The sequence below is a fragment of the Acidiferrimicrobium sp. IK genome (genome assembly GCF_025499425.1).
In the GTDB taxonomy this organism is placed as follows: Bacteria; Actinomycetota; Acidimicrobiia; order Acidimicrobiales; family Palsa-688; genus Acidiferrimicrobium.
Genome location: NZ_JAIMCB010000007.1, coordinates 56222 through 264387 on the forward strand (window position 1 = coordinate 56222; position 208166 = coordinate 264387).

At 72.0% G+C, this 208166-nt stretch carries 198 protein-coding genes, 1 tRNA gene and 2 pseudogenes (1 of these 201 cut by a window edge); 117 read left to right on the forward strand and 84 right to left on the reverse strand.

What is annotated here, in order from left to right; genetic code table 11:
* From nirB to K6U06_RS12915, 5 genes are all read left to right on the forward strand, one after another.
* Positions 1-1362, forward strand: partial view of a nitrite reductase large subunit NirB gene (nirB, locus tag K6U06_RS12895; RefSeq protein ID WP_262322349.1) — the 3' portion only. Its footprint begins 1290 nt before the window's first position; 1362 of the gene's 2652 nt are visible here — the last part of the coding sequence; its start codon lies beyond the left edge, outside the window; the stop codon is at positions 1360-1362.
* Positions 1359-3869 (forward strand): nitrite reductase small subunit NirD, encoded by a 2511-nt coding sequence (gene nirD / locus K6U06_RS12900; protein WP_262322350.1) that lies wholly within the window; start codon positions 1359-1361, stop codon positions 3867-3869. Before nirB ends, nirD begins: the two co-directional genes overlap by 4 nt.
* A gap of 35 nt (positions 3870-3904) precedes the next feature.
* Entirely contained in the window at positions 3905-5485 is a 1581-nt protein-coding gene (locus tag K6U06_RS12905; protein ID WP_262322351.1) for an NCS1 family nucleobase:cation symporter-1, read from the forward strand.
* Positions 5486-5595: 110 nt separating this feature from the next.
* On the forward strand, positions 5596-7815 hold the full coding sequence (locus tag K6U06_RS12910; RefSeq protein ID WP_262322352.1) for an NADP-dependent isocitrate dehydrogenase: 2220 nt from the start codon (positions 5596-5598) through the stop codon (positions 7813-7815).
* 214 nt (positions 7816-8029) lie between these two features.
* A complete protein-coding gene (locus tag K6U06_RS12915; protein ID WP_262322353.1) occupies positions 8030-9409 on the forward strand; it encodes a PhoH family protein in 1380 nt (459 codons plus the stop codon).
* 10 nt (positions 9410-9419) lie between these two features.
* Here K6U06_RS12915 and K6U06_RS12920 read toward each other — a convergent pair whose 3' ends face one another.
* From K6U06_RS12920 to K6U06_RS12935, 4 genes are all read right to left on the reverse strand, one after another.
* Positions 9420-10829: an aminotransferase class V-fold PLP-dependent enzyme gene (locus K6U06_RS12920; protein ID WP_262322354.1), complete on the reverse strand. Its 1410-nt coding sequence runs from the start codon at positions 10827-10829 to the stop codon at positions 9420-9422.
* Between the two features lie 21 nt (positions 10830-10850).
* Positions 10851-12059 carry an NAD(P)/FAD-dependent oxidoreductase gene (locus K6U06_RS12925; RefSeq protein WP_262322355.1) on the reverse strand — a complete coding sequence of 403 codons (1209 nt, stop codon included), beginning with the start codon at positions 12057-12059 and terminating at the stop codon, positions 10851-10853.
* Between the two features lie 137 nt (positions 12060-12196).
* Positions 12197-12466, reverse strand: coding sequence for a metal-sensitive transcriptional regulator (locus tag K6U06_RS12930; protein ID WP_262322356.1), 270 nt, complete (start codon positions 12464-12466; stop codon positions 12197-12199).
* Between the two features lie 41 nt (positions 12467-12507).
* Complete coding sequence (locus tag K6U06_RS12935; RefSeq protein WP_262322357.1) at positions 12508-13518, reverse strand: YeiH family protein; 1011 nt, start codon at positions 13516-13518, stop codon at positions 12508-12510.
* Positions 13519-13676: 158 nt separating this feature from the next.
* On the opposite strand from K6U06_RS12935, the gene K6U06_RS12940 reads away from it, so the two are divergent.
* Positions 13677-14618 carry a LysR family transcriptional regulator gene (locus K6U06_RS12940; protein ID WP_262322358.1) on the forward strand — a complete coding sequence of 314 codons (942 nt, stop codon included), beginning with the start codon at positions 13677-13679 and terminating at the stop codon, positions 14616-14618.
* A gap of 12 nt (positions 14619-14630) precedes the next feature.
* Here the strand turns inward: K6U06_RS12940 and K6U06_RS12945 are convergent, their stop codons facing one another.
* Entirely contained in the window at positions 14631-17093 is a 2463-nt protein-coding gene (locus K6U06_RS12945; RefSeq protein ID WP_262322359.1) for a hypothetical protein, read from the reverse strand.
* A 101-nt stretch (positions 17094-17194) separates the two neighbouring features.
* Between K6U06_RS12945 and K6U06_RS12950 the strand changes: the two genes are divergently transcribed.
* Genes K6U06_RS12950 through K6U06_RS12965 form a run of 4 tightly spaced genes read left to right on the forward strand, consistent with a single transcriptional unit; the run spans position 17195 to position 24115 of the window.
* Positions 17195-19600: a protein kinase domain-containing protein gene (locus K6U06_RS12950; RefSeq protein ID WP_262322360.1), complete on the forward strand. Its 2406-nt coding sequence runs from the start codon at positions 17195-17197 to the stop codon at positions 19598-19600.
* Entirely contained in the window at positions 19597-20592 is a 996-nt protein-coding gene (locus K6U06_RS12955; protein WP_262322361.1) for an AAA family ATPase, read from the forward strand. Before K6U06_RS12950 ends, K6U06_RS12955 begins: the two co-directional genes overlap by 4 nt.
* Positions 20592-21779 (forward strand): DUF58 domain-containing protein, encoded by a 1188-nt coding sequence (locus K6U06_RS12960; protein ID WP_262322362.1) that lies wholly within the window; start codon positions 20592-20594, stop codon positions 21777-21779. The genes K6U06_RS12955 and K6U06_RS12960 overlap by 1 nt, the downstream gene beginning before the upstream one ends.
* Positions 21776-24115 carry a DUF3488 domain-containing protein gene (locus K6U06_RS12965; RefSeq protein WP_262322363.1) on the forward strand — a complete coding sequence of 780 codons (2340 nt, stop codon included), beginning with the start codon at positions 21776-21778 and terminating at the stop codon, positions 24113-24115. The genes K6U06_RS12960 and K6U06_RS12965 overlap by 4 nt, the downstream gene beginning before the upstream one ends.
* Here K6U06_RS12965 and K6U06_RS12970 read toward each other — a convergent pair.
* Both K6U06_RS12970 and K6U06_RS12975 read right to left on the reverse strand, forming a co-directional pair.
* Positions 24040-24825 carry a trans-aconitate 2-methyltransferase gene (locus K6U06_RS12970; protein WP_262322364.1) on the reverse strand — a complete coding sequence of 262 codons (786 nt, stop codon included), beginning with the start codon at positions 24823-24825 and terminating at the stop codon, positions 24040-24042. The genes K6U06_RS12965 and K6U06_RS12970 overlap by 76 nt on opposite strands.
* Positions 24826-24837: 12 nt before the next feature.
* A complete protein-coding gene (locus K6U06_RS12975; RefSeq protein ID WP_262322365.1) occupies positions 24838-25740 on the reverse strand; it encodes an SDR family oxidoreductase in 903 nt (300 codons plus the stop codon).
* A gap of 206 nt (positions 25741-25946) precedes the next feature.
* Between K6U06_RS12975 and K6U06_RS12980 the strand changes: the two genes are divergently transcribed.
* Positions 25947-29420 carry a bifunctional proline dehydrogenase/L-glutamate gamma-semialdehyde dehydrogenase gene (locus tag K6U06_RS12980; RefSeq protein WP_262322366.1) on the forward strand — a complete coding sequence of 1158 codons (3474 nt, stop codon included), beginning with the start codon at positions 25947-25949 and terminating at the stop codon, positions 29418-29420.
* A gap of 292 nt (positions 29421-29712) precedes the next feature.
* Here K6U06_RS12980 and K6U06_RS12985 read toward each other — a convergent pair whose 3' ends face one another.
* The 6 genes from K6U06_RS12985 to K6U06_RS13010 form a co-directional block, all read right to left on the reverse strand.
* Positions 29713-32604, reverse strand: coding sequence for a bifunctional YncE family protein/alkaline phosphatase family protein (locus tag K6U06_RS12985; protein ID WP_262322367.1), 2892 nt, complete (start codon positions 32602-32604; stop codon positions 29713-29715).
* Positions 32605-32717: 113 nt separating this feature from the next.
* The gene (locus tag K6U06_RS12990; protein WP_262322368.1) at positions 32718-33176 is read right to left on the reverse strand and encodes a hypothetical protein; all 459 of its coding nucleotides are present in this window, start codon (positions 33174-33176) and stop codon (positions 32718-32720) included.
* Positions 33176-34069, reverse strand: a complete 894-nt coding sequence (locus tag K6U06_RS12995; protein WP_262322369.1) for an ABC transporter permease — start codon at positions 34067-34069, stop codon at positions 33176-33178. The genes K6U06_RS12990 and K6U06_RS12995 overlap by 1 nt, the downstream gene beginning before the upstream one ends.
* Positions 34066-35088, reverse strand: a complete 1023-nt coding sequence (locus K6U06_RS13000) for an ABC transporter ATP-binding protein (RefSeq protein ID WP_262322370.1) — start codon at positions 35086-35088, stop codon at positions 34066-34068. The genes K6U06_RS12995 and K6U06_RS13000 overlap by 4 nt, the downstream gene beginning before the upstream one ends.
* Positions 35089-35172: 84 nt before the next feature.
* Positions 35173-35580 carry a nitroreductase family deazaflavin-dependent oxidoreductase gene (locus K6U06_RS13005; RefSeq protein WP_410051044.1) on the reverse strand — a complete coding sequence of 136 codons (408 nt, stop codon included), beginning with the start codon at positions 35578-35580 and terminating at the stop codon, positions 35173-35175.
* Between the two features lies 1 nt (position 35581).
* The gene (locus K6U06_RS13010) at positions 35582-36310 is read right to left on the reverse strand and encodes a GNAT family N-acetyltransferase (protein ID WP_410051045.1); all 729 of its coding nucleotides are present in this window, start codon (positions 36308-36310) and stop codon (positions 35582-35584) included.
* 72 nt (positions 36311-36382) lie between these two features.
* Between K6U06_RS13010 and K6U06_RS13015 the strand changes: the two genes are divergently transcribed.
* From K6U06_RS13015 to K6U06_RS13025, 3 genes are all read left to right on the forward strand, one after another.
* On the forward strand, positions 36383-37888 hold the full coding sequence (locus K6U06_RS13015) for a class I adenylate-forming enzyme family protein (protein WP_410051041.1): 1506 nt from the start codon (positions 36383-36385) through the stop codon (positions 37886-37888).
* 106 nt (positions 37889-37994) lie between these two features.
* On the forward strand, positions 37995-39368 hold the full coding sequence (locus K6U06_RS13020) for a FadR/GntR family transcriptional regulator (RefSeq protein ID WP_262322373.1): 1374 nt from the start codon (positions 37995-37997) through the stop codon (positions 39366-39368).
* Between the two features lie 44 nt (positions 39369-39412).
* Positions 39413-40306, forward strand: a complete 894-nt coding sequence (locus tag K6U06_RS13025; protein WP_262322374.1) for an SDR family oxidoreductase — start codon at positions 39413-39415, stop codon at positions 40304-40306.
* 26 nt (positions 40307-40332) lie between these two features.
* Here K6U06_RS13025 and K6U06_RS13030 read toward each other — a convergent pair whose 3' ends face one another.
* The 4 genes from K6U06_RS13030 to K6U06_RS13045 form a co-directional block, all read right to left on the reverse strand.
* A complete protein-coding gene (locus K6U06_RS13030) occupies positions 40333-41700 on the reverse strand; it encodes a PH domain-containing protein (RefSeq protein WP_262322375.1) in 1368 nt (455 codons plus the stop codon).
* Positions 41697-42182, reverse strand: coding sequence for a PH domain-containing protein (locus K6U06_RS13035; RefSeq protein ID WP_262322376.1), 486 nt, complete (start codon positions 42180-42182; stop codon positions 41697-41699). Before K6U06_RS13035 ends, K6U06_RS13030 begins: the two co-directional genes overlap by 4 nt.
* A gap of 66 nt (positions 42183-42248) precedes the next feature.
* Positions 42249-43424, reverse strand: a complete 1176-nt coding sequence (locus tag K6U06_RS13040; RefSeq protein ID WP_262322377.1) for an acyl-CoA dehydrogenase family protein — start codon at positions 43422-43424, stop codon at positions 42249-42251.
* Positions 43424-44224: an SDR family NAD(P)-dependent oxidoreductase gene (locus tag K6U06_RS13045; protein ID WP_262322378.1), complete on the reverse strand. Its 801-nt coding sequence runs from the start codon at positions 44222-44224 to the stop codon at positions 43424-43426. The genes K6U06_RS13040 and K6U06_RS13045 overlap by 1 nt, the downstream gene beginning before the upstream one ends.
* 112 nt (positions 44225-44336) lie before the next feature.
* On the opposite strand from K6U06_RS13045, the gene K6U06_RS13050 reads away from it, so the two are divergent.
* A complete protein-coding gene (locus K6U06_RS13050) occupies positions 44337-44726 on the forward strand; it encodes a nuclear transport factor 2 family protein (RefSeq protein WP_262322379.1) in 390 nt (129 codons plus the stop codon).
* Positions 44727-44746: 20 nt separating this feature from the next.
* Here K6U06_RS13050 and K6U06_RS13055 read toward each other — a convergent pair whose 3' ends face one another.
* Complete coding sequence (locus K6U06_RS13055; RefSeq protein WP_262322380.1) at positions 44747-45490, reverse strand: FadR/GntR family transcriptional regulator; 744 nt, start codon at positions 45488-45490, stop codon at positions 44747-44749.
* Between the two features lie 121 nt (positions 45491-45611).
* On the opposite strand from K6U06_RS13055, the gene K6U06_RS13060 reads away from it, so the two are divergent.
* Positions 45612-47129 (forward strand): DNA-3-methyladenine glycosylase 2 family protein, encoded by a 1518-nt coding sequence (locus K6U06_RS13060; RefSeq protein ID WP_262322381.1) that lies wholly within the window; start codon positions 45612-45614, stop codon positions 47127-47129.
* Positions 47130-47162: 33 nt separating this feature from the next.
* Positions 47163-47675: a methylated-DNA--[protein]-cysteine S-methyltransferase gene (locus K6U06_RS13065; protein WP_262322382.1), complete on the forward strand. Its 513-nt coding sequence runs from the start codon at positions 47163-47165 to the stop codon at positions 47673-47675.
* 216 nt (positions 47676-47891) lie between these two features.
* Here the strand turns inward: K6U06_RS13065 and K6U06_RS13070 are convergent, their stop codons facing one another.
* From K6U06_RS13070 to K6U06_RS13090, 5 genes are all read right to left on the reverse strand, one after another.
* On the reverse strand, positions 47892-48890 hold the full coding sequence (locus K6U06_RS13070) for a PaaI family thioesterase (RefSeq protein WP_262322383.1): 999 nt from the start codon (positions 48888-48890) through the stop codon (positions 47892-47894).
* Positions 48891-49027: 137 nt separating this feature from the next.
* A complete protein-coding gene (gene pyk / locus K6U06_RS13075) occupies positions 49028-50461 on the reverse strand; it encodes a pyruvate kinase (RefSeq protein WP_262322384.1) in 1434 nt (477 codons plus the stop codon).
* A gap of 104 nt (positions 50462-50565) precedes the next feature.
* The gene (locus K6U06_RS13080; RefSeq protein WP_262322385.1) at positions 50566-51222 is read right to left on the reverse strand and encodes a low molecular weight phosphatase family protein; all 657 of its coding nucleotides are present in this window, start codon (positions 51220-51222) and stop codon (positions 50566-50568) included.
* Positions 51132-52598 carry an amidohydrolase family protein gene (locus K6U06_RS13085; RefSeq protein ID WP_262322386.1) on the reverse strand — a complete coding sequence of 489 codons (1467 nt, stop codon included), beginning with the start codon at positions 52596-52598 and terminating at the stop codon, positions 51132-51134. The genes K6U06_RS13080 and K6U06_RS13085 overlap by 91 nt, the downstream gene beginning before the upstream one ends.
* A complete protein-coding gene (locus tag K6U06_RS13090; RefSeq protein WP_262322387.1) occupies positions 52595-53923 on the reverse strand; it encodes a CoA transferase in 1329 nt (442 codons plus the stop codon). Before K6U06_RS13090 ends, K6U06_RS13085 begins: the two co-directional genes overlap by 4 nt.
* Before the next feature lie 27 nt (positions 53924-53950).
* On the opposite strand from K6U06_RS13090, the gene K6U06_RS13095 reads away from it, so the two are divergent.
* The gene (locus tag K6U06_RS13095) at positions 53951-55015 is read left to right on the forward strand and encodes an enoyl-CoA hydratase/isomerase family protein (protein ID WP_262322388.1); all 1065 of its coding nucleotides are present in this window, start codon (positions 53951-53953) and stop codon (positions 55013-55015) included.
* Between the two features lie 208 nt (positions 55016-55223).
* Positions 55224-56849, forward strand: a complete 1626-nt coding sequence (locus K6U06_RS13100) for a trypsin-like peptidase domain-containing protein (RefSeq protein WP_262322389.1) — start codon at positions 55224-55226, stop codon at positions 56847-56849.
* Here K6U06_RS13100 and K6U06_RS13105 read toward each other — a convergent pair.
* The 3 genes and pseudogenes from K6U06_RS13105 to trhA form a co-directional block, all read right to left on the reverse strand.
* Positions 56821-57438 (reverse strand): poly-gamma-glutamate hydrolase family protein, encoded by a 618-nt coding sequence (locus K6U06_RS13105; RefSeq protein WP_262322390.1) that lies wholly within the window; start codon positions 57436-57438, stop codon positions 56821-56823. The two genes, K6U06_RS13100 and K6U06_RS13105, sit on opposite strands and share 29 nt — an antisense overlap.
* Positions 57439-57464: 26 nt before the next feature.
* Entirely contained in the window at positions 57465-57596 is a 132-nt protein-coding gene (locus K6U06_RS13110) for a hypothetical protein (protein ID WP_262322391.1), read from the reverse strand.
* A gap of 38 nt (positions 57597-57634) precedes the next feature.
* Positions 57635-58225 (reverse strand): annotated as a pseudogene (gene trhA, locus K6U06_RS24710) (PAQR family membrane homeostasis protein TrhA); the annotation flags it as partial.
* A 176-nt stretch (positions 58226-58401) separates the two neighbouring features.
* Here trhA and K6U06_RS13115 point away from each other — a divergent pair.
* Entirely contained in the window at positions 58402-60084 is a 1683-nt protein-coding gene (locus tag K6U06_RS13115; RefSeq protein ID WP_262322392.1) for an N-acyl-D-amino-acid deacylase family protein, read from the forward strand.
* Here the strand turns inward: K6U06_RS13115 and def are convergent.
* Positions 60059-60598 carry a peptide deformylase gene (def, locus tag K6U06_RS13120; protein ID WP_262322393.1) on the reverse strand — a complete coding sequence of 180 codons (540 nt, stop codon included), beginning with the start codon at positions 60596-60598 and terminating at the stop codon, positions 60059-60061. The two genes, K6U06_RS13115 and def, sit on opposite strands and share 26 nt — an antisense overlap.
* A gap of 72 nt (positions 60599-60670) precedes the next feature.
* Here def and K6U06_RS13125 point away from each other — a divergent pair, with 72 nt between their 5' ends.
* Positions 60671-61195 carry an aminoacyl-tRNA deacylase gene (locus tag K6U06_RS13125; RefSeq protein WP_262322394.1) on the forward strand — a complete coding sequence of 175 codons (525 nt, stop codon included), beginning with the start codon at positions 60671-60673 and terminating at the stop codon, positions 61193-61195.
* A 31-nt stretch (positions 61196-61226) separates the two neighbouring features.
* Here the strand turns inward: K6U06_RS13125 and K6U06_RS13130 are convergent, their stop codons facing one another.
* Together K6U06_RS13130 and K6U06_RS13135 are read right to left on the reverse strand one after the other, a co-directional pair.
* Positions 61227-61973, reverse strand: coding sequence for an ABC transporter permease (locus K6U06_RS13130; RefSeq protein WP_262322395.1), 747 nt, complete (start codon positions 61971-61973; stop codon positions 61227-61229).
* A complete protein-coding gene (locus K6U06_RS13135; protein ID WP_262322396.1) occupies positions 61970-62938 on the reverse strand; it encodes an ABC transporter ATP-binding protein in 969 nt (322 codons plus the stop codon). Before K6U06_RS13135 ends, K6U06_RS13130 begins: the two co-directional genes overlap by 4 nt.
* Positions 62939-63116: 178 nt before the next feature.
* On the opposite strand from K6U06_RS13135, the gene K6U06_RS13140 reads away from it, so the two are divergent.
* From K6U06_RS13140 to K6U06_RS13155, 4 genes are all read left to right on the forward strand, one after another.
* The gene (locus tag K6U06_RS13140; RefSeq protein ID WP_262322397.1) at positions 63117-63668 is read left to right on the forward strand and encodes a DoxX family protein; all 552 of its coding nucleotides are present in this window, start codon (positions 63117-63119) and stop codon (positions 63666-63668) included.
* Between the two features lie 66 nt (positions 63669-63734).
* Positions 63735-64685, forward strand: a complete 951-nt coding sequence (locus K6U06_RS13145) for a PIG-L family deacetylase (RefSeq protein ID WP_262322398.1) — start codon at positions 63735-63737, stop codon at positions 64683-64685.
* 123 nt (positions 64686-64808) lie between these two features.
* Positions 64809-66398 (forward strand): LysM peptidoglycan-binding domain-containing protein, encoded by a 1590-nt coding sequence (locus K6U06_RS13150; RefSeq protein WP_262322399.1) that lies wholly within the window; start codon positions 64809-64811, stop codon positions 66396-66398.
* 51 nt (positions 66399-66449) lie between these two features.
* A complete protein-coding gene (locus tag K6U06_RS13155) occupies positions 66450-67475 on the forward strand; it encodes an adenylate/guanylate cyclase domain-containing protein (RefSeq protein ID WP_262322400.1) in 1026 nt (341 codons plus the stop codon).
* On the opposite strand, the gene zwf (K6U06_RS13160) is transcribed toward K6U06_RS13155, so the two are convergent.
* On the reverse strand, positions 67472-68881 hold the full coding sequence (gene zwf / locus K6U06_RS13160) for a glucose-6-phosphate dehydrogenase (protein ID WP_262322401.1): 1410 nt from the start codon (positions 68879-68881) through the stop codon (positions 67472-67474). The genes K6U06_RS13155 and zwf (K6U06_RS13160) overlap by 4 nt on opposite strands.
* A gap of 97 nt (positions 68882-68978) precedes the next feature.
* On the reverse strand, positions 68979-69476 hold the full coding sequence (locus K6U06_RS13165; RefSeq protein WP_410051046.1) for a VOC family protein: 498 nt from the start codon (positions 69474-69476) through the stop codon (positions 68979-68981).
* Positions 69477-69662: 186 nt separating this feature from the next.
* Here K6U06_RS13165 and K6U06_RS13170 point away from each other — a divergent pair, with 186 nt between their 5' ends.
* Both K6U06_RS13170 and K6U06_RS13175 read left to right on the forward strand, forming a co-directional pair.
* Positions 69663-70115, forward strand: coding sequence for a MarR family winged helix-turn-helix transcriptional regulator (locus K6U06_RS13170; protein ID WP_262322403.1), 453 nt, complete (start codon positions 69663-69665; stop codon positions 70113-70115).
* A gap of 53 nt (positions 70116-70168) precedes the next feature.
* Positions 70169-70984, forward strand: a complete 816-nt coding sequence (locus K6U06_RS13175; RefSeq protein ID WP_262322404.1) for a VC0807 family protein — start codon at positions 70169-70171, stop codon at positions 70982-70984.
* A gap of 51 nt (positions 70985-71035) precedes the next feature.
* Here the strand turns inward: K6U06_RS13175 and K6U06_RS13180 are convergent, their stop codons facing one another.
* From K6U06_RS13180 to K6U06_RS13200, 5 genes are all read right to left on the reverse strand, one after another.
* On the reverse strand, positions 71036-72265 hold the full coding sequence (locus K6U06_RS13180) for a serine hydrolase domain-containing protein (RefSeq protein WP_262322405.1): 1230 nt from the start codon (positions 72263-72265) through the stop codon (positions 71036-71038).
* Positions 72266-72339: 74 nt separating this feature from the next.
* Positions 72340-72891: a YdcF family protein gene (locus tag K6U06_RS13185; protein ID WP_262322406.1), complete on the reverse strand. Its 552-nt coding sequence runs from the start codon at positions 72889-72891 to the stop codon at positions 72340-72342.
* A 71-nt stretch (positions 72892-72962) separates the two neighbouring features.
* Positions 72963-74618, reverse strand: coding sequence for an AMP-binding protein (locus tag K6U06_RS13190; RefSeq protein ID WP_262322407.1), 1656 nt, complete (start codon positions 74616-74618; stop codon positions 72963-72965).
* Positions 74619-74728: 110 nt separating this feature from the next.
* Positions 74729-76648, reverse strand: coding sequence for a PQQ-like beta-propeller repeat protein (locus K6U06_RS13195; protein WP_262322408.1), 1920 nt, complete (start codon positions 76646-76648; stop codon positions 74729-74731).
* A gap of 58 nt (positions 76649-76706) precedes the next feature.
* Positions 76707-78311 (reverse strand): hypothetical protein, encoded by a 1605-nt coding sequence (locus K6U06_RS13200; RefSeq protein ID WP_262322409.1) that lies wholly within the window; start codon positions 78309-78311, stop codon positions 76707-76709.
* Between the two features lie 238 nt (positions 78312-78549).
* Between K6U06_RS13200 and K6U06_RS13205 the strand changes: the two genes are divergently transcribed.
* From K6U06_RS13205 to K6U06_RS13230, 6 genes are all read left to right on the forward strand, one after another.
* The gene (locus tag K6U06_RS13205) at positions 78550-79797 is read left to right on the forward strand and encodes a phosphodiester glycosidase family protein (protein ID WP_262322410.1); all 1248 of its coding nucleotides are present in this window, start codon (positions 78550-78552) and stop codon (positions 79795-79797) included.
* An 80-nt stretch (positions 79798-79877) separates the two neighbouring features.
* Positions 79878-81527: a long-chain fatty acid--CoA ligase gene (locus tag K6U06_RS13210; RefSeq protein ID WP_262322411.1), complete on the forward strand. Its 1650-nt coding sequence runs from the start codon at positions 79878-79880 to the stop codon at positions 81525-81527.
* Between the two features lie 12 nt (positions 81528-81539).
* Positions 81540-82280 (forward strand): SOS response-associated peptidase, encoded by a 741-nt coding sequence (locus K6U06_RS13215; protein ID WP_262322412.1) that lies wholly within the window; start codon positions 81540-81542, stop codon positions 82278-82280.
* Between the two features lie 35 nt (positions 82281-82315).
* On the forward strand, positions 82316-82738 hold the full coding sequence (locus K6U06_RS13220) for a phage holin family protein (protein WP_262322413.1): 423 nt from the start codon (positions 82316-82318) through the stop codon (positions 82736-82738).
* Positions 82702-83031, forward strand: coding sequence for a DUF3618 domain-containing protein (locus tag K6U06_RS13225; RefSeq protein WP_262322414.1), 330 nt, complete (start codon positions 82702-82704; stop codon positions 83029-83031). The genes K6U06_RS13220 and K6U06_RS13225 overlap by 37 nt, the downstream gene beginning before the upstream one ends.
* Positions 83028-83297 carry a DUF4235 domain-containing protein gene (locus tag K6U06_RS13230; RefSeq protein ID WP_262322415.1) on the forward strand — a complete coding sequence of 90 codons (270 nt, stop codon included), beginning with the start codon at positions 83028-83030 and terminating at the stop codon, positions 83295-83297. The genes K6U06_RS13225 and K6U06_RS13230 overlap by 4 nt, the downstream gene beginning before the upstream one ends.
* Before the next feature lie 58 nt (positions 83298-83355).
* Here K6U06_RS13230 and K6U06_RS13235 read toward each other — a convergent pair whose 3' ends face one another.
* A complete protein-coding gene (locus tag K6U06_RS13235; protein WP_262322416.1) occupies positions 83356-84105 on the reverse strand; it encodes a maleylpyruvate isomerase family mycothiol-dependent enzyme in 750 nt (249 codons plus the stop codon).
* Between the two features lie 102 nt (positions 84106-84207).
* On the opposite strand from K6U06_RS13235, the gene K6U06_RS13240 reads away from it, so the two are divergent.
* Positions 84208-85098: an oxaloacetate decarboxylase gene (locus K6U06_RS13240; RefSeq protein ID WP_262322417.1), complete on the forward strand. Its 891-nt coding sequence runs from the start codon at positions 84208-84210 to the stop codon at positions 85096-85098.
* A 20-nt stretch (positions 85099-85118) separates the two neighbouring features.
* On the opposite strand, the gene dxs is transcribed toward K6U06_RS13240, so the two are convergent.
* Positions 85119-87047 (reverse strand): 1-deoxy-D-xylulose-5-phosphate synthase, encoded by a 1929-nt coding sequence (gene dxs, locus K6U06_RS13245; protein WP_262322418.1) that lies wholly within the window; start codon positions 87045-87047, stop codon positions 85119-85121.
* 80 nt (positions 87048-87127) lie between these two features.
* On the opposite strand from dxs, the gene K6U06_RS13250 reads away from it, so the two are divergent.
* The 4 genes from K6U06_RS13250 (at position 87128) to K6U06_RS13265 (ending at position 89852) form a co-directional block, all read left to right on the forward strand.
* A complete protein-coding gene (locus K6U06_RS13250; protein WP_262322419.1) occupies positions 87128-87445 on the forward strand; it encodes a lycopene cyclase domain-containing protein in 318 nt (105 codons plus the stop codon).
* Positions 87445-87762, forward strand: coding sequence for a lycopene cyclase domain-containing protein (locus K6U06_RS13255; RefSeq protein WP_262322420.1), 318 nt, complete (start codon positions 87445-87447; stop codon positions 87760-87762). The genes K6U06_RS13250 and K6U06_RS13255 overlap by 1 nt, the downstream gene beginning before the upstream one ends.
* Positions 87759-88259, forward strand: a complete 501-nt coding sequence (locus tag K6U06_RS13260) for a sterol desaturase family protein (RefSeq protein ID WP_262322421.1) — start codon at positions 87759-87761, stop codon at positions 88257-88259. Before K6U06_RS13255 ends, K6U06_RS13260 begins: the two co-directional genes overlap by 4 nt.
* A 75-nt stretch (positions 88260-88334) precedes the next feature.
* Positions 88335-89852: a protease pro-enzyme activation domain-containing protein gene (locus K6U06_RS13265; RefSeq protein WP_262322422.1), complete on the forward strand. Its 1518-nt coding sequence runs from the start codon at positions 88335-88337 to the stop codon at positions 89850-89852.
* Positions 89853-89889: 37 nt separating this feature from the next.
* Here the strand turns inward: K6U06_RS13265 and K6U06_RS13270 are convergent, their stop codons facing one another.
* Both K6U06_RS13270 and K6U06_RS13275 read right to left on the reverse strand, forming a co-directional pair.
* On the reverse strand, positions 89890-90438 hold the full coding sequence (locus tag K6U06_RS13270; RefSeq protein WP_262322423.1) for a PaaI family thioesterase: 549 nt from the start codon (positions 90436-90438) through the stop codon (positions 89890-89892).
* Positions 90435-91901, reverse strand: a complete 1467-nt coding sequence (locus K6U06_RS13275) for an MFS transporter (protein WP_262322424.1) — start codon at positions 91899-91901, stop codon at positions 90435-90437. The genes K6U06_RS13270 and K6U06_RS13275 overlap by 4 nt, the downstream gene beginning before the upstream one ends.
* Before the next feature lie 130 nt (positions 91902-92031).
* Between K6U06_RS13275 and K6U06_RS13280 the strand changes: the two genes are divergently transcribed.
* On the forward strand, positions 92032-92475 hold the full coding sequence (locus K6U06_RS13280) for a winged helix-turn-helix transcriptional regulator (protein WP_262322425.1): 444 nt from the start codon (positions 92032-92034) through the stop codon (positions 92473-92475).
* A gap of 349 nt (positions 92476-92824) precedes the next feature.
* Here K6U06_RS13280 and K6U06_RS13285 read toward each other — a convergent pair whose 3' ends face one another.
* Genes K6U06_RS13285 through K6U06_RS13300 form a run of 4 tightly spaced genes read right to left on the reverse strand, consistent with a single transcriptional unit; the run spans position 92825 to position 97092 of the window.
* Positions 92825-93685: a phytoene/squalene synthase family protein gene (locus K6U06_RS13285; protein ID WP_262322426.1), complete on the reverse strand. Its 861-nt coding sequence runs from the start codon at positions 93683-93685 to the stop codon at positions 92825-92827.
* 13 nt (positions 93686-93698) lie between these two features.
* Positions 93699-95210 carry a phytoene desaturase family protein gene (locus tag K6U06_RS13290; protein WP_262322427.1) on the reverse strand — a complete coding sequence of 504 codons (1512 nt, stop codon included), beginning with the start codon at positions 95208-95210 and terminating at the stop codon, positions 93699-93701.
* Positions 95210-96286, reverse strand: a complete 1077-nt coding sequence (locus tag K6U06_RS13295; RefSeq protein ID WP_262322428.1) for a polyprenyl synthetase family protein — start codon at positions 96284-96286, stop codon at positions 95210-95212. Before K6U06_RS13295 ends, K6U06_RS13290 begins: the two co-directional genes overlap by 1 nt.
* Before the next feature lie 59 nt (positions 96287-96345).
* Positions 96346-97092: a phosphatase PAP2 family protein gene (locus tag K6U06_RS13300; protein WP_262322429.1), complete on the reverse strand. Its 747-nt coding sequence runs from the start codon at positions 97090-97092 to the stop codon at positions 96346-96348.
* Positions 97093-97287: 195 nt separating this feature from the next.
* Between K6U06_RS13300 and K6U06_RS13305 the strand changes: the two genes are divergently transcribed.
* The gene (locus tag K6U06_RS13305) at positions 97288-98124 is read left to right on the forward strand and encodes a L,D-transpeptidase (RefSeq protein ID WP_262322430.1); all 837 of its coding nucleotides are present in this window, start codon (positions 97288-97290) and stop codon (positions 98122-98124) included.
* A 36-nt stretch (positions 98125-98160) separates the two neighbouring features.
* On the opposite strand, the gene K6U06_RS13310 is transcribed toward K6U06_RS13305, so the two are convergent.
* Positions 98161-98538, reverse strand: coding sequence for a thioesterase family protein (locus K6U06_RS13310; RefSeq protein WP_262322431.1), 378 nt, complete (start codon positions 98536-98538; stop codon positions 98161-98163).
* Between the two features lie 37 nt (positions 98539-98575).
* On the opposite strand from K6U06_RS13310, the gene K6U06_RS13315 reads away from it, so the two are divergent.
* From K6U06_RS13315 to K6U06_RS13340, 6 genes are all read left to right on the forward strand, one after another.
* Positions 98576-100003 carry a TldD/PmbA family protein gene (locus tag K6U06_RS13315; RefSeq protein WP_262322432.1) on the forward strand — a complete coding sequence of 476 codons (1428 nt, stop codon included), beginning with the start codon at positions 98576-98578 and terminating at the stop codon, positions 100001-100003.
* Positions 100000-101349, forward strand: a complete 1350-nt coding sequence (locus K6U06_RS13320) for a TldD/PmbA family protein (RefSeq protein ID WP_262322433.1) — start codon at positions 100000-100002, stop codon at positions 101347-101349. The genes K6U06_RS13315 and K6U06_RS13320 overlap by 4 nt, the downstream gene beginning before the upstream one ends.
* A gap of 6 nt (positions 101350-101355) precedes the next feature.
* Positions 101356-101838: an NUDIX hydrolase gene (locus tag K6U06_RS13325; RefSeq protein WP_262322434.1), complete on the forward strand. Its 483-nt coding sequence runs from the start codon at positions 101356-101358 to the stop codon at positions 101836-101838.
* A gap of 88 nt (positions 101839-101926) precedes the next feature.
* Positions 101927-103045: an NDMA-dependent alcohol dehydrogenase gene (locus K6U06_RS13330; protein ID WP_262322435.1), complete on the forward strand. Its 1119-nt coding sequence runs from the start codon at positions 101927-101929 to the stop codon at positions 103043-103045.
* 23 nt (positions 103046-103068) lie between these two features.
* Positions 103069-104199, forward strand: coding sequence for an AAA family ATPase (locus tag K6U06_RS13335; protein WP_262322436.1), 1131 nt, complete (start codon positions 103069-103071; stop codon positions 104197-104199).
* The gene (locus K6U06_RS13340; RefSeq protein ID WP_262322437.1) at positions 104196-105134 is read left to right on the forward strand and encodes a vWA domain-containing protein; all 939 of its coding nucleotides are present in this window, start codon (positions 104196-104198) and stop codon (positions 105132-105134) included. The genes K6U06_RS13335 and K6U06_RS13340 overlap by 4 nt, the downstream gene beginning before the upstream one ends.
* A 51-nt stretch (positions 105135-105185) precedes the next feature.
* On the opposite strand, the gene K6U06_RS13345 is transcribed toward K6U06_RS13340, so the two are convergent.
* The 3 genes from K6U06_RS13345 to K6U06_RS13355 are packed head-to-tail and all read right to left on the reverse strand — an operon-like array spanning position 105186 to position 107429.
* Positions 105186-106196 carry a sucrase ferredoxin gene (locus tag K6U06_RS13345; protein WP_262322438.1) on the reverse strand — a complete coding sequence of 337 codons (1011 nt, stop codon included), beginning with the start codon at positions 106194-106196 and terminating at the stop codon, positions 105186-105188.
* Positions 106193-106999 carry an S-methyl-5'-thioadenosine phosphorylase gene (locus tag K6U06_RS13350; RefSeq protein WP_262322439.1) on the reverse strand — a complete coding sequence of 269 codons (807 nt, stop codon included), beginning with the start codon at positions 106997-106999 and terminating at the stop codon, positions 106193-106195. Before K6U06_RS13350 ends, K6U06_RS13345 begins: the two co-directional genes overlap by 4 nt.
* A 34-nt stretch (positions 107000-107033) precedes the next feature.
* The gene (locus K6U06_RS13355; protein WP_262322440.1) at positions 107034-107429 is read right to left on the reverse strand and encodes an FmdB family zinc ribbon protein; all 396 of its coding nucleotides are present in this window, start codon (positions 107427-107429) and stop codon (positions 107034-107036) included.
* Between the two features lie 94 nt (positions 107430-107523).
* Here K6U06_RS13355 and galU point away from each other — a divergent pair, with 94 nt between their 5' ends.
* The 7 genes from galU (at position 107524) to K6U06_RS13390 (ending at position 113010) form a co-directional block, all read left to right on the forward strand.
* Positions 107524-108399 carry a UTP--glucose-1-phosphate uridylyltransferase GalU gene (galU, locus tag K6U06_RS13360; protein WP_262322441.1) on the forward strand — a complete coding sequence of 292 codons (876 nt, stop codon included), beginning with the start codon at positions 107524-107526 and terminating at the stop codon, positions 108397-108399.
* Entirely contained in the window at positions 108396-109616 is a 1221-nt protein-coding gene (glp, locus tag K6U06_RS13365) for a gephyrin-like molybdotransferase Glp (protein WP_262322442.1), read from the forward strand. The genes galU and glp overlap by 4 nt, the downstream gene beginning before the upstream one ends.
* Positions 109617-109664: 48 nt before the next feature.
* Positions 109665-110648: a GTP 3',8-cyclase MoaA gene (moaA, locus tag K6U06_RS13370; RefSeq protein WP_262322443.1), complete on the forward strand. Its 984-nt coding sequence runs from the start codon at positions 109665-109667 to the stop codon at positions 110646-110648.
* Positions 110649-110694: 46 nt separating this feature from the next.
* Complete coding sequence (moaC, locus tag K6U06_RS13375) at positions 110695-111279, forward strand: cyclic pyranopterin monophosphate synthase MoaC (protein WP_262322444.1); 585 nt, start codon at positions 110695-110697, stop codon at positions 111277-111279.
* Positions 111280-111473: 194 nt separating this feature from the next.
* Entirely contained in the window at positions 111474-112169 is a 696-nt protein-coding gene (locus K6U06_RS13380) for a hypothetical protein (protein WP_262322445.1), read from the forward strand.
* A gap of 24 nt (positions 112170-112193) precedes the next feature.
* Positions 112194-112898, forward strand: coding sequence for a hypothetical protein (locus K6U06_RS13385; protein WP_262322446.1), 705 nt, complete (start codon positions 112194-112196; stop codon positions 112896-112898).
* Between the two features lie 39 nt (positions 112899-112937).
* A tRNA-Ala gene (locus K6U06_RS13390) sits at positions 112938-113010 on the forward strand.
* Between the two features lie 37 nt (positions 113011-113047).
* On the opposite strand, the pseudogene K6U06_RS24715 reads toward K6U06_RS13390, so the two are convergent.
* Positions 113048-113641: pseudogene (locus tag K6U06_RS24715) on the reverse strand (tyrosine-type recombinase/integrase); the annotation flags it as partial.
* On the opposite strand from K6U06_RS24715, the gene K6U06_RS13395 reads away from it, so the two are divergent.
* Both K6U06_RS13395 and K6U06_RS13400 read left to right on the forward strand, forming a co-directional pair.
* Positions 113586-113786, forward strand: a complete 201-nt coding sequence (locus K6U06_RS13395) for a hypothetical protein (RefSeq protein WP_262322447.1) — start codon at positions 113586-113588, stop codon at positions 113784-113786. The pseudogene K6U06_RS24715 and the gene K6U06_RS13395 overlap by 56 nt on opposite strands.
* Positions 113787-113982: 196 nt before the next feature.
* Complete coding sequence (locus tag K6U06_RS13400) at positions 113983-116166, forward strand: recombinase family protein (RefSeq protein ID WP_262322448.1); 2184 nt, start codon at positions 113983-113985, stop codon at positions 116164-116166.
* A gap of 7 nt (positions 116167-116173) precedes the next feature.
* Here the strand turns inward: K6U06_RS13400 and K6U06_RS13405 are convergent, their stop codons facing one another.
* Positions 116174-116905 (reverse strand): DDE-type integrase/transposase/recombinase, encoded by a 732-nt coding sequence (locus tag K6U06_RS13405; protein WP_262322449.1) that lies wholly within the window; start codon positions 116903-116905, stop codon positions 116174-116176.
* An 876-nt stretch (positions 116906-117781) separates the two neighbouring features.
* On the opposite strand from K6U06_RS13405, the gene K6U06_RS13410 reads away from it, so the two are divergent.
* The 5 genes from K6U06_RS13410 to K6U06_RS13430 all read left to right on the forward strand — a co-directional run bounded on the left by K6U06_RS13410 (position 117782) and on the right by K6U06_RS13430 (position 123168).
* On the forward strand, positions 117782-118963 hold the full coding sequence (locus tag K6U06_RS13410) for an ABC transporter ATP-binding protein (protein ID WP_262322450.1): 1182 nt from the start codon (positions 117782-117784) through the stop codon (positions 118961-118963).
* Positions 118964-119287: 324 nt separating this feature from the next.
* Positions 119288-120523: an extracellular solute-binding protein gene (locus K6U06_RS13415; protein ID WP_262322451.1), complete on the forward strand. Its 1236-nt coding sequence runs from the start codon at positions 119288-119290 to the stop codon at positions 120521-120523.
* Positions 120513-121562, forward strand: a complete 1050-nt coding sequence (locus tag K6U06_RS13420; RefSeq protein ID WP_262322452.1) for a carbohydrate ABC transporter permease — start codon at positions 120513-120515, stop codon at positions 121560-121562. Before K6U06_RS13415 ends, K6U06_RS13420 begins: the two co-directional genes overlap by 11 nt.
* Positions 121559-122398, forward strand: a complete 840-nt coding sequence (gene ugpE / locus K6U06_RS13425) for a sn-glycerol-3-phosphate ABC transporter permease UgpE (protein ID WP_262322453.1) — start codon at positions 121559-121561, stop codon at positions 122396-122398. Before K6U06_RS13420 ends, ugpE begins: the two co-directional genes overlap by 4 nt.
* A gap of 2 nt (positions 122399-122400) precedes the next feature.
* Positions 122401-123168 (forward strand): glycerophosphodiester phosphodiesterase, encoded by a 768-nt coding sequence (locus K6U06_RS13430; RefSeq protein ID WP_262322454.1) that lies wholly within the window; start codon positions 122401-122403, stop codon positions 123166-123168.
* Positions 123169-123271: 103 nt separating this feature from the next.
* Here K6U06_RS13430 and K6U06_RS13435 read toward each other — a convergent pair whose 3' ends face one another.
* Positions 123272-124144: an oxygenase MpaB family protein gene (locus K6U06_RS13435; protein ID WP_262322455.1), complete on the reverse strand. Its 873-nt coding sequence runs from the start codon at positions 124142-124144 to the stop codon at positions 123272-123274.
* 229 nt (positions 124145-124373) lie between these two features.
* Between K6U06_RS13435 and K6U06_RS13440 the strand changes: the two genes are divergently transcribed.
* Both K6U06_RS13440 and K6U06_RS13445 read left to right on the forward strand, forming a co-directional pair.
* Positions 124374-124730, forward strand: coding sequence for a YciI family protein (locus K6U06_RS13440; protein ID WP_262322456.1), 357 nt, complete (start codon positions 124374-124376; stop codon positions 124728-124730).
* Positions 124727-125899 (forward strand): RNA polymerase sigma factor, encoded by a 1173-nt coding sequence (locus K6U06_RS13445; RefSeq protein ID WP_410051047.1) that lies wholly within the window; start codon positions 124727-124729, stop codon positions 125897-125899. The genes K6U06_RS13440 and K6U06_RS13445 overlap by 4 nt, the downstream gene beginning before the upstream one ends.
* Positions 125900-125942: 43 nt before the next feature.
* On the opposite strand, the gene K6U06_RS13450 is transcribed toward K6U06_RS13445, so the two are convergent.
* On the reverse strand, positions 125943-126971 hold the full coding sequence (locus tag K6U06_RS13450) for a DMT family transporter (protein ID WP_316044719.1): 1029 nt from the start codon (positions 126969-126971) through the stop codon (positions 125943-125945).
* 30 nt (positions 126972-127001) lie between these two features.
* On the opposite strand from K6U06_RS13450, the gene K6U06_RS13455 reads away from it, so the two are divergent.
* The 11 genes from K6U06_RS13455 (at position 127002) to K6U06_RS13505 (ending at position 137511) form a co-directional block, all read left to right on the forward strand.
* Positions 127002-127931: a LysR family transcriptional regulator gene (locus tag K6U06_RS13455; protein ID WP_262322458.1), complete on the forward strand. Its 930-nt coding sequence runs from the start codon at positions 127002-127004 to the stop codon at positions 127929-127931.
* Between the two features lie 186 nt (positions 127932-128117).
* Complete coding sequence (locus K6U06_RS13460; protein ID WP_262322459.1) at positions 128118-129176, forward strand: ABC transporter substrate-binding protein; 1059 nt, start codon at positions 128118-128120, stop codon at positions 129174-129176.
* Positions 129163-130026: an ABC transporter permease gene (locus K6U06_RS13465; RefSeq protein WP_262322460.1), complete on the forward strand. Its 864-nt coding sequence runs from the start codon at positions 129163-129165 to the stop codon at positions 130024-130026. Before K6U06_RS13460 ends, K6U06_RS13465 begins: the two co-directional genes overlap by 14 nt.
* Positions 130023-130853, forward strand: coding sequence for an ABC transporter permease (locus K6U06_RS13470; protein WP_262322461.1), 831 nt, complete (start codon positions 130023-130025; stop codon positions 130851-130853). The genes K6U06_RS13465 and K6U06_RS13470 overlap by 4 nt, the downstream gene beginning before the upstream one ends.
* Positions 130846-131637, forward strand: a complete 792-nt coding sequence (locus K6U06_RS13475) for an ABC transporter ATP-binding protein (RefSeq protein ID WP_262322462.1) — start codon at positions 130846-130848, stop codon at positions 131635-131637. Before K6U06_RS13470 ends, K6U06_RS13475 begins: the two co-directional genes overlap by 8 nt.
* On the forward strand, positions 131634-133235 hold the full coding sequence (locus K6U06_RS13480; protein WP_262322463.1) for a thiamine pyrophosphate-dependent enzyme: 1602 nt from the start codon (positions 131634-131636) through the stop codon (positions 133233-133235). Before K6U06_RS13475 ends, K6U06_RS13480 begins: the two co-directional genes overlap by 4 nt.
* A 36-nt stretch (positions 133236-133271) precedes the next feature.
* Positions 133272-134144: a fumarylacetoacetate hydrolase family protein gene (locus K6U06_RS13485; protein ID WP_262322464.1), complete on the forward strand. Its 873-nt coding sequence runs from the start codon at positions 133272-133274 to the stop codon at positions 134142-134144.
* 40 nt (positions 134145-134184) lie between these two features.
* Positions 134185-135003, forward strand: a complete 819-nt coding sequence (locus K6U06_RS13490; protein WP_262322465.1) for an SDR family NAD(P)-dependent oxidoreductase — start codon at positions 134185-134187, stop codon at positions 135001-135003.
* Between the two features lie 44 nt (positions 135004-135047).
* Positions 135048-135854: an IclR family transcriptional regulator gene (locus tag K6U06_RS13495; RefSeq protein WP_262322466.1), complete on the forward strand. Its 807-nt coding sequence runs from the start codon at positions 135048-135050 to the stop codon at positions 135852-135854.
* Between the two features lie 23 nt (positions 135855-135877).
* Positions 135878-136675 carry an SDR family NAD(P)-dependent oxidoreductase gene (locus K6U06_RS13500; RefSeq protein ID WP_262322467.1) on the forward strand — a complete coding sequence of 266 codons (798 nt, stop codon included), beginning with the start codon at positions 135878-135880 and terminating at the stop codon, positions 136673-136675.
* Positions 136672-137511 (forward strand): fumarylacetoacetate hydrolase family protein, encoded by an 840-nt coding sequence (locus K6U06_RS13505; RefSeq protein ID WP_262322468.1) that lies wholly within the window; start codon positions 136672-136674, stop codon positions 137509-137511. The genes K6U06_RS13500 and K6U06_RS13505 overlap by 4 nt, the downstream gene beginning before the upstream one ends.
* A 25-nt stretch (positions 137512-137536) precedes the next feature.
* On the opposite strand, the gene K6U06_RS13510 is transcribed toward K6U06_RS13505, so the two are convergent.
* Positions 137537-138148, reverse strand: coding sequence for a carboxymuconolactone decarboxylase family protein (locus tag K6U06_RS13510; RefSeq protein ID WP_262322469.1), 612 nt, complete (start codon positions 138146-138148; stop codon positions 137537-137539).
* A gap of 49 nt (positions 138149-138197) precedes the next feature.
* On the opposite strand from K6U06_RS13510, the gene yaaA reads away from it, so the two are divergent.
* The 6 genes from yaaA (at position 138198) to K6U06_RS13540 (ending at position 142192) form a co-directional block, all read left to right on the forward strand.
* Positions 138198-138929, forward strand: coding sequence for a peroxide stress protein YaaA (yaaA, locus tag K6U06_RS13515; protein ID WP_262322470.1), 732 nt, complete (start codon positions 138198-138200; stop codon positions 138927-138929).
* Between the two features lie 41 nt (positions 138930-138970).
* Positions 138971-139162 carry a hypothetical protein gene (locus K6U06_RS13520; protein ID WP_262322471.1) on the forward strand — a complete coding sequence of 64 codons (192 nt, stop codon included), beginning with the start codon at positions 138971-138973 and terminating at the stop codon, positions 139160-139162.
* On the forward strand, positions 139140-139883 hold the full coding sequence (locus K6U06_RS13525; RefSeq protein ID WP_262322546.1) for an LLM class flavin-dependent oxidoreductase: 744 nt from the start codon (positions 139140-139142) through the stop codon (positions 139881-139883). The genes K6U06_RS13520 and K6U06_RS13525 overlap by 23 nt, the downstream gene beginning before the upstream one ends.
* Before the next feature lie 134 nt (positions 139884-140017).
* A complete protein-coding gene (locus tag K6U06_RS13530) occupies positions 140018-140974 on the forward strand; it encodes an acyl-CoA desaturase (RefSeq protein WP_262322472.1) in 957 nt (318 codons plus the stop codon).
* Between the two features lie 266 nt (positions 140975-141240).
* The gene (locus K6U06_RS13535) at positions 141241-141963 is read left to right on the forward strand and encodes an ANTAR domain-containing protein (RefSeq protein WP_262322473.1); all 723 of its coding nucleotides are present in this window, start codon (positions 141241-141243) and stop codon (positions 141961-141963) included.
* Positions 141950-142192: a hypothetical protein gene (locus K6U06_RS13540; protein WP_262322474.1), complete on the forward strand. Its 243-nt coding sequence runs from the start codon at positions 141950-141952 to the stop codon at positions 142190-142192. Before K6U06_RS13535 ends, K6U06_RS13540 begins: the two co-directional genes overlap by 14 nt.
* Positions 142193-142195: 3 nt before the next feature.
* Here K6U06_RS13540 and K6U06_RS13545 read toward each other — a convergent pair whose 3' ends face one another.
* A complete protein-coding gene (locus tag K6U06_RS13545; RefSeq protein ID WP_262322475.1) occupies positions 142196-142447 on the reverse strand; it encodes a hypothetical protein in 252 nt (83 codons plus the stop codon).
* A gap of 258 nt (positions 142448-142705) precedes the next feature.
* On the opposite strand from K6U06_RS13545, the gene K6U06_RS13550 reads away from it, so the two are divergent.
* Together K6U06_RS13550 and K6U06_RS13555 are read left to right on the forward strand one after the other, a co-directional pair.
* Positions 142706-144799 carry an acyltransferase family protein gene (locus K6U06_RS13550; protein WP_262322476.1) on the forward strand — a complete coding sequence of 698 codons (2094 nt, stop codon included), beginning with the start codon at positions 142706-142708 and terminating at the stop codon, positions 144797-144799.
* 69 nt (positions 144800-144868) lie between these two features.
* Positions 144869-145648 carry an HAD-IIA family hydrolase gene (locus K6U06_RS13555; RefSeq protein WP_410051048.1) on the forward strand — a complete coding sequence of 260 codons (780 nt, stop codon included), beginning with the start codon at positions 144869-144871 and terminating at the stop codon, positions 145646-145648.
* Here the strand turns inward: K6U06_RS13555 and K6U06_RS13560 are convergent.
* Genes K6U06_RS13560 through hppD form a run of 4 tightly spaced genes read right to left on the reverse strand, consistent with a single transcriptional unit; the run spans position 145564 to position 149759 of the window.
* Positions 145564-146475 (reverse strand): hypothetical protein, encoded by a 912-nt coding sequence (locus K6U06_RS13560; RefSeq protein WP_262322478.1) that lies wholly within the window; start codon positions 146473-146475, stop codon positions 145564-145566. The two genes, K6U06_RS13555 and K6U06_RS13560, sit on opposite strands and share 85 nt — an antisense overlap.
* Before the next feature lie 13 nt (positions 146476-146488).
* On the reverse strand, positions 146489-147628 hold the full coding sequence (locus tag K6U06_RS13565; RefSeq protein WP_262322479.1) for a homogentisate 1,2-dioxygenase: 1140 nt from the start codon (positions 147626-147628) through the stop codon (positions 146489-146491).
* Entirely contained in the window at positions 147607-148590 is a 984-nt protein-coding gene (locus K6U06_RS13570) for a fumarylacetoacetate hydrolase family protein (RefSeq protein WP_262322480.1), read from the reverse strand. Before K6U06_RS13570 ends, K6U06_RS13565 begins: the two co-directional genes overlap by 22 nt.
* Before the next feature lie 47 nt (positions 148591-148637).
* Positions 148638-149759, reverse strand: coding sequence for a 4-hydroxyphenylpyruvate dioxygenase (gene hppD, locus K6U06_RS13575; RefSeq protein WP_262322481.1), 1122 nt, complete (start codon positions 149757-149759; stop codon positions 148638-148640).
* A 91-nt stretch (positions 149760-149850) separates the two neighbouring features.
* Between hppD and K6U06_RS13580 the strand changes: the two genes are divergently transcribed.
* From K6U06_RS13580 to zwf (K6U06_RS13605), 6 genes are all read left to right on the forward strand, one after another.
* On the forward strand, positions 149851-150324 hold the full coding sequence (locus K6U06_RS13580) for an Lrp/AsnC family transcriptional regulator (RefSeq protein WP_262322482.1): 474 nt from the start codon (positions 149851-149853) through the stop codon (positions 150322-150324).
* A gap of 9 nt (positions 150325-150333) precedes the next feature.
* Positions 150334-150786: a nitroreductase family deazaflavin-dependent oxidoreductase gene (locus K6U06_RS13585; RefSeq protein ID WP_262322483.1), complete on the forward strand. Its 453-nt coding sequence runs from the start codon at positions 150334-150336 to the stop codon at positions 150784-150786.
* 9 nt (positions 150787-150795) lie between these two features.
* Complete coding sequence (locus K6U06_RS13590; RefSeq protein ID WP_262322484.1) at positions 150796-150942, forward strand: hypothetical protein; 147 nt, start codon at positions 150796-150798, stop codon at positions 150940-150942.
* Positions 150939-151592, forward strand: a complete 654-nt coding sequence (locus tag K6U06_RS13595; protein ID WP_262322485.1) for an HAD family hydrolase — start codon at positions 150939-150941, stop codon at positions 151590-151592. The genes K6U06_RS13590 and K6U06_RS13595 overlap by 4 nt, the downstream gene beginning before the upstream one ends.
* Positions 151593-151725: 133 nt before the next feature.
* On the forward strand, positions 151726-152304 hold the full coding sequence (locus K6U06_RS13600) for a TMEM165/GDT1 family protein (protein ID WP_262322486.1): 579 nt from the start codon (positions 151726-151728) through the stop codon (positions 152302-152304).
* 60 nt (positions 152305-152364) lie between these two features.
* A complete protein-coding gene (zwf, locus tag K6U06_RS13605) occupies positions 152365-153870 on the forward strand; it encodes a glucose-6-phosphate dehydrogenase (RefSeq protein ID WP_262322487.1) in 1506 nt (501 codons plus the stop codon).
* A gap of 67 nt (positions 153871-153937) precedes the next feature.
* Here zwf (K6U06_RS13605) and K6U06_RS13610 read toward each other — a convergent pair whose 3' ends face one another.
* The 6 genes from K6U06_RS13610 to K6U06_RS13635 form a co-directional block, all read right to left on the reverse strand.
* Entirely contained in the window at positions 153938-154291 is a 354-nt protein-coding gene (locus K6U06_RS13610; RefSeq protein WP_262322488.1) for a hypothetical protein, read from the reverse strand.
* Positions 154292-154384: 93 nt separating this feature from the next.
* Positions 154385-155062: a sigma-70 family RNA polymerase sigma factor gene (locus tag K6U06_RS13615; RefSeq protein ID WP_262322489.1), complete on the reverse strand. Its 678-nt coding sequence runs from the start codon at positions 155060-155062 to the stop codon at positions 154385-154387.
* 238 nt (positions 155063-155300) lie between these two features.
* Entirely contained in the window at positions 155301-156434 is a 1134-nt protein-coding gene (locus tag K6U06_RS13620; RefSeq protein ID WP_262322490.1) for a glycosyltransferase family 4 protein, read from the reverse strand.
* A 114-nt stretch (positions 156435-156548) separates the two neighbouring features.
* Positions 156549-157160, reverse strand: a complete 612-nt coding sequence (locus K6U06_RS13625) for a DsbA family protein (RefSeq protein ID WP_262322491.1) — start codon at positions 157158-157160, stop codon at positions 156549-156551.
* A gap of 42 nt (positions 157161-157202) precedes the next feature.
* Positions 157203-158603, reverse strand: coding sequence for an MFS transporter (locus K6U06_RS13630; protein ID WP_262322492.1), 1401 nt, complete (start codon positions 158601-158603; stop codon positions 157203-157205).
* 55 nt (positions 158604-158658) lie between these two features.
* Positions 158659-158871 carry a hypothetical protein gene (locus K6U06_RS13635; RefSeq protein ID WP_262322493.1) on the reverse strand — a complete coding sequence of 71 codons (213 nt, stop codon included), beginning with the start codon at positions 158869-158871 and terminating at the stop codon, positions 158659-158661.
* Positions 158872-158973: 102 nt separating this feature from the next.
* On the opposite strand from K6U06_RS13635, the gene K6U06_RS13640 reads away from it, so the two are divergent.
* The 4 genes from K6U06_RS13640 to K6U06_RS13655 all read left to right on the forward strand — a co-directional run bounded on the left by K6U06_RS13640 (position 158974) and on the right by K6U06_RS13655 (position 165367).
* On the forward strand, positions 158974-160407 hold the full coding sequence (locus tag K6U06_RS13640) for a WYL domain-containing protein (RefSeq protein WP_262322494.1): 1434 nt from the start codon (positions 158974-158976) through the stop codon (positions 160405-160407).
* A 183-nt stretch (positions 160408-160590) separates the two neighbouring features.
* Positions 160591-161076 (forward strand): hypothetical protein, encoded by a 486-nt coding sequence (locus K6U06_RS13645; RefSeq protein ID WP_262322495.1) that lies wholly within the window; start codon positions 160591-160593, stop codon positions 161074-161076.
* Positions 161073-161774, forward strand: coding sequence for a hypothetical protein (locus tag K6U06_RS13650; protein WP_262322496.1), 702 nt, complete (start codon positions 161073-161075; stop codon positions 161772-161774). The genes K6U06_RS13645 and K6U06_RS13650 overlap by 4 nt, the downstream gene beginning before the upstream one ends.
* A gap of 65 nt (positions 161775-161839) precedes the next feature.
* Positions 161840-165367, forward strand: a complete 3528-nt coding sequence (locus K6U06_RS13655) for an NAD-glutamate dehydrogenase (protein ID WP_262322497.1) — start codon at positions 161840-161842, stop codon at positions 165365-165367.
* Positions 165368-165492: 125 nt separating this feature from the next.
* Here the strand turns inward: K6U06_RS13655 and K6U06_RS13660 are convergent, their stop codons facing one another.
* Complete coding sequence (locus tag K6U06_RS13660; protein WP_262322498.1) at positions 165493-166485, reverse strand: MurR/RpiR family transcriptional regulator; 993 nt, start codon at positions 166483-166485, stop codon at positions 165493-165495.
* Between the two features lie 107 nt (positions 166486-166592).
* On the opposite strand from K6U06_RS13660, the gene K6U06_RS13665 reads away from it, so the two are divergent.
* Positions 166593-167258, forward strand: a complete 666-nt coding sequence (locus tag K6U06_RS13665) for an O-methyltransferase (protein ID WP_262322499.1) — start codon at positions 166593-166595, stop codon at positions 167256-167258.
* Positions 167259-167295: 37 nt separating this feature from the next.
* Positions 167296-167754, forward strand: coding sequence for a ribose-5-phosphate isomerase (locus K6U06_RS13670; RefSeq protein ID WP_262322500.1), 459 nt, complete (start codon positions 167296-167298; stop codon positions 167752-167754).
* A 10-nt stretch (positions 167755-167764) separates the two neighbouring features.
* On the opposite strand, the gene murA is transcribed toward K6U06_RS13670, so the two are convergent.
* Positions 167765-169063: a UDP-N-acetylglucosamine 1-carboxyvinyltransferase gene (murA, locus tag K6U06_RS13675; RefSeq protein ID WP_262322501.1), complete on the reverse strand. Its 1299-nt coding sequence runs from the start codon at positions 169061-169063 to the stop codon at positions 167765-167767.
* Positions 169064-169148: 85 nt separating this feature from the next.
* On the opposite strand from murA, the gene K6U06_RS13680 reads away from it, so the two are divergent.
* Positions 169149-169301 carry a hypothetical protein gene (locus tag K6U06_RS13680; protein WP_262322502.1) on the forward strand — a complete coding sequence of 51 codons (153 nt, stop codon included), beginning with the start codon at positions 169149-169151 and terminating at the stop codon, positions 169299-169301.
* 11 nt (positions 169302-169312) lie between these two features.
* A complete protein-coding gene (gene menC / locus K6U06_RS13685; protein WP_410051049.1) occupies positions 169313-170440 on the forward strand; it encodes an o-succinylbenzoate synthase in 1128 nt (375 codons plus the stop codon).
* On the opposite strand, the gene K6U06_RS13690 is transcribed toward menC, so the two are convergent.
* Positions 170373-171386 carry a hypothetical protein gene (locus tag K6U06_RS13690; RefSeq protein ID WP_262322504.1) on the reverse strand — a complete coding sequence of 338 codons (1014 nt, stop codon included), beginning with the start codon at positions 171384-171386 and terminating at the stop codon, positions 170373-170375. The genes menC and K6U06_RS13690 overlap by 68 nt on opposite strands.
* 102 nt (positions 171387-171488) lie before the next feature.
* Positions 171489-172703 (reverse strand): DEAD/DEAH box helicase, encoded by a 1215-nt coding sequence (locus K6U06_RS13695; RefSeq protein ID WP_262322505.1) that lies wholly within the window; start codon positions 172701-172703, stop codon positions 171489-171491.
* Positions 172704-172957: 254 nt separating this feature from the next.
* Here K6U06_RS13695 and xseA point away from each other — a divergent pair, with 254 nt between their 5' ends.
* From xseA to K6U06_RS13710, 3 genes are all read left to right on the forward strand, one after another.
* On the forward strand, positions 172958-174217 hold the full coding sequence (gene xseA / locus K6U06_RS13700; RefSeq protein ID WP_262322506.1) for an exodeoxyribonuclease VII large subunit: 1260 nt from the start codon (positions 172958-172960) through the stop codon (positions 174215-174217).
* 94 nt (positions 174218-174311) lie between these two features.
* Positions 174312-174566 carry an exodeoxyribonuclease VII small subunit gene (gene xseB, locus K6U06_RS13705; protein WP_262322507.1) on the forward strand — a complete coding sequence of 85 codons (255 nt, stop codon included), beginning with the start codon at positions 174312-174314 and terminating at the stop codon, positions 174564-174566.
* A 29-nt stretch (positions 174567-174595) separates the two neighbouring features.
* Positions 174596-175003 carry a rhodanese-like domain-containing protein gene (locus K6U06_RS13710; RefSeq protein WP_410051050.1) on the forward strand — a complete coding sequence of 136 codons (408 nt, stop codon included), beginning with the start codon at positions 174596-174598 and terminating at the stop codon, positions 175001-175003.
* An 88-nt stretch (positions 175004-175091) separates the two neighbouring features.
* Here the strand turns inward: K6U06_RS13710 and K6U06_RS13715 are convergent, their stop codons facing one another.
* Positions 175092-176354 carry a metallophosphoesterase family protein gene (locus K6U06_RS13715; protein ID WP_262322509.1) on the reverse strand — a complete coding sequence of 421 codons (1263 nt, stop codon included), beginning with the start codon at positions 176352-176354 and terminating at the stop codon, positions 175092-175094.
* Between the two features lie 63 nt (positions 176355-176417).
* Positions 176418-178973 (reverse strand): M1 family metallopeptidase, encoded by a 2556-nt coding sequence (locus K6U06_RS13720; RefSeq protein ID WP_262322510.1) that lies wholly within the window; start codon positions 178971-178973, stop codon positions 176418-176420.
* Between the two features lie 109 nt (positions 178974-179082).
* On the opposite strand from K6U06_RS13720, the gene K6U06_RS13725 reads away from it, so the two are divergent.
* Complete coding sequence (locus tag K6U06_RS13725) at positions 179083-180069, forward strand: adenosine kinase (RefSeq protein WP_262322511.1); 987 nt, start codon at positions 179083-179085, stop codon at positions 180067-180069.
* A gap of 18 nt (positions 180070-180087) precedes the next feature.
* On the opposite strand, the gene K6U06_RS13730 is transcribed toward K6U06_RS13725, so the two are convergent.
* A complete protein-coding gene (locus K6U06_RS13730; protein WP_262322512.1) occupies positions 180088-180876 on the reverse strand; it encodes an enoyl-CoA hydratase in 789 nt (262 codons plus the stop codon).
* A 23-nt stretch (positions 180877-180899) separates the two neighbouring features.
* Here K6U06_RS13730 and K6U06_RS13735 point away from each other — a divergent pair, with 23 nt between their 5' ends.
* From K6U06_RS13735 to rsmI, 3 genes are all read left to right on the forward strand, one after another.
* Complete coding sequence (locus tag K6U06_RS13735; RefSeq protein WP_262322513.1) at positions 180900-181730, forward strand: fumarylacetoacetate hydrolase family protein; 831 nt, start codon at positions 180900-180902, stop codon at positions 181728-181730.
* Between the two features lie 289 nt (positions 181731-182019).
* Complete coding sequence (locus K6U06_RS13740) at positions 182020-182424, forward strand: hypothetical protein (RefSeq protein WP_262322514.1); 405 nt, start codon at positions 182020-182022, stop codon at positions 182422-182424.
* Entirely contained in the window at positions 182421-183314 is an 894-nt protein-coding gene (gene rsmI / locus K6U06_RS13745; RefSeq protein ID WP_262322515.1) for a 16S rRNA (cytidine(1402)-2'-O)-methyltransferase, read from the forward strand. Before K6U06_RS13740 ends, rsmI begins: the two co-directional genes overlap by 4 nt.
* Positions 183315-183342: 28 nt before the next feature.
* On the opposite strand, the gene K6U06_RS13750 is transcribed toward rsmI, so the two are convergent.
* Positions 183343-185631: a SpoIIE family protein phosphatase gene (locus K6U06_RS13750; protein ID WP_262322516.1), complete on the reverse strand. Its 2289-nt coding sequence runs from the start codon at positions 185629-185631 to the stop codon at positions 183343-183345.
* The gene (locus K6U06_RS13755) at positions 185628-185951 is read right to left on the reverse strand and encodes an STAS domain-containing protein (protein WP_262322517.1); all 324 of its coding nucleotides are present in this window, start codon (positions 185949-185951) and stop codon (positions 185628-185630) included. The genes K6U06_RS13750 and K6U06_RS13755 overlap by 4 nt, the downstream gene beginning before the upstream one ends.
* A 117-nt stretch (positions 185952-186068) precedes the next feature.
* Between K6U06_RS13755 and K6U06_RS13760 the strand changes: the two genes are divergently transcribed.
* From K6U06_RS13760 to K6U06_RS13780, 5 genes are all read left to right on the forward strand, one after another.
* A complete protein-coding gene (locus K6U06_RS13760; RefSeq protein ID WP_262322518.1) occupies positions 186069-186524 on the forward strand; it encodes an ATP-binding protein in 456 nt (151 codons plus the stop codon).
* Between the two features lie 87 nt (positions 186525-186611).
* A complete protein-coding gene (metG, locus tag K6U06_RS13765; RefSeq protein ID WP_262322519.1) occupies positions 186612-188117 on the forward strand; it encodes a methionine--tRNA ligase in 1506 nt (501 codons plus the stop codon).
* Positions 188118-188125: 8 nt separating this feature from the next.
* Positions 188126-188890 (forward strand): TatD family hydrolase, encoded by a 765-nt coding sequence (locus tag K6U06_RS13770; RefSeq protein ID WP_262322520.1) that lies wholly within the window; start codon positions 188126-188128, stop codon positions 188888-188890.
* Between the two features lie 30 nt (positions 188891-188920).
* Positions 188921-189901, forward strand: coding sequence for a 16S rRNA (adenine(1518)-N(6)/adenine(1519)-N(6))-dimethyltransferase RsmA (gene rsmA / locus K6U06_RS13775; protein WP_262322521.1), 981 nt, complete (start codon positions 188921-188923; stop codon positions 189899-189901).
* Positions 189902-189906: 5 nt separating this feature from the next.
* Positions 189907-190617, forward strand: a complete 711-nt coding sequence (locus tag K6U06_RS13780) for a 4-(cytidine 5'-diphospho)-2-C-methyl-D-erythritol kinase (protein ID WP_262322547.1) — start codon at positions 189907-189909, stop codon at positions 190615-190617.
* A 386-nt stretch (positions 190618-191003) separates the two neighbouring features.
* Here K6U06_RS13780 and K6U06_RS13785 read toward each other — a convergent pair whose 3' ends face one another.
* Together K6U06_RS13785 and K6U06_RS13790 are read right to left on the reverse strand one after the other, a co-directional pair.
* Entirely contained in the window at positions 191004-191102 is a 99-nt protein-coding gene (locus tag K6U06_RS13785; protein ID WP_262322522.1) for a 30S ribosomal protein bS22, read from the reverse strand.
* A gap of 63 nt (positions 191103-191165) precedes the next feature.
* A complete protein-coding gene (locus tag K6U06_RS13790) occupies positions 191166-192335 on the reverse strand; it encodes a Coenzyme F420 hydrogenase/dehydrogenase, beta subunit C-terminal domain (protein ID WP_262322523.1) in 1170 nt (389 codons plus the stop codon).
* Positions 192336-192520: 185 nt separating this feature from the next.
* Here K6U06_RS13790 and K6U06_RS13795 point away from each other — a divergent pair, with 185 nt between their 5' ends.
* From K6U06_RS13795 to K6U06_RS13805, 3 genes are all read left to right on the forward strand, one after another.
* Positions 192521-192811, forward strand: a complete 291-nt coding sequence (locus tag K6U06_RS13795) for a transposase (RefSeq protein WP_262321331.1) — start codon at positions 192521-192523, stop codon at positions 192809-192811.
* Positions 192808-193692 carry an IS3 family transposase gene (locus tag K6U06_RS13800; protein ID WP_262322524.1) on the forward strand — a complete coding sequence of 295 codons (885 nt, stop codon included), beginning with the start codon at positions 192808-192810 and terminating at the stop codon, positions 193690-193692. The genes K6U06_RS13795 and K6U06_RS13800 overlap by 4 nt, the downstream gene beginning before the upstream one ends.
* Before the next feature lie 61 nt (positions 193693-193753).
* Positions 193754-194992, forward strand: a complete 1239-nt coding sequence (locus K6U06_RS13805; protein ID WP_262322525.1) for an MFS transporter — start codon at positions 193754-193756, stop codon at positions 194990-194992.
* 23 nt (positions 194993-195015) lie between these two features.
* Here the strand turns inward: K6U06_RS13805 and K6U06_RS13810 are convergent, their stop codons facing one another.
* From K6U06_RS13810 to K6U06_RS13825, 4 genes are all read right to left on the reverse strand, one after another.
* Positions 195016-195453: a hypothetical protein gene (locus K6U06_RS13810; protein WP_262322526.1), complete on the reverse strand. Its 438-nt coding sequence runs from the start codon at positions 195451-195453 to the stop codon at positions 195016-195018.
* Positions 195450-196313 carry a mechanosensitive ion channel family protein gene (locus K6U06_RS13815; protein WP_262322527.1) on the reverse strand — a complete coding sequence of 288 codons (864 nt, stop codon included), beginning with the start codon at positions 196311-196313 and terminating at the stop codon, positions 195450-195452. Before K6U06_RS13815 ends, K6U06_RS13810 begins: the two co-directional genes overlap by 4 nt.
* A 116-nt stretch (positions 196314-196429) precedes the next feature.
* Positions 196430-197050, reverse strand: coding sequence for a hypothetical protein (locus K6U06_RS13820; RefSeq protein ID WP_262322528.1), 621 nt, complete (start codon positions 197048-197050; stop codon positions 196430-196432).
* A 12-nt stretch (positions 197051-197062) separates the two neighbouring features.
* Complete coding sequence (locus K6U06_RS13825; protein WP_262322529.1) at positions 197063-197644, reverse strand: MarR family winged helix-turn-helix transcriptional regulator; 582 nt, start codon at positions 197642-197644, stop codon at positions 197063-197065.
* A 78-nt stretch (positions 197645-197722) separates the two neighbouring features.
* Here K6U06_RS13825 and K6U06_RS13830 point away from each other — a divergent pair, with 78 nt between their 5' ends.
* Entirely contained in the window at positions 197723-198277 is a 555-nt protein-coding gene (locus K6U06_RS13830) for a YceI family protein (protein WP_262322530.1), read from the forward strand.
* 104 nt (positions 198278-198381) lie between these two features.
* Here the strand turns inward: K6U06_RS13830 and K6U06_RS13835 are convergent, their stop codons facing one another.
* Complete coding sequence (locus K6U06_RS13835; RefSeq protein ID WP_262322531.1) at positions 198382-199239, reverse strand: phytanoyl-CoA dioxygenase family protein; 858 nt, start codon at positions 199237-199239, stop codon at positions 198382-198384.
* Between the two features lie 112 nt (positions 199240-199351).
* On the opposite strand from K6U06_RS13835, the gene K6U06_RS13840 reads away from it, so the two are divergent.
* The 3 genes from K6U06_RS13840 to K6U06_RS13850 all read left to right on the forward strand — a co-directional run bounded on the left by K6U06_RS13840 (position 199352) and on the right by K6U06_RS13850 (position 202493).
* Positions 199352-200296, forward strand: coding sequence for a LysR substrate-binding domain-containing protein (locus K6U06_RS13840; protein ID WP_262322532.1), 945 nt, complete (start codon positions 199352-199354; stop codon positions 200294-200296).
* A 38-nt stretch (positions 200297-200334) separates the two neighbouring features.
* Positions 200335-201309 carry a phosphotriesterase gene (locus tag K6U06_RS13845; RefSeq protein ID WP_262322533.1) on the forward strand — a complete coding sequence of 325 codons (975 nt, stop codon included), beginning with the start codon at positions 200335-200337 and terminating at the stop codon, positions 201307-201309.
* 62 nt (positions 201310-201371) lie between these two features.
* Positions 201372-202493, forward strand: a complete 1122-nt coding sequence (locus tag K6U06_RS13850) for a S1C family serine protease (RefSeq protein ID WP_262322534.1) — start codon at positions 201372-201374, stop codon at positions 202491-202493.
* Here the strand turns inward: K6U06_RS13850 and K6U06_RS13855 are convergent.
* The 4 genes from K6U06_RS13855 to K6U06_RS13870 are packed head-to-tail and all read right to left on the reverse strand — an operon-like array spanning position 202490 to position 205605.
* Entirely contained in the window at positions 202490-203260 is a 771-nt protein-coding gene (locus tag K6U06_RS13855) for a glycosyltransferase (RefSeq protein WP_262322535.1), read from the reverse strand. The genes K6U06_RS13850 and K6U06_RS13855 overlap by 4 nt on opposite strands.
* Positions 203257-203841, reverse strand: a complete 585-nt coding sequence (locus K6U06_RS13860; RefSeq protein WP_262322536.1) for a class I SAM-dependent DNA methyltransferase — start codon at positions 203839-203841, stop codon at positions 203257-203259. The genes K6U06_RS13855 and K6U06_RS13860 overlap by 4 nt, the downstream gene beginning before the upstream one ends.
* The gene (locus K6U06_RS13865; protein ID WP_262322537.1) at positions 203834-204619 is read right to left on the reverse strand and encodes a PIG-L deacetylase family protein; all 786 of its coding nucleotides are present in this window, start codon (positions 204617-204619) and stop codon (positions 203834-203836) included. Before K6U06_RS13865 ends, K6U06_RS13860 begins: the two co-directional genes overlap by 8 nt.
* Positions 204616-205605 carry an acyl-CoA dehydrogenase family protein gene (locus tag K6U06_RS13870; protein WP_262322538.1) on the reverse strand — a complete coding sequence of 330 codons (990 nt, stop codon included), beginning with the start codon at positions 205603-205605 and terminating at the stop codon, positions 204616-204618. The genes K6U06_RS13865 and K6U06_RS13870 overlap by 4 nt, the downstream gene beginning before the upstream one ends.
* 84 nt (positions 205606-205689) lie before the next feature.
* Here K6U06_RS13870 and K6U06_RS13875 point away from each other — a divergent pair, with 84 nt between their 5' ends.
* From K6U06_RS13875 to K6U06_RS13885, 3 genes are all read left to right on the forward strand, one after another.
* Positions 205690-206991, forward strand: a complete 1302-nt coding sequence (locus K6U06_RS13875) for a hypothetical protein (RefSeq protein ID WP_262322539.1) — start codon at positions 205690-205692, stop codon at positions 206989-206991.
* A 141-nt stretch (positions 206992-207132) separates the two neighbouring features.
* Positions 207133-207702 (forward strand): type 1 glutamine amidotransferase domain-containing protein, encoded by a 570-nt coding sequence (locus K6U06_RS13880; RefSeq protein WP_262322540.1) that lies wholly within the window; start codon positions 207133-207135, stop codon positions 207700-207702.
* Positions 207703-207760: 58 nt separating this feature from the next.
* A complete protein-coding gene (locus K6U06_RS13885; RefSeq protein ID WP_262322541.1) occupies positions 207761-208000 on the forward strand; it encodes a hypothetical protein in 240 nt (79 codons plus the stop codon).
* The last annotated feature ends 166 nt before the right edge of the window (positions 208001-208166 follow it).

Consider the following 208166-nt stretch of genomic DNA (forward strand, 5'->3'; position numbering starts at 1 on the left):
GCCGCGCTCAAAGACACCGCCACCATCTGCTCGTGCGAGAACGTGGCCAAAGGCGCCATCCGGGCGGCCGCCGCCGAGTCGATCGCCGAGCGGGGCAGTGCCGACGTGGCCGGGATCAAAAAGGCGACCGGCGCCGGTACCGGCTGCGGGGGCTGCGCACCGCAGCTGAGCGAGCTGGTCCGCTTGGCGCTCAACGACAACGGCATCGAGATGACCCGCTCGCTTTGCGAGCACTTCGCCTACTCCCGCCAAGACATCGTCGACCTGGTCCGGGTCGGGGGCATCCGCTCGTTCTCCGAGCTGCTCTCCAAGCACGGCACCGGAGCCGGGTGCGAGATCTGCAAGCCGACGGTGGCGTCGATCCTGGCGTCGTTGCAGGGCGCCTACATCCTCGACGGCGAGCTCGGCGCGCTGCAAGACAGCAACGACCATTTCCTCGCCAACCTCCAAAAAGACGGCACCTACTCGGTGGTGCCACGGGTCCCCGGAGGGGAGATCACCCCCGACAAGCTGATCGTCCTCGGCCAGGTGGCGCAGGAGTTCGGTCTCTACGTGAAGCTCACCGGCGGCCAACGCGTCGATCTCCTCGGCGCCCGCATCGACCAGCTGCCAGACATCTGGGCGCGGCTGGTCGACGCCGGCTTCGAGTCCGGTCACGCCTACGGCAAGGCGGTCCGCACCGTGAAGTCCTGCGTCGGCACGTCGTGGTGCCGCTACGGGGTCGGTGATTCGACTCGGCTGGCCGTCGACCTCGAGCTGCGGTACCGGGGTCTGCGCAGCCCGCACAAGATCAAGATGGCGGTGTCGGGCTGCGCGCGCGAGTGCGCCGAAGCCCAGAGCAAAGACGTGGGTGTCATCGCCACCGAGCGAGGGTGGAACCTCTACGTCTGCGGCAACGGCGGCACCCGCCCCCGCCACGCCGACCTACTGGCCGAGGACCTCGACACCGAGACCCTGGTGCGCACCATCGACCGCTTCGTGATGTTCTACGTGCGCAGCGCCGACCGCCTGCAGCGCACCGCCTCCTGGCTCGACGCCATGGACGGCGGCATCGACCACCTGCGGCGGGTCGTGGTCGACGACGCCCTCGGCCTCGGCGCCGAGCTGGAAGCGGACATGGCCCGCCACGTGGCGGGCTACCGCGACGAGTGGGCCGAGACCCTCGCCGACCCGTCCCGGCTGCGCAAGTTCCGGACCTTCGTCAACACCGACCGGCCCGACCCGAACATCGTGATGGTCTCCGAGCGCGGCCAGCCCCGCCCGGCGCAGCCACGGGAGAAGGCCCCGCACCGTGAGCCGGCCCAGCACCGGGAGCCGACCGAGCGCTGGCAGAAGGTCGAGTTGGCGGGGAGCCGGCGGTGACCACCCGGCGGTGGGTCCGGGTCTGCTCGACCCGGGAGCTGCAACCCGGCCGCGGGGTCGCCGCCCTGGTCGACGGGCAGCAGGTGGCCCTGTTCCTCCTGCCCGGACCGGGAGGCACCGACGCCTCCCGGCTGCGGGCGATCGACAACCACGACCCGGTGTCGGGCGCCAACGTGCTGGCCCGCGGCCTGATCGGCTCCGCCGGCGACGTCACCTACGTGGCATCCCCGATGCACAAGCAGCGCTTCGACCTGGCCAGCGGCCGCTGCCTCGACGGGGACCACCCCCCGGTGCGGGTCTGGCCGGTGCGGGTGTGGGGCTCGACGGTGGAGGTCCTCGCGGTCAGCGGCGACGACCGCGGCGATCACCGCCCGGCGCCCACCCCGACGCACTGCCCGTTCTGCGCCCTCCAGTGCGGCATGCGGCTCCAGAAGGCCCCGGCCGGGGGCGACGGGCCCGTCGAGGTGCTCGCCGACACCACCTTCCCGGTCAACCAGGGCCGGATGTGCGTGAAAGGGTGGTCGGCGGCGGGGATGCTGGCCCACCCCGAGCGGCTGCGGGCTCCTCTCGTGCGCGACGCTCACGGCCGCTTGCAGGAGGCCTCCTGGGACGACGCGCTCGACCTCGTCGCCCGCCGGCTGCGCGCCGCGGCGGAGACCCACGGACCCGACGCCGTCGGCGTGTTCGGGTCCGGGGCGCTGACCAACGAGAAGGCCTACCTGCTCGGCAAGTTCGCCCGCGTCGCGCTCGGCACGGCCAGCATCGACTACAACGGCCGCTACTGCATGTCGTCGGCGGCGGCCGGCCAAAACCGCGCCTTCGGGGTCGACCGCGGGCTTCCGTTCCCGCTCTCGGACATCGCCGGCACCTCGACCCTGGTGCTTTGGGGGGCCAACCCGGCCGACACCATGCCGCCGCTGATGCAGTACGTAGAGGCGATGCAGGCCGCGGGCGGGACGCTCATCGTCGTGGACCCCCGCCGCAGCGCGACCGCCGCGGTCGCGGACCTCCACCTCCAGCCGGTGCCCGGCACCGACCTGGCGCTCGCCGTCGGGATGCTCGAATGCGCCCGCCGTCTAGGCGTGGTGGACCACGCCTACGTCGAGGCCCGGACCGCGGGCTGGAACGACGTGGAGGCCACCCTCGGCGAGTGGACGCCGGAGCGGGTCGAGGAGACCACCGGGGTAGCGCCCGGCGATCTCCGGCGCGTCGTCGCAGCCCTGGCCGCTCCCACCGCCATGATCCTCACCGGTCGCGGCCCCGAGCAGCAGGCCAAGGGCACCGACACCGTCACCGCCTTGATCAACCTGATGCTGGCGATGGGCAAGGTGGGACGGCCCAACAGCGGGTACGGATGCCTGACCGGGCAGGGCAACGGCCAAGGCGGCCGGGAGCACGGCCAGAAAGCCGATCAGCTGCCCGGGTACCGGTCGATCTCCGACGACGCCGACCGGGCTGCGGTCGCCGCGGTGTGGGGCGTCGAACCGTCGTCGCTGCCCGGCCCCGGCCGCAGCGCGGTCGAGATGCTGGAGTCCATCGGCCAGCCCGGCGGGGTCCGGGCGCTGCTAGTGGCCGGGTCCAACGTCGCGGTCGCGTCGCCCGACGCCCGCCGCCTCGGGGCCAACCTCGCCGACCTGGACCTCCTGGTGGTCCTCGACTCGTTCCTCGACCAGACCGCGGCGAGCGCCGACGTCGTGCTCCCCGTCACCCAGTGGGCCGAGGAGGACGGCACCATGACCAACCTGGAAGGCCGGGTGCTGCGCCGCCGGGCCGCCAGCGACCCTCCCGCCGGGGTCCGCAACGACATCGACGTCCTCTGCGCCCTCGCCGCCCGCCTCGGCCATCCCGAGCGCTTCGCGTTCGCGTCGGCCGAGGAGGTGTTCGACGAGCTGAGAGCGGCTACTCGCGGCGCCCGGGCCGACTACTCGGGGATCACCTACGCCCGCCTGGACGCCGAGGCGGGCATCCACTGGCCCTGCCCCGACGGTGACCACCCCGGCCAGCCCCGGCTGTTCGCTTCCGGTTTCGCCCATCCAGACGGCCGGGCCCGGCTCCTCCCGGTCGTGTACCGGCGCAGCGCCGAGCCGCCCGACGACGACTTCCCCGTGTACTTCACGACCGGACGGTACCGGGAGCACTACAACAGCGGCGCCCAGACCCGGCGCCTGCCCCGGCTGGCGGCGAGCCGCCCGGAGCCCCGGCTGCAGCTCCACCCGGCGCTGGCCGAGCGCTGCGGCGTCGCCGACGGCGACCTGGCCGAGGTCCGCAGCCGCCGGGCTGCGGTCCGCTTCGCCGTCCAGGTGACCCCCGACATCCGCCCCGACACGGTCTTCGCGCCGTTCCACTGGGGCGGGGAGCAGGCCGCCAACGCCCTGACCGTCGCTGCCCTCGACCCGGTCAGCCGGATGCCCGAGTTCAAGGTTTGCGCGGTGCGCGTCGCGCCGGTCCCCCCAGCGGCGACCGGCGCCGGCCAGACGGCGCCAGACGGCGGGGGGCGGATCTTGTAACCGTGGCGAAACGGCTGCGGGGACTACCTTCGACGATGATCCATCAGCGAGGGGAGGTCGTGATGGCGGTCATCACCCGACGGGCCGGCGAGGTCGTCCACGAGGACGGCCGCCACGAGCTGGAGGACCCGGCGGTCCTCGAGGCCAGCCCCCTGTTCAACGCCGACCTGGCTCCGATCCCCGTGACCCAGCGACGCTGGGGGACCTACAACTACATGGCCCTGTGGGTGGGGATCTCCCACTGCGTGCCGACCTGGCTGCTGGCGTCGGGGCTGGTCGCGTTGGGGATGAGCGCCTGGCAGGCGCTGATCACCATCGGCCTCGGCAACCTGATCGTGCTGGTCCCGATCCTCCTCAACAGCCACGCCGGCACCAAGTACGGCATCCCGTTCCCGGTGTTCGCCCGGGCGCCTTTCGGCACCACCGGCGCCAACCTGGCTGCGCTGCTGCGGGCCCTGGTCGCGTGCGGGTGGTTCGGGATCCAGACCTGGATCGGCGGCCAGGCCATCTTCGTGCTCGTCGGGTCGCTGGCCGGCGGCGGGTGGAGCGACGCGGCCAAGCTCGGCAGCTACCAGTGGACGATGTGGCTGTCGTTCGCCATCTTCTGGGCGATCGAGATGGTCGTGATCTTGCGGGGTATCGACACGCTGCGCCGGTTCGAGAGCTGGGCGGCGCCGTTCGTGCTGGTGATGGCCCTCGCGCTGCTGGTGTGGCTGTGGGTGAAGGCCGGCGGCGCCGGGCCGATCCTGTCGCAGCCGAGCAAGCTCGGGTGGGGTCACCGCTTCTGGCCGGTGTTCTTCCCGTCGCTCATGGGCATGATCGCGTTCTGGGCGACGCTGTCGCTCAACATCCCCGACTTCTCGCGCTTCGGGCGGGGTCAGCGCCAGCAGATCGTCGGTCAGGCGGCCGGCCTGCCCACCACCATGACGTTGTTCTCGTTGATCGCGGTGCTGGCCACCTCGGCGTCGGTCGTCGTGTACGGCAAAGCGATCTGGGACCCGGTGCAGCTCACCGGCCATTTCTCCAACCCCGCCGTGGTCCTCGTCGCTCTCTTCAGCCTGGCGGTGGCCACCATCGCCACCAACGTGGCGGCCAACGTGGTCAGCCCGTCCTACGACTTCTGCAACCTGCTGCCGAAGTGGATGACCTTCCGTCGCGGTGCGGTGGTCACCGGGGTCATCGGGATCCTCATCCAGCCGTGGCGGCTGGTCACCGACCCCAGCTTGTACATCTACACCTGGCTGGATTTCTACGGCGGGATGCTCGGCGCCATCGCCGGTGTGCTCGTCGCTGACTACTGGCTGTACCGGCGGACCAGGCTCGACCTGGCCGGGCTGTACCGGCCCGACGGCCCCTACGCCTACCGGCGGGGCTGGAACTGGCGGGCGCTGACCGCGGCGGTCGTCGGCATGGTCCTGGCGGTGGGCGGAGCGTGGTCGGCGCCGGGGGCCGGCCCCTTCCCCCACGGCGGGCTGATCCCCTTCCTCCAGCCGCTGTACAACTACAGCTGGATCGTCGGGTTCGGCGTCGGCTTGGTGCTGCACGCAGGGCTGAGCGCGCTGTTCCCTCACCGCGAGCGGCTCGGGCCGCCGGCCGAGGTGATCGCCTTGCCGTGAACCCGCCACGACCACCACCACCACCGCAAGCTACCGGCGAGTAGTTCCGGGACCTTAGCCAGGGGAAGTACCGTGAGGCGGAACGCTCGTCGACGAAGAGTGGAGTGGTTATGGACGACTCGAGCATCATCTACACGCACACCGACGAGGCTCCGGCCCTGGCGACCTACTCGTTGCTTCCTATCGTGCGGGCTTACGCCGCCACCGCAGGAGTGACCGTCGAGACCCGCGACATCTCGCTCGCCGGGCGGATCCTGGCGTCCTTCGCCGACCGGCTCGCACCCGATCAGCGCGTCGACGACGCCCTGGCCGAGCTGGGCCAGCTGGTGGAGCGCCCGGAAGCCAACATCATCAAGCTGCCCAACATCTCGGCGTCCATCCCGCAGCTGAAGGCCGCGATCGCAGAGCTCCAAGGGCAGGGTTTCGCGGTCCCGGACTTCCCGGAGGCGCCGGCCACCGACGAAGAGCGCGACTCGCGCCAGCGCTACGCCAAGGTGCTGGGCAGCGCGGTCAACCCGGTGCTGCGCCAGGGCAACTCGGACCGGCGGGCGCCGGCGTCGGTCAAGCAGTACGCCCGCAACCACCCCCACCACATGGGGGCGTGGTCACCTGACTCGAAGACCAACGTCGCGCACATGCACGCCGACGACTTCCACGCCACCGAGCAGTCCGCGGTCATCGCCGAGCCCGGGTCGCTGCGCATCGAGCTGGCCACCGCGGACGGCGACACGGTCGTCCTTCGAGAGTCGGTCCCGGTCCTCGCCGGTGAGGTCGTCGACAGCGCGGTGATGCGCGTCGCGGCGCTCGAGGAGTTCTTCGCCGAGCAGCGGGCCCGGGCCAAGGCCGAAGGGGTGCTGTTCTCGGTCCACCTCAAAGCCACGATGATGAAGATCTCCGACCCGGTCATCTTCGGTCACGCGGTGCGGGCGTTCTTCCCCGACACCTTCGCTCGCTACGGCGACGCGCTGGCCGCGGCCGGGCTCAACCCCAACGACGGGCTCGGCGCCTTGTACAAGGGCCTCGAGTCGCTGCCCGACGGCGCAGAGATCAAAGCCGCGTTCGACGCCGAGCTGGCCGACGGACCCCGCCTGGCCATGGTCGACTCCGATCGCGGCATCACCAACCTGCACGTACCGAGCGACGTGATCGTCGACGCGTCGATGCCGGCGATGATCCGCAACTCCGGCCACATGTGGGGTCCCGACGGGGAGGAGGCCGACACCCTGGCGGTGATCCCCGACGGCGACTACGCCGGCGTCTACCAGGTGGTGATCGACGACTGCCGGGCCCACGGCGCCTACGACCCCGCCACCATGGGGTCGGTCTCCAACGTCGGTCTGATGGCCCAGGCCGCCGAGGAGTACGGCAGCCACGACAAGACCTTCGAGGTCCCCGCCGCCGGCACCGTGCGGGTGGTGGACACCTCCGGCGCGGTGGTCCTCGAGGAGTCCGTCGAGGCTGGCGACATCTTCCGCATGTGCCAGACCAAGGACATCCCGATCCGCGATTGGGTCAAGCTGGCCGTCAACCGGGCCCGAGCCACCGGCGATCCGGCGGTGTTCTGGCTCGACGAGGCACGCCCCCACGACGCCAGGCTGATCGAGAAGATCAACGCCTACCTGCCCGAGCACGACACCGACGGGCTCCAGATCGAGATCATGACCCCCGAGGCCGCCACCGCCTTCTCCTTGGAGCGCATCCGCCGCGGGGAGAACACCATCTCGGTCACCGGCAACGTGTTGCGGGACTACCTCACCGATCTGTTCCCGATCATGGAACTCGGTACCAGTGCCAAGATGCTCTCGATCGTTCCGCTCATCGCCGGCGGCGGCCTGTTCGAGACCGGAGCCGGCGGGTCGGCCCCCAAGCACGTGCAGCAGCTGATCAAGCAGAACTATCTGCGCTGGGACAGCCTCGGCGAGTTCCTCGCCCTCGCGGTGAGCTTCGAGTATCTCGCGCAGCGCACCGGTAACAAGCGGGCGCAGATCCTCGCTGACACCCTCGACCGGGCCACGGCGACGTTCCTCAACGAGAACCGGTCACCGAGCCGCAAGGTCGGCGGCATCGACAACCGCGGCAGCCACTTCTACCTGGCGTTGTACTGGGCCGAGGAGCTGGCCCGCCAGACCGAGGACGCCCCGCTGGCCGCCTCCTTCAGCCAGCTGGCCCGCTCCCTCGCCGAGAACGAGACCGCGATCACCGACCAGCTGCTCGCGGTGCAGGGCGCCCCGGCGGACATCGGCGGCTACTACCACCCGGACCAGGCGAAGACCGAGGCGGTCATGCGCCCCTCTGAGATCTTCAACAAGGCCATCGCCACCCTCGGCTGACCCCAGGGAGTCCGCCTTTCGGGTTCAGCGGCCCATCCACCGCCCGGGCCCGGTCGGCTCCTACGCTCAGGGCGTTGTCGGCGTCCCCTCAACACCCCGAGCGACAGGGCGGCACTCGAGCGCTCGGCGACAGGCACGTCCCCGCGTCTTTCAGTCCATCTCCCGGCCGCCTCGGTCGGGAGATGGTGGCGCGCCCGCGAACAAGGAGTGACCCATGACCCTCGTCACCACCGACCAGCACGACCCCCGGACCGGCGCACCATCTGAGGCGACCACCCGGGAGGTGAGGGTCCTCGACACCTCCGCGCTGATCGCCGAGCCCGACGTCCTGTTCGCGTTCCCCGGCTGCGACGTGGTTATCCCCCTGACCGTCGTCGAGGAGCTCGACGGCTTGAAGACCCGCCGCGACGACAACGTCGGGGCCATGGCCCGCCGGGTGCTACGCAAGCTGGAGCAGGTCCGCGACGGCGGACCGCTCCACGAGCCCATCGCCCTCCGCCACGGCGGGACGCTGCGCGTCGAGCTCAACCACGCCCGCTTCGACAAGCTCCTCGAGTCCGGCCTCGACTCGTCCAAGCCGGACAACCGGATCCTGGCCTCCGCCCTCGGTCAGGCCGACCGGGCGAAGACCACCGTCGTGAGCGCCGACACCGCGATGCGGGTCAAGGCGTCGGCGTTGGGCCTGGAGGCCGTCGAGCACGCCGCGGCCCGCCAGCTCGACGACTCGGAGGTCGGCTGGCGGCGGGTGCCGGTGGACCGGGCCCTCATCGACCAGCTGTACCTCGACCGGGTCATCCCCGACGAGGGCATCCTCGACGCGGCGGTGACCGACCAGGAGGTCAACCAGGGGCTGCTGCTAAGCGCCGGCATGCAGTCCGCGCTCGGTCGGCGCTGCGAGGGCGGGCTGCTGCTGCTGCGCAAGGACCAGTCCGCCTGGGGGCTGCTGCCGAAAAACGCCGAGCAGCGCTTCGCTCTCGACTTGCTCATGGACCCCGAGGTCGGGGTGGTCGCCCTCGACGGGCCGTCGGGCTGCGGCAAGACGATCCTGGCCGTGGCCGCCGGGCTCGAGCAGGCCGTCGAGCCCGGCGACCAGCAGCACTACAGCCGGGTGAGCGTCTACCGGCCGACCATCACCGTCGGCCGCCAAGACGTCGGGTTCCTTCCCGGGACCCTCGACGAGAAGCTGGCGCCGTGGATGGAGCCGATCATGGACGCCCTCGCCGCGCTCTCTGAGCGCAAGTCGAAAGGGGCGGCCAAGCAGATGGTCGAGCAGCTGCGCGGCACCGGGCAGCTGACCTTCGAGTCGATCGGCTACCTGCGGGGCCGGTCGATCGGCGGGACCTACATGATCGTGGACGAGGCCCAAAACCTGGAGCCGGCCACCCTCAAAGCGATGCTGACCCGGGTCGCTGAGGGGACCAAGATCGTCTTCACCGGCGACACTTCCCAGATCGACAACGCGTTCACCTCGGCCGACTCCAACGCGTTGACCGTCTTGCTCCAGGCGTTCCACGGCCAAGCCTGCTTCGGTCACGTCCGCCTGACCTCCTGCGTCCGCTCCGAGATCTCCGAGCTGGCCACCCGGCTGCTTTGATCCCAGGCCGTCAGCCGGTGACGCACACCGAGCCGGCGCCGTCGGTCCCGCCCCGTCCCGGCTCCTCGCCCGCCGGGCGGAAGTCGCCGGTGCGGGGGTCTTGGACGTAGTCGACGGGGGCCGGGGCGCCGCCTGCGATGGCGGCCACCGCGGCGAGCAGCCGGTCGATGTCGGCGGGGGAGGTGTTGATCCCCGCGCTGGCCCGTACCGCGCCCGGGATCGCCCGGCGGTCGCCGGCGAGCACCGCGTCGCGGTAGCGGCTGATCTCGTCGGGGCTCAACCCGAGGAGGCGCATCAGATACGGGTGGGCACAAAAGCAGCCGTGGCGGACCGCGATGGCGTGCTCCGCGCTGAGGCGGGCCGCGACCAGCGCGTGGGGCAACCCGTCGACGGTGAACGCGGCGAGCGGCAGGGTCGGGGTGGCCGGACCGGGGCCGAGCAGGCGCACCCCGGGTATGCCCCGCAGGCCGTCGCGCATCTGGCGGGCCAGGTCGGCGTCGTGAGCCCGGATCCGGTCCCAGCCCAGACCGGTCAACTGGTCGATGGCCGCGTGCAGGGCCACCGCGCCGATCACGTTGGGGCTGCCCGCCTCCTCCCGCTCCGGTGGCGCGGTCCACGCCACTTCGTCCAGGTCCACCAAGTCGACCGCGCCCCCGCCGGCGAGGAACGGGTCCCCGTCCTCGAACGCGCCCCGGGGGCCGATCAAGATCCCCGCGCCGAACGGCGCGTACATCTTGTGGCCGCTCCACGCCACGAAGTCCGCGCCCGGCGGCAGCGGCCCGTGGGCCGCCATCTGGGCCCCGTCGACGAAGACCTTCACGCCTCGATCGTGCGCGGCGTCGATCACCGCGTCGAGCGGGGGGGACCATCCGGTGACGTTCGACGCCGCGGTGATGGCTAGCAGCGCCGGGCGGGGCCCGTCGTCGAGGACCCGGGTGACGTCCTCGACGCTGAAGGTCCCGTCTTCTGCCGCCTCGACGTAGCGGCGCCGGCACAGCCGGGCCCACGGCAGGAGGTTGGCGTGGTGCTCGGCGACGGTGGTCACCACGGTGTCGGCGGGGTCCAGCCGCAGCCGGTAGGCCAGGTGGTTGACCGCCTCGGTGGTGTTGCGCAGGATGATCGCCACGTCGTCGCGATCGTCGCCCCTCCCGGCGAAGGCCATGGCCGCGGCGCGGGCGTCCTCGTAGGCCTGGGTGGCCAGCTGGGACTTGAAGCCGGCGCCGCGGTGCACCGACGAATACCACGGGACGAACTCCGCGACCCTCGACGCCACAGCCGGGAGGGCGCCGGTCGACGCCGCCGCGTCGAGGTTGGTGTAGCGCCGCTCGATCCCGTCGACGCAAGGGACGGCGAGGTCGTCGCCTACGAGCTGGGCCAGCCCGGCGGCGTGGGGGTCTGCGGTCAGCGGGGCGGAGGTCACGAGCCAGTCTGCCGTAATCGCTCAGGGAAGGTTCACGTAGCCGTTGCGGGCCTTCCAGAGGAAGTACTTCTCGAAGGCCAGCTTCATCAGGTGGGCCTGGGGGCCGGGGATCAACACGCCGTGCTTGCGCGGCGGGAGCATCTTGTCGGCCAGGATGATCACCCCGTTGTTGCCGGCGTCCATCACGCACACCGCCTGCATGTCGGCGAAGTCCTTGTGCTGGCCGGGGGCCTCACCGCGGATCTGGGCCGCGATGTTCCTGGCCGCGACGTGCGCCATGGCCTCGGTCGGGAAGCCGGTCTTCGGGATGCCGACCGGGTTGGCGGTCTGCCACGGCACGGTGACCGCGGCGGCGATGCCCACCGCGTAGACGTTGTCGTAGGCCTCGGTCTGGTAGGTGTCGCGGACGCGGACGTAGCCCTTCTCGTCGGCGATCTCGGGGGCCCGTCGGACGACGTCTTGGCCGAGGAACGGCGGGATCATCATGGCGTAGGAAAACTCGTGCTTGGTGCCGTCCGCGAGCACCAAGCGACCCTCGTCGACGTGGTCGACCGCGGTGTCGACGACCGCGGTGATGTGCTCCTTTTTGAGGAACATGCCGAGGAGGCCCTCGCCGTGGGGGAGGCCGCCGATGCCCAAGTGGCCGAGCTCGGGTTCGGGCGAGACGTAGGTGAGCGTCACCCGCTTCTTCAGACCGGCCTTGCGGAGCTGGTGGGAGACGTTGAAGAGGTATTCGTAGGCGGCACCGAAGCAGGAGGCGCCCTGAGTCGCCCCCACGATCACGTCGCCGGGGTCCTTCAAGAACCGCTTCCACCCCTCGCCGGCGTGGATGGCGTCCTCGAGGGAGGTGATGGTGTAGGCGTTGCCGTCGGGGCCGAGCCCGGGGACGACGTCGAAGTTGTTGCGGTAACCCGTCGCGATGACCAGGTAGTCGTAGGTGTAGCGACCGGCGGTGGTCTCGACGGCTTGGGCGGCGAGGTCGAGGCGGGTGGCCTCGGCGTGCACGAAGTTGATGCCGTGGGCGTCGAAGGTCGGCTCGAGGGGGAAGGTCACGTCGTCGGGGGACCGCTTGCCGAAGGGCAACCAGATGAGCGACGGGTTGAACACGAACCGGTCCGACGCGGACACGACGGTGACATCGACGTCGCCGTGCAGCTCATGGTTGACGGCCAGGGCGGCGGTGAGTCCACCGAAGTTGCCGCCTAGGACCAGGACCTTCTTGCTCGGCATAGCGCCACCTCCCTCGTGGGCCGCCAGCGTGGCCGGCGGCTGCTCATGCTCCGAGGATCCGGCTGCGGGCCCCCCGCCCGTTAGGGCCGAAGGTCCTTTTCGAACCTCCGGACGGCATACCCGTGCGGGTATGGCGGTCAGGCCAGGTTCATGAACATCTTCTCGACGACCGGGAGGGGATAGCCGTCGGCCGCGGCCTCCTCCGGGTTGGAGATGCAGTAGGTCAGGCCGGCGGCCACCAGCTTGAAGCCGGCCCGGTCGACCGCCTTGGACACCGCGGTCATCTGGGTGACGACGTCGCTGCACTCCCGGCCCTCGGCGAGCATGCGCTCGATGCCCTGCACCTGGCCGGCGATGCGCCGGAGGCGCTTGCGGACGTCGTCTACTACGTCTTCGGGGAGTTCCATACCCCCGAGGGTAGGGGATCGCAGTGGATCGCCGGGCCCGGTCACAGCTGCCCGCTGGCCAGCTGTAGGGCCAGGCTGGTCACGCCGACGGTGAACCAGAGGACCGCGCCGAGGATCATCGGCCTGGCCCCCGCGGCGCGGATGGCCCGCGGCCGGGTCGACAGCCCGATGGCCGCCAGCGCTGCGGTGATCATCCAGGTGGCCAGGTCGCCCAGCCCCCGGTGGGAGGAGGCTGGCACCGCCCCGGCGCTGTTCAGGGTCACCGCGGCGACGAACCCGAGGATGAAAAGCGGGAACACCCGCCGCAGGCTTCGCCCCGCCCTGGCCGGGCGGGGGCCCGGCTCCGACCGGGCCGCGCCGGCCGGGCGGCGGTGACGCCACGCGGCCAACCCCAGGCAGATGGGGATGATGGCCAGGGTGCGGGTCAGCTTGACCACCACGCCGTAGGACAGGGCTCCGTGCCCGTAGACGGTCGTGGCGGCGACCACCGACGACATGTCGTTGACCGCGGTGCCGGCCCACAACCCGAACGCGTGCTGGGACAGCCCGAGCGCGTGGCCGAGCGAGGGGTAGGCCAGCACCGCCACGACGTTGAACGTGAAGATCGTCGCGATGGCGTAGCTGACGTCGGCTTCCTCGGCGTCGATCACCGAGTCGGCCGCGGCGATCGCCGACGCCCCGCAGATCGCCGTCCCGACGCCGATGAGCAGGTTGAGATCCCCGCGCAGCCGCAGCAGCCGTCCGGCCACCGCCGCCGCGGCCAGGGCCAGCACCAGGGTCCCGGCCAGCACGGGAAGCGAGCTGCGCCCGCTGCGCAGCACCTCCCGGGCCGACAGGTTGAGGCCGAGGATCACGATGGACCCTTGGAGGACCCGCTTGCTGGTGAAGCCCAGCCCCGGTCCCAGCGGACCCGGCAGCGGCCGCCAGGCAGCTATGGCGATCCCGGCGACTATGGCGATCAGGGGGGCGCCCAGCGCCGGGACGAAGCCTCCCAGGAAGGTGGCGACCGCCGCGACGGCCGCCGCGAGGCCGGCGCCGGGCAGTAGCCGCACCGCCTGGCTTCCGACGGGGGACCGGCGTCGCGGGCTCGGCGTGCCGGGCTGCGCTCGGTGTTGAGATACCGGTTGCGGGATGGGCATCACCGTCACTTTGGTGCCGATCGGGCTTCGCGCCTACCGGCATATCCCCTCGACGGTCATAAGCTTCGCTTATGCCTCTGGCGGAGCCGATCCCCGACCTGGCCGCACTGGACCTTCTCGTCACGGTGGGCGAGCTCGGGTCGATCAACGCCGCCGCCGAGGCCCACGGCATCACCCAGCCTGCCGCCAGCATGCGCCTGCGCGCCCTCGAGCGGGCTCTGGGCCTGCAGTTGCTCGAACGGGCCAGGACCGGATCCCGCCTGACCCCCGCCGGTCAGGCCGCGGTGGAGTGGGCCGCGGTGATCCTCGACGGGATGCGGGCCCTGCAGGCCGGCACCGCGGCCCTACGCCGAGACGCCCGCTCCCATCTCCGGCTCGGTGCCAGCCTGACGGTGGCGGAGTACCTGGTGCCGGGCTGGCTGCGCCAGCTGCGAAGCGCGCTGCCGGAGGTCGGGGTGTCGCTGGAGATGGGCAACTCTTCCCATGTCATCGATCTGGTGTCTGGCGGTGACATCGAGCTGGGGTTCATCGAGGGTCCGGCCGTTCCCCGCCGGCTGCGTTCGTGCGATCTCGGGTCCGACGCCTTGGTGGTGGTCGTCGGCGCCGGGCACCCGTGGGCCCGCCGCCGCCGGCCGCTCGGCGCGGCGGAACTGGCTGCCACGCCGCTGGTGCTGCGCGAGCAGGGCTCGGGCACCCGCGACATCCTCGCCGCGGAGCTGGCCGCCCACGGCCTCGAGGTCACCGCCCTCATGGAGCTGGCCAGCACGACGGCCATCAAAGGAGCGACGGTGGCCGGCGCCGCGCCGGCGGTGCTGTCCGCGCTGGCCGTCGAGGCCGAGGTCCGCTCCGGGGAGCTGGTCGTCGTGCCCTGCCCGGAGCTGCGCTTCGAGCGGACCATCCGGGCGGTGTGGGCCGGGGGCCGTCGACCGGGCCCGGCGGCCGCCCGGCTGCTGGACATCGCCGAAAGCGCCGCTTGGCCGCGGGCCGATAGGGGACCGTCGGCCGGCCCTTAGGGGCTCGGGCCGCTACGGATGCTGGGGTTGGTACCACACCGGGTTGGGGGTGTTGCTGTTGGGGGTGTTCGGCGTCCAGACGTAGTCGGCGGGCACCGACGGGTCGTTCAGGTAGTTGGCGTACACCGGGACGGTGCCGGCTACCTGGGAGGGGAACACGCACGCCATCGCCCCCTTGGCCGTCCAACCCTTGGCGGCGAAGCCGCGTCTGGTCGTGAAGTAGAAGTGGTCCCGGTTGCCCGAGTTCGTTCCGGTCGCCAGGTACTCGAACTCGTAGAGGGGCACGGTCCCCGCCTTCGGGCAGGCCCCGCCCTGCAGCTGGTAGGCGTCGGCCCCGGCGCCGGTCGGGTGGGTCCACTCGCTGCTGAGACCCGACGGCCACGACGACGCGTCGAAGGTCAAGAAGAACACGTTGGTGCCGATGTGGTTCTGCTCGTAGAGCGGCGCCGCGCACACCGGGTCGTAGTCGAGGGTCAGCGCGCTGCCGGGCGGCACGGTGGTGCCGGCCGCCGGCGACTGCTGGTACACGTCGGGGCAGTTCACCGCCGCGGTGGGGGTGGGGGCGACCACCGCGTTGACCGTGAGGCCGGTCGCCGCGCAGTTCTGGTAGGGGGCGCCGACACAGTCGGGTACCACCACCGGCGCCGGCGGCGGGGTCGGCGTGTAGTAGTGGGCGACGATCGGCGTGCCGGGGGCGACCAGGGTCCCGGGGCTGTCGGGGGTCACCTTGGTCACCACGTCGGGCTGGGTTCCCGCCGGCGCCGCCCCGTCGGAGGTCGAGGTGCACACGAACCCGTAGTCGGTGTTGGCGGCCGCGCAGTAGGCGCTCGGGCTGGCGCCGGCAGGGATCGCCGGGACCGCCACCTCGTCGACCGAGAGGGTGATCTTGGTGCCAGGCGGGACCTTGCCGCCCGGGGTGGCGGTGACGACGTCGTCGGCCTGGCCCGAGGGTGCCGCGGTGGCTACCAGCTGCTCGCTGCAGGCCAGCCTGTCCGCCTGCAGCTCCGCGCACGCGGCCTGCTCTTTCTGGCCGACCAGGTCGGTCGGCACCGTGACCTCCGCCGGCCCGGGGGGCTGGGTCGTGGTCGTCGTGGGCCTCGTGGTGGTGGTGGTCGGCGCGACGGTCGTGGCCGCCGGGACGACCGGCGGAGCAACGATCGGGGCGGTCGGCGCCGGCCCGGCAGGAGGCGCCTGCGGGGCGGGGACGGCGAGCGCGCTGGTCGCGGCGGGGAGTGATCCGGGCTGCGAGCCGATCACCGGCTGCGGGCTGACCGGCGGCTGCGGGGAGGCGGTCGGTTGCGGGGCGGGGATCGGGGCCTTGGAGGCCGGCTTGGCGTTGGGATCGGTGACCCCGTCGCCGGTGCTCTTGTCGATGGTCCTCACGCTGCCGTCGGCGCCGACCAGCTTGCCGTCCCTCGACGTGGGATTGTCGATCCAGACCGCGCCGTCTTTGACCACCACCTCGATCGAAGACGACCCGGGGGCGCCGGCGGGGACGTCGATGGCCGGCTCGGGCGTGCGCGACGCCGAGTCGAACACCAGCACCTGGCCTCGGGTGTCGTCGGGCACGTACACCCGCCCGGCGTTTATGACCGGCGGCCCGAACCCGTCGCCGGCGGGCAGCTGCGCGGACTGCACCCCGCCGTCGGGCAGGTTGACCTCGACTAGGGCGTCGCCTTGCACCAGCCACACCGGCCCCGCCGGTTGGCTGGACGCCAGCTCCAGCGGGCTGGCGGCCGGCCCGGGCAACCGCACCGGCACCGGCTTCGGCCCGGCCAGGTTGTAGAGGACCCCGGCGGTCGGGTCTACCGCGACGGGGCTGGAGCCGACGACCGACATGTCGACGGGCTCGGGGTGGGCGGTGACCTGGACCGTGTGGACCGAGGAACCCGCGACGGTGGTGACCTCGCCGTTGGTGGCGCCGATGTAGGCGGTGCCGTCACCGGCGATGGCCTGGCTGGCCACCGGCGCCGGGAGGGTGACGGGCCGTCCTGGAGCCAGGCTCTGGGGGTCTACCGGCGTCAGCGTCCGGTGCTTGCCGTCGACGACGAAGACGTGCGCGCCGCGGGCCAGCACCGCGGTGCCTTCGGGCCCCGGCTCCGGAGTCATGGTGCTCATGTCGATCCGGTACACCTTCCCGGTCCGCGGATCGTCGGTGTAGAGCTGCCCGTCGGGGGTCTGCACGACCTGGAGCGGGTCGGTGGCCCTAGCCGCGACCGACGTCGGCGACGCGCTGGCGACCGCCTCGTAGCGAGCCGACGGGCCGTTGATCTCCGCGACGGTGACACCCTTGCGCAACCAGGCGCTGCTGTCGTTGGAGAGCAGCCTGGTCGAGGTGTAGCCGGTGGCGAACGTCACCGCCAAAACCGCGGCCACCACCACGCCGGCCAGCCCGACCCGGCCGTAGCCGCGGGTGGAGAGCCGAGCGGTGACAGGCACGCGGCGGGGTTGGCCGTCGGGGGAGATCCCAGCCATGGGGCAAAGGGTACGCGCTGGAACCGGAACGTGCCTGTAAGCCTCGCTTCGGACGTTTCCGGTACCACTACCATGCGCGGCGTGCATGGCGGCGCTCGCTGATGGAGGCGGACCCCGGGAGATGGGGGGACGCCGAGGAGGTCGACCTGGGCGCGGTCCTCCGCGACGCCGGGATGACCACCGGGCGGGTCGCGGGGAGGGGTCCTCGGGGGGTCACCGTCCGGGCCCGGCGGGTCGACGGCGTGGAAGTGGCGGTGAAGATCGGCCGGCCGATACCAGCCGAACGGGCCCGGCGTCGCTACATCGACGACTTGGCGCTGCTGCGGCGTCTGGTTCCCGGTGCGCACGTCAACCCGATCCTGGGCGGGGGCGTGGGACCCGGCGGGCATCCGTGGCAGGCCACCCGATGGGCCGCCGGCGGGTCGCTGGCCGAGCAGGTGGGGCGCGGTGCGCTGCCCGCCCGAGACGTAGCGTCGGCGCTTCTCGGGGCGGCCAGGGCGCTGTCCGACCTGCACGCTCAGGGCGTCTTGCACGCCAACCTGCGCCCAGGGAACCTGCTGCGAAGCGAGCAGGGAGTGATCGTCGAGGGCATGGCCGTGGCCGGACTTCAGGGCATCGACGCCCGGCCCGGAGAGGTGGAGAAAGGGGCCGGCGACCGCGAAGCGGCCCTCGCCCACCTCCCGCCGGAAGTGCTCGAGGGGCGCCCGTGGTCGGCGGCGGGGGATATCTGGGCGCTCGGCTCGTGCCTGCACACCCTGCTCGCCGGCCGCGCCCCGTGGGCCCGAGAGGCCGGCGAGGGGCGCGAGGCGCTGTTGCTGGCGATGGCCACCGGACGGTCGCCGGGGGCGGTGCCCGCCGGTGCGCCGAGGTGGCTGAGCGCGCTGATCGAGGAGTGCCTGGCGGCCGAGGAGACCGCCCGCCCTTCAGCCGACGCCGCGGTCCGCGTCGCGGAGGCCGAGGCCGAGGACGGCAGGGACCGCGTCGCGCCGGCCCCCGACGCCGCGCCGGGCCGGCCGATCGGCAGCAGCTACCTGCTGGTCGAGCCGGTGGGATCGGGCGGCGGAGGCACGGTGTGGCGAGGCCGGCGGCGGGCCGACGCCACCCCGGTGGCGGTGAAGGTGCTGCGCGCCGAGCTGGCCGAGGACCCCGTCGCGGTCACCCGCTTCCTTCGGGAGCGCACCGCGCTGGTCGGGGTGGAGCACCAAAACGTGGTCCCGGTAATCGACCTGGTGGCGGAGGGGACGACGCTGGCCATCGTCATGGAGATGGTCGAAGGCGAGGACGTCCGCCGCTTGCTGCGCCGCGCCGGTCCCCCTGACCCGCAGGCCGGCTGCCGGCTGCTGGCCGAGGTCGCGACCGGGCTGGCCGCGGTCCACGCGGCCGGGATCGTGCATCGCGACCTCAAGCCCGAGAACGTGCTCATCGACCGCAGCGGCCCGTCCCCCCGGGCCCGCGTCACCGACTTCGGGATCGCCCGCGCCGCTGCCGGGCCGACGATCACCCGGACCGACCAGCTCATCGGCACCGCCGAATACCTGGCCCCCGAGCTGGTCGCCGGGCAGCCGGTCACCAGCGCGTCTGACATCTACGGGCTCGGGGTGATGGCCTACGAGGTCCTGTCGGGACGCCGACCGTTCGCCGCCGAGCACCCCGCCGCGCTCCTCCGGGCCCACCTGGAGGAGGACCCGCCGCCGCTGGAAGGCCTGCCGCGGGGTCTGTGGGAGCTGCTTCAGGCGGCGATGAGCAAGGACCCCGCGGCCCGGCCGACGGCCGCGGACCTCGCCGCCGACTTCGCCGGGTGGGCGCCCCGCTTGGCGGGGGTGGCCAGCCCGTCGCCGGCGGTCCCGGCCGCCCAGCCTCCCGGAGCTGACCCGGGGCCGACGTCGACGCCCGCCGGGCGCTTGAGCGCGCCGCGTCCGTCGGCGCCGTCGGCCGCCCCGGCCGGGTCCGCCGAAGCGCTCGGGTCGTCGTCTCCCCTCGGGTCCGCGGCGCCGGTCCCCTCTGCGGCGGTGCCCTCCGCGGCGGTCCCCGCGGCGCCCACCGCGGAGTGGTCGTCGTGGCGGCGGGTCGAACCCGACGAGCCCGGCGACCCCGAGACGCCGCCGCCTCGCCGGCGCTCCACGCGGGCTTTGCTCGCCGTGGCCGCGGCCGTCGCCGCGGTGGTCGGTGGCGGGTCTGGGTTGTGGGTGGCGCTCCACCGCTCTACGCCGCCGCCTCCCACCGTCCTCGCCGCGGACGTCACCGCCTCGGTGGTGAGTACCGCCGCCGGCACGGTCACCGTCACTTGGCACGACGTGTCCTCCCGGCCTGGGTTCGCCGGCGACTACCTGCTGTTGCAGGACGGGACCGCGTCCCCGGCTCAGCCGCCGCCGAGCGCGACCAGTTACACGATCACCGGTGTGGCCGCCGGCAACCACTGCTTCAGGATGGCGGCGACGTTCCAGCGGACCCTGCCAGCCGGCCTTCCCCGACCCGGCCCGAGCAAGGAATGCGTGACCGTCCGATGAGCAGCCAATCCCCGCCCGACAACGGGCCCGCCCCCATCTCCGACTCCCATGCTGCTTGGTTCGCCGAACGGCATCAGGCGCTGTTGACCAACCTGGAACGGGCCATCAAGGGCAAGAACGAGGTCCTGCGCCTGGCGTTGTGCTGCCTGTTCGCCGAGGGCCACCTGCTGATCGAGGACGTGCCCGGGGTCGGCAAGACCTCCATCGCCAAGGCCGTAGCCGCGTCGATCGACTCGAGCTGGCGGCGCATCCAGTTCACCCCCGACCTGCTGCCCTCCGACATCACCGGCGTGTCCATATGGGACCAGCACAACGAGCGTTTCGAGTTCCACAAGGGCCCGGTGTTCGCCAACCTGGTGCTCGGCGACGAGATCAACCGGGCGTCACCGAAGACCCAGTCCGCGCTGCTCGAGGTCATGGAGGAACGCCAGGTCACCGTCGACGCGGTCAGCTACCCGGTGCCCCAGCCGTTCCTCGTGCTGGCCACCCAGAACCCCATCGACCTCGACGGCACCTACCGGCTGCCGGAGGCCCAGCTCGACCGGTTCCTCATGCGCATCAGCGTCGGGTACCCAGACGCCGAGTCCGAAGCGGCCATCCTCGACCAGCGGGCGGTCGGCGGCCGGGCGCCGGCCCTGGCGCCGGTCCTCGACGCAGCCCAGGTGATGGGCATGATCCGCATCGTGGCCAGGGTCCACGTGGACCCCGAAGTGTCCCGCTACGTGGTCGCGCTGGCCCGCGCCACCCGGGCCGTGCCCGAGGTCCGCCTCGGGCTCAGCCCCCGTGGCGCCCTGGCCGTGCTGCGAGCGGCCCAGTCCCGGGCGGTGGCCGATGGCCGCACCTACGTCGTACCCCAGGACGTGAAGGCGGTCACCCACGCGGTCGCCGGCCACCGGCTGGTCCTCACCCCCGAGGCCGAGGTCCAGGGCCGGCGGGTCGACGACCTGCTCGACGGTGTGCTGGCCTCCGTCTCGGTGCCTGCGCCGGCCTGATGGTTGCTGCGCCCGCCCCGGCGGCCGGCCGCCGGCTCGGCCGCCTGCCGCTGACCGCCGCCGGGTGGGCGGTGCTCGGCGGCGGCGTCGCCTGCTACCTAGTCGCGGTGGTCTCCGGTTTCACCCAGCTCGCAGTGGTGGCGGCGGGGTGCCTGGTGGCCCTCGTCGCGGCCGGGGGGTTCGTGTCGTGGAGACCGAACGTGGCGCTGCGGCGCACCTTCCAGCCGTCCGCGGTCACCGTCGGGCAGCCCGCGGTCGCTCTCCTGTCGGTCGCCAACCGCTCCCGCTGGCCGTCGCCGGCCATCACCGTCGTCGACCGCCTGGCCCGGGCCGACATGCGCCTGGCGGTGCACTCGGTCGCCGCCGGGGCCACCGCCTTGGTCCGCTACCAGCTGCCGACCGACCGGCGGGCCCGCCTCGTCCTCGGCCCGCTGCGGGTGGTGCGCAGCGACCCCCTGGGGCTGCTCCGGGCCCGCCAGGACCACGGCGGCCACGACCTGCTCTGGGTCCGGCCCCGCACGTGGCCGCTCTCGCCTCTTCCGGCCAGCGTGGTCGTCGACCTCGAAGGGCCGGTCTCGCAGACCGCCCCGACCGGGTCGGTGACGTTCGCGTCGCTGCGGGAGTACGTGCCCGGCGACGATCGGCGCCTGATCCACTGGAGGTCCTCGGCGCGCCTGGGCACCCTGGTCGTTCGTCACCACGTCGACACCAACGAGCCCCGAGCCACGGTGGTGCTCGACAACCGGAGCGGTCGCTGGACCGATGACACCTTCGAGGCCGGCGTGGAGGTCGCCGCGTCGGTCGCGCACGCGTTGACCGGCAACGGGCACCGGGTGGAGCTGCGCACCGTCCGGGAAGAGCCGGGGTGGGCGCTGCGGGTAGGGGCGACGACGGTCGCCGACCGCCTGGCGGCCGTCGAGCCCGTCGCCGCGGAGGACGTCTCGGCGCTGCTCGAAGCGGTCGGGGCGGGGGCTGACGGCGGCGCGTTGGTGGTGGTCACCGGCCGGGCGGAGCCCAGGGTCGACGCCCGGTTGGCCGCCGAGCAGCACCGGTATTCGCCGGTGGTGATCTGCCGGGTCGATCCGGGCGCCCAGGCCGCGTGGCGGCAGCGCTCAGGGGTCCTCGTAGTCCACGGCCCGGACGCGTCCGCGCTGGCCGACGCGTGGAACCGGATGGCTCACCGATGACCCCCCGCGGCGGTCCCCAACAGGTCCTCGACGTCGTCGCGGCCGGTGCCGTCGTGGCGGTGGTGATCCCCTCGCTGCGCCCGCTGTTCGCCGGGGCCGGCACCTGGTGGTTGCTCGTCGCCGTGGCCGTCCCGGTCCTCGTGGCCTGCGTGTCAGTGCTCGCGGCGCCCCGGACCGCTCCGTCGCCGCCGGCCGCGGGGCGCCGCGCCGGCCGGTTGGGCGCAGCGTCGGGCCCCTGGTCGCGGCTGCTCGTCGACGGGACGGCTCTGTCCGTGGCGCTCGTCGCCGTACCGGCCGACGCCGAGGGCCGCTCCGCTCTCGGCGGCCTGCGGGCCGGAGCCGCCCACCTGCTCACCTCGGCACTGCCCCTTCCCGCCGGCGGTCCCGAGCTCGGGGTGGTGATGGTCGCCGCGGCGGTGGCGGCCGGCGTCGCCGCCGAGGCGGCTGTGCGGACCCGCTCGGCGCTGGCGCCGGTCGCCGCGCCGGTCGTCCTTTACGGCGCCGCGTTGGCGGTCGGTGCAGGAGGCCTGCCCGCCCCCACCTGGGACGCCGCCGCGCTGTTGGCGGCCGCCGCGGTGACGGTCGTGGTCCGCCGGCTGGCGCCGCTGGAGCGACCCGCCGGCGGGCCCAGCTCCGGGCCGCGCGTCGCCGGCGGCGCCCCCGCGAGGAGAGTCCCGTGGGCGCAGGTCGGAGCCGGCGCGGCCACCGCAGCGGCGGTCGGCGTGCTGGCGCTTCCCCTCGGGGGGCGCCTGCCGGGCGCCGAGTCCTCGCAGCGCTACGACCTGCGGGCTGCGCTGCGCCCCGCGGGGGCCACGCCCCCCGGCGTCAACCCGCTGGTCAGCTACGCCGCGGTCTACGACGGGCCGGTGCAGCCGGAGCTGTCGGTGCGGACCTCGGGTGCCGACCCCACCAGCGTCTACTGGCGCCTCGACGTGCTGGACCACTACACCGGCACCGGGTGGGTCTCCACCGCGACCCTGCTGCGGGGAGGAACGACCCTCCCTCCGGGACCCCGGCTGCAGGTGCCGACCACCACGGTCGTCGCCGACGTCCACCTAGACGGTCCGGCCACCTACCTGCCGGCCCCCGACCGGCCGGTCCAGGTGTCGGTGCCGGGCCTCGACGTCGCCGCCAGCGACGGCGTGTTGGCGGTCGCGCCCGGCGCCCGCCAGCCCCGCAGCTACCGGGTCCGGGCCGAGGTCCCCGATCCGGGCGCTCAGGCGCTCCTCTCGGCGTCACCGGCCGGTGGGACCGACCCCGGCAGCCCGCCGTTGCCCTACGCCATCCAGTCGGTGGCGGCGTCCGTCGTCGCCCGAGTGTCGCCGGCCCCGTTCGCGCGTCTCACCGCGATCAGCTCGTTTTTGACCGGCCCGGCGTTCGTGCGCCACCCGCCGGGCGGCTCGCCGATCGGCTCGGGCGCCTACCAGGCCATCCAGCTCCTCCACGACCACGACGGCAGCGCCGAGCAGTACGCGGCCGCGTTCGCCCTCCTCGCGAGGGCCGTCGGCTTCGACACCCGCCTAGCGGTCGGCTACCTGGGCGGCCGCCCGGGGCCGGTCGCGGCGGAGGCCACCTTCACCAGCCGCGACCTCGCCGTGTGGCCCGAGGTGAACCTGCGGGGCATCGGATGGCTGCCGTGGCCGACGGTGCCCGCCACCGGCGCATCGGCGTCGCGGAGCGCCGCGTCGTCGCAGCAGTCGTCGGTCAGCCAGGCGATCGCCGAGCAGCGCACGCTGGACAGCGCCGGGCCGCCGCCGCCGGCCGAGGCCCCGCCTCGAGCCGCCCCCGCCCGCAGCGGCCGCGGCGAGGCGACCGGGTGGTTGGGGTGGCTGCTGGTGGCCGTCGCGGTGGCGGCCGCCGCCCCGAGCGCGCTGGTGGCCGCAAAGGCGGTCCGCCGCTACCGCCAACGCCGGGCCGGTGACGCCAGGGCGCAGGTCAGCGGGGCTTGGGAATGCGTCATGGACCGCCTGGCGGAGCGCGGCGTGGAGGTGCCCCCGTCGTTAAGCGCCCCGGCGGTCGCGGTCAACGCGGTGGGCCACCTCGGGCCGGCCCTGGCCGGCCCGATCGAGGCGCTGGCCGCTTTGGTCGACGCGGCCCGCTACAACCGGCGGGTGCCGGTCGACACGGCGGCGGCGCTCGCCGCCTGGGAGTACGCGACGCAGCTGCAGCGGGCCCTGCGCCGCGGGGTCCCCGCCCGCCGCCGGGCCCGCGGCGCGCTGTCCCTGGCCCCGTGGAGCAGGACCCGCCGGCGGGGGTGGGCTCAGGCCGCCGGGGTGGCCACCACGAAGATCCGCCGGAACGGCAGGAGGGTCTCGCCGGTCGGCTCCGGCGGGTAGGCGGCTCGCAGGTCGGCGGCGTACGCGTCGCTGAACGCGGCGGCGTCGCCGGCGTCGAGGACGCTCAGGTAGGGCCGCAGCGCCGTGCCGCGCACCCAGTCGAGGACCGGGTCGGCGCCGTGGAGGGCGTGGAGGTAGGTGGTCTCCCAGGCGTCGACCTGCGCGCCGAGGGCCCGCAGCTCACGGTGGTAGCGCCGCGGGTCTGAGATGTGCACCCGGCGCCCGACCTCCCCGAGCCGGTCCCGCCAACCCGGGGAGGTAGCCAGGTCCCGCAGGAGGGTGTGGCTAGGAGCGTCGAAGTTGGCTGGGACCTGGAACGCCAGCGTCCCGCCGGGCCGGAGCGCGGCCAGCCACGCTTCGAAGCGGGCCACGTGTCCCGGCACCCACTGGAGGGTGGCGTTGGAGACGATCACGTCGAGGCTGGCCGGCGCCGGGGTCCATTCGCCGGCGTCGGCCAGCGCGAACTGCAAGCGGCCCGGTATGCGCAGCGCCGACGCCCGCTCGATCATCTCCGGGGAGCTGTCCAGCCCGGTGATGGTCGCTTCCGGCCACCGCTGCGCCAGCCCCGCGGTCGCGGTCCCCGGGCCGCACCCGAGGTCCACGACGTCGCGGGGAGCTCCGGTGGTGATCCGGGCGACCAGCTCCCAAAACGGCCGTTCTCGCTCGCCGGCGTAGCGCAGATATTGGGCGGGGTCCCAACGGGTGCTCATCGGGCCGGAGGGTCAGCCGCCGAAGGGGTTGCGCAGGTCGAAGGGGACGTCGGCCAGGCGGGCGCCTTCCTTCTTCAGCTCCTCGACGGTCCAGCGGCCGTCCTTCTCGATGCCGTCGACGATCGCGAACGGCTGGAACAGCTGCACCTTGCCGCCCCAGACGAGGAACACCCGGCCGTTGACCGGGCAGTCCTCGGTCGCCAGGTAGGCCACCCACGGCGAGATGTTCGCCGGGTCCATCTGGTCGAACTCGTCGGGGGCCACCTCCTGGCTGGAGAGGCCGCCGAGCGACGCGGTGAGCCGGGTCCGGGCCGCCGGCGCGATGGCGTTGACCCGCACGCCGTAGCGGCTCAGCTCCATGTTCTCGATGATCGTCATGGCCGCGATGCCCATCTTGGCCGCGCCGTAGTTGGTCTGGCCGACGTTGCCGAACAGCCCGGACGTCGACGACGTGTTGATCACCGACGCGTGCACGGTCTCCCCGGACTTGACCTTCTCCCTCCAGTAGCCCGCGGCGTGGCGGGTCGGGCAGAAATGGCCTCGCAGGTGGACGTGGATGACCGCGTCCCACTCCTCGATGGTGGTGTTGGCGAACATGCGGTCGCGCAGGATGCCGGCGTTGTTCACCAAGATGTCCAAGCCGCCGAAGGTCTCGATGGCGCCGTCCACCAGGCGCTTGGCGCCGTCCCAGTCGGCGACGTCGTCGTGGTTGGCGATGGCCTCGCCGCCCATCGCCTTGATCTCCGCGACGACCTCCTCGGCCGGCGAGGCGTCCCCGCCGGTGCCGTCTGCCGCGCCGCCCAGGTCGTTGACCACCACCTTGGCCCCTTCGCTGGCGAAGAGCAGCGCGTGCTCCCGCCCGATCCCGCGTCCCGCTCCGGTGATGATTGCTACCCGTCCGTCAAGCGTGCCCATCGAAGATGGCCTCCCCTTTTTGTCGTGCCGAGGCCGTCGTAGTGTGTCTTCGTCGTGCCAGGGCTGTCGTGGTCCGTTGACCATTCCGCACCCGAAGCGCGCCGCGCCAATCACGGCCGCTCCGGCGTTGACGCCCCGCCGGCGGCTGCCCGAGCGACGAGGGGGCATCGTCGCCGTCGGTCGCGGCCAGGCGCGAGCATCGTCGGATGAGCGCGCCGCCCACCACCAGCACCGACGAAGCAGCCGCGGCCAGGGCCGCGGCGCTGGCAGAGCGTCTGCTGGTGGCAGCAACGACGACCCGCGGCCGGCGGGAACGCAGCCAGGGGGCCCGCATCGCCCGCCTCCTCGAGGACCCGGCCGGGCTGGCGTTCGTGCTGGCGCTCACCGACGAGGTCCTTCGCATCCGCGACCCCCGCCGCGCCGCGCGCCACCTGGCGGAGCTGGTGGCGGCCAGCGACGCCCCCCGCTTCCTCGGACCTCTCGACCGGGCCCTGCTCGGGCTCGGCGTGGCGGCCGCGACCCGTTTCCCGACGGTGGTGGTGCCCCTGGTCCGGGCCAGGGTGCGCGCCGAGCTGTCGGGGTTCGTCGTCGACGCCGACCCCCGCCGGTTGGGTCGCCACCTGGCCCGCCGCAAAGCGCAGGGGGTCCGCTCCAACCTGAACCTCCTGGGGGAGGCGGTGCTCGGCGACGAGGAGGCCGGCCGGCGCCTCGACGCGGTGGTCGCCCTGTTGCGCCGGCCGGACGTCGACTACGTGTCGGTAAAGGTGTCGGGGGTGTCCTCCCAGCTCCACGTCGAGGCGTTCGACCATGAGGTTGCCCGGGTGGCGGCGGGGGTGCGGCGCCTCTACGACGAGGCGCTGGCCCACCAGCCGGCCAAGTTCGTCAACCTCGACATGGAGGAATACCGGGACCTCGACTTGACCGTGGAGGTCTTCCGGAAGGTCCTAGACGAGCCTCGCTACCGGTCCCTGGAGGCCGGGATCGTGCTCCAAGCCTACCTCCCGGACTCCGTCGCGGTGCTCGACGACCTCGCCGGGTGGGCTCGCGCCCGGCGCCGCGAAGGGGGCGCGGCGGTCAAGGTTCGGATCGTGAAGGGTGCCAACCTGGCCATGGAGCGGGTGGAGTCGGAGCTGGCCGGATGGCCGGCGGCGCCTTTCCCGACCAAGGAGGCGACCGACGCCAACTACAAGCGGATGCTCGACATCGCCCTCGACCCGCTCAACGCCGGGGCGTTGCGGGTCGGGGTGGCCAGCCACAACCTCTTCGAGGTGGCCTGGGCGCTGACCGTGGCGCGGGACCGAGGCGTGGCCGACATGGTCGAACCCGAGATGCTGGAGGGCATGGCCCCGTCGATGGCCGCCGCGGTCCACCGGGAGGCCGGCACCATGCTGCTGTACGCGCCGGTGGCCGCCCGCAGCGACAGCGAATCGGTGATCGCCTACCTGGTGCGGCGATTCGACGAGAACACCGGACCGGACAACTTCTTGCGGCGCCAGTTCGACCTGCGGCCGGGGTCCCCGGCGTGGGCCGAGGAGCGGGCCCGCTTCGAGGCGTCGGTGCGCGACCGGCACTCCTCGGTGCCGGGCTCCTATCGAGGTGATCCCGAGCTGCGCTGCGCCCGCCGGTCGGGGCCGGACCCCGACGTCGAGACGTTCGCCAACCAGCCCGACACCGATCCGGCCGTCGCGGCGCAGCGGGAGTGGCTGGCCGGGCAGCACCGCCCGCTCGCCGAGCTCGGGTTCGGCGTCGTGCCGGCGGTGGTCGCCGGCGAGCGCATCGACGTCGGGCGCCTGGTCGACGGGCACGATCCCGGCGTGCCCGGCGAGGTCGCCTACCGGTGGGTGGACGCCGACGAGGACGACGCGCGTCGCGCCGTGCGAGCCGCCGGCCCGGCGGGGGAGCGGTGGCGGGACCTCCCGGCGCGGGAGCGGCGGCGGTTGGTCGCTGCGGTCGGCGACGCCCTCGAGGCGGACCGGGGCCGGCTGCTGGCCGTCATGGCCAGGGACGCCGGGAAGACGTTCGCGGAGGCCGACCCGGAGGTCTCCGAGGCGGTCGACTTTGCCCGGTGGTACTCGGCGTGTGCCGGCCGCCTCGACGCTGGCGGCGCCCACTTCGAGCCGTACCGCACCGTTGCGGTGGTCCCGCCGTGGAACTTCCCGCTGGCCATCCCCGCCGGCGGGGTGCTGGCCGCGCTGGCCGCCGGCAGCGCGGTGATCCTCAAGCCGGCCCCCGAGACCGTCGCGGTCGGGTGGGCGCTGGTCGAGGCGTGCTGGAGAGCCGGGATCCCCGAGGACGTACTTCAGTTCCTGCCTTGCAGCGACGGGCCGGCAGGCCGGGCGCTGCTCTGCGACCCGGGCGTCGACGCGGTGATCCTCACCGGCGCGTGGGACACCGCCCGCACGTTCCTCGGGTGGCGCCCGACCATGGCGTTGCACGCCGAGACCAGCGGCAAGAACGCCATCGTTGTCACCGCGGCGGCCGACCTCGACGCCGCCGTCGCTGACCTGGTCCGCTCCGCTTTCGGTCACGCCGGCCAGAAGTGCTCTGCGGCCAGCCTGGCGATCGTCGAGGCGTCGGTGTACGACGACGCCCGGTGGCGCCGGCAGCTGGTCGACGCGGTGACGACCCTGTCGCCGGGGCCCGGTTGGGATCTGGCGACGACCATCGGCCCGCTCATCCGACCGCCGGAAGGGCCGCTGGCCGACGCCCTCACCCGTCTGCAGCCAGGAGAGGAGTGGCTGGTGCGGCCGGCCCAGGTGGGCGACAACCCCAACCTGTGGTCTCCCGGGGTCAAGCTCGGCGTGGCGCCCGGGTCGCCGTTCCACCTGACCGAGTGCTTCGGGCCGGTGCTCGGGTTGATGCGAGCCCGCGACCTCGACGAGGCGATCGGGTGGCAGAACCAGCCGGCGTACGGGCTGACCGCCGGGTTGCACTCGCTCGACCCGTCTGAGATCGCCCGGTGGAGGGACCGGGTCCAAGCCGGCAACCTCTACGTCAACCGTCATATCACTGGTGCCGTGGTTCGCCGCCAGCCGTTCGGGGGCTGGAAGCGCAGCGTCGTCGGACCCGGCGCCAAGGCCGGCGGCCCGCACTACGTGGCGTCCCTCGGCACCTTGAGTGCGTCGTGGTCCGGTTCGGTCGGTGAGTTCGCCGCTGCGGTGGCCCGGGTGGTTCGCGAGGACCTGGCGCCGGCGGATCCGAGCGGCCTGGCCGCGGAGAGCAACGTGGAGCGTCACTTGCCGCTGCGAAGCGTCGTGCTGCGAGCCGGTCCGGCTGCTCGGGCCGCCGACTTGCACCTGGCCGTCGCCGCGGCCCGCGGCGCCGGGGTGCAGGTCGTGGTCTCCTCGCCCCAGCCGCTGGCCGCGCCGATCGAGGCCGGCCTCGAGGCCGGCGCCGCCGTCGGCGCCGGCGCCGATGTCGTCGATGTCGTCGTCGAGAGCGATGACGACCTCGCGGCGCGGCTGTCGGCGGTGACGGCCGACAAGCTGCGGGTCATCGGGGGTGCGGGCGACGCCCTGCTCCTGGCGGCCCACGACGCCGGCTGCTGGGTGGATACCGCCGGGGTGGTCGCCGCCCCCGCGGTCGAGGCTCTGCGCTGGGTGAGGGAGCAGGCGGTAAGCGAGACCCGTCACCGCCACGGCAACATCACCGGGCGCCACCCAGGCCTGACCGCCCGCTGAGCGCCCGCCGGCGGCCCGCCCCCGGCCCGGCCGCGGCCCCGGCCGGGGTGGCGCCGGTGGGCGCCGGCGAGCGCCGGTGAGGCACCGCGCCGCTCATTTCGAGGTCCAGTCCTCCACGCCCGTCGGTGCCCAACTGGACGTCGAGCGAGACCGGCGGCGCTCGTAGCGCCGTACGCCCCCGCCTCCGGACGCGACCGTGGCGCCGACCCCTACAGGGGCCGGCGCCACGTCCACTTCCAACCGGCCAACCGGCCAACCGGCCGGTCAGGCCAGCAGCCGGCCGGTCAGACCGTCAGTCCCCCAGGTACCCACCCGGGAGCTGATGGCCTGGCACCTGGTTGGGGCCGACGATGGTCTTCTCGCCCGGGTAGGGCGTCGTCCAGTTGTGGGCCGAGTACCAGTCGTAGTGGTTGAGCTGCGCCGCGTTGGCGAAGTCCGGGATGGCGTTGGTCACGCCGAAGTGGTTGTTGCGGGCCCACTCGACCCACTGCTGGTAAACGCCGGCCTCCGATGCCGGGACACCGGCGGCGGCCGGGGTGGCGTTCGACGGTTTCGCCGTGCTCGGAGCACTGGTCGACCCGGCGGGCACCGCCGCAGCCGAGACCCTCGAAGGCGCCGGCGAAAGGCCGAGGGTCAACGGGACCTGGTTGGCCTGAGCGGTGTAGGGCCGCAGGTCAGCCTTGTTGGTGAACGCGTCGAACATGGGCTCCGCGGCCCGGTCCTCCTGGTTCATCGGGGCGATGCCGAGGATCTGCTCGATGGTCCGCACCACGTTGAGCTGCGTGTAGTACGTCGAGTTGACGGCGTCGCGGTTGGCGTAGGGGCTGGCGACCAGCAGCGGGCTGCGGTGGCCGTCGACGTGGTCGGTGCCGTTCTGGCTGTCATCCTCGACTACGAACACCGCGGAGTCCTTCCACTCGGGGGAGTGGGAGATGGACTGGATGATGCGACCCACCGCCAGGTCGTTGTCGGCCACCTCGGCGGTCGGCTGGGGGGTGCCCTGACCGGGGCCGGAGGTGTGGTCGTCGGGCATCCAGATCATGCTCAGGTTGGGGACGGTGTCGGTCTTCACCTGCTGAGTGAACGACTGCTGCCACACGTCAGCCCGGTACTGGTCGGGGATCTGGAGCATGAACGGCGGGAACTGGGGGTCGTCGATGGCGTTGAGCGACGGGATGTCGGCGTAGGTCTTCACCGCCGACTCGGGGATCGGCAACGGCCCCTTGGCTTTGCCTTCCAGGATCTGGGAGTCCTGGTAGAACTGGCTCCAGGTGGGGTTGGCCTGGCTGATGTTGACGAAGTTGTTGTACTCGCCGTAGGCCTTCACCGTCTGGCCGGCCTTCTCCGCCGCGTTCCAGATGAAACCGTTGCGCTGGTATGCCAGCGCGTCGCCGCCCTGCGCCGGGTAGCTGCGGTAGAAGGCGCCGAACTCCTTCTCGATGTAGTCGTTGGCGTCGGCCTGCATCAGCCAGTTGTGGCCGTCGGCTGACAGCGTCCCCTCGTCGTAGAAGTTGTCGAACACCGAGAACTGGTTGGCCAGGGCGTGGGCGTTGGGGGTGATGGTCGTCCCGAACTGGGCCAGGGCCGGGTCGCTGTTGCCCTTGCCGATGTCGCCGAGCACCTGGTCGTAGGTGCGGTTCTCGCGCACGATCAAGAACACGTGCTTGATCTTCGAGGGGCTGCCGAGAGCGGCGGGGATCGCCACGGGCGCGGCCATCCGGTTGCCGACCGGCTGAGAGGCCAGGAGGTGGTCCCAGTTGTTGTCCTTGAACACCTGGTCGGTGTAGAGAGCCAGTTGCGGGCTCGAGGGGAGGGCGAACTCGGTCAGAGAGCTGGTGTCGTCGTAGGTGTTGTGGCCGGTGACGGAGTTCGGCGCCGGCGCGTCGCCCGGGCCCTTGTTGATCGTGGACTCCGGCCCGAGGGACCCGATGCCCTTGTCGTTGGTGACGACGATCTTGCCGATCGCCGGGTCGTAGGCTGCGCCGACAGGGTAGAAGTCGGTCGGGATCAGACCCATGTACTGCACCGGCTGGCGGGGTCCGCCGTAGGCGTACTCGGCCAGCGCGTTGTCCCGCCCGATGCTGACGAGGATGTGGTGGGCGTCGGGCATGGTGATGGCGTTGGGGTAGCTGCCGACCGTCGAGCCGGGCAGCGGGTTGACGTTCACTGTCTGCACGACCTGGCGGGTGGCCGTGTTGATCATCGAGAAGGTGTCGTCGTTGGAGTTGGCGACCATCAAGATCCCGCCCGGCGCCAGGTACTCAGCGGTCGGCTGGAGGCCGACGGGGATCTCGCTGGTCTCCTTGCCGGTCCTCAGGTCGACCACCGACACCGTGCCGGTGGTGGCCGCCCCGGTCACCTTGCTGGCGACCACCGCGGTCCCGTCGCTTTGGTTGGTGAAATCCCCGGGCTTCGCCGGCCGGCCGCCCTCGTTGGTCACGAACGCGGTGTGGCCGACGACGGTCACCTGCCGGGGGGCGTTGCCCACGGCGATGACCTGGCGCACCTGGTTGGTGGCGGTGTCGATCACGCCTAGCTGGTTGGTCCCGTTGAACGCGACGTAGAGGGATTTGCCGTCAGCGGACAGCGCCATGCCGGAGGGCAGGTCGTCGGTGGTGGTGTTGCCGGTGGTCAGGTTGACGATCGTCTGGGTGAGGGGGATGACGACCTTGCTGGCCGAGTCGACCGTCCCGTTGGTTTGCACCGAGAAGTGGATCAGGTCCGCGCCCTGCGGGAACCACAGGGACGTGCCGTCGGCGGAGTACAGCGGCCCGTCAGCGGCGACGTTGCCGTCGCCGAGCGTCGGGTCGGCGGTGCTGCCGGTACCGACCGTCTGGACGATCGTGCCGGTCTTCAAGTCGAAGATGGTCAGGAATCCGTTGAAGCTCTTCCAGGACAACGCGGCCAGGTACCTGCCGTCGGGACTGATCGTGGAGGAGAGGATCCGCCCGGCGGTGTCGAGCACCCGGGTGCCGGCCGGCTTGATCCGCTGCTGGGTCGCCAGCAGGATGCCGTTGGCGTTGGACGTGCCGACCTGCGAGTCGCCGAAACCTCCGCCGGTGATCGCCGCCGCGGCGGCGGTGCCCCCGCCGGCGATCAGCGCCACGGCTGCGGTGCTGGCGCTTACCCGGCGCAGCGCCCGTCGGTGGTCGTGACGCCAGCGCTTCGACCTGAGTCGTTTCATTTAGTGCCCTCGTTTCCCTCGTTTGGACGAACCAACTGGAACCTAAGAGCACCCTGAGAATGCCGGGTGGCCGGGGGGCGAACCTTCGATGCACACCCGGCGACTAGCCCGCTTCACCTCAACGCGAAGCATCCGTCGATCAGCCACAGCGGGTTGTGGACCTGGCGGTAGCCGGGGCCGGTGACGGTGCGCGACCCGTTCAGCGGAGCCGGGCCGTCACCGTCCGCCGCGTAGCAGCCGGTGGTTTGCACGGTCAGGTTGTAGATCGCGGTTACGGGCGTCGCCGGGCCGGCCACGAGGAAGGTGACGTCGCAGGTCCAGTCGGCGCCGGCCCCGCTTTGGGGGTCGGCGGGCGTCCCCTTCAAGCACGTGGCCCGGGTGTGGAGGCCGGCGGGGTCGGGGACCGGGTTGCCCATGTCCTTTTGTTGCAGCAGGTACAGGTTGGTGAACGCGTGGGAGATGGAGGCCTCGATGGGCGCCGCGGTGATCCCGCCGCCGCTCGAGCAGCCGGTGGCGCCGAGCCCGGCCAGAGCGGCGACGGCCAGCGCCGCCAGCGGCCTCCGGGCGGCCATCACGCGGCCCCGATCGCTCGGCGGCGGAACACCGCCCAGGCGGCGGCGACGGTGACCGCCAGCCACAGCCCGCTGGTCGCCGCGCCCTGCCCGACCGGGCCGACGAAGCGCGGTTGGGTCCACAGCCCGATCCACGCCCCGAACGGCGTGTTGATCAGCCAGTGGCGCAGCGCGAGGGGCATGTCCACCATTGACACCAGCTGCAGGACCAAGCCGAGGAGCACCGGGGCGCCGATCCCCACGACGCTGTTGCGGGTCCACACCGACAGCAGCACCGCCAGCCCGGTGAACGCGAGGATGGGAGGCAGCTGGGTGCTCCAGCTGAGCGCGGCCAGCCACGCGGCGTGCCCGGCGGGGACGGTCTGACCGGTGAGGCCGACGAGCGGCCGGCTGCCGCCGGCCAGGCCGGCCAGCATGCTGGCCCCTCCGACGATGACCACCATCACCACCGCGAAGCTGGCCGCGGCCAGCAGCTTGCCGGTGAACACCTGGCCCCGGCTGCGGGAACGGGTGAGAACGGTCTTCCACGTGCCGAGGTGGTCCTCGGCCGAGAAGATGTCGCCGGCCACGATCGCGGTCAGCGCGGGTAGCAGCCACTGCCCGGACCAGAGGAGGACCACCATCGGCACCGCCCACCCGGAGGTGTGGATCCACTGGCCGAAGAGGGTGTCGCTCGGCGTCGCGCCTTGGACGTTGAACGCCATCAGCACCGCGAAAGGCGCCACCGCGCACGCCAGCGCCGCGGCCCGCACCCTCCACTGCCCGGCCATCTTGGTCATCTCCGCTCGCCACACGACCGCGGATCCGCCCCGCTGCCGCCCGCCGGCAGCGGGACGGTCATCGGCGGGACGGTCGGCGGCGAAGGTGGGCCACGCCCCCGACGCGAGGGTCATCGCGACGGAACCGCCCGGCGCCGGGGTCCCAGGCCCGTCCCGGTGGCCGCCGCCGGGGCCGCGCCGGGATCGGCGCCGCGGCCCTCGGTCAGGTGGAAGAAGAAGCTCTGCAGCGGCGTGGTGTCGAGGACCAAGGCGCGCACCGCGACGCCGGCGCGGCCCAGCTCGACGACCAGGTCGTCGAGGGCGGCCTGCCCGGCCATGACCGCGAGCGGGCCGTCTTGGTCGTGGCGCAGCGCGTCGACACCGGCGCGTCGCCCAGCGACGGCCAGAGCGGCGGCGTCGTCGCTGGTGCGCAGCTGCCACACCGGGTCGGGGGCCTCGCCGCGCATCGCGTCGAGGGACCCGGACCACACCGTCGTCCCCCGGTGGAGCACGGTTACCGCGTCGCACACCGCCTCCACTTGGTGCATGTCGTGGCTGCTCAATATGACCGTGACGCCGTCCTCCGCCAGCCGGCGCAGCGCGGCGGTCAGGTCGCGGATCCCCGCCGGGTCCATGCCGTTGGTCGGCTCGTCGAGGATCAGCAGCCGGGGCCGGCGCAGGAGGGCGGCGGCCAGGCCGAGACGCTGGCGCATCCCGAGCGAGTAGCCCCGCACCTTCCGGTCGCCGTCGGACCCGAGCCCGACCAGGTCGACCAGGTGGTCGACGAGCGATGGAGCGTCGCCGCCGTCGAGGGCGGAAAGGACCTCCAGGTTGGCGCGACCGCTCAGGTAGGGGTAGAAGCGGGGCGCCTCCACGAAGCCGCCGACCCCGTCGAGCCACGCCGCCCCTGCCGTCGCCCGGGTGCGCCCAAAGAGGCGCAGCTCGCCTTCGTCGGGCAGCACCAGACCGAACAGCGCCGATAGGAGGGTGGTCTTGCCGGCGCCGTTGGGGCCGAGCAGGCCGTGCACGGTGCCGGCGTCGATTACCAGGTCGACGCGGTCCAACGCGGTGGTCTCGCCGTACCACTTGGTCACCCCCGCCGCCTCGACGACGGGACGGCCTCCGGCGGCCGGCGACGGTTCGGGCGAGCGCACGCGCCCGACCCTACGATCGCCAGTCGGCGGGGGAGTGAACCGGTGGCGACGGTTGGGTGGAGGGACCGTGAACGGCCGCGGTCGTCAGGCCGGCTCGAAGATCAGTACCGGGATGGTCCGCCCGGCGGCCTTGCCCTCGTAGTCGGCGAAGGTCGGCGCGTCGCGCTTTTGCGCCTCCCAGATGGCGTCGCGCTCCGCGCCGGTGGCCTCCCGGGTGGTGACCTTCACGGTGTCGGTGCCTACCTCGATGGTGGTCTCGGGGTGGGCGAGGAGGTTGTAGTACCAGGCTGGGTTGTTCGGGGCTCCGGCGAAGGACGCGAACACCGCCCACCCGCCGTCGACCTTGCGGTACGCGACCGGGTTGACCCGCTCCTGGCCGCTTTTGGCGCCCACGTGGTGGAACAACAGGACCGGCATACCCTCGAACGGTCCGCCGACCACGCCCCCGTTGCTGCGGAACTCGTCGATGATCTTCTGGTTCATCTCGTTCAGGTCAGCTGCCATGCTCGGACCGTACCCCTCCCGGAGCGCGAAGCCGCGCGAACACCACCTCCCGCCGGAACGTGAAACCCATCGACGCGTACAGACGGATCGCCGGCCGGTTGTCGGCGGCCGCGTGCAGGAACGGGGTCCCGCCGCGCTCCACGATGCCCGCGGCGACAGCCCGCACCAGCCGAGTCCCGAGGCCCCGGCCGCGGTGGCCTTCATCGGTGCACACTGCGGAGATCTCGGTCCACCCGTCGAGTCGGAGCCGCTCGCCGGCCATCGCCACCAGCGCCCCGTCGCCGTCGCGGATACCGAGATAGGAGCCGAGCACCGGAGTACGGCGGAGAAAGGGGCCGGGACGGGTCCGAGACACCAGCTCCAGCATCTCCTCGGCGTGCTCGACGCCGAGGCGGACCGCCGCCGGATCGTGAGCCACCTCGAGCCCGGTGGCGACCAGCTGGACGCCTGCGCCGCGCCCGACGACCTCCCACCCCTCGGGCGGATCGACCCGACCGCGAAAGAGCACCGCTTCGCGCCCGGCCCCGACCAGCTCCGCCAGGTCCGACCACGCCCCGGGGCCGGCCTCGTCGGGCAGCCCGGCGAAGGGAGCCACGTCGGCGGGGTAGCGCGCCGCTTCGCCCGCCCGCTGCGCCAGGTGGGCGTGGGGGCCGGTGAGCGCCGCCCACGCGGCGTTGTCGAGCGGTCGGTGACGGTCGTCGTGCAGGGCGCCGAGGATAGCGGGATGGCTAACCGCTCCCCGGCTTCGTTACATTCGTTCGACTGTTCTAGACGAGCGCCGGGGGCTTTCGTGAACCTGATGATGATCTTGCAGATGGCGGCGGAGGCGGCCCCGGACCGGGTCGCGGTCGGAGGTCTCTGCGACGGGCTCACCTACAAGCAGCTCTACCAGCACGCCGGCCACGCCGCGGAATGGCTGCGCGAGGACGGCGCGGGGCGTCTGGTGTACGCCGACGAGGCCAGCCCGGCGCTGCCGATCGGTCTCTATGCCTGCGGGTGGGCCGGGATCCCGTTCGTCCCGGTCTCCTACCGCCTCGCAGACGACCGGCTCCGGGCACTAGTCGAGGCACAAGCTCCGGCGGTGCTGCTGCACCCGCCTGGCGGCGGCGAGCGCACCGCGGGCCTGACCGGGGTTGACCAGATGGGCACGGACGCTTTTCTCCGTCTCCTCGACGGGCTGAGCGTGGAGTGCCGCGAATGGGATCCCTTCGGGGAGTCGGCGGCGATCCTGCTGCACACGTCGGGGACCTCCGGCACCCCGAAGGTCGCCATCCTCCGCCATCGCCACCTCGTCTCCTACGTGCTCGGCTCGGTCGAGTTCATGAGCGCCGAGGAGGACGAGGCCACGCTGGTGTCGGTGCCGCCGTACCACATCGCCGGGATGGTGGCCATCCTCACCGCCACCTACGGCGGGCGTCGTTTGGTGCAGTTGCCCCGCTTCACCCCGGAGGGCTGGGTGGAGCTGGTGCGCGCCGAGAAAGTCACCCATGCGATGGTGGTGCCGACCATGCTGGCGCGGATCCTCGACGTGCTGGCCGCCGACGGCGAGGGTCTGCCCAACCTTCGCCACCTGTCCTACGGCGGCGGCCGGATGCCGCGCCCGGTGGTCGAGGCCGCGATGCGCCTGCTGCCCGACGTCGACTTCGTCAACGCCTACGGCCTCACCGAGACCTCCTCGACGGTCGCGGTGCTCACCGCCGCCGATCACCGCGCCGCGTTCGGGTCCCCCGACCCGGAGGTCGAGGCCCGGTTGGGTTCGGTCGGCCGTCCGGTGCCGGCGGTGGAGGTGTCGATCCGCGACCCGCTCGGCGAGGAGGTACCCGCCGGGGTCAGCGGAGAGGTGTGGGTCCGCGGCGACCAGGTGGCCGGCGAGTACGGCCACGCCAGCGTCCTCAACGAGGAGGGGTGGTTCGCCACCAAAGACGCCGGCCACCTCGACTCGGAGGGCTACCTGTTCCTCGAAGGTAGGGTCGACGACGTGATCGTCCGGGGAGGTGAGAACCTGTCTCCCGGCGAGATCGAGGATGTCCTGCTCGAACACCCGGGGATCCGGGAGGCGGTGGTGTGCGGGGTCCGCGACCGGGAGTGGGGGGAGGTCGTCGCCGCAGCGGTGGTGCCCCACGAGGGGGTCACCCTCGACGAGGGCGAGGTGCGCGACTGGGTGGCCGGACGGCTGCGTTCCTCCCGGGCGCCCGCGGTGATCGACATCCGCCCGGAGCTGCCCTACACCGACACGGGCAAGGTGCTCCGCCGGGTGATCAAGCCTCAGCTCGAGGCCCGCCACCAGCCGGGATGATCCCTACGCGGGTGCAGCGTCCACGTCGGAGCCGGTGCGCGTACCCGTGACGCCTAGCCGACTGGGCGAGCTGGCACGCCTCAAAGCCCCGTCCTTGGCGAGTGTGGTGGCCCGCCGCATCGAGGACCAGGTTGTCGGCGCGGGATGGCCGGTCGGTTCCCTGCTCGGCTCCGAGGGCGACCTGCTCGCCCGCTTCGGCATCAGCCGGGCCGCGCTGCGCGAGGCGGTTCGTATCCTTGAGCACAGCGGCGTCGCGACCATGCGGAGGGGCCCTGGCGGGGGCTTGTTGGTCGCCGAGCCCAGCCGGGACGCCCTGGTAGCGGCGATCGGCGTTTGGTACTCCTACGAGGGCATCACCATGGCCGAGACGATGGAGCTGCGTCGCCCGCTGCTCGCCGCGGCGGTCGCCCTGGCCGCCGAGCGGATCGGGGCGCCCGATGCCGAGGATCTGGTGGCCCGCGCCCGCGGTCTCGGGGCCCACGGGCGTATCCGACTGCACGAGCCGAATGCCGTGGACTCCCACATCGGTGTCCTCAGCGGTAACACGGCGCTGGGCCTCTTCATCGACGCCTTGGGCGATCTCGGGGTCACCCGTCTCCGAGGAGGGTGGGCCGAGCTGCGCCCGGTGCTGTCGACCGTCGAGCTCGACCGCATTGCTACGATCTACCGCCGCCTGGCGGCCGCCGTCGCAGCCCACGAGCCGGCCGTAGCCGTCGCCGCCGCGGGCGAGGTCCACGAGATGCTCGCCGATCGAATTTTCGACCTCCGAGAGCAGGGCCGACGCCCGCCCGTGAGTGCGGCGAGGGGGAAGCTGGCCGAGCAGATCGCCGGTGCGATCCGGGACGACATCGAGCGGGCCGGGTGGCCGCTCGGGCGGGTGATCGGGTCGGAGGCGGAGCTGATCGAGCGTTACCGGGTCAGCCGGGCAGTCCTACGCGAGGCCGTGCGCATCCTCGAGCACCATGGCGCGGCGCGGGCCAAGCGGGGACCGAGCGGAGGCTTGGTCGTCAGCGCTCCCGACCTGGAGGCGTTCCGGCGGGCCAGCCGCCTCTACCTCCAGTACGAGGGGGTCACCTCGCAGAGCCTTTCTGAGGTGAGGGAGGTCGTCGAGGTGGCCATGGTCCGCACTGCCGCGCAACGGGTCACCGAATCGTCCGCTGCCCGCCTCCGGGCCGCCATCGAGGCCGAGGGTGCCCGGGCGGCGGGTGACGACCCGGCGACTAGCTTCTTGGACTTCCACTCGGAGCTGGCCGACGCTGCCGGCAACCGCCTGGCCCGCCTATACGTCGAGGTCCTCTCGGACTTGGTGCCGGTGCGGGTCAAAGCGAGCCAGCGCAGTGCGCCGGCGATGACGGCCATGTCCGGCGCAGCTCATCGGGCCCACGCCAGGATCGTCGACGCCGTCGCGGCCGGCGACGCCGACGCTGCCGAGCGGAGGATGCGTCGGCATCTGCGGGCCAGCGTGGACGTCCTCCAGTAGTCCGTTCTGGCGGCGGCCGGGAAACGGGTCATAGATTTAGCTGTATGGCAACCAACATGTGTGAGGGTCGTATCTGCGTCGTTACCGGAGCCGGCCGGGGGATCGGGCGGGAGTACGCCCTGATGCTGGCTGCCGAGGGAGCCAAGGTTGTGGTCAACGACCTCGGCGGGGCTCGTGACGGGACCGGCGGGGACGCCGGCCCGGCGCAACAGGTAGCCGACGAGATCGTCTCCGCCGGGGGTAGCGCGGTCGCCAATACCGACGACATCTCGTCCTTCGCCGGCGGCCAGGCGGTGGTGCGGCAGGCCATCGACACGTACGGCGGACTTGACGTCCTCGTCAATAACGCCGGGATTCTCAGGGACCGCATGCTGTTCTCGATGACCGAGGGTGAGTGGGATGCCGTGATCACGGTGCACCTGAAAGGCACGTTCAGCACTTCGCACCACGCATCGGTCTACTGGCGCGAGCGGGCCAAGGCGGGCGAGACCAACGACGCCCGGATCATCAACACCACCTCCGTAGCTGGTCTCTACGCCAACCCGGGTCAGACCAACTACGCGGCGGCGAAGGCCGGGATCGCTGCTTTCACCCAGGTCGCCGCATTGGAGCTGGCCCGCTACGGGGTCACCGCCAACGCCATCGCCCCGGGGGCACTCACCCGCCTCACCGAGGACCTAGGCCTGCCCGAGGACATGCTCGAGAAGTTCGACCCCCGCTGGGTGGCGCCGGTCGTCACCTGGCTGGCATCAACCCAGTCGAAGGACGTCACCGGCCAGGTCATAGAGTCCTCGGGGCTCAACCTGTCGATCGCCGAGGGTTGGAGGAGGGGTCCGACGGTGACCGACGTCCCCGCCGATCCGTCCGAGGTGGGCGCCGCGGTCCGCAAGCTGCTCGCCGACGCGACGCCCCGCACGACGATGGCCGACATCGCGTAGCGAGGATCGCTCCCCACCGGTACCGGTCAGCGGGGCGTGCGGTGCCCGCTTCCTATGCCGGTCTCGGCTGCCCGGGCGGCTCGGCACGCGTCGGGGAGCGTCCGCAGTAGGCCATCGGCCTCCGGGCGCTCCCTATCGCGAGCCACGGCGAATATCATCCGGCCGGCGGTGTCGAGGTGGACGCTGGCCAGGCCGAGGCGGCGCTGCAGCGGCCCCTCGCTGCGGCGGATGCTTTGCACCTTGGCTAGTGGCACCCAGTCGGTGACCAGCCTAAGCCTCCCGCTAGTCGTAACAATGTACCGGTCGCTCAGCCCGTAGGACAGGTGGGCGAAGCGGAGGGGCGCCTTCCAGCGGGCCCGGCCGGGTGGCTTGGAACGCTCGGTTGGGCCGCCTGGCATGATCTGCCCGATCAGCGCCTCCGCTTCAGCGCGCGTGCCGACCGGGACGAGGGCTCGCCCGGCCCGCTTGGCCGCCCGGTTCTGGCGCCCGCTGGTCGCCCGGCCCGCCAGATCGACCTCGATCCGGCACCACCCGAATGGACGCCAGGTGACGGGCTGCACCAGGCGCAGGGCCTGCACCCGGCCCCTCGGAATGGTCTCCGACGAGGTCTCGACCAGCCCGGCACGGACCCGGAGGCCGTCAGGGGCCTCGGCGACCATTAGACGGTACTCGCCGTTGAACCGCTGCCAGACGGCGCTCAGGGCTCCGATGAGCGCCGTCGCGCTGCTCGCTAGCAGCGCTCCGGCCAAGCCGGGCTTGATTACGGCGATGACCAGCACGGCGACGACGGCCAGCTCGATGATCACCGCCGGACCCGAGATGAGCAGCGACGCGACCAGGCGCCGGGGATCGACCTGGTACAGCGGCCGCTCGGGGGGCGCCGGCTCGCGCTCATCTAGGCCGTGGGCCATGGCCAGGAGCCGGGCCCGGAGCTGTTCGGCCGCGGGGCCGGAGAGGTACGCCAGTCGCCCCGACGAGCCGCTGCCGCCGGCCATCCGGAGGCGCAGCTCGGCCATGCCGAGGACCCTGGCCAGGCCAGGACGGAGGATGTCGACGGCCTGGATCTGGGTCAGCGGGTAGCGGAGCGACTGACGGCGCACGAGGCCGGTGTCGATCTGCAGGACACCGCCGGCGATGCGCCACCGGGTGACAACCCAGGACACGAAGCCGACGATCAGTACCACGATCACCAATCCCAGTCGGATGAGGTCCTCGGTGCCGTTGCCGTTTCGGTTGAGGGAGGACACCAGGATCACCAACAGCAGGGCGAGGGCACCCCTCCCGGCCCGGACCACCGCCGACAGCGGGTGGAGCCGCTCCCACCCGCCCGAGAGGTCGGCGTGGCCGGAAGCCGGCTCTCGAAGCGCGGGCGGTGGCCACGCCGGCAGGCTCACAGCCCGGTCGCCTGGCTCTCGCCGAGGGCCGACAGATGGTCGCGCAGCCGGGTCGCCTCACTCTGGGGCAGTCCGGGGATGCGAGCGTCGCTGGCCGCCGCCGCTGTGTGCATCCGTACCGACGCCAGGCCGAAGGCGCGCTCGAAGGGCCCCGCGGTCACGTCGACGTACTGCATGCGCCCGTAAGGGATGACCGACAGCCGCCTGACCATCACTCCACGCCTGACCATGAGGTCCTGGTGGCGCTCGGTGAACCCCCAGGCTCGGACCCGCCGGCCGAGAAGGACGTCGAGGCACCCGGCCCCGATCAGCACCCCTGCAGCAGCCATGGCGCCCACTGTCACGGCGCCCGCGGCTGCACCAACGGCCACCGCCAGCAGCAGCGCCGGGACCGCTCCGGCAGCCAGTTGAGCCCGGCGCACGCTGTGCAGCCTCGGAGAGGGGGTGCTCCATACCGGGCCGGTGCTGGACGGGTAGGACACACGTCCACCGTAGCCACCGGTCCCGTCCTCGACGCCGGAACCCGACCCGGCCCTACTGCAGACCTCTCACGCGCTGGGCTCCTTGGGCAGGCCCAGCACCCGCTCGGCGATGATGTTGCGCTGCACCTGGGAGGAGCCCGCGTAGATGGTGCCGGCCCGCGAGAAGACAAAGCCGTGCTGGACGTCGTGGACGGGGCCGGTGGTATCCGGGATCAGCCCGGCGGGACCGAGCATCTCGATGGCCAGCTCACCGAGCTGCTGGTGCCACTGAGACCACTGCAGCTTGCCGATCGAGGCCTCCGGCCCGGGCCGCCCGTGGCGCAGCACCGAGGTCACGGTGCGGTACAGCCCGTAGCGCATGAGCTCGAAGCCGATCTTGAGGTCCGCCACGCGCTGGCGGATGACGGGGGACGCCAGGAGGCCGCGGTCTCGGGCCAGTCCGATGAGGCGGTCCATCTCGTTGCCGAAACGGACCAGCTGACCGATGAAGGCGGTCCCCCGCTCGAAACCGAGCGTGGCCATAGCAATGGCCCACCCGTCGCCGGGACTGCCGACGATCAGGTCCTCGCTCGTGCGGGCGCCGTCGAAGAACACCTCGCAGAAGTGCTGGCCGCCGGCCATGTCGCGAAGGGGCCGCACGTCTACGCCCGCCTGGTCGAGCGGAACCAGGAAAAACGAGATCCCCTTGTGCTTCGGCTTGTCGGGATCGGTACGGGCCAGAACGAAAATCCACTCGGAGAGGTGAGCCTGGCTGGTCCACACCTTCTGCCCGTCGATGATCCACTCGTCCCCGTCGAGGTGCGCCCGTGTCGTCAGGCCGGCCAGGTCCGACCCGGCTCCGGGTTCGCTAAAACCCTGGCACCAGATCTGCTCGCCCTTCAGGATCGGCGGGAGAAACCGGTCCTTCTGAGCGTCGGTCCCGAAGTGGATGAGAGTCGGGCCGAGCAGCCCCTCGCCGAAGGTCCCGGCTCGGGTTGGGCCCCCGCAGCGGGCGTACTCCTCGGCGAAGACCAGCTCCTCCATGACCGTCGCAGCCCGACCGCCGAACTCCTTGGGCCACGACAGGCCGATCCAGCCTCCCTGGCCCATCTCCCGCTCCCATGCCAGGCGCACCGGCCAGTCGCCGGTCCCGAACTCCGACGAGGCGCCGAGGGCCCGGTACCCGTCGGTGAGGTGGCCGCTCATCCAGGTCCGGACCTCATCGCGGAAGCTCTCCGCCTCAGGGGGATAGGCGAAGTCCATCAGGCGGAGGCGGCCGGCCGGATCTGGAACTCGGCAAGCAGCGGCTGGCTGTAGGCCACCCGTCCCGTCAGTTGCGAGGGCGGGTTGCTGCAGAGCACCAGCGCGGCTTCGGCCATCCACTCCGGACCCTCCAGCGCGAAGCCGTCTACGAGTTCGTGGTGGGCCGCTCCCGGCGTTGACACGTTGTCCCACGGAGCCAGGGCGTTGACGGCGATGTTGTCGTCGTAGAGCTCGGCAGCCAGGGCGGTGGTCATGCGGTCCAGGCCGGCTTTGACCATGCCGTACGCGCTGAAGCCGGCGTCCTTGTGGAACTTGTCGAACGGCGGCCCCACCGGGTGGACGGCCGACCGGCTCGTGATATTGAGGATCCAGCCCTCCCCCCGAGCCCGCATTCCCGGCACGACCATCTGCCCGAGTTCGTAGGGTGCCCACAGCTGGACCTCCACCATCAGCCTCCAGCGCTTCTCGGGGAACTCGGTGTAGGGGAGCATGAAGCTGACGGCGGCGTTGTTGACCAAGATGTCGATACGTCCCCACTCCTCAGTGACCTGGCTGATCAGCGCGTGGCGGTCCTCGCTTCGGGACAGGTCGCAGGCGACGGGGAGGCACTCACCGCCCGCAGCCTCGATGGCTGCGGCGGTCTCCCGCAGTGATCCGTCGTAGCGGGGATCGGGGTCGAGGGTGCGAGCCGAGATGGCCACCTTGGCCCCGGCGGAGGAAAGGCGCCGGGCGATCGCCTCGCCGAGACCCCGGCTGGCTCCCGACACCAGGGCCACCTTGCCTTCACACGGTCTGTTCACCCATGCCTCCGTTCACCCCGGCGCGACGTCGTCGCGCCGGGTACCCTCGTCCTCACGCACCGGATATCAGTGCACCTGTTTAACCATATGTGATGACGAGGGGAGACCGCCGGTGGTTGCTTCGACCGGGACCGACCAGGTGATGGCACTGGCTGCGACCTACGCGGCCGCCACCCGAGCCGGAGACATCGACGCGCTACGGGCCTGCTGCGAGCCAGACGCAGTCGTGTGGCACAACTACAACGCCGTCGAGGTCTCGATGGAGCAGGCCAACAAGACGCTGGCGTGGTTGCACCGGAAGGTGACCGACCTCGACTGGCGGGACGTGGCGGTCCTGCCGACACCCAGCGGTTTTGTCTGGCAGGCGGTCATGACCGGAAAGGCCGCCGGAGGGGCGCTCGAGGCCCACACCTGCATGGTGGCGACGGTGTCGCTGGCAGGCCGGGTGACCCGCCTAGAGGAGTATCTCGACCTCGGAGCGACCTCGGTCCTCCACGGCTGAGTCGCCCACGGTGCCCCGGCTCAGCTGAGCAGGCCGAGCACGCTGTCACCGGTCGCCTGCACCAGAGTCTTGCCGGCTTCGGTCAGGTAGGCCCTCCAGTGGGCCTCCGCACCGACCGCATCGCCGGCCGCAATGAGATCGATGAGCTTCGCCCGGCCCCGGCGGGCCCGGCGGGCCATGCGAGCGTCGTCGCCGGTGGGGCCGGTCCGCCGCATGTAGTTGATGGTGGCCAGGCGGCTGATGTGCTCGATCATGGCGGTTAGCAGGATGAGGGTCTGGTTGCCCGTGAGCTCGACCACCAAAGCGTTGAACTCGTGGAAGTGGGCCGGCCGGTTGGTTTCGTCCGAATCGAGGACGGACCGCAGGGCGCTGGCGGAAGCGGCCCGGTCGCGCCGGGAGGCCAACACTGCGGCTGCGGGCGCTTCGACCACGACTCGGGCATCGACCACGTCGGAAAGGGTGGCGGCCCGGTGCTGGAGCACCAGCCCGGCGTAGCGGGCGGCCACATCGATCGAGGGCTCCTGCACCCGGGCACCTCCCCGCGCCCCCCGCCGCACGGTGATCAAACCTTCCGATTCGAGGATCCGGAAGGCCTCCCGCAGGGTCGGGCGCGACACCGAGAAGTCCTCCATGAGGGCGTTCTCGGGCGGGAGGGCATCTCCCTCCCGCAGGTCCTTGCGGACGATTCGGCTCCGGATGTGACCCGCCACCAGTTCGGCGGTCTTGGGCACCCGCACGCTGAAGCGGTCCGGGTTCACAGCCATCCGGCGATCCTAGTGACGGCAATGCGGAGTCGCGGGTTATGCATCCGCTGTACGATTGCACGGAAACGTCATGTCGTATTCCTGCTAGCTTCGGGGTCCGGCGTGCACCAGACTGGCAGGCGTGCACGAGGACATCGAGGCCTGCGTGCGGGCGGTGCAGTCCAAGGATGTCCGCTTCGACGGGTGGTTCTTCACGGCGGTGACCACGACCCGGATCTACTGCCGGCCCAGCTGCCCGGTCGTGCCCCCAAAGGTGGCCCACATGCGGTTCTATCCGAGCGCGGCTGCCGCTCAGCAGGCCGGGTACCGGGCCTGCAAGAGGTGCCGGCCCGATGCCAGCCCCGGGTCGCCCGAGTGGGACCCAAGAGCCGATACCGTCGCGCGAGGTATGCGACTCGTCGCTGACGGCGTCGTGGATCGGGAAGGGGTGCGGGGACTGGCTGCACGGCTGGGCTACAGCGTCCGTCAAGTCGAGCGGTTGATGACGGCGGAGCTCGGTGCGGGGCCTCTGGCACTGGCCCGGGCGCAGCGGGCGCAGACGGCCCGGGTGCTCATCGAGACGACCGATCTGGCGATGGGCGATGTGGCCTTCGGCGCTGGATTCGCCAGCATCCGATCGTTCAACGAGACGGTGCAGATGGTGTTCGCCTCCGCCCCGACCGAGCTACGACGGCGGGCCAGGAGCCGTCCGGGCTCCGCTGGCGGGGGCGGTGCGGGTTGGCTGTCATTGCGCTTGGCCGTGCGCCGCCCTTTCTACGCCGGCAACCTTTTCGGACACCTGGCGGCCACCGCGGTCCCCGGTGTCGAGGAGTGGCGAGACGGCGCGTACTGGCGGACCCTGCGCCTTCCGGGAGGCGCAGGGGTGGTTGCCCTGGCCCCGGGCCTCGATGAGGGGAGCCGGGACCCCGCGGGGCCACCCGGCGCCGACCACGTCGAGTGCCGGCTGCGGCTGGCCGACCTGAGGGACCTCTCGACGGCGATCGCCCGGTGCCGGCGTCTCCTCGATCTCGACGCTGATCCCGTCGCCATCGACGGCGTCCTTGGGGCTGACGCCGTGCTGGGGCCGGCGGTGCGGGAGGTGCCCGGACGGCGGGTGCCGCGAAGTGTCGACGGCGACGAGATGGCCGTGCGCTCCGTCCTCGGACAGCAGGTGTCCACTGCCGCGGCCCGGACCCACGCAGCGCGGCTGGTCGTGGCCCACGCCCCCCGCCTCGACACCCCGGTCGGCGGCCTCACCCACCTGTGGCCTGCGTCCGAGGACCTCCGTCAGATCGACCGGGACCGCTTGGCCCTTCCCCGGGCCCGTCGAGCGACTCTCGCCGCGCTCGTCGACGCATTGGCGTCGGGGAGCGTCGACCTCCGCCCGGGGGCGGACTGGGCTCGGGCCCGAGCGTCTCTGGGAGCCATCCCCGGTGTCGGGCCTTGGGCCGTCGAGACCATCGCCATGCGAGCTCTGGGCGACCCCGACGCCTTCGTCGCCACCGATCTCGGTGTGCGAGCCGCGGGTGCCCGGCTCGGACTGCCCCGAAGGGCCGAATTGGCCGCCCATGCGGCGGCCGCCTGGCGCCCGTGGCGGGCCTACGCCGTGCAGCACCTCTGGAGCACGAGCGACCACGCCGTCAACCGGATACCCGCGTGATCCCGACCAGGTCATCGACAATGGAGACCACCCATGAGAGCTCGCAACCACACTGACATCGACAGCCCGATCGGGCGCCTGACTCTGGTGGCCGAAGACGGGGAGATCTGCGGCCTCTACATGGACCTTCAGCGGCACCGCCCCGCCGAGAGCACCCTCGGGGCGCCGGCGGAGCGCGGCCTCGAGGCGGCGATCGAGCAACTGCAGGAGTACTTCGCCGGTGAGCGCCAGGAGTTCGATCTGGTGCTACGGCCGGCAGGGAGCGCCTTTCACCGCCAGGTCTGGACCGCGCTGCGCGCCATCCCCTACGGAGCCACCGAGTCCTATGGGGAGCTCGCCGCCCGCATCGGGCGCCCCGGAGCGGCCCGGGCCGTCGGCCTGGCCAACGGTCGCAACCCGATCAGCATCATCGTCCCCTGCCATCGTGTCATCGGCGCCGACGGCAGCCTCACCGGGTACGGCGGGGGAGTGGAGCGGAAACGGGCGCTCCTCGACTTCGAGCGGACCACGTCCGGTGTCGGCGCGCCGACCCTCTTCGTGTCCTGAGGAGCAGCCGGTGTGAGCTGACGGCGCAGCCCTCGTTCCGGGCCAGCCCCTGAGCGCCGACCAAGGGCTCCCACCTCTCGCGCAGAGCAGCACGATGGCGCGCCACCCGCGCCCGTCACGACCGGTCCCCTAGCCAGGCTGGACCGCAGGCTCGCTCCGTTGCGCCGCCTTCCGATCAGCTCGCTCCAAGTGGTGGTCACCGCCCGGTCGTTCGGCTTACCCAGGGTGTCTGGTTTTTGCCGGGGCGAGCAACTCCGAGGCCAGGTAGGTCGCGTCGATGAGCACTGCTGGCCGGCCATCGGCTGTCCGCACCTCGCCCCGGCCGGCGGCCAACCGGCGGCCCAGATGCATGATGGTGCCGCGGGCTTCGATGCGGGACCCGTCGGCCGGGATGTTGCGCACGAACGCGGCCCGCAGTTCGACCAGGGACATGCCGACCGCTCCGCCCTCCCTGGCCTCCAGCGCGACGCGAAGCGCTAAGTCCAGCACCCGCTCGCCGACGAGTGCCCCGACGCCACCGTGCACCGTGGCCCGGCTGTTGGCCAGGTCGGGCGCGGCCCTCACCCGGATGGTGACGCCAGCACGACGTGCGGCGACCACTTCGGTGCCGAGGCGGTCGTGCACCGGTTCGCCGGCGACGAGATGATGGATGCCACCTGGCACGACTGCTCTGTCGTCGCCCGCGGCCCGGTCGGGCCGCCGGCGGCTCGATTCCTCGTCGGGGGCGCCGAGGCGGCCCCGGCCGGCTCCGTCGATCAGGTCGCCGGAGAGGCCGGGTACCAGCACGGAGCCAATCGTCGCACGGGCCACCTCCTGCCCGCTCTCGGTGCGAACGCTGCCCTCTGCGATCCCGAAGTGGGCAGCTAGCGACCGGCACCGGCCCTCGGCCAGCATCACGGTGGTGTCGATCGGGATGGGTGCCAGGACCTCGAAGTGAAGGTGGGAGGTCACCATTGACATCCCCTTCTCCACCAGCGACATGACCGAGCCGCCGAGGACCGAGTCGGTGACCAGGCCCAGCGCGCCAGGTACTACGGCGCCGCTGCGGTCCCGGAGCCAGTCGGGAATCTGCATGCGCTGGCCGGAGGTGCCGTGGCCGCTGTGGGTGCGTTCCAACCCGGCTGCGTGCCAGGCCGGGATGAACGGCGTCGGTCGTAGCGGTCGGGTGTCCGCTGCTTGCGCCGGAGCGGCCCCGGTTGCGTCGGTTGGTCTCATGGATGCTGCATCGGGCACCTCACACCCCTTCTCAGCCCGCGGCTTTGCTGGATCATTCAACCTATTCGGTTATGGGAGTCGAGGTGGCGGCCGCTGGCGCAGGACGGCCGCGTCCGCCTCCCGACCCAGCGGGCCGCTCAGTGGACCGACACGATGCGCATCGTGTCGGTGATCGGGTCGGGTTCGGTCGGGCTGCCGGCCAGGACCACCACCACGTCGCCGGCCGCGGCGAAGCCGGCCTCTACCGCGGCCTTGACCGCGAACCACACGATGTCGTCGGTCGAGTCCGACAACGGCACCGACACCGTGCTGACACCCCAGCTCAGCGTCAGGTGGCGGGCGGTACGGGTGGACGGCGTGGCCGCCACGATGGGAATCTCCGGCCGGAAGCGGGAGATGACCCGAGCGGTCGTGCCGGAGCGGGTGCAGGCGATGATGGCCGCCGCCCCTTCCCTCGACGCCCGCCAGGCGGCAGAGGTGGTAGTCGCGGTGATCCGCTCCGCTTGGCCGCCGGCCACCGCTTGGACGCCGAGCCCTTCTCCCCACGCGGAGTGATCGAAGTCGGCCTCGGCCCTCCGGGCGATGTTGGCCATGGTCGCCACCGCAGCGACTGGGTGCAGGCCGATGGCCGTCTCGCCGGAGAGCATGACGGCACTGGTCCCATCGAACACCGCGTTGGCCACGTCGGTCACCTCGGCGCGCGTCGGCGCCGGCGAGGTGATCATCGATTCCAGCATCTGCGTCGCGGTCGTCACGGGCCGCCCGAAGCGCACCGCGGCCTTGATCACCATCTTCTGCACGTGCGGCACGTCTTCGAGTGGGATGCGCACCCCCAGGTCGCCGCGGGCCACCATCACCGCGTCGCTGGCGGCCAGGATGTGGTCCAGGTCGTCGACGGCCTCACCCGTCTCGATCTTCGCCATCAAGAGCGGTCCGTCGGCGCCGACCACGGCTCGCACCGCCTCCATGTCCGCCGCCCGGCGCACGAATGACACAGCAACGGCGTCGACCCCTTCGCTCAGCAGGACCTCCAAGCGCGACAGGTCCTCGGGCGTAGGGGTGACCAGGCGGGCCCGCCCTGCCGGGGCGGTGACGCCGGGGCGGCCCTGGAGCAGGCCGCCGCTCAGGACCCGGGCGGTGACCCTGTCGCCGGTGCGGTCCTCCACCTGCAAGGCGACCAGGCCATCGCCGAGGAGGACCCGGTCGCCGGGGATGAGCTGCTGGACCATGTCCTCGTGGGCGACGGCCAGGCGGGTGGCGCTGCTGGCGGTGTCCTTCCCCTCGGCGGTGACGAGCTCGATGGCGTCGCCCGCGTTGACCCTGGCACCGCCCTCGGGGAACGCAGCGGCACGGATCTTCGGTCCCGGGAGGTCGGCGAGGATCCCGACGTCGGGCGCTGCGGAGCGGATGAGGCGGAACCGGGCCACCGCGTCGTCGATGCTGCCGTGGGCGAGAGGCAACCGGGCCACGTCCATGCCCGCGGCGACCATCGCCGACAGGACGGCCGGATCGGAGGAGGCGGGACCGATGGTGGCGACGACACGGGTGCGCCGTTGGGGGGAGCGGGGCATGCAGCGACTATTGCACCACCGGGGTGCCGCTTTGTTCAGGCCCGGTCATGGTGGCTCTGGCCAGTCGCGTCAATCCCGCCAGCGGCCAGTGGTCGGCCGCCGGATCAGCCCAGGCGGGGGGCCAGGGACCGGACCAACCGGTCGATCTCGATAGCGGCCGCAGTGAACTCCTCAACTTCGCCGCCGCCGGGGTCGACCACTTCCTCCCACGCCTCCAGCTCGAGGCCGGCCAGCCCGAGGCCGGCGACCCGCTCGGCGAGCGGACCGCCCGCCGGCAGGTCGCGCTCCAGCCGGCGTAGCGTGGCGGTGCGGCCGGCGGCCGCGGGGTGCTCCCTGCGGACCCACGCCACGTGTTCGGGGGCCAGGCCGATCACCAGGGTGGCCCGTTGTAGGTCGCTGGCGGTGGCCTGCCGGCTGCGGTGGGAACCAGGCTTCAGGCCGATGGCCCCCAGCGCTGCCCTGGTGCGGAAGCTGACCGGTTGCCCCTCGACGGTGAGAGTCCCTGCCGTTTCCACTGCGACCGACGGGGCGAGCGCGCCGAGCACCGCACCGGCCATGACCGATCGTGCGGCGTTACCGGTGCAGAGGAACAAGACGGCGGGAGCAGGCTCGGGTGGCAGGCGAAGATGATGGCACCCTCGGCGCCGGTGGGTGGGGACCGGCTCCGCTGTCAGCTGCCGGCCCGGTGCAGGACCACGCCGCGGGCCACGGTCATCACGACTTGCGGTGGCCCCCCACCCGCCGCCGGCATCACTGCGCACAGGTCGGACGGTTGGCCCGCCGCTACACGGCGAGGCTTCCACGGCGACGCGGCGTGCCCGCTCCACAATCCGACCGCCGCCTTCCAGCCGATGGCCTCGGTCGGCCCGAGTAGCGCACCGCTGGCGCTGCGGCGGCTGGTCGCGGCCTCCACGCCGTCCCAGGGATCCCAGGGCCCGAGGGGTGCGTCGCTGCTGGCAGCCACCCGCACCCCAGCGGTGAGCAGGGAGCCCAGCCGCCACAGGTCCGCCCGGTCGGCTCGGTCGACGTCGAGCAGGTAGCGGTCGCCGCGGGCTGCGACGAACCCCGGCTGGGTGACCACGGTCAGCCCCGTGCGGCGCAGCTGGGCCAGCTGGTCGGCGGCGAGCACGGCCCCGTGCTCGATCCGGTCGCCGTCGAGGGCTCCGGCCTCCTCGAACGCGGCCAGCGCGACGACGGCCTGCACTCTTGTAACGCAGTGAACCGCAACCCTCCGCCGCTTGCGGTGGGCGGCCGAGATGGACGCGGCGAGGTCGTCGATCGCCGGCAGCCGGTCGTCGTCGAGGAGCACCTTTACCGGTCCGATGGAGCCGCTCGCCGCCGGGTCGGCGTTGAGCGCGGTGGCTAGGGGGGCCATCAGGTGCAGGCGCTGGCCGATGACGCCGCGGGCCGCAGCGTCGATCAGCGCCTCGATCTCGAGGTCGTCGCGGTCGGGCGTGGCGTCGGTCCATCCCGTTACCCCCCGCGTCGCCGCGGCCGAACTCAGCGCGGACAGCCCGGCGTCGCCTCCCGGGGCGGGGTCCGGCAGCCGTTCCCGGAGCCAACCGTCGAGCCGCCACAGCCGCCCGGTCGGGTGCCCCGCTGCGTCTCGCTCGACTCCGGCCGGAATACCCCCGACGCCTGCAAGCTCGTTGTCGGCGTTCTCGTAATCGAGGTCGAGCAGCCCGATGGCTCGCAGCCCGGAGGAGTTGAGGACCCACAGGGCACCGCTTCGATGCTGGACCCGCACCGGCCGCGACGCCAGCAGCTGGTCGAGGGACACTCGGTCCAGGTTGCCGGCGACGCTTTGGTGGTAGCCGACGGCACGGACCCACCCGCCGGGACCGGCCGGTGCCGCCGCCAACGCGTCGGCCATCCCGGCTGCGTCCTCGACCGCCGGCGGCCCGGCCTGCACCGATCCGGCCGCTGCCACGCACGCCCGCAGGTGCACATGGTGGTCGTGCAGACCGGGCAGCAGGGTCGCGCCTTCCACGTCGACGACCTGGGCCCTGCGCTCTCGGCTGCCGGCCTGCGGCGGCCCGAAGGTGACCGCCGCGATGAGCTCGCCTCGCACGTGCACCTCCGCGGCGCGTCCGCCGACGCGTCCGCCGGTGACGACCAGCCGCACGGGCCCGCTCACCGCCGCTCCCGGATTCCGGCGCCGGTCGGGCCCCGGTCGAAGGGCCCGACCGTGACCGGGTCGAAGGGTGCGGCCGGCACCGGGTCGAGCACCGCCGCGGCGACCCCGGCCCCGGCCAGCTCCCAGCCGCCGGCCGGCGCCGAGCGCACCTCGGGGGAGGCCGGCGGATGCCCCCACCTGGCGCCCGACGCCAGCCACGCCGCGGCCGAAGACAGGGCCACGTCGAGCAGCGCGCCCCCGCCGGCGGCCAGCGCGTCGAGGACCGCGGCGGCGGCCACCATCCCCGTCACCGGGTCCGCCACCGCGTCCGCCAGGAACACCGGGCGGCCCGGTCCGCTCCACCCGACCAGGCCGCCGGCGACGGCCGCGTCGTCGCCGAATCCCACCCGGTTGGCGCCCGCGCCCCGCCCGTGGCCGGACACCGCGAGCCACACCCGCCCGGACCGTTCAGGCATGGCGTCGGGGCCGGCGCCGAGGTGGGCCAGCGCCCGGGGACGGGACGATTCGACCACGATGTCGGCGCCGGCCAGGAGGGCCAGCAGCGCGCCCCGGCCGCGCCTGGAGCTGACGTCGACGGTCACCTGCTCCTGGTCGGCTTGGTGCAGCCAGCTGTACATTTCCGGCAGCCGCCGGGCGCCGTCAGGCCGGCCGGCCAGCTCCACCTTGGTCACCGTCGCGCCTGCCGCGGCGAGGATCCGGGTGGCGAGGGGACCGGCCCACATCGAGGACAGGTCGACGACCCTGAGCGACCCGAGCGGGCGCGGCGGCAGCGGCGGCCAGCGCGCCTCGACGGTGTAGGCCGCGGCGCCGACCGGCGGCGGGCGCAGCACGCCGGCGGGGACCCCGAGGAGGGTGGCCTGCTCGACTAGCGCCGCGCCGGTCAGCCGGCGGGCCCCGACGGCCACCGCCGGCCACGGGTCGTCGGCGTCGACGTCGCGGTGGTGGACGCCGGCGGGAGCGAGCAGGGCGGGCAGGGAGGCCACGTCCTCCGGTCGGGGCAGGTTGAGCGCCACCCACCCGTCGGCGCTGCGCACCAACCGGCACGACCGGTTGGCCGAGGTGGTGCCGGCGCGGCGCAGCCCGAGCAGCGCAGCCCGGCCGGTCAGCAACCGCCCCCACCCCAGATCCACCCCGGTGCCGGCTCCGGCGCTGAGCGACGCGATCCGCTCCGCCAGGCGCCCCAGCCTGGTCGCGACTGCGTACGGCGGGGTTACCGGCGGCCCGTCCGGCCACCCGGTCAGGGCCGGCACGCCGCTCGCGGCCAGGGCCCGCAGCGCGCCGGGCGGGTCCGCGGGGCGCCCGGCGAGGGTCGGGTGGGGCACCATCGCCGAGAGGTTACGCTCGGCACCCCGATGATCGACGTGCCCGACGCATGGGAGCCAGCAGCCGCGTCCGCAGCCCTCCGGGCGGTCACCACCGGCCGTCTCGACGGGGCCGACGAGTTCGGGGCTCCCGGCCTGATCGTGGTCGACCTCGATGGGCGCGAGTCGGGTGCCGCTCCTCCCCACCTGCCGCCGCCGGCCGGGCTGCTGCCGATCGGCTTCGGCTGGATCGTGGTCGGCGTGAGCCGCCTGGCGGCGAGCGCCACGACCATCGACTGTGACATCGCGCTGAGCACCACCGAGGCCGCCCGCCGGCCGTGGGTGACCGTCGACGACCTCACCGACGCGGTCGCGACGCTTCGCGCCGCGGTCGACGCCAACCCGGCCGCGGCGCTCACCGCCGCCCAGCTGCTGCGTCGCGGCGGGACCGGCCCCCCCCACGACGACCTGTTCTGCGAGTCACTGGCCTACGCGACGCTTCAGGGAGGCGCCGAGTTCCGCAGGTGGTTGGAGGCGAGGCCCCGCCGGGACCGCCGACCCCCGGCCGCCGAGCCGGTCCTCGTCGAGCGCGACGGCGGCGAGCTGCGCATCACCCTCAACCGTCCCGAGGTCCGCAACGCCTACGACGCCGCGACTCGCGACGCCCTGGTCGCCGCGTTGCAGCTGGCGGTCGCGGACCGCAGCGTGCGGCGCGTCGAGCTCGCCGGCGCCGGGCCGGCGTTTTGCAGCGGCGGCGACCTCGACGAGTTCGGCACGGCCACCGACCCCCCCTCCGCCCACCTGATCCGGATGGGCGCCAGCGCCGGATGGTGGCTTGCGCAGTGCGCGGCGAAGGTCACCGCCCGCCTCCACGGCGCCTGCGTGGGCGCCGGGATCGAGCTTCCGGCCTTCGCCGGGCGGGTCGAGGCCGGCGCCGACACCCGGATCCGTCTGCCGGAGGTCGGTATGGGCCTGGTGCCGGGCGCCGGCGGCACCGCCAGCATCCCCCGCCGAATCGGAAGGCACCGAACGGCATGGATGGCGATCAGCGGCGTCGAGGTATCTGGCGTGACGGCGCTGCGCTGGGGCCTGGTCGACGCCGTGGACGACCCCTGAGCGACCAGCCCAGGCGCCGGACGAGCCTTTCCGGCCGGGCTCGTGGCACCATGGAGGCAGCAGCCGGCCCGGGTCCGGAGTTTTTAAGTGGCTGTTCAGGGTCGTCTCAGGTGCCTGCGGCACAGTGACGAACGAGGGTAGAAGGCCCGCCGAGACCAGGCCGTACGCGACACGGGCTCCGAGCCCCGTGGCGCGGAGGAAAGGAACGATGAGCAACGACCAGCAGGACCACGGAGGCGGGTGGCAGTCGTCGGCCCCGTCGGCGGGGTGGTACCAGGACCCCTGGGACAGCCATCGCCGGCGCTACTGGGACGGCCAGCAGTGGACCGGTGACGTCTCCTTCGAGCCGCCCCGCAACTGGGGAGGGCAGGCGGAGGCCGGCGTCGCCGGGCAGGACCCCTACGCCGGGCAGGGCGGCACCCAGCAGCTCCACGCAGCTGGGCAGCAGGGTGGCGCCCAACCGCAGGGTTGGGGCGGCTACCAGGGCCAGCCGCAGGCCCCGCAGTGGCCGTCGGCGTCGCAGGAGCAGCACCCCACCCAGACCGGGTGGGGCGGCTGGGGCCAGCCCCCCCAGGGGCCGGTGGGCCCGTGGGCCGGCGGCGGCCCGATGTGGCAGCACAGCCCGCAAGCACCGGCCCAGCCCAACCGGGTGCACGTCGCCATCGTCGCGGTCATCGCCGCCATCGCGGTGCTGGCCGGTATCGGCATCGGCAGCCAGATCAACAACTCGTCTACTCCCTCGGCGGCGTCATCCAACGGCGGCAGCAACGGCGCCCAGGGCAGCGGCGGCTTCACCGATCCGTTCGGGGGTGGCGCCAACTCCGGGACCGGCGGGACCGGCGGCTCGACCAACCTGTCAGCCGCCCAAAAGGCCCTCGTCGCCAAGGTCGACAAGTCGGTGGTCGACATCAACACCGAGCTCAGCTACCAAAGCGGCGCCGCCGCCGGTACCGGGATGGTGCTGACCGGCAACGGTGCGATCCTCACCAACAACCACGTGATCGACGGCGCCACGTCGATCTCGGTGACGCTGGTGTCCACCGGGAAGGTCTACAAGGCCACGGTGGTCGGCACCGACGTCACCGACGACGTCGCAGTTTTGCAGCTGCAGGACGCGTCGGGCCTCACTCCGATCGCCATCGGCAACTCGTCGGACGTCGCCCGCGGTGACACGGTCCTGGCGATCGGGAACGCCGGCGGCGCCGGCGGTACCCCCTCCGCGGTGACCGGCACGGTGCGGGCGCTCAACCAGACCATCACCGCCAGCGACTCCAACGGCGCCAACGCCGAGGTCCTCAACGGCTTGATCCAGACCGACGCGCCGATCCAGGCCGGTGACTCCGGAGGGCCGCTGGTCAACAACAAGGGTCAGGTCATCGGGATGGACACCGCCGCCTCGTCCTCCAACCAGGTCAACGGCGCGGCCAGCGTCGGCTTCGCCATCCCGATGGCCAACGCGACGACCATCGCCGCTCAGATCCAGCAGGGAAAGTCCAGCGACAAGATCCACATCGGTGAGACCGGTTTCCTCGGGGTGAAGGTCCTGTCCTCCTCGAGCGGATCGGGTCTCGGAGGGGGTCTGGGCAGCGGCGGTTCCACCACGCCGGGAGCCGCCGTGTCAGCGGTCGTGCCCAACTCGCCCGCCGAGAGCGCCGGCCTGGCCCAGGGTGACACCATCACCGGGGTCGACGGGACGCCCATCACCTCGGCGACGTCCCTGACCGCCACCCTCCGGGTCCACCACCCCGGCGACAAGGTGTCGATCACCTGGGTGGACGTCAGCGGGCAGTCCCACACCGCCACGGTCACCCTGGCGGTCGGCCCGGCCGCCTGACAGCCGGCCGGACCCGAGCCGGCGGCGACCCCCGCCGGGCCACCACCGCCAGAGCGTCGGCCACCTCCCGGGTCCAGTCGCGCCTCAACCCCACCGGCAGCTCGACTTGCACCCCGCCGCCCGCCACCCGGTTGACCGGGTTGTCAGGGTGCAGGCCCCGCAGCCGTGAGGGTATGGCGGTCAGATCGTCCACCACCAAAGCGTCCGGCAGGGCGGCGCGGATCGCGCCGGCTACCTCCTCCGCCAGGCCTCGGTTGGTCCCCCCGACCAGCACCGCGTGGGGAGGGCGGGGGCGCCCGTAGCCGTGCAGCGCGACGGCCGCCGTCACATGACCGAGGAAGCCGGCCAGGGCCGGCGAGTCCGCCGGGTCGACCAGCTTGGAAGGTACGTGCCAGCGCAGGCCGGCGGGCTGGTCGACCGCGTAGAGCGAAGCGCCCGAGGCCCGCGCCGCCAGCCGGGCGATCTCGGATGTTCCCGCCTCCACCCCGCCGTGGAACGCCATCAGGCCGAACGCCGAGCGCAGCTCGACGACCTCCGTCACGTCGGGATGGGCCAGGAGGTCCTGCCAGCCGACCTCGTGGGCCACCATGCCTGCATCCTGTCGCAGGCCGGTGGTTAGCGGAGGTGACCGGCCAGGCCCCACACCAGCACGAAGTAGCAGACGCCGGCCGCGACGACCGCCGCGTGCCACACTTCGTGGTACCCGAAGACCAGCGGCAGTGGGTCGGGGCGGCGGGTGAACAGCACCGCCGCTCCGGCGGTGTAAACGTCGCGGTCGCGGCGAGCAAAACCACCTGCGCCGGGTCCAGGCGGGGGAGCGCGGCGGGGAGCGTGATCACGCTCAGCCAGCCGAGGATCAGGTACAAGCCGGCGCCGACGCCGTGGACCCGGTCGAAGCCCCGGACCTTGAGGGCCACCCCGGCCAGCGCCCCGGCCCAGGCCAGGCCGGTCACCCAGTCGCCGAGGGATCCGCCCACCGCCATACGGCAAAACGGCGTGATCGACGCCGCGGTGAACAGGTAGATCGTGGCGTGGTCGGCTTGGCGTAGTCGTCGCCGCCCGGCCGCCGCCAGGGGCAGGAGGTGGTAGCTGGAGCTGACGGCGTAGAGCGCCACCAGGCCGACCACGTAGACCACGATGGCCGGGGACGGCCTGCGGATCACCAGCGCGGCGCCAGCCGGGACCGCGGCGGCGGCCGCCGCCAGGTGCAGCCGTCCCCGCCAGCGGGGGCAGTCCGCGCTGCCCGACAGCCTGAGCGACCGACGGTGCGGCCGAGGCGACCGCGACAGCGTGGTGGTGAACGTCGAGTCGTGCGACATCGATGGCCGACCGTACCGGCGCGGGGACGTGGATCCCGGTGATGCGAGCCGTGTCATTTGCCCATTTTCCGAACCATTCGTGTGGTGCACTCCTATCGTTCACTCCGCCGAGGAAGTTGAGCGGTGTTGTTCACCTGGCCGCCCGCCTGGCGCACAACCCGCCCGGCTGGCCCGGCGACCCCTAACGTTGGGGGCGTAGCCGGTAGAACCCGACCGGCAGGGGAGGAACAGCGATGACGAGCACACTGGTGCGGGGTGGGACGGTGGTCGACGGCACAGGAGCCCCCGGTGCCCGCGGCGATGTCCGCATCGAGGGCGGCCGGATCGCCGCGGTCGGCCCTGACCTGGCGGTGGACGGCGCGCAGATCATCGAGGCCGACGGTCGTGTCGTCGCTCCCGGCTTCATTGACATTCACACCCATTACGACGCCCAGGTCTTCTGGGATCCCGCGCTCACCCCGTCGTGCTTCCACGGGGTCACGACCGTGGTGGCCGGCAACTGCGGGTTCGGGTTGGCGCCGACGCGCCCTGAGCACCGGGAGCTCATGGCTCACACCCTCGAAAAGGTAGAGGACATGGATCCCGCCGCGCTCATCGCCGGGGTGCCGTGGGATTTCGTCACCTTCCCCGAGTACCTGGCGTCGCTGCGCCGGCGGGGTGTCCGGCTCAACTTCGCGGTCCTCGCCGGTCACCTCCCGCTGCGCCTGTTCGTCATGGGCGACGAGGCGTCCGAACGGGCCGCGACCGCGGCGGAGATCGCCGAGATGGCGGCACTCCTCGAGGAGGGCATGGCCCAGGGGGCCGCCGGGTTCGCCACCTCCACTGCCGTCACCCACCGCGGTGCCGACGGTCGGCCGATCCCCAGCCGTCTGGCCGCCATGGAGGAGATCGAGGCGCTCTGCGCGGTCGTGGCTGCCTGCGGGCGTGGGGTTGTCGCGGTCAACGGCGGCGGCGACTTGGGGTTCAGTAGCGTCTATGACCTGCAGGCCCGAGTCGGGGCGCCGTTCACTTACACCGCCCTGCTGACCACCGCCGACCGTCGGCACGAGAAGGCCCTGGCCATCCACCGGGACCGTCTCGCCGCGGGATCCGACGTGTGGCCCCAGGTGTCGTGCCGCCCGCTGGCTTTCTCCATGACCATGGTCGAACCGTTCACGTTGAACATCAACCCGGTGTTCGCCGAGCTGATGGGCCGCCCGCTCGACGAGCGCGCCCGGGCCTACGCCGACCCGCAATGGCGGGTCCGGGCTCTCGACGCGTGGTCCGACGCGCGCAGCGTCCCGCCCCGGTGGGAGACCTTCGAGGTCATGGAGAGCCAGGCTCACCCGGAGATGGTCGGAAAGCGCCTCACCGACCTGGTCGACGGCAGCGGCAGCGCCTTCGACCGGCTCCTCGACCTGGCTCTCGACGAGCCGGCCCTGGCCCTCCGGGTCCGGGCGGTGCTGGCCAACGACGACCGGGAGGGCGTGGAAACGCTGCTGCGGGAGCCGGGGTGCGTACTCGGCCTGTCCGACGCCGGCGCCCACGTCGGGCAGCTGTGCGACGCGGCGTTGCCGACCGACCTCCTCGGCAACTGGGTGCGCGACCGGGGGACCATCACGCTAGAGCAGGCCGTCCACAAGCTGACCGGCGAGCCGGCGGCGCTGTTTGGGTTCGCGGACCGCGGGACGCTCCGCCCCGGCGGGTGGGCCGACCTGGTCGTGTTCGACCCGGCGAGAGTCGCGCCGGGCCCGCTGCGGCGGGTGCACGACTTCCCGACCGGCTCCGAGCGCCTGACAGCCGACCAGGTGACCGGCATCGACTTGGTGGTGGTCAACGGCACCGCCGTCGTCGCCGGCGGCCACCTGATCGGAGAGGAGCGCCCCGGGGTGCTGCTGTCGCCGGCCCCGGCTAGTGGTGGGAGGCGTGCGGGCTGAACTTGACCGCCGGCGCCGGCTGCCCCCACCACTCCGCGTGGCGGATGGCCTTCATGGCCTCCTTGCGGGCCTCGGGGTCCAGGCGGTCGATGAACATCACCCCGTCGAGATGGTCGGTCTCGTGCTGGAAGCAGCGGGCCAGCTTGTCGGTCCCGACGATCTGCACAGCCTGTCCGTGCATGTCGAAGCCCTTCGCGACGGTGTTGAGGCGGCGCTTGGTGTCGAAGTACAGGCCCGGGACTGACAGGCACCCTTCCGGGCCGTCCTGCTCTTCGTCGTCGGGGAACTCGAGCACCGGGTTGACGATGTGGGCCTCGGTGTTCTTGTCATGCCACACGAACACCCGCTGCAGCACGCCGAGCTGCGTGGCGGCCAGACCGTACCCGTCCTCCTCGTAGAGGGTCTCGTGGAGGTCCTTGACCAGGGTTTGCAGGGAGCGGTCGAAGTCGACGACCTCGGCGGCTCGCTGGCGCAGCACGGGATCGCCGAAGAGGCGCACGGGACGGACGGTCATCGCTCCAGGGTACCGGCCGGCCCGGCAACGTCCCGGCGCCCACCTGGTCGGCGCGGCGAGCGATACTGGGTCATGCCGTTCGCACTGCGGCCGGGTCCGGCCCCGGCGGTGACCGCCCTGGTGCGCGACGGGATCGACTTCTCGCTGCACCCGTTCAACCCCGACGACGTCGAGGACGGCGTCGAGCTGGCCGAGCTGCTCGACGTGGAGCCCCACCGGGTGCTCGACACCGTCGTGGTCGACGCCGGCGGCCGGCTGGCGGCGTGCATCGTGCCGGCCGGATGGGAGCTCGACGACGACGCCGCCGCCGACGCGCTCGGAGCAGCCGGTGTCCGCCCGGCCCTCGAGGCCATGGCGGAGCGGGTGACGGGACTCCCGGTCGAGGCGATGAGCCCGCTCGGGCACCGCCGGCGCATCCCGGTGCTCGTCGACCGGTCGGTGATGGCCCTCGGGATTCCCAGTCCCCAGATCACCGTCTTCGTCGGGAGCGGCCAGCCCGGCCTCGAGGTGGAGCTGGCCCTCGGCGACCTCCTCGCGGCCACCGGCGCCACCGAGGCGGCCCTCACCGGGGGTTCCGGTCCCGCCGCCGGCAGCTGAGCCCGCCGCGGTGACGACCGGCCGCTGGGGGTCAGGTCGTGCCGGACACCCCCGGGCGCAGCGCGTCGCGCTGGTAGAGAGCGGCGGCCGCCGCGCCCAAGGCGACGGTCCACAAGGCCAGGACGAGCGCGCCGTGCCAACCGACCCAGCTGCCGCGCAGCACCGCTCTGCCGGCGTCCGCGGACCAGTACGTCGGGAGCAGCTTGCACACGTCGAGCAGCACCCGCGGGAAGTTGTCGGCCGGCGCGAACATCCCGCCGAGGAGGGCCAGCAGCGCCGATCCGATGCCGAATAGAGCCTGGAGGGTCTGCGGTCTGGCCGCGTAGCCGACCGCCACCCCCAGAACCGCCACCGGCAGCAGCCCGACGAGGATCGACACCGCCGCGAGCAGCCAGTGCGCCGCTGAGAGCTGCACGTGTTTGGCGGCCGCGCCGAGCACGAACACGGCCAGCAGCCCGGGGATCCCGGTGAGGTAGGCGACCGCCACCTTGGACGTCACGTACTCCCGGGGCGACAGGCCGGCGACGCGCAGCTGGCGGGGCCATCCGATGGCCCGCTCGGCGGCGATGACCCCACCGCCGACGAACAGCGCGTTCATGGCCCCGTAGGTGGCCATGCTGACCATGATGTAGGGGGCGACGTTCAAGCCGGCGATGCTCCCCGAGCTGCTGGCGGAGAAGGTCAGGAAGAAGACCGCCGGGAGTATGGCGGTGAACAGCAGGGTCCGGCGGTTGCGGACGAAGCGGCGCAGCTCCAGACGGAACAGGTGCGGGTTCACAGATCCTCCTCGCTGAGCTGGTGGGCCTGGCTGAGCTGGTGGGCCCCGACGGGCTGGTGCGCCTTGCCGGGCTGGTCCTCGGTCAGCGCCACAAACGCCTCCTCCAGCCCGCCGCTGGTGACCTCGATGTCATGGGTCCCCGGGAACGCCCCGAGCAGCTCACGCAGCGCCCCGTCGGAGTCGGCGCAGCGGAGGAGGAACCGCTCGCCGTGGGCCTCGACCTGGGTCACGCCCTTCAGTCTCCCGAGCGCGCCGGTGGTGGCGCCGGGGACTCCCGCCGATATCGTCCGGCCCCCCACCCTGGCCTTGATGGCCGCCGCGGTGCCGTCGGCCACGACGCGGCCGCGGGCCATCAGCACGACCCGGTCGGCGTAGGCGTCGGCCTCCTCCAGGTAGTGGGTGGCGAACAGGACCGTCCGGCCCCGGCCGGTCCACTCTCGCATCGCCGCCCAAAAGCCCCGCCGCGTCGAGACGTCCATCGCGACGGTGGGCTCGTCGAGCACCAGCAGCTCGGGGTCGCCGGCGATGGCCAGCGCGAAGCGGACCCGTTGGGTCTGGCCGCCAGAGAGCCGGTCGGCGCGCTGGCCGGCGATGTCACCGATGCGCGCCGTGTCCACGACCTGCTCGAGCGGCAGCGGGTGGGGTGACAGCGCCCGCATGGTGTCGACCAGTTCGGTGACGGTCACCGAGCCGAGCAAGCCACCGGTTTGCAACAAGGCGCCCACCAGACCAGCCCGGCAGGCCTGCCCTGGCGGGCGGCCCCACACCTCGACGGTGCCGGCGTCGGGCGGAGCGAGCCCGAGCAGCATGTCGACGGTCGTGGACTTGCCGGCCCCGTTGGGTCCGAGCAGCGCCAGCACCTGCCCGGCGGGGACCACCAGGTCGAGGCCGTCCACGGCCAGGGTGGCGCCGAACGCCTTGCGGAGTCCGCTCAGCTCGACTGCGGGCGGGGGGTGGGTGGGCATGCCCCCAAGCGTGGGGGATGGGCGGCCCAGGCGCCAGGGCCGCGCATCAGGACTTTCCCCTGACGGATGTCACGTCCCGTCCGCAAGCGGCGCGCGCCGGTGCGGAGCGCGCCCCGCCGGATGTCAGCAGGAATCCCCATTTAGCGCAAAACCCGGCCCGTTGGGGTACAACCCAGTCATGAGCTTGATCCGCCGTGTCGCCCGTCCGATGCTCGCCTCCGTCTTCGTCGTCGGGGGAGTCCAGACGGCCCGCAACCCGGGGGCCGCGGCCAAGAAGGCCGAGCCGGTCGCCCTGCCCATCGCCGAACGGGTACCGGGCCTGCCTACCGACAGCGAGAGCCTGGTTCGCATCAACGCCGTCACCCAGGTCGGCGCCGGCGTGCTGCTCGCCACCGGCCGCCTGCGGAGGCTGTCGTCGCTGGCGCTGTTCTCGTCGCTGGTCCTCACCACCGCCGCCGGCCATCCGTTCTGGCAGGAGCAAGACGAGGCGCTGCGCCGCCAGCACCTGATGCACTTCTTGAAGAACGTCGGGCTGGGCGGCGGTCTGCTGCTCTCGCTGGTGGACACCAACGGCGCCCCTTCCCTCGGCTGGCGGGCCCGGCGCCGGGCCGAGAGGGCCGGGGCAGCCCTCCACGTCGGTCGGGACGCCGCGGCCGGCGCCATCCACTCCGGGCGCGACAGCGCCGGTGCGCTGCTGGCGAGGACGGCCGACGCGCTGCCCGTCGGCTGAGCACTCCCTTCTAGCGGCTCGGGCCGTTCAGGCCGCTTGGGGTGCCACCCCCTCTACGCTGACCCGGTGCCCGATGAACCCCTGACCCTGATGGCGGTCCACGCCCATCCCGACGACGAGGCGAGCGGGACCGGTGGGGTGTTCGCCCGCTACGCGGCCGAGGGCATCCGCACGGTCCTGGTGACCTGCACCGACGGCAGCTGCGGCGACGGCCCGGGCGGCGTCAAGCCGGGCGAGCCCGGCCACGACCGCGACGAGGTCGCCGCGCTGCGTACCGGGGAGCTGCGCAAGGCGTGCGCGGAGCTCGGGGTGGGAACCCTCGAGCAGCTCGGCTATCGCGACTCGGGGATGATGGGCTGGCCGACCAACGACGAGCCCGGCGCCTTCTGGTCGATGGACGTGATCGAGGCCGCCCGGCCGTTGGTGGTCCTGATGGAGAAGTACCGCCCGCAGGTGGTGGTCACCTACGACGCCAACGGCTTCTACGGTCACCCCGACCACATCATGGCGCATCGCATCGCGCTGGTCGCGGCGTCGGTCACGGGCATCCCGGTGAAGCTTTACTACACCGCGATCGCCCGCTCCGGTCTGGCCACCTTCGCCGCGGAGCTGCGCAACGCGGGCATCGAGCCGCCCGGGCTGAGCGAACGGGAGGAGGGGCGCATCGCCCAAGCCGCGGCCGCCGCCGAAGCCGCAGCCGTAGGCGAGAGCGCCGACGCTGACAGCGCCGCCGCCGCTGCCGCAGCCGAGACCGCCGCCGACGGCGAGGAGGGCCCGGCGTTCGGCGCCCAGGACCTCCTGATCACCACCTCCGTGGACGTCAACGACTTCATCGCCGCCAAGCGCCGGGCCCTCGCCGCACACAGCAGCCAGGCCGACAACATCTTCTTCCTCCAGCTCACCGACGAGCTCTTCGCCCGGTTCTTCGGGACCGAGACGTTCATCAGGGTCATCGACCGCACCGACGCCGAGGTGCCCGAGACCGACCTCTTCGCCGGGCTGCGCCAGGGCCACTGACGCCATCCCCGATCCGCTTCGCGCCCCCCGGCCGGAGGCAGCCCTGCTACCGTTTGGCGATCGGATCTTGACCGGGTCCCGCGGCGGCTTGCGGGCTGTCGGGGCCCAAGAGGAGCGACCGCGATGCCGGACCAGGTACTTGACGCGCCCATCGGGACCCCGGAGGTCCCCGCCACCAACCGGCTGAGGCGCCGGGGCCCGGCGGCTGGCGTCGCCCGCCGCCGCAAGGTTCTCGCCGGCCTGATGGGAGCCACGGTGGTGAGCGCCGGCGCCGGTATCGCGCTGGCCCCTCTCCGTTGGGTCGCGGTCGGATGCGCGCTGCTGGCCGTCGGATACCTGGCGGCGGTGGCCCGGGCTCGTCACCGGGCGGTGCAACGGGAGATGGCCCGGGCGTTCGGGGCGCCGGGCGGCGGCTTCGACTGGGCCGCGTTCGAACGGCCCGGGGACGCCCCGATGACCGAGGAGGAAAAGCTGGTCGCCGCGACCGGCGCGGGCCCCTTCGCCATCGTCCGCTTCGCCCTGGCGTACCTCCTCGGGTGGGTGCTGACCCCCGTCGTCATCGCGATCCATCTCCTCGCCGGCGACCGCCGCGATCTCGAGGGCGACGGGGCGCTGGCCCGCATCGTCGCCTTGCAGCGCCGCGGCAGGGCCCACTCCTTCCGGGCGCTGGCGGTGTCGCTGGCCACCACCGCGGGCGTCACCGCGGTCGGCGGCTTGGCCGGCATGGCCGCTGCGCCCGCTGCTTCCGCGGCCCCCGCGCCGGGCACCTACACCGTCCGCGCCGGCGACACCCTGGGGGCCATCGCCGCGGCGAACGGCACCACCGTCGCGGCGTTGGCGGCCGCCAACCACCTGGCCGACCCCAACTTGATCTACCCGGGCCAGACCCTGGTCCTCCAAGGCGGTGCCGCCGCTGCGACCCCCTCGGCCAGCGCCAGCAGCTACACCGTCCAAGCCGGCGACACCCTCGGCTCGATCGCGGCTCGTTTCGCCACGACGTGGGAGGCCCTCGCCGCGGCCAACCACATCGCCGACCCCAACGTGATCTACGTCGGCCAGACCCTGTCGGTGAGCGGCGCGAGCGCAGCTACACCCGCCGCTGGCGGCGCTCAGGCCGCCCCGGCGTCGGTGTCGTCGAGCACCGGCAGCTACACGGTCCAAGCCGGCGACACGCTCGGTTCGATCGCCGCCCGTTTCTCCACCAGCTGGGAGTCGCTGGCCGCGGCCAACCACATCGCCGACCCCAACGTGATCTACGTCGGTGAGACCCTGTCGCTCAACGGTGCCGCGGCCAGCCCGGCCCCGAGCAGCCCCAGCCCGGCACCGAGCCCCGCTCCGGCCGCCCCGGCGCCTTCTGGTTCCCTCGGAGCCAGGGCCCTGGCCGTGGCCCTCGACCAGGTCGGCAAGCCCTACCAGTGGGCCGGCGCCGGGCCGGCTACCTTCGACTGCTCCGGTCTGGTCATGTACGCCTACGACGCCGTCGGCGTCCACCTGGCGCACTACACCGTCACCCAGCAGTCCGAGACGTCCCGGATCAGCGAGAGCGAGCTGCAGCCCGGTGACCTGGTGTTCTACGGCGGGGCGGCCCCCAGCCACGTGGCCATGTACGACGGCAACGGCAACGTGGTCACCGCCGACACGACCGGCACCCCGGTGCGGGTCGAGCCCATCAGCTGGGATGGCACGCCGACGGCGTTCGGGCGGGTGGGCTGACCCCGGGCCTGACCCGGCCGGAGGCGGCCACCCTGGAGGCAGGCCGGGGGCGTGTCCAGCTCTGAGGGTGCCGAGGTCGACGGTGCGGTGGCGGAGGTCCGCTCCGCTCTGCTCGGAGGTGAGCTGACCCTCACCGCCGGCCAGGTCGCGGCGGCCGCCGGAGTGTCGCGGGACCTCACCAAACGGCTGTGGCGGGCCATGGGCTTCGCCGACATCCCCGACGACGAGGCCGCGTTCACCCAGGAGGACCTCGAGGCGCTGCGCCGCACCGGGGCGATGATGGAACGCGACGACCTGGGGGAGGGGGACGTCCTCCACCTGGCCCGGGTCCTCGGGCTGGCCACCGCCCGCATGGCCGACTCGGTGGTGAGCTTCACCCTGGAGCGCATGGCCGGCGGCGACCACCCCATCGACGGCGCCATCCTCGAAGAGCTCGACCACCTGGTCGTCTACCTGCTCAACCGCAACCTGGCAGCGGCCGTCGAGCGTTACCTGCCAGAGCACACCCCCGGCGCCGGGGACGGGGACGCCGCGGCGGTGCTCGCCGTCGGCTTCGCCGACCTGGTCGGCTTCACCCGCCTCAGCCAGCGCCTCACCGACACCGAGCTGGCTGGGCTGATCGAGGAGTTCGAGGCCACCGCCAGCGACGCGATCGTGGTCAACGGCGGCCGGGTGGTGAAAATGATCGGCGACGAGGTCATGTGGTGCGCAGATCCGCCCGTGGCGGTGGAGATCGCCCTGCTCCTCGCCGAGAGCTTCGACGACCCGGACCGCCCGTCGGTGCGGGTCGGGTTGGCGTCGGGCGGGGTCATCACCCGGGCGGGTGACCTGTTCGGGCCGACGGTCAACCTGGCGGCGCGCGCCACCGGGATGGCCCGGGCCGGTTCGGTGCTGGTCGCGGAGGACATGTTCCCCGTCGTCGAATCCGACCCCCGCTACCACCTACGCCGGTTGCGGCCCCGGCGGCTGAAGGGCATCGGGTGGGCCAACTTGGCGGCGGTGAGCCGGGACCGGCACCGCCCGGAGCCGTCGGGGAGCGCGCCGGGCGACCCGCCCGCCGCCAGCCGGGACAGCTAGTCGCCGAGGATCCACCCGGCCTCGCCGGCGAGGGCTTTCGCCGCGTCGGGCCCCCACGACCCCTTCTGGTACGGATGAGGTTGCGGCTTGTGCTCGAGCAGGCCGCCGGCCACCTCCCACACGTGCTGCAACCCGTCGGGGCGGGTAAACAGCGACCGGTCGCCGATCAAGACGTCGTGGATCAACCGGGAGTACGCCGGCAGCGACGGGGTGTGGAACGCCTGCCCGAGGGCCAGCTTGGCGGTCCCGGTGGCCAGCTTCGACGTGGGACCGGGCTGCTTGGTCACCAGCGACAGGTTGATCTCGCCGTCCCCGGACAACTCGAAGCCCAGCACGTTCCCGCCGGTGGGGATGCCGCCCAGCGCGTCTACCGGCTCCTTGAACTTGATCGACACCCGCTGGTGGCTCTCGGCCATGCACTTGCCGGTCCGCAGCAAGAACGGGACCCCCCGCCACCGGTCGTTGTCCACCCACAGGCGGGCCGCCACGAACGTCTCGGTCCTGGAGTCGTCGTCGATCCCATCGATCTCCCGGTAGCCGTCGTATTGGCCTACCACCACGTCGTCGGGGCTGAGCGCCCGGAAGCACCCGATCACCTCCTCGCGGGCCTTGGCGATGTGCTCGGCGTCGAGGGACTCAGGGGTCCGCATCGCCACCTCACCGGCCAGCTGGAACAGGTGGGTCACCAGCATGTCGAGGATCGCCCCGGTCGAGTCGTAGAACCCGGCCCGCATCCCCACGTCGAGGGTCTCGGGAACGTCGATTTGGACGCTTTCTATGTGGCGGCGGTCCCAGGCGTGGGAGAACAAGCCGTTGCCGAAGCGCAGCACGTGGATGTTCTGCGTCGCTTCCTTGCCGAGGAAATGGTCGATGCGGTAGATCTGCCGCTCCTCGAAGACCTGATGGGCGATCTCGTCGAGCTCCTGGAACGAGCTCATCGACGTGCCGAACGGCTTCTCGTAGACCACCCGCGAGTTGTCCGCCAGGCCGTGGGCGCCGATCCCCTCGGTCAGCTTGGCGAACGCGGCGGGCGGCACGGCCAGGTAGTGGACCCGCTGCGCGTCGCGCCCCAGCTCGTCGTGGGCCTCGGCCATGACGTCGAGCAGGCTGCCCGGGTCGTCCTTCTCGAAGCCGCCGCCAGCGAAGCGCAACCGGGACCGGAACTCCTCCCACGGTCCTTCTTCCGGCTTCGGGCCGAACTCCTCGAGGCTCTCGCGCACCCGCTCTTGGAAGTTCTCGTGGGACACGTCACCCCGCCCGTTGCCGACCAGACGCCAGTCCTCCGGCAAGAGCCCCTCCTGCGCCAGCCGGTAGAACGCCGGGAGGACCAGGCGGTGCGCCAGGTCGCCGGTCCCGCCGAAGAGCACGAAGACCGTGGGCTTGGCGACCAGACTCGTGTCGGGCATTGCGGGACCTCCTGGGACGGCGTGGGAGCGGCGACGGGCTGAAGCCTGCACCTTCCTACCCATTGTGGGTCGGTCCGCGCCCTTTTCCGGCGGTCGATCACACCACGGTCATGCCGTACATCTCGCCCAACGGGTCGCTGATCAACTCCAATCGGGCGCCGTCGGGGTCGGAGAAATATAGCGAGGTGTCGTTCATCTCGAGGTAGCCGACCGCCGCCCGGTCCAGGCTGGCCCGCAGCTCCTCCCACCGGTCGCGCCGAACCGAGATCGCTATGTGGTGCAGCCCGCCGAGGACCTCCCGGTACGGTCCGAGGTCCAGCCCGGGCATGTCGAAGAACGCCAGCGCGTTGCCGTTCCCGATATCGAAGAAGAAATGCGTCGACCCGCCGTAGTCGCGGTTCTCGAACATCTCGGTCAGCGGGAACTCCAGCACGTCTTGATAGAAGCGCACTGTCCGCTCGACGTCACTGCTCAAAAGGGCCACGTGGTGCACTCCCCGCGCCGACGTCGCGGGGCGCTGCTCCCGGGGCCGCAGGTACCGCGCCGCCCAGTCCTGCCGGCGCCGGGAGGCTTCCTCACGCTCGGTTCCTTGCAGCCCGGCGGTGGGTCCGTCGCTCATCTTGTCCGCTCCCGTGCTGGTCGTTGCACCCGAAACTATCCTCTTCGCTGTGGGATCATGCGGCCCGTGACCCGACCGGATCCGCCGCCGCGAGGGGAGTCACGGCCCGTCCCGGACCGTCAAGGCAGCGTCCGGCTCAGACCCCGGGTTGCCCCTGAGGCGATGGAGGTGTGGGCCGGGTTGCTCGCCGCCCACCGGCACCTGACCCAGATCCTCGACGACGAGCTGCGGGCCGTCGGGGTGACCCTCGACGAGTACGACGTGCTGCTCAACGTTCGCACCGCCGGCCAGCCTCTGCGCATGGCCCAGCTGGCCGAACGGGCGCTGATCTCCCGGCCCACCGCGTCCCGGGTCGTCGACCGAATGGTCGGGAAGGGGTGGGTCCGGCGCTGGAGCGACGACCACGATCGCCGGGTGGTGCTCCTGGAGCTGACCGCCGAGGGCCGCCGGACGCAGGCCAGAGCAGCCCGGGTCCACCTCGACGGTATCGCCCGTCTGGTGGAGGGTCCCCTGGCCGGCCACGACGCGGCGGCGGTCGCTGCCGCGCTGCGGGCCCTGTCCCCGCCGCCCTCCGAGGAGGTCGCAGGTCGCGGCCGGGCCGGCATCGAACTGTGAGGCGACGGTTCGCACCCTGAGCCCGAATCGGGCCAGCCCGGAAGGAAGCCTCGGTGAAGACGGCCAAATCGGACATCCCCACCGGCATGCTCACGTCCCGCTTGTTTCGCGCCGATGACAATCATGTGCCTGCCATCGAGAGCGCCGTCCTGACCCCCTGCGAGGGCCTCCCAGCCTCTAGTGTCGGCAAGGTGCAACGACTGGTAGCTGTCCTACGAGCCGTTCGCCCGGTGTTGCGTGCAGCGCTGCCGGCGATTGCCGTCGCCACGCTGATACCACTGGGTGTGTTCTACGTCGGTTTGGCGATGGGGTCGATAGTGGCCGCCATCATCGCCTCTGTCGTGTACGCCTACGGCGTTGCGGCATACCAGTGGGTTCGCAACCGGCGGGTGTCGGGGATGCTGCTCATGACGATGTTCATGGTCAGCCTGCGGGCGATCGCGGCGGTGGCGTCGGGTCACACCTTCGCGTACTTCGTGGTGCCGGTGATCGAGACCGCCGGGTTCGGCCTGCTGTTCCTCGCCACGATGTTCACCAGCGAACCGCTGATCGTCCGCCTGGCCCGGGACTTCGTGCCTCACCTGGCCGACGACCTGGCCGGCCGCCGACGGTTGATCCGCTGGCTGTCGGGGGTGTGGACCGTCACCTACCTGGCGTCGGGCTCCACGACCCTGCTGCTGCTAGTGACCCAGTCCATCCCGGTCTACGTGACCGCTCACGAGCTGGCCGGATGGGCGTGGGTGGCCGGCGGGGTCGCCGCGTCGATCGGGTTGTGCAAGTGGCAGGCCAAGGGCCTGTGGCAGGCCGCGATGGCCCACCGCCACCAAGGCGTCGCCGGCACCGTCGTGCCCGCCGCCCTCGCCGCGTAGACGACCTCCCCTCCGGGCCCCGCCCGCCCAGAGGTTCAGCCGCCCTTCCGCTCAGTCGACCAGGGCCTGCTGGACCAGCTGCTTTAGCTGCGAGCGCAGGGGATAGGTGCTCGACGGCAGCAGCTGGGTCATGAACACCGCGGAGATCTCTTCCTCCGGGTCGACCCAGAACGCGGTGGAAGCGGCGCCGCCCCACCCGTAGCTGCCCCGACTGTCGAGGCCCTTGCCCGCAGCGGGGTCGAGCACCACCGAGAACCCCAACCCGAACCCGACGCCGTCGAAGGCGGTCTCCGCGAACAGCCGGCGACCGAAGCCCTCCAAGTCGGCGTTGCCGGGCAGATGGTTGCGGGTCATGTAATCGACGGTGCGGGTGCCGAGCAGGCGGGCCCCGTCGAGCTCCCCTCGCCGGCGCAGCATCTCGGTGAAGCGCAGGTAGTCGCCGGCGGTGCCCACCAGCCCACCACCGCCGGAAAGCACGTCTGGCTGGCGCGCCGCCGCTTGACCCATCGGCGTCGCCGTCGCCTTACCGTCGGCGCCGCGGACGTAGAGGGTCGCCAACCGGTCCCGGCGGGCCTCGTCGGCGTAGAAGGCGGTGTCGGTCATGCCGAGGGGAGCGAAGATCCGCGACGCGAAGAACTCGTCGAGCGACTGCCCGGAGATCACCTCGACCAGCCGGCCGAGCACGTCGGTGGCCACGCTGTAGTTCCACTCGGCGCCGGGCTCGAACAGCAGCGGCTGCTCGGCGTAGGCGTCGACCACCGCGGTCAGGTCCATGCCCTTGGGCGTACCCCACTCGAAGCCTGCGGCCCGGTACCGGGCGTCCACCGGGTGGTTGTAGTGGAAGCCGTAGGTGAGCCCCGCAGTGTGGGTGAGCAGGTGCCACACCCGGATCGGCTCGGTGGCCGGCGCGGTGGACGGGGCTTGCGGCGTGCCGCCCCGCCACACCCGCATGTCGCTCAGCGACGGGATCCACCGCGACACCGGGTCCTTCAGCTCGAAGGCACCCTCCTCGTAGAGCATCATCGCCGCGACGGACGTGACCGGCTTGGTCATCGAGTACAGCCGCCAGACGGTGTCAGCCTCGACCGGGGCCCCCGACTCGACGTCGCGCTGCCCGCAGGTCGACAGGTGAGCGACGTGGCCGTTGCGCGCCACGGCCACCAGCCAGCCGGCCAGCAGCCCTTCATCCACGTAGCGGGCCATGTGCCGGTCGATGCGAGCGAGGCGTTCCCCGTCGAAGCCGACCTCGTCCGGGTCGACGTCCACCTTCAGCTCAGCCATGCTGCCTCCCTCTCTCCGGCCTCCCGTGGCGCAGGCCGCCCGGCGAACTTACCGTCCCCGCTCCCCGAGAGGGATCAGCAGGAGCGCTGCCAGAGCAGCGCTTTGGCCGTCGCCCCCCACTCGTAGGCGACGGTGAAGAGACGCTTGCCGACGCTGGACGGCGCCGGCGCCGGCACCATCAGCAGCTCGCCGTTCCAGCATCGAGCGACGCGCAGGCGAGCCCGGGACGTCTGGGCCCGGCCGCTGACGATGATCAGCCGTTTCCAGCCGTGCTGGCGGGCCAGCGCCCCGATCGCTCGGGCCTCGCCCCGGGTGCTCTTCGGGTCCGGCTTGAAGCAGATCACGTTGAGCGATCCGGTCGAGGGCGGGCACACCTGGGCCGGATTCGGCAGCGACATGACCAGGTTGGGGGCCCATCCCTGCGCCGCCAGAGTGCTCGGGAACGTCGACTCCTCGGCCTCGCCGCCGAGGATGACGATCGCGTCGGCGGACTGGGGGGCGTCGGTTGCAGGAGCCCAGAACCGCCAGTAGCTGATGGCCACCACGACGGCCGCCAAGACCGCGGCGACGGCCAAGGCGAGCAGCCCGGCCCGGGGTCGGCGGGTCGGTCGTGTCGTTTGCGCCACCGGCCGACTCTAGACGGGAGCCGTCACTGCTCCCGCGGGCGGCTCCGCCCCGGCGCGCCCGCTGGCGGTCGTCAGGCGGTGGTCAGGTTGGCCGCGGACTCCAAGCCGAGCAGCCCGATGGAGATCTCGCGCATCTCCACCTTGCGGACCTTGCCCGTCACCGTCATCGGGAACTCCTCGACTACGTGGACGTAGCGGGGGATCTTGTGGCGGGCGATGCGCCCGTCGCAGAACTCCCGCACCGCGGCCACGTCGAGCCCGCCGCTGCCGGGGCGCAGCCGCACCCACGCCATCAGCTCCTCGCCGTAGCGCTCGTCGGGCACCCCGATGACCTGCACGTCCTCGATGTCGGGGTGGGTGTAGAGGAACTCCTCGACCTCGCGGGGGTAGATGTTCTCCCCGCCTCGGATCACCAGATCCTTGATCCGCCCGACGATGTTGACGTAGCCGTCCTCTCGCATCACCGCCAGGTCGCCGGTGTGCATCCACCGGGCCGCGTCGATGGCCTCCGCGGTCTTGTCCGGCTCGTCCCAGTAGCCGAGCATCACCGAGTAGCCCCGGGTGCACAGCTCGCCGGGGGTGCCCGGCGCCACCGTCCGGCCGGTGGCCGGGTCGACCACCTTGACCTCCAGGTGGGGGAGGACCCGCCCAACCGTGCCGGTCCGACGCTCCACGTCGTCGTCGACCCGGGTCTGGGTGGACACCGGAGAGGTCTCGGTCATCCCGTAACAGATCGCCACCTCGCCCATGTGCATCTCGGCGATCACCCGTTTCATGACCTCGACCGGGCAGGGGGAGCCGGCCATCACGCCGGTGCGCAGGCTGGAGAAGTCCCGGTCCGCGAACGACGGGTGGGCCAGCTCGGCGATGAACATGGTCGGCACCCCGTAGAGCGACGTGCATCGCTCCGCTTCGACCGCGGCCAGGGTGGCGCCCGCGTCGAAGAGAGGGGCGGGCACCACGATGCACGATCCGTGGCTGGTAGCTGCCAGGTTGCCGATCACCATGCCGAAGCAGTGGTAGAACGGCACCGGCACGCAGATCCGGTCCGAGGGCCCGTAGCCGAGCAACTCCCCGATGAAATACCCGTTGTTCAAGATGTTGTGGTGCGAGAGGGTCGCGCCCTTCGGGAACCCGGTCGTGCCCGACGTGTACTGGATGTTGATCGGATCGTCGCACGACAGCTCCGCGCTGCGGGCGTCGAGGGCCGCGTCTTCGATGTCGGCGCCGGCGGCCTCGAGGTCGGCCCACGACTGGTCGCCGATCCACACCATCTCCGACAGCGCCGGCGTCTCCCCTGCCGCGGCCACCTCCTCGGCCATGGCCCGGTAGTCGCTGGTCTTGATTCGGGTCGCGCTCACCAGGAGCCGCACCCCGGACTGGCGCAGCGCGTACGCCAGCTCAGAGGTACGGTACGCCGGGTTGAGGTTGACCAGCACCGCGCCGGTCATCGCGGTGGCGTACTGCAGCGCCATCCACTCGGCGCAGTTGGGCGACCAGATGCCGACCCGGTCACCGGCGGTGACCCCTCTGGCCATCAGACCCTTGGCCACCGTCCGGGCCCACCCGTGCAGCTGCGGGTAGGTCCAGCGCCGGCCGGTCGCGACCTCGACCAGCGCCTCGCTGTCAGGGAAGCGGGCGGCGGTGGCGGCCAAGTTGGCGCCGATGGTGTCGTCGAGCAGCGCCACGTCGGACGTGCCGTGGGTGTAGGACGTGGTCAGCGTCATCGAAAGGTCCTCCCGGGTGCGGCCCGTGCAGGCCGGTGCGCCGCCCGTGCGGCTGCCGCCCCGAGCCTACGCACCGCCGCGCCGCCCAGCGCGGGCCGCCGGCGGCTGGGTCAGGGCGCGGCGGCGGCGACGATCGGCCGGTTGAGGCGGATGTTGCCCAACGAGCCGGCGAAGGACGCGTCACCGAAGACGAACACGCCGCCGTCGGAAGCCGTCAGCCGGTAGCCGCCTCCGTCGGGGGTGGCGGCCATGCCGACGATCGGCTGGTTGAGGTGGATGTTGCCGGTGGAGCCGTAGAAGTGGGCGTCGCCGAAGCCGAACACGCCGCCGTCGGACGCGACGAGCCAGTAGCCGCCTCCGTCGGGGGTGGCGGCCATGCCGACGATCGGCTGGTTGAGGTGGGTGGCACCCAGGCTCCCGTAGAACGGGGCCGCGAACGAGAACACCCCTCCGTCGCGCGCCGCCATCCAGTAACCGCCGTGCGCCCCGGCCGCCAGCGCCACGATCGGCGCGTTCAGCGGCACGTTGCCCGTCGACCCGCAAAACGGCGCCCCGCCGAAGTCGAACACCCCGCCGTCAGACGCAGCCATCAGATACCCCGTCGACGGCGGCGCCTGCAGGCACGCGGCGGGGACCGGCGCGCCCGGCGCCGGCGCCGGCGGCCCCTGCGGACCGGCGTAAGCCACCACCCCCTTCGTGGTGCCGACGAGCAGCAGGCCGTCGGCCGCCGAGGGCGACGCGAAGTTGGGTACCGCCGCGGGGAGGGTCGCCACCGTGGTGGCCGTGCCCGACGCCGGGTCGAGCGTCCGCAGCACGCTCGGGGAACCTCCGTAGTTGACCGACCACAGGCTGCCGTCGACCAGCACCGGCGGCCCGTTGGTGCCCCCTCCCTGCCAGCCGGTGGACAGGCTCGACCCGGAGATCTTCACCTGTTCGACGGCCCCGCCCCGGCACGGGATGTATATCGAGCTGGTAGCCGCGTCGTAGGCGTTGCCGCCGTCCACATCGCTGCCGCAGACGTTCACCTGGCTGAGCACGTGAAACCCGGGATCTAGCAGGTACCCGACGTCGGCCTTCCCCGCCGCGAACACGTCGCCGTTGGGCAGCAACGTCGGCGGGTCGGAGCCCAAGTCGGCGTCACCGCTGGCGTTGGACTGATAACTGGCGAGCACTTGGAGGTCGGCGTTGAGCTTCACGACGCTCTCGGTGTAGGCCTTGGCCGGGTTGGACGGGTTGTTGGGGTTGCCGGTCGACACGTACACGTCGCCGGCGCTGTCGACGGCCGGCCCGGCCGCCCCCCAGATCGCGCCGCCCCCGCCCGGGTTGTCGGCGGCCACCTCGAAGGCCACGTTGGGCCGGGCGCCGGCCGGGTCCACGCCCACCACCCACCCGTGGTAGGTCCCGCAATCCCCGTACAGGCCCCCGTAGGTCACGTACACCCGGCCGTTGGCCAACGCCAGCGCCCCCCGCTGCTGCAGGTGGAGGTCCTGGTCGGCGCTGATACCGGGAGGGTCGGCGTCGACCGAGCTCACCACCGCGCCCGTGTAGAGATTGAACCCGGTCAGCTGGTGGTGCACCGGGCCGGCGCCGCCGTTGGACACCTCGCCCACCACGTACACGACGCCGGAGGCAGTGTCGATGACCGGCGTGGAAGTCACCCCGAGCGGGTCGACGTCACCGCAGCCGGCCTGACGGGCCACGTTGGTCAGCGGGGAGCCGAGGGACGCCGCCCACAGCACATGGCCGTCGTGGGCGTCGAGGGCGTAGACCCGGTCCGCCTCGTCGGCCATGATCACCCGGCCGTCCGCCACGACCGGCTGGCCGTACACCGCGCTGCCGTCCGGCGTCGCGCTCCACGCCTGCGACAACGGCGACAGCGGCGCTTCGGACACGTCGGCGCCGGTCCGGCTGGGGTCGCCGTGGTAGGTCGGCCACGACGGTGACGCCATCGCCGGTGCTGACGCCCAACCGATGAGGACGCCGCAGGCGCCGAGGGCGGCCGCGACGCGACCGAGGGGGTGTCTGGCCATGCCGGTACGCTGCCCGATCGGGACGTTTCCTACACGGGCGGAGCCGACCGGATGAGGCTCAAGGCTGCGGGCACGCCGGTCCTCGCGACGCCCCGATCTGGGCGCTCAGCTGGACCGTTCCGGTGCTGGCCACCCGCAGCACCGTCCACCCCTGCGGGTCCTGGGCCACACACCCGGTCCCGGCGGTGAAGGTCCAATAGGGGCTCCAACGCACCCGTACGGTCACGGTCCCCGGCGCGGACGCCGACAGGGTCAGGTGGTCGGGGGCCAGCATGGTGAGGTGAGCCGGACCGCTGACCAGGCCGGGACTGTCGGTGACCTGCCACAGCCGCCAATTGGCGTCGTGCCAGACCGGGGCCAGGTCGGCGACCGCCCCGGAGCGCACCAGTTGGGCCTCGGCCTTGCCGGCGTAATCGAGCGGCGCGTTCGGCAACGCCACCCACCGGATGCCGTTGGCCACCAGCCACTGCTGGTACGAGGCGGCGTTGAGCAGCCCCGGTTGGTAGAACAGCGGGTTGCGGGCGGTGTCGATCTGGCGTTCCCAGCCCCGCGCCAGCGACAGCTTGGTTGCGACGAACGCGGCCTCCCAATGCTCCGCGGTCGGGACGATCTCGATCCGCTGCGGATCCTGGTTGTGGGCGCCGAGCCTGGCCAGCAGCGGCTGGTAGAAGGCCTTGTTGGTCGAAGGGTCGCTGTGGGACGACGCGACCGCGGTAACCCCCGGCGCCCACTGCCACACCGCGAAAGGTAGGAGGACCACCCCGGCGTAACGCTGCCAGCGGCCCTGGAGCAGCGGGTGGCGCAGCTGCGCCACCCGACGGGGGAGCGACAGGTGGAAGCGGGCCGCCTCCGGGGCGGTGACAAAGCAGGCCAGCAGCGGGATCCCCACCGCGGTGGCCAGCCGCCCGGCGTTGCCGCCGAGCGGGTTGGGCACCGCGAACGACGCCAGCGAGGCGACCGCGTAGATCCCCACCGCGACCCGGACCGCCGGCGTGGTGCGCACCAACGGGCTGGCCACGGCCAGGCACAGCAGCTCGATCATGACCAGCTCGGTCCACGGGAACGGGAAGTAGCCGTCCCCCGGGAACGCCAGGCTGACCCCACCGACGATCACCATGCTCAACACCGCCAGCCACACCGGCCACCAGTTGGCCCCCCGGCTGCGCCAACCCCACGCCAGGCAGGCCATCGCCAAGAACGCCGCCGCGAGCGGTGAGCACAACGCCGAGGCCACGCCGAGCGCCAGGGCCAGCCCCCGCCGGCGGTGGGTGAGCGCCAGCACCGCGGCCAGCCCGAACGCTTCGCCGCAGAGGAACGGCATCTGTCCGATCGCCACCTGCAGCAGCGACGACACCGCGAAGTACCAGCTGCCGGCGGTCCGCCGGCCGAGGAAGTCGACGGTGAGACGGTCGAAGGCCCAGGTGGCCAAAGCCGACATCACCACCGAGCAGCCGGCCAGCCCGATGAGCGCTCCGAGCACCGGGAACCCGGCGCTGTAGGAGAGCGGGTACACGCCTCCGTACCAGGCGCTGTTGAACAGCGACAGGCCGTGCTGGCGGACCTCCAACACCCAGAACGTCTGCGCCGCCTGATCGGTGCCTTTCACCCCCACCGCCCACGCGACGGCGGCCAGCGCCGCGGCCAGCAGCGGGGGGCCGGTCACCACGCCACGAGCCCGTGCGGCGAGCACCCGGACCGGCACGCGCCGGAAGGCGGCGGAGAGCGAGGATGGTTTCACAGGGTGGTTCAGCTCACGATCGTCGGTGCGAAGCGGTGACGCGTCGGGTCGCAGGTCCCTCGGACGCTGCGGTCCCGGCCGGCCAGGCTACCTGCCGCAACCCCCCGAAGCTGGGCATGACTGTGGGGGGTGCGCGCTGGTTGGTACCGTCACGGGCGGACCCATGAAGAGCCTCTCCGAACTCCGGGCCCGCGACGGGGGTCGCACCGAGCTTTCGGGCTTTCGTCCCGTCCGTCCCGGGGGACGACCCTCCGCGACGGTGCGGCGCCGGTGGGCCGCCCTCGTGGTCGTCGTGGCGCTGGTCATCCCCACTCTGGTCAGCTACGGGGAGTACCTGACCGCCCCTGGGAACGTCGCGCTCAGCATCCGCTCGACGGAGTGGCTGCGGATCCACCACTTCCGTTGGCTGGTCAACGACATCGAGAACTTCTACTACACCCACCACCAGCCGAAGAAGGGCGGTGCCCCGTCCGGGGCGGTCGCGGGCCAGATCTCGAGCGGGGCCAAGGCCGGGGCCGGGGCCGGGTCCGGGAGCAGGACCCTCCCCCCGTCCTCCGCGGTCCTGCCCGACCCCGCGCCGATCCAGCCGTTCGTGGCCACCCCGCTCGCCGGTGAAGGCCAGTGGAAGACCATCAGCACCGTCAACGGCCACCCGGCGATCGAGGCGGCGTACCTCAGGCCCGACGCGGTGCACACCAGCTTGGTGTCGGCGGTGGCGTGGATCGACCCCAAGGTCGTCAAGGCCGTCGGCTACGCCGGCGTCGAGGAGCCCGGCGGGGTCTGGCCCGACCAGGCGCCGATCGCCGTCGGTCTGCGTTCGCAGCTCGTCGCCGCCTTCAACTCCGGTTTCAAGATGCAAGACGCCCAAGGCGGCTACTACGCGAACGGTCGCTACGCCCGGCCGCTCGTCGCCGGTCAAGCCACCGCCTGGATCGACGCCAAAGGCGACATCAACGTCGGGCAGTGGGGCCGCGACATCACGATGAGCCCCAACGTGGTGTTCGCCAGGCAAAACCTGGCCCTGATCGTCGACGACGGCCAGCCGGTACCCGACGTCTTGAGCGGCAACACCTCCAAATGGGGTGTCACGGTCGGCAACAAAGTCCTGGTGTGGCGTTCGGGCCTCGGGGTGACAGCAGACGGGGCCGTCGTCTACGCCGCCGGCGACGGGCTCTCCGCCCTCACCCTGGCCCAGCTGCTCAGCCGGGCCGGGGCGGTGCGGGCCATGGAGATGGACATCAACTCGGCGTGGACCTGCTTTTTCACCTACGGCGAGCCCGCCGCCGGCACCGACCCCTCCAGCCTGGTCGGCGGGCTGACGGTGACCAAGCTGCTCGCTGACATGCAGCCGTCGACCTCGAACTATCTGACGGCCAGCAGCCGGGACTTCTTCGCCCTGTTCCAGCGCTGACCGGCCTCCGGCGTGGCGGCGCCGGCGGATCGGGCGGGGGGCGGCTGACACAAGCCCGGCACCCCATTTAGGCTGCCGTCATGCTCAGCACCATGCAGGACGTGCCTCTGACCGTCTCATCCATCTTCACTCACGGTCAGAAGGTCCACCGGCGCAGCCGGGTGCTGACTTTCGACGGTGACGGCTTCAAGGAGGCCAGCTTCGCCGAGGTCGCGGCGCGCACCGAGCAGCTGGCCAACGCGCTGGCCGGCCTCGGGGTCGGCCCCGACGACCGGGTGGCCACCTTCATGTGGAACACCCAGGAGCACCTGGAGGCGTACTTCGCCGTTCCCGGCGCCGGCGCGGTCTTGCACACCCTCAACCTTCGCCTCCCCGCCGACCAGCTGATCCACATCGCCAACGCCGCCGAGGACAAGGTGGTTTTGGTCCACGCCACCGTCGCCCCCCTGCTGGCCAAGGTGGCCGACGAACTGAAGACCGTCGAGCACGTCGTGATCGTCGACGACGGCGCGCCGCTGGCACCCGAGGTGCGCGCCGCGCTGGAGGGGCTGGGCCCGGTCCACGACTACGAGGAGCTGCTCGCGGCCGCCCCTGCGGGCTACGACTGGCCGGTGCTCGACGAGCGCTCCGCAGCTGCGATGTGCTTCACCAGCGGCACCACCGGGGACCCCAAAGGGGTGGCCTACAGCCACCGCTCGACTTGGTTGCACGCCTTCGCCGCCAACAACACCGGTGCCCTGACGCTGAGCGAGAACGACAAGATCCTGATCATCGTCCCCCAGTTCCACGTCAACGCCTGGGGCTACCCGTACGCGGCGTGGATGCACGGCGCTGACATCGTGATGCCGTCGCGTTGGCTGCAGGGCGAGCCGATCGCGAAGATGATCGAGAAGGCCAAGGTCACCCTCTCCGCGGGCGTGCCGACCATCTGGTCGTCGCTGGCCCAGTACGTCGCCGATCACCCCACCGACTTGTCGTCGGTGAGGTTCTTGCTCTCCGGGGGGTCGGCGCTGCCCCAGGTGCTGCTCGACACCTTCGACGGTCTCGGCGTCACGATGCTGCAGGGATGGGGGATGACCGAGACCAGCCCGGTGTGCACGGTCAGCTCACCGCCGGCGGACGCGGAGCCGACCGCCGACGATCCCACCATGGCCGCGTGGCGGCTCAAGGCCGGGCGGATCGTCCCCGGCGTGCAGCTGAGGATCGTCACCGACTCCGGCGAGGAGGCGCCTTGGGACGGGACCACGACCGGGGAGATCGAGGCCCGCGGGCCGTGGGTCACCGGGTCCTACTACCAAGTCGACGACCCCGAGAAGTTCCACGACGGCTGGCTGCGCACCGGTGACATCGGCAGCATCGACGATCACGGTTTCCTGACGATCAGCGACCGGGTCAAAGACGTGATCAAGTCGGGCGGCGAGTGGATCTCGTCGGTCGCCCTCGAAAACGAGATAATGGGCCACCCAGACGTCGTCGAGGCCAGCGTCGTCGGCGTCCGCGACGACAAGTGGGGGGAGCGGCCCCTCGCGGTCGTCGTCCGCAAGGCCGGTTCCGAGGTGTCCGCCAACGAGATCCGGGACTGGCTGGCGCCGCGCGTCGCCCGTTTCTGGCTGCCCGAGCGCTGGACGTTCGTCGACGAGCTGCCGAAGACGACCGTCGGCAAGTTCGACAAGAAGGTCATCAGGGCCCGGCAGGCGTCGGGCGACCTGGAGATCGAGCGGGCGGAATAGCGGCCCGAAGGCGTGTGCGGCCGCTACACCTCGACGACCAGCATCGACGTGCTGGCCGAGACCTTCGCCGTCGACGAGATCCGCACCGAGCCCCTCCCGGCTCGCTACAACGTCGCCCCCACCCAGCCGATCCTCGCGGTAGCCGCCCGCCGGTCCAAGGATCAGGAGGGGAAAGTGGTCCGGGCGCTCGGCACGTTCAAGTGGGGGCTGGTCCCCTCGTGGGCGAAGGATCCGTCGGTCGGCAACAAGATGATCAACGCCAGGGCGGAGGGCATCGGCGACAAGCCGGCGTACCGCAAGGCGCTGCTCAAGCGTCGCTGCCTGATCCCCGCCGACGCCTTCTACGAGTGGCAGCCCCGCCCCGACGTAGCGGGCGGGAAGAAGCGGGGCAAGCTGCCGTGGGCCATCCGCCGCCGGGATCGCCGGCCGATGGCGTTCGCCGGTTTGTGGGAGCTGTGGCGTCCGCCCGGCGCTGATCCCGACGAGGCGCCGCTTCGCACCGCGGTGATCGTGACCACCGCAGCCAACGCCGCTTTGTCATCCATCCACGACCGGATGCCGGTGGTGCTCGGTCCAGACGCCTGGCCGACGTGGCTCGACCCCGAAGTCGAGGACCGAGCCACGCTGGAGGGGCTGCTGGTCCCCGCTCCCGACGAGTGGTTCGAGGCGTTCCCGGTCAGCACCCGGGTCAACAAGGTCGACCAGGACGGCCCCGAGCTGCTCGAGCCGTTGCCGCCCCAACCCGATCCGTAGCGCATGAAGCGGCCCGAGCGGGATAGGACCTGAGCGTGGCCGACACCCGAGACGCCCCCGCAACCGGCAGTGACTCCGTCGCAGAGCTGCTGCGCCAGCTGAGCCATCAAACGACGACGCTGGTCCACCAGGAGGTCGAGCTGGCGAAAGCCGAGCTGGCGGAGAAGGGTAGGAGGGCCGGCGCCGGTGCCGGGCTCTACGGCGGGGCGGGCGTTGTCGCGGTGCTGGCCCTCGGGGCGCTCACCGCAGCAGGCGTCGCCGGACTGGCCAACGCGTTGCCCGTCTGGGCTGCGGCGCTGGTGGTCGGTGCCGCCCTGTTGGGGGTGGCCGGTGTCCTCGGGTTGCGCGGCAAGAAGGAGATCCAAGAAGGCACGCCCCCCGTGCCCTCACAGGCCGTCGAGAGCACCAAGGAGGACGTGGAATGGCTGAAGACCCAGGCGCGATCCGCGAAGCCATAGAGGAAACCCGCGAGGAGATGGCCGACACCATTCAGGCCCTCGGCCAGAAAGCCGACGTCAAGGCCAGGGCGGGGGAGAAGGTCGCCGATTTGAAAGCGACCGCCGGAGAGGCGGCCCACAAGCTGGACCAGAAGATCCCAGAGCAGGCCCGCCCGGCCCTCGACGCGCTGGCCCCGAAGGCTCAGGCCGGCGCGGCGAAGATGCGCCAGAACCCGAAGGCGGCCGCCGCGGCAGGTGGTGCCCTGGGCTTGTTGCTGCTGATCCGGCGTCGCCGCCGCAGGCGGGCGTCATGATCGCCAAGATCGCTTACAAGCCGCTGGGCATGGCGGCGAGCGTGCTCGGCGGCATCGTTGCGACCAGGCTGTTCGCCGCGGCGTGGAAGGCGCTCGGCCGGGGCGAGGATGCCCCGGCGTCCACCGACGCCCGGCGCAGCTGGCCCGAGGTGCTCTCGGCCGCCGCGCTCCAAGGCGCGATCTTCGGTCTGGTGAAGGCCGCCACCGACCGGGGCGGAGCTGTCGGTTTCGAGAAGGCCACCGGCGCCTGGCCCGGTGACGAGTAAGACGCCTGCGTCTAACAGACCAGACGCCTGCGTCTAACAGGACCGAGACGTCCGCGTCTTAGAGGACCAGGCGGGGCCAGGCCGCGAGCGGTTCAGGAGAGCCGAACACCTCCAAGCGCGAGCCGCCACCCGCCAGGCGGTTCCAGAGCCAGAGCATCAAGTCCGACGCCGGGCCCCTGATGGCGGTGTCGGCCTTCGCGTGCCCGGCGCTGACCGACAGCGGCGAGGTGTCGAAATCGACCAGCCACTCGCCGCCCTCCACGTCGTCGGTGGCGTGGAGGTGCAAGGTGCCGTGCAGGTCGACGCCGGCCTGCTCCAACGCCCGCGGCAGGAAGTCCCCGAAGTACTCGGCGATGCCCTCGACGGCCACCCCGGCGGCGATGGGCTGCGCACCGGCAGGGCCGCCGGCGTGCTGAGCGTCCCACCGATGCACCGACGTCTCGGCGGCCATTCGCCGCTGCCACCACGCCACGCTTTGTTGCCCCGCCGACGAGAACGTCCACGCCGGGGCGGCGGGGTCGGCGTCAGCCAGGGTCGAGCACACCAGGTCGAGGCCTTCTCGGTACCAGGAGGCGAGCTCGGCGAAGGCCACCCCCTCGCCCGGCGTGGCCATGTCTCTCCTGCGCACCGCGTCGCCCGACGCGACGATCGCCGCGCACCACCGGTGGACACCCGAGACGTGGCGGACCAACTTGGGCATGTCCCAGCCGGGGCAGGTCGGTACGTCGACGGCGGCTGCGGCCTCGGCGGCAGCGATGAGGTCCTCGCCGTCGCGGCGGACGGCGGTGACGAGAGCAGCGGCTTCCATCCGGCGAGTCTGGCATGCGTCACCTGACCGGCCGGATCCGCTCCGCCGGGCGCGCCGGCCCATAGTTTGCTGCCGGCGCTGCGGCGTGGGCAGGATCGACCCATGGCCGACCTCCTCCGTACCCGCCCCGGCGGTCCCGGGACCCTACGGGAGCTGCTCCGGCGCGACGAACCGCTGCTGGCGCCCGGCGCCTACGACGCGCTCGGCGCCCGCCTGATCGAGGCGGCCGGGTTCGAGGCGGTGTACATGACTGGCTTCGGGGCCGCCGCGTCGCTGCTCGGGCGTCCCGACGTCGGCCTCCTCGGCCTGAGCGAGATGGCCGGACACGCCGCCCGGCTGGCCGCCGCGGTGGACGTGCCGCTCATCGCCGACGCCGACACCGGGTACGGCAACGCAGTGACGGTCATCCGCACGGTGCAGGAGTACGAGCGCGCCGGGGTGGCGGCGCTGCACCTGGAGGACCAGGTGCAGCCCAAGCGGTGCGGGCACATGGCCGGCAAAGACGTCGTCGCGGTCGGGGAGATGGTCGCCAAGCTGCGCGCCGCAACGGACGCCCGCAGCGACCCGGATCTGGTCCTCATCGCCCGGACCGACGCCCGGGCCGTGGAAGGGCTCGACGCGGCGCTGGACCGGGCCCGGGCCTACCGCGACGCCGGCGCCGACATGCTGTTCGTGGAAGCGCTGGAGGGCGTCGGCGAGATCGAACGGGTGGCGGCCGAGCTGGCCGGGACCCCGCTGCTGTTCAACTGGGTGGAGGGCGGCCGGACGCCGCCGCTGTCACTGGCGGAGCTGACCGCGATGGGCTTCGCGCTGGTCATCATGCCGATCACCACCTTGCTGGCGGCCACCGCAGCGATGCGAGCGGTGCTGGCCCAGGTCAAAGCGGACGGCACACCGCAGCAGGCGGCCACCGACCTGCCCTCCTTCGACGACATGGTCGAGGCCGTCGGCCTCGGCGAGATCAGCCGTCTGGAGCGCCGCTACACGCCCTAGCCGATGACGGTCCCCGACGCCTACGAGCCGGCGCTGGCCTCCGCGTCGGGGTCAGCGCCGGGCAGCGAGTCGAGCAGCGAGCGGGGGAGGGTCTTGGCCGTAGCGGCCGCGATCCCAGGCCCGTCGAGCCCGAGTGCGGTGAGGATGCGGTCCGGCTTGCCGTGGGCGATGTATGACGTCGGAACGCCGAGCGACAGGACCGGCGGCCCGGTGCGGGTCTCTTGCAGGTCGGCGATGGCGTCGGCGATGCAGGTGCCGGCGCCCCCTTGGCGGATGCCGTCCTCGACGGTGACCACCAGCTGATGGCGGCCGGCGTCGGCGATCATCTCCGGGTCGAGCGGGCGCACGACACGCACGTCCCACACGGTGGCGTCGACGCCGTCGGCGGCCAGGATCCCCGCGGCCTCCTCGGCTGCCTCGACCATCTTGCCGACCGCCAGGATGGCGACCGCGCCGTCCCCGGCTCGGACCTTGCGGGCGTGGAGCCCGGAGCCGACCTGGTCGGCTTCGACGTGGCGGGCCGCGGTCTTCGGGTAGCGGATCGCCGAGGGGCCGCTCAAACCGAGAGCGGTCTCCAGCATGACCGGCACCTCCTGCGCGGATGACGGGGCGAAGATCGTCATGCCTGGGATCTTCAAGCACAGCGCCATGTCGAGCACGCCGTGATGGCTGGGCCCGTCGTCGCCGGTGATCCCGGCCCGGTCGAGCGCGAACACGACCGGCAGCCCATGAAGGCCGACGTCCAGGTTGGCCTGGTCGAACGCCCGGGAGAAGAACGTCGAGTACACCGCGACCACCGGCCGCAAGCCGCCCATGGCCATCCCCGCCGCGGATGTCACCGCGTGCTGCTCGGCGATCCCGACGTCGAAGAAGCGGTCCGGCCACCGGTGGGAGAACGGCAGCAGCCCGGTCGGCCCCGGCATCGCCGCGGTGATCGCGACCAGAGTCGGATGGTCCTCGCCGGCGGCCAGCATCGCCTCGTTGAACGCCTGGGTGTAACCCTTGGGGGAACTCCATCCCGCCGGCGGGCCGACCGCCGGGTCGAACACCGGTGCGTCGTGCAGGCACTTCTCGTCGTCGGTCTCCGCCGGCCCGTACCCGCGGCCCTTCTGGGTGACCACGTGGACCACGATCGGCCCGTCGAACTCGTTGGCCTGGCGAAGCGCCTGCTCCATGCCGGCGATGTCGTGGCCGTCGATCGGCCCGACGTATCGGACCCCGAGCGACTCGAAAAACGCTGGCGGCTCGACGACCTCGCGCATCGCCGAGTACAGGCCCTGCAGGCTGTGGTAGGCCAGTCCGCCCACCGCCGGCAGGTCCCTGAGCGCTTCTTCCAGGCGGGAACGGACCTGACGCAACCCGGGATGGAGCCGGATCTTGGTCATGCTCTCCGACAGGCGGGAGATCGTCGGGGCGTAGCTGCGCCCGTTGTCGTTGAGGACGATCACCACCTTGGACCCGGAATGGCCCAGGTTGTTGAGACCTTCGAACGCCATGCCGCCGGTCATCGACCCGTCGCCTATGACCGCCACCACCCTCCGCTCCGGGGCGTTGCTGCGCGCCACCGCCGCCGAGAGCCCGTGGGCGTAGGACAGGATCGTCGACGCGTGGCTGTTCTCCACCCAGTCGTGGACCGACTCCGCCCGCGACGGGTACCCGGCGAGCCCGCCGGCCTGGCGCAGGGTCGGGAACATGTCCCGTCTCCCGGTCACGATCTTGTGCACGTACGCCAGGTGCCCGGTGTCCCAGAGCAGGATGTCGCGCGGCGACGAGTACACCCGGTGGAGGGCCAGGGTCAGCTCGACCACCCCCAGGTTGGAGCCGAGGTGCCCGCCGGTGACCGACACCGCCTGGACGACGAACTCCCGGATCTCGCGGGCCAGGGTCTCCAGCTCGGCGTCATCGAGATGACGGAGGTCGGCCGGGGCGTTGATGGACTCCAGCACCATCCTGCAGACGCTACCCGCCCCCGGCCCCCAATCCGCGGCGGCGGTGTGCCGCCGGTCCCACCGGCCCGTAGGGTGCCGGCGTGGACCGGTACCAGTATCTGATCCTGATGGGGTTGTGCGTGGTCGCCACCTTGCCGCTCGAGATCGTGTTCGGCGCCCGGGTCTGGCGCCGCCCCCGCCGGCTGGTCAAGGCTCTTTTCCCCGCCGTGGTCCTGTTCTCGATATGGGACGTCGCCGCCATCGCCCACCACCACTGGCGCTACAACTCCCGCTACGTCACCGGGTGGGACCTGCCGGGGCACCTGCCGGTCGAGGAGGTCGTGTTCTTCGCGGTGGTGCCGGTGTGCGCGGTGCTGACCTTCGAGGCGGTCTCCAAGATCCTCTCCCGGAGCCGTTGATGTACACGCTGTGGGCGTTCGTGGCCGCCGCGGCGGTGGTGGCCCTGGAGCTCGGGTGGGCCCGCACCGGGCTGTTCCGGCGCCGGGCGTACTGGATCACCCTGGCCATCACCTGGGCGTTCCAGGTTCCCGTCGACGGTTGGCTGACCAAGCTGTCGGCGCCGGTGGTCATCTACAACAGCCACGAGATGCTCGGCCTGCGCTTCCCGTGGGACATTCCCGTCGAGGACTTCGTATACGGGTTCGCGCTGGTCACCTTCGTGCTGGTGGGATGGTTGGGGAAAGAACGCAAGGGTGTGGGTACCATCGAGCGGTGATCGCCGCCTTCGTTGTCGGAGCCGTCGCCTTCGTGGCCATGGAACCGCTGACCTACGCCGCCCATCGGTGGGTGATGCACGGGATCGGCTGGGTGTGGCACAAGTCCCACCATCAGCGCCGGCCGGGTACCACGTCGAGGCGGGCGCAGCGCTTCGAGGCCAACGACTGGTTCCCCGTGGTGTTCGCCGGGGTCACGATCCTCGCCATGGCGCTGGGGTCGCTGGCCCGGCCGCTTGGCTGGCTGATCCCCGTCGGTCTGGGCGTCACGCTGTACGGCGCGGCGTACGCGTTCGTGCACGACTTGTACATCCACGGCCGGTTCGTGACCGTGCCGGTGTTCAAGCCGTTCGAGTACCTGCGGGAGGCGCACGCCTTGCACCACCGCTTCGGCGGGGAGCCCTACGGGATGCTCTGTCCGCTCGTGCCCTCCGAGCTTCGCGCCCGGGCCGCCGCGCCGGCCCCGGCCCGCAGCGACTCGGTCCTCTCGGTCCCCTAGCCGAGCCTGCGGCTCCCGCACCGTTGGTGATGGGGCCGTGCGAGCATGGCGGTACCACCAGGCGAGGAGAACGAAATGGCAGCAAACGAGCGGGTTGCCGTCGGCGGAAGCGACCGGGCCCGGGTCGACGCGACCCGCCTCGGACCGGCTGACCCAGACGCCGCCACGACAGTCACGGTGTACCTCCGGGGCGACGACCCGCCGGAGGGGACCCGCATGACCCGGGAGGAATGGGCCGCCGGGCACGGCGCCCGGTCCGAGGACGTCGCGGCCCTGGAGCGCTTCGCGTCCGGCCACACCCTTCGCGTCGACGCCGTCGACCTGGCCCGGCGGGCGGTGGTGGTCTCCGGGCGCGTCGGCGACCTGTCCGAGGCGTTCGGTGTAGCGCTGGGCGCGTACCGCGACGCCGAGGGACGCGAGTTCCGGGGCCGGGAGGGCGCGCTGACCGTCCCCGCCGAGCTGGGGCCGGTGGTGCAGGCGGTGGTCGGCCTCGACGAACGGCCGCAGGCCCGAGCCCAGAGCCGCCCGGCCAGCGTCCCCACCGCCGGCTACTCGCCCGTCGACGTCGCCGGTGCGTACCGATTCCCGCCGGGCACCGACGGCACCGGCCAGACGGTCGGGATCGTCGAGCTCGGCGGCGGGTACCGGCCCGCCGACCTGGCGGCCTACTTCGCCGGGCTCGGCATCCCGGAGCCGGCGGTGGCCGCGGTGGCCGTCGACGGCGGGTCCAACGCTCCGGGCGCCCCGAACGGACCCGACGGCGAGGTCATGCTCGACATCGAGGTGATCGGCGCCGTCGCTCCCGGCGCCCGCGTCGTCGTGTACTTCGCGCCCAACACCGACCAGGGTTTCATCGACGCGGTGTCGACCGCGGTGCACGACACGACCAACAAGCCTTCCGCAGTGTCGATCAGCTGGGGCGGGCCGGAAAGCACCTGGACCGCGCAGGCGGCCCAGCAGATGGAGGCGGTGTTCGCCCAGGCGGCCACCTTGGGCGTCACCGTCACCTGCGCGTCGGGCGACAACGGCTCCACCGACGGGGTGGCCGACGGAGCCCAGCACGCCGACTTCCCGGCGTCGGCGCCCCACGCCTTGGCCTGCGGGGGGACCCGGCTCACCATCACCGCCGGCGCTGCCGCGTCCGAGGTGGTCTGGGACGAGCTGCCCGCGGGGGGCGGCGGGACCGGCGGGGGCATCTCCGACCTGTTCCCGCTGCCGTCCTATCAAGCGTCGGCGGGCGTCCCCCCGTCCGCCAACCCGGGCGGGCGCGTCGGGCGGGGCGTGCCCGACGTCGCCGGCGACGCCGACCCCCAGACCGGCTACCGGGTCAGGGTCGACGGGCAAGACGCCGTCATCGGCGGCACCAGCGCGGTGGCTCCCCTCTGGGCGGGGCTGGTCGCCCGGCTCAACCAGGCCCTCGGCCGCGACGTCGGCGACCTGCACGACGCGATCTACCGGGCGCCGGGCGCGTTCAACGACATCACCAGCGGCAACAACGGCGCCTACCGCGCTGGCCCCGGGTGGGACCCCTGCACCGGTCTGGGCTCGCCCGACGGGACCGAGCTGCTGGCCGCACTGCGGGCCGCCCCGTAGCGGTCCTTTCAGCCTCAAGGCGGCCTGATCCAGCAGCTCAGCCCGACGGCTGGATGATGAAGCAGTTGCTCGACGCCGTGGCCACCAGCCGGCCCGCCCCGTCGTGGATCTCGGCGGCCGCCAGCGCGACTCGCCGGCCGGGCTTGGTGACAGTCCCGGTGGCCCGCAAGACGCCGGAGTCGAGCGTCACGGCCCGCAGGTAGTTGACCGTGATGTCGATCGACGTGTACCCCCACCCGGCGTCGAGGGTGGTGTGAACCGCGCATCCGGCCGCGGAGTCAGCCAGGGTGCAGGCCACGCCGCCGTGAACCACGCCGATGGGGTTGTACATCGACTCTTCGGGGGTGCACTCGAACACCACCCGGCCCCGCTCCGCCTCCACCAGGCGCATCCCGAGAAGGGCAGCGATCGGGGCCGGCGGCAGCTCGCCGTCGCGCACGGCCTGCATGACGGCCAGGCCGTCGAGGCCGGCGCTTCTCGCTGGGATCAGCGCCGGGTCGTACCAGGTTGTGGTCCGTTCCCGGGGCGAACCCCACGACTCCGGTCCGCTCCAGGGGTTCGCGGCAGGACCTTCCGGCCGGCTCATGCCGGCTCTCCCGCCAGGGCCACCGCGGGCGCCGAGACCGGCACAGGAACGGCGCGGCGGGTGATCATCGCCGCCGCCACGACGGCGCCGGCGAGGAAGAACCCGATGATGAGCTCCAGCCCGTGCCGGTACGCAGTCAGGGCGTCACCGTGGCCAAGGTGGGACGGTATGGCGACCAGGCCGGCGACGCCGAGGACAGTCCCGACCTGACGGCCCATGTTGAGCACTCCGCTGCCCGTACCGAAGCGGGCCGGTGGCAGCGACGCGCTGCCGGCCCCGATCAGTGAGGGGATGGTGAGCCCGACGCCCATCCCGCCGAGCAGCTGCGCGGGCAGGAGGTGGGCCAGGTAGGCCGGATGGGCCTGGATCTGGCTCAGCCACAGGCCTTGCGCGGCCGCGTTCACCAGGCAGCCGAGCACCGCGACCCGACCGGCGCCTCCGACGCGGCCCGCCAGGCGGGGAGCCACCAGCCGGGCGAAGGGCAGCACCATCAGGGGGCCAGGGCCGATGGCCAGCCCGGCTCGCACAGCCGAGTAGTGCCATTCCCCGGTCAGGAACTCCACCGAGTTGAGCACGAACGCGCCGAACCCGGCGTAGTACAGGATCGAGGCCAGGAAGGCGCCGGAGAAGGTCCGGGAGCGCAGCAGGGCCAGCTCCAACACCGGTGACGGATGCCGGGCGGAGCGAAGCACCACGCCGGCCGAGCACACGACCGCGGCGGCCACCAACCCCACGAAGCGAGCCGACCCCCACCCGTAGTCCGGGGCTTTGACCAGGGCGAACGCGACCAGCCCGACCGCCGCGGCGAGCAGCGCAGCGCCGGCTAAGTCCGGCCGGTGCCGCGACGCTTCGTCGCGGCTCTCGGGCAGCACCCGCAAGGCCAACACGACCGCTACGACGCCGACTGGGATGTTGATCCAAAACACCCACCTCCAGCTGAGCTGGACCAGCAGTCCCCCGAGCACCGGGCCCAGCGCCGCGCCGAGCGCCGCCAGCGCCGACCACGTCCCGATGGCTTGGGCGCGGTCCTTGGCCGGGACCACCGCCAGGAGCAACGACAGCGACGCGGGGACCATCACGCCGGCGCCGACGGCTTGCACCAGGCGAGCCGCCACCAAGAGCGCGACGCCGGGGGCCACCCCGCAGAGCAGCGAACCGGCACTGAAAAGCACCAGCCCGGCGACGAACAGGCGGCGGCGTCCGACCCGGTCAGCCCACCGGCCGGCAGGGACCAGCACGGCCGCAAAGACGATCGTGTAGCCGTTGAGGACCCACGACAGCGCCCCGATGCCGGTACCCCGGTACTCCTTGCCGATGTACGGGAAGGCCAGGTTGACGATGAACAGGTCCAGGCTGGACATGAACACCGCCAGCGACAGGACCGCGATCAAAGCGACGAGCCGCCCGGCGCTCGGGGAGTCGGAGACCTGGGGAGCCGGGGACGGGCGGGTCTGCGGGGTCACGGGCGGCTCTCCGGGGTCACGGGCGGGTCCTCCTGGGGTCAGGGTCGTAGTACATCCGAAATTTGGACGCACCTTACCGGCCGAGCGAGTTGAGCGTCCAGATTTCCGACTCAAGCGGTAGAGTCTTGGGGTGGTCGTGTCCCAGGCCGAGCCCCGCACCTGTTCCATCGCCCGCACCCTCGAGGTGGTCGGCGAGAAGTGGGCGCTGCTCGCAGTGCGGGAGGTGTTCCTCGGCAACCGGCGCTTCGACGAGATGGTCCGCCGGACCGGGGCCCCCCGCGACACCTTGGCCGCCCGTCTGCGCACGCTGGTCGAGCGGGGCATCTTCGAGCGCCGGCTGTACTCCGAGCATCCGGCCCGCTACGAGTACCGCCTGACCGACGCCGGCCGCGAGCTGTACCCGGTGATCCTGAGCCTGATGCGCTGGGGCGACCGCCACTTGGCCGGCGAGGAGGGTCCGCCCCTCCTGCTCGAGCACTCCTGCGGCCACACCCTGGTCGCTGAGGTGGTGTGCGAGGCGTGCCGCGAGCCGGTCTCCGCTCGCGACGTCCGCCCGGTGCTCCCAGTCGGGTAGCCGCCGGCGATCCGCCGGCGGGGGGTTCGGACTGCTAGGCGGTGCGGAGCTGGTGGCGGTGGGGGCTGCTAGGCGGTGCGGAGCTGGTGGGTGCGGCCCCTTTTCACAAGAGCACATGTCCCGAACCCGCGCCAGAGCGCGGGTTTGCGGCATGTGCTCTTGTGAAATCGGCGGCTAGCCGGACTAGGCCTTCCGCAACGGAGCGGACCCAGCCGCCGCCCCGGACCAGGCCTCCCGCAACGGAGCGGTCCGAGCCGCCGCTCCGGAGCAGGCCGGCGCCGGACCTGCCGCCTGCCCGGCGGTCCGGCCCGCCGGACCCGCCCCTGCCCCGCCTACGTCGCCCCGACGCTCAGCTGGCGGTCGCCGGCCGGATCATGCGTCCGGCGGTGGCCAGCTTGCGCCAGGTCGGGACCCTCACCCGACCTGACCACACGTCGTAGCCGGCGGCCTCGATCTGCTCGAGGATCCCCCCGTAGAGGTCCCGGGCGCCGGCGATGCAGCGTGCCGACGCCGGCGGCAGGAGCCGGATGCCCCGGTCCGCCGACGCGTAGAAGCCCCGGGTCCGCTCGATCTCGAAGCGCATCAGCTCCGCCCACTCGGGGGTCATCTCGCGACGTTCGAGCGCGGTCCATGCGTCGAAGCGGTCGAGGTCCTCCACGGGTAGGTAGACCCGGCCCCGGTCCAGGTCCTCGGCGACGTCACGGCAGAAGTTGGTCAGTTGGAACGCGATGCCGAGGTCCCGGGCCGGCTCGAGTGCCGCTCGGGGGGAGGCCTCGAGGATCGGCAGCATCATCTCTCCGATCACTGCGGCGGAGCCGTCCATGTAGCCGAGCAGGTCGGCGAAGGTGGGGTAGCGCTCGACGGTGAGGTCCATGGCCATCGAGCGGAGGAACCGCCTGAAGCACTCCGGGTCGATCCCGAAGGCCCGCACGGTGTGGACGACGGCTTTGAGCACCGGGTCGTCGGACCAGCCGGCGGCCAGGTCGGTGAAGAACCGGTCGCCGAACTCAAAGAGCGCGGCCTCGCGAGCGGGCGTCGGCACCGGGCCTAGGTCGTCGACGATGTCGTCGGCGTAGCGGCAGAAGCCGTAGAGGGCGTGGACGTGGTGGCGTTTGGTCGACGGCAGCAGATAAGTCGCCCAGTAGTAGGTCGTCCCGGAGCGACGGTTGAGCTCCCGGCACCGCCGGTAGCTGTCCTCGAGGGTGATCATCGACTGGCGCCGGTCACCGCAGGTGCTGGTCGACTCGCTCGGCAGCCAACCGGCCCGACACCAGCACCATCGGAACGCTCACCCCGGGCAACGTGCCCGAGCCGACCAGCACCAGGCCGGGTACCCGGCGGTCGACGTTGTTCGGCCGGAACGGACCGGACTGCAAGAAGCGGTGGGAAAGGGCGAAGGGGGTGCCGCGCTCCATCCCCTGACGCTCCCAGTCCTCCGGGTCGATGAAGCGCTCGGTCACCACCTCGTCAACCGGGTACCCGAGCCCGCCGAGGCGGGCCACCAGCGTGTCGCGGAAATGATCCCGCTGGCGCCCCCAGTCGATGCGGCCGTCGAGGTTCGGGGTGGGCTCGAGGGCGTAGATGACGTGCCCGCCGGCCGGGGCCAGGCTCGGGTCCGACACCGTCGGCACGCACACGAGGATGGCCGGGTCCGGCTGTCGGGTGCCGCGGCGCAACAAGGCGTCGAAGCTGCCTTTCCAGTCGCCGCCGAAATGGATGTTGTGGTGGGCTGCGCCGGGCGGCAGCTCGCCTTTGACGCCGGCCAGCCACAGCGTGCAGCTCGGGGAGTACTCGCCCCGGCGAGCCACGCGGGGCATCGGCGTCTCCGGCAGCAGGTGCCGGTACACGTACGGCAGGTCGGGGTTGGCCACTACCACGTCGGCGTCGAGGCGCTCCCCGCCGGCCAGGCGGACTCCGGTCACCGGTCCGGTAGTGCCGGTTCGGCGCAGGATTCGCTCGACGGGAGCGCCGTAGCGCAGCACCCCGCCGCCTTTTTCCACCGCGGCGGCCAGGCCTCGGGCCACCGCGTGGATCCCCCCGTCGGGGAACCACACCCCCTCTACGGTGTCCATGTAGGTGATGATGCAGTAGATGGCCAACGCCTCGAACGGCGAAAGGCCGGCGTAGAGGGCCTGGAAGCTGAACAGCTTTTGCAGTCGCTGGTCCTCGAAGTAGGAGTTGACCACCGACGCCACCCGGCGGAACGCTCCGGCCCGCAGCAGGCCGAGGGCCGGGCCGAGCGGGCGGCCCAGGTCGAGGGGCGAGTCGAAGTTGCGGTCGATGAAGTTCGGCTGCTCCAGCTCGTAGAGCCGCTCCAGCCACGCGCAGAACCTCCCGAACGCCGCCGCGTCGCGGTCGCCGCACTGCGCCCGGATCTCCTCGGTCATCGCGGCCTGGCCCTGGCGAACCCGCAGGTCTCCACCTTCGGCGAAGGAGGCCCGGTACATCGGGTCCAGGGGCCGGAGGGTGATGTGGTCGGCCATGTCCGACCCGGCCGCGGCGAAGGTCCCGGCGAGCAGTCCCGGCATGGTCAACACGCTCGGGCCGGTGTCGATCCGGTAACCCTCGGACTCCCACAGCCCGGCCCGGCCGCCGGGGACGTCCTCGCGTTCGACGACGGTCACGTCGTATCCCCGCCCGACGAGGTGACAAGCCGCCGAGAGGCCCCCGAGGCCGGCGCCGACGACGACGACCCTGCGGGCGCTGCCAGCGTGTCGGCTGCCGGCGGCCGCCATCAGTGATCCCGTCCGGCGATGAAGTGGGCCAGTTGCACCAGCGCGCTGACCGCCCGCTCGTCGAGCGGCAACGCGTCGGCCGCGGCGAGGGCCTGATCGACGAGGGAGTCGATGACCCCGAGCACCTGGCGGCGGGCTCCGGTCTGCTCGATGACTTCCTGAAGCCGGCAGACCTCGCTCTCGTCGAGGTCGGGGCGGCCGAAGCGGTGCTCGAAGAGCTCTGCGCCGGCTCCGGTCGCCGCGGCCCGGGCCAGGGCGTAGAGCAAGGTGGGTTTGCCGTCGCGCAGGTCCTCGCCGACCGGCTTGCCGGTAACGGCCGGGTCGCCGAACACTCCGAGGATGTCGTCGCGCAGCTGGAACGCCTCCCCGAGCGGGACCCCGTAGGCGGTGAGGGCCCGACCGCTCTGGCTGGTGGGCTCGACGCCTACCAGCGCCGCGCCCAGGTGCAGGGGCCGCTCGACGGTGTACTTGCCGGACTTGTACTGGCAGATCCGCCGGGCCAGCTCGGGGTTGGCGCTGGAGCGGGCGGTGCCGGCCAGGTCCAGGTACTGGCCGACGTTGACCTCGAGGCGGAGGTCGTTCCACACGTCGAGCGCCATCCGGGGGGCGCCGGTGAGCAGCCGGTCGGCGTAGACGAAGGCCAAGTCGCCGACCAGGATGGCGACCGCGGTGCCGAAGCGATCGGCTTCGCCTCGCCACCCGCCGTCGCGGTGGCGGCGGGCGTAATCCACGTGGAGCGTCTCGACCCCGTGGCGCAGCGGGGAGTCGTCCATCACGTCGTCGTGGATCAGGGCGAAGGTGTGGAGCAGCTCGAGCGCGGCGCCGGCGGCCACCACCCGATCGTCGGCCGGGTCGCCGCCGGCGCCGACGAAGGCCCAGTAGCAGAACGCGGGGCGCAACCGCTTGCCGCCGGAGAGGACCAGCGAGCGGAGGGAGGACAGCGGCGCGTCGAGGGACGGGTCGAGGCAACCCCATCGGGCCGCGTCATCTCCGAGGACCTGACCGATCCGGTCGTTGACCCGGCCGGCGATCTCGACAAGGGCCGGCGGTGCGGAGACGGGTGGCGAGGAACTCATGGCTCATGCGAGCGTAAGGCAGCCTCGGCGCTACAACTACTGGCGGCGGCTCGCCACCCTCAGGAGCCGCCCAACGGGGGGCCGGCCAGCCGATCCTCCAGCCGGGTGCCGCGCAGCGCCCGCAGCTGACGGCGGTGGTCGGTCCAGCGGGTGAACATCCAAGCCAGGGCGAAGCCGAGGGCCAGGGTCAGCACCCCTCCGGCGGCGTCAGCGAAGTAGTGGTTGGCGGTGATGATGATGCAAAACACCGTGGCCGCCGGGTACGCGAGCAGCGCGATCCTGGCCCACCGGGGCCGGACACAGGCGCCGAGAGCCAAGGCGCACCAGAGGGACCACCCGGTGTGGAGGCTGGGCATGGCCGCGAACTGGTTGGACACCTGGTCCACTGCGCCGCTGGAGAAGTCCCACAGCCCGCCGATGGTCCGCAGGGTGTCGTCGAAGTGGTAGGAGGCGGGCAGCAGCCGGGGCGGGAGAAGCGGGAAGAAATAGAATCCGACGAGGGCCAGGCCGGTCGTGGCGGCCAGGGTGTTGCGCCACAGCCGGTAGATCTCCGGACGGCGCAGGAACAAGTAGACCAGCACCCCGATGGCGGCCAGGAAGTGCACGGTGCCGTAGAAGCCGTCCCAGAACCGCATTAAATCTCGGTCGTGGAGGAACAGCTGCTGCACCGAAGCCTCATGGAAGACGTTGAGGTGGCGTTCGAGGGAGATGATCCGGTGGGCGTTGGTGAGGGCCCGCTCCACTGACACCGGCTTGTCGCCGTTGATGTCGCGCACCAGCGTGTACAGCCCGTAGAACACCGCCACGATCACCACCTCGACCCACCACCGGGAACGAGCCGGCCCCGTGGACCCGCCGGCCGTGTCCTCGGTGAGGTCGGCCTCTCCCGAGCGGGGCGGTGCCCCGGGATCGGAGGGCGGCAGCGGGCAAACGGCGATCCATACACGATACCGACTGCTGCCCGTCGTCTCGTGTTCTCCTCGGCGTGAGACACTTGCAAGGTGCGCAGTCGGCGTCGCCTTCTCGGCGTGGTGGTGACCGCCGTCGTGGCCGCGGGCGCGGTGTCGGCGGGGGTGGCTGGCTGGGCGCCCTGGTCCCACGGTCTGCCCGCTGAGGGCGGCACCGGGAGGGAGGTGGCGTCGGTGCCGGCGCTGCGCTCCGCGAGGGCGCGGCCGTCGTCGACGGCTCAGGTCACCTCGCCGACCACCGTCGCCGCGCCGGCAGCGCCTCAGGTGCCGGCGTCGGCGTCGTGGATCGCCACGTTGCATTCGGCGCTTCCGTACTCGGCGACGCCCGGGGGACCGCCGACCGGGACCCTGGCGGCGACCAATCCCTTCGGTGCCCCCAACGTGGTCGCCCTCGTCGGGGCTCCGGGTGCCGGCGGGTGGTCTCAAGTCGAGCTACCCGTCCGTCCCGACGGGTCCACCGCCTGGCTCCAGACCGCTGCGGTCACCCTCACCTGGACCACCTACCGGGTGGCGGTGTCGCTGCCGGCGCGCACCATCACCGTCACCGATGGCCCTGCGACGGTCCTCACCGCGCCGGTCGCGGTCGGCGCGCCGGCCACGCCCACGCCGACGGGCGCCACGTATCTGTGGGAGCTGATCGCCCCGGACAACTCCCACGGCGCGTACGGGCCGTACATCTTCGGGCTGGGGATGTTCTCCCAGGCCATCGCCGTGTTCAACGGCGGCGACGCGCAGATCGGGGTCCACGGCAACGACGAGCCGTGGTCGGTCGGACGCCCGGTCAGCCACGGCTGCGTGCGGCTCGACAACACGGTGATCACCCGCCTCGCCGGCATGCTCCCGCTCGGCACCCCAGTCACGATCAGCTAGACCCCGAAAAGCCGGCGCGGCGTGCGCCGCGGGGCGTCAGCGGGCTTTGCCGACGAAGTGGTCCCGGTCTACCACGACCCTGGTGACCCGGCCGGCGGCCACCAGACCGCAAGCGTCTGACACCGACACGTTGAAGATCAGCCGCCGTCCTTCGGTGCGCTCGAGGGTCGCGGTGGCCCGGACCGTCGAGCCGACCGCGACCGGCGCGAGGTGGGACAGCTCCACCCGGCTGCCGACCGACGTGCGCCCGTCGCGCAGGTGGTTGGCCAGCGCTCTCATCGTGGCTTCCTCGCACAGCGCGACGACCCGCGGCGTGCCGAGCACCGCCACATCACCTGCTCCCATGGCCTGGGCGGTGTCCTCGGCCGTCACGACCAGCTCCACCACGGCCTGAACCCCGACGTTGACGGACACGTATGCAACGGTAGGCGGGTACCCTCCGCCTGATCCAATGTGCGCTCCGCCGGGTCAGAGCGAAGGGAAAGCGGTGATCGAGGAAGCGGTGATCGAACGGGTGCTGGCGAGGGCTCTGCGCAGCGGAGGCGACTTCGCCGAGGTGTTCGCCGAGGACCGCAGGTCGTCGGCTGCCCGGCTCGATGACGGCCGGGTCGAGGACATGGTGTCGGGCCGGGACCGGGGGGCCGGGATCCGGGTCGTGGTCGGCGAGACGACCGGGTTCGCGCACACCAGCGACCTGAGCGAGCGGGGTCTCACCGAAGCCGCCGAGGCCGCCGGGGCGGCGGCTCGCAGCGCCGCCGGCGGCGTCCACGAGATTTCCTTGCGGCGCGTCGATGCGCCGGCACCCAACGGGGTCGACGTGCTGCCCGAATCGGTGGGCAAAGCGACCAAGGTCGGGCTGCTGGCCCGCGCCGACGAGGCGGCCCGGCAGGCGGGAAGCGCGGTGCGCCAGGTCAGCGCGGTCTACGGCGACAGCCGCCGGCGGATCCTCGTGGCCAACAGCGACGGGGTGCTGGCCTCCGACGATCAGGTCAAGACCCGGTTCGCGATCTCGGTGGTGGCGTCGGGTGACACCGGCATGCAGACCGGCCGGGAGTCGATCGGCCACACCGTCGGCTTCGAGCTGTTCGACCGCTACCGCGTCGAGGACCTCGCTGCGGAGGCCGCGGGCCGGGCCCTGGCCAAGCTTCGGGCCAGGCCGGCGCCGTCGGGCAGCGTGCCGATCGTCATCAAGCGGGGAAGCGGCGGGATCTTGTTCCACGAGGCGTGCGGCCACGGTCTCGAAGCCGACCACATCGCCAAGGACGTCTCGGTGTTCGCCGGCAAGGTCGGCGAGCAGGTGGCCAGCCCTCTCGTCACGCTCATCGACGACGGGACGATGGGCCCGGAGTGGGGCGCCTACGCCATCGACGACGAGGGTCACCCCGCGGCCCGCAACGTGCTGATCGACAAGGGCGTGCTCACCGACTACATGTGGGACTGGCTGAGGGCCCGCAAGGACGGCCGGGCCGGTACCGGTAACGGGCGGCGGGAGACCTACCAGCACCTGCCGATGGTCCGCATGACCAACACCTACCTGGCCAACGGAACCGAAGACCCCGACGAGATCATCCGCCAGACCCCGCACGGGGTCTACGTCGCGCAGCTCGGCGGGGGGCAGGTCAACACCGCGACGGGGGACTTCGTGTTCGGGATGACCGAGGCGTACCTGATCGAGAACGGCGAGCTGACCGAGCCGCTCCGAGACGCCAACCTCATCGGCAACGGCCCCCAGGCCCTGCTGGACATCGACGCGGTCGGCGACGACTTCGCGATGGGAGGGCCGGGCACGTGCGGCAAGCAGGGCCAAGGGGTTCCGGTCGGCACCGGCCAGCCCACCCTCCGGGTCAAGGCGATGACCGTCGGCGGCACCGCCCGATGAGCGCCGGTGAGCTGTCGGAGCTGGCCGAGCGCGTCGCTGGCTGGGCCCGCGACGGCGAGCAGGTGGAGGCCTTCGTAGCCCGCGGCCGCGACACCGAGATCCAGGTCTACAGCGGCGAGGTCGAGTCGCTGTCCTCCGCGGAGTCCGCCGGCATCGGGATCCGGGTGGTCGCCGGCGGCCGGCAGGGCTTCGCCTACGCCGGGTCGCTGGCTGCCGACGTAGTCGAGGAGACCCTCGCCGAGGCCCGCGACAACGCCGGGTTTGCGTCCCCCGACGAGTGGGTCGGCTTGGCGGTGCCCGACGGCGTCGTCGCCGCCGACCTCGATCTGTGGCGCGACGACCTCGCCGCGTTCGCGACCGCCGACAAGGTTTCGCTGGCCCTCGACCTCGAGAAGGCGGTCCGGGCCGGCGACCCCCGCATCCGCCAGGTGGAATCCGCCGAGTGGGGGGACGGCGCTTACGAGTCGGCGATCGCGACCAGCACCGGCATCCGCGCCGCGTGGCGGCGGACGGTCTGTTACGTGTCCGCCCAGGCGGTGGCCGGCGAGGGCAGCGAGACCCAGACCGCCTCGGGTTACTCCGTCGGGCGGGGCCCGGGCGACATCGACCTGGCCAAGGCGGCGAGCGACGCGGTGGAGCGATCCACTCGCCTGCTCGGCGCGACCAAACCCCGCTCCGGTCACCTCACCGTCGTGTTCGAGCCCCGGATCACCGCCACCCTGCTCGCTTTGATCGCCGGGACGCTCGACGGAGAGGCGGTCCTCAAGGGCCGGTCGCTGTTCGGTGACCGTCTGGGCCAGGCGGTGGCGGCGCCGTCGCTGACCCTCGTCGATGACCCGACCGACCCCGATGCCTACGGCGCCACCGCCTACGACGCCGAGGGCCTGGCCACCCGGCGCAACGCCCTCATCGAGGGCGGCGTGCTGGAGAAGTTCTTGTACAACACCTACTCGGCCCGCCGGGCGGGCACGGTCTCGACCGCCTCCGCGGTCCGGGCCGGTTTCAAGAGCGGTCCCGGCACCGGGGCCCGGGCCCTGTCGGTGCTGCCCGGCGCGACCGGACCCGACGAGATCCTGGCGTCGGTCGGCGACGGGCTGCTGGTGCAGTCGGTGTCGGGCCTGCACTCGGGTGTCAACCCGGTCAGCGGCGACTTCTCTGTCGGCGCCGAAGGGATGCTCATCGAGGGCGGCGCCATCGGGCGCCCGGTCCGGGAGCTGACCATCGCGTCGACCCTGCAGCGGATGCTGCAGGACATCGTCGCCATCGGCAACGACATCGAGCGGCTCCCGTCGTCCGCGACGGGCGTCACGTTGGCCATCGCCGATGTGTCGATGAGCGGGGCGTAGGCCGCCATGTTCCTCAAACGGCGGGTGGCGCGCGTGGTGCTGCTCGATCCCGACGACCAGGTCCTGCTCATCCGCTCGTCGGACCCGATCGACCCGAGGATCCCAGGATGGTGGGAGCTGCCAGGGGGCGGCATCCACCCCGGGGAGCCCACCGAGCAGGCGGCGCTGCGGGAGCTGCACGAGGAGACCGGGCTGGCCGCGGAAACCATCTCCGGGCCGGTGTGGCTGCAGCATGTCAGCTTCGAGTTCGCCGGCATGCGCTTCGACCAGCACGAGACGGTGCACGTGGCCCGCGGGCAGGGCGGCGAGTACCGCCCGGCGGGCTTGGAGGCGATCGAGGCCGCCGCGATGGAAGGGGCTCGGTGGTGGCCGCCTCACGCCCTCGGCGGGCTGGACCGAATCATCCCGCCGTGGCTGGCGGAGCAGCTGCCGGCGGTGCTGGCCGCCGGCTTTCCGGCCGAGCCGATCGACCTCGGGCACGTCGACTGACGCCCCGCTGGCGGCCCGGAACTCCGGGCGCGCGGCCATCTAATGTGACGTCGAAGGCAAGCAGCATCGAACGATGGGGGAGGAAGACATGCGTACACGTGGTGCGGTGGTCACCAAGGCGCCGGGGACCTACGAGGTCATCGAGATGGAGCTCGACGACCCGAGGCAGGGCGAGATCAGGGTCAAGATGGTCGCGTCCGGCCTGTGCCACTCCGATGATCACCTGGCCACCGGTGACATCCCGGTAGGCGTTTACCCCTTCGCCGGCGGGCACGAGGGGGCCGGGATCGTGGACAAGGTCGGGCCCAACACGCCCGGCTTCGAGGAGGGCGACCACGTCGTCTTCTCGTTCCTGCCCGGCTGCGGGCGGTGCCGGTGGTGCGCGGCGGGGATGCAAAACCTCTGCGACCTGGGGGCCGGTCTCCTGCTCGGCTCTCGCTTCGAGGATCCCGAGAGCTACCGGCTGACCACCCTCGACGGCCAGAACGTCGGGCAGATGTGCGGCATCTCCACCTTCTGCGAGTACACCGTCGTGTCTCTCAACTCGGCGGTGAAGGTCGACAAGGACCTGCCGCTCGACCGGGTCTGCCTGCTCGGTTGCGGGGTCGGGACCGGGTGGGGATCGGCGGTCAACAGCGCCGCGGTCCGCCCCGGTGACACCGTCATCGTCATGGGCATCGGCGGGATCGGCATCAACGCCGTGCAGGGCGCGGCGCATGCCGGCGCCAGCAACGTGATCGCCGTCGACCCGGTGCAGTTCAAGCGGGAGAAGGCCATGGAGCTGGGCGCCACCCACACTTTCGCTGACATCGCCGAAGCCGACGAGTTCGCCAAGAGCGTCACCAACGGGCAGGGCGCCGACAGCGTGATCGTCACCATCGGCGTCGTCAAAGGCGAGCACGTCGGGCAGGCGTTCGCCGCGACGCGCAAGGCCGGCACCGTGGTCGTGACCGGCCTCGGTGACATCACCGAGGTCGGGATACCGGTGTCGATCGGCGAGCTGACGCTGTTCCAAAAGCGGATCCAGGGCTCGCTCTTCGGCGAGTCGAGTCCCAGCTCCGACATCCTCAAGCAGGCTCAGATGTACCGGGACGGGAAACTCAAGCTCGACGAGCTGGTCACCACCACCTACACCCTCGACGAGGTGGCCAAGGGCTACGAGGACATGCACGCCGGCAAGAACATCCGCGGGATGATCATCTTCTGACCGATCACCCCGCGACCGGGCCCGTGGCTGCTGGAGCCCTGCCCGTGGTGGGCATGGCCGACGCGGCCCGGGCCGCGATGGTCGGCCGCCAGCGCGACATCGAGGTGGTGGCCGCGGCGCTGGCGGCCGGGCGCAGCGTGCTGCTCGAGGGGCCGCCGGGTACGGGCAAGACGACCCTGCTGCGGGCGTTGGCGTCGGGGGCAGGCGTGCCGCTCGTGCTGGTCGAGGGCAACGCGGAGCTCAGTCCGTCGCGCCTCGTCGGCCACCACGACCCGTCCCGGGTCCTCTCCGAGGGCTACGGGCCGGACAACTTCGTGCCCGGCCCGCTGCTCGAGGCCATGACCGCCGGCGGCCTGCTCTACGTCGAGGAGCTCAACCGGGTGCCGGAGGAGACCCTCAACGTCTTGCTCGGGGTGCTCTCGGAGCGGCGGGTGCACGTGCCGCGCGTCGGGGAGGTGGAGGCGGCCCCGACGTTCCGGATGGTCGCCGCCATGAACCCCTACGACGCGGTCGGGACGGGACGGATCAGCCCCGCGCTCTACGACCGGTCGTGCCGGGTCGCGGTCGGTTACCAGAGCCGCCAGGAGGAGGAGGCGGTCGTGGCCCGCCGCTCCGGGGGCGCCCCTGCGCTGGTCGCTCGGGCGGTGCGGGCGGTCAGGGCCACCCGGGAGCACCCCGACCTGCGCATCGGCTCGTCGGTGCGCGGCGCCATCGACCTGGTCGCCGTCGCCGGTGAGCTTCACGCCCTCCGCCGGGCGACCGCGACCACCTTCGACGCCGCGACCGGCCACGCGGCCGCCGCGACCGGCCACGCAGCCGCCGCGACCGGCCACGCAGCCGCCGCGGCCGCAGCCGGCGAGGACAGCGGCCTCGACGCCGCCCTGGCCGCGCTGAGCGGCCGGGTGACGGTCCGGGAAGGCTCGTCGCGCAGCGCCGAGGAGATCGTCACCGAGATCTGGGAGCGCTCCGCCCCCGACCCCGAAGACGTCACAGGCGACGACGCGACCGGCGACAACGACGCCGAAGGCGACCAGGCCGGAGGAGCGGAGGGGCAGCAACCAGGCGAAGACCCGGGAAAAGCCCCCGGTCCGGGCCGCCCGCCGGCTCGGACCACACCCGCCGGCGCCCGGGAGGCGGCGACCCCGGCGAGGTGAGCGAGCCGGCCGACGTCGACGCGCTCCTCGCTGAGCAGTCGGCCCGCACGACGTCGCGCCGGGAGATGGCCCGGGCCCACCCGAGGCTCGAGCAGGTCTCGCCTGACGTAGGGGTGCTCGACGAGGACGGGCTTGCCGAACTGCTCGACGAGGACCCCGACGAGGCCGCGACGATGCTGGCCGACATGGCCAGAGCGACGGACCCGGTCCTGCGGGCCGCGGCCCGGGCCGCCGCCGCCCGCCTGCTGATCCCCGCCGCCCGCCACGGCCGCGACGACCACCGGGGCGGCTCGCGGCGGATGAGCCGGGACCGTCGGAACGGGATGGACTTGGACCTCGACGCGACCGTCGAGCGCCTGGCCGCCACCGCCCGACCCGACGCCGACGACCTGCGGTGGCAAGCGTGGACCCGACCCGACCGGGCCTACGTGCTGCTCGTCGACGCCTCCGGTTCGGTGACCGGCCGGCCCCTGGCCACCGCGGTGGTCACCGCGGCGGCCGTCGCCGCCCGGTTGGGCCCCGAAGATCAGCTGGCGGTCGTGGCGTTTTGGTCTCGGCCGGTGGTGCTGCGCCCGATGACCGCTCGCGAGCCGGCGTCCGACGTCCTCGACCGCCTCTTCGACCTGCGAGGCGGTGACACCACCAACTTGGCCGCGGGACTGCGTGCTGCGCTGCGCCAGGCCGGCACGGCCCGCGCCGCCCGCCGCGAGATCCTGGTGCTGACCGACGGGCGGGCCAACGAGGGCGACGATCCGCTCCCCGTGGCCGGGTCGGCCGGGGGGATCGGCGCCCGGGTCCACGTGCTGGAGCTGTCCGCCGACGGCGACGCCCGCGCCGCGTGCAGCCGTCTGGCCGACGCTGGATGCGGTCGTCGGGCGCCCCTGGCCCGGCCCGCTGACGCGCCGGGGGCGGTGGCTGCGGTCCTCGCTGGCTGACCGGCCGGCCCTTTTCTTCCTACGAGTAGGAGAAAAAGGGAGGGTCCGGCGTCACGCCCGGCGCACGAGGCCGGTGACGAGCTGCTCGGTCGCGGTCTTGGCGCCGGGGCTCGGCAACGCACCGCAGTCGGGTACGGGCAGCACCCTTCCGGCGTTGACGGTGGCCTCCCACCGCATGGCGTCGCCGTCGGGGTCCACGACCAGGGCCACCCGGCCGTCCCCGAGGTCCTCGCCGGTGCGGGGGGTGTCGAGCAGCGACCAGCCGAGCTCTGCCAGGACGGCGCGTTCGACGGCCTGGACGGCGGGGGAGGGCAGTCCCGCACAGCCACGGTAGAGCGGGAGCAGCGCTTCGATCGGCTCTTCGCGCCGCAGGATCGCCCGGGCGCTGCCGGCGTCCACGAAACCCCACGCGGTGCCTTCGGGCAGCACCAGCATGGTCGGGGCGTACCGGTGGCCGCCGGTGTGGGAGGTCCGCCACAGGCTGATGTCGCCGGGCAGATCGGCGCCCGACAGGGCCTGCCACAGCTCGGTGCCCCACGACCCGCAGCAGCGGTCGCGCCGCCCGTGGGTGCAAACCAACACGTCGCGCCATACCGGGGCGGCCGGGGCGGCGTCATGGCCGGGACCGGCGAGGAGGGTGGCGGCGGCGTCGGCGAGGCGAAACCCGACGGTCTCGGGGTCGCCGGCGCGGGCCCCGTCGGGGTCCAGCTGGGGCGCTACCGACGCGTCGAGCTCGCGGCGGGCGTAGCCGGAGAACGGGCCCTCGTCCCGGCGGTAGAGCACCACCCGCCGGCGGTCGGGGCGCTCCGGGACCAGGCCCTGCAGGCGGATGTTCTCGCCGAGGCGGCGGGCGTGGTCGCCGAGCAGTGCCCGCACCGGCGCCAGCGCGGCGATGTCGCCCATGTCGGGGGGCCACGGCCGCGGCCACTCGACTAGGAGGTACCCGTCGTAGGTGCCGGCGGTGCCCCCCGGGTCGGCGCCCGCGGCGCGCATCTGCGCTGCGCAGCGCAGGTCGATCTGCTCGTCGGTTCCGGGGGTCGCTCCGGCGGCGGGGAGGCTCATCGGCGTGCCAGCAGCGGGCTGCCGCCGGTCTGGCAGCCGCAGCCGGGCTCGGCGGGCACCCGGGGGATGGCCCGGGCCAGGAGGTTCCGGGTGCGGGCCACGTTGTCGGCGAGGACCGCCATCACCCGCTCCATCGTCACCGGGTCGCCGACGGTGCCCTCGGCGCCTTCCGCGCCGCTGTCGTGGTCGGTCACCAGCGCCAAACCGGCGTAGCAGAGGCCCAGCTCGCGGGCCAGGTAGGCCTCCGGGTACTGGGTCATGTTGACCACGTCCCAGCCCGCAGCCCGGAACCACCGGGACTCGGCTCGGGTCGAGAACCTGGGCCCTTGGATGACCACCACCGTCCCCGACGGCCGCACCCGGTCGTCGCCGGCGGCGGCCAGGATGGCGCCCGACAGCTCAGGGCAGTACGGATCGGCGAAACCGACGTGTCCGACCTGGGGGCCGTCGAGGAACGTGTCAGGCCGGCCCCAGGTCCGGTCGACCAGCTGGTCGAGGATCACGAAGTCACCGGGGACCAGGTCGGGGCGCAGGGAGCCGACCGCGCACGGGCCGATCACCCGGCGCACCCCGAGCTCCCGCAGGGCCCACAGGTTGGCCCGGGCGTTGATCCGGTCGGGCGGCAGGTGGTGCCCCGGACCGTGGCGGGGCAGGAACGCCACCGCTCGGCCTTCGACCTGGCCGACGGTGATCGGTCCGGAAACCTCCCCGTAGGGGGTCGGCGGCGTGACCTGGACCGGGTCGTCGAACAGCGAGTAAAAGCCCGACCCGCCGATGACGGCGATCTCCGCGGCGGCGGTCACGACGCGGCGAAGCGAACAGGCCGGCGGGCGGGGATCAGGACGCCGCGGCGGCCGGTTTGGCCGACTCGGTCTTGGCGCCCGACGAACTCTTCGACCCGGAGTCGGTCTTGGAGTCGGTCTTGGACCCGGAGTCGGTCTTCGACCCGGCGTCGGTCTTGGCCGGGGAATCCCCGGAGCTGTCGGTCTTCGCGGCCGGCGAGCTCGTCGACGACGCCGAACGACTGTCGTTTTTGTAGAAGCCGCTGCCCTTGAACGAGATCCCGATGTTGCCGAACACCTTGCGCAGCGGACCCCCACAGTTCGGGCAGACGGTGAGCGGATCGTCGGTGAAGGCCTGGACGGCCTCGGTGTGCTGTCCGCACTCCTTACAGGCGTACTCGTAGGTCGGCAAAGCTCGCTCCAGCAGCGTGGGGGAGGGAGCGGCTGGCACTCCCTGGGTACGAGTGCCAAGTGTACCGGCCCGGGGAGTCACCGGGCCCTCCGGTGGTAGAACTCCGGAGCCCGCACGCGAGAGAAGGAAGCTGATGGCCCTTTCGGTGACCAAAGCCGTGATCCCCGCCGCCGGTCTGGGGACCCGGTTCCTGCCTGCGACGAAGGCCCAGCCCAAGGAGATGCTGCCGCTGGTCGACAAGCCGGCGATCCAGTACGTCGTGGAGGAGGCTGTGGCGGCGGGCATCACCGACGTGCTCATGATCACCGGCCGCTCCAAGCGCAGCCTCGAGGATCACTTCGACCGCAGCTTCGAGCTGGAGTACTTCCTCGAGCAGAAGGGCAAGACCCAGGAGCTCGAGGAGATGCGCCGCATCGCCGAGATGGTCAACATCCACTACATCCGCCAGGGCGAACCCAAAGGGCTCGGCCACGCCATCGGAGTGGCCGCCCAACACGTCGGCGACCAGCCTTTCGCGGTCCTCCTCGGCGACGACATCATGCACCAGCGCGCCGGGGTCCTCACCGGGATGCTCGACGCCTACCACCGCCACCAGCAGTCGATCGTGGCTCTCAAGCCGGTGTCGCGCCAGGAGATCGCGTTCTACGGCTGCGCCGCCGCGGAGCCGGTCGAGGAGTCGGTGGTTCGGATCACCGACATCGTCGAGAAACCCGACCCGGAGTCGGCCCCGTCGGACCTGGCGGTGATGGGCCGCTACATCCTGACCCCGTCGATCTTCGAGGTGCTCGAGAAGCAGGAGCCCGGCAAGGGCGGCGAGATCCAGCTGACCGACGCCATCAAGACGCTGCTCGGCACCGAGGGGGTCCTCGGCTACACCTTCACCGAGGGCCGCTTCGACACCGGCAACAAGCTGGACTACCTGCGGGCCACCGTCGAGCTGGCCCTCGAGCGCGAGGACCTCGGGCCGCAGTTCCGAGCGTTCCTCGAGCAGCGCCTGTCGCGGCCGTGATCCCGCTCGAAGAGGCCCAGGCCCGGGTCCTGGCCGCGTGCCGGCCCAAGGCATCGGCCGCCGTCGCCCTCGACGACGCTCTGGGCCTGGTGCTGGCCGAGGCGGTGGTCGCCGCCGACAACGTGCCGCCGTTCGCCAACTCGGCGATGGACGGCTTCGCGGTGCGTGCCGGCGACCTCGCAGACGCGTCCGCTGCCCGCCCGGCGCGCCTGCGGGTCATCGGCACGATCGCGGCCGGTGCCCCGGGGCTGATCCCGGTCGGCGACGGCCAGGCGGTGCGGATCATGACCGGCGCCCCCTTCCCTCCCGGCGCCGATGCCGTCGCCATCGTCGAGACCACCCGCACCGAAGGTGACGACGTGCTGGTCTCCGAGCCGGTGGTCGCCGGCGCGCACATCCGCCCCGTCGGCGAGGACCTCGCCGCCGGTCAGGAAGTGTTTCCCGCAGGCGTCGCCCTCGGCGCCGGCCACCTAGGCGTGTTGGCCAGCGCCGGGCGCGACCCGGTGCCGGTCGTGCCCTCCCCCGTCGTCGGGGTCTTGTCGACCGGCGACGAGCTGGTCGAGGGCTCCGGTCCGCTGCAACCGGGCCAGATCCGCGACTCCAACCGCCGGACCCTGCTCGGTTTGCTGCGCCGGGACGGGTTCCGGGCCGTGGACTTGGGCATCGCCCGCGACGACGAGGGTGACATCCGCCGCCGACTCGAGGAAGGGGCGCAGCGCTGCGACGCCATCCTCACCAGCGGCGGCGTGTCGATGGGCGACTTCGACTTCGTCAAGAAGGTCCTCGACGACCTGGCGGCGATGGCCTGGATGCAGATCGCCATCCGCCCGGCGAAGCCCTTCGCGTTCGGTGCCATCGGCGACGTGCCGATCTTCGGGCTGCCGGGCAACCCGGTGTCGTCGATGGTGAGCTACGAGCTTCTGGCCCGCCCCGGTCTGCGCCGCATGGCCGGCCACCCCGATCAGGCGCTGCACCGGCCGCTCATCCCCGCGGTGGCCGACGACGGGAGCTTGCGGCGCCGGGCCGACGGCCGCACCAACTACACCCGGGTGCTCGCCGCGGTCGGCCCCGACGGGCGCTACCACGTGCGTACCGCGGGGGGGCAGGCGTCCAACCTGCTGTGGCCGATGGCGGTGGCCGACGCCCTCGCCGTGGTACCCCCGGGCCCCGGCGTCGAGGCCGGCGGGGAAGCGTCGATCCTCCTGCTCCACCCGTGACCGGCCGCGGCGCTCGATTGGGCGCCGCTGCGGGCGTAGGCTCGTCGGGTGCCTGTTCAGCTGATCGATCCCCACGGCCGCACGGTCCGGGACCTGCGCATCTCGATCACCGACCGGTGCAACTTCCGCTGCACGTACTGCATGCCCCACGAGGGCATGCAGTGGCTGCCCCGCGACGAGATCCTCTCCTACGAGGAGATCGAGCGGGTCGCCCGGGTCTGCGTGGAGCGATACGGCTTCGGCAGCATCCGCCTCACCGGCGGCGAGCCGACGGTGCGCGCTCATCTGCCGGTGCTCGTGTCGCGCCTGGCGGCGCTCGGCGTCGACCTGTCGATGACCACCAACGGCGCCACGCTGGGCCTCTCGGCGGCGGACCTTCACCGCGCCGGTCTGCGGCGGATCAACATCTCCCTCGACAGCCTGCGCCCCGAGCGCTTCACCACCATCACCGGGAGAGACGCCCTGGACAAGGTGCTGGCCGGCATCGACGCAGCCGTCGAGGCCGGTTTCGAGCCGGTCAAGGTCAACTGCGTTGTCGTGCGCGGCGTCAACGACGACGAGATCCAGGACTTCGCCGGATTCGGCAGGGACAAGGGCGTCGAGGTCCGGTTCATCGAGTGGATGCCCCTCGACGGCGACGGCCAGTGGAGCAGCGCCCAAGTGGTGCCGGCCAGGGAGATCCTCGAGACGGTGGCCGCCCGCTGGCCGCTGGCTCCCGTGGAGCGGGGGTCCGCCCCCGCGGAGCGCTTCGCCTACGCCGACGGCGCCGGGCACATCGGGGTGATCGGCAGCGTGACCCAGCCGTTCTGCGCTACCTGCGACCGGGTGCGTCTAACCGCCGAAGGCCAGCTGCGCAACTGCCTGTTCGCGGTGCGGGAGACCGACTTGCGTCAGGTCCTGCGCAGCGGGGGCAGCGACGACGACCTCGCCGCGGCGATCGAGGCCGAGGTCGGCCGCAAATGGGCCGGGCACAGCATCGGAAAGGTGCAGTTCATCCGCCCGGCGCGCTCGATGAGCCAGATCGGCGGGTAACGACCGACCTCCGGCGGCCCCGGGACGCGCCAGTAGACTGGCGTGCATGTCTGACCGTGGCCTGACACACATCGACCCCCTCGGCCGTGCCCGCATGGTCGATGTGACCCCCAAGGAGGCCACCCACCGGCGGGCCATCGCCCGCTGCAAGGTCTTCATGAAGCAGGAGACCACCTCCAAGGTGGCCAGCAACGCGATGTCCAAGGGCGACGTGCTCGGCGCGGCGCGCATCGCAGGCATCCAGGCGGCGAAGCGCACCGCCGACATGATCCCGCTTTGCCACCCGCTGCTCGTCGGGGCGGTGACCATCAACTTCCAGATCGGCGAGAACTTCGTCGAGGTCGAAACCCAGGTGGAGACCGTCGACCGCACCGGGGTGGAGATGGAGGCCATGACCGCCTGCTCCATCTCGGCGCTGACCATCTACGACATGTGCAAGTCCGCGGACCGCTCGATGGTGATCGGCGAGCTGGCGCTTTGGGAGAAGACCGGCGGCCGCAGCGGCCAGTGGCGCCGTCCCGCCGAGAGCCTGGACCAGCCGCTGGTCAACACCCCGCCGGCCAACTTCACCAGCCTCGACGACGACATCGACGAGCTGATCGGCGACGGCGCCGACGACCCGCTCAGCTGACCTCCGTGCCGGCCGGGCAGGTACCGCTGGCGGCCCTCGCACGAGGGCACTAGCCTCCTCCCATCGCCCCGCAGGTCGGGGTACGCACGAGTAGTAGAGCCGGCCAGGGCTCCCGGAGAGCGGGTATCCACCGTTCACGGAGGCCAGGGGTTTACGGTTCCTGAACCGAAAGCAGGCGTAGGAGTTTGACGTTCATGTTGCTGGTCCTGGCACTCGTATGGGGAGCTTTCCTCGTGTGGTGGTTGCGCTCCCGGGCGCAGGGGACCTTCGGCGACTCCGTCGGCACCTTCCGCCGCCATCTCCGGGTGTTGGAGCGCACCGCCCCCGTCACGGTCCGCCCGGCTAACCGGCTGCGGGGACCGCAGATGGTGCCCGCCTACCGGCCCCCGGCCGGGATCCAAGGGCCGCCCCGCCCGCCGAGCAGCCAGGCCCGCCGCTCGATGGCCGCCGCTCCCGGCGGCGCCGACCTGCGCCGCCGCCAGACTCTCAAGCGCCGCCGCGACGTGCTGTTCCTGCTGGCCGTAGCGGTCGTCGCCACCCTGGTCATGGCCGCCGCCACCCGCTCCGGCAGCCTGATCATGCTGCAAGTCGTCTCCGACTTGGCGATGGCCTCCTACGTCGCCCTGCTGGTCCGGATGCGCAACCTTGCCGCCGAGCGGGACATGAAGCTCACCTACATGCCCCGCGAGCGTGCGGCGCGGGCCACGGCCTACGACAACACCGGCGAGATCCCCGCCGGGTATGCCGCCGCCGGCTACGGAGCCGCCGGAGGCCGGCGCCCGGCCGGCCGGCGCTCCCACACCCAGGCTGGCTCCTCGTCAGGTCAGGGCTACGGCGGCTACGGGTACGGCAGCTACGGCGAGCTGGCCATGCGCCGGGCCGCCAACTAGCACCGCCTGCCCCCGCAGCATCCGTTGCAGGACCCAGGCCGCCCCGGCCCCGACGTCGAGCACCGGGGACCGACTGGGCGGCCCGAGCTGGCCGAGCTGTCTGACGACATCCGCAGCCGCCTCGGCGACGTCAACGCGGCCCGCGAGGCGGGCCTCGCCGCCTGCCGGCGCACCATCCGCTCGGCGGGAAGCGCCATCCGGGCGGTGCATCGCCGCCAAGCCGAGGACGTGGACCGGCACCTGGCCGAATGCGAGCACGCTTTGCGCGGCGCCCAAGACGCCCTGTCGCCTTTCCCGGCGGTGGCCTACGCCGGTTTCCTCCACGATGCCGAAAAGGAGTTCTCCGAGGCGGTCCTGACCAAGGCCCTCGTCGCCGGCGCTCCGCTGCCCTCCGCCTCCGAGCTCGGGGTCGGGCTGCCGGCGTGGCTCAACGGGCTGGCCGAGGCGGCCTCGGAGTTGCGCCGCCATCTCCTCGACCGGCTCCGGGGCGGCGACAGCGCGGTAGCCGAAGATCTCCTGGCGGCGATGGAGGACGTCTACGAGCTCCTCGCCGGCGTCGACTTCCCAGACGCGGTCACCGGCGGCCTGCGGCGGACCAACGACGCCCTGAGAGCGGTGCTCGAACGTTCCCGCAGCGATCTGACCACGACGCTGCTCCAACAGCGGCTCCAAGCCGCGCTCGAGGCCAACCTGCCTGCCGGCTCGCCGGCCCGGCCGCCGTCGTCGTGAGGCGCAGTTCCCGCTGCGCTAGGCTGTGACTTCCCGTACGGGGGTGTAGCTCAGCTGGAAGAGCGTCGCGTTCGCAATGCGAAGGCCGTGGGTTCGAGTCCCATCACCTCCACCGAGCCCACCGACAACGCCCGCCCCCGCGGCGCCCGCCACAGGTTCACCAGCAAGTAGTCGCTCTCGTCGGCCTCGGCCACAGCGTCGCGCTCGGCGCGATAGGCGTCGTGCAGCCACACCAGGTCCCTGGTCACCGGAACTACCCTCGGGTAGACGGACTTGGCCAGCGCCCCGTTCTCGTTATCCTCACGGCGCAGCACGTGCAGATGTGGCCCGGCGACCCTGCAGCCGAGATGGACCGCAGAAGGCACCAGATGCAGATCCGCCAGGTGGAGCCCGCACAGCTCCGCCACCCGCAGTCCGGTGGCGTAAAGAGCCTCGACCACGAAACGGTCCCGGACGTTGGCACAGGCATCCACCAGGGAGCCCACCTGCTCTCTGGCCAAGGTGGCCGGCGCCTGCTCAACCCGCCGGCGGCGGACCCTGCGGCGGTTGACCACCGTGCGGCCGGTCCGTTCCCCTCGATCCCAGCGCGCCGGGGGGAACCGCAGCTCGGCTCGCACACTCAACGCCTCGGCCGCCGCTGCGTCGCTCCAGCCACGTGAAGCAGCGAAGCGAACAAACTCGACGGCCGTGATCAAGATCCCATCGACGGTCACTGGCGAACGGGCCGGTGCGAGAGTCGACACGCTCGCGCCCGGGGCTTGCCGCCGGTTGCCGCCCGGCCGATGCTTGCGCGAGGGGGTGCGCTCCAGCCAGCGGGCGAAGCCAGCCAGCTGCTCGACGGTCGGCGACATCTCCTCCACCCCGGCCCCCGCCGCCCAGGTCAAGTAAAGAGCCAGCCGCCCCGCGTAGGTCCGAGCCGTTCCCGGCGAGCGACCCTCGCCGACGACAAGTACTCGCAGATACTCGCCGGCTCGACGGTGCTCCACATAGCGGTCATCGACGACCGTCCAGCCCTCCCGCCCATCCAGAGGCGAGACCGTCCGTTGAGCCCAGAACTCCACGGGACCGAACATACGTGCGGGGTGTGACCGTCAACCCAACAGACGACTTCCACGACTGCCAATACAACCTTTCGCCAGGTGTGAAGGAGGCCCCCGCTGACCCCAAAAGAACATACCTGTATGTCCGCCAGTCCACCCTGCGCCAGGTGTTGGAGAACACCGAGTCGACCAAGCGGCAGTACGCGCTGCGTGAACGGGCGGTGGCGTTGGGCTGGAAGCCCGACCAGGTCGTGGTGATCGACTCCGATCTGGGCCAGTCCGGGGCGGACGCCGACCGGGCCGGCTTCCAGCGTCTCGTCGCCGCGGTCGGCGTCGGAGAGGTCGGCGTGGTCCTCGGCCTGGAAGTCTCCCGCCTGGCCCGCAACTCTTCGGACTGGCACCGGCTGTTGGAGATCTGTGCGCTGGCCAACACGTTGATCCTCGACGAGGACGGCCTGTATGACCCGTCGCATTTCAACGACCGCCTGCTTTTGGGCATGAAGGGGACCATGTCCGAAGCGGAACTTCATGTGCTGCGGGCCCGGCTCATCGGCGGCCAGCTGGCCAAGGCCAGCCGCGGGGAGCTCGAGGTCCCCCTGCCGGTCGGCCTGGTCTATGACGCCACCGCCAAGGTGATCCTCGATCCCGACCAATCCGTGCAACAAGCCATACACCAGTTCTTCGAGACGTTCCGCCGGACCGGATCGGCCACCGGCACCGTGCGCGCCTTTCGCGAACAAGGCCTGCTCTTCCCCCGCCGGACCCAGTCAGGCCCGCACAAAGGCGAGCTGGCCTGGGGAGCTTTGCTGCACTATCGAGCCCTCAACGTGTTGAAAAACCCCCGCTACGCCGGAGCTTTCGCCTATGGGCGCACCCGGACGACCAAGCCCGGCCAACCCAGCGGCCTGCGTCACAGTCTTCCCCGCGACGAATGGCACACGCTCATCCTCGACGCCCATCCCGGCTACATCACCTGGGAGCAACACGAACAGAACCTGGCCCGGCTGCGGGCCAACTCCGCCGCCTATGGCGCCGAGCGCCGTCACGGACCGCCCCGCGAAGGACCGGCCCTCCTCCAAGGCCTGGCTGTCTGCGGACGCTGCGGCGGGCGCATGACCGTCCGCTATTACATGCGCCACGGCCAGCCCGTCCCCCAATACTGCTGCCAGTCCGAAGGCATCAAACGAGCCCAGTCCCCCTGCCAGCGGGTAGTCGGCGCCGATGTCGACCGGGCCATCGCAAACCTGCTGGTCGACACGATGACCCCCCTCGCGCTAGAGGTCGCGCTGTCGGTCCAAGACGAACTTGCCTCCCGGGCCGACGAGACCGACCGCATGCGCCGCCACCAGATCGAACGAGCCCGCTACGAAGCCGACCTGGCCCAGCGGCGCTACCTGCGCGTCGATCCCGACAACCGTCTCGTCGCCGCCACCCTCGAAGCAGAATGGAACAACAAGCTCCGCGCCCTCGACATCGCTCAGGAAGACTACGAGCGTCAACGCCAAGGCGACGCCCTCATCGATGACAACAATCGGGAACGCATCCTGGCGCTCGCCACCGACTTCCCCCGCCTCTGGCAAGACCCCAACACCCCAGCACGCGAACGCAAACGCATGGCCCGACTGCTCATCAACGACGTCACCCTGCTGCTCGGCAACCACGTACTCGACATACACGTGCGCTTCCGCGGCGGAGACACCCGCAGCCTCAAGCTGGCTCGCCCCAGGTCGATCACCGACCTCCGCAAACTCGACCCCGCCGTCGTGACCGAGATCGACCGACTCATCGACGACCACACCGACTCGGAGATAGCGGCCGCTCTCGACGCCGCCGGATACCAGCCCCCCGTCGGCGACCGCTTCACCATCTGGATCGTCTGGAAGATCCGCAAGACACACGGTCTCGGGTCCCGCCGAGAGCGGCTGCGCCGGCGAGGCATGCTCACACTCGACGAGATGGCCGAGACCCTGGGAGTGCATCCCCAAACGGTCAAAGACCGGGCCTCCCGGGGCCAGCTCGTCTCAGTCGTCTACAACGAAAAGCACGAGCGGCTCTACGCGCCACCTCAACCGGTGGCCACAATCGCCTGCGCCCACTGCGGCAAACCCATACCCGAACGCTGCAGCCAAGGTCAACGCCAAAAGTACTGCTGCGTGTCCTGCCGCACCGGCGCCTACGCCACCCGACGGCGTGCAGCAGGATGGGTCCGGCCCCCTCGGCGCCGATGACCACCAATCAAGCCACTACGGCTTCCCCCACATCCCACCAGGAGGTGCAGTCAGTTGCCCAAGCCTTCGACGCCGGGTCCGCAGCCAGACAGAAATCCGGCCGGGTGCCATAGTGGGAGACGAAACGCACGTAGTCCGGTGTCGGCACGACCAGGCCGGCCACCGTGGTCGCCTTCAAGCACCCCATCCGGTCGGTCAACAGGGTCTTGGGCACCCCGCCGATCGTCTCCATGCACTGCGCCAGGGCCGACAGGGTGGCGTCGGCCCCCAGGTTGTCGGCGAAGCACACGAAGCGGAACCGGCTCCACGCCAGCACCGCGCAGAACACGAACAGCGGGCCGATCTCGCCCCAGTCGAACACCAACATGTCCCCCGGCGTCCACACCCCCGGGCGCCGGCCCCGGTGGTGGTCGATGCGCCACTGCGCCTTCGCGTCGGCGACCGCCCGGCGCAAGTTGCGCGCCGACCCCGTGTAACCCGCGGCCCGAACCGTCGGCAGCAGGCGCTTGGCCGTGATCTTCCCCTTGGTCTTCTCGACCCGCTCGGCGATCACCGCGGCGACGTCGTCATAGTTGTGCTCGACCGCACCAGCGCCCGGCGCCTCCCCAGCGGCAGTGGCCCGGGCCACCGCCCTCCTAACAGTCTTGTCCGTGCTGCCGCACACCTCGGCGGCAGCCCGATAGGAGCCGAGCTCCTTGTAGGCGGCGTGCATGTCCGTTTGTTCCCTCGCTGATTTCATGGAGGTGTCCCCTCGGTCGGTCCGGCGGTTGGCTTGCACCGCCACCGTGACCGGCCGGGGAGACCCCAAGGTGGATGCTTCAGCGAGAGGTGCGGACGCCTACAACGTCAACACTGCCGACACTCTCATGGCCACCAGTGCGGACTTTCCATGGCCATAAGTGCGGACTTTTTGGTGGCCATGGACACGAGGTCCTCAACCCTCCGCAATCCGGGCACGCCAACACCGGCGTCGCCGTCTCGACAGTCACCACCAGCTCCCCGCCCTCAGCGTCCTCCGCCGCGTGCACAGGCGTGAACCCGCGCAACCCGAACAGCACCGACGTAACCTCAACATCCACCCGTGGCCTCCTGACCTGTTGCCTTCGACAGCACTCAGGTTGGTGAGGCCACGGGCCCCACTGGTGGACCCTCAACCAGGACCCCCCACCTAAAGGATCAAGAGCCTCCAAACGACGAAGGCAGCAATCCCCACGCCGCGCGGAGCAAGGCCCGGATCGACCCCGTCGAGGGTCGTCGCTACCGCAGCCGAAACGAGCGCGGCCAGGTAGATGGAGGGGACGAGCACTCGCAGCGTGCGGATCGGGGCTGTCCACCTTCGCGGCCAGGGCCTGGGCCGAGCCCCGGCGGATGTGGCCACCCAGGCCCGCTGACGTCGCCACACCTGGCATCCCAGCCGCTTGTGGTCTTGTGGCTGTCCTTCGGGCGTACCGAGGGTGAACACTGGCCGAATCGTTGGTGGGACGGGCCAGGGGAGCCCACGGCCCGAGCCGCTGCCGACTTTACTGTCCAGGCGGTGCAGCGCCGGAGCGGGTTGTCGGAGGCCAAACGCCGGTCCCGTACGTGGGGCTGCTCGTGGAATCGGAGAAGGGAACCAGTGGCGTCAATCACGCTTGACCGGGTGTCGAAGCGCTACCCCAACGGCTTCCAGGCCGTGCACGACCTGAGCATCGATATAGCCGATGGGGAGTTCATGGTCCTCGTGGGGCCGTCCGGTTGCGGCAAGACAACCGCTCTGCGCATGGTCGCAGGACTAGAGGACATCAGCTCTGGGACGCTGAGCATCGGAGGCCGGGTGGTCAACGAGGTCACGCCTCGGGAGCGGGACGTGGCTATGGTGTTCCAGAACTACGCCCTCTACCCTCACATGACGGTCGCGGACAACATCGGCTTCTCCCTGAAGTTGCGCAAGCTGTCGAAGTCCGAGACCAAGGAGAAGGTCCGGGCCGCCGCCGACGTCCTTGGGCTCACCGAGTGGCTCGACCGCAAGCCGGCCCAGCTCTCGGGTGGCCAGCGCCAGCGGGTGGCCATGGGAAGGGCGATCGTGCGCGATCCCAGGGTGTTCTTGATGGACGAGCCGCTCTCGAACCTCGACGCCAAGTTGCGGGTGGAGATGCGGGCGGAGGTGGCGCGCATCCAGCGGCGTATCGGCGTGGCCGCCATCTATGTCACCCACGACCAGACCGAAGCGATGACGATGGGGGACCGCGTGGCGGTGCTCGGCGGCGGGCGCCTTCAACAGTGCGACCAACCGCAGGTGCTCTACGACCGCCCCGCCAACCTATTCGTCGCCGCCTTCATCGGCTCGCCGGCCATGAACCTCTATCGGGCTGCCCTCGGGCAGGGCTCGGCCTCGGTGCATGTCGGCAGCCAGTCGATCTCTCTGCCCGAATCGCTACGCCGGGGCCGCCCGGGGCTGGTGCGCTACGCGGGGCGGCCGGTCGTGGTCGGGATCAGGGCGGAGGATCTCCACTTGGGTGGTCCGCCGCAGGCGGCGGAGGTGTGGGACGGGTGCCTGGAGGGTCGGGTGGAGCTGATCGAATCGCTCGGCTCCGAGATGCTCGTCCACTTCTCCTTCGACGCGGAACGGGCCGACTTGAAAGATGTAGGTGTTGCCGACGGGGAGGCGGCCGAGGAAGGGTGGGTTGGCGCGTCCGACACGGGTATAGCCCGGGCCGAACCGAGGGCCGCGGTGACGATCGGGCAGATGGTCCGTTTCGGTGTCGACCCAGACCGCCTGCACTTCTTCGACGCCGGTACCGGCGAGGCCATCGTCTGAAGCTATGCCCGCCGGCGAGAACCGGCGCGGTGGGCCGAAGCGCCTGCCAGATTGGCCAAGTGTTAAGCGGTTGGTTGCCTTCGGGACTCCCTGGCTTAACGGTCGCTCTCTAGCTTCACACCGCCCAGTCCACCAGCGGACCGGCGAGCTAGACCGACAGGGAGACTTCTGGTGCGATTCAACGTTTCGAGGCCGCGCGCTGTGGCGGTGGCTGCGGCGGCGATCTCGATGGGGATTGCCACCGCAGCTTGCGGTAGCCCGACCAAGACTTCTGCAGCTGCGGCCGCGCCGGCGCCAGCGCCGGGTCACACCGTTGATCTCAACGTGTGGACCGCTTTCAGCGGCAGTCTCGGCACCGCTTTCGACCATCTGGTGTCGCAGTTCAACGCCTCGCAGAGCCAGTACCGGGTGACGGCTGTGTACAAGGGCTCCTACTCGCAGGTGCTCTCCGACACCATCGCGGCTTTCAAGGCTCATGCCGCGCCGGACATAAGCCAGATCTTCGACGCAGGGACCGCCACCATCATGGACTCGGCTGGTTCCTATGTGCCGGTGTACAAGCTGATGTCGGAATACAAGATCCCGTTCTCGACCGGCAGTTTCATCGGCGGGGCAGCCAGCTACTACGAGACCAGCGGCGACCAACTGGACTCCATGCCGTTCAACAGCTCCACTCCTGTCCTCTACTACAACAAGGCAGAGCTGCAGGCGGCGGGCATCAGCACCCCTCCGACCACGTGGAGCGAGCTGGAGTCCGACGCCTCCGTCCTCGCCGCCCACGGGCAGAAGTGCGCCCTTTCCTCCTCGGGGGCGTACGTGATGTGGACCGATATGGAGGAGTTCTCGACTTGGAACGGCTACCCCTACGCCAACCACCAGAACGGGTACACCGGCATCAAGGGCATGCAGCTGAAGATCAACTCGGCACCGATAGTCGACCACTTGGCTCTGCTCGGTCGGCTGGCGTCGAAGGGCGAGTACATCTGGAACGGCGTGAGCACCTCGACTGTCCCGCTCTTCACCAACGGCACCTGCGCTATGTACGAGCAGAGCTCGGCCAGCCTCAACACCATCGAGGCCGCCGCCAAGTTCCCGTTCGGGGTAGCCGAGCTTCCGGTCGTCGCGGGCGACAAGGCAGCCCCGCAGAACACCGTTGTAGGCGGGGCGTCCCTCTGGGTCATGAGCGGTGCTCCCGCAGTCCATTACCGAGGTGACGCGGAGTTCCTCCACTTCTTGATGTCGGCCCAGTCGCAGGCGTACTGGGCGTCGAACACCGGCTACGTCCCGGTCACACCCGCCGGGTCGAGCCTACTTTCGTCGCAGGGTTTCTACAGCAGCCACCCGAACGATCTGGTTGCGGTCAAGGAGCTGACCAACAAGGCGCCGACTGCCGACAGCCGTGGGATCCGGCTCGGGTACCTACCGGAGGTACGCCAGGTTGAGGCCTCGGCCATCGCCGCGGTCCTGTCAGGCAAGCAGTCGGCTGCGGCGGCGGTGAGCTCCGCGGAGACCCAGGGAAACACCATCCTGGCGCAGTTCGCCAGCCAGTATGGCGGTTGACGCTCCCGCCACCGAGACTCCGCTCAGCCCGGCCGGAGGTCCCCGACGCCGGGGCGGGATCGCCCGGCGGGCCGGGCGCGAGCACGGCAGCCCGGCCCTCGGCCGGTGGGGTCGTCGCCGGGCCTCACGGGCCGAGCCCACCGGGAGATCGGCGGCGTCGCCGGTGCCTCCGGTGTTCAAGCACCGGCTGCTCCCGGCAGCATTGATCCTGCCGGAAGTGGTGGTTGTCGTCATCTTCTTCATCTGGCCCTCCGGTAAGGCCCTGCTGGAGGCGTTCAGGCAGTCGAACGCCTTTGGCCTGGGCGCCCGGTTCTCAGGGCTGGCCAACTTCGGCTCCGCGCTGCATGGGGGCTACCTGCAGGCCGTCGAGGTGACGGCCACCTTCACAGCCATAACGACACTGGTATCGATGGGGATCAGTCTTTTCCTCGCGGTCCAGGTCGAATCGACCGGGCGGCTGCGACCGGTGTACCGGACGCTGTTCATCTGGACATACGCAGTGCCCGGGGCGATCGGGGCGGCGCTGTGGCTGTTCCTGTTCGAACCCAAGGTCGGGCCCGGTGCCCGGGCGCTCGAAGCGCTCGGGGTTCACTGGAACTTCGCTCTGTCGGGTACCCAGGCGTTCGCCTTGGTCTGCGCCCTGACGATCTGGCAGCAAAGCGCCTACAACTTTGTGTTCTTCTCCGCCGGGCTGCAATCGATACCCGACGCCGTGGTGGAGGCCGCGACCATGGACGGGGCCGGGCCGGTCACGCGCTTTTGGAAGGTCGTCTTCCCGCTGCTTGGCCCCACGGTGCTGTTCGTCACCGTGTCGGACGTGCTGGCCGCCCTCTTCGGCAGCTTCGCGGTGATCGATGTCATCAGCCAGGGCGGTCCAGGCGGGTCCACGACCACCCTGGTGTACATGCTCTACCGGGACGGCTTCCAAAACGGCGACGTCGGGCTCGCCGGGGCGGAGAGCATGCTGCTGTTCGTTTTGGCTGGGGCGTTGCTGGTGGTGCAGTTCAAGGTCTTCAACCGAAGGGTTCACTACAGGTGAAGAAAAACATCGTGAAGGTGGCCCGGCACGCGACGCTGATCGTGTTCGCGGCTCTGCTCGCGGCACCCATGTACCTGGCGTTCGTCGTCGCCTCGCACCCAGCCCGCGACACCCTCTCGGGAGTACCGGTTCTGCCGGGCGGGCGCCTGGGCGCCAATCTCGGCTATGTGGTCGCGCATCCGTTTCCTGGTTCCCCGTCGCTTGCGACGATGATGCTCAACTCGTTGATCCTGGCCCTGGCCGTGGCGGTGTTCAAGCTGATTCTGTCCGTCCCGGCCGCCTACGCCGTCACCTTCTTCCGCTTTCCCGGCCGGATGATCATGTTCTGGCTCATATTCATCACCCTCATGCTGCCGGTGGAGGTGAGGTTCTTCCCGACCTACCAGGTGACCGCCAACCTCGGGCTCTTGAACACTCAGGGGGGGCTGATCCTTCCGCTCATCGCCTCAGCCACGGCGGTGTTCCTCTTCCGGCAATACTTCCAGAGCTTCCCCCAGGAGCTTGCTGATGCCGCCCGTCTCGACGGCATCGGTCCTATTCGCTTCCTCACTACCATCGTGTTGCCGCTAGCCCGTCCCACCCTCGCGGCGATCTTCGTTCTGGAGTTCATATACGGATGGAACCAATACCTGTGGCCGCTCCTGGTCACCTCCAGCCCCCAGCACAGTACGGTGGTCATGGGCATCAGGCAGATAATCAGTGCGGCGCAGAGCTTCGCCATTCCCCAATGGGACCTGGTTATGTCTGTCGCCCTTCTGGCGCTTCTGCCCCCGGTGCTCGTGGTGTTGGCGATGCAACGCTGGTTCGTCCGGGGACTGATGGCCGGGATCGACTGACGATGGCAACACCGAGGCTCGCAGCGGCCGAGTCGGCAGTGGCGGCATCCCCGCTCGGTGCGTCTGGGGGGATCCAGGTGTGGTCGCATCGGGGTCGGGTCGACTCGTCATCCCTGTTCGTCGACAACACCATCGACGCGGTGGCCAATGCGCTTGGTTCTGGGGTTGACGGAGTGGAGACGGATACGTGGCTCAGTGCCGACGGGGTCTTCGTCATGACCCACGACCGCGATACCCCAGCGGGACCGGTGGACCGCTGCACGGCGGGATCGCTCGACCAGTTCGACCGTCTCGAAGAGGTGCTGGCGGCAGTCGGGCGAGCCGCGTTGAACATCGAGCTCAAGGTGGCGCCGGACTCCCCTCAGGCCGAACAGGCCCGCCTGGGAGCGGCGCTTGGGTCATATCTAAACACCCGGTCGGGCCAATCAGGATCCGGGGGGCCCGGGATGGTCGTCTCCTCGTTCTCGCCGGTCGCGACGCGGGAGATGCTTTCCGTCGGCCTCGACGCGAGGATCGGGCATCTCTGCGTCGACGTGCCGCCCCCACGGGCTCTGGCCGACCTGGCCGGGCGCGGTTACTGGGGGATCCACTTCCTGGCTACCGCGGATTCCGTGGAGAAAGTCGCCGCGATCCGCGCTGCGGGACTCGCAGCAGTGGCGTGGACGGTCAACGATCTCCAGCTGGCCGCGCGGCTGGCCGACGCGGGGGTCAACGTGATCATCACCGACACACCCGTAGCGGTCCGAGGAGCGGTCAGTCGGGTCTCGTGAGCGGTCCCGGCCGCCCCGCGCAGCGACACGACCTTGAGTCGCCTGGGCCGTCCGAGACGTCCTGACGATCAGGTGAGGGATGTCCGGATCGGCATGAGGGCGGTCAAACCAGCGGGCGGCCGGCCCGCCGCCGGCGGCGCATATCCCACAACAGCAGGTTGAACGGGAACAGCCGCATCGCCATCGGCAGGTGGTCCTCGACCCAGCCCAACCGGCGCAGCCGCCGGTCGAAACGCTGCTGCTCGGCGTCGCTCCACGACAGGCCCATCTTTTCCCGGAAAACCGGCGGGAGAAAGCCGCGGGTCCAGAACATGTTGTTCTCGGCGAAGAGCTTCTGGGCGACCCAGGGCAGGTTCTCGAGCCGGGTGAGCGAGAGCAGGTAGTCGCGGATGGTGTCGTCGATGCGGACCTCTCCCAGGGACTTCTCCCAGTAGCGACCGAACGCGGCCCGGTCGGCGGGCCACATGGCGTCGCGTACCTGCAGCGACGTACCGAAACGGGAGCAGTACTCGTAGAGCCGGTCAGCGGTCGCCTCGTCCAGGGGGCCGTGCATCCGTTCGTTCAGATCGACGGTCCCGTAGTAGAGGCAGGCCGCCACCCACAGCTGCAGGCGGGGGTCCAGGGCGCTGTATTGCACCGGGCTGTCTACGGTCGAGCGAACCTGGGCGTGCTGGTGGTTGACCGCCTGACGGTACGCCTTGCGGTCCTCGTCGTCGCCGAGCAGGGCTACGGCCAGGTAGGTGAAAGTCGTGCGCGCCCGCTTGAGCGGGTGCTTCATGGCGCTGCCCGAATGGACCCGGCTCTCCTTGACCCCGTAGCCGACCGCCGGCCAGCTGAGCTGCATGATGACGTTGGCCGGCCCGGCCAACCCCGAGCCCAGCCCGGAGATGTAGCGGCGGATGTCGACCTCCCCGCCGTCGGGCTTCTGGCGGCCGGCACTCTTCGAGGCGGTTGATTCGTCGAGTGTGGAGGTCATCGCGCCCTTTTCCCCGGGTTCCGGACCACCGGACCCTACCCGCCTTATTGGCGCTCTGTCAATAGCTGCGCCGCATGCGGCTAGGAGCGACCCCTCGGTCGCAACTCGCGAAGTCCGGAGGACCCGACCCTGTCGTCGGCGGAGTTCTGAGAAAATCATGGCAGCGCCGTCCCCACGGCGACTGGCTGTTCGTCTCCATGGCGAGAGATGAACCCCAAGGAGGCCATTCATGAAATACGCGATGCTCATCTTCCCCAAGCCCGGTAGCCATGAGTCCCTCCCGCCGGAGCAGTACGCGCCGGTGAACGCTGATTACCTGGCGCTGCGCGACGACCCACGCTGCGTCGGCGGCGCGCACCTGCAGCCGGCGGAGACGGCGACCACGGTCCGCCACAATCGCGGTGAGGTACTGATCACCGACGGCCCCTTCGCCGACACTAAAGAAGTGCTGGGCGGCTACTACGTGCTCGACGCCGCGGACCTCGACGATGCGTTGGAGTTCGCCCAACGCATACCGGCGATCCGCCTCGGCGGTGCGGTCGAGATACGGCCGCTGGTCGAGATCCCGGCGGAGGCCGCGTTCTGATCGAGGAGGTCTTCCGGCGGGAATGGGGCCGGGTCCTGGCGTCCCTGGTCGGCTTCCTCGGCGACTTCGACCTAGCCGAGGAAGCCGCGCAGGAGGCGTTCGCGGTGGCGGCCGAACGGTGGGACCGGGACGGGATCCCGCAGCATCCGGTGGCCTGGTTGGTGGCCACCGGCCGCAACCGGGCCATCGACGGTCTACGACGCCGACGGACGCTCGAGCACAAGGCCACCCTCCTCCAGGGATACGACCAGGCGGTCACCGTCGACGACATCGACCTCGACGAGAACTCTGTCTCCGACGAACGACTGAAGCTGCTGTTCACCTGCTGCCATCCGGCGCTGGCCGCCGACGGACAGGTCGCGCTGACGCTGCGAGCGCTTGGAGGTCTCAGCACCGAGCAGATCGCCCGGGCCTTTCTCGTTTCCCACGAGACGATGAAACGGCGTCTCTCCCGAGCCAAGGCCAAGGTGAAGGCGGCGGGGATCCCCTTCGCGGTGCCCCCCGACCGTTTGCTGGCGGAGCGGCTGCCGGCGGTGCTGGCGGTCATCTACTTGGTCTTCAACCAGGGTTATCCCGACGGCGACGATCTCGCCCAAGAGGCGATCCGGCTCGGGCGGCTGCTGTCTGAGCTGATGACCGACGAGCCTGAGGTGTACGGCCTGCTGGCCCTGATGCTGATCCAGGATTCGCGCCGCGCCGCCCGCGTGGTCAGAGGCGAGCTGGTACTGCTGGGCGAGCAGGACCGCTCACGCCACGACCGGGCCGAGGTCGAGGCCGGCCGCCTGGCGATCGACCGGGCCCTGTCGCTGCGGCCGACCGTGGGGCCGTACGTGATCCAAGCAGCGATCGCGTCGCTCCAGGCCGAGGAGCGCATCGACTGGGGTGAGGTCGCAGCCCTCTACGAGCGTCTCGAACTGCTTACCGGATCGCCGGTCGTCGCCCTCAACCGAGCAGTCGCCATCGCCGAGGCGGGAGCACCCGAGGAGGCGCTCGCACTCGTCGACTCGCTGGACCTCGGCGATTACCGCTACCTCCACTCCACCCGGGCGGAGCTGCTACGTCGTCTCGGTCGCGACGCCGAAGCCCGCGAGGCGTTCGAGCTGGCCCTTCGGATGGCCACCACCGAACCCGAGCGCCGCTTCCTCGCCCGCCGGTTGTCTGGGCTTTGAAAGACCGCTACCTCCGTCTTGACGGTGACGCTCTGGCGGGGCTTCACAACTGAGCCGCTCTCCGTGATGCGACGGCACCGGCCGAGGGCACCTGACGAGGCGAGGACTGGTTGCGGGAGCGCTGCTCGATGGCCCCGCCCCACCAGCAGCCCGCGACGACCATGGCGGCGCCGAGCGCCACTTTGATGCTCAGCCGTTCCCCTCCGAGGGCGACGGCTGCCGCCACCGCCCAGAGGGGCTCAGTGCCAAGCAGCAGGCTCGCCCGGTTGGCGGAGGTGCGCTGTAGCGCCCAGGTCTGGGCGAGGAAGGCGAAGACGCTGCAGCAGACGGCGAGGAATAGGATCGACGCCACCAGCGCCGGCCTCACCAGGACGGCAGGAGACGCAGTGAGCTGCGGCAGCCCCAGCGGCGCGCTGAGCGCGGTGCCGACCACGAACTGCACGGTCGTGAGGGGCAACGGCCGCAGCGAGACTCGGTTGACCGGCCCGGGCGGAACGAATCGGCCGATCAAGGTGACGTGCCCGGCTCGGATCGCCGCAGCGGCCAGCACCAGCAGGTCCCCCCGCCAGCCGTCGGCTCCGAGTCCGGTCCCGAGCATGACCGCAACACCGACGATGCACACACCCGCTGCGGCGTAGAGCCGACCGGGGACCCGCGTCCCGGCAACGACGCCGGCCAGCGGCGTCAGGATGATCGTCAAGCTCATGAGCACACCCGCCGCGGCCGCGCTGGTGTGCGCCACCCCGTGGGTCTCCAGATACAGCACCGCCGCTTGGGTCACGCCCAGCAGGCCCCCGACGCGCACCTCGCGCGACGTGACCACCGACTGTCCTCGGCGCGCCGCGGTGAAGCGGACGGTCAGCAAACAGGCGAGAGCCGACACCGCATAACGCAAGAACACGACGGAATCGGCGGAGACCACACCGGTTGCGTCCTTCGCTCCCAGGTAACTCGCTCCCCACGTGATCGCCACCACGAGAAGGCACAGATCGGTCGAGCGAGCACGTAGGAGCGGGAACACCACATCAGGATCGGCGCCAGGTCGATGAAGAGCAACTCCATATGTCTTCACCTTTAGTTCAGTAAACCTAAACTATTCGGGGTGGACGAGCGGCAACTGGAGATCCTCCGCGAGCTGGGGGAGCAAGGCAGCGTTCAGGCCGTCGCCGACGCGCTGGCCATCACCCCCTCGGCCGTCTCGCAGCAGCTGAAACTGCTCCAGCGGGAGGCGAGCGTGCCTTTGACCCGACGGGTGGGCCGGGTGCTGCGATTGACCCAGGAAGGAGAACGTCTGGCCGAGGCGGCCGTGGACGTACAAGCGGCCATGAGCCGGGCCCGGGAGATCGCGCGCGGCCTGGCGGCGTTCCCATCGGGCACGGTGAGCGTCTGCGCGTTCAACAGCGCCGCGCTGGCGTTGTTCGCCCCCCTCGCCAGCCGCTTTCCCGCCGACGGGGTCCGCGTCACCCTCAGCGACGAAGACGTCGCCCAAGGGGACTTCCCGCCCCTCACCTCCCGCTACGACATCGTGATCGCCCACCGCCTCCAGCACACGCCTGCATGGCCCGACCGGGTGGCTGTGGAACCCCTCCTTCGAGAGCAGCTCGACGTCGCGCTACCCGTGGGCCACCCGCTGACCAACCGGGGGACGCTCCGGGCGAAAGATGTGGCTCGACAGGCGTGGATCACCACCCACCGCGAGTTCCCGATCGGCGCGACCCTCGACACCATCGCGGCCGCCTCCGGCCGCCCCATCGAGATTCGCCACCGCGTCAACGAGTTCACGATCGTCGCCGAACTGGTCCGCGCCGGGCAGGGTCTGGCGTTCCTGCCGCGCTGGACCCAGCCACGGCCAGAAGGTGTCGTGCTGCGGCCCTTGGCTGACCTGTCCGTGTCTAGAGACGTCGACGCCCTGATCCGCCCTGAGAACGCCACCCGCCCCGCCGTGTCCCTCGTCGTCGCCGAACTGCGAGCGATCGCCGCCGCACTGATCAACGGGCCTCGCGAACGTCCCCTGGGCGGGTCAGCTCCCTAGACCCGCCCCGGAGGGCGGTGCCTCGTGGGCGGGGGGAAGCGGGTCACGACCAGCCCCGGGGCGTTGGGCTCGAGTGCTTCTGCGCCCAGCTCCTTGACTTCGGGGCAGGGCTCCCCCCATACTGATTCCGCAAATATAAAAGTCACTTTCACAATGTGAAAGTGACTGCTCTCGGAGGGGGAGTCTGTGGTTCTCACTGGTGTGCGCCGGGTCGGCGTCGGAGCGACTGTCGGGTGCCTTAGCCTGATCGCGGCCGCGTGCGGGAGCAGTACCAACGCGACGAAGGCCGGCTCGGCCACGTCCGTCGCCTCCTCGGCGACCAGCGCCGGGGCCGCGACGTCGGGGGGCGGCGCGAACTCGAGCAGCGCCACCGAGACGGTGAGCGTCGGTGTGCTCCCCATCGCAGACGTCGCTCCCCTCTACCTCGGCATCAAGCAGGGCTTCTTCGCCCAACAGCACCTCAACGTCGTTCCCCACAGCCTGCAGGGGGGAGCGGCCGTGGCCAGCGCGGTCGTCGGCGGTTCGCTCCAGTTCGGTTTCGGGGCCACCGCCAACCTGGTGCTCGCCAAATCCCACAATCTGCCGCTGCAGTTCATCGCCAACGGCGACCAGGCCGCGGCCGACGCAGCCGGCGCCTGGTCAGGGATCCTGGTTTCGGGCGGCAGCGGCATCACCTCGATCTCGCAGCTGGCCGGCAAGACGATCGCGGCCAACGCGGTCCAGGGCCAAAACGAGCTGGCCCTCGACACCATCCTCACCCGCAACGGGGTGAAGCCGTCGTCGGTGCACGTGGTGGCGTTGCCGTTCCCGACCATGCCGTCGGCTCTCGAGTCCGGGCAGGTGCAGGCCGTTACCGAGGTAGAGCCGTTCGTCTCGTCGATTGAGGCCAAAGGCGGCAAGTTGCTCAGCCCACTGTTCCAGGGAGCGCAGCCTTCCGAGATCGTGGCCGGCTACTTCGCCAGCACCAGCGAGATCCAAAGCCACACCGCTTTGGTCCAGCGCTTCGTCGCCGCCCTCAACCAGTCTCTCGACTACGCCCAGGCCAACCCGGCCGCGGCACGGGCGATCATCCCCACCTACACCAGCATCCCCGCGGCGGTGGCGGCGAAGATGACCCTGCCGGTGTGGAGCTCGACGGTCGACACCTCCACCATCCAGGCCCAGGAGCAGACGATGCAGCAGCTGGGCTGGATCAGCTCCATCGTGCCCATCGACCAGCTCGTGTGGTCCGGTGCCAAGCACTGACGGCCAGTCTGCGGTCGTAGTGCTAGAAGGGCGGGCGCCGGTCGACGAGACCGGCGCCGCCATGCCCGACGCGCGAGGGCCGGCCAGGGTCAGGTTCCGCCGCCTGGGCCGCCAGCTCGGCGGCGTGGTGGTGGCCATCGTGGTCTGGGAGCTGGTGAGCGTCAGCGGCCTGGTGACCGACCAGGCCCTGGCCGGCGTCCCCAGCACCGCCCGGGCCCTCGCATCCCACCTGGGGCCTCTGGCGTCCGCCGCCGGCGGGACGCTCGAAGCGTGGGCGGTGGGTCTCGCCATCGCGGCCGCCGGCGGCGTGGTGGTCGGCACCCTGGTCGGACGATCCCGGCTGGCCGAGGCCTTCACCGAAGTACTGGTCCGGATGATGCGGCCCTTGCCGTCGCTCGCCCTCATCCCCATCGCCATCCTGGTGGCCGGGCTGGGCCTGAAGATGACCGCCGGGCTGGTCGCCTTCACTTCTTTCTGGCCGGTGTTCATCAACACCCGCTACGGCGTCCACCAGGTCGAAAACCTGTTCATCGACACCGCCCGCACCCTCGACCTGCACGGGGGACGGCTCCTGGTCCAAGTGATCCTGCCGGCCGCCGCCCCCCTCATCGCCAGCGGACTGCAGATCGCCTTGAGCTTGGCGCTGGTCGTGACCGTCTCGGTGGAGCTGGTCGGCGGGACCGGCGGCATCGGGTCGTTCGTGCTCCGAGCCCAGCAGGCAGGGGCCGTGCCCACCATGTACGCCGGCATCCTGATCGGCGGCCTGATCGGCTGGGCCCTCAACACCGGCTTCCGGGCCGTGGTGCAGCGCTGGGTCCCGTGGGCCGACCGGGCGGAGCGCCGGCTGTGACCGCCGCGGCGATGGGGTCCGGCCGCGCCGCGGCGACCGCGAGCCGGATGCGGGCGCGCCGGTTCGGTTACTGGGGGCTCGGGTGGCTCGGCGTGGCCGTGGCCGCCGCCGTCTGGCAGCTGGTCTCGGTGCAGATGCACAGCTCGATCTTCCCGACCTTCGCCGCCTCGGCCAAGCGCTCGTGGGATCTCGTCGACGGGCCGGTGCTGCACCAGGACTTGATCCCCTCGATCCTTCGGACCCTGGCCGGCTTCGCCATCAGCGCGGTGATCGGGATCGTGGTGGGCATGGTGACCGGGTACTACCGGGCGGCGCGGGAGTGGACCTCGGCCGTGTTCGACTTCCTGCGGTCGTTGCCCACCCCGCTGCTGATCCCCGTCGCTTTGGTGCTGTTCGGGCTCGGCGGCCGGATGGTCGTGGCGGTGATCGTGACCGCGGCGGTGTGGCCGGTGCTCATCAACACCGCCAACGCCACCGCCGGCCTCGAGCCGACCCTGGTCGACACCGCCCGGGTGTTGGGCCTCCGCGGTCGCTCGTTCATGTGGAGGCTGGTGCTGCCGGCGGTGAGCCCGGAGATCTTCGCCGGCCTACGGGTCGCCATCAGCGTGTCGCTGGCGGTGATGGTGGTGGCCGAGATCCTCGGGGGCGGCTCCGGGATTGGCTACTTCATCTCCAGCGCCCAACAGTCCTTCAAGATCACCGACAGCTGGGCTGGTGTCGTCGCCTTGTGCCTGCTCGGGTGGGCATTCGATTCCTTGTTCTTGCTGGCTGAACGCCGGCTGCTGGCATGGCAGCGCGGCACTGTGGGAGGCGAACAGCATGGCTGATCCGGTCCTGACCCTTGACCATCTCGGCGTGACCCTTCGGGGGCGCGACGGTTCAGTCACCGAGGTGACCGCGGATGTCAGCCTGGAGGTGGCCCCGCGGGAGTTCGTTAGCATCGTGGGCCCTTCCGGCAGCGGCAAGACCACGCTGCTCAAGGCTGCGTCGGGTCTGCGGGACCCCACCGTAGGAGCGGTCCGCTTCGCCGGGTCCCCGGTCGAGGGGGTGCCTTCTGGCATCTCCGTGGTGTTCCAGGAGTACAACAAGAGCCTGTTCCCGTGGCTGTCAATCGGCAAGAACGTGGCGATGGGAGCCCGCCGGCTGGCGCCCCCGGCGCGCGCCGAGCACGTCCGCGACGCCTTGCACAAAGTCGGCCTGGACGGCTTCGCCTCCCGCTACCCGTGGGAGCTGTCGGGAGGCATGCAGCAGCGAGCCGCCCTGGCCCGGGCGCTGGTCTCGGACCCGCAGCTGCTCATGATGGACGAACCGTTCGCGTCGGTCGACGCGTTGACCCGCGGTCACCTCGAGGACGTCGTGGCCGACCTATGGGAGCGTTCGTCGTTCGCCGCTTTGATGGTCACCCACGACGTCGGTGAAGCCGTGTACCTGAGCGACCGGGTGCTCGTGCTGTCCGCCCGGCCGTCCAGGGTCCTGGCGGAGATCACCATCGATCTGCCGCGGCCGCGCACGCAGAGCCACACCCGCCAGCTGCCGCGCTTCGTGGAACTCGAGGCGCAAGTCCTCGAGCGGGTGGAGGAAGCGGGCCGGATGGCCGTGGGGATCGATTGAACACCGTCGCCGACGCCACCTTCGACGTCTGGGAGCGGCTGGGGCTGACGACTCTGTTCGCCAACCCCGGTTCGACCGAGGTGCCCCTTCTCTGTCGGCCCAACGACCGGACCCGCTTCGTGCTGGCCCTCCACGAGGGCTCCGTGGTCGGCGCGGCCACCGGCTTCGCCTTGGCCACCGGCCAGCCGGCCCTGGTGCTGCTGCACACCACGGCGGGTTTTGGCAACGCAGTCGGCGCCCTCGCCACGGCGCGGGCCAACCGGGCGCCGCTCGTGGTGATCGTCGGGCAGCAGGACCGCCGTCACCTGGCCATGCGGCCGTTCCTCGCCGGTGACCTGGACGGACTGGCCGGGGCGTACCCGGTGTGGTCCGCCCGCCCAGCGCGGGCCCAAGACGTTCCAGGCGCCATCGAACGGGCGTGGCACGAGGCCCGCAGCCGGCGAGGGCCGGCCGTGGTCGTGGTCCCAATGGACGACTGGGATGCCCCCGCCGACCCCGACAGCCGCCTCGCCGCTCGGCGGGCCGTTCCCGTCGCCGGCGTGGACGTCGCCGCGGTGGGGGAGCTGGTGGACATGGTCGACGGTTCGGCCCGACCGGTGATCGTCGTCGGCGCCGACGCCGACGGACCGGCCGCCTGGGCCGCGACCACCGCGGTGGCGGAGCGACTGGACGCGCCGGTGTGGCAGGAGGCGTTCGGGGCCCGCGCCGGGTTCCCGCAGGACCACCCCCTCTTCGCCGGGCATCTCCCCGCCGGGCGCCAGCGGCTCCGCGACACCCTTTCCGATCACGACTTGGTGGTGGTGATCGGCGCGCCGGCGTTTCGCCAATACCCCTACGAGCCCGGCCCGCTGGTGCGCGCCGGGACCCGCCTGGCGATGGTCGTGGACGACCCCGACCTGGCCCACCACAGTCCCGTCGACCTGGCGGTCATCGGCCCCATTCCGTCGATCTGCGCGGCCCTGGCGGACGCGGTGAAGCAGCGCCCCGCCGCGCAGGGAGCAACCGCGCCGCCCCAAGGCCTCGCCGGCGAGGAGCCGGTAACGGCCGGGCTGCGGCCCCGACACGTTTTCGCCGCCCTGGCCGCCCGGGCCGACGCCGACACCATCATCGTGGAGGAGACCCCCTCCAGTCGACCGGACCTTCACCGTCTGCTTCGGGCCCGCCGCCCCCTCGGCTTTGTGAGCGCCGCCATGGGCGGCCTGGGGTTCGCGCTCCCCGCCGCGGTCGGGCTGAGGCTCGGATGTCCCGACCGGCCCGTCGTCGCCGTCGTCGGGGACGGGTCGTCCCTCTACGGGATCCAGGCGCTGTGGACCGCGGCGCACTACCGGGTCGGGGTGCTGTTCGTGGTGCTGACCAACGGCCGCTACGCCATCATGGACCGCCTCGCCGACCGCCAAGGCCATCCCGGGCCGTGGCCCGACTTCGCCGAGGTCCGGGTTTCCCGCGTCGCCGAGGGGTTCGGGTGCGCAGCCCGGCGGATCGCCACCCACCAGGAGCTGGCAGCGGCGATGGACGAGGCGGTCCCCGCGTTGCGCCTCGCCGACGCGCCGCTCCTGCTCGAGGTGGCGGTGGACGACGAGGACTACTTCAACCCCTGAGATGTCGACACAAATGACGAAAGGAAGCCGACTGTTATGAAACTCGTTACCTTCGACGCCGGCCGGGTCGGCCGCCTGGTCGACGATCAGATCGTGGAGCTCGCCTGCCCCTCGGTGAGGGCCTGGTTCGAGTTGGACGGGCAGGTGCAAGAGACCGGCGAGGTGGTGCCGCTGGCCTCGGCCCGGCTGCGGGCCCCGATCGTGCCGAAGAAGTTCTTCCACACCGCCGGCAATTTCCGGGAGCACCACGAGGACCTGGTCCGGGTCAACTGGTCCCACCCGGTCAACAAGGGCATCGTTTTCTTCCAGAACGTCGACGCCATAATCGGTCCCGACGACCCCATCGTCTACCCGGGCAAGCTGACCGAGGAGCTCGACTACGAGCTGGAGATGGCCATCGTCATCGGCAAGCCCGGCAAGTTCTTCTCCGCGGAGCAGGCCGGGGAGCACATCGGCGGGTATCTCATCTTCAACGACATCACCGCCCGGGACATACAACGGCGAGAGATGAAAGCCGGGGTGTTCTCGTTCTCGAAGGCCATCGACACGTTCTGCCCGATCGGGCCGTACGTGGTGACGGCCGACGAGGTGGGCGACCCCCACGACTTGGACATGGAGCTGCGGGTCAACGGGCAGATCCGCCAGAAGTCCAACACCAGCCGCATGTCAGTGTCCATCCCGCAGCTGGTCGCCTACCACTCGCCGCAGGTGTACTCCGCCGGGGACCTGCTCACCACCGGGACCATCGCCGGCGTGGCGGCCAGCACCGACGATCCTTTCGCCAACTACTTGAAACCCGGCGACGTCGTCGAGGCCCAGATCGAGAAGCTCGGCGTGCTGCGCAACCAGGTGGTCGCCTGGGAGGAAGCCCACGACACACCGGCGCCCACCGGTGACGAGTGGCTGTGAACCGTCGACAGTTGTCTTATCCAGAGAGGACGTTGGGTCTATGACCGCCATTGAGGAATCGCCGCAGCCCGCCGCGTTCCCCCAAAAGGTGTTCCCCCGTTTCGAAGGGAAGTGGGTGATGGTCACCGGGGCCGGCACCGGGTTTGGGGCCACCCTGGCGTTGCGGGCCGCCGCCGAGGGGGCCAACGTGGTGGTGCACTACAACTCGTCCGAAGAGGGCGCCCGGCGCACCGCGGCGGGCGTCGAGGCCTACGGCAGGAAGGCGGCCGTGGTCCAAGCGGACATCAAGAGCTGGTCGCAGATCCGGGATATGGCCGACGAGGCCTGGACGCTGACCGGGGGCCTGGACGTGCTCATCAACAACGTCGGAGACATCGCGACCGACCAGATGTCTTGGCGCGACATCGACGAGGCCGTCATCGACCGGGTCCTGGCCGTCGACATCAAGGGAACGATGCTGATGCTGCACGAGCACGGCTCGAGGATGCTCGACCGGGGCCGGGGCTGCATCGTCAACATCGGATCCACCGTCGTGGTGCGCGGCAGTCCCCGGGCCCCGCAGTACGCGGCCGGCAAGTACGGGATGCTCGGGCTGACCAAGTCCTACGCGGCCGCGTTCGCGCCGACCGTGCGGGTCAACGCGTTCGGACCCGGGTTCATGGAGACGGAGTCCACGGTCACCCGCGAGGACTGGAACAACGGCCGGCGGGAGCGGGTCTTGTCCCAGACCCCGATGGGCCGGGTGCCGGGCCCCGAAGAGCTGGCGGCCGCGGCGCTGTGGCTGGCCACTGACGACGCCTCCCACATGACCGGCAACTTCGTCATGTGCGACGGCGGCTACAGCATGATCGGCGCCTAGAGCCACCCATGGTCGAAGGACGGTCCACCACTACCATCGGCGGGGTGCCCGACCCGCCTCCTGCCGGGGGCCGCCCCGGTCGCTCGTACCGAGTGGAGGCCCTGGCCAAGGGCCTCCGACTGCTCTCCTACTTCAGCGCCGAGCGGCCCGCGCTGTCGGTCAAGGAGCTGGTGGACCTCAGCGGGATCCCGATGCCGACCGTGTTCCGCCTCACCGCCACCCTGGAGGGAGAGGGCTACCTGGAGCGCACGCTGGACGGGAAGGTCCGGCCGGGCACCGGGGTGCTCGCACTGGGTTTCTCCGCCCTCCAGGGTCTGGATGTCGTCCAGACCTCCGCCGCCATCATCCGGGAGCTGGCGGCCGCCACCGGCGAGACCGTCAACCTCGGAGTGCTTTACCACGACCAGGTCCTCTTCGTCGCCCGTATTGCCCGCAACAACAGCATCCTGGCCGCCGACATCCGGGTGGGCTCCACCGTCCCGGCGGTGTTCAGTTCCATCGGCAAGGTGATCCTGGCCCACATGAGCGAGGCGGACCTGGCCGGTCGCATCAGCGACACCAGCTTCGACGGGACCTGGGGGCCGCGAGCCGTCCGCACCTTCGACGCGCTGCGGACCCAGCTGTCGGCGGCCCGCCGGGACGGCTACCTGGTGCAGCGAGACGAGGCCATACCCGGGCTCAGCTCCATCGCGGCACCGATCCGTCAGGCGGGGGGCACCGTCGCCGCGGCGGTCAACGTGGCGGTGCCCAGCGCCGAGTACGGCAACCGGCAGCTGGTCGATCGGCTCCTGCCGCCGCTCCTCGCCGCCAGCAGCGAGATCTCCCGGCGCATGGGCGGCCCCCCGTGCTGACCCCTACTTCCGAAAGCGAGCAGATGCAACCGCAACGGACAGACTCCACTCCCGGCGCGCCGGTCGCCGGCGACACCTGGCTGGGTCTGCGAGACGCCCGTGTGCTGGTGGCCGGGGCAGGAGGGCTCGGAGCGGCCTGCGCTCGTGCCTTCCTCTCCGCCGGCGCCCGGGTCGTGGTCGTCGACGCCGACGCCGACCGGGCCGACGCCGCGATCGACGGGGCTCCCCCGCAGCGAGCGGTGGCCGCCCAGGGCGACCTCGCGTCGGCGGGGGTGGTCCGAGGCGTCGTCGACGAGCTGTGCTCGCGGTGGGGCGGCCTCGACGTGTGCGTGCACGCGATCGGCGTCAACACCCGCAAGCCGGTCCTCGACACCGACCCCAGCGAGTGGTCCCGGACCATCGAGGTGAACCTCACCACCGCCTGGCTGCTCGGCCAGGAGGCCGGCCGGCGGATGGTCGGGCAGGGCCACGGGCGGATCGTGTTCTTCTCCTCGGTGTCGGGTCTCCTGGCGCACAAGGAGCACGGCCCCTACGCCGCCAGCAAAGGCGCCATCAACCAGATGATGCGGGTCATGGCGGCGGAGTGGGCGGCCAAAGGGGTGACGGTCAACGCCGTAGCCCCCGGCTACGTGGAGACCGACTTGACCCGCGCCTACCTCGACCGAGACGGCAACCGGGACCGGCTCGAGGGGATGGTCCCGGCCGGTCGGCTGGGCAGCCCGGAGGAGGTCACGGGCCCGGTGCTGTTCTTGGCGTCCCCCCAGTCGCGCTTCGTCACCGGCCACGTGCTCTATGTCGACGGCGGAAGGACGCTGGTGTGAGGCTGGGCACCGTCGACGGGCGAGCCAGCTTGCTGGGGGGATCCGGCAGCGCCGACGTGGCCCGGGCCAGCGGCGGCCGCTTCGGGCCCGACCCGCTGTCGGTTTTCGAGCAGTGGGACCGCTTCAGGGACTGGGCCTCCGACCGCGACCCCGAGACCGGCGCCCGGCCGGACCCGGCCCGGCTCGGACCGCCCGTGCCGGCGCCCCGCCAGGTGTTCGCGATCGGCCTGAACTACAAGGCTCACGCCGCGGAGGCGGGCTACGACACGACCGGCATCCCGCAGGTGTTCACCAAGTTCCCGTCCTGCCTGGCCGGCCCGGTCGGAACGGTGAGGGCCCAAAGCCCCCGCCTCGACTGGGAGGTGGAGCTGGTCGTCGCGGTGGGCCGACGGGCCGAGAGCGTCGCGGAGGAGCGGGGATGGGATCACGTCGCCGGGCTCACCGTCGGACAGGACCTCTCCGCCCGTGACGTCCAACTGGCCGGCGCCGCGCCCCAATGGAGCTTGGGCAAGTCCTTCCCCGGGTTCGGGCCGACCGGGCCGTGGCTGGTCGACCCCGCAGACCTCGACGACCCCGACGACTTGGCCATCGAGTGCAGCGTGAACGGCGAGGTGATGCAGCAGGCTCGCACCTCGCAGCTCATCTGGTCGGTGCCGCAGCTGATCGCCCGGCTGTCCTCTGTGTGCCCGCTGCTGCCCGGCGACTTGATCTTCACCGGCACCCCGGCGGGCGTCGGCAACCGCCGGGAGCCCCCGAAGTACCTGCAGCCAGGCGATCGGCTGGTGAGCCGGATCGGGGGGATCGGCGAGCTGGTCACCGATGTGGTGGCGCCGTGAGCCACCTACGTGGGGGCGTCGACAGTCAGGCGCCCTCGGGAACCGGCACCCGAAACACCCGCAGCTGCAGGGCCAGCAGTCGGTAGTAACCGACCAGCGCCGTCAGCTCGAACAGCCCCCGCTCGCCGAGCTCGGCGTCCAGCCCGGCGTAGGTCGCCTCGTCGAGGTCGCCGTCTCGGAGCAAAGCGCGCGCCGCTCGGAGGGTCATCGCCTCGACCCGGTCCTCGGCGGGCAGCGGCCCACCGATGCGCAACGCGTCCAGCTCCCCCTCGGTCAGGCCGGCTCCGCGGCCTACCGCCTCGTGGGCGAATCGCTCGAACGCACTGTCCTCCGCCGCGGCGACCGCCAGGATCACGATCTCGCGCAGCCGGGTCGGCAGGGCGCTGCCGTAGCGAAGCGCGGCCCCGAGGTCCTGGAGGGCGCCCCCCACCCGGGGGGAGCGCAGCATGGCGTCGAAGGGCCCGTGGAGGCGACCGGCCTCGTCGGTCAGCGGGAAGTACGCCGGCCCAGACGTCCGCGGGCCCGACGTGATGGCGTCGTAGACGGCCCGCTGCTCGCCGTCGAGCTGCTCGGGGCGCAGCGGCTGCAGCCGGCGGCCGCCTCCAGTGTCTGTTTGCGGGCCGGTCCCTTCGGGCACCCGAGCAGGCTAGTGGCGGCCGCGGCGCCGGCGGGGGCACGCTCTCAGGATGCGATTGGTGATGCTGCTGCCTCCCTCCGAAGGCAAGCGGCCGGGAGGCCAGGGACGCTGGGCGCCGGGCTCGGGGCGTTTCGGCCGGCGGCTCGGGCCCCAAAGAGCGGACGTGGCGGCCCACCTCGCGGCCGCGATGGCCGACACCTCGGAGGCGGCCCGCCTGACTGGGGTCAGCGGCTTGCGGCAGCGGGCCGCCGCCGCGGCCAACAGCGCCACGGTCGGTGGCCCCGCCCTGCCGGCGTGGCAGCGCTACACCGGGGTGGTGTGGGAGCACCTCGACCCCGAAACCCTCGACGGGGAGGCCCGCCGGCGGGCCGAGGGGATCGTGGTCGTCTCGGCCCTGGGAGGCCTGTTCGGCTTCGACGACCCGGTGCCCGACTACAAGCTGAAGGTCGGCGCCCGCCTGGAAGGGCTGGGGGCGCTCTGGCGCTGGTGGCAGCCGGTGCTCGGCCCGGCGCTGGCGCGGGCGTCTGCGGGCGCCACGGTGGTGGACCTGCTCCCCGACGAGCACCGGCGGGCGCTCCCGGCTGACCTGGCCGCCCGACGCGTCGAGTTCCGCACTCCGACCGGCAGGGCGGCGGGGCACGCGGCCAAAGCGGCCAAGGGTCGCTTCGCCCGGCACCTGCTCGACAGCGACGGCCCGATCGAGGAGGCGGCCGGGGAGTTCCGATGGGAGGGCTGGCGGGGAGACCCGACCGGGGAGAAGCTGGTGGTGCGCGGCGGCTGACCGGTGGGCTGCGCCGCCGGCGCGGGTACATACTCGTCGTCATGCGCGTGGGCATCTCCATCAACTCCACCTACCAGGTCGACGACTACCGGGAGGGCCCGCAGGCGGTCCTCGAGCAGGCCCGGGCGGCCGCGTGGGCCGGGCTCGACACCCTCTCCCTTGGGCGACCACCACTCCACCGGCCCGGCGTCGTACCTGCAAAACGTGCCCATGCTGGCGGCGGTCCTCGGTGAGTGGGACGCCCGACCGGCGGGCTGCCTGTTCCTCGTGCCGCTGTGGCATCCGGTGCTGATGGCCGAGCAGATCGGGACGCTGGCGGCGATCGCCCAGGGGCCGTTCATCGTCCAGACCGGCCTCGGGGGAGGCTCCGGGCAGTTCGCGGCGATGGGCGTGAACCTTCGCGACCGCGGCCCGTTGCTGGAGGAGGGGATCACCGTCGCCAGCGCCCTGCTTCGTGGGGAGACGGTGGACAGCGAGCGGTGGGGTATCCGCGGCGCTCGAATCGCCCCGCTGCCGCCGCAAGGCGTCGAGTGGTGGGTCGGGGCCGGTGTCCCCGTCGCGCTCGAGCGCGCCGCCCGGATGGGGGATTGCTGGTACGCGAACGCCGACCTGACCACGACCACCGCAGCCGTCGCGATGGCTCGCTACCGCGAGGCGTGTGCCCTCTATGACCGGGACCCGGTGCGGATCCCGATCCGCAAGGACGTGTTCATCGCGGAGCGGGCGGCCGACGCAGAGAAGGTAGGCGACGCGCTGATCGCCGCCGGCTACCGGGGGCTCGAGCGCGGCGCCGTCGCGTACGGCGACCCCGACTCGGTCGCCGAGCAGCTCGCCCCGTTCGGCGAGATCGGCTTCACCGACATCATCATCCGGACCATGGCCGCGCCGCCGGACGCCGCGGTGCGCTCCGTCGAGCTGGCCGGGGAGGTGCGCGAGAGGCTCCAGGCCGGCTGAGCCCGCAGCCCGCCGACCCAACCGGCGCCGGCGTTGTTATGGTCGGTACGCCGGCATTGACTGGGCATCCAGCGTGTCGTGACCGTCACCCCGGACCCTGGTGGCATACCACCTTCTACCAGGGAGCCAGGGGCATGGAGACCATCGAAGAGCGGCGGCCGGGGACGGTCGAGGCCCAGGAGAGCGGCGTAGGGCTGCTGCAGCGGGTCAGCGCGGCGGCGTTGGTGGTCGGTCCGCTCGCCGCGGTCGGTGTTGCCGGCGTCGTGTTCTGGCGGCACGGGATCGGGTGGTTCGACGTGATCCTGGCGGTGGTGATGTACGCGGTCACCGGGTTCGGGCTCACCGTCGGCTTCCATCGGATGCTGACCCACGGCAGCTTCCGGCCGGCCCGGGCGCTCAAGGTGGCCCTGGCGATCGCCGGCACGATGGGCGTCGAAGGGTCGGCGTTCACCTGGGTCGCCCATCACCGCAAGCACCACGCCTACGCCGACCGCGACGGCGACCCGCACTCTCCGTGGGATTACGGCAGCGGCTTCCCGGCCCTGCTGCGAGGGTTGGGTCACGCCCACGTCGGGTGGTTCTTCAAGTCCAACCCGTCAGAGCCGCAGCGGTGGATACCCGACCTCCTCACCGACCGCGACTTGAGCTTCGTGTCTCGCACCGCGGTTGTCTGGTCTGCGCTGTCTCTGGCCATCCCGTTCGGGATCGGCCTGGCCGTCACCGGGACGTGGTACGGGGCGTGGCTGGCGTTGCTGTGGGCCGGGCTGGTGCGCATGGCGGTGCTCCACCACGTCACGTTCGGGGTCAACTCGCTCGGCCACATGTTCGGTTCCCGCCCGTTTCGTACCCGCGACCGCAGCACCAACATCGCCGCCCTGGCGCTGCTCAGCATGGGCGACTCCTGGCACAACGGTCATCACGCCTTCCCCACGCTGGCCCGCCATGGCGTCGACCGCCACCAGATTGATCTCTCGGCCGGCCTGATCCGCCTGTTCGAGCGCCTCGGGTGGGCCAGCGACGCTCGCTGGCCCGACCCGGCCCGCTTGGCGGCGCGGCGGCTGCCGCTCGTGCCTGCCGCCGTGGCGCTCTGAGCGGGGCGCCTCCGGTTCGCACCGGGCCTCCGGTGCGGTGGCTAGGATCCCGGGCACGGTTGAAACGCACAGCCGCAGGGGTCGCTTTCCGCTGACCCCGAAGCTGCTTCGACTGGGAAGGTCCGGGTGGGTTCGTCCACCGCTGCTGTGTGTGCGTCACGTATGTCAGGCGCGGCCGCGCCGCTGTCTGCTCTAGCGCTGCGGGATCACCCCGGCCGGGCTGAGCACGCCTGCCCCGCCGGGCTCATCGCGGCCGGCGCGCGGTTGTGAGCGGGCCGCGGCCCGAAGTCGCCAGCGACGGTGCTTCTCCGTCGGGCCCTGACCGGGAGCACCGCCCGGGTGCCCTGTCGCTGATCCTCAGCGTCGCGGTGACCGCAGTGCCCGACGTCCACGGCGCGAGCGTCTCGTTGCGCGGCCGGGGCGCCGAGTACGCCACCATCGAGGCCAGCTCCTCCGCAGCGCGGAAAATCGACGAGGTCCAGTACCGGGACGGGGGCGGACCCTGCGTCGCCGCCATCGAGACCGGCGCCGAGCAAACCCTCGCGCTGCCCTCGGGCATGTGGTCGGCGTTCTCCGAGGCCGCCGGCGCGGCCGGGATCTGCTCGGTGTGGTCCCTTCCCCTCGCCACGCGCCCCGAGGCCCCCGGTTCCTTGAATCTGTACTCGATGACCGGCGAGCCTTGGCGGGACCGGGGAGCCCAGACCGCCCGCCTGCTCGCGCTGATGGCGTCGGCCGCGCTCGGCAGCGCAGAAGAGCTGGCCGACGCCAGGGAGAGCAACGCCAACCTCCGCGAAGCGCTGCAGACCCGCACGGTTATCGGCCAAGCGCAGGGGGTGCTCATGTCCCGTCAGGGCGTGCCCGGCGAGGAGGCGTTCGATATCCTTCGTCGGGCGTCGCAGCGGTCGAACCGCAAACTCCGAGACGTTGCCGCTGAGATCGTGGCGGGCTTCGATCGTCCACAGGAGGACCCCAGGGATGTCGATGCATGACGGCGGGCATCTAGAAGCCGCTCGGCTCCTTCTCGGTCTCTCACTCGAGCGGTTGTGGCTGGACTACGCGACCCTCGGAGGGAACCTGACCGCCGAGGACGTGGGTCGCTTCCTGACCGGGCGGGCTGCGGTGGCACCCGGCGACTACGACCGCCTGGCCGTTGCGCTCAACGAGCGGTTCATGGACCGCAACGAGGACCATCCAGTCCGTTACGCCGAGGACCTGTAGGGCTCAGTCCCCGGGGTGGGCCAGCTCCCGTTCCAGCGCGCTGGCCCCGTCTGCGACGCCAGCCTGCCCCAGACGGACGGTGATCGACTCCACCGGGCTGTCGGTCATCTCCTCGGCGCACATCGTCGCGACGACCGTCGGGGCCACGCTGAGGGTGAGCCCGGCGCAGTCAATCGTGGTGGACTCCACCCCGTCCGCCAGCCTGCGCAGCATCGCGGTGACCGCGGCGCGCCCATCGACTTGTTCGTACTCCATGGCTCCTGCCTTTCCTCTGCACGAGAGCCTCTCGGAGGCCCTCCCGGCGGCTGCGCTGGTGGCCGACATCGACTGTTTCGAGTATCGCGGTTCGGACCGCCCGCACTGCAGGGGAGAAGGTCCCATTCCCGGCGGGACAGCGGCCCGAGCGCGCCCCTGTGTCCGGGTGCGGTCGTCGGGCGGCGCGCGAAGCGCGTACGCTCGGGCGCTTTGCACCGAAGGTCAACCTCGAGGGGTCCTCGAGAGTTGAGGTACCAAGTGTCGACTGTCACCGAGCCCGCTGTCACCAACATCGTGGAAACCCCGCCCGGCGATCGGGGGTCGGCCGGCGCCTGGAGGCCGGCCGGCTACGTCGCGGCCCTCGACGGCCTGCGCGGTCTGGCGGTGCTCGCCGTCGTGCTCTACCACCTGCCGGCGACCTGGCTGCCCGGAGGATTCCTCGGCGTCGATGTGTTCTTCGTGCTGTCGGGGTTCTTGATCACCAGCCTCCTGCTGCGGGAGCGGCGCTCGACAGGCAGCATCGGGCTCGGGAGCTTCTGGATGCGCCGGGTCCGGCGGCTGTTCCCGGCGGCGTTGACGACGGTGGTCGCCACCACCGTGTTGGCCTCGGTGTTCGCCCGAGACGCCATGGGCCGCCTGCGCGGTGACGTCCCGGCCTCTTTGGCCTACGTCATGAACTGGCGCTTGATCTTCCACCACGACAGCTACAGCCAGGTCTTCGGGCGGCCGCCCCTGCTCGAGCACCTTTGGTCGCTCGGCGTCGAAGAGCAGTTCTACCTGGCGTGGCCCCTCGTCGTGGTCGGCGTCGGGTGGACGCTGGCGATCCGCAAGCGGCGTCGGCCCTCCTCCCGGCCCCGGAGCTTCGCTCACGCGGTGGGCGCCGTCGCGGCCGTCGGCGCAGTAGCCAGCGGCGTCCTGATGGCCGTGCTGGTCCCGAGCGGCAGCGACCCCTCCGCCGTGTACTTCGACCCGGTGACCCACGCGACGGGGTTGCTGCTCGGCGCGGCGAGCGCCGCCGCGTTCCCTCTGTGGCGGCGATCAGGCGCCATTCGGCCCAGCGCCCGCCGCCTCCTCGAGGTCCTCGCCGGCGGGGCCTGCGTCGGCATGCTGATCCTCTTCGCCACCCTCAACCAGGGAAGCTCGGGGACCTACCGGGGCGGGCTGCAACTGGCGTCGCTTCTCAGCGCGGTGATCGTCGTGGTCGCCGGCCATCCCGGCACCCGACTGGGACGGCCGCTCGGATCGCCCCCCCTGGCGTGGCTAGGCCGCCGCTCGTATTCGATCTACCTCTGGCACTGGCCGATCTTCGAGATGACCCGCCCCGGCGTCGACGTGCACCTCCCCGCGGTGCTGGCGCTCTCGCTCCGGCTGGGCTTGACCCTCCTCGCCGCTGACCTGTCCTTCCGCTGGGTGGAGCAACCGTGGCGCACCGGCCGGGCGCAGCAGGCGCTGCGCTGGTGGTGGGGTCACGCCGCCCGCCCCATCCTGGCGGCCGGGGTCGGCGTCGCCGGAGTGGTCGGGCTTTCCGTGGCGCTTCTCCTCGCCGACGCCCCCAGCGAACTCACCCTGCCCGGCACCTCGACGGCCGCCAGCCGGGTCCCGCTGCCGGCGAGGGCGGCGTCGGGCGCCCGCCCTGCGCCCGCCTCTCCGGCCGCCGACTCGGTGGTGTCGGTCCTCGAGCGGGCCGCGGCGGGGGGGCTCGCCGCTCCCGCCACCACCCTCGGGCCGGCCCAGGTCCCGCCGGCGCCGTCGGCGCCGCCGGTCGCAGCACCGTCGGCCCCGCCTACCTCCGCGCCGGCGGGGTCACCCCCGGCCCCGGCGCCGGCCGGCCCGGTCCTGGCGATCGGCGACTCGGTGCTGCTCGGAGCGGCGGGCCAGGTGACCGCCGCCCTCGGGCCCGCCACCGTCGTCGACGCCGCGGTCGGCCGCCAGGTCGATCAGGGGCTTCAGCGGCTGAGCGAATACCGGGCCGCCGGGCGGCTGAGCGGCCTCGGGGCGGTGGTGATCGCGCTGGGCACCAACGGCCCGATGAGCGTGGACCAGTGCCGGCAGTTCATCTCGCTGGCGTCGGGCGACCGGGTCGTCTTCGTGACCGTCCGCGTCCCCCGACCGTGGCAGGACACCACCAACGCGTCGATCGCCGCTTGCGCCGCGGGGTCACCCACCGTCCGCACCGCCGACTGGTTCAGCGCGTCGGCGGCGCCGGGGGTGCTCGGCCCGGACCGGGTGCACGAGACGGTCGCGGGCCGCTCCCTCTACGCCAGCGTGCTGGCCGGCGCGCTCAACGGCCCGCCGCCGCCGCCTCCATCGCAGGCCGGCCCGGCTGCTGCCGGCGCCCGGCTGGCACGCTGAGCACCCCGACCCCCGCCAAAGGCGAGTAGAAACAACGACGTGCACGACCGCCCCGCCCCGACCGCCTGGATGTGCGACATGGACGGCGTCTTGGTGCACGAAGGGCAGCTGGTGCCCGGCGCCGACCTTTTCGTCAACGCGTTGCGGGCCAGCGGCGCCAGCTTCTTGGTCTTGACCAACAACTCCATCTACACGCCGCGCGACCTCGCGGCCCGGCTGTCCAACCTGGGTCTCGCAGTGGCCCCGGAGTCGCTTTGGACTTCGGGCGTGGCCACCGCCCAGTTCCTGCGCCGGCAGCGCCCCGAGGGCACCGCGTTCGTCGTCGGGGAGGCCGGGCTCACCACCGCCCTGCACGACATCGGCTACGTGCTGACCGACCAGCACCCCGACTACGTCGTCCTCGGAGAGACCAGGACCTACAGCTTCGAGGCCATCACCCGGGCCATCCGCCTAGTCGACGCCGGGGCCCGGTTCATCGCTACCAACCCGGACCCGACCGGGCCGTCCACCGAAGGCGCCCTTCCCGCCACCGGCTCGGTCGCCGCGCTCATCCAGCGGGCCACCGGCGTGGCCCCGTACTTCGTCGGCAAGCCCAACCCGCTGATGATGCGCGAAGGCCTCAACCAACTGGGCGCCCACTCCGAGTCCACCGCAATGGTCGGTGACCGGATGGACACCGACATTGTCGCAGGTATGGAAGCGGGATTGGAGACCATCCTGGTGCTGAGCGGGGTCACCGCGGAGCACCAGATCGAGCGGTTCCCCTACCGACCGTCGCGCATCGTGCGCTCCGTCGCGGACCTGGTCCCCGAGCTCGAGGCCAGGACCGCCCACACGTCGTCGTCGTAGGCGTCGAACCAGCCTGGCAGGTCCTCGGCCAGCCACGCCGGCGACGGGGCGCAGTACAGCTCCTCTTGGAAACGGGCGATGTCGTAGGGCCGGGTGCCCATCGCCGCCCAGTCGACGTCGAGCACCCGGGCGTCGGCGAAGGAGCGCAGCTCGCCGACGCTGGAGAGCAGCCCGGCGCCGTAGGCCTTCAACATCCCGGCCTCGCGCACCACGCCGAACTCCAACGTCCGCCAGAAGACCCTGGAGAGGAACCGCAGCGCCTCCTCGGTCCGGGTCCTCGCCGCGGCGCGGGCGACCGACCGGTAGACGCCGGCCAGGCCCGGATCGGCCAGGTGGTGGGCGTGACCGAGCACCTCGTGGCAGACGTCGGGCTCGGGTGTGTAGAGCGGCCGGGAGCCGTGACGCATGTACTGCGTCGACCAGAACACGCCCGCCCCGAACGCTTCGTAGAACGTCCGCAGCGGGGCCAGCCCGGCGACTGGCCGGTACTCGAAGCCGGTGCGGTCGCGCAGCGCGGCGGTGACCTCCGACAGCTGCGGAACCCGGTCGCGGGGAAGGCCGATCGCCTCGACGCCGTCGAGGAACACCGTGGCCGCCCGCTCCCGCCACAACGGCAGCAGGCCGGCGCACACCGCCGCCCAGGTGGCGTCCTCGCCGGGGGTGTAGGCGACGTCGGGGACCGGTGTGCCAGGGGTCCACGCCAAGGCCAGGCCGGCGATGGCGTCGCGCCGGGCCCGGTACAGGGGGTCGGCGACGCCGGGGTGGTCGGCGTCCAACGCCACGACCGGGTGGCCGTCGGTGCAGCGCACCAGCGGGTAGCCCGACACCGTCATCGCCTCATCACGACGCCCAGCTGCCCCAGTAGGTGGGGTCCTCCGCCTGGCGGGCAGGTTCGGACAGCCCGAGAGGGTCGAAGGTGTCGATCATCACCGCCACCTCCTCGGTGCCGTCCTGGGAGGCGCTGCGCTCCAAGGCGCCGGGCTGCGGGCCGTGGGTGAAGCCGGCCGGGTGCAGGGTCATGGAGCCGGCGTTGATCCCGGCGCCGGCCCGGGACATGAAGTCTCCCCGGCTGTAGAACAACACCTCGTCGGAGTCGACGTTGGCGTGGTGGTACGGGATCTTCAACGCGCCGGGCTCGAAGTCGTAGGGCCGGGGCACGAACGAGCACACCACAAATCGGGGGCCCTGGAAGGTCTGGTGCACCGGCGGCGGCTGGTGGATCCGCCCGGTGACCGGCTCGAAGTCGAGGATGTTGATCGCCCACGGGTAGGCGCAACCGTCCCAGCCGACCACGTCGAAGGGGTGGTGGGCCATGACGTGGCGGGTCAGGCCGGCGCGGGTGCGGACCAACACCTCGACGGGCCCCCGCAGGCGGGCGCCGCTGCTCGGCCGGGGCGCCCGGATGTCCCGCTCGGAGTACGGGGCTCCCTCGCGCAGCTGCCCGCCGGCGGTCAGGTAGCGCGCCGGAATGTCGACGTGGCCGCCGTGGGCCTCGATGAGCAGCAGCGACGCCGGCCCGGTGCTGACAAAGCGGTGAACCGCGCCGGCGGGGATGACCGCGTAGTCGCCGGGGGAGAGGGCCAGGTGACCGAACGCGGTCTCGAGGCGCATCGTGCCTTGCTGCAGGTAGGCCAGCGTGTCGCCGGTGGCGTCGCGGTACAACGGCGAGGTACCGGCGCCACCGGACCACCACGCCAGGGTGCACGTCGGGGTCCCGGCCAGGATGTGGCGTCCGGTGACAGGATCGGCGGTGTCGGCCAGCTTGGCCGTCTGCAAATGACGTGGGGAAAGCGGGTGGTTGGGTTGCAGGGCCGGGCGCCCCGACTCGAGCGCGTCCACCGCTAGCAGCGCCGAGGGGCTGTTGCGGTGGTAAAGCAGCGACGACGCCCCGCTGAAGCCCTCCTCGCCGACCAGCTCCTCGAACGCTCCCCGGAGGTGGCGCTTCGCCGGGACCTCTCCTACAGCACGGTAGTACGGCATGGTGCGATCCTCCCCTCTACGGTGCCCAGCTGCGGGCTGTGGATGGTGGCGGTCTGCCCGTCGGCCAGGTACGGACCGCCCGCCTCGATGAGGCTGCCCTCCGAACCCGGTTCGGGCCCGGAGATCGTGCCCGAACCGAGGATGTCGCCTGGCCTGGTCGCGGCCCCGCCGACGGTGACCTGGGCGTACAGCTGGGCCGGCGTCCACGCCAGGTGGCGCGACGAGACGGTGGCTCGCTCCTCGCCGTCGACGCGCAGCACCAAGTCGACGTCCACCCCGCCGAGCGGGTCGCCGGCCAGATACCGGGCCGGGTCGGCTCCGGTGGGCGCCGGCCGGCACCGGGGCACCACGTCGAGGGGCACGACCCACGGCGAGATAGAGGTGGCGAACGACTTGCCGATGTGCGGGCCGAGCGGGAACGTCTCGAACGCCTGGATGTCGCGTGCGGACCAGTCGTTTAGGACCACGACGCCGAAGAGGTGGGCTTCGGCCTCCGCCGCGGGGACGCTGGTGCCGATTTCGCTGCCGACACCGACCACGAACCCAAGCTCCACCTCGACGTCGAGGCGGGTGCTCGGCCCGAACGTCGGCGGCTCACCGGAGCGCATCCCGGCTGGGCGGGCGACGGTGGTGCCGCTTACCACCACCGTCGACGCCCGGCCGGTGTAGCCGAGCGGGACGTGGGGCCACGCCGGCGGCACCGGCGGCTGGCCAGGCCGCAGCAGCCGGCCGAGACGCTCTACGTGGTGGCGGCAGGCGTAGAAGTCGGTGAAGTCCCCGGGCACCACCGGCAGCAGGGGAGCGGCGCCGGGGTCGGCCAGAGGCGCCCGGTCGACCGCGGCGCGCATCCGGGCCCATTCCGTCGGGCCCTCAGCCAGGACGGCCATCAGGTCCGGGTGCTGGTAGGCCGCCCCGAGCCCGGAGAGGTCGACGACCGAGCCGTCCTCCCTCCTCGCGGCCACGCCGGTAGGCAAGGCACCGAAACCGAGCAGCCACCCCACCGGTGCCATCAGAGGTTGCCCCGGCGGCCTTGCTCCCGTTCGATGGCCTCGAACAAGGCCTTGAAGTTGCCCTCCCCGAAGCCTTCGGCGCCGTGGCGCTCGATGATCTCGACGAAAAGCGTCGGGCGGTCACCGAGCGGCTCGGTGAACACCTGCAGCAGGTACCCGTCGCCTTCCCGGTCGACCATGATCCCGAGGCGGGCCAGATCCTCCCACGCCAGCTCGTCGCCGAGGCCGGCCATCCGCTGCCGGGCCTGGTCGTAATAGCTGGGCGGAGGGGTCAGGCACCTCACGCCCCGAGCGGTCATTGCGTCGACCGCGGTGACGATGTCGGGGGTGTGCAGCGCGACGTGCTGGACGCCTGGGCCGCGGTACGCGTCGAGGTACTCCTGGATCTGGCTGCGCTTGCGGCCCGGCGCCGGCTCGTTGATCGGCATGGTCACGCCTCGCCCGTTGGTCATCACCGTGGAGCGCAGCGCCGAGTACTCCGTCGAGATCTGGTCCCGGTCGAAGTGGGTCATCTCCTCGAAGCCGAACACGTCGCGGTAGAACTCCACCCACCGGTCCAAGTCGCCCTCGCCGACGTTGCCGACGACGTGATCGATGTGCTCCAGCCCGACCCGGGGGGCGCGGCGGTCGGCGATCAGGCCGTCGGCGCTGAAGCCCGGCGCGAACCCGGGATGGCGCCGTTCGGTGAACACGTGCAGGGTGTCGCCGTAGCCGGCGACCGCGGCGTGCACCACCTTCCCCCGCTCGTCGGTGTCGGCCGCCGGGGATTGCACCGGCGTCGCCCCGTGGGCGACCGCGGCGTTAAAGGCGGCGTCGGCGTCGTCGACCGCGAAGCTGAGGCCGCGGACCCCGTCGCCGTGCAAGCGCACGTGGTCCCAGACCGCGTCGGCGGGGTCGAGCGCCGCGGTGACCACCAGCCGGATGGCGCCCTGCTCCAGGACGTAGCTGACCCGCTCCGGGCGGCCGGTCTCCGGTCCCGAGTACCCGGTCACCGAGAACCCGAAGGCGCTGACGTAGAGCTGGGCCACCGCACGGGCGTTGCCCACCCACAGTTCCAGGCAGTCCCAGCCGCGCAGCAGATGAGCGGGACGAGCAACGACAGGAGTTGTGACAGCGGTCATACCCCCATGCTGGTCGCAATCGCTGATTTGTCAACGCAGCGCGGTTCTGCTGTGCAGATTGACCAGGGATGTGGGGGATAGTCTGGACAGAGTGATCGACGATCTGGACCGCAGGATCCTCGCCGCCCTGGCCGGCGCCCCCCGGGCGGGGATCTTGACGTTGGCCCGGGACCTGGGAGTGGCCAGGGGGACGGTCCAGGCCCGCCTCGACCGGATGATCGCCGCGGGGATCGTCACCGGCTTCGGCCCCGACGTTGACCTGGGCGCCATCGGATACCGGGTCACCGCCTTCGTCACCCTGGAGATCGCGCAGGGCCGGATGGGGGACGTCGCTCGCCACCTGCGCGACATCCCTCAGGTCCTCGAGGTGCACATGGTCACCGGAGTCGGTGACCTGCTGTGCCGGGTGGTGGCCCGCACCAATGACGACCTGGGGGCGGTGCTGGCCCACATCCTCGAGGTCCCCGGCATCGCGCGCACCACCACGGTGCTGTCCCTCGACGAGATCGTCGCCGCCCGCACCGGGCCGGCCATCGCCGCGGCGGTAGCCGCGTCGGTTCCGTAGCGTTGGGGCATGCCTCTCACCGGTGAGTACCAGCCGAGCCCCGAGCAGTGGGTCCGGGACCAAGTCGATCTCTACGAGCGCTCGGGCGGCACCGAGGGCACGACCCTGCGGGACAAGCCCGTGATCGTGCTTACGACGGTGGGCGCCAAGAGCGGCAAGATCCGCAAGACCCCGCTCATGCGCGTCGAGCACGAGGGGCGCTACGCAGTGGTCGCGTCGCAAGGCGGCGCCCCGACGCACCCGACGTGGTACCACAACATCGTCGCCAACCCCCACGTCGAGTTGCAGGACGGCCCGGTCCGCCAGGACATGACCGCCCGGGAAGTCACCGGCGACGAGCGCGCCGAGTGGTGGGAGCGGGCGGTAGCCGCCTGGCCGGACTATGCCGACTATCAGACGAAGACCGATCGGGTCATCCCGGTGTTCGTCCTCGAGGCGTCTGCGCCGGCCCGAAATGGGTAGATCGGCTCCATGAGCAGCGAGCGCAGCAGCGAACCGTCCTCCCGGGTGGCACCTCGTCCCGAGGAGACCGAGCGGGCCGCGGAGCAGGCCCAGGAGCACGTCGAGACGGTCGACAAGGGTCCCGGCGCCCCGATGCAGCACGGGGAGAACCGGTGAGGCCGGGGGTCATCTTCGATCTCGACGGCACCCTGATCGACTCGAACTACCTCCACACCCTGGCTTGGTCCCGGGCCCTCGAGGACTGCGGGGAGTGGGCTCCGAGCAACGCCATCCACCGACTGGTCGGCATGGGCGGCGACCAGCTGCTGCCGGAGCTGCTCGGCCGGGACCTGCCCGCCGCGTCGGACCGGCGGGCCACTCGCTACAAGGAGCTGATCGAAGAGGTGCGGCCGTTCCCGGGCGCAGAGGTGCTGCTGCGCCTGCTTCGTTCCGAAGGCCTCGCGGTCGTGCTGGCTACGTCGTCGCCCGACGAGGAGCTGGAGCGCCTTTTGCCGCTGGTCGGCGGCCGGGACCGCTTCGACGCGGTCACCAGCGCCGGCGATGTCGCCGCGTCCAAGCCGGCCCCAGACGTTTTCGAGGCCGCGGTGCGAAGCGCGTCTCTCGACGCGTCCCGCGCGGTGGTGGTGGGCGACAGCGTGTGGGACATCCACGCGGCTCGAGCCGCCGGCCTGGCGTGCATCGGGGTGGAGACCGGCGGCTTCTCCCGCCACGAGTTGGCCGAGTCCGGGGCGTTGGCGGTGTACCGGGACGTGGCCGAGCTGTCGGCTCAGTGGCGGACCAGCCCGATCGGCGGTCTCCGCCCCTGAGGCGGGCCGGCGACGGCGAGGTGGTCGCGGCTGCTCGTTGCTGACCCGCCGTCGGTGACGGCGTCGGCCTGGCGGGCAGGTGGAACAGCCGGCCGCCGGGCGGCCGGTACAGTGGAGTCATCGTGGAGTCGCGGTGAACCTGGCCGTCGCCGCAGCCGTGTTTCCTCTGATCTTCCTGGGGGAGTTGCCCGACAAGACGATGTTCGCGTCGCTCGTCTTGGCCTCGAAGGGCCGCCCCGCCGCGGTGTGGGTGGGCGCGGCAGCCGCGTTCCTGCTGCACGTGATCATCGCGGTCACCGCCGGCGTCGTGTTGTTCCACCTCGTCGACCATCGCATCCTCGATGTCGCTGTGGCCGCGTTGTTCTTCGCCGGCGCGGCGTACTCGTGGCACATCCGCAACGAAACCGAAGACGACGACGACGCCGCCGCGGTGGGCGGTTCGGCGCTTCGCACCGCGGCCACCGCCACCGGGGTCATCTTCGTCGCCGAGTGGGGCGACTTGACCCAGATCCTCACCGCCAACCTGGCCGCCCGCTACCACTCGGCGGTGTCGGTCGGGGTGGGCGCGCTCCTGGCCCTGTGGGCGGTTGCTGCCATCGCGGTCATCGGCGGGTCGGGCCTCATGCGGGTGCTGTCGGTGCGCACCCTGCGGGTGGTGACCGCCGTTGTGCTCGTCGGGTTCGGGGCGTTTTCTCTTGCCAGTGCCCTCTGAACCTCGGCCCCGGCCCGACGTGCAAGGCTGCAGGGGGATGTTCGCCGCCCGGAGGAACCCATGACAGCTACCGACTCCACCCAACAGCAGGCACCGTTCCAGGCCGCGGCGGCCGGCCCCTCCCAGGAGGGCTCGGCCTGTGATCCCCAGGTGATCGTCCTGTTCGGGGCGACCGGGGACTTGGCGCAGCGCAAGTTGCTTCCAGCCCTGCTCCACCTGTGGCAGGCCGGTCTCCTGCCCGAGTGCCGCATCGTCGGCACCTCCCTCGACGACTTCGACGACGAGGAGTTCCGTCGCTTCGCCCGAAAGGCCTGCGAGGAGTTCGGCCGGTCGTCGGTGAACGACGGTCAGTGGGGCGCGTTCGCGTCGAAGCTGCACTATGTGGCCAGCCGCGCCGGCGCGTCTGGGCTGGCCGAGACCGTGCACCGGGTGGAGGAGGACCTTGGCCCGACGCTGCCCCGCCGGCTGCACTACCTGAGCATCCCGCCGGCCGCGGCGGAGACGGTAGTGCACATGCTCGGAGAGGCGGGGCTGGCCGAGCGCTCCAGGATCATCATGGAGAAGCCCTTCGGGACCGATCTGGCCAGCTCCAGGCTGCTCAACGCGCACGTCCACGACGTGTTCCGCGAGGACCAGGTGTTCCGCATCGACCACTTCCTCGGAAAGGAAGCGGCCCAGAACATCCTGGCGTTCCGGTTCGCCAACGGTCTCTTCGAGCCGATCTGGAACCGAGACCACATCGACCACGTGCAGATCGACGTGCCCGAAACCCTTTCCGTCGGCGCTCGCGCCGGGTTCTACGAAGCGACCGGGGCCTACTCCGACATGGTCGTCACCCACCTGTTCCAGATCCTCGGGTTTGTCGCCATGGAACCGCCCACCGCGCTGGAACCCAGGGCCATCAGCGAGGAGAAGAACAAGGTCTTTCGCAGCATGCAGCCGATCGACCCTCAGTCGGTGGTGCGGGGCCAGTACGAGGGGTACCGCAGCGAGCCGGGCGTGGCGCCCAACTCCCAGACCGAGACGTTCGTGGCGTTGCGCTGCGAGATCGACAACTGGCGCTGGGCTGGGGTGCCGTTCTACCTGCGGACCGGGAAGCGGATGGCGGAGGGCGCCCGGATCATCTCCATCGCCTTTCGCGAGCCACCGAAGAGCATGTTCCCGGCCGACTCCGGTGTCGGCGTCCAAGGCCCGGACCACCTGACGTTCGATCTCGCCGACTCCTCCAAGCTGTCCCTGTCGTTCTACGGCAAGCGGCCCGGACCCGGGATGCACCTGGACAAGCTGAGCCTGCAGTTCGCATTGCACGAGACCGGCCGCGAGTCCGACGTCTTGGAGGCCTACGAGCGGCTCATCCACGACGCCATGACCGGCGACCACACCCTGTTCACCACCGCGGAGGGTATCGAGCGGCTGTGGGAGGTCTCCGCCCCGTTGCAGGCCGCCCCCCCGAAGGTGAAGCCTTACTGGCAGGGCTCATGGGGTCCAGACGGCACCGAAGAACTCATCGCGCCCCGAGAGTGGCGCATGCCGTTCAAGCGGGGCTGGCGCAACGCGACGTCCTGAGCGCTCGGGCTGCTGAGGGGCGTCAGGGCGCACAGCCCTGACGCCCTCCAACAGCGCCCGCGAGCGTCTAAGCGTCGCTCGTGGGGGTAGCCGGTGCCGGCTCGGCCAGCACCGAGAAAACTTCTCTGCGGGCCTGCTCGAGGATCGCCTCGATCCGGGCGTGCTGCTCGGGGGCGGAGTGGGCGGCGGCGCGCACCGCGCTCAGCAGCGCGAAGGCGGACCGGCCGAGACCCCAGGAGCGGTCGTCGGGGTCACCGATGCCGCATGGCCCGGGGCCGAACGGGCCGCTGGCGAAGCGGCCCGGGCCGCCTCGCCGGCCTCGCCGGCGCTCCCCGAACGGGCCGCCGCGCCCGTACCCCTCGTGGTCGTGGTCGTGGTGCCCGCCGTCGTGACGGTCGTGATGATGGTCGTGGTCGTGCATGGTGCAACGCCTCCTGATCGGTGTGTCGGTAACGACTATCGCAGTATATTCGCGATATATCGTTACGTGTGACCGGAGGTGGGGCGGGGCTGGTCAGGCCTCCACCAGCTGGGTTCTCAGGTGGTCGAGGATGCGGTGCAGCAGCCTGGACACCTGCATCTGGCTGACGCCGATGTGGTCTGCCACCCGCTGCTGGGTCCAGCCCTCGAAAAACAGCAGGCCGATGATCGTCTGGTCCCGCTCCTCGAGCTCCGGGAGCAGCTCCTTGAGGCGCTGGCGGTCCAGGGCCAAGTCGAAGTCGTCACCGGCGGACTCCAGGGTGTCGATCGGAGCGGGGGTGTCCTCGGAGGGAGGAGTGTCCAGGCTGGCCGGCCAGAAGCTGCGGCCGGCCTCCATGGCCTCTAGGATCTGCTCCTCGGTGACTCGGAGGTAGGCGGCGACTTCCGGTATCGAAGCGGGCCGGCCGAGTTCCTGCTCCAAGGCTTCGCTGCCCTTCTTGAACGCCAGGTAGGTCTCCTGGGTCCGGCGGGGAACCCGCATCATCCAGGAGTGATCCCGGAAGTATCGCTTGAGCTCACCGAGGATGCTGGTGGTGGCGTAGGTGGAGAAAGTGGCCCCCATCGTGGGGTCGAAGCGTCGCGACACCTTGACCAGGGCCAACATGGCGACCTGCTCCAAGTCCTCGACCGCCTCGCCTCGATGAGCGAAACGGCGGGCCAACGCCCGGGCTAGGCCGAGATGACCGTTGATCAGCTCCTGCTGCTCCGGCAAGAGCGCTGGTTGGGTGGTCGGGGCCCCCACTACGCCTGCGAGTCCCGGGGCGGCGGGGACGGCTCGGTGGGCGGGAGAAACGTGGTGTCAAGGGCGCGCTGCATCACGGGCGGAGCCTCCTTTGGTCGGCCGTGCAGTACCACTGGCATCTCGCCTACCAGCGTCTCTTCTGTTCTTCCCCGGGAGCTCGGCGATGATGCGCGCGACCTGCGCCGGCGGCTCTGGGCCGCCCGGAGGTTCACGCCGCCCGGCGGGCGGTGAGGGAGCTCCCCGTGACGTGGCGGTAGTGGGCGACGAGCTGCTCGCCGACCGACGCCCAGCTGCGGCCGGCGACCGACGCCCGCGCCGCGGTGGCCATCTGCGCCCGCAGCGCAGGATCCGCCGCCAGCGCGCCGACCGCTTCGCGCAGCACCGACGGGTTGTCGGCCGGGTAGAGCCACCCGTTGCCGCCGTGGGCGACCAGATCGAGGGGACCGCCCGAGGCCGGAGCGACGACGGGGACGCCCGCCGCCAGGGCTTCTTGGACCGCCTGGCAGAACGTCTCGTGGGGGCCGGTGTGAACGAACACGTCGAGCGACGCCACGACGCGCGACAGCTCGGCGCCGCTGCGGTACCCGAGGAAGGTGACCCCGGGCAGCTGGCGCTCGAGGCGGCTCCGGGCCGGCCCGTCGCCGACCACGACCACCTTGACCCGCGGCAGCCCCCTTAGGTGGGCGAGAAGACCGACGCGCTTCTCGGCGGCGAGACGCCCGGAGTAGCCGACCAACACCTCGTTACCCGGGCCGAGCAGCTGGCGGCGCAAGGCGCTCGAGCGGATCCTTGGACTCCACCGTTCGAGGTCGACGCCTCGGCCCCAGCGGGCGACCGGCCCGATCCCGTGGCGGCGCAGGTCCCACTCGGCCAGGCTCGACGGGGCCAGGGTCAAGTCGGCCTGGTTGTGCACCCGCCGCAGCCAGGACCACGTGAGTCCGGAGGCGGCCCCCAGCCGGTATCGGCGGGCGAAGCCCACCAGATCGGTCTGGTACACCGCGACCGCCGGAACGGCCAGCGCCTGAGCGGCCCGGCCGGCTGCCTCGCCGAGCAGCACCGGGGCGGCGAGGTGCACGACATCGGGTTCGAAGTCCTCGATGGTCCGCCGGATGTGTCCGGTCGGCAAGCCGACGCTCAGCGACCGGTACGCGGGCAGGGCGCCGGAGGGAACGCGCACGACCGGTACCGCGTCCCCCGGCCCGCAGCGCGACGGACCCGGGCCGGGGGCGACGACCAGCGCCGTGTGCCCCCGGGCGTGGAGGTGCTCCACGACCCGGAGGACAGAGTTGGTGACCCCGTTCCACGCCGGGGTGAAGCATTCGGTGACTATCACCACCCGCATCGGTGTCCACGCTACGTACCGCAGATGGACGCCAGGCGAGGGCCAAGCGACGCGGGGGCGAAGCCCGCCTGGCCAGTCGGCGACACGCCGCGGCCCTCGGTGGCCGGCGCCGGATCAGTCGAAGATCGGGTCCCGGGTCCGGGTCCGCTTGAGTTCGAAGAATCCGTCGGTGCCGGCGACGAGCAAGACGCCGTCCCACAGCTTCCCGGCGGCGTCGCCGCGGGGGATCGGACTGATCACCGGGCCGAAGAAAGCCACGCCGTTCACCGCGATGCAAGGAGTCCCGACTTCGTAGCCGACCTGGTCCATGCCCTCGTGGTGCGAGGCTTTGATGGCCTCGTCGTGATCGGTCGACTCCGCGGCGTCGGCGAGAGCGGACGGCAGGCCGACCTCGGCGAGCGCCTCGAGGAAGGTCTCTTTCGACCGCGGCTTCTTCTCGTGGTGGAAGCGGGTGCCGAGGGCGGTGTAGAGCGGCCCGACGATCTCCTCGCCGTGCGCCTCGCGGGCGGCTTGGACCACCCGTACCGGGCCCCAGGCGTCCGCTAGCAATGCCCGGTACTCCTCGGAGATGTCCTTGTCGGCGTTCAGGTACGCGAGGGACATGATGTGCCACTTGATGTCGACCGGTCGCACCTGCTGGACCTCGAGCATCCAGCGGGATGCGATCCACGCCCACGGGCACAGGGGATCGAACCAGAAGTCGGCGGTGTCGCGCGCATCAGCCATGGCACGTCCAACCCCGCCCGGGCGGCATCTGTTCCGCCCGGGCTAGCCGTCAGGCCCCGAGAGGCGCCGGGGGATGCGCCGAGCACAGCCGATCCCCGCCACCGACACCGCCATCGACATGGCGAACACCAACGCCACCCCGCTTCGCGGGTTCCACCCGCTGCGGTGGCCGAGCGCCACCAGCGCCCCCGCGGTGCCGGTCCCGAGCGCGGTGCCGAGGACGTCGGTCAGCTGCACCGACGCGCTGGCCCGGCCCTCCGCGCCGGGACTGGCCCGGTCCAGCGCGGTGACGCTGATCGGGGAGTAGGACATCCCGATGCCCAGGCCAGCGACGCCCCACCCGACCGCGGCGAGCGCGACGGGTACGTGGTCGATGAGGACCGTTGATGTCAAAGCAGCGCCGACGGCCACGATCAGCAGGCCGGCGGCGACCAGCCGCCGCGGCCCGACGGTCGCCAGCAGCCGGGCCTGGATCCACGATCCGGCGGTCCAGGTCATCGTCGCGACGGTGAGGGCCAGGCCCCCGAACGCGGTCGAGTGGTGGCGGACCACGATCACCGTGTAAGGCACGTAGGCATCGGCCGCGAAGAAGCCGAAGGTGAGCAGACCCCGCACCCCGACCGCAGCAGGAAGCCCGGGCCGGACCCGCAAAGCGCCCGGCGGGAGCAGCCGGCGCAGGGCTGGCAAGCCCGCTCCGATCCCGACCACCGCCAGACCTGCGGCGACCGGCCACGAGGCGGAGCTCAAACCGCCTAGGACGGCGGCGGCGCCGGCCGCGACCAGAAGCGTCGAGCCGAGGCGCATCGGGACCTGCTCGTCATCCGCCGGGTCGGCCGCCCTCGGCTGCAGTCCGGGCCCGGCTCGCAGCGCGGGTACGCACAGGAGAGCAGCCACGGCCACCACGGGCACCAGCCCGAGGAACACCCACCGCCAGCCCGGCCCCCCGGCCACGACAGCAGCCAGGGTCGGTCCGACCAGCCCGGGCACCACCCAGGCGGTGGAGAGCACCGCGAACATCCGGGGGCGGGCGCTGGGCGGGTAACCCCGGCCGATGGCCGTGTACGCCGCGGCCGGCACCGCGCCGGCCCCGAGACCCTGCAGGAACCGGCCGCCGACGAGCACCGGCATGTCAGGCGCCAAGCCGCCCACCACCAACCCGGCCGCGAACAGGACCAGCCCGCCGGCGAGGGGCACTTCCAGGCCCCGCCGATCGGCCAGGCCTCCGGCCGCAGCGATCCCGACCAGGCTGGCGAGGAAGAACGCGCTGAACACCCAGCCGTAGAGCCGCAGGTCGCCGAGCTGGCGGCTGATCACCGGCAGGACCGTCGCCACCGAGAGGCTCTCGAACGCCACCAACGTGACAGTCGTGACCAGTCCGACGGTCAGGCGGCGACGCTGCGGTGCCCAGACCCCCTCCCCGGTTGCTGCCTCTGCACGCTGCACCCGCCCAGTCTGGCCTCCCGGCCCTCCGGTCGCCGGTGAGCGGCCGTGGCCGCCCTCAACCAGCTGAAGGGCCGCAGGTTGCCCCCCGTGGGAGGGCCATCGGCGCGGTGACGGGTTGGGTGATCCGCAAACCGGCGCGGATCATCGCCAGCCCGAGCCGGGTGCGAAGCGTCAGCGCGCCGACCCGTTGGAGGTTGCGGCGTGCGGCTGCCGCCTCGAGCCGGCTCCGGTGTTCCGCGGCGATCTGGGTCGCGAGGGTGGGGTGCATCGGACCTCCCTTTCTCCACTGCTCCGTTCCTGCGCTGCTCTACGCCGCGAACGGTACGCCGCCATACCTGCCACCCTGTGTCAGGTATGGCAAGGTTGGCCGGTGCGAGCGGATCGGCTGGTCGCCATCGTGCTGCTGCTGCAGGCCAGGGGCGCGATGTCCGCGCCGCAGCTCGCTGCGGAGCTGGAGGTATCGACCCGGACGGTCTACCGCGACGTCGAGGCGCTCGGCGCGGCGGGAGTGCCGGTGTACGCGGAGCGGGGCGCGCAGGGGGGCATCCGCCTGCTGGAGGGCTACCGCACCGATCTGACCGGTCTGAACGCCGGCGAGGCGGAGGCGCTCCTTTTGATGGGGATCCCCGGACCGGTCGGCCGGCTCGGGTTGGGTCAGCGCAGCGACGCGGCCCGACGCAAGGTGCTCGCCGCCCTGCCCCGCCAGGGAAGGGAAGCGGCGGAGGCGGTCCGCCAGAAGGTGTTCGTGGACCCTGACGGCTGGGAGGCGGTGCCGCTGCTGCCCCACCTGGTGGCCGTCGCCGAGGCGGTGTGGTCGGAGCGGCGCATCCGGATCGACTACGTGCGCGCCGACAACGCCAAGGTGACCCGCACCGTCGATCCGCTCGGCCTGGTCCTGAAGGCCGGAACGTGGTACCTCATCGGGTCGCTCGGCCAGTGGGAGGTCACCTTCAGAGTCGAGCGGATCCGCGCCGTGGAGGTGCTGGAGCGGCCGGCCCACCGCCCTTGCGGTTTCGACCTGGCCGCGCACTGGGCGTCGGTGGTCGCAGAGGTCCGCGACGAGCGCCTGCCGGTGACCGTCCGGCTAGCCGTGGAGCGTTCCATCGCCGGCGAGCTCCCTCGCCGCCTGGGCGAGGCGGTTCGCGATCAGGTCGTCGACGCGCTGGCCGCCGACGGGTCGCGCATCGTGGTCGACGTGGGGTTTCGTTCCGACGCCGACGCGGTGGCGGCGGTGCTGTCGCTCGGCTCGGCGGCGGAGATCCTCTCGCCTCCGGCGCTGCGGTCGCGAGCCGCCGCGGAGGCCGCGGCGGTCGCCGCTGTCCACCAGGCGGATCGCTCCCCGTGCGCTGCGGTTGGGTCGGGACCCGAGCGCCCGGTTGGGGACGGCCGTGGCTGGGTAGATCGGGCGGGTTCAAGGCCCCGCGAGCCGGAAGAGAGCGTGTTGCAGGCGTCGAGGATGTTTGAGCCGGAGACCGCGGAGGTCATAGCCGCACGCCATTTCGTGCTCGAGGTTCTCCACGAGTGGGGGATCCCTGACGGCGACGTCTCCCTGCTCGTGAGCGAGCTGGCGACCAACGCGGTGCTCCACGCTCGCAGCGAGTTCACCGTGACCGTCCAGGCCGGCGGGGGGCGGGTCCGGGTCGGCGTCTCCGACCGCAACAGCCGGATGCCGCAGATGGCGGTGGTCCCTCCCGACGCGTACAGCGGGCGGGGATTGATGCTCGTTCAGGCTCTGGCCAGCTCGTGGGGGGTCGACGCGCACGACAACAACGGCAAGACGATCTGGTTCGAGATGGAGCCGTAGACCGCCGCCTCTTGTCGCGGTCGCACCCGTCGGCCAAACTGGTGCCGGCGGTCGCGCGTAGCCCACGCCCCGCCCTCGCCGCCTCCTGGACGAGCGCTGACCGTCGTCGGATGGTCCCCGCGCAGGCCGGTGGCTTCTCGCTGGCTACGGGCCGGCCCTTGCACCCGAAGCGAGGAGTCACCCATGTCCCGATCCGTCGACCTCTTCGTCGACCCAGGCGTCGACACCCACCAGTTGTTGGTTCTGCTCGGCAAAGCGGCTCGAGGGCCGGCGGTGGAGACCGCCGACGGTCGCTGGCAGCTCCGTCTCGGCGACCAGTTGGTCGCCCACGTGTACCGCCACCCCTACGTCGACGACGGTGACCTCCGCCTGTCGCGCTACCCGTGGGTGATCTCGGTCAGGGTCGGCCATGACGGTTCGTTGCTCGACCACCCTGCGACCGCGGCCCTGCGGATGGTCGCCGACGACCTGCGCCCTCACCACTGCAGGGTGCTGCTGGTCCACGACCTCCAGTACCGCCTCGACCTCGGCGGGGAGGCCACTGATGTGAGCGACGGGCGCGACGTCGGCGGGGAGGGTCCTGACGCCGGCGGGGAGGGTCCTGACGCCGGCGGGGAGGACCCCGTCGTAGAGCCGGAGATCACCCAGCTAAACGGTGCCGAGAGGTGAGCGCTCCGGGCGAGCCTTCGCCGTCGCGGTCGTGGGGGCTGCTGGGGACCCGACCGCCGCGTTGCCCATTCGGCGCCCATCGGCGCCCGCCCGGCCTCGACGAGTCGGAGCGGCGACTGTCCCACAGCGAGCTGGCGGTGGCGGAGATGCTGGTCGGCGAAGGTCACTACGTAGTGGCGCGCCCCGAGCTGCCTGGCCACGGCCGGACCGCCGACTTGGACGTCTGCGGCCAGTCAGTCGAGGTCAAGACCTGGCTGCCGCCGAGCGCCAGGGGCGGTCGGGCGCCGACCTCCCGGTCGGTGTTCAACAAGCTGGGCGACGCGCGAGGTCAGGGCAGCACCGCGATCTTGTGGGCGCGCGGCAGCGGGCTGTCTGCGCTCGACGCTGGCATCGGCGTCGAGGAGTTCATCTCGGCCGGGCGCTTCGGGGGGATCCTCTCGGTCCGGGTCGTCGGGGATGGCTTCGATCTGGCATGGGGGCATCACGGACCCGACCTGCGGCCGGCCCGTTCCGCCGCTGCCTCGCCTCTGGCCGCTGCCTCGCCTCTGGGCGCTGCCGGAGCCTCGCCGCCCGGGCGGCACTCCTCGCCTCCCGGGGTGGCAGAGCGGGGGCCGCGCTGGCAGAGGACCCGGCGAAGCCGACCGCCGGACCTCGCCGCAGGGCGCGGCGACGCCGGTCCCGATCTCGGCTGCCGCTAGCCCGCCGCTGCGCGCTGCGTGCGCCCGGCCGCGCAGGGAGCGGCCGGGCGCGCGATGCTCGACGGATGCACGCTGATCAGATCGGGCGCGACGAGGCGGCCGATCAGTGGTTCCGAGCCGTGGTTGCCGAGCTTGGCGACCGAGTCCTGGTGGAGGAGTGGGTCGAGCGCCTTCCTCCCGGGTATCGGGAGCGCACCCTCCCTGCCGACGCCGCGGCGGACATCGAGATGGCAGCCAGCCTCCTGGGTGAAGCGGCCAGCGGAGCAGCTGGTGGAGCGGCCGATCCGCGGCCACCGAGCGGCGCGCCGCCCTCCGAGCGCGTCGACGAGGCGGCCACCCCGGGCCCCGACGGCGTCCCGGCCGCCAGCGCCGGGCGCTCCGCTGACCGCCTCGGTGCCGACCACCGGCTCTCGGTCCGTCCCGGCACCGAGGGGGGTTCTGAGACGTTCCGGTTGCGTCGCATCGGCGTCCAGGCCGTCGAGCTGACCGGGGTCCTCCCGATGCTCGAAAGCTTCGGCCTGGCGGTCACCGACGCGGTGCCCTTCACCCTCACGCCGCTCCCCGGCCGGCCCGGGACCGAGATCCACGTCGACGACTTCGGGCTGCGCGTCGTCGGAGCGGCCAGCTTCGACCTGGTCTCCGACGGCGGCCGTCTGGTCGCGGCCTTGGAGGCGACCGCCGGGCGTCGGGCCGACGTCGACGGCCTGAACCGGCTGGTGATCGCCGCCGGGCTCGACTGGCGTCAGGTGGTGGTCCTGCGGGCCTACCGCCGGTACCGCATGCAGTGCGCGCCGGCGTGGACCGACGTCGAGATGGACGACGCCCTGGCGGCGTTCCCCGGCGTCGCCTCGGCGCTGATCGAGTACTTCGAGTCCTGTTTCGCGCCGACCGCCGAGACACCGACGGAGCGGGCCACGCAGCGGACCGCGGCTCGCGACGGCGTCTTGGAGCGCCTCGGCGCGGTTCCCCATCTGCAGCAAGACCAGATGCTGCGGGGGTTCCTCGGTCTGGTCGATGCGACGTTGCGTACCAACTGGTACCGCCGGGACGCGGACGGCCGCCCCCGGCGGACCATCGCCTTGAAGCTCAACAGCGTCATCGTGCCCGAGCTGCCCGCCCCCCGGCCTCACGTCGAGACCTTCGTGCACGGCCCGGCGGTGGAAGGGGTTCACCTCCGCAACGGGCCGATCGCCCGGGGCGGCATCCGCTGGAGCGACCGCCCGCTCGACTTTCGCACCGAGGTCCTCGGCTTGGCGGAGGCTCAGACCAAGAAGAACGCGATCATCGTGCCGACCGGCGCCAAGGGCGGTTTCGTGGTTCGCAGCGGGTCCGTCGACCCCGGGGCGGTCCTCGACGCGTATCGGGACTTCATCTCCGGGCTCCTCGACATCACCGACACCGTGGTCGAAGGGACCGTCCGCCATCCCGACGGGGTGGTGGCCGCGGACAGCGACGACCCGTACCTGGTCGTCGCCGCCGACAAGGGCACGGCCACCTTCTCCGACGAAGCCAACGCGCTGAGCGAGGCGTACCGGTTCTGGCTCGGCGACGCGTTCGCCTCGGGCGGGTCGCACGGTTACGACCACAAGGTCATGGGTATCACAGCCCGGGGGGCGTGGGTCGCGGTCCGGAGGCACTTCCGCCACCTCGGCATCGACGTGCAGCGCGAGCCGGTCCGGGTCGCGGGGATCGGGGACATGTCCGGCGACGTGTTCGGCAACGGCATGCTGCAGAGCCGGGCGCTCAAGCTGGTCGCCGCGTTCGACCACCGCCACATCTTCGTCGACCCCGACCCCGACCCGGAGAAGGCCTACGAGGCACGGGCCCGGCTGTTCGCGATGGGCCGCTCCAGCTGGGCCGACTACGACGAGTCGGCCCTCTCCGCCGGTGGCGGCGTGTGGTCCCGCGACGCCAAAGAGATCACCCTGTCACCAGAGGCGAGGGCCTCCCTCGGTCTCAGCGAGACCACCGTGAGACCCCCGGAGCTGATCTCGGCGATCCTCACCGCGCCGGTCGACCTGCTGTGGTTCGGTGGGATCGGCACCTACGTGAAAGCCCCCGACGAGAGCGACTCGGTCGTCGGCGACCACACCAACGACGGGGTCCGGGTGACCGCCGACCGGGTCCGGGCCCGGGTGATCGCCGAAGGCGGCAACCTGGGGGTGACCCAGCGGGGCCGGATCCGCTACTCGCGGCGCGGCGGCCGGATCAACACCGACTTCATCGACAACGCGGCGGGAGTGGCGACCTCCGATCGCGAGGTCAACCTCAAGATCCTCCTCGGGCTGGCGGCCGAGGCCGGGCGCCTGGCGGAAGGGGAACGCGACGCCCTGCTGGCGGCCGCCACCGACGACGTCGCGGCCGAGGTCCTCCGCCAGGTCGATCACAGCGTGGCCGCCCTGGACCGATCGATGCCCGACAGCGCGCCCGCGCTGGACTCTTACGTGGCGCTCATCGAGCGCCTCGAGAAGGTCGGGTTGGTAGACCGAGGGGTCGAGTCGCTCCCAGACGACGAGGAGGTCGCCGCCCGCCGGGCCGCCGGCGCCGGCCTCATCCGCCCGGAGCTGGCGGTGCTGCTCGCGTTCGCCAAGTCCGACCTGGTCGCCTCGATCGAGTCGTCCACGCTGGCCGACGACCCCGCGCTCCTCGACGCGGTGACGCCGTACTTCCCCTCGGCGATCGTCGAGCGAGCCGGGGACCTCATCACCCGCCACCGGTTGTACCCGCAGCTGGTCGCCACCGACGTCGCCGGCGAGATGGTCGACCGTCTCGGGGTGGTGTGGGCCCACGAGACCGCAGCCGAGCTCGGCCGGGACCTCGCCGACGTGGCCGGCGCGTTCTGGGCGGCCCGCCAGGTCCTCGACGGCGGCTCCCTCTGGAGTCGCCTCGAGCAGGCCGCCGACGACATCGACTCCGACGCCGAGGCCGCGCTCAACGACGCGGTGGCGGAGGCGGTCACCACCCTGGCCCGGGCCTACCTGCGCCGGCCGGGACCGGTGGTGCCCTCCGCGCTTCTCGCGGCCGACGTCGCTCTCGTCGATCGCCTCCCAGTCGAGGTCGACGCCGCCGAGCTGTCGCGCACGCCGCGCGTGCCGCCGGAGCTCGCCGCGGCGTGCGCCGCCGCGAAGCGCTCGGCCCAGGTGGGGGAGGTCGGCCCCGTCGTGGCGGCCACCGGACGCAGCGCAAGCGACGTCGCCGCAGCGTTCGCGGTGTTCGAGCGCAGCGGCCCGATCTCCAAGGCCCGCCGCCTGCTGGCCTCGGTCCCCCCACGCGGCCGGTGGGCCGCGTGGCAGGCCCGCTCGGTGGACGACGACCTCGCCGACCTGCGCCGGCGGGCGGCCACGCAGGCCCTGGGGGCGGCCCCCGGCGCGGTCGCCACGCCCGCCGGCGCGGTCGCCACGCCAGCCCTCGAGGGCGGCGCGCCGGCCAGCCACCGCGGCCCGGTCGGTGCCGACGCGGCGATGAGCGACTGGCTGGCCGAGCGCGACGAGGCCTTCGGCCGTGCCGCCGGCCTGCTCGACGCGGTGACCCCCGGGGCCGACGACTCGCTGCTCGTCGTCAGCCTGGCCGTGCGGATCCTCGCCGGGGGCTAGGGCCCCCAGGGGCCGGCGTCGAGGGGCCGGCCGGCCCGGTCCAAGAGGAACCGTCGTGGAGGACCTGGCGGGCCGCCCAGAACGCGCCGGCGCCGGCGTTGTGCCTGGGCCCGCTGGCTCGGGCGCTACGCCTCGGCGCCGGCCTCGCGGGGCAACGCCGGCCGGGACCAGTCGAGGACGTCGCCGCCCCGGCCTCCGGGGCCCATCCCGTCCGCGCCGGTGGGCCCGTCGAGCAGGCCTGCGGGTGCCTCCAGCAGCCCGGCGGTGAGCGGTTCGCTGCCGCCCGGCTCGGCGACCAGCGCCGAGAGCGCTCCCCAAGCGTCCTCGATCGCGTCCAGGCGCCGGGTGGCGCCCTGGCGTAGCCGGGCGGCGGTGGCGCCGACGAGCAGGTTCGCCAGGCACAACGCCCCGGTCATCGAGTCGAACGGGCCGACGCCCGACGCGGCCACGAAGAACGCCATCGCGCCCCGGGCGGCCAACGGCGACAGCGGGCTGTCGGTGATGGCCACCACCGCCATCCCGTGATCGCGCGCCAGCTGCACGGTCGACACCAGCGACCGCTCGTAGCGGCGGATGTCGACCGCGACCAGGACATCATGGGACTCCGCCCCGCCGAGCGACCGGCCGATGGCCGCCTCGCTGCCGCCGAGCAGGGAGACGCCCTCCCTCAGCTGCGACAGCTGGCTGGACAGAGAGAGACCGACTGGAAGGGTCACGTCCCCGGGGAGCACCCACACGTGGCGGCGCCGGTCGGCGAGGAGGGACACGACCCGTTCCAGCACCTCCGCGGAGATCCCCGCGAAGGTGCGGGTGACGTTGTCCTGCTCGGTCTCCATCACCCGGCTGAGCAGGTCGGTCGGCGGCCGCTGGCGGATCCGGTCGTGCGCCGGACCCAGCTGGCGGGCCAGCTCCTGTTGGACCGCGGCCTGGAGCGCCACGAAGCCCTCGTATCCGAGCTTGACAGCTAGGCGCACCACCGACGGGCCGCTGGTCCCGGCCCGCTCCGCGACCTGGGCCACGGTTCCGAACGCGATGGTCTGCGGCTCGCCGGCCAACACCTCGGCGATCCGTCGCTCCGTCGCCGTTAGGCGGTCGGAGTGCTCCATGATGCGATCCACGACACCGTCGATCGGCAGAGCTTACGGGGCCGGGCACCGCGCCGGCCTCTGCAGACCCAGCGCCGCCCTCCGCAGGACCTGGCGCCGGCCTCTGCAAGACTCGGGGAATGGCCCCCCGCTCGTTCCTGCTGGACGACGCGATGAGCTCGTACCTAGACGCCCACCGCCCTCCGCCGGATCCGGTGGCGGCCCGCCTGATCGCTGAGACCGCCGCGTTGGGAGGCGCCGCGGGCATGCAGATCGGGGTTGACCAGGGAATGTTCATGCAGCTGCTGGCGTCGCTCAGCGGTGCCCGGCGCGCCGTGGAGGTCGGGACCTTCACCGGGTACTCGGCGCTGTGCGTCGCTCGCGGCATGGGTCCCGACGGCCGCCTGCTTTGCTGCGACGTGAGCGAGGAGTGGACGTCGGTGGCCCGCCGTTACTGGGCGGAGGCGGGGGTCGCGGCGCGCATCGAGCTGCGTCTCGGGGCCGCCGGTGACACCCTCGCCGCGCTGCCGGTCGAGCCGCTTTGGGATCTGGCTTTCATCGACGCCGACAAGCCCGGCTACCCCGACTACTGGGAGAAGATCGTGGTGCGCATGCGCCCCGGTGGCCTGATCCTGGTGGACAACGTCCTCTGGGGCGGATCGGTAGCCGACCCGGACGCGACCGACAGCGGCACCGCCGCCATGAAGTCGTTCAACGACCTGGTCGCCGCCGACGACCGAGTCGAGGCGATGATCATGCCCATCGGTGACGGGCTGACCGTCGCCCGCACCCACCCGGCCCCCTGACCGCACCGACCGTGGTGCCAGCCCACTTGGAGAACCGATGAGAGTTGCCGTTGCGTCCGACCACGCCGGGTTCGAGCTGAAGACCGCGATCGTCGAGCACCTGAAAGGCGCCGGGCACGAGGTGCTCGACTTGGGCACCGACTCGCCGGCGCCGGTCGACTACCCGGCGTTCTGCGCGGCGTGCGCCCGGGCGGTGGTCGCCGGCGACGCCGAACTCGGCGTCGTGGTGGGCGGCAGCGGGCAGGGGGAGCAGATCTCCGCCAACAAGGTCCACGGGGCGCGCGCCGCGCTCTGCCACGACGAGTACACCGCCCGGCTGGCCCGCCAGCACAACAACGCCAACGTGTTGTCGATCGGGGCTCGGGTCACCGCCGAGGTCCTGGCCCTCATCCTCGTCGACACGTTCCTGGCCACCCCCTTCGAGGGAGGCCGCCACGTGGCCCGCCTCGAGCAGATCGCGGCCATCGAGGCCGAGGAGTGCGCGCCGAGCGCGTGATGCTCGGCTACTAGCTCGTCGTCAGGTCCATGCCGAGCGAACGGAGCTGCTCGGCCGGGCGGTGGTAGCCCCGCTCGAGGTGGTGCACGCCCCGCAGCGTCGAGCGGCCCTGCGCGGCGGCCGCGGCGATCACGCTGGAGAACCCGGCGCGCACGTCGGGGATGTCGACCTCCGCGCCGCGCAGCTTGGACACCCCCCGCACCACCGCCGAGTGCAGGTTGGAAGTGTCGTGGAACCGGCAGGCCGGGCCGCCCAGGCACGACGAGAACAGCTCGATCTCACCGCCCATCGCCTGCAGGGCCGGCACGTACACGAAGCGGTCCTCGTAGACGGTCTCGTGGAGGACCGACATGCCCTCCGCCTGGGTGAACAGCACCATGAGGGGGGTCTGCCAGTCAGTCATGAAACCCGGGTGCACGTCGGTTTGCACCGCCGCCGCCCGCAGCCCGTCGGGAGCGGACGCGGTCATGCCCTGATCGTCGACCTCCACGGTGGCGCCCATGCGCAGCAGGGTGGTGATCGCGGTGACCAGGCGGTCCTGGCCGCAGCCGATCACCCGGACCCGCCCGCCGGTCAGCAACCCGGCGACCAGGTAGCTGAACGCCTCGTTGCGGTCGCCCTGCAAGCGGGTGGTGGCGCCGCGCAAACCCGGAACCCCTTCGATGACGATCCGCCGCTCGGGGGCCAGCTCGATGCGGGCGCCCATCCGCTGCAAGAAAAACGCCAGCTCCAGGACCTCGGGCTCGGTGGCGGCGTTGCGGATGACGGTCTTGCCCTGGGCCAGCGCGCCGGTGAGAAGCGCCGACTCGGTGGCGCCCACGCTCGGGTAGGGCAGCTCGATGATGGCGCCGCGGAGCTGCGCGCACTGGGCGTGGATGCCCTCGTCGGTCACGGTGACCTCGGCGCCGAACGCCCGCAGCGACTCGACGTGGAAGTCCACCGGGCGGCTGCCGATCCGGTCGCCGCCGACGCGGGGCACCCAAGCCTCGCCGGCTAGGTGCAGCAGCGGCCCGAGGAGCAGGACCGGGATCCGGTTGAGCCCGGAGAACGACAGCGGCACCGACGGGGTCACCTCGTCGGGCGGTGCCACCGTGAGGGTGTCGCCGTCGCGGGAGACCGTCGCGCCGATCGCCTCGAGGATCCTGGTCGTGATCTCCACGTCGCCGACATCGGGGACGTTGGCGATGGTGCTCGGGCCCGCCCCGAGGATCGCCGCGACCATGTGCTTGGTCACGGCGTTCTTCGAGCCGTGGACCTCCACCTCGCCGCGTAGGGGGCCGGACGGTTCGATCAGCCAGGCGTCGGACACCCCGCCCACGGTACCGGTCCAGCGGCGGGGGCGGTGCCGCGACGGGGACCGGGGGGCGGCGCCAGGTCTGCTACACCAAGATGCCGTGCAGGAGGTCACGACCCTCGCGGTCACCACGACGACGCTCGTACCCGGCGCCCATCAGGACCCCGCCGACCTGTGGGGCATCCTGCTGGCCGTGGCGGTGATCGTGGGTGCGATCCTGTTCGTTCGGGTCGTGTTCCGCTCCCGCCGGTGACCGGCGAGGAGATCGAGCTCAAAGGCATCGAACTGGTCACCGTCCGGCTGTCGCTGGCCGAACCGTGGGTCACCGCGATGGGCCGGATCGCGGAGCGCTCGGTGGTGCTGGTCCGGGCCGTCACCGACGACGCGGAGGGGTGGGGGGAGTGCGTCGCCCAGCCGGAACCGACCTACACCGCGGAGTACGAGGCCGGGGCCCGGGCGGTGCTGGAGGCCCACCTGGCGCCCAGGGTGCTCGCCGGTGGCCTGGCGGCGATGGAGGCGGTCAAGGGTCACCAGATGGCCAAGGCGGCGCTGGAGGCCGCGGTCCTCGACGCCGGGCTGCGGGCCCGGGGGGTGGCGCTGGTCGACGCGCTGCGCGCCGTGTCGTCGCACCCCGGGCCCCACCGGGAGCGGGTGCCGGCCGGTGTCGCGGTGGGAGTTACCGGCGACGTCGACCGCCTGCTCGAAGAGGTGGGCAAAAGGGTCGGGGAGGGCTACCGGCGGGTGAAGCTCAAGGTCGGTCCCGGCTGGGACGTCGTTCCCGTCGCGGCCGTCCGGGACGCCCATCCCGGCCTGGCCCTCCAGGTCGACGCCAACGGGTCCTACCGTGCGCTGGGTGTCGACGGTGCCGCCGGCGCCCTGGCCCGCCTCGACGGGTACGGGCTGCTCATGGTCGAGCAGCCCCTCGGCGACGACGACTTGGTGGGCCACGCCGAGCTGGGGCGGCGGTTGGCGACGCCGCTGTGCCTGGACGAGGCGATCGCCTCCGACGACGACGCGGCCAGCGCCGTGGCCCTGGGAGCGTGCCGGGTCCTCAACGTCAAGCCGGGACGGGTCGGCGGCCTTCGCGAGGCGGTGCGGGTGCACGACCGCTGCGCCCGGTCGGGGATCGGCGCGTGGTGCGGGGGGATGCTCGAGACCGGAGTCGGGCGGGCCGCCAACCTGGCGTTGGCTGCCCTCGGCGGGTTTTCGCTGCCCGGTGACCTGTCGGCTTCCGACCGTTACTGGGCGACCGACATCGTCGACCGGCCCGCCACTTTGCAGGCGGACGGGACCATCGCGGTGCCGGCCGGGCCCGGCATCGGCGTCAGTGTTTCGCTCCCGCCGGCCAGCGTGGTCGACCGGACCTGGATGTCGGCACGGGGCGGCGCATAGGACTGCGATCCGACACCCAAGGGGTGGGCGGGGCCTCGATCAGGCGGGCCAGGTTGAGCAGGACCGAGTCGTAGTTGACCCGCCACCCGGCCCACGCCTTCCACGCCGCGTCCCGGTCCGCGACGATGGTCATGCCAGCAGCGGCCATCTCGTCGAGGACCTCCTCGAACTCGGCCCGGCTGACGCTGATCGGCTCGTCGGGGGCCGGGTCGGGGTCGTAGGTCAGCCCCGAGATGTCCGCCAGGCGGCGCAAGGTGAGGAACCCGGCCCGGAGGGCCAGCTGGGCGTCGGGGTCCTTCGGATGCTCGATCGCGGCCACCCAGAAGGCCGCGGTGTCGAGCACGACGCCGCTCGCGGTCAGCCACGACTGCTGCGCCTGGGGGGACCGGAAGAACATGAGGATCGGGAACGTGGAGTGGGTCTCCTCGACGTCGATGAACCACTGCTCCCAGGTCCGCCACAGCTCCGACAGGCGGATGCCGACCTCGTTGATGCGGTGGAAGCGGATGAGCATCGTCGCGGCGCGCGGGGGCGTGCCGGCGCGCACACCGAGGAGGCCGACGCCGTTTTCCCGGCGGGAGAACGCCCCGTAGATGCTCGGCAGGTAGGTGATCAGCAGGGTGATGATCAGCAAGCCCAGACCGGCCTCGGTGTAGGTGACCAGCGCCGCGGCCCCGTGCGCGGTGGTGGTAGTCCCGAGCGTCGTGATCGACGAGCCCGACAGCTCCACCGCCTTGACGGGGGAGTCGGTGGCGATCCCCAGGTAGATGAGGAGGTAGGCGCCGAGGACCAGCGCCAACCACGACAGCAGCAGGGTGAGCAGCGACACCGGGCCGAGCATGGCCATGACCCGGTCCCGGCCCTCGAAGGTGTCGTAGTGGTTGGCCAGGTTGCGGAACACCCAGCGCGTGGAGCGGGTCACCGACCGGTTGAGGGGGTCGGACACGCCGCGGGGCAGGATCGTGGCGCGGATCGCGGACCACAGCGTGATGAGGATGACGGCGGCGCCCGCCAGGATCAGGAGGGCGTGCTCTAGGGTGCGCAGGAGCTAGGCCACCGACGCGATGGCCGGGTCCCAGCCGGCGAGGTCGGCCAGGCGGGCGTCGTTGGAGAAGATCTCGACGACGGGCTGGTCGACGCCGAGGCGCTTCTTGACCTTCTCGACCTCCATCTGCTCGTTCCAGAGCAGGAGGGTCACCGCGACACCCTTGCGCCCGGCTCGGGCGGTGCGGCCGCTGCGGTGAAGGTAGGCCTTGGCGTCCTCCGCTGGGTCGTAGTGGACGACGACGTCGATGCCGTCGACGTCGATGCCGCGGGCGGCGACGTCGGTGGCCACCAGCACCGGCAGCTTGCCGTCGGCGAACTGCTTGAGGGCTCGTTCCCGCACCTGCTGGCGCAGGTCGCCGTGGATGGCCCGGGCGTCGACGCCCTCCTTGCGCAGCGACTCGGTCAGCTTGTCAGCGCCGCGCTTGGTTCGCGAGAAGACGATGACCCGGCTGGCGTTGCGGGCGATCGACGCCACCACCTTGACCTTGTCCATCTGGTGGACCAGCAGGAACCGATGGGACATGGCGGTGACCGTCGGCTGCTCGGAGATGACCTCGTGGCGGACCGGGTCGGTCATCTCGTAGCGGACCAGGCGGTCCACGTCGCCGTCCAAGGTGGCGGAGAACAGCATCGTCTGGTGGGGGTGCGTCAGGTGGCGCAGCAGCCACTCCACCTGGGGCATGAACCCCATATCAGCCATCCGGTCGGCCTCGTCGAGGACCAGCACCTCGATGCCGGCAAGGCTGACGTCGTCGCGCTGGCGCAGGTCGATGAGCCGCCCGGGGGTGGCGATGATGATGTCGGCCCCGCCGCGCAGCGCGGCGATCTGGGCGTCCATGCCGGTGCCCCCGTAGCACGCCACCAGGGTGAGGCCGACAGAAGCGGCCAGCGGCTCGAGGACGTCGGCCACCTGCTTGGCCAGCTCACGGGTCGGTACCAGCGCCAACGCCCGGGGGAGGCGACCAGCGGCCGGCGGAGCCGGGTCGCTGCTCAGCCGGGCCAGCATCGGCAGCCCGAAGGCCAGGGTCTTGCCCGACCCGGTCTTGGCCTTGCCGCACACGTCGCGGCCTTGCGACGCGTCGGCGATGGTGAGCGCCTGGATCGGGAACGCCTCGGTGATCCCGCCTTCGGCGAGCGCCGCGACGAGCGGGGAGGGGACGCCGAGGGCGGCGAAGGTGACAGGACCGGAGGCGGCCCCAGATGGGATAGAAGACAAACGGGCTCCTGGGTAGACGGGTCGACGCACGGCACCCGGTGGCCCGGCGTCGTGCCGGGTTGCGTACCGTGGGTGGCCCGCCGAGCGGACGCCTGCAGGCCGTGGTCGAAGCCCGTGGCGACCCGCACCTGTGCAGACCTGCGCACATCGCAGTCCGTGAAGGGCCTTGACCTGTTTCGATGATAGCTCATGGCTGGTGGTTCCGGCGCGGTGGCCGGCCGGGCCGGTCACCGCCTGCCGATAGCCTCCCGGAGGTGACCTTGCCGCTGTTCGACGACGACGTCGCCCGCCAGCCCCGGCGGGTCACGCTGGTGCGCCTCGCCGGCGAGGTGGCCCGCGCTGTCGGTGCCGTCGGGCGGATCAGCGTCGAGGGCGAGGTCCACCGTGTCACCGTCGGCCGTACCGGCGCCCGCTACTTCACCCTCCGGGATCGAGCCGCCCAGGTGTCGGTGCGGGTGCCTCGCGCCGCGGGCCGGGTCCGGATCGTCGACGGGGAGCGGGTCGCGGTCGTCGGGGCGCTGGAGTGGAGCCCCGACCGCGGTCAGGTCAGCCTGGTCGCCGAGGACGTCAGCCCGGTCGGGGAGGGAGCCATCGCGGCCCTGGTCGCCGAGGTGCGCGGCCGTCTCGGGGCCCGCGGTCTCCTCGACCGGCCCCGGCGGCGGGTGCCGGTCCTGCCCACCCGGATCGGGGTCGTGTGCGGCGCCGACGCCGCGGTGATCAAAGACATCGAGTCGGTCGTCGCCGCCCGGTTCCCGGGCTACCCCCTGCACCTGGAGACGACGACGGTGTCGGGGCCGGGAGCCGCCGCGTCGATCGTGGAGTCCCTGGGAAGGGTGGTGCGGGCGCCGGGCGTGGAGGTGGTGATCGTCGCCCGGGGCGGCGGCGACGCCACCGCCCTCCTGCCGTGGAGCAGCGAGGAGGTGTGCATGGCCGTCGCGTCGTGCCCGGTTCCGGTCGTGTCGGCCATCGGCCACGACGGCGACCGGCCGCTTTGCGACGAGGTGGCCGACCTGCGCTGCGGCACTCCCTCCATCGCCGCCGCGGCCGTGGTCCCCGACCGCGCCGCGCTGACCGGACGATGCGACGGCGTGCTGGCCAGGGCGGCCGACGCGGCCAGGGCCCGCTGCGAGCGGGCCGCCCGCCGCCATGACGCGCTCGACCCCGCCGGCGCGCTGCGGGCCGGGACGGACCGGGCGGCCACCCGCCTGGCCCGAGCCGGTGACCGCCTGGCGTGGACCCACCCCAACGACCGTCTGGCCGCCGCCAGGGCCCGCATCGCCTCCCAGCCGTGGCGGCGCGGCGCCTGGGAGCAGCTGGCCCGAGCTGGGGGGCGCCTGGACGCCGACGCCCGCCACCTGCGGGCCCTCGCCCCGGCCCGGGTCCTGGAGCGGGGGTACGCGGTTGTGCGCGCCGAGGACGGCCGGGTCGTGCGGCACCGGGCTCAGGTCTCGCCCGGGGACGTGGTGGCGGTAGCCGTCAGCGACGGTGAGTTTCAGGCCCGGGTCCAGCCGTGACCGGGCCTGGTGCGACCGGGCCTGGTGTGACCGGGCCGACGGCCTGCGGGGCGATGGGCCCGCTACGACGAATGGGTGATCTGCGATGGGCGAAGTGACAGCGAAGGACGACGCCGCGGGCGGCGCGGACGACGAGCGGAGCTTCGAGGAGCTGGTCGAGGAGCTGGAAACGGTGACCGAGCAGCTGGCCGGCGGCCAGATCGGCATCGAGCAGGCCGCCGACCTCTACGAGCGGGCCGAGCTGCTGCACCGCCTGGCCCGAGCCCGCCTCGACGCGGTGCAGGCCCGAGTCGACAAGCTGGCCGGGGACCCGGCGGGCGCCGAAGACGGGAGCGACGCGTCGCGGTGACCGGCGTCGAGCGCAGCAGCGTCGGGGCCATGCTGGAGCAGGCCCGGCGCGCTCTGCGGCGGGTCGGGCCGGAGGCCGCCGCCGCGCTGGTGGCCGCCGGCGCGGTGCTCGTCGACATCCGCCCCGTTGACTACCGCCGCGACGAGGGCGTCATACCCGGGGCGTGGATCCTCGAGCGCAACGTCCTCGAATGGCGTCTCGACCCGGCCAGCCCCGACCGCCTCCCCGCAGTCGGCGAAGACATCTACGACCGTCCGGTGATCGTCGTGTGCAACGAGGGTTACGCGTCGAGCCTGGCGGCCGCCAGCCTCCGCCAGCTCGGCTTGGCGCAGGCCACCGACCTCGACGGCGGGTTCAGGGCTTGGGCCGCCGCCGGCCTTCCCGTGGCGCCCGGGCCGGGAGCGCCGAGCGATGCCCGCGCCGACCAGACGGGCTGAGCCTTCGCGTCAGGCGCTGCGTCCGGCCGTCATCGCTTCGTCCGGCCGTCACCGGCGGACCGCCCAACGACCGTCGGGCGGCGGGCGCTTAGGCGGAAGCGGGCCCGGGCCACTCCAGCGACCAGCACCGGTCCGCCAAGGTGCCGGGCGCCCACCGTCCCCACTGCCCTCCTAGAGCCCTCGACGTGGCCTCTGTCCAAGCGATGGCCGGCGGGTCTTGCACCCTGCGGGCGGTCTGCACCAAGCCCCCCTCGAACACCCGGTAGCCGACCCACTGGCCCGGATGGTCCTTCGTCGACGCGGTTTCGGCGCAGGTGATTCCCCACCCGGTGCGAACCCGGTTGCGGTGGGTGTGCCCGGACACGACGACCGAGCAGGGGTTGGCGGCCGCCAAGCGCCGCAGGAGCCTTCCCGACTGGGCCCGGTAGATGCCCGGCGGGTAGCGGAGCGTGGCGACACCGGTGGCCGGCGGGTGGTGCACGACCAGCATGCACGCCCCGGCGGCGGAACCGGCCAGACGGGCTATCCGGTCCGACTGGTCATCGAGGATCTGCCCCCAGCGGTCGCCGGGACCCGGCGTGTGACCAAAGACCAGGCGCAGGCCCGGCAGGTCGCGGGAGCGGACCACCGGCCTGGCGTCGATGCCGTACTCAGCCAGGTACGCCGCGGCGTCGATCCCGTTGCGCACGTCGTGGTTGCCGAGCACCACGTCGGCAGGCACCCCCGACGACTGCAGCAGCCGACCGACGGCGCGAAGCTCCGCCGGCTCCGAGTCACGGGTCAGGTCCCCTTTGACCACCAGGTGGGTCGCGCCCCACTCCAGCGCCTCGCGCACCGCCGCCCGGGCGCAGCGCAGCGGGTAGGGAGCGCTCCCGGCAGGAAGCGGGTGACGGTCCTCGAAGGGGCGTCCCACCCCGAAGCGCCGCTCGCCGATGTGGATGTCATTGAGCGTGGCGAAGCGGTGAAGCAGCGCGCCGGGCGGCCGGTGCAGCGTCCTTGCAGACCCGACCACGCGCCGAGCGCCGCCATCGGGCTCGATCCACACCTGATATTCGGTGTCCGGCTCGAGGCCGTCGAGCACCACCGCCGCCGGTCCCCGCTGGTGGCGGTCGAGGGGCCAGGTGCGCCGCGCGTGGCGCAGCAGATCAGCTGACGGCGTGGTGTGCACCTCGGCGCGCGCCGGGCCGGCCCCGACCACCAGATGGGCGGCGTCGCCGCCGCGCCACGCCACCTGGATCGACTCGTCGTCGACCGAGAAGACATGAGCGCCGCTCACCCCGACGGCCCCGACGTCGTCGCGCTGCGTCGCCGCCGACGGGGCGGGGGCAGCGAGCAGGCCGGGGGTGGGCATCGATCCATCTTTGCGGACGGCCCCCGCCTCGGCGGATCGGCCGGTCACCGGGCGGCCGGTGGTTCAGCCCTCCAGCGCCGCGGCCAGGCCGGGACCGACCCGCCGGGCGAAGGCGCCGTTGACCCGCATCCGCTCGGTGAGCTGCGCGACCCGCGGGCCGCCGACGGGGACCGTCGCGCCCGACAGCCACTCCTCGACTCGGGCCGCGACGTCCGGGTCGACCAGGGCGGTGATGCCTTCGAGCAGCCGGATGAGCAGGTTGGCGGGGTAGCGGTCGAGGACGGCGTCCCAGTGCCCGGTGACCCAGTCCCACGCCCAGGCGCCGCCGGCCCGGTTGGCGAGGACCATCGGCACGACGTAGGGGGCGTCTTGGTTGCGGACCTCGTCGCTCAAGCAGAGGTCCAGGGTCCGGCGCAGCAGGGCTGGATCCGGGGTCTGGGTGAGAGCGAAGAGGTAGCGCACCTTCTCCTGCGGGTTGGTGACCGTGGTGTAGCGCTCCAGCAGCGCCTCCCACTCACCGGCGCCGCCGGCGGCCGCCACGACATTGACCACCGCCCCCCGCAGGTCCGGAGCGAGGGCGTCTCCGCCGTCGCGGTCCGAGCCGAAGCGGCGGGCCGCTTCGGCTCGCACCTCAGGGTCGGCTCCGACCGTGCCGAGCACGCCGAGCAAGCGACCGCGACAGATCGCGGCGCGGTCGGCCTCGCCGGGAGCCGCGTCCCAACCCAGTCGGGCGAACGCGGGACCGACGACCCTATGGGCGAAGGCGGCCAGCGCCGGGAGCTGAGCGTCGGTGGCGACCACCTCGAGCAGTGCCATGGGGGCCAGCGCGGCGCCCCACACGTCAGGATCGTCCTCGTCGCCGAGCGCTCCTACCAGCCTCGCCCAGTCGGCCACCGACGCCTGGCCGGCGAGGACCGCAGCCCAGGTGTCCCCGAGAAGCCCGATGCGTTCCAGCGGGGCCAACCCGGCCAGGCCAGCAGAGCTCAAGGCGGCGAGCAGGTCGGGGCTGTAGCGAACCCGGTAGAACCCGGTGCCGCCGGCGTTGAGCACCGCCCAATCGACAGGCCCGTCGAAGCTGATCGTCGCGCTCGGCTCGTCGAGCAGGACCCGGCGGGTCTCTACCGTCCCGCCGACCGAGGCCCGCAGGCTGAGCGGAACCCCCCACAGCCCTTCGGCGGGCTCCCCGTCGTATACGAAGCGCTGCTGGGAGACCACCAAGCTGCGGCCGTCGTCGCCGGCCTTGACGCTGACCAGCGGATAGCCACCCTGGAAGATCCACGTGTCCATGGTCGCTCGAACCGGTTCGCCGGAGGCGGCCTCGATGGCGTCCCACAAGTCGGTGGTCTCGGTGTTCCCGTAGCTGTGCTGCTTGAGGTAGCGGGCGATGCCCTTGCGGAACTGCTCCTCGCCGAGGTACTGCTCGAGCATCCGCAGCACCGAGCCACCCTTCTGGTAGGTCAACACGTCGAACATGGCGTCGGCCTCGGCCGGCTCGCCCACCTCGAACTCGACCGGCCGGGTGGCCCGCAGGCCGTCGGTGACCATGGCGGCGGCCTTCCCGGCACCGAAAGCGGTCCACACATCCCACTGCGGGCGCAGCGCGTCGGTGGTCTTCAGCTCCATGAACGTGGCGAACGCCTCGTTGAGCCAGATGCCGTTCCACCACTTCATGGTCACCAGGTCCCCGAACCACATGTGGGCGGTCTCGTGGGCGATGACCGTCGCCACCCGCTGCAGCTCCAGCTGCGACGCCCGAGCCTCGTCGAGGAGCAGAGCGGTCTCCCGGTAGGTGACGCAGCCGAGGTTCTCCATGGCCCCGAACGCGAAGTCGGGGATCGCCACATGGTCGATCTTGCTGGCCGGGTAAGGGATCTCGAAGTAGCCGGCCAGGTAGGTCAGGGCGTGCTCCGCGGCGGCGACGGCATAAGGGGTGAGGTGACTTCGGCCGGGGGGCGCGGCGACCCGCAGCGGGACGCCTTGAACGTCGCGGGGTTCGGTGAGCTCGAACTCGCCGACGATGAACGCCACGAGATACGTCGACATCACCATCGTCTCGGCGAACCGAACCCGCCGGGTGCCGTCGCCGATCGGCTCGTCGCTCACCACGTCACCGTTGGAGATCGCGGTGAGGCCCTCCTCTACGACGAGGGTCACCGCGAACGTCGCTTTGAAGTCCGGCTCGTCCCAGCACGGGAACGCCCGGCGCGCGTCCGCCGCCTCGAACTGTGTCGTCGCCAGTGTCCGCACGGTGCCGTCGTCAGCGGTGTAAGTGGAGCGGTAGAACCCGCGCAGCTTGTCGTTGAGCACACCGGTGAACTCCAAAGCCAGCTGCCACGAGCCCGCTTCGAGCGGTGCGTCGAGGCTGATGGTCGCCCGCTCGGTCGCCTCGTCGGTGCTCACCTTGCCGGTCACCTTGCGCCCGTCCGGCCCGGTGAACGTCGCGCCCGGAATGTCGAGCTCCGCGGCGTTGAGCACCACCGTGTCGGTCGCCGCCTCCACCCGCACCTCGATGTCGACCCGGCCCTTGAACGTCGCGGCGGCCAGGTCCGGGACCAGCTCGAGGAGGTAACGCTCGGGTATGACGGTGCGGGGCAGGCGGTGGCTCGGCTGGTCTGACAACTACGGCCTCGATTCTCGGGCGGCTGGCACTGAAGCGAACCACCCTATGCCCGCCCACCCGGTAAGGCCGCCTCGTGAGGCCGGTCCCGACCCCACTACCGTTTGCCCGATGCGCGCTGCCCCCCGAGTGGTCACCGTCGGCCATGCCATCGTCGACGTACTAACCGCCGTCCCCGACGAGATCGTCGCCGGCTTCGGTCTGTCCAAAGGCACCATGACCCTCGTCGACGAGGCTCAGTCCGAGGCCATGTACCGGACGTTGGTGGACACCACCGCGGTGTCGGGGGGATCCGCGGCCAACACCGCGGTCGGCGTCGCCGAGCTGGGCGCCCGGGTGGCGTTCCTCGGCAAGGTGCGCGACGACGAGCTGGGCGCGATCTTCGCCAAGGACATCCGCGCCGCCGGCGTCGAGTTCAGCGTCCCTCTCGGCCACGACGGTCCCGGCACCGGCCGCTGCATCGTCATGGTCACCTCCGACGCGGAGAAGACCATGTGCACCATGCTCGGCATCGGAGACCTCCTGGGCCCCGACGACATCGACGTCGAGGCGGTCGCGGGGGCTGACGTCGTCTACCTCGAGGGGTACCTGTGCGGGCTGCACAGCACCGACGCCACCGTCGAGCGGACCATCGCCACCGCGGAGGCCGCCGGCACGCTGGTTTCGCTGTCGCTGTCAGACCCGTTCTGGGTCGAGCTGCACGGCGACGCGCTGGACCCCCTGCTCGACCGGGTCGACCTGCTGTTCGGCAACGAGCAGGAGGCGTGCGGGATGGCCGGCACCGACGACTTCGAGAAGGCCCTCGCCATCCTCAGCCGCCGTTGCGCCACCGTCGCGGTGACCCGGGGCGCGGCAGGCTCGGTCGTCGCCGCCGACGGTCGGGTCAGCGAGATCCCCGCCGAGCCGGTTGGGCGGGTCGTCGACACCACCGGGGCCGGAGACCTGTTCGCAGCCGGCTACCTCTATGGCGTGGTGTCGGGTTTCGACCCGGCGCGCTGCGCCCGCCTCGGCGGCCTGGCGGCTGCCGAGGTCATCAGCCACATGGGCGCCCGGCCGCAGGTTCCCCTCTCCGGGCTGATCGCCCGCAGCGAGGCCTGAGAGGGCCCGCCGGCCCCGTCAGCTGAGCCGGCTGCCTCTGGCGATGATCTCGTCGCGCCGAGCGGCGACGGTCGCCGCGTCGAAGCTGCGGGCCTTCCATGCCCGTGCAGCCTCCAACTCGTTGGCCGTCGCATCCGCCCCGGTCATCGCCGCGCCGGCGCGGTACACGCCGAGCAGGGTGGTCGCGGCGAGCGGGTCGAGCTCGCCAACCGCGGCGGCCATCGCCGCGGCGGTCGAGAGGAGCTGGTCGTGGGGGACCACCGCGCTGACCAGCCCCCACGCGGCGGCCTGGTCACCGGTCACGAAGCGACCGGTCAAGCTCATGTCCAGAGCCCGGGCCAGCCCCACGGCAGCGGGTAGGCGGACCGTCAGGCCGGCGCCGGGCATCACCCCGACCCGGGCGTGGGTGTCCGCGAACCGGGCCCGCTGCGACGCGATGCGAATGTCGCACTGCAGCGCCACCTCGAGGCCGCCGGTGACCGCGGCGCCGTTGATGGCGCCGATCACCGGCGTGGCGATGGTCGGCCAGAAACCTCCCCGCGTCCCGCCCTCCAGCAGCGCCCCTTCACCGCGGCCCAGATCCCGAAGGTCGAGGCCGGCGCAAAACGCCGGGTCGGCGCCGGTCAAGACGATGACGCGGACCAGCGGGTCGGCGTCCAACTCCACCATCGTGGTCGCCAGCGCGTCGATCAACTCCCGGTTGAGGGCGTTTCGCGCCGCCGGCCGGTTGAGCACAACGGTAGCCACGCCGGCGCTGATCGTGGTGAGGAGGACAGACGGCGACAGTGGCGTCTCGTGGGTGGTCATGTGCGACTGCCTACCATCGCTGCATGCGTCTCACCGCCTACCTCGACAACGGCCGCCCGACGATGGGCGTGGTGATCGGCGACCTCGTGTCACCCCTGACCACCGTCCAAGGCTTCTACGAGGACGTCCCTGGCTGGTTGGCGGAGGCCGCCCAGACGGAGGAGGGCACCCGCCCAGCTGCAGAGCTGACCCCGGCGATCCCGGTGCCGGAGACCGCCAAGGTCGTCTGCGTCGCCCTCAACTACCCGATGCACGCCCAGGAGACCAAGAACGAGCTCCCGGCGCTGCCCAACCTCTTCGCCCGCTGGTGGGCGACCCTGGTCGCTGACGGCGAGCCGATCCCGGTCCCGGACGCGGAGCCCGGCTTGGACTGGGAGGTGGAGCTGGCCGTGGTCATCGGCTCACCGTTGCGGGCCGTGGCCGCCGCCGACGCGGCGGCCGGGATCCTCGGCTACACGGTGTTCAACGACGTCAGCGCCCGAACCCACCAGCAGGCCACCTCCCAGTGGGCCAACGGCAAGAACGCCGACCAGAGCGGTCCGATCGCGTCGGCCATCGTCACCGCCGACGAGCTTGACCCTTCGGACCTGCGGCTGTGGACGCAGGTCAACGGGGAGATGATGCAAGACGGTCGCACCTCCGAGATGGCGATCAAGATCCCGGAGCTGCTCGAGTACGCCACCCGGACCATCACCCTGCGGCCAGGTGACGTGGTGGCCACCGGCACGCCGGCTGGTGTCGGGTTCCGACGCCAGCCTCCGGTATTGATGCACCCCGGCGACGTGGTCGAGGTCGGCGTGGAGGGGATCGCGACGGTCCGTAACCCCATCGTCGACGCCAGCCACAGGCACTGAGTCCCAGCTACAGGCACTGAGTCCCAGCTACAGGCACTGAGTCCCAGCTACAGGCACTGAGTCCCAGGCAAACGCTCCGGTGGCCAGCTGCCGCCGCTGGGTCGCGGCCAGCGCCGCGGTCGCCGGCGGCTGACCGCTCGGCTCAGCCGCGGCCCCGGTTGGGCTTGCGGCCGTGGTTGGCCTTCTTCCTCTTGGCCCGGAGGCGGGCCTTGTGCGTGCGCTTGGACATGGCCGACCACGATAGGCGAGGGAACCCCCGCTCGGCTAGGCGGGGGGTAGCCTCGCAGGGATGTCGGCAGCGACCCGGAGGTTCGAGCAGGGAGGGACCGGGAGCTGGCTGGTACGCAACGACGACGTCCTCGCCGCGCTGGGCGCGCCGCCGGCAGGGCGCGTGGTCCAAGCGCCGCCGGCGCCCGCAGTGGTCCTCGGCCACAGCGCCCTGCTGCACAGCACCCGATCCGCCGGCGGGATGGACGTCGCTTGGTGCCGGCCGGCGGAGGCCGGCGGAGTCACCGGCCAGGCCGTGGATCCAGACGAGGCCGGCGAAGTCGAGGTCCGCCGGATTCGTACCCTCCGTGCCGGGTGGCCGATGCTGGTGCGCCCCGGCGCCGGTGTCGTGGTGCTGGCCGAGGCCGGCGCGTTCGACCGCTGGGGCCTTCGAGTAGGCGACCGCCTGGCACTGCGGGGCCGGTGACCGACCGACCATCTGCCGGCGAGGAGCCCGCCGGCCCCGGCCCCTCCGCCGGGGGCCGGGTGGTGCTCGTCGGCACGCCGATCGGGAACCTGGGGGACCTCTCGCCCCGCGCCCAGGAGATCCTGCAGCAAGCCGACGTGATCTGCTGCGAGGACACCCGGCGTACCCGTGCGCTGCTCTCCGCGTTCGGGATTCCCGCCGGCTCCCGGCTGCGGGCGCTGCACGCCCACAACGAAGCGGCGGCCGCCGACGCCGCGGTGCGCCAGGCGGCGGCCGGCGCGACCGTGGCCATGGTCAGCGATGCCGGCATGCCGGGGATCTCCGACCCCGGCGAGCGGCTGGTGGCCGCCGCGGTCGCGGCGGGGGTCCCCGTGGACGTCGTTCCCGGCCCGGCAGCCGCGATCACCGCAGTGGTGCTCTCGGGCCTCCCGGCGGGGCGATGGTGCTTCGAGGGGTTCCTTCCCCGCCAGGGGCAGGCCCGGGCTCAGCGGCTCGCCGCGGTCGCGGTCGACGAGCGCACCACCGTCATCTACGAGTCCCCGCACCGGGTAGCCAGGACCTTGGAGGACCTCCGCCAGGCGTGCGGCGACGACCGCCCGGTGGCGTGCGTCCGGGAGCTGACCAAGCTGCACCAAGAGGTGTGGCGGGGCAGCGCAGCCGGGGCGGTGCGGTGGGTGGAGGACCATCCGCCGCGAGGGGAGTGGGTGGTGGTGGTCGGAGGCGCCCCGCCGGTCTCCGTCGGCGCCGACGCGGTGGCCGACGCTCTCGGCGCGGCGCTCGACGCCGGCGTGGACCGCCGCCGAGCGGTCGCCGACGTGGCCCGGACCCTCAAGGTCCCCAAACGGCAGGTCTACGACGCCGCGCTGGCCATGCCGTGGCCGGCCCGCTGACCTGGCCCGCCCCGCCGGCCGGGACGCTTCACGCTCGCCGGACCGCCAGCACGGTGACATCGTCGGGGCGCCCGTCAGCGGCCAGGCGTTCCACCAGCCCCTGGCACAGCGCCTCGGGTTCGGCCGGCAGGCCCGCGGCTGCTTCTCGAAGCCGGCGCAGGCCGTCGTCGATCGACTCGCCTCGCCGCTCGATGAGCCCGTCGGAGTACAAGACCAGGACCTCGCCCGGCGCGAGCCGGTCGGCGGTGGCATCGAACCTGGCGCCGGCCCGGACGCCGAGGGCTGGCCCCCGGCTGCCGCCCAGGTACCGGGAGCCGGCGCCAGCGGCGACCAGCGGCGGGACGTGGCCGGCGCTGACCCACCGCAGCCGGCCGTCGGCCGGGTCGAGCACCGCGACCAAGGTGGTGGCGATGTCGTCGGGCAGCACCCAGTTGGCCAGATCGTTGAGCCGGGCCAGGGCCTGCTCGGGGCCCTCCTCGCGCAGGAGGTAGGCCCGCAGCCCCTGGCGGAGCTGGGCGGTGACCGCCGAGGCCATCAGGCCGTGGCCGGCGACGTCGCCGATGGCCAGCGCGCACAGCCCGTCGGGCAGGCTGAGCAGCTCGAACCAGTCGCCTCCCACAGGCTGGTCGCCGCCGGGCAGGTACCGCATGGCCGACTCGATCCCCCGGATCGCCGGGAGTCCCTCCAGAAGGAGGGTGCGCTGCAGCGCGGCGGTTACCTCGCTTTGTTCGAAGGCCCGCCGCAGCACCAGGTCCGACAGCCCTCGGCCGAGATCAAGGGCCTCGTCGAGATCGGCGGGGTCCCAGGGCCGGCTGCGCAGCCCGACCCGCTCGACCCACACCTCGAACGACGAGCGCGGCGAGAGGCGCAGCCCCGCCGGGGACCGCTGCGCCTTCTGGTGGCGGGGGTCGCCGGCCCAGGCCACCTCCCGCTGCCATTCCGGGCGGGTCCAAAGCACGTAGCGGTCCGGGGAGTCGCCTACGCGTACCGCCAGGGCGCCGGCGACTTCGGGGGCCAGCCCGGCCCACCGGGGGTCTAGCTGCGCCAGGTGGTCGGTGGCGCCGACCCCGCGCTGTTCGCCGTCGTCGAGCAGCGCGGCCGCGACGGCGTCCGCGTCGGCCAGGTCCAGGGCGGCCCCCTCCGCCAAGGCTGTGCCCCCGAGGCGGACGGTCACCCCGCTGGCGTCGACCAGGCCGAGGAGGTCCTCGCCGGCGGCGCCCGTCCCGTCTTCCTCCCGGCGGGCGGCGATCGCGGCGATCGCCCTGGAGCGCAGCGAGCCGCGCTCGGCTCGGCGCTCGGCCCGGTCGGCCATCTCCCGCTGCGCGAGGAGGATCGACGCGGTTCTCGCCAGCATCTCGGCGGCGGCCCGGACCCGGTAAGGCGGGCGGTGGGGGCCGGTGTAGTGGTGGCAGGCGATGAGTCCCCACAGGCGCCCGTCGATGACGACCGACACCGACATCGACGCGGCCACGCCCATGTTGCGGAGGTACTCGAGATGCACCGGGGAGACCGAACGCAGCATCGCCCCGCTCAGATCCAGCGGTCCCTCGCCGTCCGTGCCGCCGGAGGGCACCAAGGGGACCGGCGTGTACTCCGACGTCGGGATTAGCCGCAGCCAGTTGGTGGTGTACAACGCCCGGGCTTGGGCGGGGATGTCGGTGGCGGGGTAGCGCAGCCCGAGGAATGGCTCCAGCCCCGGCGCTTTGCGCTCCGCGATGACCTCCCCGTCCCACTCCGGCGTGAAGCGGTAGGTCATCACCCGGTCGAAGCCGGTCAGCTCGGCGACGAGGTCGGTCAGCTCGTCGACCAGCTCGCTCACCGACGAGGCGCGAGGCAGGCGGTGCAGCGCGGCGCGCAGCTGCTGGTACCACCCGAGCGCACCCCCGACGCCGACCCCAAAGTTGCCGCTGCGTTGGTCCTCAGCCGGCTCCAGCTCGACGAACAACAGGCCCGAGCCGCGGTGGATGACGGCGTCCAAGGCGCGTCCGCCCACGGTCACCGCCAAGGGGTTGAGGGCTTCGATGTCCTCGTCCGGGGACCCTCCGAGCAGGCCGGCCAGCGCGTCGGCGATCACCGCCCCCGGCCCGGCGGGGAGCGGCCTGCCGAGCAGCTCGGGGAGCGGAGCGTCCAACAGGGCGGACGCGTTGTCCGACGCCGCGACCACCACCAGCTCCGGTTCGCGCACCGCCAGCAGCCAGCCGTGAGGCTGGATCGCGCCGGGGACACGGATCGGTTCGGCGGCGCACCCTTCGAGCGGGTCCGCTTCCCCGTCCACGGCGGCCGGGTCCGGGTCGCCGGCGCCGGGCGAGGCGCTCACTCGCCGACGGTCGGTTGGACCCCGAGTGCGTCGAGCAAGCCGAGCAGATCGAGGACCCGCCACACCTCGTAGTTGTCCGCAGGGCAGACGAAGTCGATCGAGCGGCCCGCTTCGGCCGCCCGCCTGGCCAGCTGCACAAAGTAGCGGCAGGCCGTGGAGTCGATGAACGTGGTCGGGCTCAGGTCGATCACCACCGAGCGGTCAGCGTCGATGCCCTCCACCGCGGCGCGAAGCGTCGGCGTGGTAGCGATGTCCAGCTCGCCTCTCACGCGGGCGACGACGGCCGCAGTGCTGTCGTCAAGCTCGACCTCGAAGTTCATCTGCTACCGCCCGACGACGTCACTTTCACCAGCAACTTTAAGTCACCACCAGAGTGGGTACATACGATGGCCGTTGGGCACTTCCCGCCAGCCTTGGAGCCTCCCCGAACCTCTCCGATGCAGATCCTCTACTCCCTCCGCCTCCCACCCGACGTCGAGTCGGTGCCGCTGGTGCGGGGGATCCTGCGTTCGAGCATGGAGCAGCTCGGGGTTGACCGCCGTTGCGTGGCCGACGTCGCCTTGGCGGTGACCGAAGCCTGCGCCAACGTCATCACCCACGCCCGCGGGGTCGGGCACGACTACGAGGTCCAAGTCGAGTTCGACCCCGACGCCTGCCACATCCGGGTGATCGACACCGGCGACGGGTTCGACCCCGCGGCGATCGAGCAGGCCGGAGACTTCGCAGAAAGCGGCAGGGGTGTCACGTTGATGAGGGCGCTGGTCGACGACTTGCACTTCATGCCCAGAGGTGACGGGGAGCAGTCCGGGACGATGGTGCACCTGACCAAGCGGCTGTTTCTCGACGCCGGGTCTGCGCTCAAGGCGCTGGCCGTCAACCCCGACGGAGCCTGAGTCCCCCGGAGCCGGCCAGCCCGCCGCCGGAGCGGCTCTCGGACGATTCGCAGCGGCCCCGGTGCGCCGGACCTGTACCCTGCGGCGGTGGCCCGGTTCTACGTCACCACACCCATCTACTACGTCAACGACGCGCCCCACATCGGGCACGCCTACACGACGGTCACGGCCGACGCGCTGGCTCGATGGCATCGCCTTCTCGGTGACGACGTCTGGTTCCTCACCGGGACCGACGAGCACGGCTTGAAGATGCAGCGGGCCGCGGAGGCCAACGGGCTCACACCCATCGAGCAGGCCGACCGTTACTCGCAGCGCTTCCGGGAGGCGTGGGCGCAGCTCGACATCACCAACGACGACTTCATCCGCACCAGCGAACCCCGCCACTACAAGGCCGTCCAGGCGCTCATGCAGGCCGCCTACGACAACGGCTGGATCGAGCTGGGGACCTACGAGGGCCTGTACTGCGTGCACTGCGAGGCCTACTACGCGGAGAGCGAGCTGGTCGAAGGCAACCTGTGCCCGATCCATCGCCGGCCCGTCGAGCACATGACCGAAGAGAACTACTTCTTCAAGCTGTCGGCGTTCGGGGACCGGCTGCTCGAGTGGTACGACTCCAGTCCGACCACGGTGATACCCGAGAGCAAGCGCAACGAGGCCGCCGGGTTGGTCAAAGGCGGCCTGCGCGACATCTCCATCTCCCGGACGTCCATCTCCTGGGGAGTCCCGGTGCCGTGGGACCCCCGCCACGTCTTCTACGTCTGGTACGACGCGCTGATCAACTACGCCACCGCGGTCGGCTACGGGGAGGACCCGGAGCGCTTCGCCACGTGGTGGCCGAGCGTGCAGCACCTGGTCGGCAAGGACATCCTCCGGTTCCACTGCGTGTACTGGCCGGCGCTTCTCATGGCGGCGGGCATCGACCCGCCCCACGGCGTGGCGGTGCATGGGTTCCTGCTCGTCGGCGGCGAGAAGATGTCCAAGACCTCCCTCAACCAGATCGCCCCCGCAGACCTGGTGGAGACGTTCGGCGTTGACGGCTTCCGCTACCACTTCCTGCGCGACCAGCCCTTCGGGCCCGACGGCGACTTCTCCTTCGAGGGCATGGTCGCCCGCTACAACGCGGACCTGGCCAACAACCTCGGCAACCTGTTGAACCGGGTGGCCACGGTGGTGGGTAAAAAGTGCGGGGGTGTGGGACCGGCCCCCGACCCCGACAGCCGCCTGGCCGCGGTCGCCAAGGAGGGCTACGACACGGCCGCAGCAGCATGGGCACGGGTCGCGCCCAGCGAGGCCCTCGAGGCCACCTGGCGGCTGGTGCGCGAGACCAACGCCGCCCTGGAGGCCGCCGAGCCGTGGAAGGCCGAGCCGGGTCCGGGTGTCGACAAGGTCCTCGGGGACGCCCTCGAGGCGCTGCGCATCATGGCGGTCATGGCCACCCCGGCGCTGCCCAACAAGTGCGAGGAGATCTGGCGGCGGATCGGGCTGCCCGGCGTTCCGAGCGAGCAGCGGTTGCCGGACGCGGCCCGGTGGGGCGGCTATCCAGGCGGGCTGACCGTGCTCACCGGCCCGCCCATTTTCCCAAGGATCAGCTGACCGGCCACATGTGGACCGACAGTCACTGCCACGTACCGTATGAAGGCCTCGACGCGACCGAAGACGAACTGGTCGCGCAGGCCCACGCCGCCGGCGTCGACCGGATGATCACCGTCGGCACCGACGCGGCCCAGTCGGCCGCGGCGATCGACGCCGCTCGCCGCCACCCCCGGATGTGGGCCACCGTCGGCCTCCACCCCCATGACGCGTCGCAGGGAGTGGCCACCATCGAGGGGCTCCTCGCCGACCCCGACCCCCTCGTCGTCGCGGTCGGCGAGTGCGGCCTCGACTACTTCTACGAGCACTCGCCCCGCGACGCCCAGCGATCGGCGTTCGCGGCCCAGATCGGCCTGGCCCGAGACCGCGACCTGGCGCTGGTGATCCACACCAGGGACGCGTGGGACGACACCTTCGACATCCTGGCGTCGGAGGGAGTCCCCGAGCGGACCGTGGTCCATTGCTTCACCGGCGGCCCCGAAGAGGCCCGCCGCGCCCTCGACCTGGGGGCGTGGCTTTCGTTCAGCGGCATCATCACCTTCAAGACTGCCGGCGCCGTCCGCGATGCGGCCGCGCTGTGCCCGTTGGAGCGGATGCTGGTCGAGACCGACGCGCCGTTCCTGGCCCCGGTGCCCCACCGGGGAAAACCGAACCGCCCGGCCCTGGTACCCGTCGTCGGAGCGGCGGTCGCCGCTGCCCGGGGCGTCGGCGTCGACGAGGTCGAGGCGGCCACCGCGGCCGCCGCCACCGCGGTGTTCCGCCTTCCCGGTGCGTAGCCGCCCCGGGCCGACGGCGAGGCCCCGGCCGTGACCCACAGCCACCGCGAGCTCACCGCCCTCCTCGACCAGCACGGGCTTCACCCCAGCCGCGCCCTCGGCCAGAACTTCGTCGCCGACGCCAACACCGTGCGCCGCATCGCCCGCCTCGCCGACGTCGGGCCCGGGGACCGGGTGCTCGAGATCGGCGCCGGTCTCGGCAGCCTGACCTTGGCCCTGGCTGACACCGGAGCGTCGGTGACCGCCGTGGAGGTGGACCGCCACCTGGTGCCGGTCCTGCGCTCGGTGGTCGGTGATCGTGCGGCGGTGGTCGAGGGCGACGCCACCCGCCTCGACTGGGACACGGTGCTCGGCGGCGACGCGGGCTGGGTGCTGGTGGCCAACCTGCCCTACAACGTGGCCACGCCGCTGGTGGCCGACCTGCTCGACTTCGTTCCCGGCGTCGCCCGCATGCTGGTGATGGTGCAAAAAGAGGTCGGGGAGCGGCTCGCGGCCGGTCCCGGCGACGCGGCCTACGGGGCGGTGTCGGTCAAGGTTTCCTACTGGGCGACCGCCCGCGTCGCCGGGCTGGTGCCTCCCACCGTGTTCGTTCCCCGCCCCAACGTGGACTCCGCGCTCGTCGCCATCACCCGCCGGCCGGCGCCGGCGGTGGACCCGGCGCTGGTCGGCCCCGAAGAGCTGTTCGCGCTGGTGCGGGCCGGCTTCGCGCAACGCCGGAAGATGCTGCGCCGGGCTCTCGCCGGCGTCGCCAGCCCGGCTGCGTTCGAGGCCGCCGGCATCGCCCCCACCGCCCGGGCCGAGGAGCTGTCGGTCGAGGCGTGGGGCGCGCTGGCCGCGGCCATCGCAGCGGGCCGCGCCGGCGCCGGCCGCGAGGCCGAGGCCGGCAGCCGGGGCGAGGGCGGTGAGGCTGGCGGGCGCGGTGAGGGCGGGCACGGTGAGGGCGGGCGCGGTGAGGCTGGCGAAACGTCCGTTCGTCCGCCGGCGTCGGCCGGGCCCGCGGGGCGCCGGTGACCACCATGCTGGCGCCGGCCAAGCTGGCGCTGACCCTACGGGTGGTCGGCGTGCGCGACGACGGCTACCACCTGATCGACGCGGAGATGGTCAGTCTGGATCTGGCCGACGAGCTGACCTTCGAACCGGGGGACTCCCTCACGGTGGTCGACGAGGTGGGCAGGGGAGCGGCCGTCGCCGCCGGCGACGACAACCTGGTGCGACGGGCCCTGGCCGCGGTGGACCGACGCGCCGCGGTGACCCTGCGCAAACGCATTCCCGCCGGCGGCGGCCTCGGCGGGGGGTCCTCAGACGCGGCTGCCGTGCTGCGCTGGGCGGGCTGTCGGGACCTGTCGGTGGCCGCAGGACTCGGTGCTGACGTCCCGTTCTGCGTCGTCGGTGGGCGGGCCCGGGTCCGCGGCGTCGGCGACATCCTGGAGCCGCTCGATGCTGCGCCCCGCCTCGGGAACGCATACACCCTGCTCACTCCGCCTTTCGGCGTGTCGACCGTCGCGGTCTACAAGGCCTGGGACTCCCTCGGCGGCCCGACCGGTGCGGTCAACGACCTCGAGGTGCCGGCGCTGCACGTCGAACCCCGCCTGGCCCGCTGGCGGGACCGGCTCGGCGACGCGTCGGGCGAGGTGCCGGTGCTGGCGGGCAGCGGGTCGACGTGGTTCGTTCCCGGCGCCTACCCGGGTGAGGGCCGGATCGTCGCTCGGGTGGTCGGGCCGGCATAGCTGGCTGCCTGCGGGCGGCCGCTGGCGGGCGGCGGTCGCTGGTGGCGGTCGGGTGGTGGCGGTCGCTGGTGGCGGTCGCTGGTGGCGGCGGCGGGTGGTCGGTCGCGGCGGCCGGGTGGTGGCCGCGGGCGGTCGGTCGCGGCGGCCGCCCCCGCCTGACGCTTCCGAGAGCAGATGTCTCTAACCCGTGCTGTAGCGCGGGTTAGAGACACTTGCTCTCCGCCGACGCTGCCCTGGGCTGTTCCCGCGACCCTGCCCCGGGGCCGTCCCACCCACGCCGGCGCCCGGCCGACGGCGCGACGAAACGTGCGGCCAGGCACCCTCACGGGTACCGCGACCGCACGCTTATCGAGGTCAGTCCGGGAGCTGTGGAGCGGCGCTGAGCGTCAGCGGCCGGCCCGGCGCTGCCAGCGCGTGGCCTTCAACATCTTCTTGTGCTTCTTCTTGCGCATGCGCTTGCGGCGCTTTTTGATCAAGGATCCCATGGCGGCTGGCCAACCTAGTGCCCGCGCGCCGGGTGGCGCACGCGGCCCCCGACCCGGCCGGGCCTACGCCGGCTTCGGCTTGGGCGCAGGGACCCCCACGCGGGGACCTGCCACGGCGTGCTCCGGCCAGCGCCGGCGCGACACAATCGCCAGCTTGCGCATCAGCGCCACTGCGCCCGGGTCGTCGTCGCCGGGGCGGGTTTCGATGACCCCGTCAGCGATCATCCCGTCGATGATCTCCCGGCCGGCGTCGGTGCGCACGATCGTCAGGGTCCAGTCGTTGAACGCTCCGATCCCCCCCGTGGAGATGTCGGCGTGCTCCGCGGCGAAGTCCGGGCAGGTCTTGCACCCCTCGCGGGTCCACCCGTGGCACTCCTTGAGGGGGATCTCGTGGTAGGCCCCGTCGCGCATCCAGATCTGGAGCACGCCTTTGATGTTCATTTTGACGATGTCGGCTCGGGCCAGGCCGTACTTGGCCTCCAGCAACTCCGGGAAGATGGCGTCGTCGAAGGTTTTGGAGCACAGCAGACCGATCGACAAGCCGAGGCGGCGCCCGACCTTGCCGGCCTTGCGGGCTCGCATCACCGCCGGCACCGACGCCTGGCAACTCATGCCGACCAGCGCAATGCGCTCCGCCCCCGACTCGATGGCCTGCGTGTAGGCCAGGGTGTTGGCGGAGTAGGTGTAGCGGGAACCCGACGCGGCGAGGATCTCCTCGCGGGTGCGGGCCAGGCCGGGCACTGCCTTCCAGGTCGAACCGTCCCCCTCGAGGTAGGAGACGAGCGCGGCGTCGATCCTGTCGTGCTCAAGCGCCCACAACAAGATGGCCGAGACCAGGCCGCCGTCTTGGCCTCGCTCGTGGATCTCCGGGTCGACCGCCCGGGCCAGCAGGACGTCCTTGCTCTGGCCGGCGAGTTCCTCGGGGAGGCGCTCGCGCCCGAAGAGGTGGGTGTCGATCTCGCTTTCCCAGGTCCGGAACCGAGGGCAGGCACGGGTGCAGCTAGTGCAGCCACGCTCGCCGTGGCCACACCCGCCCGGGCCGGCTTCCTCCTCGAGGTGGAAGGGCTTGTACACCCCCTGGGTGTCGTCGTAGCCGAGCACGTCGTGCGGGCAGGCCACCACGCACCCGGCGCACCCCGTGCACAACCCAGATGTGACCACCTCGGAGAACAGTTCAGCCCACTGCGCCTTCCAGCGCTGCTTGGCGGCCGGCTCGGTGGTGGTGACGCTCATGGTCCATACGCTAACCCCAGCACCGCTTCCGCTACCTGTCCCGGTACCGTCCAACCCGACATGGCCACCTCCCCCCGTGGCGCGCCGGGCTCCGACGCGCCCCCGCGCGACAAAGAGCTGTCGACCGGCCTGGTCCTGATGAGCCTCCCCTGGAGTCGTAGAGGCATGCTCTATGAGGAGAGCTCATGCCAGAGAGACGAAGGAAGTTCGATGCGGAGTTCAGGGCCGGTGCGGTCCGGATCGTCCGGGAGACCAAGAAGCCGATCGCGCAGGTCGCCCGAGACCTCGGTGTAAACGAGGGCACCTTGGGGAACTGGGTGGCCAGGGACCGGGTGGAGCGCGGCGAGTCGGAGGGCTTGACCGGCGATGAACGCGCCGAGTTGGCCCGGCTGCGATCGGAAGTCGCCGAGCTGCGGATGGAGCGTGATGTCCTCAAGCGATCCGTGGTCCTTTGGGTGAAGGAAGCGACGAGGTGACCGTGACGGACTTCATCGCTGACCAAAGGACCAGCCACGGGGTTCCCCACGCCGTCACCTGCCGGGCTCTCGACGTGTCGGAGGCGTGGTTCTACAAGTGGCGGGACCGGCCGCCGAGTTCCCGCCAGGAGCGTCGGGTGCTGCTTGATGCTGCGGTGGCTGTCTCGTTCCGGGCGTCGGGGGACTCCTACGGGTCGCCGCGTGTGTTCGATGATCTGATCGCAGAAGGGTGGAAGGTGAGCGTGAACACCGTCGCGGAGTCGATGGCGCGCCAAGGGCTGGTCGCTCGATCGAAGAAGCGCCGCAAGAACCTGACCCGCCCCGACAAGACCAAACGGCCGTTCCCTGACTTGTTGAAGAGAGACTTCAGCGCGGTCGCGCCCGATGTGCGGTGGGTGGGCGACATGACCGAGGTCGCCACCGACGAGGGCAAGCTGTACCTGGCGACGGTGATCGATCTGTTCTCGCGGAGGCTGCTTGGCTACGCCACCGGGGTCCATCCTGACGCCGAGCTCGCCGCTGACGCCATCCGGATGGCCGCCGCCATCAGGGGTGGGACGGTCACGGGCGTGATTTTCCACACCGACCGAGGCTCGACCTACACGGCGAACGACTTCACCGCCTTGTGCCGTCGACTCGGGATCGTCCAGTCGATGGGCCGGGTCGGCTCGTGTTTTGATAATGCCGCCGCTGAATCGTTTTTCTCGACATTGGAACACGAAGTCCAATCCCGTCACCATTTCGCGACGAGAGCAGAAGCACAAACAACAATAGTGTCGTGGGTGGTCGACTTTTACAACTCTCGCCGGCGTCACAGTTCCGCAGGAAGGCAATCGCCTATTGACTTCGAGCGCCTATACGCTAATATGGAAGCAGCATAACGGAACCCTCCACGATCCGAGGGGAAGCTCACTGATCCTCGCGGCCGCGTGCGGGGTGTCGGTGGCCAGCCTCTACTACCCCCAGCCGATCCTGCACACCATCGCAGGGGCCTTCCACGCCTCGTCGGGGACCGCCGGGCTGATCGTGACCCTGTCGCAGATCGGCTACGCCGTCGGCCTCGGCCTGCTGGTTCCTGCCGGCGACATCGTGTCCCGGCGCCGGCTGGTGCCCATCGTCCTCCTGCTGACCGCGATGGCCATGGTCGCCTCCGCGGTGGCGCCGAGCATCGCGGTGTTGATCGCCCTGGCGCTGATCGTGGGGCTCGGCACGGTCATGGCCCAGGTGCTGGTGCCCTTAGCCGCCAGCCTGGCGACCGACGAGTCACGGGGACGGGTGGTCGGCACCGTCATGAGCGGGCTGCTGCTCGGCATTCTCCTCGCCCGGACCGTGTCGGGCCTGGTGGCCGGCGTCACCTCGTGGCGCACCGTGTACGTGGTTGGCGCGGTGCTCCTAGTGCTCCTTTCCGCAGTGCTGGCCCGGGTCCTTCCGCCCGAAGAGGTCCGCCCGTCTATCGGGTACCGGTCGCTTTTGAGCTCGACGGTGCGGCTGTTTCTGTCCGAGCCGTTGCTGCGCCGCAGAGCGGTCTTCGGCGGCCTGGGCTTCGCCGCGTTCAGCGTGTTTTGGACCACCTCCGCGTTCCTGCTCGCCGGAGCCCCGTACCACTACAACGACACGGTCATCGGGTTGTTCGGCCTGGTCGGCGCCGGCGGGGCGCTATGCGCGAATTTCGCCGGGCGACTCGCCGACCGGAACCTGACTCGGCAAACCACCGCGGTGTTCGCCGGTCTGGTGCTGGTCTCCTTCGTGCCTATGTGGCTGGGGCGTCACAACCTCGCCTGGCTGATCGCCGGCATCTTCCTCCTTGACGTCGGGGTGCAGGGCATGCAGGTCACCAACCAGTCGCTGATTTACCGCCTGGCGCCTGACTCCCGCAGCCGGGTCAACGCCTCGTACATGGTCTGCTACTTCGCCGGCGGTGCCATCGGCTCGGCGTTGGCAGCTGCCCTCTACGAGAGCGACGGCTGGGCCGGGGTGTGCCTCCTCGGCGCGGCGCTCGGCGCGGCCGCGTTGGTGCTTAGTGGCCTCGACGCCCGATTCGGGGTGGCTCCTGGCCGGGACGGCTCAGACGCCGGACTCCAGCGGCAGCCAAGCGCCGGACTCCAGCAGCAGCCAGATGGCCGCCCCCAGCCGCAGGCCGCCGGTGGGACCGCCCCCCGGCCGGAGGGCGCGAGCGACTAGCGCGCCCGGCGGGATGGCCTCGGCTAGGGGATCGCCGACGTCGTGGTGGTAGACCCCGACGTGACGCCGGGGACAGTGGTGGTCGACGAGGACGCGGTGGTCGACGTGGTCGGGGCGACGGTGGTTGTCGTGGTGGTGGCGTGCCCGATGGTGGTGGTCGAGGCGCCTCTCGTCGTGGTGGTCTTTGGCACCGTCGTGGGCGCGACGGTCGTCGAAGTGGCCGGCGGGCGGCTGGTCGTGGTGGTCCGGGTGGGGAGCGTCGTAGTGGGGGAGGGGACCACGACCGAGTAGCTGCCCGCCGGTTTCAGGTTGTAGGGCGGGAACGCCGACGTCAGCGCCAGCGACCCGGCGAACAGCACGAAGATCAGCGCGGTGGATCGCCGCACCCGCAGCCGGGGGTGAACGTCGCGTCGCAGCCACGCGAGCGCCGAACCGCGGCTCAGGCCGAAGCTGCCGCTCACGACGAGGTCCCCGAGCCGAGGTTGATGTTGGGGGTTCGCACATCCGCGTCCCGCAACGCCAACGCGACCCGCAGGCGCAGCTCCCGCCCCACTTCGAACTGGCGTCCCGGCAGGGTCCGCACCAGCAGGCGGAGGTTGACGTAGCCGACCTCGATGGTCTCCACGCCTGCCATCACCGGGTCGCCGATGATCAGGTCGTGCCAGGCCGGCTCGGCGGCCATCGCCTCGGCCAGGTCGCGTACCAGGGCCAGGACCTTCTCGAGGTCCTCGTCGACCGGGATCGGCAAGTCGAGCACCACCCGCGACCAGTCCTTCGAGAGGTTGGTGACCTGCCGCAGGGCGCTGTTGGGGACGACGATCAGCTCTCCCTGCTGGGAACGCAGCTTGGTGACCCGCAGCGTCAGCTCCTCGACGGTCCCGCTGACACCCGTTGTCTGTCCTGGCATCGATAGCCGCACTAAGTCGCCGACACCGAACTGGTGCTCGGTGAACAGGAAGAACCCGGCCAGGAGGTCCCCGACGATCTGCTGCGCACCGAAGCCCAGCGCGACGCCGATGACCGTGGCCGGGGCGACGAGGGTCGGCAGCGGCACGCCGAGCTGCCTGACCGCGATGACACCGAAGACGACGTAGAGCAGCGAGACCGAGAGCCACTCGCCGGTCTGGGCCAGCGCCCGAGCCCGCTTGGAGCGCTCCGACGGCACCCCGCCGGCCTCTATGGAGGCGCGGACTTCGTCGTCGAGGGCCGTGCGATACCGCGCCGACACCCACCGGACCAGCCGCCCGGCGAGGATCACCCCGAAAGCCAGCGGGAGGGTCGGCAGCAGGTTGTCGTGCAGGTACCGGTCGAAGCCGGTCATCCAGGCCGCCGCCGGGGGGGGAGCAGGGCGTGGCGCATGACCCTCCAGCTTGCCTGCCCAGACCGGTCCGGTCCACCTCACCCCGCCGGTCGCGCCGAGACGCCGGGACCCCGATGTCAGCCGCCGGCCCGCTCCCAGGCGGCGATGACCCGATCCCCGAGGCGCCCTTCAACCCGCGCCAACCATCCGTGGACCTCCGACCACACCGCTACCGCGGTCTCCGGGGTGACCGGCTCCTCGGCTCTGGTGGCGGCCAGTCGCCGCAGCTCGTCGGGGTCCATCCCCGCGAACAGGCCTCGCCGCTGGGCGGCCTCGAGCTGCTCGGGTCTCTCCGCCCACGCCAGGAACCGCTCGGCGCGCCGTCGGTTGTCGGCGTCGTCGACCGCTCGCGTCGCCCATCGCTCCACCTGGCCGGTCACGTAGCCCCGCATGGAGCGCACGACGGCGGCCTCCCCGTGCTCGCGTCCGAGCTGGCCAAGCCGGGCAAGAAGCCGGCCGTGAAGCTCGACGGCCGCCTCGGCTGCGGCCGCGGGGTCGATCATCGCCGCCGCGTCGTCGGAGGCCACCATCGCCTCGATCAGGGTGATCTCCTCGCCGGGGACGTCGAGGGCCTTGATCAGGAGGGTGGTGGCCACCGCCCGCAGCTGGGGCCCGGCGCCGCCCACCGCGTCGAGCAGCCGCTCGTTGAGCTCTCCGGGCGCCCCGATGGGCTCGTCGCTGCCGGCGTCGGCCTCCATCCGGCGGCCACGCTACTCAGGCGCCACGCCTTCGGGGCACCCCTTTGCCAGGGTGTGGTGAGCCTGCTCGCTGTCCTCGCCGCAGGCGACCGCCGTACCAGGGCACGGGCCCGCAGCCGTACCAGGGCACGGGCCGGCGGCCGCCTCCAGCCGCTCGAGCATCGCGGTGGCCAGAGACCCAAGCCGCACCAGCTCGTCTCTGGGCAGCAGGTCGACGAAGTGGCGTCGGACGCTGGCGACGTGGCTCGGCGCCGCCAGCCTGATCTCCTCGAGCCCGAGATCGGTCAGGGCAGCGAAGGAGCTGCGCCCGTCCTCAGGGCAGTCCACCCGGGTCACGAGCCCCCTCGTCTCCATCCGGCCGAGCAGGTGGGACAGGCGGCTGCGTGACCAGTCCAGCCTGGCCGCCAGCTCGGACATGCGCAGACGATGTTCGGGCGCCTCGGAGAGGTTGACCAGCACCGCGTACTCCGGCTCGGACATGGCGTGGTCCCGGGCCAGGTCCCTGCCGACCGCCGCCCGCACCCGGGCCGAGAGGACCAGCCAGTTTCGCCAGGCCAGGGCTTCCTCGTCATCGAGCCACCGGGTATCGGACATGTCCCCATCCTACTACTTGACACGTCAACCAGATGGTGTATTGTTGACACGTCAAACGATCCCCGCAGGAGGAACTCCATGAGCACTACAACCGTCCCCGGCTTGACCGCCGGCACCTGGACCATCGACCCGGCCCACTCCGAGGTCAGCTTCTCCGTCCGTCACCTGATGGTCAGCAAGGTGAAGGGCACCTTCGACACCTTCGAGGGCACGATCACCGTCGCCGAGGACCCTCTCGCCTCTTCGGTCACCGCCGAGATCGACGTGACAAGCATCAACACCCGTGAGGAGAACCGGGACAACCACCTGCGCTCACCCGACTTCTTCGAGGCCGACAAGCACCCGAAGATCACCTTCAAGTCGACCTCGGTCACGCCCAAGGGGAGTGACTACGCGGTCACCGGCGACCTCACCATCAAGGGCACGACCCGTCCGGTCACTCTGGACTTGGAGTTCAACGGCGTAAGCGGCGACCCGTGGGGCGGCACCCGCGCCGGGTTCACCGCGACCACCGAGATCAACCGCAACGACTTCGGCATCGACATCAGCATGCCCCTCGACGGCGGCGGCGTGGTCGTCGGCGAGAAGATCAAGATCACCCTGGAGATCGAGGCGGTCCTGGCTCAGGCCTGAGCGGCCGCGTCCCGGTCGCAGCGCCGGGCGGCACGAGCAGGTCCGGCCCAACCAAGCCCGGTCGTCCCGTTGGGGCGGCCGGGCTTTCGTTGCGCTGGGACCGGCTACTTCCCGTCGTCGCCGGCCCACGCCTCCTGCCAGCGGGCGTCTTGGGGCTCGCCGGCGGCGATGTAGCGCAGGTCGGCGCTCAGGCGCATCGACTCGGTGGTGGTGTCGAGGGACGCATGGACGGTGTGGGGGGAGTGGACGATCACATCGCCCGCTGCGAAGTCGGCGTACAGCCACCGCCGGCCGAGCTGCTCGGCTACCCAGGCCAGGTCGTGGCTGAGCGGCCGGCGGTCGTCGGCCCGGTCGGTGCGGGACCGCACCCGGTCCATGTCGGCCGGGGCAAGCAGGTGCGACCCCTCCAGATAGACCAGGGCGCCGGTGGTCAGCGGGCAGTCGCCGATCGGAACCCACGCGGTGAGCAGCCTGTCTGACCCGGCGTCGAGATAGGCGTAATCGACGTGGGCTCTCGACGCTCGCGGAGACGAGTTGTCAAAATGGCGGAGGATGCGGCGAGGCAACTGCTCGACAGGAGCCCCGAGGATCGTCGTCGCCAGCGCCGCCAGCTCTGGCTTCGCGCAGAAGTCCAGAAACGGCTGGGACCGGACGAAGTCGTGGGCCGGGTGGCCAGCGGTCCCGTGGGGGTTGAGGCCGGGCGGCCGGCGGCCCGAAAAGATGCCGTCCGCGGCGCGGGTTCCGGGCTTCAGGTAGCAGGGGTCGAACTGCTCGAAGTAGGCGGCGCGCAGGTCCCGGAGCCGCTGCGGGTCGAGCAGGTTGCGCACCAGCACGTAACCGTCGGTCTCGTAGCGATCGCGGAGGGCGGCAGGATCGGCGATGAGAGCGGTGCTGTCGCGAAGCGGGGCGAAGTGGTCGGCGTCGAAGGGAATCTCCACGCCGTTGGATGTGACGGTCGTCATAGGGTCCTGTTGTCCGTTTTCGTAGGTCGTCAGCGTAGGGCCAAGGCCGGGCCAGCGCGCGCTACGACCGGCCGTTGTTGGATCCGTCTCAGAATGGGAACGGATAGGGCGTATGGAATTGGCCCAGCTCGAGAACTTCGTCGTGCTCGCCGACCACCTCCATTTCCGGAGGGCGGCGTCGCTCACCGGCGTCAGCGCGTCGACGTTGAGCCGTCAGATCGGCGACCTCGAGCGGGATCTCGGGTTTCGTCTCTTCGAACGCAATCGCCGCCAGGTGAGCCTGACCCCGGCAGGGGAGGTGTTCTTGGCCGAGACCAGAGCGGTCCTCCACCGGCTGCGGTTCGCGGTCATCGACGCCGGCCGCATCGCCCGAGGCGAACAGGCCCGGCTGCGGATCGGCCACGGCGACGCGGTGGGGCTGGCCCTGCTGCAGGCCACGTTGCCGCGACTCAGGGAGAAATACCCGGACATGCGCCTGGTGGTGGTCGAGGCGCCCACCGCGGAGCTGCTCGACGGCGTCATCGCCCGCTCGGTGGACGTTGCCCTGGTCCGCCCGCCGGTCCACGGCGACGGTCTTGAGCACCAGGCGCTCTGCGAGGAGGAACTGGTGGTGGCTCTCCCGGCCGGCCACGGGCTCTGCGAGCAGGCCCGCGTCGCGGTGCAGGACCTGGCCGGCGAGGCGCTCGTGGTCCCGCCCCGCAGCGCGTCGCCGGGCGCGTTCGACGTGATCATGGGCATCTTCGCGGCCGCCCGGGTCCAGGCCAACGTGGTCGAGGAGGCCACGACCGACGCGTCGGTGCTGCTCCTCGTCGGCGCCGGGCTCGGGGTCGCGGTGACACCGGTCTTCTCGACCCGTCACTACGAGCCGGGCGGCGTGGAAGTCCGACCGTTGGCCCGCCCGGCCCGGTTGCCACTGCACATGGCGTGGCGGTCCGAGGACCGCAGCTCCGCGCTCCCGGTGCTGCGCGGGCTGCTCGAGGCGGCGGTGGCTGAGCGAGCCGTCGAGGGCACGGGGATGTTCCTGCCCCCCGAGGAGGCGGACGTCGCCGAGGGGTAGCCTCCGCAGGCCCGGCCACTCGTAGGGGGAGACACGACATGCGCACGGTCCAGACGTTGCGGGGGGAGATCGACACCGCCGCCCTCGGTACCACCTTGATGCACGAGCACGTGTTCGTGCTGACACCCGACCTGCTGCAGAACTATCCGAGCGGCTGGGACGAGCAGCTGGGCGTCGAGGACGCCGTCGAGCGGCTCCGCCGACTCAAGGCGCTCGGGGTGGACTCCATCGTGGACCCGACGGTGGTGGGCCTCGGCCGCTACATCCCCCGGTTGCTGCGGGTCGCAGAGCAGCTCGACTTGAACATCGTCGCCGCGACGGGGCTCTACACCTACGACACCCTTCCTCATCAGTTCGACTTCGTCGGGCCCGGCACCGTCGGCGGCGGCGACGACCCGATGATCGAGATGTTCGTGAGGGACATCACCGTCGGCATCGCGGGCACCGGCGTCAAGGCCGCGTTCCTCAAGTGCGCCATCGACCGGCCCGGCCTGGTGCCGGGAGTGGAGCGGACCATGCGCGCGGTGGCCCGGGCCCACCGTCTCACCGGAGCCCCTATCACCGTCCACACCGACGCCCACAGCCAGAGCGGCCTCGTGGTGCAAGAGGTGCTCTCCAGCGAAGGCGTCGATCTGGAACGGGTGGTGATCGGTCACTCCGGCGACAGCACCGACCTCGACTACCTGAAGCGGCTGGCCGACGCCGGGTCCCTGCTCGGGATGGACCGCTTCGGTTTGGACCTGCTGCTTCCCTTCGAGGAGCGCGTCGCCACCGTCGCCGCGCTCTGCGCCGCCGGCTACGCCGAGCGCCTGGTCCTGGCCCACGACGCGTCGTGCTACATCGACTGGTTCCCGCTCGGCGCACCAGCCGAGATGGCGCCCAACTGGCACTACGAGCACATCAGCCGCGACGTCCTTCCCGCCCTCCGCGAGCGCGGTGTGTCCGACGAGCAGATCACGACGATGATGGTCGCCAACCCCCGCCGGTACTTCGAGCACACCGAGGCCTACTGAAGTCCCCGCGGGCCGCGGTGGGGTAGAGACCGGTGGTTCTCACCGCACTGCAGGAGGTCCCTGTGTCCCAAGATTCCCGCACCACCACCCGCCGCCGCGGCGCCCGGCTCCTCGCCGTTGCCAGCGCGACCGGCCTGATCGCGACGGCGTGCGGAGGGTCGAGCGGCACGGCGGCCCCGGCGACGACCTCCGGGAGCGGGGCGCCGGCCACCACGACCGCGCCCGGCCCCACCACGACCGTGCCCCCCGGAAGTGCCCTCGCGTCGGCGATGGCGCTGCAGCAGGCGTTCCGGGAGGTAGCGGCCAAGGTCCGCCCCGAGGTGGTGCAGATCGTCAGCCCCGCCGGGGATCTCGGCTCGGGTGTCATCTACGACGACAAGGGCGACATCGTGACCAACGCCCACGTCGTCGGGACCGGCGTCACCACCTTCCAGGTGACCTTCTTCAACGGTCAGACGACCAGCGCGACGCTGGTCGGGTCCTACCCGGCCGACGACCTGGCGGTGATCAAGGTCCGGGGAGCCAAGCAGCTCTCACCGGCCACCTTCGGCGACTCCAAGGCCCTTCAGGTCGGTGACATCACCCTCGCCATCGGGAACCCGCTGGGGCAGACGTCCTCGGTCACCGAGGGCATCGTCAGCTTCAACGGCCGGACCGTCCAGGAGAGCGCCACGGTCACCCTGCCGTCCACGATCCAGACCAGCGCCGCCATCAACCCCGGCAACAGCGGCGGGGCACTGGTCAACATCGAGGGGCAGGTGGTGGGGATCCCGACGCTGGCGGCCGCCAACCAGCAAGACGGTGGGACAGCGGCGGGCATCGGCTACGCGGTCCCGTCGTCGATCGTCCAGTTGATCGCTCCGCAGCTCATCGCCACCGGCAAGGTCACCAACAGCGGACGCGCCGCGCTCGGCGTCCAGGTCACCGACGGGATCTCGACGTCGGGCCAGCCCGTGGGCGTGGTCGTCTACGCCGTGACTCCCGGCGGAGCAGCAGCCAAGGCGGGCATCAAGGCCGGCGACCTCATCACCGCAGTGAACGGCACGACGGTCACCAACACCAGCGACCTGACCGCGGTGCTGGCCTCCCTGTCCCCCGGACAGGCGGTCAAGGTCGCGCTCACCGACCAGAGCGGGGCCCAGCGGACGGTGACGGTGACCCTCGAGCAGCTCGCCGGCAGCTAGGCCTGGTTGGCGAGCGGTCGGGCCGGCCGGTTCGGGAGCAGGAAGTCCGCGGGCGGCGGAAGCCCGGCGGCCCGGTCGGCCGCGAACCCGTCCGGCGCCCGGCCGGCGACGCGCCCGCTCGTCGCCACCGGGGCGCCCAGGCCGCGCACGACCCGCCACCCGCCGGCCGCGAGGCGGCGGGCCAGGTCGACGTCCTCGCCGCTGGTCAGGGCCGTGAACCCGCCGCAGGCGTCGTAGGCCTCCGGCCTCCAGCCCATGTTGGCGCCGTGCACATGCGGGTGGTGGGACACGCCCCGCAGGTCCCACGCGGCGGCGCACGGGTGGTAGAGGCCGGTCATCGTGACGGTCCCGACCCAGGCGTCGGCCCCGGTGTCCCTGACTGCGAGCTGGTGGGCCAGCCAGTGGTCGGGAACGACTGAGTCGGCGTCGGTGGTGGCCATCCATTCCCACCCGGCCCCGAGGCGGGCGACGCCGTGGGCCCGCGCCGCCCCGACGTTGCCGGCCGCGGTCGCTGTCAGCCGCAGGGCCGGACCCCGCCGCCGCCGTGCCCACGCCCGCTGCGTGCTGCGGGCGACCGCCTCGGTCCGGTCCTGGCAGGAGTCGAGCACTACCAGCACCGTCACCCGCCCGGCCGACTCGAGGGCTGATGCGGCCCGGGCCAGCCCCTCCAGGCAGGACGCCAGGCGCTCCTCTTCGTCCCGGGCCGGGACCACCACCCCTACCCCGGCCCGCAGCGGCGCGGCCACTGGCCGGCGGGGACGATTCACCGGCGTTCCCAGCACCGCAACTCGAACTCCGCCTCGTCGTGGCGGACCGCCAGGCGCAGCGACTCGGATCTCCCGATCCGGGCGTGGACGTCGGATCCGTCGAGGGGGTAGTCGGTGACGCCGGTCCAGTGAACCGCGAGGAGGTGTCCGCCGGGCTCCAGGGACCGGTTCGCGGCGGCGATCACCTCGTCGAGCTCCCCGCCGGTCAGGTAGTAGCCGACCTCGCTCAGCACGACCAGGTCGAAGGTGCCCTCCGGCCATCCTTCGGGTATCGCGCGCTGCTCCACCCTGACCCCTGGGAGCCCGCGAAGCGCTGCCGCGGCCCGCTCGACGACCGACGCGACGATGTCGGTGGCTAGCAGCCGGTCGCAGAGCGGGGCGAGGAGCCGGCTCAGCTCGCCGATCGAGCAGCCCGGCTCGAACCCGGCGCGGTAGCGGCGCCGGGGCAGGCACGCCACGGTGAGCTCGTACTTGCGTCGCTCGTAGTCGCTGGTCGCGAACCGCCACGGGTCGGGGTCCTTCGCGTACAAGCGCTCGAACCACGCCGCGTCGACCCGCTCCTTGCGGCGAGGCTCAGTCACCGACGACCTCGGGGAGGTACACCTCGAAGGTGCGCCACGCGCGGCGAAGGACCAGCGAGGGCAGCACCGGGGACGAAGCGGGATGCTCGGCGTCGAGCCGGATCTGGGAGCGGTAGGCGGCGGTGGCCCACCGCTTGGCCGCCTGGGAGCGGCGGTCCAGGTCGCAGCGCAGCGCCCGCTCGAGGGGGATGGCGCCGGCGGAGGGGTCAGCCCAGTGCCACGCCCACCACAGGTAGGCCATCAGCGGGGCGCCGCTGCGCTGGCACCCGGCGCGCGCGGCGCGGCCCGTGGCGTCGTGGTCGGGGTGCCCGTCTCGGTCCCACGGCGCCAGGACGAGGGTGCCGGGGCCCGAGCGTGACGCCACCGCATCGGTCAGGTCCTGCTCGCACGACGCCACCGCTCCGTCGCCCACCCCGAGTCGCTCGAGCCGGCCCGGGTGGACGCCGAGGCGCCGGAAGGCCTCGGCCCGCTCGCCGGCCCGGCGCTCGGCCAGCGCCTGGCGCTGCTGCCGGTCGGCTGCCGGGTGGGCCGCCTCCCCGTCGGTCACCGCGAGCACATCGACTGTCACGCCGCGCGCCGCGAGGAGCCGCACGGCGCCGCCCGGCCCGAGGACCTCGTCGTCGGGGTGGGGGGCCACCACCAGCACCCGCTCGACTGGGCGAGCATCGGCTCCTCCGTTGGGCGTCGGCCGCCATCGGGGCAGCCCGTCGAGCAGGCCCGAACCGAGCCACGCGGCTTCCGGCGTGCCGAGCGCCCGCGGGCCGACGGTCAGGGTCATCCCGGGGATCGGGCCGCGCTCAACCGGCCCAGCGCCGCCCCGTCGCGGCCCGGGTGGTGCTGGGCCAGGTATACGTACAAGTCGGCGACTCTTCGCGCGTTGTCCGGCTCCAAGCTGACCGGGCGGGCGCCGCCGGCGCCGGCGGCCGCCGCCAGCACCGCGCCGGCCCCGGCGTGCAGGGCGTGGCGGGTCACCAGCGCCCGCCTCCGGGCGCCGCCCCGGCGATCCTGAGGATCCTCGTCGATCTCCCGGCCGGCCCGCTCGAGCAGGGCGTCCATGGCCTCAACGTGCGCGACCGCCGAGCCGAGCAGGGCCAGCTCGCCGTCCCCGGCGGTAGGCGCCAGCGATGCCGCCGCGGCGTCGAGCACGCCTCTCGCCCCGCCGAACCACACCGCGGCGACCCCGACCCCCCCGTGCCAGAAGCCGGGGCGCTCCACGTAGAATCCGGGACCGCCGAGCACCCCGTCGGCGGCCATCCGCACCGACTCGAAGCTGACGGCGCGGCTGTCGGATCCCTCCATGCCGACCGCCGGCCACGTGCCGTCGAGGGCGGCCACACCGGCCTGGCGCAAGTCGACGTCGAAGAGCAGGTCGTCATCGTCGGCCCGGGCCCGCACCAGCGCCCGGTCGCAGAGCGACGCCCCGCTGCAGAACTGCTTGACCCCGCTCAGACGCCACGTCTCCCCGTCTCTCGTTGCTGTTACATCGGTCTTCCCCGAAACGGCCGCCCATACGCCGTACACCGTCTGGGGCTGGGCCTCCCGGCCGGCTTCGGCGAGGATCGCTACGGCGTCGGCGTGGCCCTCGGCCAGGCGGGCGACGGAGAGGTCCTCGGCGCCGGCGGCGGCCAGCGCCCGCAGCCGCTCGGCGGTGGCGCCGCCACCGGGCAGCGGCAACCCGCCGGCGGCCAGGACTCGTTGGGCGGGTGACCACGGGGGAGCGTCCGGGGCGATGGCCCGCGGCGGGAGCGAGTCGGCTGTGTCCACGCTCGCACGCTACGGAGCGGCCGCCCCAATAGGGGCGTGGTGTTCCTAGGCTCGACGACGGTGCCGGCGCGTTGCAGCTGCGGGATGATCGTCTCTGAGTGGGCTGCTCGCTGTCCGTCGTGCCGGGCGGACGTGTCCCAGCTGCCGCTCCTGCCTGCGCCGCCCGCCGTCTCAGAACCGCTCCCCGACGGCTACCCGACTCCGCTGCCCGGCGACGGCACGACGTCGCCGGCAGGCCCGGTCCCGGCGTCCCCGTCGCGTCGCTGGCGGTTGGCCGCCGGGGTGGCCGCCGGGCTCGCAGCCGTGCTGGTGGTCGGGCTCACCACGTCGGGCACCGGCGGTCGGACCGCCGCCGACGCGACCGGCGCTCCCGGCCGCAACGGCGTCTCCCCGGTGCCGCCCGGGCCGGCGACGGGATCTGTGCTGCCCGAGTCCTTGCGTTCGTCGGTTGTGGTCTACACCGACGCCCCGGAGCCGATCTCCGTCGCGCCGGGGACCCCGGTCACCACCGCGACCAGGACCGTCGCTCGAGGAGCGCTGGCTGGCTCACAACCCGTTCCCGCCGGCCCCCACCACGCCGTCGCGCTGGGAACCGGGGTACGAGGCGGTTGGGCGGTCCTCCTGGACGCCCCCGGCGCCGGGATGCAGACCGAGGTGGAGCAGATCGCCCCAGCCGATTTGGTGTTTCCCGGCGCCGGGTCCTCGGTAGGTATCGGGCGCATCGCCGGTGACGTGACCACCGTGCAGGTGGTCACCGTGGGCGCCGCGGCCGGTAGCCCCACCTTCACCGTCGGCGCCCCGCGGGTCCTCCCCGCCGGCGCCCGTCCGGCCGCGGTGATGGCCGATGGGTCGCTGGCGGTTCGCACGGAGCGCAACGAGCTGGCCGTCGTCGGGCCCGACGGGCTCGGCCCGTCGCTCGGGCAGCTGGGCGCGGTGCTCGGGGTCTGGGGATCCACCGTGGCATGGACATCGGCCACGGACTGCACCGCCAACGGGGCCTGTCCGCTGAACCTCACCGACGCGGCGCTCGGCGCCACCCGGCCGGTGCCGCCGCCGGTCGGCACCGACGGCTTCGCGGCCGGCGGCGCCTTCTCGCCCGACGGGGCGATGGTGCTGGTGTTCGCGGTGGCGCCCAGCAGTCCCGGTGCCGCGCTGCTCAGCTTGACCCCGGTGCTGATCGACACCGCCAAGGCCCGAGTCGACCGGGGCCTTCCCTCGGTCGAGACCCGCTCGGTGCAGGGTGTCCCTGTAGGGGTCGCCTGGTGGACCGCGGACGGGACGTGGACGGTCTACTCCGGCCTGGCCGGGTCCGTGTCGGCCGCCGGGCTGGCCGGTCGGGTCCTGGATCTCGGTCTTCCGCCGTCGTTCGCCTTCGCCTTGTTGTGACGCCAGCATTGTTGTGACGCCAGCATTGTTGTGACGCCAGCGTCGTTGTGACGCCAGCGTTGGCGTGACGCCGGTTCAGTGGCCGCCGCTCGGGTAGCTCCCATGGTGACAACGAAAGCAAGCAGGGAAAGAGGAACCGAGATGGCCGGAGAGCTCAACGGTAAGAAGGTGGCGTTCGTGGTCGCCAACGAAGGCGTCGAGCAGGTGGAGTTGACCACGCCATGGGAAGCCGTCCGCGCTGCCGGCGCGACACCGGTGCTGATCGCGCCGAAGGAAGGCAAGACCCAGGCGTTCAACCACTTGGACAAGGCAGACGCGTTCCCAGTCGACGAGATCACCGGCGGCGCCAACCCCGCCGACTTTGACGCCGTGGTGCTGCCTGGCGGTGTAGCCAACCCCGATCAGCTCCGCATGGACGGGCCGGCGCTGCGGTTCGTGCGGGCCATGTTCGAGGCGGGCAAGCCGGCCGGCGTCATCTGCCACGGCCCGTGGACCCTCGTCGAGGCCGGCTTGGTGGAGGGGCGGACGCTCACCTCGTGGCCGAGCCTGCAGACCGACATCCGAAACGCCGGCGGCACCTGGGTCGACGAGGAGGTCCAGGTCTGCACCTCGGGGCCCAACACCCTTGTGAGCAGCCGGAACCCCGACGACCTGCCGGCGTTCTGCCGGACCATTACCGAGGAGTTCGCCAAGGTCGGCGCCGATCGCTGAGCGCACCTCGGGGAAGCCGGTGCGGCTGGGCTCCCGTCGACGGCACTACGTTCGGGCGGTGACCGCCCACGATCCGCTCCCTGACCTGCCGCTGCTGGCTGCCATCGCAGAAGGCGAGGACGTGGGAGACCGCGACTTCGCAGGGCGAGCGGAGGCCACTTTGCGGGTGTCGGGGCGGGAGTACCAGGAGGCCCTGGCCCGGCTGATCGACGCCGGCTTGGTCGGCGCCGACGGGAGGGGCGCCCCGACCGGGCTCACCGCCGCGGGTCGAGCCCGGCTGCGCCCCCGATCCCGGTAGGACACCCGACGCGGGACGGCGCGACCCAGGCCGGCCCCGGGGGGCTAGGACACTGTTGAACAATTCTCGCTTCGGTGCTCGCGATTTGGGCCCAGACCGTCGAGAATTGTCGGGTGCAAGGACGGAGCGAATCCAACCGTGAGTTGCTCGACGCGGCGGCGCTGTG

Coding starts and splice junctions, on each gene's coding strand:
- K6U06_RS12905 (WP_262322351.1), top strand. CDS start 3,905: ATGATCCATCAGCGAGGGGAGGTCGTGATGGCGGTCATCACCCGACGG.
- K6U06_RS12910 (WP_262322352.1), top strand. CDS start 5,596: ATGGACGACTCGAGCATCATCTACACGCACACCGACGAGGCTCCGGCC.
- K6U06_RS12915 (WP_262322353.1), top strand. CDS start 8,030: ATGACCCTCGTCACCACCGACCAGCACGACCCCCGGACCGGCGCACCA.
- K6U06_RS12925 (WP_262322355.1), bottom strand. CDS start 12,059: ATGCCGAGCAAGAAGGTCCTGGTCCTAGGCGGCAACTTCGGTGGACTC.
- K6U06_RS12930 (WP_262322356.1), bottom strand. CDS start 12,466: ATGGAACTCCCCGAAGACGTAGTAGACGACGTCCGCAAGCGCCTCCGG.
- K6U06_RS12940 (WP_262322358.1), top strand. CDS start 13,677: ATGCCTCTGGCGGAGCCGATCCCCGACCTGGCCGCACTGGACCTTCTC.
- K6U06_RS12945 (WP_262322359.1), bottom strand. CDS start 17,093: ATGGCTGGGATCTCCCCCGACGGCCAACCCCGCCGCGTGCCTGTCACC.
- K6U06_RS12950 (WP_262322360.1), top strand. CDS start 17,195: ATGGAGGCGGACCCCGGGAGATGGGGGGACGCCGAGGAGGTCGACCTG.
- K6U06_RS12955 (WP_262322361.1), top strand. CDS start 19,597: ATGAGCAGCCAATCCCCGCCCGACAACGGGCCCGCCCCCATCTCCGAC.
- K6U06_RS12960 (WP_262322362.1), top strand. CDS start 20,592: ATGGTTGCTGCGCCCGCCCCGGCGGCCGGCCGCCGGCTCGGCCGCCTG.
- K6U06_RS12965 (WP_262322363.1), top strand. CDS start 21,776: ATGACCCCCCGCGGCGGTCCCCAACAGGTCCTCGACGTCGTCGCGGCC.
- K6U06_RS12970 (WP_262322364.1), bottom strand. CDS start 24,825: ATGAGCACCCGTTGGGACCCCGCCCAATATCTGCGCTACGCCGGCGAG.
- K6U06_RS12975 (WP_262322365.1), bottom strand. CDS start 25,740: ATGGGCACGCTTGACGGACGGGTAGCAATCATCACCGGAGCGGGACGC.
- K6U06_RS12980 (WP_262322366.1), top strand. CDS start 25,947: ATGAGCGCGCCGCCCACCACCAGCACCGACGAAGCAGCCGCGGCCAGG.
- K6U06_RS12985 (WP_262322367.1), bottom strand. CDS start 32,604: ATGAAACGACTCAGGTCGAAGCGCTGGCGTCACGACCACCGACGGGCG.
- K6U06_RS12990 (WP_262322368.1), bottom strand. CDS start 33,176: ATGGCCGCCCGGAGGCCGCTGGCGGCGCTGGCCGTCGCCGCTCTGGCC.
- K6U06_RS12995 (WP_262322369.1), bottom strand. CDS start 34,069: ATGACCCTCGCGTCGGGGGCGTGGCCCACCTTCGCCGCCGACCGTCCC.
- K6U06_RS13025 (WP_262322374.1), top strand. CDS start 39,413: ATGGCAACCAACATGTGTGAGGGTCGTATCTGCGTCGTTACCGGAGCC.
- K6U06_RS13040 (WP_262322377.1), bottom strand. CDS start 43,424: ATGGACTTCGCCTATCCCCCTGAGGCGGAGAGCTTCCGCGATGAGGTC.
- K6U06_RS13055 (WP_262322380.1), bottom strand. CDS start 45,490: ATGGCTGTGAACCCGGACCGCTTCAGCGTGCGGGTGCCCAAGACCGCC.
- K6U06_RS13065 (WP_262322382.1), top strand. CDS start 47,163: ATGAGAGCTCGCAACCACACTGACATCGACAGCCCGATCGGGCGCCTG.
- K6U06_RS13070 (WP_262322383.1), bottom strand. CDS start 48,890: ATGAGACCAACCGACGCAACCGGGGCCGCTCCGGCGCAAGCAGCGGAC.
- pyk (WP_262322384.1), bottom strand. CDS start 50,461: ATGCCCCGCTCCCCCCAACGGCGCACCCGTGTCGTCGCCACCATCGGT.
- K6U06_RS13090 (WP_262322387.1), bottom strand. CDS start 53,923: ATGGTGCCCCACCCGACCCTCGCCGGGCGCCCCGCGGACCCGCCCGGC.
- K6U06_RS13095 (WP_262322388.1), top strand. CDS start 53,951: ATGATCGACGTGCCCGACGCATGGGAGCCAGCAGCCGCGTCCGCAGCC.
- K6U06_RS13100 (WP_262322389.1), top strand. CDS start 55,224: ATGAGCAACGACCAGCAGGACCACGGAGGCGGGTGGCAGTCGTCGGCC.
- K6U06_RS13105 (WP_262322390.1), bottom strand. CDS start 57,438: ATGGTGGCCCACGAGGTCGGCTGGCAGGACCTCCTGGCCCATCCCGAC.
- K6U06_RS13115 (WP_262322392.1), top strand. CDS start 58,402: ATGACGAGCACACTGGTGCGGGGTGGGACGGTGGTCGACGGCACAGGA.
- def (WP_262322393.1), bottom strand. CDS start 60,598: ATGACCGTCCGTCCCGTGCGCCTCTTCGGCGATCCCGTGCTGCGCCAG.
- K6U06_RS13125 (WP_262322394.1), top strand. CDS start 60,671: ATGCCGTTCGCACTGCGGCCGGGTCCGGCCCCGGCGGTGACCGCCCTG.
- K6U06_RS13135 (WP_262322396.1), bottom strand. CDS start 62,938: ATGCCCACCCACCCCCCGCCCGCAGTCGAGCTGAGCGGACTCCGCAAG.
- K6U06_RS13140 (WP_262322397.1), top strand. CDS start 63,117: ATGAGCTTGATCCGCCGTGTCGCCCGTCCGATGCTCGCCTCCGTCTTC.
- K6U06_RS13150 (WP_262322399.1), top strand. CDS start 64,809: ATGCCGGACCAGGTACTTGACGCGCCCATCGGGACCCCGGAGGTCCCC.
- zwf (WP_262322401.1), bottom strand. CDS start 68,881: ATGCCCGACACGAGTCTGGTCGCCAAGCCCACGGTCTTCGTGCTCTTC.
- K6U06_RS13170 (WP_262322403.1), top strand. CDS start 69,663: ATGGAGGTGTGGGCCGGGTTGCTCGCCGCCCACCGGCACCTGACCCAG.
- K6U06_RS13180 (WP_262322405.1), bottom strand. CDS start 72,265: ATGGCTGAGCTGAAGGTGGACGTCGACCCGGACGAGGTCGGCTTCGAC.
- K6U06_RS13190 (WP_262322407.1), bottom strand. CDS start 74,618: ATGACGCTGACCACGTCCTACACCCACGGCACGTCCGACGTGGCGCTG.
- K6U06_RS13195 (WP_262322408.1), bottom strand. CDS start 76,648: ATGGCCAGACACCCCCTCGGTCGCGTCGCGGCCGCCCTCGGCGCCTGC.
- K6U06_RS13205 (WP_262322410.1), top strand. CDS start 78,550: ATGAAGAGCCTCTCCGAACTCCGGGCCCGCGACGGGGGTCGCACCGAG.
- K6U06_RS13210 (WP_262322411.1), top strand. CDS start 79,878: ATGCTCAGCACCATGCAGGACGTGCCTCTGACCGTCTCATCCATCTTC.
- K6U06_RS13225 (WP_262322414.1), top strand. CDS start 82,702: ATGGCTGAAGACCCAGGCGCGATCCGCGAAGCCATAGAGGAAACCCGC.
- K6U06_RS13230 (WP_262322415.1), top strand. CDS start 83,028: ATGATCGCCAAGATCGCTTACAAGCCGCTGGGCATGGCGGCGAGCGTG.
- K6U06_RS13235 (WP_262322416.1), bottom strand. CDS start 84,105: ATGGAAGCCGCTGCTCTCGTCACCGCCGTCCGCCGCGACGGCGAGGAC.
- K6U06_RS13240 (WP_262322417.1), top strand. CDS start 84,208: ATGGCCGACCTCCTCCGTACCCGCCCCGGCGGTCCCGGGACCCTACGG.
- dxs (WP_262322418.1), bottom strand. CDS start 87,047: ATGGTGCTGGAGTCCATCAACGCCCCGGCCGACCTCCGTCATCTCGAT.
- K6U06_RS13255 (WP_262322420.1), top strand. CDS start 87,445: ATGTACACGCTGTGGGCGTTCGTGGCCGCCGCGGCGGTGGTGGCCCTG.
- K6U06_RS13265 (WP_262322422.1), top strand. CDS start 88,335: ATGGCAGCAAACGAGCGGGTTGCCGTCGGCGGAAGCGACCGGGCCCGG.
- K6U06_RS13270 (WP_262322423.1), bottom strand. CDS start 90,438: ATGAGCCGGCCGGAAGGTCCTGCCGCGAACCCCTGGAGCGGACCGGAG.
- K6U06_RS13285 (WP_262322426.1), bottom strand. CDS start 93,685: ATGATCACCCTCGAGGACAGCTACCGGCGGTGCCGGGAGCTCAACCGT.
- K6U06_RS13290 (WP_262322427.1), bottom strand. CDS start 95,210: ATGGCGGCCGCCGGCAGCCGACACGCTGGCAGCGCCCGCAGGGTCGTC.
- K6U06_RS13295 (WP_262322428.1), bottom strand. CDS start 96,286: ATGAGTTCCTCGCCACCCGTCTCCGCACCGCCGGCCCTTGTCGAGATC.
- K6U06_RS13315 (WP_262322432.1), top strand. CDS start 98,576: ATGTGCGCTCCGCCGGGTCAGAGCGAAGGGAAAGCGGTGATCGAGGAA.
- K6U06_RS13320 (WP_262322433.1), top strand. CDS start 100,000: ATGAGCGCCGGTGAGCTGTCGGAGCTGGCCGAGCGCGTCGCTGGCTGG.
- K6U06_RS13325 (WP_262322434.1), top strand. CDS start 101,356: ATGTTCCTCAAACGGCGGGTGGCGCGCGTGGTGCTGCTCGATCCCGAC.
- K6U06_RS13330 (WP_262322435.1), top strand. CDS start 101,927: ATGCGTACACGTGGTGCGGTGGTCACCAAGGCGCCGGGGACCTACGAG.
- K6U06_RS13345 (WP_262322438.1), bottom strand. CDS start 106,196: ATGAGCCTCCCCGCCGCCGGAGCGACCCCCGGAACCGACGAGCAGATC.
- galU (WP_262322441.1), top strand. CDS start 107,524: ATGGCCCTTTCGGTGACCAAAGCCGTGATCCCCGCCGCCGGTCTGGGG.
- moaC (WP_262322444.1), top strand. CDS start 110,695: ATGTCTGACCGTGGCCTGACACACATCGACCCCCTCGGCCGTGCCCGC.
- K6U06_RS13380 (WP_262322445.1), top strand. CDS start 111,474: ATGTTGCTGGTCCTGGCACTCGTATGGGGAGCTTTCCTCGTGTGGTGG.
- K6U06_RS13405 (WP_262322449.1), bottom strand. CDS start 116,905: ATGAAATCAGCGAGGGAACAAACGGACATGCACGCCGCCTACAAGGAG.
- K6U06_RS13420 (WP_262322452.1), top strand. CDS start 120,513: ATGGCGGTTGACGCTCCCGCCACCGAGACTCCGCTCAGCCCGGCCGGA.
- K6U06_RS13430 (WP_262322454.1), top strand. CDS start 122,401: ATGGCAACACCGAGGCTCGCAGCGGCCGAGTCGGCAGTGGCGGCATCC.
- K6U06_RS13435 (WP_262322455.1), bottom strand. CDS start 124,144: ATGACCTCCACACTCGACGAATCAACCGCCTCGAAGAGTGCCGGCCGC.
- K6U06_RS13440 (WP_262322456.1), top strand. CDS start 124,374: ATGAAATACGCGATGCTCATCTTCCCCAAGCCCGGTAGCCATGAGTCC.
- K6U06_RS13475 (WP_262322462.1), top strand. CDS start 130,846: ATGGCTGATCCGGTCCTGACCCTTGACCATCTCGGCGTGACCCTTCGG.
- K6U06_RS13485 (WP_262322464.1), top strand. CDS start 133,272: ATGAAACTCGTTACCTTCGACGCCGGCCGGGTCGGCCGCCTGGTCGAC.
- K6U06_RS13490 (WP_262322465.1), top strand. CDS start 134,185: ATGACCGCCATTGAGGAATCGCCGCAGCCCGCCGCGTTCCCCCAAAAG.
- K6U06_RS13500 (WP_262322467.1), top strand. CDS start 135,878: ATGCAACCGCAACGGACAGACTCCACTCCCGGCGCGCCGGTCGCCGGC.
- yaaA (WP_262322470.1), top strand. CDS start 138,198: ATGCGATTGGTGATGCTGCTGCCTCCCTCCGAAGGCAAGCGGCCGGGA.
- K6U06_RS13520 (WP_262322471.1), top strand. CDS start 138,971: ATGCGCGTGGGCATCTCCATCAACTCCACCTACCAGGTCGACGACTAC.
- K6U06_RS13525 (WP_262322546.1), top strand. CDS start 139,140: ATGCTGGCGGCGGTCCTCGGTGAGTGGGACGCCCGACCGGCGGGCTGC.
- K6U06_RS13530 (WP_262322472.1), top strand. CDS start 140,018: ATGGAGACCATCGAAGAGCGGCGGCCGGGGACGGTCGAGGCCCAGGAG.
- K6U06_RS13540 (WP_262322474.1), top strand. CDS start 141,950: ATGTCGATGCATGACGGCGGGCATCTAGAAGCCGCTCGGCTCCTTCTC.
- K6U06_RS13545 (WP_262322475.1), bottom strand. CDS start 142,447: ATGGAGTACGAACAAGTCGATGGGCGCGCCGCGGTCACCGCGATGCTG.
- K6U06_RS13555 (WP_410051048.1), top strand. CDS start 144,869: ATGTGCGACATGGACGGCGTCTTGGTGCACGAAGGGCAGCTGGTGCCC.
- K6U06_RS13565 (WP_262322479.1), bottom strand. CDS start 147,628: ATGCCGTACTACCGTGCTGTAGGAGAGGTCCCGGCGAAGCGCCACCTC.
- hppD (WP_262322481.1), bottom strand. CDS start 149,759: ATGACCGCTGTCACAACTCCTGTCGTTGCTCGTCCCGCTCATCTGCTG.
- K6U06_RS13585 (WP_262322483.1), top strand. CDS start 150,334: ATGCCTCTCACCGGTGAGTACCAGCCGAGCCCCGAGCAGTGGGTCCGG.
- K6U06_RS13590 (WP_262322484.1), top strand. CDS start 150,796: ATGAGCAGCGAGCGCAGCAGCGAACCGTCCTCCCGGGTGGCACCTCGT.
- zwf (WP_262322487.1), top strand. CDS start 152,365: ATGACAGCTACCGACTCCACCCAACAGCAGGCACCGTTCCAGGCCGCG.
- K6U06_RS13610 (WP_262322488.1), bottom strand. CDS start 154,291: ATGCACGACCACGACCATCATCACGACCGTCACGACGGCGGGCACCAC.
- K6U06_RS13620 (WP_262322490.1), bottom strand. CDS start 156,434: ATGCGGGTGGTGATAGTCACCGAATGCTTCACCCCGGCGTGGAACGGG.
- K6U06_RS13625 (WP_262322491.1), bottom strand. CDS start 157,160: ATGGCTGATGCGCGCGACACCGCCGACTTCTGGTTCGATCCCCTGTGC.
- K6U06_RS13635 (WP_262322493.1), bottom strand. CDS start 158,871: ATGCACCCCACCCTCGCGACCCAGATCGCCGCGGAACACCGGAGCCGG.
- K6U06_RS13645 (WP_262322495.1), top strand. CDS start 160,591: ATGTCCCGATCCGTCGACCTCTTCGTCGACCCAGGCGTCGACACCCAC.
- K6U06_RS13655 (WP_262322497.1), top strand. CDS start 161,840: ATGCACGCTGATCAGATCGGGCGCGACGAGGCGGCCGATCAGTGGTTC.
- K6U06_RS13665 (WP_262322499.1), top strand. CDS start 166,593: ATGGCCCCCCGCTCGTTCCTGCTGGACGACGCGATGAGCTCGTACCTA.
- K6U06_RS13670 (WP_262322500.1), top strand. CDS start 167,296: ATGAGAGTTGCCGTTGCGTCCGACCACGCCGGGTTCGAGCTGAAGACC.
- K6U06_RS13710 (WP_410051050.1), top strand. CDS start 174,596: ATGCTGGAGCAGGCCCGGCGCGCTCTGCGGCGGGTCGGGCCGGAGGCC.
- K6U06_RS13715 (WP_262322509.1), bottom strand. CDS start 176,354: ATGCCCACCCCCGGCCTGCTCGCTGCCCCCGCCCCGTCGGCGGCGACG.
- K6U06_RS13725 (WP_262322511.1), top strand. CDS start 179,083: ATGCGCGCTGCCCCCCGAGTGGTCACCGTCGGCCATGCCATCGTCGAC.
- K6U06_RS13730 (WP_262322512.1), bottom strand. CDS start 180,876: ATGACCACCCACGAGACGCCACTGTCGCCGTCTGTCCTCCTCACCACG.
- K6U06_RS13735 (WP_262322513.1), top strand. CDS start 180,900: ATGCGTCTCACCGCCTACCTCGACAACGGCCGCCCGACGATGGGCGTG.
- K6U06_RS13740 (WP_262322514.1), top strand. CDS start 182,020: ATGTCGGCAGCGACCCGGAGGTTCGAGCAGGGAGGGACCGGGAGCTGG.
- K6U06_RS13755 (WP_262322517.1), bottom strand. CDS start 185,951: ATGAACTTCGAGGTCGAGCTTGACGACAGCACTGCGGCCGTCGTCGCC.
- K6U06_RS13760 (WP_262322518.1), top strand. CDS start 186,069: ATGCAGATCCTCTACTCCCTCCGCCTCCCACCCGACGTCGAGTCGGTG.
- K6U06_RS13770 (WP_262322520.1), top strand. CDS start 188,126: ATGTGGACCGACAGTCACTGCCACGTACCGTATGAAGGCCTCGACGCG.
- K6U06_RS13780 (WP_262322547.1), top strand. CDS start 189,907: ATGCTGGCGCCGGCCAAGCTGGCGCTGACCCTACGGGTGGTCGGCGTG.
- K6U06_RS13785 (WP_262322522.1), bottom strand. CDS start 191,102: ATGGGATCCTTGATCAAAAAGCGCCGCAAGCGCATGCGCAAGAAGAAG.
- K6U06_RS13790 (WP_262322523.1), bottom strand. CDS start 192,335: ATGAGCGTCACCACCACCGAGCCGGCCGCCAAGCAGCGCTGGAAGGCG.
- K6U06_RS13795 (WP_262321331.1), top strand. CDS start 192,521: ATGCCAGAGAGACGAAGGAAGTTCGATGCGGAGTTCAGGGCCGGTGCG.
- K6U06_RS13815 (WP_262322527.1), bottom strand. CDS start 196,313: ATGACCGGCTTCGACCGGTACCTGCACGACAACCTGCTGCCGACCCTC.
- K6U06_RS13820 (WP_262322528.1), bottom strand. CDS start 197,050: ATGGAGGCCGACGCCGGCAGCGACGAGCCCATCGGGGCGCCCGGAGAG.
- K6U06_RS13825 (WP_262322529.1), bottom strand. CDS start 197,644: ATGTCCGATACCCGGTGGCTCGATGACGAGGAAGCCCTGGCCTGGCGA.
- K6U06_RS13830 (WP_262322530.1), top strand. CDS start 197,723: ATGAGCACTACAACCGTCCCCGGCTTGACCGCCGGCACCTGGACCATC.
- K6U06_RS13835 (WP_262322531.1), bottom strand. CDS start 199,239: ATGACGACCGTCACATCCAACGGCGTGGAGATTCCCTTCGACGCCGAC.
- K6U06_RS13840 (WP_262322532.1), top strand. CDS start 199,352: ATGGAATTGGCCCAGCTCGAGAACTTCGTCGTGCTCGCCGACCACCTC.
- K6U06_RS13845 (WP_262322533.1), top strand. CDS start 200,335: ATGCGCACGGTCCAGACGTTGCGGGGGGAGATCGACACCGCCGCCCTC.
- K6U06_RS13865 (WP_262322537.1), bottom strand. CDS start 204,619: ATGACCCTGACCGTCGGCCCGCGGGCGCTCGGCACGCCGGAAGCCGCG.
- K6U06_RS13875 (WP_262322539.1), top strand. CDS start 205,690: ATGATCGTCTCTGAGTGGGCTGCTCGCTGTCCGTCGTGCCGGGCGGAC.
- K6U06_RS13880 (WP_262322540.1), top strand. CDS start 207,133: ATGGCCGGAGAGCTCAACGGTAAGAAGGTGGCGTTCGTGGTCGCCAAC.